At 68.8% G+C, this 211,102-nt stretch carries 243 protein-coding genes, 3 tRNA genes, 2 other RNA genes, 1 pseudogene, 1 CRISPR repeat array and 2 riboswitches (2 of these 252 only partly in view); of the genes and pseudogenes, 111 read left to right on the top strand and 138 right to left on the bottom strand.

All coding sequences use genetic code 11. The features are described 5' to 3' along the window. A protein-coding gene (gene gatA, locus ACY5J6_RS06830) for an Asp-tRNA(Asn)/Glu-tRNA(Gln) amidotransferase subunit GatA (protein ID WP_462844252.1) crosses the window boundary here: on the bottom strand, positions 1-332 show its 5' end (the start). 1,084 nt of this gene lie to the left of the window's left edge; only the first 332 of its 1,416 coding nucleotides appear in the window; it begins with the start codon at positions 330-332; the stop codon falls past the left edge of the window. Between the two features lie 7 nt (positions 333-339). After that, the gene (gene miaA, locus ACY5J6_RS06835; RefSeq protein WP_462844253.1) at positions 340-1,248 is read right to left on the bottom strand and encodes a tRNA (adenosine(37)-N6)-dimethylallyltransferase MiaA; all 909 of its coding nucleotides are present in this window, start codon (positions 1,246-1,248) and stop codon (positions 340-342) included. An 18-nt stretch (positions 1,249-1,266) separates the two neighbouring features. Here miaA and ACY5J6_RS06840 point away from each other — a divergent pair, with 18 nt between their 5' ends. Then, the gene (locus ACY5J6_RS06840) at positions 1,267-1,674 is read left to right on the top strand and encodes an Hsp20/alpha crystallin family protein (RefSeq protein WP_462844254.1); all 408 of its coding nucleotides are present in this window, start codon (positions 1,267-1,269) and stop codon (positions 1,672-1,674) included. On the opposite strand, the gene ACY5J6_RS06845 is transcribed toward ACY5J6_RS06840, so the two are convergent. From ACY5J6_RS06845 to ACY5J6_RS06855, 3 genes are all read right to left on the bottom strand, one after another. After that, on the bottom strand, positions 1,668-2,246 hold the full coding sequence (locus ACY5J6_RS06845) for a thymidine kinase (RefSeq protein ID WP_462844255.1): 579 nt from the start codon (positions 2,244-2,246) through the stop codon (positions 1,668-1,670). The two genes, ACY5J6_RS06840 and ACY5J6_RS06845, sit on opposite strands and share 7 nt — an antisense overlap. Before the next feature lie 68 nt (positions 2,247-2,314). After that, on the bottom strand, positions 2,315-2,530 hold the full coding sequence (gene rpmE, locus ACY5J6_RS06850) for a 50S ribosomal protein L31 (protein WP_054638374.1): 216 nt from the start codon (positions 2,528-2,530) through the stop codon (positions 2,315-2,317). 78 nt (positions 2,531-2,608) lie between these two features. Then, complete coding sequence (locus tag ACY5J6_RS06855) at positions 2,609-2,791, bottom strand: hypothetical protein (protein WP_462844256.1); 183 nt, start codon at positions 2,789-2,791, stop codon at positions 2,609-2,611. A gap of 43 nt (positions 2,792-2,834) precedes the next feature. Here ACY5J6_RS06855 and rnpB (ACY5J6_RS06860) point away from each other — a divergent pair. Continuing rightward, an RNA gene (gene rnpB / locus ACY5J6_RS06860) (RNase P RNA component class A) lies at positions 2,835-3,205 on the top strand. A gap of 68 nt (positions 3,206-3,273) precedes the next feature. Further along, positions 3,274-3,666: a CRISPR direct-repeat array (repeat unit 28 nt; unit sequence GGTCCATCCCCACGTGCGTGGGGACTAC). 157 nt (positions 3,667-3,823) lie between these two features. Here the strand turns inward: rnpB (ACY5J6_RS06860) and ACY5J6_RS06865 are convergent. From ACY5J6_RS06865 to ACY5J6_RS07075, 43 genes are all read right to left on the bottom strand, one after another. Then, positions 3,824-3,973 carry a phage tail assembly chaperone gene (locus ACY5J6_RS06865; protein ID WP_462844257.1) on the bottom strand — a complete coding sequence of 50 codons (150 nt, stop codon included), beginning with the start codon at positions 3,971-3,973 and terminating at the stop codon, positions 3,824-3,826. Further along, positions 3,949-4,338 carry a hypothetical protein gene (locus tag ACY5J6_RS06870; RefSeq protein WP_462844258.1) on the bottom strand — a complete coding sequence of 130 codons (390 nt, stop codon included), beginning with the start codon at positions 4,336-4,338 and terminating at the stop codon, positions 3,949-3,951. The genes ACY5J6_RS06865 and ACY5J6_RS06870 overlap by 25 nt, the downstream gene beginning before the upstream one ends. An 81-nt stretch (positions 4,339-4,419) precedes the next feature. Continuing rightward, complete coding sequence (locus ACY5J6_RS06875) at positions 4,420-5,370, bottom strand: Kelch repeat-containing protein (RefSeq protein WP_462844259.1); 951 nt, start codon at positions 5,368-5,370, stop codon at positions 4,420-4,422. Further along, positions 5,370-6,077: a hypothetical protein gene (locus tag ACY5J6_RS06880; RefSeq protein ID WP_462844260.1), complete on the bottom strand. Its 708-nt coding sequence runs from the start codon at positions 6,075-6,077 to the stop codon at positions 5,370-5,372. The genes ACY5J6_RS06875 and ACY5J6_RS06880 overlap by 1 nt, the downstream gene beginning before the upstream one ends. A 9-nt stretch (positions 6,078-6,086) precedes the next feature. Continuing rightward, positions 6,087-6,743 (bottom strand): phage tail protein, encoded by a 657-nt coding sequence (locus ACY5J6_RS06885; RefSeq protein WP_462844261.1) that lies wholly within the window; start codon positions 6,741-6,743, stop codon positions 6,087-6,089. Beyond that, complete coding sequence (locus tag ACY5J6_RS06890; RefSeq protein WP_462844262.1) at positions 6,736-7,770, bottom strand: baseplate J/gp47 family protein; 1,035 nt, start codon at positions 7,768-7,770, stop codon at positions 6,736-6,738. The genes ACY5J6_RS06885 and ACY5J6_RS06890 overlap by 8 nt, the downstream gene beginning before the upstream one ends. Continuing rightward, positions 7,763-8,125 (bottom strand): hypothetical protein, encoded by a 363-nt coding sequence (locus ACY5J6_RS06895; protein ID WP_462844263.1) that lies wholly within the window; start codon positions 8,123-8,125, stop codon positions 7,763-7,765. The genes ACY5J6_RS06890 and ACY5J6_RS06895 overlap by 8 nt, the downstream gene beginning before the upstream one ends. Before the next feature lie 3 nt (positions 8,126-8,128). Further along, positions 8,129-8,677, bottom strand: a complete 549-nt coding sequence (locus tag ACY5J6_RS06900; protein WP_462844264.1) for a hypothetical protein — start codon at positions 8,675-8,677, stop codon at positions 8,129-8,131. 88 nt (positions 8,678-8,765) lie between these two features. After that, on the bottom strand, positions 8,766-9,503 hold the full coding sequence (locus tag ACY5J6_RS06905) for a hypothetical protein (RefSeq protein WP_462844265.1): 738 nt from the start codon (positions 9,501-9,503) through the stop codon (positions 8,766-8,768). Beyond that, positions 9,500-10,108 (bottom strand): hypothetical protein, encoded by a 609-nt coding sequence (locus ACY5J6_RS06910; protein WP_462844266.1) that lies wholly within the window; start codon positions 10,106-10,108, stop codon positions 9,500-9,502. The genes ACY5J6_RS06905 and ACY5J6_RS06910 overlap by 4 nt, the downstream gene beginning before the upstream one ends. Before the next feature lie 2 nt (positions 10,109-10,110). Next, entirely contained in the window at positions 10,111-12,921 is a 2,811-nt protein-coding gene (locus ACY5J6_RS06915) for a phage tail tape measure protein (protein WP_462844267.1), read from the bottom strand. Next, positions 12,918-13,550: a M23 family metallopeptidase gene (locus tag ACY5J6_RS06920; protein WP_462844268.1), complete on the bottom strand. Its 633-nt coding sequence runs from the start codon at positions 13,548-13,550 to the stop codon at positions 12,918-12,920. Before ACY5J6_RS06920 ends, ACY5J6_RS06915 begins: the two co-directional genes overlap by 4 nt. A gap of 103 nt (positions 13,551-13,653) precedes the next feature. Next, on the bottom strand, positions 13,654-14,217 hold the full coding sequence (locus ACY5J6_RS06925) for a DUF2335 domain-containing protein (RefSeq protein WP_054391984.1): 564 nt from the start codon (positions 14,215-14,217) through the stop codon (positions 13,654-13,656). Further along, complete coding sequence (locus ACY5J6_RS06930) at positions 14,201-14,488, bottom strand: hypothetical protein (RefSeq protein WP_054391983.1); 288 nt, start codon at positions 14,486-14,488, stop codon at positions 14,201-14,203. Before ACY5J6_RS06930 ends, ACY5J6_RS06925 begins: the two co-directional genes overlap by 17 nt. Positions 14,489-14,529: 41 nt before the next feature. Continuing rightward, the gene (locus ACY5J6_RS06935) at positions 14,530-16,218 is read right to left on the bottom strand and encodes a DNA methyltransferase (protein ID WP_462844269.1); all 1,689 of its coding nucleotides are present in this window, start codon (positions 16,216-16,218) and stop codon (positions 14,530-14,532) included. Between the two features lie 16 nt (positions 16,219-16,234). Next, positions 16,235-16,858 (bottom strand): hypothetical protein, encoded by a 624-nt coding sequence (locus ACY5J6_RS06940; protein ID WP_462844270.1) that lies wholly within the window; start codon positions 16,856-16,858, stop codon positions 16,235-16,237. A 3-nt stretch (positions 16,859-16,861) separates the two neighbouring features. Continuing rightward, entirely contained in the window at positions 16,862-17,422 is a 561-nt protein-coding gene (locus ACY5J6_RS06945; RefSeq protein ID WP_462844271.1) for an ImmA/IrrE family metallo-endopeptidase, read from the bottom strand. Positions 17,423-17,449: 27 nt separating this feature from the next. Continuing rightward, positions 17,450-17,818: RNase P RNA component class A (gene rnpB / locus ACY5J6_RS06950), an RNA gene on the bottom strand. A gap of 298 nt (positions 17,819-18,116) precedes the next feature. Then, positions 18,117-18,413: a hypothetical protein gene (locus ACY5J6_RS06955; protein WP_462844272.1), complete on the bottom strand. Its 297-nt coding sequence runs from the start codon at positions 18,411-18,413 to the stop codon at positions 18,117-18,119. Beyond that, on the bottom strand, positions 18,371-19,561 hold the full coding sequence (locus ACY5J6_RS06960) for a phage head morphogenesis protein (RefSeq protein ID WP_462844273.1): 1,191 nt from the start codon (positions 19,559-19,561) through the stop codon (positions 18,371-18,373). Before ACY5J6_RS06960 ends, ACY5J6_RS06955 begins: the two co-directional genes overlap by 43 nt. After that, positions 19,545-21,050, bottom strand: a complete 1,506-nt coding sequence (locus tag ACY5J6_RS06965; protein WP_462844274.1) for a phage portal protein family protein — start codon at positions 21,048-21,050, stop codon at positions 19,545-19,547. The genes ACY5J6_RS06960 and ACY5J6_RS06965 overlap by 17 nt, the downstream gene beginning before the upstream one ends. Continuing rightward, positions 21,051-22,334 (bottom strand): terminase large subunit domain-containing protein, encoded by a 1,284-nt coding sequence (locus ACY5J6_RS06970; RefSeq protein WP_462844275.1) that lies wholly within the window; start codon positions 22,332-22,334, stop codon positions 21,051-21,053. It abuts the gene before it with no gap. Further along, entirely contained in the window at positions 22,324-22,857 is a 534-nt protein-coding gene (locus ACY5J6_RS06975) for a phage protein Gp27 family protein (protein WP_462844276.1), read from the bottom strand. The genes ACY5J6_RS06970 and ACY5J6_RS06975 overlap by 11 nt, the downstream gene beginning before the upstream one ends. Further along, on the bottom strand, positions 22,854-23,036 hold the full coding sequence (locus ACY5J6_RS06980; protein WP_462844277.1) for a hypothetical protein: 183 nt from the start codon (positions 23,034-23,036) through the stop codon (positions 22,854-22,856). Before ACY5J6_RS06980 ends, ACY5J6_RS06975 begins: the two co-directional genes overlap by 4 nt. A 3-nt stretch (positions 23,037-23,039) precedes the next feature. Then, positions 23,040-23,369, bottom strand: a complete 330-nt coding sequence (locus ACY5J6_RS06985; protein WP_126170215.1) for a hypothetical protein — start codon at positions 23,367-23,369, stop codon at positions 23,040-23,042. A 10-nt stretch (positions 23,370-23,379) separates the two neighbouring features. Next, the gene (locus tag ACY5J6_RS06990; RefSeq protein WP_126201468.1) at positions 23,380-23,628 is read right to left on the bottom strand and encodes a hypothetical protein; all 249 of its coding nucleotides are present in this window, start codon (positions 23,626-23,628) and stop codon (positions 23,380-23,382) included. 60 nt (positions 23,629-23,688) lie between these two features. Continuing rightward, the gene (locus ACY5J6_RS06995; protein WP_234558200.1) at positions 23,689-24,135 is read right to left on the bottom strand and encodes a hypothetical protein; all 447 of its coding nucleotides are present in this window, start codon (positions 24,133-24,135) and stop codon (positions 23,689-23,691) included. After that, positions 24,128-24,931: a helix-turn-helix domain-containing protein gene (locus tag ACY5J6_RS07000; RefSeq protein ID WP_462844278.1), complete on the bottom strand. Its 804-nt coding sequence runs from the start codon at positions 24,929-24,931 to the stop codon at positions 24,128-24,130. The genes ACY5J6_RS06995 and ACY5J6_RS07000 overlap by 8 nt, the downstream gene beginning before the upstream one ends. Further along, positions 24,928-25,191, bottom strand: a complete 264-nt coding sequence (locus ACY5J6_RS07005) for a hypothetical protein (protein WP_462844279.1) — start codon at positions 25,189-25,191, stop codon at positions 24,928-24,930. The genes ACY5J6_RS07000 and ACY5J6_RS07005 overlap by 4 nt, the downstream gene beginning before the upstream one ends. Continuing rightward, positions 25,191-25,430: a hypothetical protein gene (locus tag ACY5J6_RS07010; protein WP_462844280.1), complete on the bottom strand. Its 240-nt coding sequence runs from the start codon at positions 25,428-25,430 to the stop codon at positions 25,191-25,193. Before ACY5J6_RS07010 ends, ACY5J6_RS07005 begins: the two co-directional genes overlap by 1 nt. After that, positions 25,427-25,618, bottom strand: coding sequence for a hypothetical protein (locus ACY5J6_RS07015; RefSeq protein WP_462844281.1), 192 nt, complete (start codon positions 25,616-25,618; stop codon positions 25,427-25,429). The genes ACY5J6_RS07010 and ACY5J6_RS07015 overlap by 4 nt, the downstream gene beginning before the upstream one ends. Further along, positions 25,591-25,806 (bottom strand): hypothetical protein, encoded by a 216-nt coding sequence (locus tag ACY5J6_RS07020; RefSeq protein ID WP_462844282.1) that lies wholly within the window; start codon positions 25,804-25,806, stop codon positions 25,591-25,593. Before ACY5J6_RS07020 ends, ACY5J6_RS07015 begins: the two co-directional genes overlap by 28 nt. Then, entirely contained in the window at positions 25,790-26,173 is a 384-nt protein-coding gene (locus ACY5J6_RS07025; RefSeq protein ID WP_039456885.1) for a hypothetical protein, read from the bottom strand. Before ACY5J6_RS07025 ends, ACY5J6_RS07020 begins: the two co-directional genes overlap by 17 nt. Next, positions 26,170-26,550, bottom strand: a complete 381-nt coding sequence (locus tag ACY5J6_RS07030) for a helix-turn-helix domain-containing protein (RefSeq protein WP_462844283.1) — start codon at positions 26,548-26,550, stop codon at positions 26,170-26,172. Before ACY5J6_RS07030 ends, ACY5J6_RS07025 begins: the two co-directional genes overlap by 4 nt. 197 nt (positions 26,551-26,747) lie before the next feature. Beyond that, a complete protein-coding gene (locus tag ACY5J6_RS07035) occupies positions 26,748-26,993 on the bottom strand; it encodes a hypothetical protein (RefSeq protein ID WP_462844284.1) in 246 nt (81 codons plus the stop codon). Next, the gene (locus ACY5J6_RS07040; RefSeq protein WP_054391873.1) at positions 26,983-27,258 is read right to left on the bottom strand and encodes a hypothetical protein; all 276 of its coding nucleotides are present in this window, start codon (positions 27,256-27,258) and stop codon (positions 26,983-26,985) included. Before ACY5J6_RS07040 ends, ACY5J6_RS07035 begins: the two co-directional genes overlap by 11 nt. Next, positions 27,255-27,536: a hypothetical protein gene (locus ACY5J6_RS07045; protein WP_462844285.1), complete on the bottom strand. Its 282-nt coding sequence runs from the start codon at positions 27,534-27,536 to the stop codon at positions 27,255-27,257. Before ACY5J6_RS07045 ends, ACY5J6_RS07040 begins: the two co-directional genes overlap by 4 nt. Continuing rightward, positions 27,526-27,711: a hypothetical protein gene (locus ACY5J6_RS07050; protein WP_039456870.1), complete on the bottom strand. Its 186-nt coding sequence runs from the start codon at positions 27,709-27,711 to the stop codon at positions 27,526-27,528. The genes ACY5J6_RS07045 and ACY5J6_RS07050 overlap by 11 nt, the downstream gene beginning before the upstream one ends. Then, positions 27,711-28,136: a hypothetical protein gene (locus tag ACY5J6_RS07055; RefSeq protein ID WP_462844286.1), complete on the bottom strand. Its 426-nt coding sequence runs from the start codon at positions 28,134-28,136 to the stop codon at positions 27,711-27,713. Before ACY5J6_RS07055 ends, ACY5J6_RS07050 begins: the two co-directional genes overlap by 1 nt. Continuing rightward, on the bottom strand, positions 28,123-28,464 hold the full coding sequence (locus tag ACY5J6_RS07060; RefSeq protein ID WP_462844287.1) for a hypothetical protein: 342 nt from the start codon (positions 28,462-28,464) through the stop codon (positions 28,123-28,125). The genes ACY5J6_RS07055 and ACY5J6_RS07060 overlap by 14 nt, the downstream gene beginning before the upstream one ends. Beyond that, a complete protein-coding gene (locus ACY5J6_RS07065) occupies positions 28,461-29,258 on the bottom strand; it encodes an AAA family ATPase (RefSeq protein ID WP_462844288.1) in 798 nt (265 codons plus the stop codon). The genes ACY5J6_RS07060 and ACY5J6_RS07065 overlap by 4 nt, the downstream gene beginning before the upstream one ends. 10 nt (positions 29,259-29,268) lie before the next feature. After that, positions 29,269-31,230, bottom strand: coding sequence for a hypothetical protein (locus ACY5J6_RS07070; RefSeq protein WP_462844289.1), 1,962 nt, complete (start codon positions 31,228-31,230; stop codon positions 29,269-29,271). After that, on the bottom strand, positions 31,211-31,480 hold the full coding sequence (locus ACY5J6_RS07075) for a helix-turn-helix transcriptional regulator (RefSeq protein ID WP_462844290.1): 270 nt from the start codon (positions 31,478-31,480) through the stop codon (positions 31,211-31,213). The genes ACY5J6_RS07070 and ACY5J6_RS07075 overlap by 20 nt, the downstream gene beginning before the upstream one ends. Positions 31,481-31,857: 377 nt before the next feature. Between ACY5J6_RS07075 and ACY5J6_RS07080 the strand changes: the two genes are divergently transcribed. From ACY5J6_RS07080 to ACY5J6_RS07225, 30 genes are all read left to right on the top strand, one after another. Further along, positions 31,858-32,229, top strand: a complete 372-nt coding sequence (locus ACY5J6_RS07080; RefSeq protein ID WP_462844291.1) for a LexA family protein — start codon at positions 31,858-31,860, stop codon at positions 32,227-32,229. A gap of 94 nt (positions 32,230-32,323) precedes the next feature. After that, a complete protein-coding gene (locus tag ACY5J6_RS07085) occupies positions 32,324-32,593 on the top strand; it encodes a hypothetical protein (protein ID WP_462844292.1) in 270 nt (89 codons plus the stop codon). 71 nt (positions 32,594-32,664) lie between these two features. Continuing rightward, a complete protein-coding gene (locus ACY5J6_RS07090; RefSeq protein WP_462844293.1) occupies positions 32,665-33,678 on the top strand; it encodes a phage protease in 1,014 nt (337 codons plus the stop codon). Next, positions 33,678-34,061, top strand: a complete 384-nt coding sequence (locus tag ACY5J6_RS07095) for a capsid cement protein (protein WP_462844294.1) — start codon at positions 33,678-33,680, stop codon at positions 34,059-34,061. Before ACY5J6_RS07090 ends, ACY5J6_RS07095 begins: the two co-directional genes overlap by 1 nt. Next, positions 34,062-34,970 (top strand): Mu-like prophage major head subunit gpT family protein, encoded by a 909-nt coding sequence (locus ACY5J6_RS07100; RefSeq protein ID WP_462844295.1) that lies wholly within the window; start codon positions 34,062-34,064, stop codon positions 34,968-34,970. After that, a complete protein-coding gene (locus ACY5J6_RS07105; RefSeq protein WP_462844296.1) occupies positions 34,967-35,404 on the top strand; it encodes a gp436 family protein in 438 nt (145 codons plus the stop codon). Before ACY5J6_RS07100 ends, ACY5J6_RS07105 begins: the two co-directional genes overlap by 4 nt. Continuing rightward, positions 35,404-35,898 carry a phage virion morphogenesis protein gene (locus ACY5J6_RS07110; protein WP_462844297.1) on the top strand — a complete coding sequence of 165 codons (495 nt, stop codon included), beginning with the start codon at positions 35,404-35,406 and terminating at the stop codon, positions 35,896-35,898. The genes ACY5J6_RS07105 and ACY5J6_RS07110 overlap by 1 nt, the downstream gene beginning before the upstream one ends. Then, positions 35,895-36,386 carry a hypothetical protein gene (locus tag ACY5J6_RS07115; RefSeq protein WP_462844298.1) on the top strand — a complete coding sequence of 164 codons (492 nt, stop codon included), beginning with the start codon at positions 35,895-35,897 and terminating at the stop codon, positions 36,384-36,386. Before ACY5J6_RS07110 ends, ACY5J6_RS07115 begins: the two co-directional genes overlap by 4 nt. A 1-nt stretch (position 36,387) precedes the next feature. Continuing rightward, positions 36,388-36,585, top strand: coding sequence for a hypothetical protein (locus tag ACY5J6_RS07120; protein ID WP_462844299.1), 198 nt, complete (start codon positions 36,388-36,390; stop codon positions 36,583-36,585). 10 nt (positions 36,586-36,595) lie between these two features. Further along, complete coding sequence (locus ACY5J6_RS07125) at positions 36,596-38,008, top strand: DUF2586 family protein (RefSeq protein WP_462844300.1); 1,413 nt, start codon at positions 36,596-36,598, stop codon at positions 38,006-38,008. 11 nt (positions 38,009-38,019) lie between these two features. Then, positions 38,020-38,436 carry a hypothetical protein gene (locus ACY5J6_RS07130; protein ID WP_462844301.1) on the top strand — a complete coding sequence of 139 codons (417 nt, stop codon included), beginning with the start codon at positions 38,020-38,022 and terminating at the stop codon, positions 38,434-38,436. A gap of 8 nt (positions 38,437-38,444) precedes the next feature. After that, the gene (locus tag ACY5J6_RS07135; protein ID WP_039456838.1) at positions 38,445-38,696 is read left to right on the top strand and encodes a DUF6848 family protein; all 252 of its coding nucleotides are present in this window, start codon (positions 38,445-38,447) and stop codon (positions 38,694-38,696) included. 1,193 nt (positions 38,697-39,889) lie between these two features. Continuing rightward, entirely contained in the window at positions 39,890-40,324 is a 435-nt protein-coding gene (gene mraZ / locus ACY5J6_RS07140) for a division/cell wall cluster transcriptional repressor MraZ (RefSeq protein ID WP_054638370.1), read from the top strand. A 6-nt stretch (positions 40,325-40,330) separates the two neighbouring features. Then, positions 40,331-41,191, top strand: a complete 861-nt coding sequence (rsmH, locus tag ACY5J6_RS07145; protein ID WP_462844302.1) for a 16S rRNA (cytosine(1402)-N(4))-methyltransferase RsmH — start codon at positions 40,331-40,333, stop codon at positions 41,189-41,191. Further along, entirely contained in the window at positions 41,188-41,433 is a 246-nt protein-coding gene (locus ACY5J6_RS07150) for a hypothetical protein (RefSeq protein ID WP_462844303.1), read from the top strand. The genes rsmH and ACY5J6_RS07150 overlap by 4 nt, the downstream gene beginning before the upstream one ends. Further along, entirely contained in the window at positions 41,430-42,749 is a 1,320-nt protein-coding gene (locus tag ACY5J6_RS07155) for a peptidoglycan D,D-transpeptidase FtsI family protein (protein WP_462844304.1), read from the top strand. The genes ACY5J6_RS07150 and ACY5J6_RS07155 overlap by 4 nt, the downstream gene beginning before the upstream one ends. Continuing rightward, positions 42,733-44,043, top strand: coding sequence for a UDP-N-acetylmuramoyl-tripeptide--D-alanyl-D-alanine ligase (locus ACY5J6_RS07160; RefSeq protein WP_462844305.1), 1,311 nt, complete (start codon positions 42,733-42,735; stop codon positions 44,041-44,043). Before ACY5J6_RS07155 ends, ACY5J6_RS07160 begins: the two co-directional genes overlap by 17 nt. Next, complete coding sequence (locus ACY5J6_RS07165) at positions 44,031-44,726, top strand: hypothetical protein (protein WP_462844306.1); 696 nt, start codon at positions 44,031-44,033, stop codon at positions 44,724-44,726. The genes ACY5J6_RS07160 and ACY5J6_RS07165 overlap by 13 nt, the downstream gene beginning before the upstream one ends. Continuing rightward, entirely contained in the window at positions 44,717-45,574 is an 858-nt protein-coding gene (locus tag ACY5J6_RS07170) for a phospho-N-acetylmuramoyl-pentapeptide-transferase (protein WP_462844307.1), read from the top strand. Before ACY5J6_RS07165 ends, ACY5J6_RS07170 begins: the two co-directional genes overlap by 10 nt. Beyond that, complete coding sequence (locus tag ACY5J6_RS07175) at positions 45,571-46,824, top strand: Mur ligase family protein (protein ID WP_462844308.1); 1,254 nt, start codon at positions 45,571-45,573, stop codon at positions 46,822-46,824. The genes ACY5J6_RS07170 and ACY5J6_RS07175 overlap by 4 nt, the downstream gene beginning before the upstream one ends. Continuing rightward, on the top strand, positions 46,803-47,852 hold the full coding sequence (locus tag ACY5J6_RS07180) for an FtsW/RodA/SpoVE family cell cycle protein (protein WP_462844309.1): 1,050 nt from the start codon (positions 46,803-46,805) through the stop codon (positions 47,850-47,852). Before ACY5J6_RS07175 ends, ACY5J6_RS07180 begins: the two co-directional genes overlap by 22 nt. Continuing rightward, the gene (locus tag ACY5J6_RS07185; RefSeq protein ID WP_462844310.1) at positions 47,849-48,868 is read left to right on the top strand and encodes a UDP-N-acetylglucosamine--N-acetylmuramyl-(pentapeptide) pyrophosphoryl-undecaprenol N-acetylglucosamine transferase; all 1,020 of its coding nucleotides are present in this window, start codon (positions 47,849-47,851) and stop codon (positions 48,866-48,868) included. Before ACY5J6_RS07180 ends, ACY5J6_RS07185 begins: the two co-directional genes overlap by 4 nt. Then, positions 48,865-50,205: a UDP-N-acetylmuramate--L-alanine ligase gene (murC, locus tag ACY5J6_RS07190; protein WP_462844311.1), complete on the top strand. Its 1,341-nt coding sequence runs from the start codon at positions 48,865-48,867 to the stop codon at positions 50,203-50,205. The genes ACY5J6_RS07185 and murC overlap by 4 nt, the downstream gene beginning before the upstream one ends. Next, positions 50,195-50,992 carry a UDP-N-acetylmuramate dehydrogenase gene (locus tag ACY5J6_RS07195; protein ID WP_462844312.1) on the top strand — a complete coding sequence of 266 codons (798 nt, stop codon included), beginning with the start codon at positions 50,195-50,197 and terminating at the stop codon, positions 50,990-50,992. Before murC ends, ACY5J6_RS07195 begins: the two co-directional genes overlap by 11 nt. 31 nt (positions 50,993-51,023) lie before the next feature. Beyond that, positions 51,024-51,614 (top strand): FtsQ-type POTRA domain-containing protein, encoded by a 591-nt coding sequence (locus tag ACY5J6_RS07200; protein ID WP_462844313.1) that lies wholly within the window; start codon positions 51,024-51,026, stop codon positions 51,612-51,614. After that, on the top strand, positions 51,611-52,852 hold the full coding sequence (gene ftsA, locus ACY5J6_RS07205) for a cell division protein FtsA (protein ID WP_462844314.1): 1,242 nt from the start codon (positions 51,611-51,613) through the stop codon (positions 52,850-52,852). Before ACY5J6_RS07200 ends, ftsA begins: the two co-directional genes overlap by 4 nt. A 10-nt stretch (positions 52,853-52,862) precedes the next feature. After that, a complete protein-coding gene (gene ftsZ / locus ACY5J6_RS07210) occupies positions 52,863-53,918 on the top strand; it encodes a cell division protein FtsZ (RefSeq protein WP_462844315.1) in 1,056 nt (351 codons plus the stop codon). Positions 53,919-54,130: 212 nt separating this feature from the next. Continuing rightward, positions 54,131-54,631: a crossover junction endodeoxyribonuclease RuvC gene (locus ACY5J6_RS07215; RefSeq protein ID WP_462844316.1), complete on the top strand. Its 501-nt coding sequence runs from the start codon at positions 54,131-54,133 to the stop codon at positions 54,629-54,631. A 33-nt stretch (positions 54,632-54,664) separates the two neighbouring features. After that, the gene (locus ACY5J6_RS07220) at positions 54,665-54,814 is read left to right on the top strand and encodes a transposase (protein ID WP_462844317.1); all 150 of its coding nucleotides are present in this window, start codon (positions 54,665-54,667) and stop codon (positions 54,812-54,814) included. A 240-nt stretch (positions 54,815-55,054) separates the two neighbouring features. Beyond that, positions 55,055-55,507 carry a transposase gene (locus tag ACY5J6_RS07225; protein ID WP_462844318.1) on the top strand — a complete coding sequence of 151 codons (453 nt, stop codon included), beginning with the start codon at positions 55,055-55,057 and terminating at the stop codon, positions 55,505-55,507. A gap of 87 nt (positions 55,508-55,594) precedes the next feature. On the opposite strand, the gene ACY5J6_RS07230 is transcribed toward ACY5J6_RS07225, so the two are convergent. Genes ACY5J6_RS07230 through carH form a run of 3 tightly spaced genes read right to left on the bottom strand, consistent with a single transcriptional unit; the run spans position 55,595 to position 57,896 of the window. Then, positions 55,595-56,461 (bottom strand): complex I NDUFA9 subunit family protein, encoded by an 867-nt coding sequence (locus ACY5J6_RS07230; protein ID WP_462844319.1) that lies wholly within the window; start codon positions 56,459-56,461, stop codon positions 55,595-55,597. Beyond that, positions 56,461-57,048 (bottom strand): transcriptional regulator LdrP, encoded by a 588-nt coding sequence (gene ldrP, locus ACY5J6_RS07235; RefSeq protein ID WP_054638591.1) that lies wholly within the window; start codon positions 57,046-57,048, stop codon positions 56,461-56,463. Before ldrP ends, ACY5J6_RS07230 begins: the two co-directional genes overlap by 1 nt. Further along, entirely contained in the window at positions 57,045-57,896 is an 852-nt protein-coding gene (gene carH, locus ACY5J6_RS07240) for an HTH-type transcriptional repressor CarH (RefSeq protein WP_462844320.1), read from the bottom strand. Before carH ends, ldrP begins: the two co-directional genes overlap by 4 nt. Before the next feature lie 121 nt (positions 57,897-58,017). On the opposite strand from carH, the gene ACY5J6_RS07245 reads away from it, so the two are divergent. From ACY5J6_RS07245 to fni, 12 genes are all read left to right on the top strand, one after another. Continuing rightward, positions 58,018-58,860, top strand: a complete 843-nt coding sequence (locus ACY5J6_RS07245) for a phytoene/squalene synthase family protein (RefSeq protein ID WP_462844321.1) — start codon at positions 58,018-58,020, stop codon at positions 58,858-58,860. A 4-nt stretch (positions 58,861-58,864) separates the two neighbouring features. Then, positions 58,865-60,148, top strand: a complete 1,284-nt coding sequence (gene phr, locus ACY5J6_RS07250; protein ID WP_462844322.1) for a deoxyribodipyrimidine photo-lyase — start codon at positions 58,865-58,867, stop codon at positions 60,146-60,148. A gap of 9 nt (positions 60,149-60,157) precedes the next feature. Continuing rightward, positions 60,158-60,337: a hypothetical protein gene (locus ACY5J6_RS07255; protein ID WP_462844323.1), complete on the top strand. Its 180-nt coding sequence runs from the start codon at positions 60,158-60,160 to the stop codon at positions 60,335-60,337. A gap of 9 nt (positions 60,338-60,346) precedes the next feature. Further along, entirely contained in the window at positions 60,347-61,516 is a 1,170-nt protein-coding gene (locus ACY5J6_RS07260) for a cytochrome P450 (RefSeq protein ID WP_462844324.1), read from the top strand. Further along, on the top strand, positions 61,513-62,211 hold the full coding sequence (locus tag ACY5J6_RS07265; RefSeq protein ID WP_462844325.1) for a lycopene cyclase domain-containing protein: 699 nt from the start codon (positions 61,513-61,515) through the stop codon (positions 62,209-62,211). The genes ACY5J6_RS07260 and ACY5J6_RS07265 overlap by 4 nt, the downstream gene beginning before the upstream one ends. A 4-nt stretch (positions 62,212-62,215) precedes the next feature. Beyond that, positions 62,216-62,890: a lysophospholipid acyltransferase family protein gene (locus ACY5J6_RS07270; RefSeq protein ID WP_462844326.1), complete on the top strand. Its 675-nt coding sequence runs from the start codon at positions 62,216-62,218 to the stop codon at positions 62,888-62,890. Then, positions 62,887-63,909 carry a glycosyltransferase family 2 protein gene (locus ACY5J6_RS07275; protein WP_462844327.1) on the top strand — a complete coding sequence of 341 codons (1,023 nt, stop codon included), beginning with the start codon at positions 62,887-62,889 and terminating at the stop codon, positions 63,907-63,909. Before ACY5J6_RS07270 ends, ACY5J6_RS07275 begins: the two co-directional genes overlap by 4 nt. Before the next feature lie 113 nt (positions 63,910-64,022). Beyond that, complete coding sequence (locus ACY5J6_RS07280; RefSeq protein WP_462844328.1) at positions 64,023-64,283, top strand: type II toxin-antitoxin system prevent-host-death family antitoxin; 261 nt, start codon at positions 64,023-64,025, stop codon at positions 64,281-64,283. After that, positions 64,280-64,696, top strand: a complete 417-nt coding sequence (locus tag ACY5J6_RS07285; protein WP_462846505.1) for a PIN domain-containing protein — start codon at positions 64,280-64,282, stop codon at positions 64,694-64,696. The genes ACY5J6_RS07280 and ACY5J6_RS07285 overlap by 4 nt, the downstream gene beginning before the upstream one ends. Positions 64,697-64,741: 45 nt before the next feature. Further along, positions 64,742-65,860, top strand: a complete 1,119-nt coding sequence (locus tag ACY5J6_RS07290; protein WP_462844329.1) for an MFS transporter — start codon at positions 64,742-64,744, stop codon at positions 65,858-65,860. Positions 65,861-65,917: 57 nt separating this feature from the next. Further along, on the top strand, positions 65,918-67,486 hold the full coding sequence (gene crtI / locus ACY5J6_RS07295) for a phytoene desaturase family protein (RefSeq protein ID WP_462844330.1): 1,569 nt from the start codon (positions 65,918-65,920) through the stop codon (positions 67,484-67,486). Next, complete coding sequence (gene fni / locus ACY5J6_RS07300; protein WP_462844331.1) at positions 67,483-68,481, top strand: type 2 isopentenyl-diphosphate Delta-isomerase; 999 nt, start codon at positions 67,483-67,485, stop codon at positions 68,479-68,481. Before crtI ends, fni begins: the two co-directional genes overlap by 4 nt. Before the next feature lie 148 nt (positions 68,482-68,629). Here fni and ACY5J6_RS07305 read toward each other — a convergent pair whose 3' ends face one another. Together ACY5J6_RS07305 and ACY5J6_RS07310 are read right to left on the bottom strand one after the other, a co-directional pair. Continuing rightward, positions 68,630-69,571, bottom strand: coding sequence for a YbgA family protein (locus ACY5J6_RS07305; RefSeq protein ID WP_462844332.1), 942 nt, complete (start codon positions 69,569-69,571; stop codon positions 68,630-68,632). Between the two features lie 73 nt (positions 69,572-69,644). Next, positions 69,645-71,798, bottom strand: a complete 2,154-nt coding sequence (locus ACY5J6_RS07310; protein WP_462844333.1) for an arsenate reductase (azurin) large subunit — start codon at positions 71,796-71,798, stop codon at positions 69,645-69,647. Between ACY5J6_RS07310 and ACY5J6_RS07315 the strand changes: the two genes are divergently transcribed. Further along, on the top strand, positions 71,721-72,002 hold the full coding sequence (locus ACY5J6_RS07315; protein ID WP_462844334.1) for an ArsR/SmtB family transcription factor: 282 nt from the start codon (positions 71,721-71,723) through the stop codon (positions 72,000-72,002). The two genes, ACY5J6_RS07310 and ACY5J6_RS07315, sit on opposite strands and share 78 nt — an antisense overlap. 39 nt (positions 72,003-72,041) lie before the next feature. After that, on the top strand, positions 72,042-72,950 hold the full coding sequence (locus tag ACY5J6_RS07320; protein ID WP_462844335.1) for a DUF72 domain-containing protein: 909 nt from the start codon (positions 72,042-72,044) through the stop codon (positions 72,948-72,950). On the opposite strand, the gene ACY5J6_RS07325 is transcribed toward ACY5J6_RS07320, so the two are convergent. Further along, on the bottom strand, positions 72,947-74,521 hold the full coding sequence (locus tag ACY5J6_RS07325; protein ID WP_462844336.1) for a gamma-glutamyltransferase family protein: 1,575 nt from the start codon (positions 74,519-74,521) through the stop codon (positions 72,947-72,949). The genes ACY5J6_RS07320 and ACY5J6_RS07325 overlap by 4 nt on opposite strands. Before the next feature lie 23 nt (positions 74,522-74,544). Between ACY5J6_RS07325 and mntR the strand changes: the two genes are divergently transcribed. Continuing rightward, positions 74,545-75,204: a manganese-dependent transcriptional regulator MntR gene (gene mntR, locus ACY5J6_RS07330; RefSeq protein WP_462844337.1), complete on the top strand. Its 660-nt coding sequence runs from the start codon at positions 74,545-74,547 to the stop codon at positions 75,202-75,204. A 174-nt stretch (positions 75,205-75,378) separates the two neighbouring features. On the opposite strand, the gene ACY5J6_RS07335 is transcribed toward mntR, so the two are convergent. The 8 genes from ACY5J6_RS07335 to ACY5J6_RS07370 all read right to left on the bottom strand — a co-directional run bounded on the left by ACY5J6_RS07335 (position 75,379) and on the right by ACY5J6_RS07370 (position 82,089). After that, complete coding sequence (locus ACY5J6_RS07335; protein WP_462844338.1) at positions 75,379-76,545, bottom strand: serine hydrolase domain-containing protein; 1,167 nt, start codon at positions 76,543-76,545, stop codon at positions 75,379-75,381. A 2-nt stretch (positions 76,546-76,547) separates the two neighbouring features. After that, positions 76,548-76,823, bottom strand: a complete 276-nt coding sequence (locus ACY5J6_RS07340; protein ID WP_462844339.1) for a hypothetical protein — start codon at positions 76,821-76,823, stop codon at positions 76,548-76,550. A 65-nt stretch (positions 76,824-76,888) separates the two neighbouring features. Continuing rightward, positions 76,889-77,626: an SDR family oxidoreductase gene (locus tag ACY5J6_RS07345; RefSeq protein ID WP_462844340.1), complete on the bottom strand. Its 738-nt coding sequence runs from the start codon at positions 77,624-77,626 to the stop codon at positions 76,889-76,891. Between the two features lie 39 nt (positions 77,627-77,665). Further along, positions 77,666-77,998 carry a hypothetical protein gene (locus ACY5J6_RS07350; RefSeq protein WP_054638629.1) on the bottom strand — a complete coding sequence of 111 codons (333 nt, stop codon included), beginning with the start codon at positions 77,996-77,998 and terminating at the stop codon, positions 77,666-77,668. Further along, the gene (locus ACY5J6_RS07355; RefSeq protein ID WP_462844341.1) at positions 77,979-78,731 is read right to left on the bottom strand and encodes an ABC transporter ATP-binding protein; all 753 of its coding nucleotides are present in this window, start codon (positions 78,729-78,731) and stop codon (positions 77,979-77,981) included. The genes ACY5J6_RS07350 and ACY5J6_RS07355 overlap by 20 nt, the downstream gene beginning before the upstream one ends. Next, positions 78,718-79,746, bottom strand: a complete 1,029-nt coding sequence (locus ACY5J6_RS07360) for a FecCD family ABC transporter permease (RefSeq protein ID WP_462844342.1) — start codon at positions 79,744-79,746, stop codon at positions 78,718-78,720. Before ACY5J6_RS07360 ends, ACY5J6_RS07355 begins: the two co-directional genes overlap by 14 nt. Beyond that, the gene (locus ACY5J6_RS07365) at positions 79,743-80,600 is read right to left on the bottom strand and encodes an ABC transporter substrate-binding protein (protein ID WP_462844343.1); all 858 of its coding nucleotides are present in this window, start codon (positions 80,598-80,600) and stop codon (positions 79,743-79,745) included. The genes ACY5J6_RS07360 and ACY5J6_RS07365 overlap by 4 nt, the downstream gene beginning before the upstream one ends. A gap of 133 nt (positions 80,601-80,733) precedes the next feature. Then, a riboswitch (cobalamin riboswitch) is annotated at positions 80,734-80,892 on the bottom strand. An 81-nt stretch (positions 80,893-80,973) separates the two neighbouring features. Then, positions 80,974-82,089, bottom strand: a complete 1,116-nt coding sequence (locus ACY5J6_RS07370) for an IS4 family transposase (RefSeq protein WP_462844344.1) — start codon at positions 82,087-82,089, stop codon at positions 80,974-80,976. A 128-nt stretch (positions 82,090-82,217) separates the two neighbouring features. Between ACY5J6_RS07370 and ACY5J6_RS07375 the strand changes: the two genes are divergently transcribed. The 5 genes from ACY5J6_RS07375 to ACY5J6_RS07395 are packed head-to-tail and all read left to right on the top strand — an operon-like array spanning position 82,218 to position 87,491. Next, positions 82,218-83,405: an ROK family transcriptional regulator gene (locus ACY5J6_RS07375; RefSeq protein ID WP_462844345.1), complete on the top strand. Its 1,188-nt coding sequence runs from the start codon at positions 82,218-82,220 to the stop codon at positions 83,403-83,405. After that, a complete protein-coding gene (locus tag ACY5J6_RS07380; RefSeq protein WP_462844346.1) occupies positions 83,362-84,597 on the top strand; it encodes an ABC transporter substrate-binding protein in 1,236 nt (411 codons plus the stop codon). The genes ACY5J6_RS07375 and ACY5J6_RS07380 overlap by 44 nt, the downstream gene beginning before the upstream one ends. Positions 84,598-84,652: 55 nt before the next feature. Beyond that, positions 84,653-85,762 (top strand): carbohydrate ABC transporter permease, encoded by a 1,110-nt coding sequence (locus ACY5J6_RS07385; RefSeq protein WP_462844347.1) that lies wholly within the window; start codon positions 84,653-84,655, stop codon positions 85,760-85,762. Beyond that, entirely contained in the window at positions 85,762-86,568 is an 807-nt protein-coding gene (locus ACY5J6_RS07390) for a carbohydrate ABC transporter permease (RefSeq protein WP_462844348.1), read from the top strand. Before ACY5J6_RS07385 ends, ACY5J6_RS07390 begins: the two co-directional genes overlap by 1 nt. A 14-nt stretch (positions 86,569-86,582) precedes the next feature. Beyond that, entirely contained in the window at positions 86,583-87,491 is a 909-nt protein-coding gene (locus tag ACY5J6_RS07395; protein ID WP_462844349.1) for a zinc-binding dehydrogenase, read from the top strand. On the opposite strand, the gene ACY5J6_RS07400 is transcribed toward ACY5J6_RS07395, so the two are convergent. Further along, on the bottom strand, positions 87,486-88,307 hold the full coding sequence (locus ACY5J6_RS07400; RefSeq protein WP_462844350.1) for a Rossmann-fold NAD(P)-binding domain-containing protein: 822 nt from the start codon (positions 88,305-88,307) through the stop codon (positions 87,486-87,488). The genes ACY5J6_RS07395 and ACY5J6_RS07400 overlap by 6 nt on opposite strands. A gap of 9 nt (positions 88,308-88,316) precedes the next feature. On the opposite strand from ACY5J6_RS07400, the gene ACY5J6_RS07405 reads away from it, so the two are divergent. Then, entirely contained in the window at positions 88,317-89,219 is a 903-nt protein-coding gene (locus ACY5J6_RS07405) for an AEC family transporter (RefSeq protein ID WP_462844351.1), read from the top strand. On the opposite strand, the gene ACY5J6_RS07410 is transcribed toward ACY5J6_RS07405, so the two are convergent. From ACY5J6_RS07410 to ACY5J6_RS07430, 5 genes are read right to left on the bottom strand one after another with little or no spacing between them, the layout of a single operon-like run. After that, a complete protein-coding gene (locus tag ACY5J6_RS07410; RefSeq protein ID WP_462844352.1) occupies positions 89,178-89,564 on the bottom strand; it encodes a hypothetical protein in 387 nt (128 codons plus the stop codon). The genes ACY5J6_RS07405 and ACY5J6_RS07410 overlap by 42 nt on opposite strands. After that, a complete protein-coding gene (locus ACY5J6_RS07415) occupies positions 89,561-90,247 on the bottom strand; it encodes a 16S rRNA (uracil(1498)-N(3))-methyltransferase (RefSeq protein WP_462844353.1) in 687 nt (228 codons plus the stop codon). Before ACY5J6_RS07415 ends, ACY5J6_RS07410 begins: the two co-directional genes overlap by 4 nt. Before the next feature lies 1 nt (position 90,248). Continuing rightward, positions 90,249-91,013, bottom strand: a complete 765-nt coding sequence (locus ACY5J6_RS07420) for a 50S ribosomal protein L11 methyltransferase (protein WP_462844354.1) — start codon at positions 91,011-91,013, stop codon at positions 90,249-90,251. A gap of 4 nt (positions 91,014-91,017) precedes the next feature. Beyond that, the gene (locus tag ACY5J6_RS07425) at positions 91,018-91,614 is read right to left on the bottom strand and encodes a helix-turn-helix transcriptional regulator (RefSeq protein ID WP_462844355.1); all 597 of its coding nucleotides are present in this window, start codon (positions 91,612-91,614) and stop codon (positions 91,018-91,020) included. A 2-nt stretch (positions 91,615-91,616) separates the two neighbouring features. Beyond that, the gene (locus ACY5J6_RS07430) at positions 91,617-92,669 is read right to left on the bottom strand and encodes an Mrp/NBP35 family ATP-binding protein (protein ID WP_462844356.1); all 1,053 of its coding nucleotides are present in this window, start codon (positions 92,667-92,669) and stop codon (positions 91,617-91,619) included. Between the two features lie 64 nt (positions 92,670-92,733). Between ACY5J6_RS07430 and ACY5J6_RS07435 the strand changes: the two genes are divergently transcribed. After that, on the top strand, positions 92,734-93,336 hold the full coding sequence (locus ACY5J6_RS07435) for a hypothetical protein (protein WP_462844357.1): 603 nt from the start codon (positions 92,734-92,736) through the stop codon (positions 93,334-93,336). On the opposite strand, the gene ACY5J6_RS07440 is transcribed toward ACY5J6_RS07435, so the two are convergent. Then, positions 93,306-93,752, bottom strand: coding sequence for a Uma2 family endonuclease (locus tag ACY5J6_RS07440; RefSeq protein ID WP_462844358.1), 447 nt, complete (start codon positions 93,750-93,752; stop codon positions 93,306-93,308). The genes ACY5J6_RS07435 and ACY5J6_RS07440 overlap by 31 nt on opposite strands. Positions 93,753-93,811: 59 nt before the next feature. Between ACY5J6_RS07440 and ACY5J6_RS07445 the strand changes: the two genes are divergently transcribed. After that, complete coding sequence (locus ACY5J6_RS07445) at positions 93,812-96,400, top strand: valine--tRNA ligase (RefSeq protein WP_462844359.1); 2,589 nt, start codon at positions 93,812-93,814, stop codon at positions 96,398-96,400. On the opposite strand, the gene ACY5J6_RS07450 is transcribed toward ACY5J6_RS07445, so the two are convergent. Genes ACY5J6_RS07450 through trpC form a run of 5 tightly spaced genes read right to left on the bottom strand, consistent with a single transcriptional unit; the run spans position 96,384 to position 100,700 of the window. Further along, on the bottom strand, positions 96,384-96,947 hold the full coding sequence (locus ACY5J6_RS07450) for a DUF6812 domain-containing protein (protein WP_462844360.1): 564 nt from the start codon (positions 96,945-96,947) through the stop codon (positions 96,384-96,386). The genes ACY5J6_RS07445 and ACY5J6_RS07450 overlap by 17 nt on opposite strands. After that, on the bottom strand, positions 96,919-98,916 hold the full coding sequence (gene recJ, locus ACY5J6_RS07455) for a single-stranded-DNA-specific exonuclease RecJ (RefSeq protein ID WP_462844361.1): 1,998 nt from the start codon (positions 98,914-98,916) through the stop codon (positions 96,919-96,921). Before recJ ends, ACY5J6_RS07450 begins: the two co-directional genes overlap by 29 nt. After that, positions 98,913-99,227 carry a hypothetical protein gene (locus ACY5J6_RS07460; protein ID WP_462844362.1) on the bottom strand — a complete coding sequence of 105 codons (315 nt, stop codon included), beginning with the start codon at positions 99,225-99,227 and terminating at the stop codon, positions 98,913-98,915. The genes recJ and ACY5J6_RS07460 overlap by 4 nt, the downstream gene beginning before the upstream one ends. Beyond that, a complete protein-coding gene (gene hisA / locus ACY5J6_RS07465) occupies positions 99,224-99,931 on the bottom strand; it encodes a 1-(5-phosphoribosyl)-5-[(5-phosphoribosylamino)methylideneamino]imidazole-4-carboxamide isomerase (RefSeq protein ID WP_462844363.1) in 708 nt (235 codons plus the stop codon). Before hisA ends, ACY5J6_RS07460 begins: the two co-directional genes overlap by 4 nt. Positions 99,932-99,935: 4 nt before the next feature. Next, positions 99,936-100,700, bottom strand: coding sequence for an indole-3-glycerol phosphate synthase TrpC (gene trpC / locus ACY5J6_RS07470; protein ID WP_462844364.1), 765 nt, complete (start codon positions 100,698-100,700; stop codon positions 99,936-99,938). 22 nt (positions 100,701-100,722) lie between these two features. Between trpC and ACY5J6_RS07475 the strand changes: the two genes are divergently transcribed. Then, positions 100,723-101,553, top strand: coding sequence for a patatin-like phospholipase family protein (locus ACY5J6_RS07475; protein WP_462844365.1), 831 nt, complete (start codon positions 100,723-100,725; stop codon positions 101,551-101,553). Here the strand turns inward: ACY5J6_RS07475 and ACY5J6_RS07480 are convergent. The 20 genes from ACY5J6_RS07480 to ACY5J6_RS07575 all read right to left on the bottom strand — a co-directional run bounded on the left by ACY5J6_RS07480 (position 101,525) and on the right by ACY5J6_RS07575 (position 122,771). Beyond that, positions 101,525-101,923: a hypothetical protein gene (locus ACY5J6_RS07480; protein WP_462844366.1), complete on the bottom strand. Its 399-nt coding sequence runs from the start codon at positions 101,921-101,923 to the stop codon at positions 101,525-101,527. The two genes, ACY5J6_RS07475 and ACY5J6_RS07480, sit on opposite strands and share 29 nt — an antisense overlap. Before the next feature lie 21 nt (positions 101,924-101,944). After that, the gene (locus ACY5J6_RS07485) at positions 101,945-102,688 is read right to left on the bottom strand and encodes an amino acid ABC transporter ATP-binding protein (protein WP_462844367.1); all 744 of its coding nucleotides are present in this window, start codon (positions 102,686-102,688) and stop codon (positions 101,945-101,947) included. After that, complete coding sequence (locus ACY5J6_RS07490; RefSeq protein ID WP_462844368.1) at positions 102,685-104,658, bottom strand: TRAP transporter permease; 1,974 nt, start codon at positions 104,656-104,658, stop codon at positions 102,685-102,687. Before ACY5J6_RS07490 ends, ACY5J6_RS07485 begins: the two co-directional genes overlap by 4 nt. Before the next feature lie 61 nt (positions 104,659-104,719). Continuing rightward, entirely contained in the window at positions 104,720-105,664 is a 945-nt protein-coding gene (locus ACY5J6_RS07495) for a TAXI family TRAP transporter solute-binding subunit (RefSeq protein ID WP_462846506.1), read from the bottom strand. Between the two features lie 66 nt (positions 105,665-105,730). Continuing rightward, positions 105,731-106,519, bottom strand: a complete 789-nt coding sequence (locus ACY5J6_RS07500) for an amino acid ABC transporter permease (RefSeq protein WP_462844369.1) — start codon at positions 106,517-106,519, stop codon at positions 105,731-105,733. Positions 106,520-106,572: 53 nt separating this feature from the next. Continuing rightward, the gene (locus ACY5J6_RS07505; protein ID WP_462844370.1) at positions 106,573-107,337 is read right to left on the bottom strand and encodes an ABC transporter substrate-binding protein; all 765 of its coding nucleotides are present in this window, start codon (positions 107,335-107,337) and stop codon (positions 106,573-106,575) included. Between the two features lie 32 nt (positions 107,338-107,369). Further along, the gene (gene glgP / locus ACY5J6_RS07510; protein WP_462844371.1) at positions 107,370-109,826 is read right to left on the bottom strand and encodes an alpha-glucan family phosphorylase; all 2,457 of its coding nucleotides are present in this window, start codon (positions 109,824-109,826) and stop codon (positions 107,370-107,372) included. A 70-nt stretch (positions 109,827-109,896) separates the two neighbouring features. Then, complete coding sequence (locus tag ACY5J6_RS07515; RefSeq protein WP_462844372.1) at positions 109,897-111,369, bottom strand: TrkH family potassium uptake protein; 1,473 nt, start codon at positions 111,367-111,369, stop codon at positions 109,897-109,899. After that, positions 111,341-112,678 carry a Trk system potassium transporter TrkA gene (trkA, locus tag ACY5J6_RS07520; protein ID WP_462844373.1) on the bottom strand — a complete coding sequence of 446 codons (1,338 nt, stop codon included), beginning with the start codon at positions 112,676-112,678 and terminating at the stop codon, positions 111,341-111,343. The genes ACY5J6_RS07515 and trkA overlap by 29 nt, the downstream gene beginning before the upstream one ends. A gap of 12 nt (positions 112,679-112,690) precedes the next feature. Continuing rightward, the gene (rimO, locus tag ACY5J6_RS07525) at positions 112,691-113,995 is read right to left on the bottom strand and encodes a 30S ribosomal protein S12 methylthiotransferase RimO (RefSeq protein WP_462844374.1); all 1,305 of its coding nucleotides are present in this window, start codon (positions 113,993-113,995) and stop codon (positions 112,691-112,693) included. Positions 113,996-114,175: 180 nt separating this feature from the next. Beyond that, positions 114,176-115,039 (bottom strand): RodZ domain-containing protein, encoded by an 864-nt coding sequence (locus ACY5J6_RS07530; RefSeq protein WP_462844375.1) that lies wholly within the window; start codon positions 115,037-115,039, stop codon positions 114,176-114,178. Positions 115,040-115,043: 4 nt separating this feature from the next. Beyond that, positions 115,044-115,889 carry a pseudouridine-5'-phosphate glycosidase gene (locus ACY5J6_RS07535; protein WP_462844376.1) on the bottom strand — a complete coding sequence of 282 codons (846 nt, stop codon included), beginning with the start codon at positions 115,887-115,889 and terminating at the stop codon, positions 115,044-115,046. A gap of 16 nt (positions 115,890-115,905) precedes the next feature. Further along, positions 115,906-116,655 (bottom strand): DUF4388 domain-containing protein, encoded by a 750-nt coding sequence (locus tag ACY5J6_RS07540; RefSeq protein WP_462844377.1) that lies wholly within the window; start codon positions 116,653-116,655, stop codon positions 115,906-115,908. After that, positions 116,631-117,419 (bottom strand): fructosamine kinase family protein, encoded by a 789-nt coding sequence (locus ACY5J6_RS07545; protein ID WP_462844378.1) that lies wholly within the window; start codon positions 117,417-117,419, stop codon positions 116,631-116,633. Before ACY5J6_RS07545 ends, ACY5J6_RS07540 begins: the two co-directional genes overlap by 25 nt. After that, complete coding sequence (locus ACY5J6_RS07550; RefSeq protein ID WP_462844379.1) at positions 117,382-117,867, bottom strand: low molecular weight protein-tyrosine-phosphatase; 486 nt, start codon at positions 117,865-117,867, stop codon at positions 117,382-117,384. The genes ACY5J6_RS07545 and ACY5J6_RS07550 overlap by 38 nt, the downstream gene beginning before the upstream one ends. Positions 117,868-117,889: 22 nt before the next feature. Then, positions 117,890-119,437, bottom strand: a complete 1,548-nt coding sequence (locus tag ACY5J6_RS07555) for a sensor histidine kinase (RefSeq protein ID WP_462844380.1) — start codon at positions 119,435-119,437, stop codon at positions 117,890-117,892. Beyond that, positions 119,430-120,164 carry an RNA methyltransferase gene (locus ACY5J6_RS07560; protein WP_462844381.1) on the bottom strand — a complete coding sequence of 245 codons (735 nt, stop codon included), beginning with the start codon at positions 120,162-120,164 and terminating at the stop codon, positions 119,430-119,432. Before ACY5J6_RS07560 ends, ACY5J6_RS07555 begins: the two co-directional genes overlap by 8 nt. After that, complete coding sequence (locus tag ACY5J6_RS07565) at positions 120,161-122,263, bottom strand: transglycosylase domain-containing protein (RefSeq protein WP_462844382.1); 2,103 nt, start codon at positions 122,261-122,263, stop codon at positions 120,161-120,163. Before ACY5J6_RS07565 ends, ACY5J6_RS07560 begins: the two co-directional genes overlap by 4 nt. Positions 122,264-122,290: 27 nt before the next feature. Then, positions 122,291-122,653: a response regulator gene (locus ACY5J6_RS07570; RefSeq protein WP_462844383.1), complete on the bottom strand. Its 363-nt coding sequence runs from the start codon at positions 122,651-122,653 to the stop codon at positions 122,291-122,293. Positions 122,654-122,697: 44 nt separating this feature from the next. Further along, positions 122,698-122,771 (bottom strand) — tRNA-Gln (locus ACY5J6_RS07575). An 88-nt stretch (positions 122,772-122,859) separates the two neighbouring features. Between ACY5J6_RS07575 and ACY5J6_RS07580 the strand changes: the two genes are divergently transcribed. After that, on the top strand, positions 122,860-123,870 hold the full coding sequence (locus ACY5J6_RS07580; protein ID WP_462844384.1) for a transposase: 1,011 nt from the start codon (positions 122,860-122,862) through the stop codon (positions 123,868-123,870). A gap of 134 nt (positions 123,871-124,004) precedes the next feature. Here the strand turns inward: ACY5J6_RS07580 and ychF are convergent, their stop codons facing one another. Then, complete coding sequence (gene ychF / locus ACY5J6_RS07585; protein WP_462844385.1) at positions 124,005-125,108, bottom strand: redox-regulated ATPase YchF; 1,104 nt, start codon at positions 125,106-125,108, stop codon at positions 124,005-124,007. Positions 125,109-125,182: 74 nt separating this feature from the next. On the opposite strand from ychF, the gene deoC reads away from it, so the two are divergent. From deoC to minC, 7 genes are read left to right on the top strand one after another with little or no spacing between them, the layout of a single operon-like run. Further along, entirely contained in the window at positions 125,183-125,845 is a 663-nt protein-coding gene (deoC, locus tag ACY5J6_RS07590; protein ID WP_462844386.1) for a deoxyribose-phosphate aldolase, read from the top strand. Further along, complete coding sequence (locus ACY5J6_RS07595; protein ID WP_462844387.1) at positions 125,835-126,977, top strand: phospholipase D-like domain-containing protein; 1,143 nt, start codon at positions 125,835-125,837, stop codon at positions 126,975-126,977. The genes deoC and ACY5J6_RS07595 overlap by 11 nt, the downstream gene beginning before the upstream one ends. A gap of 47 nt (positions 126,978-127,024) precedes the next feature. Beyond that, positions 127,025-127,606: a Maf family protein gene (locus ACY5J6_RS07600; protein ID WP_462844388.1), complete on the top strand. Its 582-nt coding sequence runs from the start codon at positions 127,025-127,027 to the stop codon at positions 127,604-127,606. Next, the gene (mreC, locus tag ACY5J6_RS07605; RefSeq protein ID WP_462844389.1) at positions 127,603-128,391 is read left to right on the top strand and encodes a rod shape-determining protein MreC; all 789 of its coding nucleotides are present in this window, start codon (positions 127,603-127,605) and stop codon (positions 128,389-128,391) included. The genes ACY5J6_RS07600 and mreC overlap by 4 nt, the downstream gene beginning before the upstream one ends. After that, positions 128,388-128,840 (top strand): rod shape-determining protein MreD, encoded by a 453-nt coding sequence (gene mreD, locus ACY5J6_RS07610; protein ID WP_462844390.1) that lies wholly within the window; start codon positions 128,388-128,390, stop codon positions 128,838-128,840. Before mreC ends, mreD begins: the two co-directional genes overlap by 4 nt. After that, positions 128,837-130,570, top strand: coding sequence for a penicillin-binding transpeptidase domain-containing protein (locus ACY5J6_RS07615; RefSeq protein WP_462844391.1), 1,734 nt, complete (start codon positions 128,837-128,839; stop codon positions 130,568-130,570). The genes mreD and ACY5J6_RS07615 overlap by 4 nt, the downstream gene beginning before the upstream one ends. Before the next feature lie 9 nt (positions 130,571-130,579). Beyond that, complete coding sequence (gene minC / locus ACY5J6_RS07620) at positions 130,580-131,107, top strand: septum site-determining protein MinC (RefSeq protein ID WP_462844392.1); 528 nt, start codon at positions 130,580-130,582, stop codon at positions 131,105-131,107. On the opposite strand, the gene ACY5J6_RS07625 is transcribed toward minC, so the two are convergent. From ACY5J6_RS07625 to argF, 7 genes are all read right to left on the bottom strand, one after another. Continuing rightward, a complete protein-coding gene (locus ACY5J6_RS07625) occupies positions 131,097-131,534 on the bottom strand; it encodes a DUF420 domain-containing protein (RefSeq protein ID WP_462844393.1) in 438 nt (145 codons plus the stop codon). The two genes, minC and ACY5J6_RS07625, sit on opposite strands and share 11 nt — an antisense overlap. Further along, entirely contained in the window at positions 131,531-131,815 is a 285-nt protein-coding gene (locus ACY5J6_RS07630; protein WP_462844394.1) for a hypothetical protein, read from the bottom strand. Before ACY5J6_RS07630 ends, ACY5J6_RS07625 begins: the two co-directional genes overlap by 4 nt. Positions 131,816-131,837: 22 nt before the next feature. Then, positions 131,838-132,407 carry a hypothetical protein gene (locus tag ACY5J6_RS07635; protein WP_462844395.1) on the bottom strand — a complete coding sequence of 190 codons (570 nt, stop codon included), beginning with the start codon at positions 132,405-132,407 and terminating at the stop codon, positions 131,838-131,840. Between the two features lie 557 nt (positions 132,408-132,964). Then, positions 132,965-134,110: a bifunctional glutamate N-acetyltransferase/amino-acid acetyltransferase ArgJ gene (argJ, locus tag ACY5J6_RS07640; protein ID WP_462844396.1), complete on the bottom strand. Its 1,146-nt coding sequence runs from the start codon at positions 134,108-134,110 to the stop codon at positions 132,965-132,967. Beyond that, on the bottom strand, positions 134,101-135,138 hold the full coding sequence (argC, locus tag ACY5J6_RS07645) for an N-acetyl-gamma-glutamyl-phosphate reductase (protein ID WP_462846507.1): 1,038 nt from the start codon (positions 135,136-135,138) through the stop codon (positions 134,101-134,103). The genes argJ and argC overlap by 10 nt, the downstream gene beginning before the upstream one ends. Before the next feature lie 2 nt (positions 135,139-135,140). Next, the gene (locus ACY5J6_RS07650; protein ID WP_462844397.1) at positions 135,141-135,656 is read right to left on the bottom strand and encodes a Uma2 family endonuclease; all 516 of its coding nucleotides are present in this window, start codon (positions 135,654-135,656) and stop codon (positions 135,141-135,143) included. Between the two features lie 4 nt (positions 135,657-135,660). After that, complete coding sequence (gene argF, locus ACY5J6_RS07655) at positions 135,661-136,566, bottom strand: ornithine carbamoyltransferase (protein WP_462844398.1); 906 nt, start codon at positions 136,564-136,566, stop codon at positions 135,661-135,663. Positions 136,567-136,632: 66 nt separating this feature from the next. Further along, positions 136,633-136,754, top strand: a riboswitch (molybdenum cofactor riboswitch). On the opposite strand from argF, the gene modA reads away from it, so the two are divergent. The 3 genes from modA (at position 136,747) to ACY5J6_RS07670 (ending at position 139,275) form a co-directional block, all read left to right on the top strand. After that, a complete protein-coding gene (gene modA / locus ACY5J6_RS07660) occupies positions 136,747-137,616 on the top strand; it encodes a molybdate ABC transporter substrate-binding protein (RefSeq protein WP_462844399.1) in 870 nt (289 codons plus the stop codon). Its footprint overlaps the riboswitch before it by 8 nt. Position 137,617: 1 nt before the next feature. Then, positions 137,618-138,292 carry a molybdate ABC transporter permease subunit gene (gene modB / locus ACY5J6_RS07665; RefSeq protein WP_462844400.1) on the top strand — a complete coding sequence of 225 codons (675 nt, stop codon included), beginning with the start codon at positions 137,618-137,620 and terminating at the stop codon, positions 138,290-138,292. Continuing rightward, complete coding sequence (locus tag ACY5J6_RS07670) at positions 138,271-139,275, top strand: ABC transporter ATP-binding protein (protein ID WP_462844401.1); 1,005 nt, start codon at positions 138,271-138,273, stop codon at positions 139,273-139,275. Before modB ends, ACY5J6_RS07670 begins: the two co-directional genes overlap by 22 nt. Positions 139,276-139,734: 459 nt before the next feature. Here ACY5J6_RS07670 and ACY5J6_RS07675 read toward each other — a convergent pair whose 3' ends face one another. Further along, a complete protein-coding gene (locus tag ACY5J6_RS07675; protein WP_462844402.1) occupies positions 139,735-140,058 on the bottom strand; it encodes a hypothetical protein in 324 nt (107 codons plus the stop codon). Positions 140,059-140,116: 58 nt separating this feature from the next. Here ACY5J6_RS07675 and hisS point away from each other — a divergent pair, with 58 nt between their 5' ends. Genes hisS through asnS form a run of 5 tightly spaced genes read left to right on the top strand, consistent with a single transcriptional unit; the run spans position 140,117 to position 146,221 of the window. Further along, complete coding sequence (gene hisS, locus ACY5J6_RS07680) at positions 140,117-141,373, top strand: histidine--tRNA ligase (RefSeq protein ID WP_054638207.1); 1,257 nt, start codon at positions 140,117-140,119, stop codon at positions 141,371-141,373. Positions 141,374-141,397: 24 nt separating this feature from the next. Next, positions 141,398-143,143 (top strand): aspartate--tRNA ligase, encoded by a 1,746-nt coding sequence (gene aspS, locus ACY5J6_RS07685; protein WP_462844403.1) that lies wholly within the window; start codon positions 141,398-141,400, stop codon positions 143,141-143,143. Next, positions 143,136-144,029 (top strand): PhzF family phenazine biosynthesis isomerase, encoded by an 894-nt coding sequence (locus tag ACY5J6_RS07690; RefSeq protein ID WP_054638208.1) that lies wholly within the window; start codon positions 143,136-143,138, stop codon positions 144,027-144,029. The genes aspS and ACY5J6_RS07690 overlap by 8 nt, the downstream gene beginning before the upstream one ends. 47 nt (positions 144,030-144,076) lie before the next feature. After that, positions 144,077-144,892, top strand: a complete 816-nt coding sequence (locus tag ACY5J6_RS07695) for an HAD family hydrolase (RefSeq protein WP_462844404.1) — start codon at positions 144,077-144,079, stop codon at positions 144,890-144,892. Positions 144,893-144,904: 12 nt separating this feature from the next. Next, a complete protein-coding gene (gene asnS / locus ACY5J6_RS07700; RefSeq protein ID WP_462844405.1) occupies positions 144,905-146,221 on the top strand; it encodes an asparagine--tRNA ligase in 1,317 nt (438 codons plus the stop codon). Here asnS and pdxT read toward each other — a convergent pair. The 6 genes from pdxT to ACY5J6_RS07730 all read right to left on the bottom strand — a co-directional run bounded on the left by pdxT (position 146,218) and on the right by ACY5J6_RS07730 (position 150,814). Then, complete coding sequence (gene pdxT, locus ACY5J6_RS07705; protein WP_462844406.1) at positions 146,218-146,793, bottom strand: pyridoxal 5'-phosphate synthase glutaminase subunit PdxT; 576 nt, start codon at positions 146,791-146,793, stop codon at positions 146,218-146,220. The two genes, asnS and pdxT, sit on opposite strands and share 4 nt — an antisense overlap. A gap of 23 nt (positions 146,794-146,816) precedes the next feature. Next, a complete protein-coding gene (gene uvsE / locus ACY5J6_RS07710) occupies positions 146,817-147,653 on the bottom strand; it encodes a UV DNA damage repair endonuclease UvsE (RefSeq protein WP_462844407.1) in 837 nt (278 codons plus the stop codon). After that, on the bottom strand, positions 147,650-148,165 hold the full coding sequence (locus tag ACY5J6_RS07715) for a YceI family protein (protein ID WP_462844408.1): 516 nt from the start codon (positions 148,163-148,165) through the stop codon (positions 147,650-147,652). The genes uvsE and ACY5J6_RS07715 overlap by 4 nt, the downstream gene beginning before the upstream one ends. Next, the gene (locus ACY5J6_RS07720; RefSeq protein WP_462844409.1) at positions 148,162-148,683 is read right to left on the bottom strand and encodes a flavin reductase family protein; all 522 of its coding nucleotides are present in this window, start codon (positions 148,681-148,683) and stop codon (positions 148,162-148,164) included. The genes ACY5J6_RS07715 and ACY5J6_RS07720 overlap by 4 nt, the downstream gene beginning before the upstream one ends. Next, positions 148,684-149,307, bottom strand: coding sequence for an SDR family NAD(P)-dependent oxidoreductase (locus tag ACY5J6_RS07725; RefSeq protein ID WP_462844410.1), 624 nt, complete (start codon positions 149,305-149,307; stop codon positions 148,684-148,686). A gap of 61 nt (positions 149,308-149,368) precedes the next feature. Then, complete coding sequence (locus ACY5J6_RS07730; RefSeq protein WP_462844411.1) at positions 149,369-150,814, bottom strand: SDR family oxidoreductase; 1,446 nt, start codon at positions 150,812-150,814, stop codon at positions 149,369-149,371. 96 nt (positions 150,815-150,910) lie between these two features. On the opposite strand from ACY5J6_RS07730, the gene ACY5J6_RS07735 reads away from it, so the two are divergent. Then, on the top strand, positions 150,911-152,314 hold the full coding sequence (locus ACY5J6_RS07735) for a phytoene desaturase family protein (protein ID WP_462844412.1): 1,404 nt from the start codon (positions 150,911-150,913) through the stop codon (positions 152,312-152,314). Here ACY5J6_RS07735 and ACY5J6_RS07740 read toward each other — a convergent pair. The 9 genes from ACY5J6_RS07740 to fsa form a co-directional block, all read right to left on the bottom strand. Further along, on the bottom strand, positions 152,229-153,500 hold the full coding sequence (locus tag ACY5J6_RS07740) for an alpha/beta fold hydrolase (RefSeq protein WP_462844413.1): 1,272 nt from the start codon (positions 153,498-153,500) through the stop codon (positions 152,229-152,231). The two genes, ACY5J6_RS07735 and ACY5J6_RS07740, sit on opposite strands and share 86 nt — an antisense overlap. Positions 153,501-153,505: 5 nt before the next feature. Next, a complete protein-coding gene (locus ACY5J6_RS07745; protein ID WP_462844414.1) occupies positions 153,506-154,258 on the bottom strand; it encodes a methyltransferase domain-containing protein in 753 nt (250 codons plus the stop codon). Beyond that, the gene (locus ACY5J6_RS07750) at positions 154,245-154,904 is read right to left on the bottom strand and encodes a DUF4397 domain-containing protein (protein WP_462844415.1); all 660 of its coding nucleotides are present in this window, start codon (positions 154,902-154,904) and stop codon (positions 154,245-154,247) included. Before ACY5J6_RS07750 ends, ACY5J6_RS07745 begins: the two co-directional genes overlap by 14 nt. 80 nt (positions 154,905-154,984) lie before the next feature. Continuing rightward, a complete protein-coding gene (locus ACY5J6_RS07755; RefSeq protein ID WP_462844416.1) occupies positions 154,985-157,033 on the bottom strand; it encodes a heavy metal translocating P-type ATPase in 2,049 nt (682 codons plus the stop codon). Between the two features lie 31 nt (positions 157,034-157,064). Continuing rightward, a complete protein-coding gene (locus ACY5J6_RS07760; protein WP_462844417.1) occupies positions 157,065-157,436 on the bottom strand; it encodes an ArsR/SmtB family transcription factor in 372 nt (123 codons plus the stop codon). Next, a complete protein-coding gene (pdxS, locus tag ACY5J6_RS07765; RefSeq protein ID WP_462844418.1) occupies positions 157,417-158,298 on the bottom strand; it encodes a pyridoxal 5'-phosphate synthase lyase subunit PdxS in 882 nt (293 codons plus the stop codon). Before pdxS ends, ACY5J6_RS07760 begins: the two co-directional genes overlap by 20 nt. A gap of 119 nt (positions 158,299-158,417) precedes the next feature. Next, positions 158,418-159,587, bottom strand: coding sequence for a peptidoglycan DD-metalloendopeptidase family protein (locus tag ACY5J6_RS07770; protein ID WP_462846508.1), 1,170 nt, complete (start codon positions 159,585-159,587; stop codon positions 158,418-158,420). 188 nt (positions 159,588-159,775) lie between these two features. Next, positions 159,776-161,056: a transcription termination factor Rho gene (gene rho, locus ACY5J6_RS07775; RefSeq protein ID WP_462844419.1), complete on the bottom strand. Its 1,281-nt coding sequence runs from the start codon at positions 161,054-161,056 to the stop codon at positions 159,776-159,778. Then, positions 161,053-161,724, bottom strand: a complete 672-nt coding sequence (fsa, locus tag ACY5J6_RS07780) for a fructose-6-phosphate aldolase (protein ID WP_462844420.1) — start codon at positions 161,722-161,724, stop codon at positions 161,053-161,055. Before fsa ends, rho begins: the two co-directional genes overlap by 4 nt. A 408-nt stretch (positions 161,725-162,132) precedes the next feature. Here fsa and ileS point away from each other — a divergent pair, with 408 nt between their 5' ends. The 4 genes from ileS to nfo all read left to right on the top strand — a co-directional run bounded on the left by ileS (position 162,133) and on the right by nfo (position 167,748). Further along, complete coding sequence (gene ileS / locus ACY5J6_RS07785; protein WP_462844421.1) at positions 162,133-165,264, top strand: isoleucine--tRNA ligase; 3,132 nt, start codon at positions 162,133-162,135, stop codon at positions 165,262-165,264. A gap of 131 nt (positions 165,265-165,395) precedes the next feature. Continuing rightward, positions 165,396-166,433, top strand: a complete 1,038-nt coding sequence (locus ACY5J6_RS07790) for a M24 family metallopeptidase (RefSeq protein ID WP_462844422.1) — start codon at positions 165,396-165,398, stop codon at positions 166,431-166,433. Beyond that, positions 166,434-166,922 (top strand): septal ring lytic transglycosylase RlpA family protein, encoded by a 489-nt coding sequence (locus ACY5J6_RS07795; protein WP_462844423.1) that lies wholly within the window; start codon positions 166,434-166,436, stop codon positions 166,920-166,922. A 1-nt stretch (position 166,923) separates the two neighbouring features. Continuing rightward, positions 166,924-167,748 (top strand): endonuclease IV, encoded by an 825-nt coding sequence (gene nfo / locus ACY5J6_RS07800; protein ID WP_462844424.1) that lies wholly within the window; start codon positions 166,924-166,926, stop codon positions 167,746-167,748. Here nfo and ACY5J6_RS07805 read toward each other — a convergent pair. Genes ACY5J6_RS07805 through ACY5J6_RS07820 form a run of 4 tightly spaced genes read right to left on the bottom strand, consistent with a single transcriptional unit; the run spans position 167,722 to position 171,681 of the window. Then, on the bottom strand, positions 167,722-167,940 hold the full coding sequence (locus ACY5J6_RS07805; protein WP_462844425.1) for a hypothetical protein: 219 nt from the start codon (positions 167,938-167,940) through the stop codon (positions 167,722-167,724). The two genes, nfo and ACY5J6_RS07805, sit on opposite strands and share 27 nt — an antisense overlap. A gap of 9 nt (positions 167,941-167,949) precedes the next feature. Beyond that, positions 167,950-168,609 carry a site-2 protease family protein gene (locus ACY5J6_RS07810; protein WP_462844426.1) on the bottom strand — a complete coding sequence of 220 codons (660 nt, stop codon included), beginning with the start codon at positions 168,607-168,609 and terminating at the stop codon, positions 167,950-167,952. 17 nt (positions 168,610-168,626) lie between these two features. Continuing rightward, positions 168,627-169,232 carry a zinc metalloprotease gene (locus ACY5J6_RS07815; RefSeq protein ID WP_462844427.1) on the bottom strand — a complete coding sequence of 202 codons (606 nt, stop codon included), beginning with the start codon at positions 169,230-169,232 and terminating at the stop codon, positions 168,627-168,629. Continuing rightward, complete coding sequence (locus ACY5J6_RS07820; protein WP_462844428.1) at positions 169,207-171,681, bottom strand: CBS domain-containing protein; 2,475 nt, start codon at positions 171,679-171,681, stop codon at positions 169,207-169,209. The genes ACY5J6_RS07815 and ACY5J6_RS07820 overlap by 26 nt, the downstream gene beginning before the upstream one ends. 57 nt (positions 171,682-171,738) lie before the next feature. Here ACY5J6_RS07820 and ACY5J6_RS07825 point away from each other — a divergent pair. Further along, positions 171,739-171,832: transfer RNA gene (locus tag ACY5J6_RS07825), tRNA-Ser, on the top strand. 31 nt (positions 171,833-171,863) lie between these two features. Here ACY5J6_RS07825 and ACY5J6_RS07830 read toward each other — a convergent pair. After that, positions 171,864-172,106, bottom strand: coding sequence for a hypothetical protein (locus ACY5J6_RS07830; protein ID WP_462844429.1), 243 nt, complete (start codon positions 172,104-172,106; stop codon positions 171,864-171,866). A gap of 290 nt (positions 172,107-172,396) precedes the next feature. On the opposite strand from ACY5J6_RS07830, the gene ACY5J6_RS07835 reads away from it, so the two are divergent. Further along, the gene (locus ACY5J6_RS07835) at positions 172,397-172,546 is read left to right on the top strand and encodes a hypothetical protein (RefSeq protein ID WP_462844430.1); all 150 of its coding nucleotides are present in this window, start codon (positions 172,397-172,399) and stop codon (positions 172,544-172,546) included. 20 nt (positions 172,547-172,566) lie between these two features. Here ACY5J6_RS07835 and ACY5J6_RS07840 read toward each other — a convergent pair whose 3' ends face one another. Together ACY5J6_RS07840 and ACY5J6_RS07845 are read right to left on the bottom strand one after the other, a co-directional pair. Further along, a complete protein-coding gene (locus ACY5J6_RS07840) occupies positions 172,567-172,929 on the bottom strand; it encodes a hypothetical protein (RefSeq protein WP_462844431.1) in 363 nt (120 codons plus the stop codon). 519 nt (positions 172,930-173,448) lie between these two features. After that, entirely contained in the window at positions 173,449-174,219 is a 771-nt protein-coding gene (locus tag ACY5J6_RS07845; protein ID WP_462844432.1) for a hypothetical protein, read from the bottom strand. Positions 174,220-174,407: 188 nt separating this feature from the next. Here ACY5J6_RS07845 and ACY5J6_RS07850 point away from each other — a divergent pair, with 188 nt between their 5' ends. The 9 genes from ACY5J6_RS07850 (at position 174,408) to ACY5J6_RS07890 (ending at position 180,108) form a co-directional block, all read left to right on the top strand. Beyond that, positions 174,408-174,638 carry a helix-turn-helix domain-containing protein gene (locus ACY5J6_RS07850; protein WP_462844433.1) on the top strand — a complete coding sequence of 77 codons (231 nt, stop codon included), beginning with the start codon at positions 174,408-174,410 and terminating at the stop codon, positions 174,636-174,638. Between the two features lie 164 nt (positions 174,639-174,802). Then, positions 174,803-175,036: a hypothetical protein gene (locus ACY5J6_RS07855; protein ID WP_462844434.1), complete on the top strand. Its 234-nt coding sequence runs from the start codon at positions 174,803-174,805 to the stop codon at positions 175,034-175,036. A gap of 127 nt (positions 175,037-175,163) precedes the next feature. Beyond that, positions 175,164-176,114, top strand: coding sequence for a bifunctional DNA primase/polymerase (locus ACY5J6_RS07860; RefSeq protein WP_462844435.1), 951 nt, complete (start codon positions 175,164-175,166; stop codon positions 176,112-176,114). Next, positions 176,114-177,325: an AAA family ATPase gene (locus ACY5J6_RS07865; RefSeq protein WP_462844436.1), complete on the top strand. Its 1,212-nt coding sequence runs from the start codon at positions 176,114-176,116 to the stop codon at positions 177,323-177,325. The genes ACY5J6_RS07860 and ACY5J6_RS07865 overlap by 1 nt, the downstream gene beginning before the upstream one ends. 46 nt (positions 177,326-177,371) lie before the next feature. Next, positions 177,372-177,932, top strand: coding sequence for a hypothetical protein (locus tag ACY5J6_RS07870; protein ID WP_462844437.1), 561 nt, complete (start codon positions 177,372-177,374; stop codon positions 177,930-177,932). Between the two features lie 78 nt (positions 177,933-178,010). Next, on the top strand, positions 178,011-178,157 hold the full coding sequence (locus ACY5J6_RS07875) for a hypothetical protein (protein WP_462844438.1): 147 nt from the start codon (positions 178,011-178,013) through the stop codon (positions 178,155-178,157). A gap of 20 nt (positions 178,158-178,177) precedes the next feature. Beyond that, positions 178,178-178,384: a type II toxin-antitoxin system HicB family antitoxin gene (locus ACY5J6_RS07880; protein ID WP_462844439.1), complete on the top strand. Its 207-nt coding sequence runs from the start codon at positions 178,178-178,180 to the stop codon at positions 178,382-178,384. Between the two features lie 64 nt (positions 178,385-178,448). Next, the gene (locus tag ACY5J6_RS07885; RefSeq protein ID WP_462844440.1) at positions 178,449-179,582 is read left to right on the top strand and encodes an XRE family transcriptional regulator; all 1,134 of its coding nucleotides are present in this window, start codon (positions 178,449-178,451) and stop codon (positions 179,580-179,582) included. Continuing rightward, positions 179,569-180,108, top strand: a complete 540-nt coding sequence (locus ACY5J6_RS07890) for a DUF4411 family protein (RefSeq protein ID WP_462844441.1) — start codon at positions 179,569-179,571, stop codon at positions 180,106-180,108. The genes ACY5J6_RS07885 and ACY5J6_RS07890 overlap by 14 nt, the downstream gene beginning before the upstream one ends. Before the next feature lie 138 nt (positions 180,109-180,246). Here the strand turns inward: ACY5J6_RS07890 and ACY5J6_RS07895 are convergent, their stop codons facing one another. Together ACY5J6_RS07895 and ACY5J6_RS07900 are read right to left on the bottom strand one after the other, a co-directional pair. Continuing rightward, positions 180,247-182,721, bottom strand: coding sequence for a DEAD/DEAH box helicase (locus tag ACY5J6_RS07895; protein ID WP_462844442.1), 2,475 nt, complete (start codon positions 182,719-182,721; stop codon positions 180,247-180,249). Then, entirely contained in the window at positions 182,718-184,310 is a 1,593-nt protein-coding gene (locus tag ACY5J6_RS07900) for a site-specific DNA-methyltransferase (RefSeq protein ID WP_462844443.1), read from the bottom strand. The genes ACY5J6_RS07895 and ACY5J6_RS07900 overlap by 4 nt, the downstream gene beginning before the upstream one ends. 115 nt (positions 184,311-184,425) lie before the next feature. Between ACY5J6_RS07900 and ACY5J6_RS07905 the strand changes: the two genes are divergently transcribed. After that, positions 184,426-185,541 (top strand): IS4 family transposase, encoded by a 1,116-nt coding sequence (locus ACY5J6_RS07905; RefSeq protein WP_462844344.1) that lies wholly within the window; start codon positions 184,426-184,428, stop codon positions 185,539-185,541. A 42-nt stretch (positions 185,542-185,583) separates the two neighbouring features. Next, positions 185,584-185,991 carry a hypothetical protein gene (locus ACY5J6_RS07910; protein WP_462844444.1) on the top strand — a complete coding sequence of 136 codons (408 nt, stop codon included), beginning with the start codon at positions 185,584-185,586 and terminating at the stop codon, positions 185,989-185,991. Positions 185,992-186,432: 441 nt separating this feature from the next. Here the strand turns inward: ACY5J6_RS07910 and ACY5J6_RS07915 are convergent, their stop codons facing one another. Next, the gene (locus ACY5J6_RS07915) at positions 186,433-186,648 is read right to left on the bottom strand and encodes a hypothetical protein (protein ID WP_462844445.1); all 216 of its coding nucleotides are present in this window, start codon (positions 186,646-186,648) and stop codon (positions 186,433-186,435) included. 119 nt (positions 186,649-186,767) lie between these two features. Between ACY5J6_RS07915 and ACY5J6_RS07920 the strand changes: the two genes are divergently transcribed. Together ACY5J6_RS07920 and ACY5J6_RS07925 are read left to right on the top strand one after the other, a co-directional pair. After that, the gene (locus ACY5J6_RS07920) at positions 186,768-187,025 is read left to right on the top strand and encodes a helix-turn-helix domain-containing protein (protein ID WP_462844446.1); all 258 of its coding nucleotides are present in this window, start codon (positions 186,768-186,770) and stop codon (positions 187,023-187,025) included. Further along, positions 187,003-188,178 carry a tyrosine-type recombinase/integrase gene (locus tag ACY5J6_RS07925; protein WP_462844447.1) on the top strand — a complete coding sequence of 392 codons (1,176 nt, stop codon included), beginning with the start codon at positions 187,003-187,005 and terminating at the stop codon, positions 188,176-188,178. Before ACY5J6_RS07920 ends, ACY5J6_RS07925 begins: the two co-directional genes overlap by 23 nt. A 77-nt stretch (positions 188,179-188,255) precedes the next feature. Here the strand turns inward: ACY5J6_RS07925 and ACY5J6_RS07930 are convergent. Next, positions 188,256-188,330 (bottom strand) — tRNA-Ala (locus ACY5J6_RS07930). A 163-nt stretch (positions 188,331-188,493) separates the two neighbouring features. On the opposite strand from ACY5J6_RS07930, the gene rpsB reads away from it, so the two are divergent. The 8 genes from rpsB to ACY5J6_RS07970 all read left to right on the top strand — a co-directional run bounded on the left by rpsB (position 188,494) and on the right by ACY5J6_RS07970 (position 194,848). Then, the gene (rpsB, locus tag ACY5J6_RS07935) at positions 188,494-189,285 is read left to right on the top strand and encodes a 30S ribosomal protein S2 (RefSeq protein ID WP_462844448.1); all 792 of its coding nucleotides are present in this window, start codon (positions 188,494-188,496) and stop codon (positions 189,283-189,285) included. Further along, positions 189,282-189,872, top strand: a complete 591-nt coding sequence (gene tsf, locus ACY5J6_RS07940) for a translation elongation factor Ts (protein WP_462844449.1) — start codon at positions 189,282-189,284, stop codon at positions 189,870-189,872. The genes rpsB and tsf overlap by 4 nt, the downstream gene beginning before the upstream one ends. A 53-nt stretch (positions 189,873-189,925) precedes the next feature. Then, the gene (gene pyrH / locus ACY5J6_RS07945) at positions 189,926-190,630 is read left to right on the top strand and encodes a UMP kinase (RefSeq protein ID WP_462844450.1); all 705 of its coding nucleotides are present in this window, start codon (positions 189,926-189,928) and stop codon (positions 190,628-190,630) included. Positions 190,631-190,642: 12 nt separating this feature from the next. Next, a complete protein-coding gene (gene frr / locus ACY5J6_RS07950; RefSeq protein ID WP_462844451.1) occupies positions 190,643-191,200 on the top strand; it encodes a ribosome recycling factor in 558 nt (185 codons plus the stop codon). Between the two features lie 90 nt (positions 191,201-191,290). Beyond that, entirely contained in the window at positions 191,291-192,115 is an 825-nt protein-coding gene (locus tag ACY5J6_RS07955; protein ID WP_462844452.1) for a phosphatidate cytidylyltransferase, read from the top strand. After that, entirely contained in the window at positions 192,112-193,215 is a 1,104-nt protein-coding gene (gene dxr, locus ACY5J6_RS07960; protein WP_462844453.1) for a 1-deoxy-D-xylulose-5-phosphate reductoisomerase, read from the top strand. Before ACY5J6_RS07955 ends, dxr begins: the two co-directional genes overlap by 4 nt. Then, positions 193,212-194,222, top strand: coding sequence for a M50 family metallopeptidase (locus tag ACY5J6_RS07965; RefSeq protein ID WP_462844454.1), 1,011 nt, complete (start codon positions 193,212-193,214; stop codon positions 194,220-194,222). The genes dxr and ACY5J6_RS07965 overlap by 4 nt, the downstream gene beginning before the upstream one ends. Further along, a complete protein-coding gene (locus ACY5J6_RS07970; protein WP_462844455.1) occupies positions 194,222-194,848 on the top strand; it encodes a glycosyltransferase family 2 protein in 627 nt (208 codons plus the stop codon). The genes ACY5J6_RS07965 and ACY5J6_RS07970 overlap by 1 nt, the downstream gene beginning before the upstream one ends. A gap of 91 nt (positions 194,849-194,939) precedes the next feature. Here ACY5J6_RS07970 and ACY5J6_RS07975 read toward each other — a convergent pair. The 6 genes and pseudogenes from ACY5J6_RS07975 to ACY5J6_RS08000 all read right to left on the bottom strand — a co-directional run. Next, positions 194,940-195,473: pseudogene (locus ACY5J6_RS07975) on the bottom strand (hypothetical protein); the annotation flags it as partial. Then, positions 195,470-196,255 (bottom strand): pyrroline-5-carboxylate reductase, encoded by a 786-nt coding sequence (gene proC, locus ACY5J6_RS07980; RefSeq protein WP_462844456.1) that lies wholly within the window; start codon positions 196,253-196,255, stop codon positions 195,470-195,472. The pseudogene ACY5J6_RS07975 and the gene proC, both read right to left, overlap by 4 nt. After that, the gene (locus ACY5J6_RS07985) at positions 196,252-197,448 is read right to left on the bottom strand and encodes a transcription antitermination factor NusB (protein ID WP_462844457.1); all 1,197 of its coding nucleotides are present in this window, start codon (positions 197,446-197,448) and stop codon (positions 196,252-196,254) included. Before ACY5J6_RS07985 ends, proC begins: the two co-directional genes overlap by 4 nt. Beyond that, positions 197,445-197,717: a stage V sporulation protein S gene (locus ACY5J6_RS07990; RefSeq protein WP_014515944.1), complete on the bottom strand. Its 273-nt coding sequence runs from the start codon at positions 197,715-197,717 to the stop codon at positions 197,445-197,447. Before ACY5J6_RS07990 ends, ACY5J6_RS07985 begins: the two co-directional genes overlap by 4 nt. Positions 197,718-197,806: 89 nt before the next feature. Continuing rightward, positions 197,807-198,244: an SRPBCC family protein gene (locus ACY5J6_RS07995; protein ID WP_054638555.1), complete on the bottom strand. Its 438-nt coding sequence runs from the start codon at positions 198,242-198,244 to the stop codon at positions 197,807-197,809. A gap of 9 nt (positions 198,245-198,253) precedes the next feature. Beyond that, positions 198,254-198,688: a regulatory protein RecX gene (locus tag ACY5J6_RS08000; protein ID WP_462844458.1), complete on the bottom strand. Its 435-nt coding sequence runs from the start codon at positions 198,686-198,688 to the stop codon at positions 198,254-198,256. Between the two features lie 23 nt (positions 198,689-198,711). Here ACY5J6_RS08000 and ACY5J6_RS08005 point away from each other — a divergent pair, with 23 nt between their 5' ends. The 7 genes from ACY5J6_RS08005 (at position 198,712) to ACY5J6_RS08035 (ending at position 205,549) form a co-directional block, all read left to right on the top strand. Beyond that, a complete protein-coding gene (locus ACY5J6_RS08005) occupies positions 198,712-199,398 on the top strand; it encodes a metallophosphoesterase (RefSeq protein WP_462844459.1) in 687 nt (228 codons plus the stop codon). Between the two features lie 42 nt (positions 199,399-199,440). Continuing rightward, positions 199,441-200,166: an MBL fold metallo-hydrolase gene (locus ACY5J6_RS08010; RefSeq protein ID WP_462844460.1), complete on the top strand. Its 726-nt coding sequence runs from the start codon at positions 199,441-199,443 to the stop codon at positions 200,164-200,166. After that, a complete protein-coding gene (locus tag ACY5J6_RS08015) occupies positions 200,163-200,441 on the top strand; it encodes an Lrp/AsnC family transcriptional regulator (RefSeq protein WP_462844461.1) in 279 nt (92 codons plus the stop codon). Before ACY5J6_RS08010 ends, ACY5J6_RS08015 begins: the two co-directional genes overlap by 4 nt. Then, on the top strand, positions 200,441-200,986 hold the full coding sequence (locus tag ACY5J6_RS08020; protein ID WP_462844462.1) for a CPBP family glutamic-type intramembrane protease: 546 nt from the start codon (positions 200,441-200,443) through the stop codon (positions 200,984-200,986). The genes ACY5J6_RS08015 and ACY5J6_RS08020 overlap by 1 nt, the downstream gene beginning before the upstream one ends. Positions 200,987-201,121: 135 nt before the next feature. Continuing rightward, a complete protein-coding gene (locus ACY5J6_RS08025) occupies positions 201,122-203,134 on the top strand; it encodes a PrkA family serine protein kinase (RefSeq protein WP_462844463.1) in 2,013 nt (670 codons plus the stop codon). Beyond that, on the top strand, positions 203,131-204,174 hold the full coding sequence (locus ACY5J6_RS08030) for a DUF444 family protein (RefSeq protein WP_462844464.1): 1,044 nt from the start codon (positions 203,131-203,133) through the stop codon (positions 204,172-204,174). The genes ACY5J6_RS08025 and ACY5J6_RS08030 overlap by 4 nt, the downstream gene beginning before the upstream one ends. Before the next feature lies 1 nt (position 204,175). Beyond that, entirely contained in the window at positions 204,176-205,549 is a 1,374-nt protein-coding gene (locus ACY5J6_RS08035; protein WP_462844465.1) for a SpoVR family protein, read from the top strand. On the opposite strand, the gene ACY5J6_RS08040 is transcribed toward ACY5J6_RS08035, so the two are convergent. The 3 genes from ACY5J6_RS08040 to pdo are packed head-to-tail and all read right to left on the bottom strand — an operon-like array spanning position 205,546 to position 207,424. After that, entirely contained in the window at positions 205,546-206,337 is a 792-nt protein-coding gene (locus ACY5J6_RS08040; protein WP_462844466.1) for a TlpA family protein disulfide reductase, read from the bottom strand. The two genes, ACY5J6_RS08035 and ACY5J6_RS08040, sit on opposite strands and share 4 nt — an antisense overlap. After that, positions 206,338-206,733: a rhodanese-like domain-containing protein gene (locus ACY5J6_RS08045; RefSeq protein ID WP_462844467.1), complete on the bottom strand. Its 396-nt coding sequence runs from the start codon at positions 206,731-206,733 to the stop codon at positions 206,338-206,340. It lies immediately after the preceding gene. Position 206,734: 1 nt separating this feature from the next. Then, on the bottom strand, positions 206,735-207,424 hold the full coding sequence (gene pdo, locus ACY5J6_RS08050; RefSeq protein WP_462844468.1) for a protein disulfide oxidoreductase: 690 nt from the start codon (positions 207,422-207,424) through the stop codon (positions 206,735-206,737). A 164-nt stretch (positions 207,425-207,588) separates the two neighbouring features. On the opposite strand from pdo, the gene ACY5J6_RS08055 reads away from it, so the two are divergent. The 4 genes in view from ACY5J6_RS08055 to ACY5J6_RS08070 are tightly spaced (at most 57 nt apart) and all read left to right on the top strand, a layout consistent with a single transcriptional unit that may run on beyond the window. Beyond that, the gene (locus ACY5J6_RS08055; protein ID WP_462844469.1) at positions 207,589-209,025 is read left to right on the top strand and encodes a rhodanese-like domain-containing protein; all 1,437 of its coding nucleotides are present in this window, start codon (positions 207,589-207,591) and stop codon (positions 209,023-209,025) included. 57 nt (positions 209,026-209,082) lie between these two features. After that, a complete protein-coding gene (locus tag ACY5J6_RS08060; RefSeq protein ID WP_462844470.1) occupies positions 209,083-209,739 on the top strand; it encodes a rhodanese-like domain-containing protein in 657 nt (218 codons plus the stop codon). Then, entirely contained in the window at positions 209,736-210,482 is a 747-nt protein-coding gene (locus ACY5J6_RS08065; RefSeq protein WP_462844471.1) for a sulfite exporter TauE/SafE family protein, read from the top strand. The genes ACY5J6_RS08060 and ACY5J6_RS08065 overlap by 4 nt, the downstream gene beginning before the upstream one ends. A 9-nt stretch (positions 210,483-210,491) precedes the next feature. Next, positions 210,492-211,102, top strand: partial view of a nitrilase-related carbon-nitrogen hydrolase gene (locus ACY5J6_RS08070; protein WP_462844472.1) — the 5' portion only. 238 nt of this gene lie beyond the right edge of the window; only the first 611 of its 849 coding nucleotides appear in the window; it begins with the start codon at positions 210,492-210,494; its stop codon lies off the right edge, out of view.

The raw sequence follows: 211,102 nt of genomic DNA on the forward strand, positions 1-211,102 counted from the left end.
AGGTTGGTCTTTCCCAGGACCAGGGCGCCCAGGGCCTTTAGCCTCGCCACCGCCGTGGCCTCGTAGGGGGGAAGGAAGTTTTCCAGAAGGCGGCTTCCCGCCGTGGTGCGGAGGCCCCGGGTGGCGATGTTGTCCTTTACCGCCACCACGAGGCCCGCCAAAGGCCGCCCAGGATCCACCGCCTCCGCTTCCTCAAGAAGCCTTTCGTTCAGGGTAAGGAACGCCCCGAGGCTCGGGTCCAGGGCCTGGACCCGCTTCAGGTAGGCCTCGGCCACCTCCCTGGGGGAAACCTCCCCCCGGACTACCCGGGCGCGGATCTCGTGGGCCAACATGCCCCCACTATAGCCCGAAGTGAAGGCGAAGCCAGTCCCGGAAGCCCACGTACGCCCCCCCGCCCCCCCGGGGCAGGTAGGTAACGTCCCCCGGCTCGTGGCGGAACCAGGTGTACTGCCTCTTGGCGTAGGCCTTTACCGCCCGGATGTCCCGCCTCAAGGCCTCTTCCAGGCCATACGCTCCCCGAAGGTAACCCACCACCTCCTTGTAGCCGATGGCCTGGAGGGCGGTGGGCATCCTGGGGTAGCGTTCAAGGAGCCCCCGCACCTCCTCCACAAGCCCCCGGGCGAACTGGGCTTTGGCCCTCTCCTCCAACTTGGGGAAAAGCCAGGCCCTTTCGGGCCAGAGGACGAGCTTCTTGTAGCAGAAGCGGGGAGGCCTTTTGGGAAACCGGGCCGGGGGGGTGCCCGTGCGCCGCAGGACCTCCAGGGCCCGGACGAGCCTTCTCGGGTTCCGCCCCACCCGGCGGGCGTCCTCGAGGCTCGCCTGGGCGAGTTCCGAAAGGAGGGCCTCGAGGCCCCGCTCCTCAAGTTCCGCCCACAGGGCCCCCTGGACCCCGGGGTCGGGCGGGGGAAGTTGGTGAAGCCCCTCGGAGAGGGCGCGGATGTAGTAGCCCGTCCCCCCCACCACCAAGGGAAGACGCCCCCTGGCCAGCACCCCGGCGATGGCCTCCTCCGCCAGGTCTAGGTAGCGGGCCACGCTCATGGCCTCGTGGGGCTCGAGGACGTCCACCAGGTGGTGGGGCACCCGGGCCCGCTCCTCGGGGGAGGGCTTGTCCGTGCCGATGTCCAGGCCCTGGTAGACCATGGTGGCGTCGGCGGAGATGACCTCTAGGGGCAGCTCCTCCCCAAGCCTCAGGGCAAGGAGGGTCTTCCCGCTACCCGTGGGCCCAGCGAGAACGGGGATGGCCTCCACATCCCTTATGCTAAGGGCATGTTAGAGCGCCTGGACCGCTTGGAGACCCTGCGGAAGCTCAAAGAACTGCAGGAGCGCATCGCCGAGCTGGCCTACCAGCTCACCGGCGAGGAGCCCGCCGCCTGGGCCCCGAGGGTGGACCTTTTAGAAGACGAGGACCACTACATCCTCCTGGTGGATCTCCCGGGAGTTCGGCCCGAGGACCTGGAGCTTTTGGAGGAGGGAAGCCGCGTGACCCTGGCGGGGGTGCGCCATCCCCTTCCCGGAACCTACCTCCTGGAGGAGCGGCCCATGGGCACCTTCCGCCGCACCCTGGACCTGCCGGGGCCCATCGAAGAGGGCACGGCCCAGGCGAGCCTGCGCCACGGCGTGCTGGAGGTGCGCTTCCGGAAGCGCACGGGCACCCCCCTCCCCGTGGCTCAGTAGCGCACTTGGTGGCAGGCCCGGCACCGGGGCTCGTAGTGCTCCTCCGCTCCCACCAGGATCACGGGGTCGGTGTAGCGGGCCGGTTGGCCGTTCACCAAGCGCTGGGTCCGGGTGGCGGGGGCACCGCACCGGGGACAGATGGCGGTGAGCTTCTCCACGAACTCCGCCCGGGCCAAAAGCTCGGGCATGAGGCCAAAGGGCTCCCCGCGGAAGTCCAGGTCCAGCCCCGCCAGGATCACCCGTACCCCCCTTTGGGCCAGGCGTTCCACCAAGGGAAGGAGCCCCTCGTCCAGAAACTGGACCTCGTCCACCGCTACCACGTCGGGCAGGGGGTCCAGGTGGGCTTCCATCTCCTGGGCGCGCCCCACGGGGATGGCCTCCACCCTCTCCCCATCGTGGCTTACCACATAGGCCGGGTGGTACCGGTTGTCCAAGCGAGGCTTGAAGACCACCACCCGCTGCCTTGCGATGAGGGCCCGCCTGACGCGGCGGATGAGCTCCTCGCTTTTCCCGGAAAACATGGGGCCGGCGATCACCTCAATCCAACCCTGGTGGTGGAGTACAGGGGGCATGGGGTCCTCCTGATAAAGAAGCTTAAACGCAACCTGGGGGCCCTAGGGCCCCCAGGTCCAGCGAGCCCCTACCGCCCCTTGCGGTAGGAATCCCCGTAGCGGCGCTGGAAGCGCTCTACCCTACCCTCCGTGTCCACGAACCGCTGCTGGCCCGTGTAGAAGGGGTGGCACTTGCTGCAGACCTCCACGTGGATCTCGGGCTTTACCGAGTAGGTATGGATGACGTTGCCGCAACCGCAGATGATGCGGGCGGGAACCAGCTGAGGGTGGATGCCTTCTTTCACGCTCGCCTCCTCTCGCACGGTCTTGGCCGTGCGAAAACCATCTTCCAGTCTAAGGGCGGAGGGCCTAAGAAGCAAGGCCTACCGGGGCGGGGGAAGGCGCCGCCAAGTAGGGCCCCAAAGCCGCCGCTTAAGCCCCTGCCAGGCCCCATACCCCAGGCCGACCACCAGGGCCACCGCCGCCAAAAGCCAGACCACGCCCAGCACCGCTAGGCCCAGGAGGGCAAGGAAGAGTAGCCAAGGCGCATACGGAGGAATCCGCACCCCTTTATGCTAGCCGGGGTTCGTGCTAGAATGGTGAGTGCCCCAGGGCAGGGGTGCGGTCGCGCCCGGAGGCCTAAACCTCCTGGGTGAGGAAAGTCCGGGCACCATAGGGCAGGGTGCCAGCTAACGGCTGGGCGGGGTAACCCGACGGAAAGTGCCACAGAGAAGAGACCGCCAGCGGCCGGGGATTCCCCCGGTGCGGGCAAGGGTGAAACGGTGGGGTAAGAGCCCACCGCCTGGCCTGGCAACAGGCTGGGGCACGGCAAACCCCACCCGGTGCAAGGCCCGGTAGGCAGGAAGGGCTTGCCCGGCCCGTGAGAACCTGCGGGATGGGCCGCTTGAGGCCGGTGGCGACACCGGTCCCAGAGAGATGACCGCGTAAAACAGAACCCGGCTTACGCCCTGCCCTGGACCCCCTCGAGGCCCGCCTCGAGGGGGTTGCTTTTATGGGGAGAAGCACCACATACGGGAACAGGAAAACCGGTCCATCCCCACGTGCGTGGGGACTACTTCACGACGCGGCGCGTGCGGCCTCCCTGGACGGTCCATCCCCACGTGCGTGGGGACTACGGGATGGGGACGGAGCGGTAGCCCGAGGAGGTCGGTCCATCCCCACGTGCGTGGGGACTACGGCCACGGATTACTCGGAGCTGAGGGCATAGGTGGTCCATCCCCACGTGCGTGGGGACTACATCTTCCAGCGCAAGGACGGGCGCTGGGCGGGCGGTCCATCCCCACGTGCGTGGGGACTACGGCAAGCGTGGAAACCTGGGTCCACGAGGCTCCGGTCCATCCCCACGTGCGTGGGGACTACGGGCCCCCGGGGAGCGCGAAGAGCACCCTCGTCGGTCCATCCCCACGTGCGTGGGGACTACACATGACCAGGACGGCAAAAACATTCTGTTGTTAGGCGTCACGCTCTAAGACAAAAAGCGATTGTGCTAAGGGATATTTTGACTAAGTGCAGTCATGTTGTTGGACAGCAATATGAGCATTTATGCAAAGGATATCTGAGCGCTAAAAGCTAAGCTGTTAACTTGGCGGCTCCGGCCAGGGGATGGCCCCTCGCCCCTGGTACCAGGCTAGGACCTCTTCATCCGTGGGGGTATCGGGAAGGTCCCGGAGCGCCTGGCGATATTGCGCCTGCGTACTGGGGGTTATAACGTCTGTTCTGCTACCCACGCCTGGTACGCTTGGATCAGCTCCTCTGCCGCCAGATTCTCCGCTATGTCTTGGGCGTGGGCTTCCATCGCCGCCTGGACGTTCTCCGAGGTGAGCGTCCCCGGTGCCAGTCCAGGCGTTTCCGGGGCGTAGGGGGAGTCCATGAACTGGAATATTACCGCCCCGTTGGGGGCGAGGATGATGTAGCTCGCCCCCGGCACGGCCTCGGCGGGGGCGGGCCTCCCGGTAGGAAGAATCTCCCCCTGCCACACGTACGCCTGGATGGACTGCCGGGCCGCTTGCACCCGCTCAGCCCAAAACTCCTCCCAGCTCTGGGACCCCATGAGCCGGGCCAGGAACGCAGATGGGCGGATGTCGGGGGTCAAAGCCAGCCCGGTGTCTCTTAGCCTGCTAGCCATTGCCGTCAATGCCTGTACCTTTTCCATCTTATCCTCCCCAGTCCGAAGCTATAGGCCGTATGTTTCGTTCGTAGATACACGAAGCCCACTAGCGCTTTGCCCACCCAGAGCCGCAATAAGTCCGGTTTGCAACTGAGCCGCTGCTAAAAGGTGCCTAGCGGTAGGCATAGGCGCTTTGGAAGACCAAGCGTTGGTCGCGAAGTCGTAAACCTCGTTTGTGGGGAGAGTGGAGCTAGTGACATTGTTGTATCCACCCACAGCCGTTATGACGTTGGCTTGCAACTGGGCAGCCGCCAAGTTGTGCCTAGCGGTAGGCATAGGCGCTTTGGAAGACCAAGTGTTGGTCGTGAAGTCGTAAACCTCGTTTGTGGAGAGACTACCACCATTGCCCCCACCCACGGCTGCCATGACGTTATTTTGCAACTGAGCCGCTGCTAAAAGGTGCCTAGCGGTAGGCATAGGCGCTTTGGAAGACCAAGTGTTGGTCGTGAAGTCGTAAACCTCGTTTGTGGGGAGAATACCACCATTGCCCCCACCCACGGCTGCCATGACGTTATTTTGCAACTGAGCGGCTGCCAGGTGGGACCTAGCGGTAGGCATAGGCGCTTTGGAAGACCAAGCGTTGGTCGCGAAGTCGTAAACCTCGTTTGTGGGGAGAGTGGAGCTAGTGACATTGTTGTATCCACCCACAGCCGTTATGACGTTATTTTGCAACTGAGCCGCTGCTAAAAGGTGCCTAGCGGTAGGCATAGGCGCTTTGGAAGACCAAGTGTTGGTCGTGAAGTCGTAAACCTCGTTTGTGGAGAGATAACTGCTACTACTAGTGGACCCACCTACAGCCGCTAAGAGGTTTTCCTTTAATCGGGCGACAGCCAAGGCGTACCTGGCTGTAGGCATGGGAGCGGGCTTGAACGAGGGGTCCCCCTCGCCTACCTCGCTAGAAAACCAGGTGTTGGGAGGGAACCCCCTCCTAGCCGGGATAATCACCAGGCACGGCATCACACCACCCCCTGGAAAGCTATAGAGATATCCCTTATGACCGCATCCGTCGTGGCGGGTCCTACTATGCGAAGGAGTTCCCCTGCCGCAAATGGAGTCGGGGTGGTGTTGAGCGACACGGACCCAGTTGTTTGCCCAGCTGGGACAGAAATAGTCCCGACAGCAGTCCCGCCTTTGTAAATGGTAGCCGTCCAGTCAGCGGCGGGGGCGGTACCTACAGTAACGCCGCCACCAGTCAGGGAAAAAATCCTGGGGACCCTGAGGGAGGCTATGAGAGCGCCATTGGAAGGCGTCCCTGGGTAGAAAATGGCTAGGTCATAGGGTACGGCTCCCGATGCCAGTTTGGTCGCGGTCACGCTCCCGTCGGCCAGCTTCGTCGCGGTCACGCTCCCATCGGCCAACTTCGCCGTGGTCACGCTCCCGTCCGGGTGGTCCAGCACCGGGGCCGTGCGGTGGGTGGGGAGAGTGATCCCGCTCTGGGCGGCCTCGAGGGCCCCCACCCGCTCCGCGAGCCCGGCCAGGGTGTCCGGCGGCGTGGCGTCCCAGGGCAAGCCCAGGAGCTCGGCGATGCGGCCCTTCAGCCGCTCGGTGCGGTTGAGGAGCCTCTGAAACAGGGCCTCCAGCGGCCCGATGTTCCGGGGCTCCCCCGGAAGGGGCACCTGAAACTCGGTTTCCCATTGGTCCTGTGGCGTCAGGTTTTTCGGCATATCCTCCTCCTACGCGATCTGAACGGGCTCGGGGTTCCACACGCCCCCGTCGTCCCACGTTCCGCCGTCGTCCCAGGCGTCCCTCGGCCCGGCGATGTAGTGGACCGAGCGCACCCGGGCGTGGGCGGGTTTCACCTCCCTCAGAACGGCCGGAATGCGGTAGAGCTCCGTGGCGGCTAGAGCATAGTCCCATGGGGTTCCGTCATCCCACGCCCCCACCCCGTCGTCCCAGCGGTCGGAGATGTAGGACGCGACCTTGGGCCAGAGCCAGACGGAGAACTCCGCCCAGATGGAAGGGTCATCGCGGAAGTGCTCGTAGACGTAGGCGTCATAACCCGCCGCTTCCAGCCAGAGGAGGACGCCGGGGAGGGTGCCGCCCAGGCGCCAGAACTGGAGGGCATGGGTGACCCGGTTGCGGAAGGCCACCTCCAGCTCTCCCTGAAGGGGGAATAGCCCCCGCGCCCGGCCGATGCGCTCCAGGGGCTCCCATTCCGCCTGCTGGGGAAAGGCCTGGAGGAAGGCCTCCAGGGTCTCCCGGATGAGGTCCGCCTCCTCTCGGGCCAGGGCGCGCACCATCCCGTCCGCGGCCCCGCCCGCCCGGGGGTGGCGCCCCGGGGGGGGAAGGGCGAGGAGGTGGCGGTAAAGGGCCTCGGCGAGCTCATTCATAGACCGTCACCTCCCCGGGGACGATGAGCTCGTCAGGGGCCACGGCCACGGGCCCCGCGGGGGCGAGGACCTCCACCGCCTCGAGGCCTCCCCGGTCGTGCAGGTGGTCCATGAGGCGGGAGGGCCAGAAGGTCTCCCCGATGTTCAGGCCGTTCAGGAAGTCCAGGGCGAAGCCCCGCCAGGCCTCCAGAGGTGGGCTCCCCGGGAGGCGGTGGAGGCGCAGGGTGAGGGAAAGGGGTCTCGGGGCGGGGGCCCTCACCAGGGCGTTCACGGTGAGGGGCCGCCGCTCGTCCACCACCCTCTGGACCCGGGCGAGGAGCTCGGGGGAAGGGAGGCCCCGGGCGGGGGCTATGACCACGTCCACGGTGCCCTGCCCCCGGGGGTGGTCGTCTATGACCTGGACCTTCCGCACCTCGGGGTCCTCCAGGGCCCAGCTCATGTAGGCGTGGTAGGTGCTCCCCCGCCCCAGGGCGGGCCAGGCGAGGATGAGGCGGGCCCGGAGCTCCTCGTCCGTCTCCCGGTCCAAGCCGGGCTCCAGGACCTCCTCCACCTCCAGGGCCTCGAGGCCCCCCACCACGGTGACGGGGAGGAGGCGGGTCCCCGGGGGGAGGTTGTAGCGGCTCCCCACCCCCTCGCTCCACACCTCCACGGGGGCGTCCGGGGCGAAGGGGCCCTCGGCCCGGTAGCGGAGTTCCCCCACCCCTAGGAGGGCCCCCGGGGGGAAGGCGCCGGGGGCGGTAGCGAGGGCGCGGCAGCGGAGCCTGGCCCCCCGGGCCTCCTTGCGGGCGAGGCCCAGGCCCCGGGCGTGCTCGTCCAGCCAGGCCCCGGTGGCGGTGACCACGAAGAGCTGGGGGACGAGCTCCCGGGTGAAGGCGCGGGCCTCGAGGGCCGCCTGGGCCGCGAGGCGCAGGTAGGTGCCGAAGGCGCTGAAGCTGTCGGGGTTCCGCACGGGGAAGCCCTCGGGGAGAAAGCCGAGGAGCCTCTGGGTCTCCTCCTCCAGGGTGGGGAGAGGGGGAAGCTCAGGCACCCTTCACCTCCAAAGGCCAGGGGAGGAGGAGCCTCAGGGCCTCCCCCGAGAGGCGCAAGATGAGGCGGAGGCCTCCTTCCGTCCACTCCCCCTGGGCCTCCTCCACCCGGGCGTCCTCGAGGCAGGTCCTCTCCGCCTCCTGCAGGACCTCCACCCGGGTGAGCTCGTCCAGCGCCGCCTGCACGTAGTCGGGAAGGGCGCTTCCCTCCTGGGGGAAGGCCCAGTGGCTTCCCCGGGGGGAGACGAGGCGGGCGAGGAGGTCCTGGCGCACCACCTGCAGGCCCTCCGCCAGGGCCGCGTCCCCCCTGGGGGTGAAGCGGAAGTCCCCGTCGTCCCACTTCCAGTCCCGGTACACGGCTCACCCCGAAAAGACCTTGCTGGACCCGCTCACGATCGTCCCCGTCCCCGCGGGGCAGACCACGGTGTCCCCCACCCTCGCCACGGGAGGGCCTCCCCCCGCAAGCTCCACCCGGGGGGCGTCCACCCGCACCACCGCAGTCCCGTAGAGCTCCACGGTCCCGTCCGGCTTCAGGCGGAGGACCACCCCGGGGGCGGCCTGGGCCTCAATCTCCCCGTCGGGCTTGAGGCGCACCCAGGTGTCGGCGTCCTTCTGCACCAGGTACTCCCCGGGCTCCACCCGGACCACGGCCTTCCCCTCGGAGAGGACCCCGTCCACGTAGGGATAGGCGGGGTTCCCCTCGTAGTAGGCCACCCGCACGATGGCCCCCACCTCGGGAAGGGCGTAGACCCCGCGCCCCCCGCCGATCCAGGGCACGTCCAGGGGGACGTCTTCCAAGAATGGGCGGGTAGGGTCAGGCTGACCGTCCACGGTGAGGGGCTCCAGGTCCACGCTGTAGAGGCACTCCCCCGGAGGGCCCGCCACCCCCGGCTTGGAGCGAACCTTCACCACCCTGGCCTTGTGCGGAGTGTGGGTACGGTGGTGTAGCTCGGGCCAAAAGGCCTCCACCAGTCGCCGGATAGCTCCCTTAAGTCCGTCAGCCCGCACGGCCGATCACCTCGTGGTAAGCCTCCTTGGGGGTGAGGACCAGGCGGTGCTCCTCCACCCTGAGCCCCCCCCGGTAGGCAGGGTGGTCCACCCGCAGCAGGTGGAGGACCCTGAGGGCGGGGAGAGGGGCCATGCGAAGCCCGTAGCGGCCCGGGGACAACGGCCGCACCCAGGCCACCTCCTCCCCCACCCAGTGGACCACCCCATAGTGGGGGCTTCGCTCCGCGGGCCCGGCGTAGAGGCTCCCCCCGTCCAGCTCGTGCATCACCGCCTTCACCCCCCAGGCCTTGAGGACCATGAGGACCCCCTCCCAGGCCCGCACGCGGGGGAGGGCGTAGTGGCGCTTGGGCTCGGTCTGGAAGCCCCAGAGGGCCTTCCCCCCCACCTGGCCTTTGACCCACTCGGCCACCTCCTCGGCCTTCACGTCCTGGAAGCCCTGGGGGCCCACCTCCCGCCGCCACTCGGGGAGGCCCCAGGCCACCCCCTCCGTGGCCGAGAGGAGGCCCTGAAGGGCGCCCTGGAAGAGGGGGCCCTCGAGGGTGAGCCGCACCGCCTCCCCAGGCTGGAAGGGTTTAGTGGCCTCGTCGGAGGGGCGGGCCGTGCCCTCGAGGTAGACGTGCCCCTGGAGGTGCAGGGTGCGCCAGGGCACGTGCAGGCTCTCGTGGAAGACGAGGCCCGCGGGGGTGCCCTTCTGGGTCTCGGGTTTGGGAACGTGGACGAGGTTCATCGCCTGAAGAGTCCTAGACCGGTCATGCCGGTCTCAAAGCCCTTGTGCTCGCCATCCAAAACGCCCTGTAGCATCGCCGGGGGCTTGGGCGGGGCCTGCCCCCCCTTCCCCTCGTTCCGCCTCTGCTGGGCGCTCCCCGGCGGGGGGCCCGCCTGGGGGCCGGGGGCCGCGGCCAGGGCCTGGGCCTCCCGGGCGTTGGCCTCGGCCAGGGCCTCCCGGGGCTCCACCTGGGTGAGCTCCAGCACGGCCGTGAGCCCGTCCTCCCCGCCCTCTTCCCGGGTGGTGAGCCGGGCGAAGAGGGCCTTCTCTATCCCCCGGGCCGCCAGGTGGGGGTGGACCACCCGCAGGGGCTCGGTCTTGCTCTTGGCGAACTTGGCGTGAAGCCGCCTGGCCTCCGCCAGGGGGTCCTTCCCCGCCAGGCGAAGGGTGATGCGCACCCGGAAGTCCCGGTAGCCCCTGAGGACGTGCACGTCCCCGGTGCGGCCCTCCCGGGGGAGGCTCTCCACGGAGTTCTCCCCCTCCACCTCCACGGCCACCACCACCCCGGGCATCTCCTCCCCGTCCAGCTTCAGGCGGTCTCCGGTGGCGAAGCGCAGGTAAGGCACCGCTACACCTCCTCCACGTAGGGCAGGAAAAGCCGCTTTAAGGCCTCCACGAACTCCTCCGCGTCCCGCACCCCGGGAAGCTCCACCCGCTCGATCCGCACCTGGACCACGGGCCTCTCCCCTCTCCGCCCGGGGGCGGGGGAAGGGGCGGGCGGCTCGGGGGCCGTGAGGGCGGGCGCTTCCAGAGTGGGGGCTTGGGGCACTGCCACCACGGGAACCCGCGGAAGCTCCGGCATCCGAGGAGCAGGCACTTCCAGGGCGGGGACCAGGGCTCGGGCCGCCTCCCGCACCGCCGGGGCCATGTTCTGGAGCCCCACGGCGAGGCCCAGGGCGGTCATGGCCCCGAGGCCCATGAAGACCCGGGAGGGGGACCGGATGCCGAGGAGGCGCTTCAGGGTGGCCAGGGCCTGGCCACCGATCTCCCTCACGGCGTTCACCGGGGCCAGGGCGAGGCCCCTGATCCCCGCGGCGAGGCCCTGGACAATGGCCTTCCCCGCCTCCAGGAAGGAGCCCACCAGCCCCCGCACGAAGGCCAGGGCCTGGCCCAAGGCCGCCTTTAGGGCGTCCCAGACCACGCCCCCCAGGCGCAGGGGCAAGGAGAGCAGGGCCTTGAGAGCCTGCCACCCCCTCTCGGCAAAGGCCAGGGCCAGGCGGAAATCCCCCTGGAGGAGGGCCCGCAGGGCCCCGATGCCGGAGAGGACCACGGTCTGGAGGAGCCGGAAGACCGCCTCGGCCCCCGTCACCAGACCCCGCCAAGCGGCCCCCAACCCCTCTCCCAGCCGGGCCAGGGCGGGAAAACGCTCGCTGGCCACCTGCCAGAGGCGGGCCAGGGCGTTGAGGGCGGTATCCACCAGAACGCCCCCCACCCGGATGGGCACGGAGAGGACAGCCCGGAGCCCCTCCCACACCCGCAAGGCCCCCTGGCGGGCCCGGTCCAGGTCCAGGGTGAAGAGCCCCACCACCACGTCCACAAAGCCCCGCAGGATGCGGATGAGGCCAGCGAGGCCGTCGGCGAAGATGGGGGCGAGGCGGACGACGAGGGCTTCCAGGAGGCCGAAGAGGAAGCCGATGCCATACCCCAGGGCGTAGCCGAAGCGGTCCCAGGCAGCCTGGGCGGAGGCCAGGGAGGCCTGGATGGCCCCCCCGAGGGGGCGGAAGAGCCCGGCCAGAGCCTCCCCCAGGCCCCGGAACTCGGCGAGGACCGGGGCGAAGGCGCTCCGCACCGCCTGGAGGGTGCCGAGAACGCTCTTGCGGAAGCTCTCGCTCGCCCCCCAGGCCTGGCGGAAGAGGTAGACGAGCCCGGCGAGGGCGCCAAGGACCAGCCCCACCGGGTTGAGGAGGAGGGCCCGCCCCAAGAAGAGCACCGCCTGCCCGGCCCGGAAGGCCCCCTGGGCGAGGAGGCCGAAGGCCCCCCGGAGGAGCCCCACCGCCCCCAGCCGGGCCATCTCCCCCCGCAGGAGGGCGAGGCCCAGGGAGAGGAGGCGCGCCTGCCTCAGGGTGGCCGAGAGGCCCCCCTGAAGGGCCAGGAGGCCCAGCCGGGCCTGGGCGGCGGCGAAGCCGAGGGCGGCGAGGCCCGTGACCAGGAGGCCCCCCACCACCAGAAGCCCCCCGAGGGTGGCCGTGACGGCCACGAGGGCCCCCCGGAGGAGGGGGAAGCGGTCCAGGAGGTCGGAGACGCGGTTCATGAGGTCGGTGAGGCGGGCCACCACCGGGGTCACCACGGGCAGGAGGGCGTTGCCGAGGGTGATCCAGATGCGCTCCAGGGCGTTCCGGAACAGGATGAGCTGGTTCCTCAGGGTGGCGGAGCGGTTCTGGAACTCGGCGAGGACGCTCCCCGTGTAGGCGGCCGGACTTCGCACCAGGCTGAAGGCCTTCTCCAAGGTGCCCAAGGAGCCCACCAGCTTGGCGATGTCGTCGGCGTACTCCATGCCGAAGAGGTCGGAAAGCACGGTGAGCTGGTCGGGAGCGGCCTTCACCCGCCGCAGGAAGTCCATGAGGGCCCCGGCGGCGTCCTGCCTCAGGGCCTGCTGGAGGCCCGTGGCCGTGAGCCCCAGGCGGGCCAGGGCCTCCTGGAAGGCCTTGGGCTGGGCCGGGGCGGTGGCCAGGCGCTGGAAGAGGGCGTTGAGGCCGGTGGCGGCCACCTCGGGGGCGGTGCCGAGGGCGAGGAGGCTTGCGGAGAAGGCCGCCACCTGCTGCCCGGTGAGGCCCAGGAGCTTCCCCGTCCCCCCTACCCGGCGGAGGACCTCCAGGATCTCCGGGGCGGTGGCCGCCATGTTGTTGGAGAGGTAGTTCACGGCGTCCGCCAAGCGCATGACCCCCTCCTGGCTGAGCTCCAGGACGTTCCTGAGCTTCGCCAGGGCGTCTCCCGCCTGGCCCGCGGAGATGCCGAAGGCCACCCCCACCCGGGCCGCGTCCTGGGTAAAGCGGACCAGCTCCTGCATGGGGATGCCCGCCTGGCCCGCGGCGGCGGCGATCTCCGTGAGCTCCCTGGCGGTCATGGGGATGACCCGGGTGAGGCCCAAAAGCTCCCGCTGGAGGGCCATGAGGGCGGGGGCTGGGGCGTCCACCACCTTGCGCACGTCGGCGAAGGCGTCCTCAAAGTCCATCGCCGCCCGGGTGGCGAGGACCAGGGGCGCGGCGAGGGCCGCCCCGGCCCCGGCCACGGAAAGCCCCGCTCCCAAGCGTTGCAGGGCGAGGTCCGCCCGGCGGGAAAGCTCCTCCACCTTACGCAGGCCCTCCCCCACCCGGCCCAGGGGACCGGTCATGCGGTCCACGAGGTCCAGCATCACCTGGAGGCGGAAGAGGGCGTTCACAGCTTCCTCATCGCCACCTGAACCCGGTCGGGTTCCTCCAGGTTCACGACCACGCCCTCCACCTCCTGCCGGGCCGGGGTCCAGAAGACCCCCCGCACCCGGTAGAAGCGGCGGGCGGGGGCGTAGTGGACCTTTAGGAAGGCCTCGGGGTCCAGGTACTTCTCCCGGATGAGGTCCACGTTGCTCCCGGGCCAGAAGTCGGCCTCCAGGGGGGCCCGCCGCACCTCAAAGTGGAGGTGGGCGAGGTACGGCCTGGCCGGGTCCCCCTTGCCGATGGCCCCCACGGGCTCGCCCGCGAAGAGGTAGTCCCCCTCCCGGGCCGTCCGGAAGAGGAGGTGGGCGTACTGGGTCCAGAAGCGCCCGAGGCCGGGGAGGTCGTGCTCCAGCAGGACCACGTGGCCCCAAACCCGGTGGAAGGCGCTGTGGACCACCCGCCCCTCAGCCACGGCCACCACCGGGTAGCCCAGGTCGGCGTCCCCAGAGGTGCCGGAGAGGTTGAGGTCCACCCCGGGGTGCTGGTGAGGGGCGAGGCCCTGGGCCTTCCGCCACTCGGGGTAGCGCGGGTCCAGGAACCCCGCGTCCACACGGTTCTTTTCGGGAGAAGGGGGCAAAGGCCAGAGGAGGCGCATAAACGTTTTGCCCCCGGGTTTCCCCGGGGGCAGTTATCCCACCTTAGCCCTATCTTACCCCGGAGGGTGGGGGGGTGGCAAGAAGGCGAAGGGCAAAAGGGAACTACTTCTTTTCACCGGGCTCACCCCGAGACGAGCCTTTCTCCAGCGGTTCCCCTCTATCAAGGCGCTCCAACATTTCTCGCTTTTCCCGACGCTCTTTGGCAGATTGTTGGCTCCCTTGGATGTAGCTAACCAAAAGGCTGGTCAGCGTAGAGCCAAAGGTGAGGAGGCCCTCTACGCTTTTCCCGGTAAAAATAAGCCAAATGCTGCCCAAAACGGAAGCTAGGGCAATCACAAGAACAATGTTAAGGGCTTTATGATCCCTGCGCTCCAAATGCGTTAACAACCGCTCTTCAAGCCTTCGGCGATGCTCGGATTGCTTTTCAAACTGGTCAAAAATGCCTCGGGCTGCCCCCGGTACCACTTGGTCATAGCCCTCTAAGACCTCCGGCGGCGGAAGGGGACCACGCCAAAATACGCCCAGTAGCTTACCAAAAGAGGGCTTCTCAAGAAGAACCCGGAGGACCTCCGGGTTCTTCTCCAAAAACTCTTTGAGCAACTGTTGAGGGGCTTGATCCGCCGAGCCCGAAGAATCAGAGTTCGGCCTATCAGGCAGTTGACTCATCTCCCTCCTTCAGTTCGTCAACCAAAAGTTTGAGCAGGGCCAAAATGAGCGCGTTCAAGCGCTCTTCCTTCCCAAGTGGCACCTCGTCCAACACCGCCCTGAGGTCCTCGCCGATCGCCGCCCAGTCAGCCGCTAGGGCCAGCCGATCTGTATGCTCGCCCAGAAAGTTCAGCTGGCTGGTCGCCCCCGCAAGGTCCAACGGGCGGCCAATAGACTCCGCCAGGCCTGGCAGCGAGAAGAGAAAGGTGCTGTACCTGGTTGCGTTACTCACGGGGCACCTCCCAAGGCACAAGTAAGTATAACCCCAAACCGCTAGAGCAAAGGTTCCATCCCCCCCTTTGGCCGTGCCGTCCGCACTTCCTTGCGCTCGTAGCTCACGTTGAGGCTTCCCGCGGGAAACTCGGGGCGCTTTCCGGCGAGGAGCTCTTCTACGGTGAAGATCTGGAGCCTGGGATAGGACCGGCTCCCCCAGGAATAGACACCCGCCTTCGCGGCCTCTTCCCGCATACCTTTCGTGGGAGCCTCGAGGACGATGAGAACACCAAAGGCCGCCTTCTCCCGCTCCATCACGCCCCGCAGGTCCCTCACCACGCTGGGCCCCAGGTTCTTCCCCCCTTTGACCTGGACCACCACCTTCTCCAGCCTTCCCCCATCCGGGGTGCGGAAGTAGAGGAAGCCGTCTATGCCCGTGTCCTTGCCCTTCTTTCCCTTTTGCGGGTCCCCGTATGGCTGGGCCCCGATCAGGCCCAAGGCCCAGAGCTGAAACTGGTGGGGGTCTTTCTCAAAGAGAAAGCGGGCACTCTCCACATCCTTAGGCGTGCCCAGGACCTCGTAGTCCTTACCCGGCTCCAGGCCGAAGTCCCGCCTCAGCCGCGCCTGGATGAGGGTGATGGCCAGGTGGGTGATGTCTATGCCTATCCATCCGCGCCCCAGCTTCTCAGCGGCGGCGAGGGCCGTGCCGCACCCGCAGAAGGGGTCCAGGACCACGTCCCCGGGGTTGGAACTGGCCTGGATGATGCGCTCCAGTAGGGCAAGGGGCTTCTGGGTGGGGTAGCCAAGACGCTCCTTGGAGTTGTGGCTCAGTGGAGGAATGTCGGTGATGACGTCCCGAATGGGAACCCCCTTGGCCACGTCCAGGTACCTCTTGAAGCGGGGCATCACCCCGCGCGGAGGCCAATAAATCAGTCCCGCCTGGTCCAGAAAGTCCAACCGCTCCTGCACGGAAAGGTCGTCCCAGTCGTCCGGGAGGGTCAGCCACGAGGGAAGCTTGTCCCTTGACGGCACGGCCCAGTGGCGGCCTTTCTCCCCAGGGGCTATCCCTCGCCAAGGCTTGCCTGAATCGCCCTCGCTAACTCCTGCTCCTGTCAAGTCCTTGAGGGCATATCTACCCCTGTCGTCCTTGCGAGCGTACTCATCTTCCACGTACTGCTCTTCATAACTTTCGTAAAGCGTGTTCCAGGTGTATTCCTCGTCTTTGGTGTAGAAAAGAAGCGTATCGTGCACAGGCCCCCACCTCTTGGCGGAGCTGTGGGCACTTGTCCGCTTCCAGATGATCTCGTTACGAAAGTTTTTGGGCCCGAATATCTGGTCCAGGATGACCTTCAGGTAGTGGCTCGCGGTGGGGTCGCAGTGGAGGTAGAGGCTCCCCGTGGGCTTGAGGACCCGGTGAAGCTCCAAGAGGCGCACCGCCATCATCACCAGGTAGGCGGAGAGGTCGTTCTTGCCCAGGAAGCGCACCAGGAAGTCCAAGAACTCCCCGAGCCTCCCGTGCTTGGCCACCACCTCTTGGAGGGCCTTTTCACTCTCCACCCCCCAGCTCCAGGTGTCCTCAAAGGCCTTGATCTGGGCCCCAGGGCCCTTGCCCGTGTGCTCCCGGAAAATGACGTTGTAGTCCGCCTTGGAGTTGAAGGGAGGGTCCAGGTAGATGAGGTCCACGCTTTCGTCGGGGATGTGCTTCCGTAGGACCTCGAGGTTGTCTCCGAAATAAAGTTCCCTTTTCACAAGCGCCCTCCGGAACCTATTTCCCACGAACGGGGAGAAGGTTTACCAGCCAACTCAGCAACCCGGACAAAAGGTTGAAGCTCTTCTCCGGAATGGAGAGAAAGGCAGACACCCCAAGGGGAAGAAGGGCCCTTTCCAAGGGCACCCAACCCATAAAGTATGCGCCTATAATGATCACCATAAAAACGGGGCCTAGCACAGAAAACACGAAGTACACTGGTAGCCGCCTGCGATCTAACTCTGCTTGGGCCTTAAGCCGCTGATTTTCAATCTCGATTTGCTCAGCTCTTCGTTCTTTCTCCTTGGCGCAGGCCTCAATGTAAGAGGCGTTAGCCTGTTTAAGGGCGTTCTCGGCACGGATACCCTCCAGCAAGGCCCCCGCGAGTTCTTTTGGCTCAAAAGAAAACGCCGATAAGAAGGCCACGATTTCTGTGGCGGAAGCCTGTTGGAGGCTTCCGGGATTCAGCGTGACAGGGGAAGCGTTTTGGATCGCAGCCTCGTCCTGCGGACCAACGTCCGAGTAAGCCTCGGCCAAAAGCCCCTCGGTTTCTGGAACACTTGGCACAGAAGCCGAATCCGGGCTTTCAGGGGACGGTGGGGTATGAGAATCCCGCTTTTCTTCGGGGTTATCCCGGGGCATCGCTCAAAACAGGGGCACCTCGAGGCCTAACTCTTTAGCCCTAACGACCGCCGCATTAACTGAAACCCCAAACAGGGCCGCGACGTAGTGAACACCCCGTTGAGCAAAGGCCTCCCAAACTTCACGAAAAGCCTTTTCTGGCATAAGAAGCGTGGCGGCGAACAAGTTGGCTTCTCGTTCCGCCTGGGGGTCATAAGGAAGCCCCTGACCCCTAAACAGATCCGTCCGGAGCCCCTTATCGTCCACATGCCCCAAGACCACGTGGCCGAGCTCGTGGGCAATGGTGAACGCTTTCCGGGGCGGATACTCGTTCTTAGCTACAAATATGGTGGCTTTTTCCCCAGGAACTACGCCCTTCGGCACCCGCTTCGGGTCGGTAATGACCATACCGGAAATGTTGGGGTTCTTAAACTCGGCATCGTAGACCCTTACCCCAAGGGCGAGGGCAAGGCCCACAATGTCCACGGGGTACTGATCTGGGGGAATGTCCAAAGACTCCTTGAGCTTGCGAACCCGCTCTTCCATCTCCATAACACCTGGAGATGCGTGGCTACCCCTGATCATAACTCCACCCCCTTCCCCATTCCGGGGACCCCGGGACGGGGCGTAAGCCGGGTTCTGTTTTCCGCGGTCATCTCTCTGGGACCGGTGTCGCCACCGGCCTCTAGCGGCCCATCCCGCAGGTTCTAACGGGCCGGGCAAGCCCTTCCTGCCTACCGGGCCTTGCACCGGGTGGGGTTTGCCGTGCCGCCCCTGTTTCCAGGAGGCGCGGTGGGCTCTTACCCCACCGTTTCACCCTTGCCCGCACCGGGGGAGGCCCCGGCCGCTGGCGGTCTCTTCTCTGTGGCACTTTCCGTCGGGTTACCCCGCCCAGGCGTTACCTGGCACCCCGCCCTATGGTGCCCGGACTTTCCTCACCCAAGGGGGTTGGCCCTTGGGCGCGACCGCGCCCCCGTCCCGGGGCACCCCTATTCTACCACAGGCGAAAGCATTGAGGAAATCGCTCACGCTCCAGGACAGAAACCCGCCTGAGCGCCCTCCCGGAGAGGGAAAGACGCTGTGCACAGGAGGGAGGAAACCCGGCCTGAAAGGCCCAAAAAGGCGGGGGGAGGCCGGGGCTAAGGGGAAGGCCAGGCCACCCCCTTCCCGGGCCTTCCAGGGGGGTTACAGGGCCGTGTAAGCGCTTTCAAATCGGGGGGTGGGATGGCGGAAGAAGGGGGGCCGGGGAGAACCCCCGGCCCCCCTGGGCCTGCCGCCCTCAGGGCTCCAGTCCCACCCGGGCGAGGAAGGCCTCCCAGGTATCGGGAAGGGGGAAGCCGTGGGCCCGAAGCCTGGGCCCTTCAGCGAAGACCTCCCGGGCCAGGGCGAGAGCGGCCTCCCGGTCCTCCCGCGCGGCGTCCCTCAGGTACCCCCGGAAGGGGGTCCACTCCTCCACAGCGTCCAGGAGCTCGTCCGGGTCGGCCTCCTCCCCCCGGTCCAGGAGCTCCCTCACCCAGGCCACGTAGGCCCGGGCTAGGGCGAGGGGGGCGTAAGCCAGGGAGGTCTTTTGAGCCATACCACCTTGTCCCAAGGGACGTCCAGCTCGCTCAGGTCCCGCACGCTGTAGCCGGTGGCCAGCGTCCCGCTGTGGAAGGAGTATACCACGAACCAGAGGGCCTTGAGCCTGGGCCCCCGGGCCTCCTCAGGGATGAAGGAGGCGGGGGCCAGGGCGGCCAGCACCGGGCCCTGGTCCCGGGCGTAGGCGAAGAGGGCGGCCTCGGGGTGGGCCGGGGCCTCGCGGCACAGGCCCTCGTAGACCTCGGGAGGGGTGCCCGGGGCCAGGTGCCCGTCCATGACCCGCTGGGCCACGTGGAGCTCCAGGCTGGTGGCCCGCTCCCGGCCGAGAAGGGGCCTCAGCTCCTCGGGAACGGAGCGCCCCCGGCGGTTGAAGGGGGCCCGCACCATCTCCCCGGCGGCGAAGAGCCAGTCCCGAGGGGCGGGCCTCCCCTGGCCCCGGCTCTCCGCCAGGCCCCTGAGGTGGGCCCGGGCCTCGGGGAGGGCGGCGAGGGCCCGCAGGAAGGCCCGCCAGAGCTCAGGGTGGTAGCCCCGGGGGTCGGGGCTCCACTCCTCCGCCGTGGGGGGGCGGCCGAAGCCCTCCTGGGGCTCGTGGGGAGGGGGCTCCTTCCAGGCCCGCCTCTCCCCTTCCTCCCGGGTGTAGGTGACCAGGGCGGTGCGGCAGTTGTGGTGGAGGGGCGGGACGTGGGTGCGCCAGAACGGGTGGTCGGCGGGGAGGACGATCCCCGCGAGGGGCCGGCAGATCTTTGAGGTGCGCCCGTCCAGGACCACGGAGAGGCCCCAGTAGGGCCTGAGCTCCCGGGCGGAGACCGCCTCCTTCCACCGCCCCGCCCCGTAGGCCAGCTGGAGGTTGGTGCGGAAGACGGTCTCCAGGCGGTGGCGGCTCCCCTCGCCCCAGGCGTTCTTGACCCGGTCGGAAAGCTCCCTTTGGAAGTCCTCAAAGGGCCTCCCCTCTTCCAGGGCCCGGGCGAGGGCGTCCATCGTCTCCTGCACCATGTCCAGCGCGGCGAGGCCCGCCACGAAGAAGGCCCGGCGCCTCGCCTCCTCCCCCAGGGCGCGGAACTCGGGATCGGGGAGGGGAAGGCGGGCCCGGAACCAGCGGAGGGCCTCCTCGGGCCGCAGGGGGTCAGGCTCAACCGTCCAGGCCACTGTCCTGCCGCTGGGCCCATCTCCCCGCGAGCTCGGAGAGGGTGAGGGCCGCCTCCAGGAGCTGGGCGAGCTCGGCGAAGGAGATCCCGGGGAAGAGAGCGAGGAGGCGCCGCCTCAGGTCCTCGTACCCCTCGGCCTCCCCGATGGCCTGGAGGAGGGTGGAAAGCCCGGGCATGGGGGCCTTTTCCAGGAGCCTGTCCCCCAGGCCGTCCACGAAGGCCTGACCCGCCACCAGGCCCCGCTCTCGCCGCTCCTGGGGGGCGAGGGCGAGGACGGGGCCCTGGGGGTCGGGGGCGGGGACGCCGAACTCCTCCCGGAGCCAGGCCTCGGGGATGGAGAGGCCCATGCCCAGGAGGGTCTGGAGCACCCGGGCCCGGCTCTCCAGGTCCTTCTCCTCCTCCACCTCGGGCACCACGAAGGGGGCGAGGTCCAGGAACTCGGGGCCGAAGTTGAAGGCCACGAAGGGCTTGAGGAGGCCCTCCCGGAGGGTCTTGGCCAGGGCGCGGGCGTCGGCCCGGAGGAGGTCTATGCGCACCCGCTCGTGCACCTTGGCCAGGGCGTAGCTCCCCCCGTCCCCCTCGCTGGAGGTGAGGGTCTGGCCCAGGACGGCCTGGGCCATCTCCCGGTTGCAGAGCCGGATCAGGCGCTCGTAGACGTCCGGCCCCTGGCCCTTGGCCGCCTCGAGGATCTCGATCTCCGTGTCCTTGGAGATGACCCCGGCGGCGTCGGCCCCGAGGCTGCGCACCGCCTCCTCCAGGCGCCGCCTCTCCTCCTCCCCGGCGGCCGGATCGTACTTGCCGATGCGGTAGGGCTGGCCGTAGACCTCGGCGAAGACCACCCAGTCCTTGAGGGCGTAGTGCTTGAAGAGGTAGAGCCAGGCCACGCTGCGCATGAGCCCGGCCCGGGTGGGGAGGCCCGAGCGGGCCTTGTAGCGGTGCTCTATGGCCCCGCCGTAGGGGATGGCCTCCCCTTCCGGCCGCTCCTGGGAGGCGAGGTAGAAGCGGTCCTCCTCGGAACGGTAGACCAGGCTCCCCGGGTGCACCCAGCGGAAGGCCTTGGGCCGCCAGAGGAGGCCGTCCCACTCCCAGGCCACGGCCACCAGGCTCACCCCCTGGGGAATGGCGGAGAGGAGGTCCAGCATGAGGTCCTCCAGGGGGAGGTCCCACCACACCTCCTCCACGGCCCGGAGAATCCGGCGGGCGTCCCGGCCCTCCTCCGCGGGCTCCAGGCGCCAGTCCAGGCCGATGACGGCGAGCTTGCGGGTCTGGAGGAGGGAGAAGAGGAGGGCGTCCCGTTCCTCCATCTCCTCAAAGAGCTCGGCCTGGAGGGCGAGGTCCCCCTCGTCGGCGAGGCGGAGGATGCGGGCCAGGCGCTCGGGGGTGAGGCCCCGGGCGGGGTAGACGCGGTAGGGGGAGTCCAGGGGGAGGCGGCGCGCGGAAGGCGGTGGGCTTTTGGGGATGGGGCGGCCGTAGGGGTCCAGGATGGGCATCTAGAACGCTCCTTTCCACCCGGCGAAGGCCCGGCGGAGGACCGACCTGTACTCCACGGGGCCCCTCGGGGTCTCGGCGGCGTGGAGGGCGAGGGCCAGGGCCCAGAAGCGGTCGGCGTGGCCGCGCTCGCCCCGTTCCGCGTCGTAGCGGACGTTCCCGGAAGGGGTGATGACCCGCCGCACGGCGTGGAGGTCCTCCCGGAGGGCCCGGTCCTCGGGGATGCGCACCTTGCGGTCCTCAAAGGCGAGGCGGAGGCGCTGGGCCAGGTCGGCCTTGACCTCGAGGGTGAACTTCACCGGCTCCACCTTGTAGCCGAAGGCCCGGCGGGCGTTCTCGGCCAGCATCTCCCCGAGGCCCGTGGCGTCCAGGCAGGCCCGGCGCACCCGGGGGAGGAGGGCGTGGAGGCGGGCCTCCTGCTCGGCGAAGGGGGCCCGGTGGAGGGCCTCCACGAGGCGCGCCCAGTACACGTCCCCCACCCGCTCCAGGACCACGAAGACCGTGAGGTCCCGGTGGCGGCCCACGTCCATCCCCAGGTAGGCCCGCTCGGGGTCCCACCCCCCCCGAGGGTCCTCCCTGGCCTCGGCGGCGAGGATGAGGCTCCAGGGGAGGAAGGCCTCCTCCTCGGAGACGAACTCGCAGAGGTACTCCTGCTGCCAGATGAAGTCGTCGGCGAGGCCCGCCCGGAGTTCGTCCGGATCCACGGGCAGACCCTCGGCCACCGCGTCCAGGATGGTCACCCGGTGCCTGCTCCAGACCTCTCCCCCCTTCTCCCAGAGCTCGTAGAACTTGCCCCGGGGGCCGTTGGGGGTGCTCATGACCCGGACCTTCAGGTCCGGCCTGCGGGTGACGATGGGGAACATGGCCGCCCAGATGGCCTCGGAGTCCTGGTGGAAGGCGAACTCGTCCAGGAAGACGTTCCCGGTGTAGCCGCGGGCGGTGCGGGGGTTGGCGGGGAGGAAGACGAGCCTGGACGTGTTGGGCAAGCGGATCTCCAGCTGGGTCACCTCCTCCCCCGCCTCAAAAAAGCGGCTCTCCAGGGTCTCCGCCGCCTGCTTCAGGGCCGCGAGGTGGCGCTTGGCCTTCTCCGCCAGCTCCCGGCTCTGCCTCTCGCCGGCGGAGAGGAGGACCCAGAGGGTGCCGGGGCGCTCCACCGCGTCCAGGACCACCTCCAGCGTCCCGGCGAAGCTCTTCCCCGTCTGCCTCGCCCAGAGGCCGATCTTGAAGCGGGATTGGTCCCGCACCCAGCGGCGCTGGTAGGGGAGGAGGAGGCGCTCAGAGTCCATAGATGTCCCGCTTGATGGCCTCTATGACCTCGGGCTCAATCTGCCGGGCGCGGAGGCTCTCCTCCACCTTCTGGGCCGCCTCCTCCCTTAGGGAGCGGTCCAGCCGTTCCAGGCTCAGGGCCACCCGGGCGGCCTCGAGGCCGAGCCGCACCACCTTCTCCGGATCCACCTCCTCCCCGAGCTCCAGGTCCTGGAGGTAGCGGAGAGCTTTGTGCACCACGATGTTGGCCAAGGCGGCGGCGTAGGAGAGGCGCTTGCCCGTGGCCTCCTCTACCGCCTCCACCAGGCGCTCCATCTGCAGGACCTGGTCCAAGGCAGGGGCCAGGTGGCGGGCGTGGCGGCGCACGCTGGAGGGGCTCACCTCGTGCCCCTGGGCCCTGAGCCAGAGGGCGATCCCCTCCATGCTGTAGGGCCTGCCGTCCTCCTCCGTCTCCTCCCCCAGGAGCATGGCGTCCACCCGGTCGCGAAGCTCCTCCGGGAGGGCGCAGACCTTGCAGAGGCGGTGGCGCTTGTAGCCCTTCACGGCCGCACCCAGCCGATGAGGGCCGCCACCAGGGCCAGGGCCAGAAGCCCCTGCTCCCAGTAGCGGGCCCGGCGCTCCCGCTCCAGCTCCTCCCGGAGGAGGCGGAGCTCAGCTAAGACCTCCTCGTGGTGGCGGCGGAAGGCCACGGCGAGGGCGTGGATCTCCTCCCTCAACTCCACGGCCTACCTCCTGGGCAGGAGGACCCCGGGGTCCTTCAGGTTCCCCTCCACCAGGTCCATGCCCTGGGTGGTGAGGCGGACCAGGGTGAACTCCCCGTCCTCGTCCCACACCGCCTCCACGTAGCCCTTCTGCTGCAGGTAGCGCACGGCGGCGTTCATCTCGGAGCGGGCGGGGAGGACGTGGGAGAGCTCCAGGACCCGGGCCAGGACCCCTCTCGGCATGGCGTAGGGGTCTTGGATGTTGACGGGGGCGTCCACCCCGAAGGCGTTCAGGTACAGGGCCTGGAGGATCGTGCCTCGGATCAAGCGCTGGCGGTTCGGATCCCTGAACATGGCGCTCCTTTCACGGGAAGAGCTTGTGGACGGGGAGGCCCAGGAGGCTGGCCACGATGCCGAGGAGGAGGGCCAGAACCGTCCAGAAGAGGGGGCGGCTCCAGAGGGAGGGGGGCTGGGGCTTGGGCATCATGCGGAAAAGGCGCAGGGCCCAGAGGCGCTCACGCAAGGGGCGGAGCTCCTCCTCCGGAGCCCCCATGCGGGCGAGGAGGTCCAGGGCCCCCGCCCAGAGCTCCAGCTCCAGATCGCGCTCATCCACGGCACCCCCAAAAGCTTGGCCCCCCGGAGCCTTCCGGGGGGCAGGTTTCCCACCTTAGGCCTATTCTACCCCGGGGGGTGGGGGGGTGTCTACCTCGGCCCGGCGGGCGAGGCGCACGAAGAGGTCCAGGAGGTCCAGGGGGGCGTGGGTCTGGAGCCGCCCCGCCGAGGGGTTGAAGCTCACCAGGGTCTGGGGCTTCCCCTTGCCCAGGTAGGCCTCCAGGAGCTGGCGCTCCCCGTACCCCAGCCCCCGGACGAAGGCCCGGGCGTCGTGCCGCCACAGGCGCAGGTTGTGCCCCTCTATGCCGAGGGGCGGGACCGGGGGGACGTAGACGGGCAGGAAGGCCGGGGCCTCGGGGGGGCGGGCGTGGAGGTCGGCGCGGCCCCCGAAGGCCCCGGGCCTGGGGTCCTGGGGGTGGACCGGGACCCAGCGGGCCTCCCCGTGTTCCACCCGCCAGAGGGCCAGGGCCACCCAGGCCGCCCGCCAGAGGTCCAGGGGCTCATGCATGGCGGCCCTCCCCGTTCAGGGTCCACCCCTGTTCCGTACGAACGACCAGCCCGGCCTCCGCCAGGCCGTTCAGCTTCCCGGCCAGGGTGGACTTGGGAATGCCCGTTCGCCGGGAGAGTTCGGACAGAGAGAGGGCTCCGCCCGCAGAACGCAAGGCGTTCACAATGGCCAGCCCCCGTTCGTCCAGGTCCACCTCCAGGGTGCGCTCCCTTTCCACCTGACGCTCCCGGTACCGGACGCCGGAAGGGACCGAACGAGCTCCCTCCCCTTGTTCGGCTTCCGGGACTCCCCCCTGAACGACCGCTCTAAGTTCCTGAACGGAAGGCTGAACAAGGGGGGGCCCATGTTCAGGCTTGGGCCGAACAGCGAGGGGGGTCATCCGGGACTGTTCGGCCGCTCCCTGAACACCCCTTCCCCCGGGCTGAACGGCCACCATCTCCCCCACCACCTTCCCCACCACGTAGGTCCCCACGGGGACGAAGAGGCTCATGGCCAGGGTCTCCCAGAGGGCCACCCCGGGGGCGGCCCGGTGCATGGAGAGGGCGTTGCCGAGCCACACCAGGGCCAGGGCGGCTACCGCCCCACCCCCCGCCCAGGCCGAGCCCCGAAGGAGGGAGTTGGAGAGGAGGGAGAGGAGGAAGGCGGTGAACTCCAGGCTCGCCGCCAGGCCCCAGGCGAGCCAGGGGGGGAGCCCCCCCAGGGAAAGGGCGTACCACTGGGCCAAATGTCCGGTGCTCATGGAAAGGGTGCTCAGATAGGCCAGGATCAGCAGGGACACCAAAAACGCCTTCATCATGCTTTCCTCCCGCGCAAAAGGTCCGCCGCCTCCAGGAGGGCGAGGAGGGCCCGGCTTTGGGCGGCCTCCAGCTCCCGGAGGCGGGCCTCGAGGGTCCGGTGGCGGGCCTCGAGGCTCTCGTGGGCCCCCTCGAGGGCCTTCAGCCGCGAGAGGGCCCGGGAAAGAACCTCTTCCGCCTCGTAGACCCGGTAGATCGCCCCGCCAGGGGCCCCTTCCAGGGCCAGCTGGGCGAGGAGGGCGAGGGCTTCCTGAGGCTCCATCACTCCCCCGGAGGCAGGGGCTGCCACATCCAGTAGGCCTCGCCCCTCACCTTCGCCCACCACACCATCCCCCCGGGCACCCGGAAGGCCTCCGTGAGCCGCCCCACCCCGGGGCAGTAGGGCCACCCCTGGGCGGTGATCCCCTGGAAGACGGGCCGCGAGGCGGTCTGCCTCCGGACCAGGAGGCCTAAGAGCTCCTGAGTCTCCCAGAAGGGCACGAAGTGCCCATGCGCCGTCATGCCCACCTCCACGCCAGGGCCAGGAGGACCCCGAGAAGGCCGAAGAGGGCGGCGAGGAGGAGGAGGCCCACGGAGGCCCCCTCGGGGAGAGCCCCCCGGCGGGAGAGGCCCAGGTAGGCGAGGAGGAGGAGAAGCCCCACCTGGGCCACCGTCACGTAGATCAGCACGAGCTTGAGTAGCGCCGCCACAGGGCCTCCTCTACCGCCTCGAGGTCGTAGCCCCAGTCCAGCTCCAAAAGGTCCTCCCCCCGGAAGAGGGCCAGCGTCCAGCGCCCCTCCTCGTCCAGGAAGGCCCACACCAGAAGCCCCCCGCGCTCGCGCGGGTAGCGCGCCACCAGCCCCTCCAGGACGGCCAGGACCTCATCGCCCTCCTCCATCGGCCACCTCAAACAGGCCGGGCTGGGCCCAGCGGGGGGAGCGGTGGGCCTTCCAGTGCCGCCAGGCCAGGTCCAGACCCCGCACCGCCGCGTGCAGCTCCTCTATGCGGGAGAGGAGGCTCTGGCGGTAAGCGCGAAGCTCCTCCTCCGAGTCCGCCACCTTGTAGACCTCGTCCCCGGCGGGGGACTCGGCCACCACCACGGGGAGCACCCCGCGCTTGCGGAGCTCGGCGATGATGGCCCGGCCCCGGCGATCCCCGCCGAAGTGGCGCCCAAACTCCTCCCGCGGCACCCCCCACGCCCCCCGCATGAGCAGGAGGTCCACCGCGGCCCTAAGCTCCCCGTCCGTGATCTTGGGAACCTTCATGCCTCCTCCTCCTTCGCCAAGGCCTCGGCCAGGGCGAGGAGGGCCTCCTCGGGGGAGACCCCAAGGGCCTCCTTCCCCCCGGCCGAAGCGCGGAAGCCACCCTTTGGGTCCGTGAAAAGCTCCACCCGCAGGCCCGCCCGCTCCATGAGGCGGAGGGCGAGCCAGGCGGCCTGGGCCGCGGGCACACCCCCCTCCACCAGGCGCTCCAGGCTGGCGGCGGTGATGTAGACTTTGCGCCCCACGCGCACGGTGCGGACCCGCCCCTCCCTAATGAGGCGCTCCACGGTGGGCCGCCCCACTTCCAGCACCGCCGCCGCCTGGGCGGGGGTGAGGAGGGGGCGGTCCAGGCCCACCTCTTTAAGCCGCTCCCGGATCATACGTCCTCCCCCTTGCAGGCCCCACGACGGTCAAGTGCGGCGTGCGCCCGTACTCGGGCGGCCCCCCGTAGGTCCACGTGAGCCGGAGCCGCACGGCCAGGCAGACGCAAAGCCCCACCGCCCCGTCAGGGGCCAGGGCTGGAACGGTGAGGGTCCTCTCGCACCCTTCCACCGGGCAGGGCACGAGCACCGGTCCCTTAGACCGCTCCCCCATCCTCCCCCTCCACGCGGGCCTCCAGGATCCGCCACGGCTCCATGACGCGAAGGGCCTCGGGCTCGGCCCTGGGGTCGTCCCACAGGTCCCAGGGGCGGATGTAGAACCGCACCCCGCCTCCTTCCCACTTGATCCGGACCACCCCCCGCCCCGTCTGGCCGACGATGGTGAGGCGGACGGGGGTCCCGGGGTTGGCCCGGGCCAGGCGGATCACGGCCTCAGGCGTCACGGCGCACCTCCACCCAGGCCCGGGAGAGCCCGGGGTCGCACCGCCAGCAGGGGATGTCGTCGGCGACGCGCCCCGTGCCCCCGCAGAGGCCGCAGGGGCGGAGCCTCAGGACCACCTCCTGGGCCTCGGCCTCGTCCAGGTAGAGCTGGGCCAGGAAGGTCTGGCCGTGGGCGTAGGCCAGGCGGGCCCGCTCCCGGAGCTCCGCCGGGGTGAGGCCGTGGCCCCGGATGGTGTCCAGGACGCTACGGAACGGCCGGGGCCTCATGGACAGGCCACCCCCTTCATGCGGTGCGGGTGGGAGAGGAGCTCCCGGGCCTTCTGGTCGTTCTCCGCCTGGGCCGCCAGGACCACGGCCAGGGCCCGCCGGGCCAGGCGCTCCAGCTCGGCCTGGTCCACCGCCTCCGTGTCCCGGGCCTCGTTGGCGGCCCGCACCATGTCCCGGGCCAGGTCGTAGAGGGCGTAGGCCACCCGCATGTGCCGGGGAAGCCCCTCCTCCGCCAGCTCGTCCACCAACTCCTCCAGCTTGGTCCGCTTACCCTTCACGGCGCACCTCCTCGTGCCGGGCCAGCCACTCCCGCTCGGCCTCGGCAAGGACGGCTTGGATGCCCCTTCCCGCCTCCTCCAGGGGGCGGGGGCGCGCCCCCCGGAGGGCTTCCACAAGGGCGGCCCGGACCTCCGGGTCCTCCCTGAGGAGCCGAATGAGCTCTTCCCGCGTCATCAGTTCCCTCCCCGGGGCGCCGGGGGCTTCGCCCCGAAGAGCCCCGCCGCGAGGGCCGCCTCCAGGGCCTCCGCGTGCCGGGCCACCAGCGCCCCGTAGACCGCCTTTCGCTCGTGCTCCAGGACCTCAAGCTCCGCCTGGAGCTTGTCCAGCTGGACCAGGATCTGCTGCAGGCGCTTCTCCGCCTTCTGCCACTCCGGGTCCTGGGCGAGGAGCACCCTGGCGCGGGCCTGGCGCTCCCGCTCCGTCTTGCCGGAGACCTCCAGGTAGGCCTGGGCCTCCCGGGCCTCCATCCACCGCTCCAGCCCCCGCCTCTCCGCCCGGAGCGCCGTCATCTGCCGCTTCGCCTCCCCGATGAGCCCGGGGAGCTCCAGGATGCGCATGACCAGGCGGGGGCCCTCGAGGGGGAGGTCAATCCGGTTCATGAAGGGCCTCCGCGATTTCGTTGACTTCTTCCGGGGACGGAACAGGCATCACCAAGACGCGCCGAACTATTTGGCTATAGCGGCCTGTGCTCAGGTGAACCTCCGCCCTCACCTCTAGCACCCTCACGTGAGTAACGTGACCCATCTGCCCTTTGGGGCGCAGATCCCGGATGGCCAGAAAGCTGTCTTCCACAAGCCAATCCAGGTCCTTTGGGATGATGGTCATCGGGCGTTGGGGCCACGTCCCATCGTGTGTGAGGTAAATGTACGTAGCCTCGTAACGAACAGGCGGTATGCCTTCCTGAATCTCAGGAAAGCGCTTCTTCACCGCGCACCCCCCGCGAGGTTCAGGCGGCTGGCCACCCGGCGCACGTGGGCCGGGCCGAAGGCCGCCTTGGTGAGGCCCCTATCGGCGTTGAACTCCACCACCCGGTCCATCTGGCGCACGAGGCGCACGATGTCCCGCAGGATGCCCCCCGTGAGGGTGTGCACCTCGGCCAGGGTCTCCGGGGTGTACCCCGAGCCCTGGTAGATGGCCTGCGTCTCCTGGAGGGAGATGGGGCCTATCCGGGCGATGGTGCCGATGCGGCTCTCAATGTCCCGGTGGCGCCGGATGGTGCCCTCAAACTCCTCGGAGGTGATGAGCACGAACGAGCTCCCGGTCTCGTCGGCCAGGTACTTCACCGTCTCCAGGGTGGGGCGGTCCATGAGCTGGGCCTCGTCCACGAAGACCACCCTGGGCGTGAGGAGGAGGGCGTCCCGCACCATGCTCAGGAGGACGCGGAAGGTCTTGGTGCGGGTGATGCGGAGCTCCACCGCCAGGTCCTCCAGGAGGGCCGCCGGGCTGTAGCTGGGCTGGGCCCGCACCCAGGGGGCCTCGTGCTCCCGGGCCCAGTACCTGCAGGTGAGGGTCTTCCCCACCCCCGCCGGGCCCACCACCAGGGCCAGGGGGAAGGCCTCCTGGGCCACCAGGTTGAGGTGCCCGAGGAGGGCCTTGGCCCCTTCCGTGGGGATGAACCCGTCCCGGGGGTCCTTCCAGAGTTCCGCCTCCCCCATGACGATGCCCAGGGCCTCGTCAATGAGGGCCGTCCAGTCGCCGTTTCCGCCGTTCCGCTTCGCCATGCGCTACCTCCTATTCCTCCTCGCCCGGGAAGCGGTGGCCCCGCTCGCGCAGCCACTGCTCCCCCAGGGCGATGGGGTCCAGAATCAGGTCGTCCTCCAGCTCGGCCTCCAGCTCCGCCGCGGCCCGGGCCACCTCCTCCGGGGAGGGGGCGGGCAGGCCCTCCTGGGCCCGCAGGACCACGCGCTCCCGCCGGGCGGGCAGGGGGGCGAGCCCGGAAAGCCGCTCCAGGATCTCCTCCATCCGCACGGCGGGGGAAAGCTCCTCTACGAGCGTCCTCGCTTCCTCTCGGAGGGCCAGGATGGCGGCCTTGTCCGCCGCCCGCTTGGCGCGGGCCTCGAGGCTGTCCGCCCGCAGGGGCTCGGGCAGGAGCTCCCCGAGGACTCTGAGGGTGCCGTCCGGGTTCTTGAGGGCCACCCGCAGGGGCTGGCCGGGAAGGACCTGCACGTCCAGGACCACCACCTTCTGCCCCTGCCAGGGGATGAGGCTCCCGTGGCGGGGGTCCAGGTACCAGGTGCGGCCCCGGTACTGCACGGTGCCGTTCCCCCGCACCACCCGCTCCACCTGGTAGGCCGCGGCGAGGTAGAGGTCCTCCAGGCGGAAGTCCGCGAGCCGGTGCCGGGGGACGAAGGCCCGGAAGAGGTCCAAACGGCTCAGCCCGTCCTCAAGGGGCTCCCGGTGCCAGGTGCCGAGGAGCCACTGCAGGGCGCGGCCCTTGTACTCCTCCTCCAGGAGGAGGCGGTCGGGGTAGGGGTCCCGCTCGGGGGGCATCCCCTCCAGGACCCAGCGCCGGGTGTTCTGGAAGAGGCGCTTGAGCTCCGAGGAGTCCCGCTCCGTGGCGTCCCGCCCGGCGTAGCCCGGGAGGAGGGCCTCAAAGGTTTGGTGGAAAGCCCCGAAAAACCGCTCCACCTTACCCCGGGTGTGGGAGACCCGGGGGCGGGAGTAGACCAGCTCCACGCCCAGAGCCCTGGCCCAGCGATCGCTTTTCTCCGAGCGGTAGACCTTGCCGTTGTCCCAGTAGATTTTCTCGGGCACCCCGCGCACGTCCCAGTCGGGCACCAGGAGGGTCTTGTCCTGGGTCATGAGGATGAGGAGCTGGTCCGTGGGCACCTGCCCCTCTTCCCGGCTGAACACGAGGGAGGGCACCGCCCCGGAGAACACGTCTATGGCGGCGTGGATGCGTAGGCGCACCATCCGGTCCTCTTCGGGGACGTAGACGAAGGTGTCGCACCGGGTCATGTCCACCATGACCATCTGCATGGGGTACTCGGCCAGCACGTGCCCTGCCCAGGTGCGGGCGAACTCCCGCCTGCCCTCCTCGGAGAGAAGGGCGTAGCGGAAGGCGGGGTTTTCCTCCGCCTTCCGCAGGATGCGCCGTACCGTGGCCTCGGAGAGCCGGAACAGGGTCTCGGTGGAGTAGGGCCGGTAGAGGAGGAGGCCCGGGTCGTTGGCCTCCACGATGCGCAGGATCCTCCGGGCGCTCGCCCGGGGGTGGGCGAGCTTCAGGCCCACCACGAGCTTCCTGAGCTCTGCGGGCACGCGGTGCGAGCCCTTATCCCGCCTGCTTCGCGGGGCCAGGGCCTTCCCCCCCTCGTTCAGGTAGCGGCGCACCAGTCGTGAAAGGTAGTTGGGCGTCACGCCCAGGCGCTCCGCCTCGGTCTTGATGAGGTCCCACCGGAGGCCCGGGGGCAGATCCCGGTACTCCTGGGCGATGCGCGCGATGCGCGGGAGGCCCGGCCTCTCTCCGTGACCATCGGGGAGGGACGGGAGGCGGGGCGGAGCTGGGTCCTTCTCCTTTCCCGAGGAGTTCTGACCCAGCACCAGGGCGAGAGCGTCGGTGTCTACGAGGGTGCGGTAGGTTCGGCCCACCTTCTCCTTTTGCGTGGGGATGCGGTAGCGAGCGATAAAGTTGTAAACAGATCTCCGCGAAATGCCCAGTTCCTTTGCCGCCTCTTCAACGGGAAGCCAGGGCATCGGTGTCCTCCATGTCGTCTAGGCTCTCCAAAATATCCTCCACGGCCACACCGAGAGCGCGACTCAAACGCAAGACCGTGGTTATTCTTGGTGTCGGCCGCCTACCTGAAAGCAGCATGGCCAGGTGCCCGGTAGAAATACCCGCTAGGCGTGCGAGCTCGGCCTGGGTAACTCCCCTTTGTGACATTAGCTGTCGCACCTTATTAGGGTTTAGGCGGCTCTTTACTCTCATCTGAGAGTAAGGTACCATCTCACTCGTGAGAAAGTCAAGGGGCAGCCCTTGACCGGATGTGAGATAACGTCGGGGACGCTCCTCCCCTGGAAGGCCCTAAAGGCCAGGAGGCAAGGATGGGCAGGAAACATACTGCAGAGCTTGAAGGCCCTTTTGCTAAAGAAATCCTTGAAAAAATGCGCCAAATGGGCATGCGCAAACTGGAGGAGTTTGCGGATCACTTTGGTATTGGGAGGACCACGGTCTACAGCTTAGTCATCGGAAGAAAGATTGGAGATAGATACATCAAGCCATCCTTGGACACTTTAACCCGACTCTCCCTTGCCTTAGAAATCCCCGTAGAGAACCTGATTGAGCGTCTCTACCCAGAGGGAGCCTTTCTAACACGCAAAGAAGTGGGAGTCCCCATCCTCGGCTACGTGGGCGCTGGCCCCTCCCAAGCGGAGGAGATTGAGGAGCGCACCGTCCCCGTGCGGGTCAAGGGGGACGCCCGGCACCTCGCGGCCTTCAAGGTGCGGGGCAACTCCATGTGCGCCGGGAAGCGGCCCATCTGCGATGGGGACATCGTCATCGTCAACACCGAGGACAAGGGCCACCCGGGGGCCATCGTGGTGGCCCGGCTGGAGAACGGGGAGTACGTGGTGAAGCTCCTCAAGAACGGGGCCCTCTACTCCACCAACCCCGAGGAGAACGGGCCTCCCGTCATCCCCCTGGACCAGGTGGCGGAGATCGTGGGCCGGGTGGTGGAGGTGCGGAGCAGGCTCTAGGTTTGACACCCCCCCACCCCCTGGGTTAAACTGGGGCTAAGGTGGGAAACGTGCCCCCGGGGAAGCCCGGGGGCAAAACCTTTTGGAGGGAAGGATGCTCAAGGTCATCCGTATCGCCTACTTCGCCCTCGGGCTCGTGGTCCTGGTGGTGGAGGACCTCATGGACGGGGTCCCGGGCCTCCAGAAGAAGGAGGAGGCCATGAAGCGGGTCAAGGAGGTGGTGACCGCCATCCTCGGCTTCTGGCCCGCCTGGATCCCGGACACCGTCCTGGGGTGGGCCATTGACCAGATCGTGGCCCTCTTCAACCGGGACGGCACCTTTCGCAAGGGCGCGGGCGCTCAGCCTCAGGGGGCCGGGGCCTAGCTGGCCCCTCTCCCCGGAGACCGCGAGGGCAGAGAACCGCGCCTACTGGGGGGTGGTGCTGAGGCGGCCCTATGACGAGTTTGACCGGCTTCCCCAAGAATACCGATACCTCCACCCCGACCTTTTCCGGCACGCTGCGCGCCGCCTTGGCCGAGGCGCCTGACCGCATCCCCCTCCATCCCTTCGGGGAGTTCGTGGGGAACGGGACGGTCTTCCTCTACGACGAGGAGAGCCTCCAGGCCGCCCTGGAGGACCTGCGGGCCCGGGGCGTGCCCTGGGTCCTGGACTTCCACCACCAGACGGTGCGGGTGGAGGAGGGCCAGGCCCAGGAGGCCCCCGCGGCGGGGTTCATCACCGGGCTGGTGGTGGGGGAGGACGGCTTCGTCTACGGCCTGGTGGAGTGGTCGGAGACGGGGCGGGAGCGGGTGAGCCGGGGGGAGTACGCCTACGTCTCCCCGGTCTTCTACTACGACCCCACCCCGGACGAGCTAGGCAGGCACCGGGTGCTGGGCTACCACTCCTTCGCCCTCACCAACAACCCCGGCATCCGGTTCCAAAAGCGCATAGAAGCGGAGGCGGACATGCTGGAAAAGCTCAGGCAGGCCCTAGGACTGGACCCGGAGGCCACCGAGGAGGCGGCCCTCCAGGCCCTGGAGGACCTCAAGCGAGAGGCCGCCGTGGGCCGGGTGGTCCTGGAGGTGGGGCTCGGGGCCGAGGACCCCACGGAGCTCAAGGCCAAGCTCCTGCGCCTCCTGGCCGCGCAGGACGCCCTGGAGGAGCTGGAGCGCACCCGGAAGGAGCTGGAAGCCATCAAGGTCCAGACCCGGGAAGAGAAGGCCCAGGCCCTGGTGCGTAAGGCCCTGGAGGAAGGGCGCATCCTCCCCCACCAGCGGGAGTTCTGGCTCGCCCAGGCCCGGGCCGACCTCGAGGCCGCCCGCAAGGCCCTGGAGGGGATGCCCCGGCTGGTGCCCGTGGAGCTGCCCAAGGCGGAGCGGAAGGCCTTGGAGGAGGACGAGCCTCTGCGCAGGCTCGCCCAGGTCTTCAGGGTTTCCGAGGAGGCCCTGAAGCGGTTTGGAGGTGAGTGATGTTTGACACCGAGCGCTGGGCGGACGAGTACCTCATCCCCCTCCCGGTGAAGGCGAACGCCGTCATCCGGCAGGGAGCCCTGGTGATGGTGAGCGGGGGCTACGCCGAGGAGGCGGGCCCGGGTACCGGGAAGGTCGCCCTCGGGGTGGCCCAGGAGTCCGTGGACAACACCGGGGGGGGCGACGGGGCGAAGACGGTTCTGGTGCGCCGGGGGGTCTTCCGCCTTGAGAACGACCCCGCCGACCCCGTGGGCCCCACGGAGCTGGGAAAGGACGTTTATGCCACCGGGCCCAACACCGTGGGCAAAACGGGCACGGACCGCTCCAAGGCGGGCCGGGCCCTGAAGGTGGAACCGGACTACGTCTGGGTGGAGGTGTGGTAGATGATCCTGAACCGCGAGAACCTGAGCGCCCTCAGCCGGACCCTCAAGGCCCTGGTCTTTGAGGCCAAGGAGGGGTACACCCCCCTCTGGCCGAAGCTGGCCCTGGAGGTCCAGTCCAACGGCCGGGCCAACTACTACGCCTGGATGGAGAACATGCCCACCATGCGCCTCTGGGAGGGGGAGCGGCAGGTCCAGAACCTCACCGCCGAGACCTTCGCCATCGCCAACGCCGACTGGGAGGCCACCTTCGCCGTGTCCCGCACGGACGCGGAGGACGACCAGATGGACCTCATCCGCATCACCGCCCTCCAGTACGCCCGGAGGTGGGCCGAGCACGACGACCTCCTCATCGCCGACCTCCTGCGCAAGGGGTTCCAGCAGAAGGGCTACGACGGCCGCCCCTTCTTCGGCTCCCACACGGTGGGGAAGCGGACCTTCCAGAACGCGAGCAACGCCCCCCTGACCCGGGAGACCTTCCGCCAAGCCCTGAGCCAGATGAGGCAGCTCACCGACGCCCGAGGCTACCCGCTGGGCTTCTTCCTGCAAAAGCCCATCTACCTGGTGGTGGGCCCCGGGCTGGAGAGCACCGCCTACGAGATCGTGGGGGTGCCTACCCTACCCTCGGGCGGGGCCAACCCTGACTACGGGAAGGCCGAGATCCTGGTCAGCCCCTGGCTGGTGGAGGAGTACGAGACCTACTGGTTCCTGGTGGACGGGAGCCAGGCCATCCGCCCCTTCGTCCTCCAGCGGCGGAGCCGCCCCGAGTGGGTGGCGAAGGACGACCCCGAGACCTCCGACGAGGTCTTCAAGCGCAACGTCTTCATCTACGGGGTCTACGAGCGTAAAGCGGCGGGCTACCTCTTCTGGCAGCTGGCCTACGGCTCCACCGGCACCGGCACCGGCGCATGATCACCCTCGAGGACCTCCGCCAAGCCCTCCCTCTAGACGCCCTCCTCTACCTCGTGGACGAGGAGGGGGCGGGGGTCCTCACCCCCGAAGGCGAAGCCCGGGCCGAGGCCGCCCTCAGGGAGGCCTGGGCCGAGGTGGAAAGCTACCTCGCCCAGCGCTACGCCCTCCCCCTCCCCTCCCTCCCCGAGGTGCTGAAGGCCAAGGCGGTGGACATCGCCGTCTACCGCCTCATGCTCCGCCGGGGCATCCGGCCCGGCACCGCCGACGAGGCCGCCCTCACCCGCTACCGGGACGCCGTGGCCTTCCTTCGGGACGTGGCCGTGGGCAAGGCCTCCCTGCCCCTCCCCCCCACGGGGGAGCCCGCGAGGCCCAAGGGCGGGGCCGCCGTCCGGGGGAAGCGGGTCTTCTCCCGGGAGAGCCTGGAGGACTTCTGATGGGCGTGCGCCTCAAAGGGGACTGGCGGGAGCTAAACGAGGCCCTGAGAAAGCTCGGGCGGGGCGTCCCCCAGAAGGTCAAGGAGGCCATCGCCGAGGGGATCCTCGCCCGCACCCACCGCCGCTTTGAGGAGAGCCGGGCCCCGGACGGCTCCCCCTGGCCGCCCCTCTCCCCCGCCACCCTGGCGAAGGAGGTGCGGCCCAGGGACCGGCTCAAGCGGGGCGGGATCTCCGCCGCCGCCCAGAGGCGCGTGGCCCTGCGCAAGCCCCTGGTCGTCACGGCCCGCCTGAAGAACTCCATCTCCTGGAAGGTGGCGGGAAGCCGCATCTACGTGGGCACTAACCTGGAGTACGCCCGCATCCACCAGTTCGGGGGCTACGCCGGGAGGGGGCGGAAGGTCCGCATCCCCGCCCGGCCCTACCTGGGCCTCACCGAGGAGGACCGCGAGGAGGCCGAGGCCCTCCTCCGGGAGTGGGTGAGGAGGGCAACGTGATCGCCCCGGTGGTGGCGTACCTCAAGGCAGCCTGCGGCCACGCGGGCCTTCCCCCCGCCCGGGTCCTGGTGGGCCGGAGCCGGGAGGAGGCCTACCGGGTGGCCCCCGCCGCCCTGATCCAGCCCCTCACCGGCGCCCTCAAGCGGGACGGGAGCCGGGTAGTGGCCGGGCCCGTCAAGACCCGGCGCAGGCTCTATGGAGGCACCTTACGTATCCGCCTGGAGCTTTATGCCCGCTCCAGCGAGGAGCTGGACCAGCTCCTCGCCGGGGTTCTCCTCTATATGTGGGACACCCCCCTGCACGTGGGGGAGGACTATCACGCCAAGCTGAACGATATCGCCCTCTCCTATCTGGACGAGGAAGGCCTCCTGGTGGGGGAAAACGCCCTGGCCCTGGAAGTCCCCGTGGAGATTGCCCTCTACGAGGACACCGCCTGGGTGCCCATCGCCGTGGAGGTGGAGGAGGCGGTCCTGGAAGAGGAGGTATAGCATGCCCAAGGAAGAGGAAAAGGCCCAAGCGCAAGAAGCCCTTCCCACGATAGAAGAGCACGCCGAGGCCCTGGGGGTGCCCCCGTGGGCCTTCGCGGGGCTCAAGGTCTACGCGGGCTGGGCCGAGGGGACCCGGGTCTCCCGCGCCCAGTTTGAGAAGGCCCTGAAGGAGTTTCTCCAGGGGCCCACCCACAGGTAGGAGGTAGAGGATGGCAAGGCTACCCGGCGTCTACCCAGAGATCCAAGACGGGGGCCTGGGCATCGTGGCCCCGAGCGGCGAGGGCCAGCGGGTGGTGGTGGGCGTCTCCAGCCAGGGGCCGGTGAACCAGGTCCTGGCCTTCAGCGACCTCGCCGCCGTCCCCGGCGTCCTGGGCACCGGGCCCCTGGCCCGGGCCGTGGCCGACCAGCTGGCCTACGGGGGCGGCCAGGTCTACGCGGTGCGGGCGCAAGCCGACATCGCGGGGAGCGTGGCCGCCGACAGCGCCAACCCCTCTTCCCCCGCGGTCACCGTCACGGGAAGCCCCTTAGACGCCTACGAGATCGTGGTGAGGATCGTCAAGGGAGGGGCCCTGGGCACGGCCACCTTCACCTACAGCCTGGACGGCGGGGACACCACCAGCCAGGAGATCGCCACCGCCGCCACCTACACCCTGCCGGGAACGGGGCTCACCTTGAACTTCGCCACCGGCACCTACGCCGCGGGGGCCACCTACCGCTTCCAGGCCACCGCCCCCCAGGCCAGCGTCTCCAGCGTCCAAGCGGCTGTCCGGGCCGCCCTCAACACCAACCTGCAGTACGAGTACATCCAGGTGGCCCAGCCCACCGGCCCCGCCATGTGGGCCGCCCTGGGCGCCCTGGCCGACGAGGCCGAGGCGAACTTCCGCTACATCTTCTTCCTCACGGAAACCGTCCCGCCGGGCCAGGACCCCGACGCCTGGGTCAACGCCCGCCTGAGCGAGAAGGCGAGCTTCAGCCACAAGCGGGTGATGATCGTGGCCACCTGGGCGGAGGTGGTGGACACCCTCACGGGAAGGCTTGAGGTGCAGAGCCTCGCCTCCCGCGTGGGGGCCCGCATCTCCAGCCAGCGGGTCCACGTCTCCCCCGCCTGGGTCCAGCTCGGGCCCCTGAGCGGGGTGGTCCAGGTGGCCCCCTTCGTGGACACCCCCTTCGGCAAACAGAGCCTCTTCAACAACGCCCACGCCCTGGCCTTGGACACCGCGGGCTTCACCACCGTCTACCGCCTCATCGGCCGGGACGGCTGGTTCATCGTGGAAGGCCGCACCGCCGCCGCCCCCACCAGCGACTACAAGCTGGTGCAGAACCGCCGGGTCATGGACAAGGCCACCTACCAGGTGCGCCAGGCCCTCCTGGACTTCGTGCAGTGGCACGTGGACCCCACCGACCTCAAGGCGAGCCTGGCGAGCCTCCTGGCCCGGGCCAACACCCCCCTCCGCCTCATGCAGGCCGCCGGGGAGATCGCCCGGGGCCGCGTGGTGGCCCCTCCCGGCCAGGACATCCTGGCCTCCCAGACCCTTCGCCTCCAGATCCGCATCGTCCCTCTGGGCTATCTGCGGGAGATCGTCATGGACATCGGCTTTGAAAACCCCTTCCTGGTGGGGTGAGGAGGTGAAGCATGCCCATTAACGGCCGCTACTACGACTGGGAGCACATCAGCATCCAGGTGAAGGGCGTGCCCCTGGCGGACGTCCTCTCCATTGACTACGAGGACTCCGAGAAGGTCAACGCCATCTACGGCAAGGGCCGCACCCCCAGGGGCTACACCAAGGGCAACTGGGAGGCCTCGGGAAAGCTCACCCTCCTCCGGGAGGAGTACGACCGCCTCCGGGCCGCCGCCCCCGAGGGAAACGTCTACAAGCTGGACCCCTTTGACATCGTCATCTCCTACGACAAGGGGACGGGCACCGCCGTCACCGACACCCTGAAGGACTGCCTCTTCACCAAGCGCTCCTTCGGCGGGGTGGAGCAGGACACGGAGCGGATCACCGTGGAGCTAGAGTTCGTGGTGCTCGGGGAGATCCAGCACGGCTAGGAGGCTAGATGGAACGGGAAAAGCCCTTCTACACCTTCACCCACGGCGAGAGCACCTTCGCCTTCCGCAGGCCCGACATCGCCCAGGTGGACCGCTTCACCAGCCGCATGGCCCGGGCGCCCTTGAGCGCCGCCCTGGACTTCACCCGTGAGCTCGCCCTGGACCAGGAGGCCTGGGCCCGCGCCACCGCGGAGAAGCCCGGCCTCGCCCTCACCGCCGCCAACGGCATCCTGGAGGCCCTGGGTTTCCAGGCCGGTTAGCGGAGCTGGAGCGTGACCCTCCACCCCTCGCCCAGCTCTCCGCCCTCATCCGCCACTGGCTCCACCGCGAGCCTCCCGAGGACCCGGAAGACTTCCTAGAGCTCGCCCGCCAGGCCGTCTGGCTGGAAAAGCGTTACCTCCAAGCCAAGGCCCCCGGGTAACGGCCCGGGGGCCGGGGCTTTTGGGGCCTCGGGCTTGGGCCCCCTCGAGGGCCGGGGCGAAGCCCTTTACCACACCCGCCGCCTTTTGTCCAGGACACGAAGGGGGGAACCCGTGTCCAGTTTTGTGAGAGTGCCATGAGAGGCACGGCCTGCCATCCTGGCCCTCGAGGGTGGAAGGCCCGGCAAGAAGTGGAAAGCTTGGGTCAATGTATTCTACGGGCTTATATGAGATTTGGATTAGCATACAGGCTAATAGCCTTTACTTTTAGGCTTGCACACCGTCACGCTGTGCACGCGTATACAACCAATGAATAATCCCCTTGGGGAGGGAGCAAAGTCACGGTGTGCAACGCTGTGCACGGTGTGCAAATCAACCCCCAAAACTACCCACGCTGTGCACGTGCACACCGTCAACTTGCATAAACGCCCTTTTCTCCCTCTAGAAGCCCACTTGTGCCTCTCATCAACCTTGCGCCCGCTATTGTAAAGCCAACGGCCCTTTTCCCCACCAGGAGCCAACTCCTTCCACTTACCTGGAGCATGACTGACTCTGCGGTCAAGCATAACTCAACCGAGTTTATACTTTTATCGGTCAGTCGCTCCTGCACGCAAAAACAAGGGGTTCACCTCGTGCTTTCCCGCTCCTCATCGGCATGACCGCCCATTACTGTCCAAAAGCATGACGCACCCCCCTCGCCGGGTGCCGCCGCTTTTCGCCACCTCGCCGCCGCCTTTTTTCGCCTTCTTTATCGCCTTCCTTCGCCTTCCTTCGCCTTTAGTCGGGCCCGCCCCAACTAACAACAAGCGCGCTCCATTACACCAAAGCGGCGCAAAGTGGGCGAAGTTCCCTCCGCTCGAGCCACCGGAATGGCCTCCCCAGCCAGGTGGGGGAAAGGTGGGACACAAGTGGGAGGGAGTGGAAATCTGTGGGAAATGTGTGGTATACTCCCAGCGAAAAGCCTCGCTTGGGTAAGGCCCGCACCTCCTCTAACCCAAGGGGCGGACCCCAGCGAAGGTGGGAGCGGGTGGGAAATGCCCTTCGGTGAGTACCAGTACAGCCTGGACGACAAGGGGCGGGTGGTCATCCCCGCCCCCTTCCGGGACTTCCTGGAAGACGGCCTGGTGCTCACCCGTGGGATGGAGGGATGCCTCTACGTCTTCCCTTCCGACCGTTGGCGCAAGATCGAAGAGCAGCTGGTCAACCTCCCCCTCACCGACGCCGAGGCTCGCGCCTTTGTCCGCTTTTTCTACTCGGGGGCCCACAAGACCCGGATGGACAACGCCAGCCGGGTCCTGATCCCTCCACCGCTGCGCCAGTTCGCTGGGCTCCAGGAAGGGGGCGAGGTGGTGGTAGCCGGAGCCCCGGGCAGGCTGGAGATCTGGAGCCAGGAACGCTGGTGGAAGACCATTGAAGAAATCATGCGCCACCCACCGGCCCCCGAGGCGCTCAAGGGACTCATTGGGTAGGTATTTATGGAGACCATTACCCAGCACATTCCCGTCTTGTACCAGGAAGCCCTGGACTTCCTGAGGGTAGAACCCGGCAAGGTGTATGTGGACGCCACCTTGGGAGGCGCTGGCCACGCCCGGGGCATTCTGGAACGGGGGGGGCTGGTCCTGGGGCTGGACCAGGACCCCGAGGCCGTAGCCCGGGCCCAGGCCTTGGGTTTGCCAGGCCTACAGGTGTACCAGGCGAACTTCCGCCGCCTGGCGGAAGTGCTGCGCCAAGCCGGGGTAGAAGAGGTGGCGGGAATCCTGGCGGACCTCGGGGTTTCCAGCTTCCACTTAGAAGACCCCAGGCGGGGCTTCAGCTACCAGAAGGAAGGCCCCCTGGACATGCGCATGGGGGAAGAGGGCCCCAGGGCCGCCGAGGTGGTCAACACCCTTTCCTTGGAAGAGCTTTACCGCATCCTGCGGGACCTGGGAGAGGAAAAGCAAGCTTGGCGCATCGCCAAGGCCATCGTGGAGGCCAGGAGGAAAAAGCCCATCCAGACCACCACGGAACTGGCGGAAATCGTCCGCCAGGCGGTGGGCTTCCGCAAGGCCGGGCACCCCGCCCGCAAGACCTTCCAGGCCCTGCGCATGTACGTGAACGACGAGCTTAGCGCTCTGGAGGAGTTTCTCGCCCAGGCCGCCCAGGCCCTCGCCCCTGGGGGGCGGCTTGTGGTCATCACCTTCCACTCCCTCGAGGACCGGCTGGTGAAGCGGTTTCTCAAGGCGAGCGGCCTAAAGGTGCTCACGAAAAAGCCCGTGCTCCCTTCCCCGGAAGAGGTGGCGCAAAACCCCCGCGCCCGGAGCGCCAAGCTGCGGGCCGCGGAGAAGGAGGCCTTGTGAGGAGCGTCTGGCGCTTCGGTCTCCTCTACCTTTTGGCCCTCCTCCTCCTCTTCGCCGCAGGCCACCGCAACCAGCTGGAAAAGGCCCGCCTAGCCCAGGTGGAGGGGCGCATAGAACGCCTCAAGGCCGAGGAGGAAGCCCTCCTCAAGGAAACCTGGCGCCTAAGCCAGCCTCACCGGGTGCTGGAGTGGGCGGAGAAGGAAGGGTTTGTGCCCATGAGCCAGGGGAGGTGGGAGCGGTGACCGCGGGCGCCAACCGGGTGCCCCTGGTCTTCCTGGGGATGGGCCTCTACCTGGTCCTTTTGGCCCTGGGGGTCTACGCCCTGGTAAGCCGGGGGCCGCGGCCAGCCCCTCTGCCCCCATCCCCACCCCCCCTGCGGGGCAACCTCTACGCCGCCGACGGCACCCCGTTGGCGGTGAGCCTCCAGGGGGGGCGGTACTACCCATTGGGGAAGAGCGCAAGCCAGCTTCTGGGCTTCGGAGAGCGGGCCTCCGGACGGGGTCTGGAGGGGCTGGAGAGGGACCTGAACGCCGCCCTCTCGGAAGGGCGCTCCTTCACCCTCACCTTGGACCCCTGGGTCCAGGCCATGGCGGAACGGGCCCTCTGGAAGGGGCTGGAACGAAGCCGGGGAACCTTCGCCACCCTTCTCGTCCTGGACCGGGAAGGAAGGCTTTTGGCCGTGGCCAACGCTCCGGCCTTTGACCCCATGGCCCCGCGCAAAGACCCGGAAAAAGACCTCTCCTGGCGCAACCACGCCTTCTTGGTGGCGTTGGAGCCGGGCTCCACCATGAAGGCCCTCACCGCCGCCGTGCTCTTGGAAGAGGGAGCGGCCCGCCTTTCCACCCCGGTGGAGGCCCCCATGTGGCGGCAGGTAGAAGGCTGGGTCATCCGCGATGCCGTTCCCCACCCCCCTAGGCTCACCTTGGCCGAGGTGCTCAAGTACTCCTCCAATGTGGGGATCAGCCTTCTCGGCGAGAACGTCTCCAAGGAAACCTTCTACCGCTACATGGTGAAGCTCCACCTCACCGACCCCAGGCCCCTCCCCGGGGTGCGCACCGCCCCTCCCTTGGTCAAGCCCCCGGAGGAGTGGAGCCGGGCGGGCTACGCCAACCACACCTTCGGCCAAGGCTTCCTCATCACCCCGCTCCACCTGGCGGTGGCCTTCGCCACCCTGGTGGACGGGGTCTACCGCACCCCCCGCCTCTTCCAGGGCCAGGAGGCCAGGGGGGAGCGGGTCTTCTCCCCGGAAACGGCGAGGGCCATCCGTCAAGCCCTGAAGGAGGCCCTGGCCCCCAGGGCCGCCCTTCCCGGATACCCCCTGGCGGGGAAGACCGGAACCGCCCAGGTGGTGGTCCAGGGCCGCTACTCCCAGGAGGTCTTCACCGCCTGGTTCGCCGGCTTCGTCCCCGGGGACGCCCCCCGGTACACCGTGGTGGTGGCCGTCCATCACCCCAAAGGCGAGATCCACGGAAGCCTGGTGGCCGCCCCCATCTTCCGGGAGGTGGCCGCCGGCCTCTTGGCCTATGCGGGTCTTCCCCCCTATGCTGAGGAGCGGTGAGGCAGTGGTGCAAGATGCGCATGTTAGGGAAATAACGCCGGAATGGGTGGCCGCGTCCACGGGGGGGAGGCTTCACCCAGGCGGCCGGCCCGCCTTTGACCTTCACTGGGACAGCCGGGCCGTGGGACCGGGGTTCCTCTTCGTGGCCCTCCCCGGAAGCCGCACCCACGGGCGTACCTACGTAAAGGAGGCCCTGGCCAAGGGAGCCCACCTGGTCCTCTCCGACCGCCCGGGGGAGGCCACGGTGGAGGTGGCGGACACGGGTCTGGCCTTGCTAAGGCTGGGGCGGGCCCTGCGGGAGCTTTTCCCGGGGAAGGTGGTGGCCGTGGGAGGGAGCACGGGAAAGACCACCACCAAGGAGGCCCTGGCCCAGGGGCTGGGCTTCCCCGCCCCTTCCGGCAACCAGAACACCGCCCCACCCTTGGCCCGCTTCTTCCTGCGCCTCCCCCCCCAGGCCCCCGGGGCGGTGGTGGAGCTGGGCGTGGACCGGGTGGGGGAGATGGCCGAGCTCATGGGGCTCTGCCGCCCCCAGCTTTCCGTCCTCACCGCCTTGGGGGAGGAGCACCTCCTGGCCTTCGGGAACCTAGAGGGCGTGGTGCGGGAGGAGGCCTGGCTCCTGGAGGCCCCCCTGACCCTGGTGAGCCTCCAGGCCCGGGAGGTTTTGGAAGGCTTTGGCTACCGGGGGAACTGGCCCACCTACGGTTTCGGGGAGGCTGGCTTTCGGGGAGAGGACCTGGAGCTCCTGCCCCGGGAAAGCCGCTTCCGCTACCGCAGGCAGAGGATAAGGGTCCCCTACCCCGGTTTAGGCCCGGCCCTGGGGGCCTTGGCCGCCCTGGCGGTGGCCGAGCTCCTGGGGGAGGAGGTGGAGGCGGTGGCCGAGAGGCTTTCCCGCTTGGTCCTGCCCCCCGGGCGCATGGAGAGGCGGGAGATGGGGGGCGTGGTCTTTCTCCACGACGCCTACAACGCCAATCCCCTCTCGGTGAAGGCGGGGCTGAGGTGGCTTGCCGCCCAGCCCGGGCGCAAGTGGGTGGTGCTGGGGGAGATGAAGGAACTGGGCGAGATGGCCCAAAGGCTCCACCTGGAGGTGGCGGAGGAGGCGGCCCGCCTGGGCCTCCGACCCCTTTACCTAGGAAGCCACGCGAAGGCGCAGGCCGCCCTGGGGGGCGAGGCGGTGGAAACCTTGGAGGAGGCCCTTCTCTGGCTCAAGGCCCGGGTAGCCCCGGGGGACCTGGTGTACCTGAAGGCCTCGAGGGCCCTCGGCCTGGAAAGGATCCTGGAGCTATGGAGCGCCTAAGTCCCTTTCTCCTCTTCCTTGCGGCCTGCGCCCCCCTCCAGGCCCCAGCGCCCCTCCTCCCCTACCCCGGCGGGTTCGCCCAAGGGGGCCTGGTCTCAGGCCGTTTCCAGGTGGTCCTCCCAGGCCCTCCCCTCTTCCTGGACGCTAGCGAAACCGCCCTCTACGCCGCCTACCCCTACCAGCTCTGGGTGTACGAAGAAGGCTCCCTGCAAAGCCTCCCCCTCCCCGGGGTGCCCCGCTTCCTGCGGGCCACCCCAAGGCCGGTGGTGGGTCTGGAAGGAGCCATCTGGACGGAGAAAGGCCTTTACCCCTACCCCGCCTACGATGCCCTCTTCGGGGAGGAAGGCCTCTACCACGTGGACGGGAAGGGCCTCTACCGGGAAGGCGTCCTCTTGGCCCGCGGGCGCTTCCGCCAGGTGGTGGCCTGGGAGGGCCAGGTGGTGGCCCTGGGAGAAGAGGCCCTCTTCTACCCGGAAGGGCGCCTCCTCCCCCTTCCCCACCCCGCCCGCAAGGCCCAAGGGGGGGCCTGCGGGGTGGTGGCCCTTTTGGATCAGGTCTATCTGGTACGCCCCGAGGGGGTGAGGCCCCTGGCCGAGGCCCAGGACTTCGCCGCCTTTGGGGAAGCCCTTTACCTGGCCCCCCAGGGGGCGGTGCGGTCTTGCAAGGAGGCAGCATGGCCCTAGCCCTGGTCCTTTCCTGGTTCCTCACGGCGGTCTGGATCTCCTTGATGAAAAGCTTAGGCCTGGGGAAAAGGGTGCGCCAGGACGGCCCCCAAAGCCACCTGGCCAAGGAGGGGACCCCCAGCATGGGGGGGGTGGCCTTCCTCCTGGCCGCCTTCCTGGCCTACCTGGCCCTAGGGAAGGACGCCTTTTTGGGCCTATGGCTTCTGGGCCTCGGCTTCGCCCTCCTGGGGCTTCTGGACGACCTCTCGGGAAGCCTGGCCCGGCCCCTCAGGGCCAGGGAAAAGCTCGCCCTGCAAGGGGCCATGGGCCTAGTCTTCGCCCTCTGGGCCGCCCGGCAGGTGGCCTACACCCCCTGGCCCCTCTTGGACGCCTTCCTGATCCTCCTGGCGGTGGTGGGGGCGGCCAACGCCTTCAACTTCACCGACGGCCTGGACGGGCTTCTCGCCAGCGTGGCCGCCATCCTCCTCCTCCCCTTCTACCCCTACCCCTTCGCCCAAACCCTCCTGGGCGGGGTCCTGGGCTTCCTCTGGCACAACGCCCCCCGGGCCAAGGTCTTCATGGGGGACACGGGAAGCCAGGCCCTAGGGAGTATGGTGGCGGGGCTTTTCGTCCTCACGGGGAAGCTTTGGCTTCTACCCCTGGCGGCCATCGTCCCGGTGTTGGAGGTGCTTTCCGTGGTGGTCCAGGTGATCCACTTCCGGCGCACGGGGAGGAGGCTTTTCCGCATGAGCCCCCTGCACCACCATCTGGAGCTTTCGGGCTGGGAGGAGGCCAAAATCGTCTTCCGCTTCGCCGTCCTCACCGCCTTGGCCACGGGCCTGGCCTGGAGCCTGGGAGGAGGGGTATGATCCTGGTCTATGGCCTAGGGAAAAGCGGCCTCGGGGTGCTCCGCTTCTTGAAGCGGCGGGGAATGCCCGCCCGTTTCTACGACGACCGGCCCAAGGAAGAGGAGGTGGCCGAAGCCCTAGCCCTGGGCTTTTCCCCCGACTGGGAGCTGGAAGGCGCCTATGAGGAGGTGGTGGCCGCCCCGGGGGTGCCCCTCCTGCACCCCCACCTGGAAGCCCTAAGGGCGCGCGGGGCCAGGGTTTTGGGGGAGGCAGAGCTGGCCTACCGGCATTCGGAAACCCCCATGGTGGGGATTACCGGCACGGCAGGCAAGACCTCCACCACCCTCTTCACCGCCCACCTCCTCCAGGGGCAAGGGCTTAAGGCCCTTCCCGGGGGGAACGTGGACCCTCCTTTGGTGGAGGTGGTGGACCGGGCCGAGGTGGTGGTGGCCGAGCTCTCCAGCTTCCAGCTGGAGCGGGTCCACGCCTTCCGCCCCCGGGTGGCCGTCCTCCTGAACCTCGGGGTGGACCACCTGGACCGGCACGGGAGCCTCGAGGCCTACCACGCCGCCAAGCTCAACCTCCTCAAGAACCTCACCCGGGAAGACGCCGTGGTTTACAACGCAGGGGACCCCAAGGTCAAGGCGGCGGCCGAGGCCACCCCCGCCCGACCCTATCCCTTCCTACCCCGGGAAAGTCCCCGGAAGACCAACCTCGAGGCCGCCCTCCATGCCACCCGGGCCTACCTGGACCTTTTGGGCAGGCCCCTGCAGGAAAGCGCCCTAAGGGAAAGCCTCAAGACCCTCCCCGAGCCCCCCCACCGCTTCCAGGCCTTCGCCCGCAAGGGGCAGGTGGTCTTCATAGACGACTCCATCGCCACCCGCACCCCCGCCGTGGCCGCCGCCCTAAGGGCCGCACCCGCCCCCGTGGCCTGGATCCTGGGCGGGGAGGACAAGGGGGCCGATCTGGAAAGCCTCAAGGCCTACCTCCCCCGGGTGCGGGTGATCCTGGCCATTGGCCGGGACGGCCCCCGGATGGCCGAGGCCTTGGGAGAAGGGGTGGAGGTGGTGGTCATCGGGGAGAAGGAGGGCCGGAAGGCCTTGAGACGGGCGGTGGAGGAAGCCCTAAAGCGCCTGGAGGCGGGAAGCGTCCTTCTGGCCCCCCTGGCGGCGAGCTTTGACCAGTTCCGGGACTACCAGGACCGGGCCCGGGCCTTCCGGGAAGCGGTCTTCGCCTTGGGAGGGGAACCATGGACCCCATCCTCTTCCTAAGCGGCCTCCTCCTCCTGGCCTTTGGCCTCCTGGGGGTGGGGGTAGCCGAGCCTGGCCTCCTGGAAAGCCACCTCCTCCGGGTGGGGCTCGCCCTTCTGGCCATGCTTGGGGGAAGCTTCCTCCCCGTGAGGCTCCTCTTGCGGTACGCCCTGGGGCTTCTTCTCCTCAACCTCCTCCTCTTGGCCCTGGTCCTCCTGGTGGGGGACGGGCCCATGGGGGTGCGGCGCTGGTTTGATCTAGGGCCCTTTGCCTTCCAGCCCTCGGAGCTGGCCAAGATCGCCCTCGTCCTCTACCTGGCCTCCTTCGTGGGCCGCAAGGGGGAGGACTACCCCATCCTCGGCCCCGCCCTCCTGGTGGGCAGCACGGTGGGGCTGGTGCTGGTGGAGCCGGACTTCGCCACGGCCCTTTTCCTCTTTCTCCTGGGAGCTTCCCTTTTTGTCCTGGCCGGGGTGCCCTGGCGGCGGCTCATCGCCATCGGCCTGGCGGGCATCTTGGTCCTCATCCCCTTCTCCGGAGCTTACCTGAACCGGTTCCGCTACGTTTCCGAGCGCTTCAGCGACTTTCTCAGCTACCTGCGGGGGGAGGCCCGGCCCGAGGAAACCGCCTACCAGGTCCTGCAGGCGCAAAAGGCCGTCCTCCTGGGAGGGCCTTTGGGGCAAGGACCCGGAGGAAGCCTCCCCCACCTGCCCGAGGCCCACAACGACATGGTCTTCGCCAGCGTGGTCTTCGCCACGGGCTGGCTCGGGGGGCTCATGGTCCTCTTCCTCTTCGCCCTCCTCTTTCTCCGGGGGCTGGCCCTGGCCCTGAGGCTGAGGGGAGCGGAGGGCCTGGTGGCCCTGGGCCTCACCCTGTACCTTGTCCTGCAGGCCGCCCTCAACATCGGGGTGACCTTGGGCTTCCTCCCCGTCACCGGGGTGCCGCTGCCCCTGGTCTCCTACGGGGGAAGCTCCTTGTTGGTGTCGGGCCTGGCCCTGGGCCTTCTCCTGGGCTTGGCCCGCCAGACCCGGGGAAAGGAGGTGAGGGCATGATCCTCCTGACCGGGGGAGGCACCGGGGGGCACCTCTTCCCCGCCCTGGCGGTGGCCGAGGAGCTCAGAGGGCGTGGTCATGAGGTCTTCTACCTGGGGGCCCTGGGGGGCCTCGAGGCCCGCCTCCTCCCCAAGGCCTCTATCCCTCACGCCCTCATCCCCGCGGGGAAGCTGGACCGGAGCGCCCTCAGGCCGGGGGAAGCCTGGAGGCTTGTCCAGGGCCTCGAGGCCGCCCGCAAGGTCCTAAGGGCGAGGAGGCCCAAGGCGGTGCTTTCCACCGGGGGTTATGCGGGGTTTCCCGCGGCCTTTGTGGCCGAACTCCAGGGGATTCCCGTCCTTCTCCACGAGCAGAACGCCAAGCTGGGGCTGGCCGTGAGGCTCCTCGCCCCCTTGAGCCGGGGGCTCGCCCTAAGCGTGCCCTTCCCCCTGGCCCAAAGGCTTGCCGCCAAGGCCAGGGTGGTGGGCTACCCCGTGCGGGAGGTGCGCTTTCCCCAGGCCGAGGCCAAGGCCCGCCTGGGGTTTGACCCCGCGAAGCCCCTCCTCCTGGTCCTGGGGGGAAGCCAGGGGAGCCTGGAGCTCAACGAAAGGCTCCCCCCCCTCCTCAAGCCCCTGGGCCTTCCCGTTCTCCACCAGGTGGGGGAAAGGTGGTTGGAGGGCTACCGCCACCTGGAAGGGGAGACCTACCGCATCCAAGGCTTCCTGGATGCCCCCTTGGCCATGAGCGCCGCCGACCTCCTCCTGGCCCGGGCGGGGGCGGGCACCCTGGCCGAGGCCGCCTTCCACCGGCTCCCCGCCCTCCTTTTTCCCCTTTCGCCCCGGCTGGACGGGGGGGCGCAACGGGCCAACGCCCTGGCCTACCAGAAGGCCGGGGCCGCCCGGCTTGGGGACTACTCCCGGCTGGCCCAACAAGTGGAAGAACTGCTTCATAACCCCGAACCCTACCGGGAGGCCATGGGCCGCCTCTCTCCCGAGGGGGCGGCGGGTCGCCTGGCGGATTGGCTGGAGGAGTTTCTATGAAGCGGGTGCACATCATGGGCATAGAAGGGGTGGGGATGAGCGCCCTGGCCCGCCTTCTCCTGGCGGAAGGGGTGGCGGTGACGGGGTGCGACCTCGCCCCCGGCAAGCGGGCCAAGGCCCTGGGGGTCCCGGTCCACGCGGGCCACGACCCCGGCCACCTCCAGGAGGAGGACACCCTGGTGGTCCCCACCCCGGTTCCTCTGGACCACCCCGAGGTGGTGGCCGCCAAGGAGCGGGGCCTTAGGGTCTTGCGGCGCATGGAGCTTCTGGCCCAGCTCCTGGCCCAAGGGCCTTCCTTGGGGGTCACGGGGACCCACGGCAAGACCACCACCACGGGGATGCTGGCCAGCATCCTCCTGGAAGCGGGGCTGGACCCCTGGGTGCTCCTCGGGGGGGAGCTTTCCCTCCTTCCCGGGAACGCCCGCCACGGAAAGGGGCCCCGCCTGGCCGAGGTGGACGAGTCCGACCCCCTCTTTCGGGAGGTGAAGGTGGACATCGCCGTGGCCACCAACCTCGAGGCCGACCACATCGCCCCCCCCGGCCACAAGGCCCCCAACTACCACGGGAGCTTCGGCGAGCTCAAGGCCGCCCTGCGGGGCTTTTTGGAAGGGGCGGGGGTGGTGGTGGTCCCCGCCTCCGATCCCCTGCTCCTAGAGCTTTCCCAGGGGCTTCCCCGGAGGACCTTCGGCCAGGAGGGGGAGCTTTCCGCCGAGGAAGCGGAGCTTGGCCCCTCGGGAAGCCGTTTCCTCCTGGTCCACCTGGGGAAGGCCTTGGGAGAGGTCTGGCTCCAGGTCCCGGGGCGGCACAACATCCAAAACGCCCTGGCCGCCGCCTTGGCCGCCCTAGCCCTGGGGGTGGCCCCCGAGGCCATCCTGAAGGGGCTAGGCCGCTTCCCCGGGGTAGGGCGGCGCTTCCAGAGGGTGGGGGAGGTGCGGGGGGCCTTGGTGGTGGACGACTACGCCCACCACCCCACGGAGGTGCGGGCCACCCTCGAGGCGGCGGGCCACTTGGGAAGGCGCCTAAGGGTCCTCTTCCAGCCCCACCGCCTTCTCCGCACCCAGGCCCTTTGGGAGGAGTTCGTGGAGGCCCTGGCCTTGGCCCAGGAGGTGGTGGTCCTCCCCACCTACACCGCCGGAGAAAGGGGGGAGGTTTCCCCCGGGGAGCTGAGCGCAAGGATCGCCGAGGAGCTTCGCCGCCAGGGAGTGGAGGCCCGCTTCCTGGACAAGGAGGAGGCCCTGGCCTACGCCCGGGCCACGGCCGCCCCGGAGGACCTTTGGCTTACCCTAGGGGCGGGAGACGTGACGGAACTCGCCTGGAGGTTGGTCCATGAGGGTTGAACGGGTCCTCCTCAAGGACCTCACCACCTTGGGGGTGGGAGGCCCGGCGGAGCTTTGGACCGTGGAGACCCGCGAGGAACTCAAGAAGGCCACGGAGGCCCCCTACCGGGTCCTGGGCAACGGCTCCAACCTCTTGGTTATGGACGAGGGCGTGCCCGAGCGGGTGATCCGCCTGGCCGGGGAGTTCCAGGCCTACGACCTGGGGGGCTGGGTGGGAGCGGGGGTTTTGCTACCCCTCCTGGTGCAAGAGGCGGCCCGGGCCGGCCTTTCCGGCTTGGAGGGGCTTCTCGGCATCCCGGCCCAGGTGGGAGGCGCGGTGAAGATGAACGCCGGCACCCGCTTCGGGGAGATGGCGGACGCCCTGGAGGCGGTGGAGATCTTCCACGAGGGGGCCTTCCGCATCTACACCCCGGCGGAGCTCGGCTTTGGCTATCGGAAAAGCCACCTCCCCCAAGGGGGCATCGTCACCCGGGTGAAGTTAAAGCTTAAGGAGCGCCCCCTGGAGGAGATCCGCAAGAAGATGGCCGAAGTGGACGCCGCCCGCAAGGGCCAGCCCAAGCGGAAAAGCGCCGGCTGCGCCTTCAAAAACCCGCCGGGGCAGTCGGCGGGAAGGCTCATCGACGAAAGGGGCCTCAAGGGCCTCCGGGTGGGGGACGCCATGGTGGCCCTGGAGCACGGCAACTTCATCGTCAACCTGGGCCGGGCCACAGCCAAGGACGTGCTGGAGCTTCTCCGGCGCATTCAAGAGGAACTCCCCTTGGAGCTGGAATGGGAGGTGTGGCCGTGAGTTCGGGAAAGGCTCACCCTCGGAGGCTAGAATGGGCCTCGTGAGGCTCCTCCTGGCCTCCCTTCTCCTCGCCACCCTCTACGTGGCCAGCCTCGTCCTCTTCCCCGTGGAAGAGGTGGAGGTAGTGGGCCTAAAGCACCTCAAACGGGAAGACGTCCTCGCCCGGGTGGGCCTTTATCCCGGGGAAGCCTGGCTCTGGGTGGGCCCTTCCCGTCTCGCCCCCCTCCGGCAGGACCCCTGGGTGGCGGAGGCCCGCTTGGAAAAGCCAAGGCCGGGCGCGGTGCGCCTGGTCCTCCGGGAACGGACGCCCTTCTTGCCCCTGGCGGACGGCTCCGCCTTGGCCCAAGACGGCACCCTTCTCCCAGGCGGGGCCCCCTGGGCCCAAGGGCCTCGGGTGGAAGGGCGGGGTCCCCTGCCCAAGGCTGACCTTCTGGCCCTGGCACGGGCCTTTCCCAAGGCCAAGAGGCTCAGGTACACCCCAGCGGGGTACTGGGTGGAGGGCGAGGGTTTGACCCTCTTTGCCCAAAAGGCCCGGTTTCTGTTAGAGTATGCCCAAGCAGGCGCTCCTTTGCGGGAAGGCCATATTTACCTGTATTCTTGGGGGGTGAGCGTAGGCCCATGATTATCGCCGGACTGGACGTTGGCACCAGCAAAGTCACCACCGTCATCGGTGAGCTGGCTCCCGATGGCGTTCTGGACATCATCGGGGAGGGCACCGCTCCCTCCCAAGGGCTCAGGCGGGGGGTGGTGGTGAACCTGGAGCGCACCAGCGAGGCCATCCGCCAAAGCCTCCGCCAGGCGGAGCGGGTGGCCGGGGTTAGGGTGGAGCGGGTGGTGCTAGGGGTGGGGGGCCCACACCTGAAGAGCGTCACCAGCCACGGCCTGGCCGCCATCCGCCGGGGGCAGAGCATCGCCCAGGCGGATGTGGAGCGGGCCATTGAGCAGGCCAAGGCCTATCCTTTTGACGCCGAGCTGGAGCTGCTCCACGCCTTGCCCCTGGAGTTCAAGGTAGACGGGCAGGAGGGCATCCGGGATCCCGTGGGCATGGCGGGGGTGCGCCTGGAGGTGGACGTCCACCTGGTAGCGGCGGGCAGGGGGCCCCTGGCCAACCTCCGCCGGGCGGTGGAGGACGCCGGCCTGGAGATTGAGGCCCTGGTGGCCCAGACCCTAGCCAGCGGCCTTGGGACCCTCCTCCCCGAGGAAGACCAGATGAACGTTCTGGTTCTGGACGTGGGTGGGGGGACCACGGACGTGGCCGTCTTCCGGGAAGGCCGCCTGGCCCACTCCGCCGTCCTGCCCCTGGGAGGGGACCACGTGACCCAGGACATCGCCCAGCTTCTGAAGATTCCCTTTGAGGAGGCCGAGCGGGTGAAGAAAAAGTACGGGGCCGCCTTGCCGGAGCTGGCCGACCCCGAGCTGGTCTTGGAGATCAACCAGGAAGGTGGCTCCCTCGGGGAGGTCCCCGCTCCAGAGCTTGCCCGTATCATCCGGCCCCGGCTCAGGGAGATCCTCCATCTGGCCCGCCAGTCGGTGGACGAGGCCTTGGGACCTCTGGAGGTCCGGATCAACCGGGTGGTCCTCACCGGGGGCACCGCCCTCTTAAGGGGTTTTGACCTCCTGGCCCGCCAGCAGTACGGCCTCCCCGTGCGCCTGGGCAAGCCCCACGGGGTCTCCGGCCTCACCGATGTGGTGGCCACCCCCGCCCACGCCACCGCCGTGGGGCTGGTGCGCTACGGGGCTACCCTGCCGGTGCGCGCCCCCGAGGCCCGCCGGGGGCGGGGAAAAGAGAAGCGGGAAGAGGGGGCCAAAGGCGAAGGGATTTGGGCGCGGATCAAGGAGATTCTCAGCAACCTGTTTTGAGGAGGGGGAGATGCAAGGAGCCGTTATCAAGGTCATCGGCCTCGGGGGAGCGGGCAACAACGCGGTGAACCGCATGATCGAAGCGGGCCTTTCGGGAGTGGAGTTCATCGCTGCCAACACCGACGCCCAGGTCTTGGCCAAAAGCCTCGCCGATGTCCGCATCCAGCTCGGGGAAAGGCTCACCCGGGGACTCGGCGCCGGGGCTAACCCCGAGATCGGGGAGAAGGCGGCCCTCGAGGCCGAAGACCTCATCGCCGAAGCCCTGGAGGGCGCCGACTTGGTTTTCATCACCGCCGGGATGGGAGGAGGAACGGGCACGGGAAGCGCCCCGGTGGTGGCCGAGATCGCCAAGCGCCTGGGGGCGTTGGCGGTGGCCGTGGTTACCCGCCCTTTCAGCTTTGAAGGCCCGAAGCGCCTCAAGGCCGCCGAGGAAGGGATCAAGCGCCTCAAGGAACGGGTGGACGCCATGGTGGTGGTCCAGAACGACCGCCTCCTTTCGGCGGTGGACAAGAAGATGAGCCTCAAGGACGCCTTTCTCATCGCCGACCGCGTTCTCTACCACGGGGTAAAGGGCATCACCGACGTCATCAACCTCCCCGGCCTCATCAACGTGGACTTCGCCGACGTCAAGGCCCTCCTGGAGGGAGCGGGCCAGGTGCTCATGGGCATCGGGGCGGGGCGTGGGGAGAACCGGGTGGAAGAAGCCGCCAAGTCGGCCACCATGAGCCCCCTCCTGGAGCGCTCCATTGAGGGGGCGAGGCGGCTTCTCCTCAACGTGGTGGGCTCGGAAGACCTTTCCCTCATGGAGGCGGCGGAGGTGGTGGAAAGGATCCGCGAGGCCACCGGCCACGAGGAGGTGGACATCCTCTACGGGGTGACCTACGACGAGCGGGCCCAGGACGAGCTCCGGGTCATCCTCATCGCCGCGGGCTTCGGGGAGAGCACCGTGGTGCCCAGGCCCGCCCGCCCCCTGGACTTCCCCACCCACCCCGACCCCTATAACTTTGACATCCCCGCCTTCATCCGCTACGGGGACGCCGACCTGCCGCCCAGGAGGGGCAACTAGGTGCCCGCAGGTTGGTTTCGCAACATGGGATGCCCGAGCCCGGGCTGGGAGGAAGCCCTTTTGGGACCCCCACCGCGGCTTTCGCCCCGGTGGGGCACCTGTACCACCTCATGCTGGCCCAAGGCAGCATGGAGGCCCCGGCAAAAAAGGCCCGCAGGGCCCTCACGCCTGGCCTCGGGCAAAGGATTTCTGCGAGAGGGGTATTAGGCCGGATGGTGGTGGCCGGCATAGACCCGGGCATCACCCACCTGGGCCTTGGGGTGGTGGAGGTGGAGGGCAAGGGGGCTCTTAGGGCCCGCCTCCTCCACGGGGAGGTGGTGAAGACCTCCCACCGGGAACCCGCCCAGGAGAGGGTGGGGCGGATCCACGCCCGGGTGCGGGAAGCCCTCCTCCGCTTCCGCCCCGAGGCCCTGGCGGTGGAGGAACAGTACTTCTACCGGCAAAACGAGCTGGCCTACAAGGTGGGCTGGGCCCTGGGGGCGGTCCTGGTGGCGGCCTTTGAGGCGGGGGTAACGGTCTACGCCTACGGCCCCATGCAGGTGAAGCAGGCCCTAGCGGGCCACGGACACGCCGCCAAGGAGGAAGTGGCCCTTATGGTGCGGGGCATCCTGGGGCTGAAGGAGCCCCCTAGCCCAAGCCACCTGGCCGATGCCCTGGCCATCGCCCTCACCCACGCCTTTTACGCCCGGATGGGGGCGCCCAAGCCCCTCTAAGAGGCTGTCGTAAAAGTTTGATATGCTCGAAGGGTGGCTCTTCGTAGAGCATACCCCAGCGACCTCAGCGATGCGGAGTGGGCCCTCCTGGAGCCCTTGATCCCTGCCCCCAAGCCCGGCGGCCGCCCCGCCAAGGTGCCGAGGAGGGAAATCGTTAACGCCATCCAGAAGGTGTTCCCCTGACGGGGAAGCACGTTACGTCCTGGAGAACGGCATCAAGTGGCGGGCTATGCCTCGTCACGCCGCAGGCGTACGTTCCTGATCTGCCTCACTGGTCCACCGTCTACCACTACTTCCGCAAGTGGCAGAAGGAGGGCGTTTGGGAGAAGGCCGTCCAGGCCCTGGCTCCCCAGGACCGGGAGCGAGAAGGGAGGTATGGTTCACCCAGCGCTCTGGTGATGGGTCAGCCCGCAAGGGCTAATCTTGCCTCGCCAGATCCTGACGGACACGGGGGGCCGTCTTTTGAAGGCCTTCGTGCACCCCGCCAACGAGCACGACAAGTGGGGTGGACAGGCCTTGCTCCTGGGGATGGACTTTTCCTCCTGGCCTCGGGTGCGGAAGCTCTTCGTGGACTGGGGGTACCGGGGCCTCAAGGAGTTGGCTTCTTCCCTGGGGCTGGAGCTTGAGGTGGTGGCCCGTCCCTACGCGGGGGTGCGAGGGGTCTGGGTGCGGGAGGGGGATGAGGTGCCGGAGATTCCGCGGGAGAGGGGGTTCAAGCCCTTGCCCAAGCGGTGGGTGGTGGAGCGGACCTTTGCTTGGCTGGGGCGGAACCGGCGGCTCGCCAAGGACGATGAAGCCAACCCTAGGGTAAGCGAAGCTTGGGTGTACTTGGGCATGCTACGCTTGTTGGTGAAGCGGCTGGCCAGGGCCGCGTAGCCCCTCGTGGAGGAGTTTTACGACAGCCTCTTAGCCCTTCGCAGGGCGACGCAGGGGGCCCTTCAGGGGCCCCTTGTTTTGCCCTCTCTACCGGCACCGAAGGTAGCCCGGAAGCACCGCCTCCAGGGCCACGGGCTGGGGAAGAAGGGCTTTAAGGGCCTCGGGGAAGGGAGCGGTGTTTCCCTCCTTGAGCATGAGGTACTGGTCCCGGGTGAGGGGGCTAAAGGGCAGGGGGGAAAGGAGGGGGATGAGGCGGTCCATGAGCCATAGGGGAAGGGAAAGAAAGGGCTTCCTTCGCTCCAGGACCTCCATCACCAAGAGGAGGAGCTCGCGGAAGGTGTACTCCTTAGGCCCCACCAGGTCATAGGTCCCCTCGAGGCCCCGCTCCAAGGCCCCCACGAAGGCCTCCGCCACGTCCCCCACGTACACGGGCCGGAAGGGAAAGCTTCCGTCCCCGATGAGGGGGACAAAGGGCAGGGGGCTACAGACAAGCCCCCTCAGGACCTTCCCGAAGAACTCGTCCCCGGGGCCGAAGATGAGGCTTGGGCGGAAGATGGCGTGGCTTAAGCCGCTTTGGCGCACCAAGGCCTCCCCTTCCGCCTTGGTGCGGTGGTAGCGGCTTGGGGCCTCAGGCCTCGCCCCCAGGGCGGACATGTGGAGGAGCCGCCCCACCCCCGCCCTTTCCATGGCCCTGAGGAGGTTCCTCACCCCCTCCACGTGCACCGCCCGGAAGGTCTGGCCCCTTTCCCGGATGACGCCGGCCAGGTAGATGGCAGCCTCCGCCCCCCCTAGGTCCGGGGCCTCCCGGGCGATGTCCCCCTGGACGAGGACCGCCCCTTGGGGCAGGGGCCTGGGCCTCCGGGCGAGGACCAGGGGGGTGTGGCCCCGCAGGAGGAGGCGGCGCACCACCTCCTGGCCCACGAAGCCCGTCCCGCCTACGACGAAGACCCGCATCAGGCCGCTTCCAAGGCGCCTTCCGCCTCCCGCTCCAAGGCGGCGAGGTCCAGGAGGTAGACCCGGCGGTAGGCGGTGGCCAGGAGGCCCTCCCTCCTAAGGTCCGAGAGGAGCTTGGAGACCGACTCGCGGGTGGAGGCGGTGGCGTCGGCGATCTCCTCGTGGGAGACGGTCACGTAGAGGCCCTGCCCGTCCCTGGCCGAGGCCGGGGTGTCCGCCAGGAAGAGGAGGTAGCGGGCGATGCGGGCGCGGAGCTCCCCCGTCTGCAGGTGGGCCTCGTAGGCGTGGACCCGGCGCATCTGGCGGGCGAGGTTTTTGGCCACCTGGTGAAGGGCCTGGTGGTCCATGACCCCGGGGTCCAGGCCCTGGACCAGGGCCTCGGTCATGGCCTCGGCGGTGTAGCGGTAGGCCTTCCCCTCCAGGGCCTCCTCCCCGAAGTAGTCCCCCGGCAGGACGTGGCGCAGGGTGAGGAGGCGCCCGTCGGGGAGGAACTCCACGATGCGCACCAGGCCCTCCTCCAGGCGGTAGAGGGTCTGGGCCCGCTCCCCCCTCAGGTAGACGATTTCCTTACGGCCAAGCCTCTTCATGCTCCTCTCCTTTCTCCTGGGTCCCCAAGCTCGCGGCTTAGGGCCTCGAGGTCCTGGACGTACGAAGCTCCAAGGCGCCTCGCCTCCTCGGGGCTCGCCCCCTGCCCCCCCAGGTAGACCCGGGGGGCGAGGCCCGCCAAGGCGCCCTCCGGGAGGGCGGCGAGGCCTTCCCGCAACAGGGCGGAGAGCACCACCGCCCGGGCCCGCAACCTCCGGGCCAGCTCCCTCAGGTCGGAAAGGGGGGTGTCGGGGCCCAGGTAGAGGGCGGGAAGCCCCCGGCGCCGGAGGACGTAGGCGGCCAGCATGGCCCCCATCTCGTGCCGCTCCCCGGGGGGGGTGGTCACCAGGACGGGCTCCCCCAGGGGCTGGGCCACCAGGTCCAGAAGCTCCTGGAGCCTCGCCCGGAGGAAGGTGGTCGCCAGGTGCTCCTCCGCCACGCTCACCTCCCCCTGGTGCCACCCCTCCCCCACCCGGCGCAGGACGGGGAGGAGGAGGTGGTGGAGGGCCCCCTCGGGCCCCCAAAGCCGGAGGCCCCGGCGGAAGAGGGCCTCGGCCTCCCCGAGGTCGGCCTCGAGGAGGGCCCGGTAGAGCCCCTCCTCCAGGTCCTGGGGCTCCGCCCTCTGGGCCAGGTAGCGGCGGATGGCGGCCTGTGGCGTGGCCCCTTCCGCCAGCCAGCGCTTGATCACCCGGAGGGCCTCCACCTCCTCCGGGGTGTAGAGGCGGTGGCCCCCAGGGGTGCGCCCGGGCCGGGGAAAGCCGTAGCGCCTCTCCCACTGGCGCAAGACCTCGGCGGAAAGCCCGGTCATGGCCTCCACCTCGGCGATGGTGTACCCCCCGGAGCGGGTCATGCCCTTAGCCTAGTCGCTTGTACAAGATTTGTCAAGCTTTTGTCCACCCACGCCCTTTGTGACCGGGACAAAAGTCCTCCCCCGGGAGCCACGGGTAGGCTGAAGGGGAAAGGAAGGCCCTATGGAACCCGACTGGCGCGCCCTATCCCGCCTCCTCAAGGCCCACTCCGCCACCTTTTACCTGGGAAGCCTCCTCTTCCCCAAGGAGGCCCGCAAGGGGGCCTGGGCGGTTTACGCCGCCTGCCGCCTGGGGGACGAGGCCGTGGACGGGGAGGGCGGGGGCCCTCTGGCCCTGGAGGAATGGTGGAAAGGGGTGGAGCGGGCCTACCGGGGGGAGCCCCTTTCCGAGTGGGAGAAGGGCCTGGCCTGGGCCCTGGAGCGCTGGCCCATCCCCTTTGAGGCCTTCCTCCACATGCGGGAGGGCTTCCAGACCGACCTCGGCCCCGTGCGGCTCAAGACCGAAGAGGAGCTCCTCCGCTACTGCTACCAGGTGGCGGGCACCGTGGGCCGGATGATGGCCCCCATCGCCGGGGGGGAGAAGGCGGCGGAGAAGGCGGTGAAGCTGGGGCAGGCCATGCAACTCACCAACATCCTCCGGGACGTGGGAGAGGACCTCAGGCGGGACCGGGTCTACCTGCCCCTGGACCTCCTCCGGGCCCACGGGGTGCGGGTGGAAGACCTGCGGGCGGGGCGCATCTCCCCGGGGTACCGGAGCCTCATGGCCTACCTGGAGGGGAAGGCCCGGGCCCTCTACCGGGAAGGGCTTTCCGGCCTCGAGCACCTCCGGGTGGGCCGGGCCGCCATCGCCCTCGCCGCCTTGCAGTATCAGGGCATCCTGGACAAGCTCCGCCTCCAAGGCTACGACAACCTCCACCACCGGGCCCACCTGAAGCCTTGGGAAAGGCTCTGGCTCCTCCCCAAAGCCCTCCTCGCCGCCCGGGCCCCGGCGGGGGAGCTACCCTAGGCCCATGGTCCTGGTCTGGCACCGCGCGGACCTCCGCCTCTCCGACCACCCGGCCCTCCTTCAGGCCCTCTCCCAAGGGTCCGTGGTGGGGCTCGTGGTCCTGGACCCTCACCACCTGAGGACCTCCCCCAGAAGGCGGGCCTGGTTCCTGGAAAACGTCCGGGCCCTCCGGGAGGCCTACCGGGCCCGGGGCGGGGCCCTTTGGGTGCTGGAGGGCCTTCCCTGGGAAAAGGTGCCGGAGGCGGCGAAGAGGCTCAGGGCCAAGGCGGTCTACGCCCTGAGGAGCCACACCCCTTACGGCCGCTACCGGGACGGGAGGGTGAAGGAGGCCCTGCCCGTCCCCCTCCACCTCCTCCCCGCCCCCCACCTCGTCCCCCCCGACCTCCCCCGGGCCTACCGGGTCTACACCCCCTTCAGCCGCCAATACCGGGGGGCCGAGCCTCCCCTCCCCGCCCCCCTGGCCCTGCCCCAGGCCCCGGAAGAGGGGGAGATTCCCCAGGAGGCCTCCGACGCCCCCCTCCCCGCTCCGGGGGAAGAGGCGGCCAGAGGGAAGCTTTTGGCCTTCCTGGAGAGGGGGCTTGCCCGCTACCCCCTGGAGCGGGACCGGCTGGACGGGGAAGGGGGCTCGAGGCTCTCCCCCTATTTCGCCCTGGGGGTCCTCTCCCCCCGGGAAGCGGCGTGGGAAGCGGAAAGGCGCGGCGGGGAAGGGGCGAGGAAGTGGGTTTCGGAGCTCCTCTGGCGGGACTTCTCCTACCACCTCCTCCACCGCTTCCCCTGGATGGCGGAAAAGCCCCTGGACCGCCGCTACGAGGCCTTCCCTTGGCGGGAAGACGAGGAGGCCTTCCAGGCCTGGTACCGGGGGAGGACGGGCGTCCCCCTGGTGGACGCCGCCATGCGGGAGCTCCACGCCACGGGCTTCCTCTCCAACCGGGCGCGGATGGTGGCGGCCCAGTTCGCGGTGAAGTACCTCCTCCTCCCTTGGCAAAGGTGCGAGGAGGCCTTCCGCCACCTCCTCCTGGACGGCGACCGGGCGGTGAACCTCCAGGGCTGGCAGTGGGCGGGGGGGCTGGGGGTGGACGCCGCCCCCTACTTCCGGGTCTTCAACCCCGTGGCCCAAGGGGAGCGCCACGACCCCGAGGGGAGGTGGCTTAAGCGCTGGGCCCCGGAGTACCCCTCCTACGCCCCCAAGGACCCCGTGGTGGACCTGGAGGAGGCGAGGCGGCGCTACCTGGAGCTGGCCCGGGGCTTGGTAGGCCAGGCCACCCTCCCCCCGGAGGAGGCCGGGTAGGGTAGGGCCATGTTCCAGGTGCGCGACCCCCAAAAGGCCCTGCGGGCCATCGCCCTCTTCCGCTACGCCATGGCCCTCCTCTTCCTGGGCCTGGCCCTCTTCCGCCCGGAAAAGCCCCTCTCCCTGGGCCTCGCCCTCCTGGCCTTCCTCATGGCCCGCTCCGGGTACTGCCCCCTGGTGCGCAAGTAGAATGCCCCCATGGAGCGGCTTTCCTTCAAGGAGGTCCTTCCCCACCTAAAGCGCCTCCAGGAAGACCCCCTCGCCGTCCTCCTGGAGTGGGGCCGGGCCCACCCCAGGCTCTTCCTTCCCCTGCCCCGCTTCCCCCTGGCCCTGGTCTTCGACCCCGAGGGGGTGGAGGAAGCGCTCCTCGCCGAAGGGCCCACCAAGGCCACCTTCCAGTACCGGGCCCTCTCCCGCCTCACGGGGAGGGGCCTCCTTACTGACTGGGGGGAAAGCTGGAAGGAAGCGCGCAAGACCCTCAAGGACCCCTTCCTGCCCAGGGCGGTGCGGGCCTACCGGGGGGCCGTGGAGGAGGAGGCCCGGGCCTTCTTCAGGGAGTGGCGGGGGGAGGAGCGGGACCTGGACCGGGAGATGCTCGCCCTCTCCCTACGGCTCCTCGGGCGGGCCCTCTTCGGGAAGCCCCTCTCCCCAAGCCTCGCGGAGCACGCCCTCAAGGCCCTGGACCGGATCATGGCCCAGACCCGGAGCCCCCTGGCCCTCCTCCACCTCCCCGCCGAGGCCCGCTTCCGTAAGGACCGGGCCGCCCTCTACCGGGAGGCGGAGGGCCTGATCGCCCACCCGCCCCTAAGCCGCCTCCCCCGAAAGCGCGCCCTGAGCGAGGCCGTGACCCTCCTGGTGGCGGGGCACGAGACCGTGGCCAGCGCCCTCACCTGGTCCCTCCTCCTCCTCTCCCACCGCCCCGACTGGCAGGAACATGTGGCCCAGAGCGAGGAAGCGGCCCTCGCCGCCTTCCAGGAGGCCTTGAGGCTCTTCCCCCCCGCCTGGGTCCTCACCCGGAGGCTGGAGAGGCCCCTCCTCCTGGGAAAGGATCGGCTCCCCCCGGGCACCACCCTGGTCCTCTCCCCCTACGTGACCCAGAGGCTCTACTTCCCCGATGGGGAAGCCTTCCGGCCTGAACGCTTCCTGGAGGAAAAGGGAACCCCCTCGGGGCGCTACTTCCCCTTTGGCCTGGGCCAGAGGCTCTGCCTGGGGCGGGACTTCGCCCTCCTCGAGGGCCCCATCGTCCTCAGAGCCTTCTTCCGCCGCTTCCGCTTAAACCCCCTCCCCTTCCCCCGGGTCCTCGCCCAGGTGACCCTGAGGCCCGAGGGCGGGCTTCCCGCCCGGCCAAGGGAGGGGGTGCGGGCGTGACCTACCTGGCCTTCCACCTCGTCTTCCTCGTTCCTCCCCTCCTGGTCCTTTGGGCCACCGGGTTTCCCCGGCCCCCCAGGCTCTGGGCCTACCTCCTCATGCCCCTCATCGCCCTCCTCTACACCACCCCCTGGGACAACTACCTGGTGTGGAAAGGCGTCTGGGGCTATCCGGAGGGCAGGGTCCTCCTGCGCCTGGGCTACGTGCCCCTGGAGGAGTACCTCTTCTTCCTCCTCCAGCCCCTCCTCACCGGGGCCTTCCTCCACCGGGTGGCGGGGGCGCCGCCTTCGGCGGGGCGGGGCCTCGCCCGGGTGGTGGGGGGCGGGGTGTGGCTCCTCGCGGCCGCCCTGGGGGTCCTCCTCCTCGCCCTCGAGGGGAAGGGGCTTTACCTGGGGCTCACCCTCGCCTACTTCGCCTCGGTCTTCGTCCTGCAGTGGGCCTTCGGGGGAGACCTCCTCTGGGGCTGGCGGCGGGCCCTCCTCCTCGGGGCGGGCCTCCCCACCCTCTATCTCTGGTTCGCCGACGCCTGGGCCATCCGGGAAGGGATCTGGTGGATCTCCCCCCAGTACACCCTGGGCCTAGGGGTCCTGGGGCTTCCCCTGGAGGAGATGGTCTTCTTCCTCTGCACCAACCTGGCCGTGGTCCAGGGCCTCCTCCTGGCCTGGCACCCCGAGGCCCTGAGGCGCCTAAGATAGCCCCGTGGCCGACCTCTGGGAGACCCTCAAGGATAGGCCCACGGGCAAGGCCCTGCGCCTCCTGGTGGAGGCCCTCCTCCTCCGAAGCCTAAAAGGGAGCCTCCGGGGGGTCTACCTGCGGGGGGAGGCCCCCGGAGGACCCCTGGTCCTCGCCCTGAACCACCACAACTTCTTTGACGGGCACCTGGTGTGGCTCCTGGGAAGGCTTTACCGGAAGCCCACGAGCCTCCTGGTGGCCGAGGAGAACCTCAGGGCCTTCCCCATGCTCAAGCTCGCCGGGACCCTGGAGGCGGGGAGGGTCCGGGAGGCCCTGAGGAGGCTCATGGGGGGAGAGTGGGTGGCCCTCTTCCCCGAGGGGGAGATGCGCTACCCGGGGCCCCTGGGGCCCCTTCGGAAAGGAGCTGCGTGGCTTGCGCGGAAGGCGGGGGTCCCCCTCCTCCCCGTGGCCCTGAGGGTGGTCCTCCGGGGCTACGAGCACCCCGAGGCCTTCCTCTGGGTGGGGAAGCCCCTTCCCCCGGAAGGAAACCTGGAGGGCGCCCTGGGTGGGCTTCTGCAGGAGCTTGACGCCCTCCTCGTCCGCACCCACCCGAGGGAGGTGCCGGAGGGCTTTCGGGAGGTGCTTCGGGGAAGGCGGAGCCTGGAGGAATGGATTCACCCTCTGGTGAGGCTTCTCCCATGACGGGGGACTTCTTCTTCGGGGTCTTCCTCTTCCTCCTCCTGAGGTGGCTCGGCCTCCTCTTTAACCTCCTCGCCTTCCTCCGCTTAAGGCCCCGCCCTACCCCCCCATGGCCCACGGCCTCCCTCCTCGTCCCGGCCCGGAACGAGGCGGAGAACCTAAAGAAGACCCTCCCCGCCCTCCTCCGCCAGGGGGCCCTCGAGGTCCTGGTCCTGGACGACCTCTCCGAGGACGGCACCGCCCAAGCGGCCCTGGAGGTGGCGGGGCACCACCCCACCTTCCGCCTCCTCCGGGGCACCCCCCCGCCCCCGGGCTGGACGGGGAAGAACTGGGCCTGCTTCCAGCTCGCCCAGGAGGCCCGGGGGGAGGTCCTGGTCTTCACCGACGCCGACGTCCTCTGGGAAGAGGGAGCCCTCGGCGGGCTTCTGGAGGCCCTGGAGGGGAAGGAGATGGTCTCCGCCCTCCCCCGGCAGGAGGTGGGCCCTAGGGAAGGCGCCCTGGTGGCCTTTGTGATGAACGGGCTCTTCTCTTTCCTCCCCCACCCCCTCCTGGAGCGCCTACGGGTGGCGAACGGCCAGGTGCTGGCCTTCCGAAGGGCGGCCTACTTCGCCATCGGGGGGCACGAGGCGGTGAAGGGGGAGGTCTTGGAGGACGTGGCCCTGGCGAGGCGGATGGGGGCCTACGGGCTCTTCCTGGGCGGGGGGCTTTTCCGGGCGCGGATGTACCGGGGCTATGTGGAGGCGGTGGCGGGCTTCGCGAAGAACTTCCTGGCGGTCCACCTAAAGAACCCCGCCCTCCTCCTGGGCTCCGCCTTCTACCACCTCGCCCTCTACACCCTCCCCTGGCTCTTCGGGCGGTGGGAGCTCGGGCTTATGGGGCTTCTGGAGCGCCTGGCGGTGCAGTGGGCCCTGGGGGGGCCCCTCTGGCCCGGCCTCCTCCCCCCCCTCGCCCCCCTTCTCCTCCTTCCCGTGTACCTCCGGGCCCTCCTCCCGGGGAAGCGCTGGAAGGGGCGGGAGGTGTAGGCGCCATGCCGACCCGGGCCGGCGTGGAGCCCCGGCAAAGCCTCACCGAGGGGTTGACCCTGGCCCCCCCGTCTCAACTAGACAGACCGGTCTATTCCGGGTACCCTGAAAGGGTGAAGGCCGTTTGGCAACTCCAGGAGGCCAAGGCCCGCTTCTCGGAGGTGGTGGAGCGGGCCCTTAGGGGCGAGCCCCAGCTCGTCCTCCGCCGGGGCAAGAAGGCGGTGGTGGTGCTGGACTGGGAGACCTACGCCCGGCTCGTCGGGGAGGAGACCTCGGTCCTCGAGGCCCTTAGGCCCCCCAAGACCCTTCCCAACGAGGAGGTGGAAGCCCTCTTCCAAAGGCCAAAGGCGGGCTTCCGGGAGGTGGAGCTCTGAAGTACCTCCTGGACACCAACGTGGTCTCCGAACCCCTCAAAAAGCGCCCCCATCCCAGGGTGCTCGCCTTTTTGCGCCAGCTCAAGGTGGGGGAGGCGTACCTCTCGGCCCTAACCCTTGGGGAACTCGCCCAGGGGGTAGCCCGGGCCCCGGAAGCCCGGCGGCCCACCCTCGCCATCTGGCTTTCGGAGCTGAAGGAGAGCTTCTCTGGGCGAATTCTCCCCTTGGACGCCGAGGTGATGGAGATCTGGGGGGAACTCACGGGGAAAGCCCTGGTGGAGGGCAGGCCTCTTTCCCCTCTGGACGCCATGCTGGCGGCCACGGCCCTCCGGCACGGCCTGACCCTGGTCACCCGAAACACCGAGGGCTTCCGCCACCTCCCCGTGCCCCTCCTGAACCCCTGGGAAGTGTGAGGGCGGACTGACCCGGAAGTCTAGGCCTGGGGAAAACTGGTCCCAATGGCCTTCCTCCTCCTTTCCCTCTTCCTCTCGGGGCTCGCGGAGGAGCTCTGGGACACGGGGACGGCCCTCTGGCTCGCCGCCCAAGGAAACCCTCTTCTCCTGGGGGTTCAGCACGCCATCGGCTGGGGTGCCTCGGTCCTGGCCCCCTTCGCCGGGTACCTCCTGGACCGGGTGGACCGGAAGAGGGCCCATCTCTTCGCCCTCCTCCTCCGGGGAGGCGCGGTGGGGATTTCCGCCCTGGCCTTGGGGGCCCTCGGCCCCGGGGCCTTCCTCGCCCTCTACCTCCTGGGAAGGGCGCTGGGCCTCTTCGCCGCGGGGCGGGTGCTGGTGCCCCGCCTGGTTTCCCGGGACAGGCTGGAGTGGGCCCATGGCCTGGTCTCCAGCGCCTTCCTCCTCGCGGGCTTTCTGGGGAGCGGCCTGGGGGGCCTCCTCTTCGCCCGGGAGTGGACGTATCCCCTTCTCGCGGCCTCGGGGGCCTTTCTCCTCGCCGCCCTGCCCTTCCTAGGGCTTCCCGGCCCCGTGCGCCCGGAAGGGAGGGCCAAGGAGGGGCTTTTCGCCGGGCTCGCCTTCCTCCTGGAGGCGCCCCTCCTCCGCAAGGTCCTCCTGCTGGTGGGCCTCGGCGACCTTTTGCGGGTCATGGCCTACGCCCTCCTGCCCCTCCTCGCCCTGAAGGCCTACGGGCCGGAAGGCTTCGGCCTCCTCTCCGGCGTCTTCGGCCTGGGCGGGGCCCTGGGGGGGCTCTTGGCGGCCCGGCTGGCACCCCTAGGTCCAGGTAGGGCCCTGGCCCTCCTCTTCGGGCTGGACGCCCTGGCCTTCGGCGGGCTCCTCGGGCTTCCCCCTTTCGGCCTCGCCCTCGGCCTCGCCCTTCTGCCAGGGGTGAGCGCCGTGGCGGGGACGGTCTTGGAGCTCTCCCTGCGCCAGCGCCTCGCCCCGGACGCCCTCCTGGGCCGCCTAGGAGGCGCGGTAGCCCTGGTGAGCGGCCTCTTCGGGCTTCTCGGGGCCCTCCTCGCCGGGGGGTTGGGCCGGGCCATGGGGGTGGAGGGGGTCTACGGGGCCTCGGCCTTGGGCTTCCTTCTCCTCTCCCTCTCCGGCCCGAGGCTCCTTTCCCGGGGGTAGCCCCCTGTGTGGGCCAGGCCCAACTCTTTTGGCCCTGGGCCTGGTAGACTCCTCCCCATGCGGGCCATCGTCATCGGAAGCGGGGTGGGAGGGCTCTCGGCGGCCATCCGGCTTGCCGCCATGGGCCTTCAGGTCCTGGTCCTGGAGAAGCTCCCGGGGCCTGGGGGAAGGGCCTTTGTGCACCGGGCCCAGGGCTTCACCTTTGACATGGGCCCCACGGTGATCACCGTCCCCCCCTTCCTGGAGGACCTCTTCGCCACCGCTCCAGGCGACCCCAGGCTCTACCCCGACTTCCCCGAGGAGGGGGGGCTTAAGCAGACGGAGCGCTACGTGAAGCTGGTCCCCTTAGACCCCTTCTACCGCCTCCACTTCCCGGACGGCACCCACTTTGACTACAAAGACGACCCCGAGCACCTGAAGGGCGAGATCGCCCGCCTCGCCCCGGAGGACCTCGAGGGCTACCGCCTTTTTGAGGGCCACGCCAAGGCCCTCTTCCAGAAGGGCTTTTTGGAGCTCGGCTTCACCCACTTCGGCAGCCTCCTGGACCTCCTCAAGGTGGCCCCGGACCTCCTCCGGCTGGACGCCGTGCGGCCCCTCTTCTCCCTGGTCTCCCGTTACTTCAAGAGCCCCAAGACCCGGCAGATCTTCTCCTTTGAGTCCCTCCTCATCGGGGGAAACCCCCTGCAGGTGCCCGCCCTCTACGCCATGATCCACTTTGTGGAGCGCCGCTGGGGGGTGCACTTCGCCATGGGGGGGACGGGGGCCCTGGTGCGGGGCCTGGTGCGGAAGCTGGAGGAGCTCGGGGGGAAAATCCGCTATGGCGCCCCCGTGCGCCGCATCCTCACCAAGGGGCGCCGGGCCGTGGGCGTGGTGCTTCAGGACGGGGAGAAGATTGAGGCCGACCTCGTGGTCTCCAACGCCGACTACGTCCACACCTACGGCGAGCTTCTCGCCCCCGAGGACCGCTTCTGGCACGGCGACTGGCGCCTCAAGCGCACAAGGCTTTCCCTGAGCCTCTTCGTGGCCTACTTCGGCTTCAAGGCCCGGGGGGACGAGGGGGAAAGGCTTAAGCACCACAACGTCCTCTTCTCCCATCGCTACGAGGGGCTTCTCCGGGACATCTTCTGGCGGAAGGTCCTCCCCGAGGACTTCGCCCACTACCTCCACCTTCCCACCCTCACCGACCCCTCCCTGGCCCCCCCGGGGCACCACGCGGCCTACACCCTCATCCCCGTGCCCCACAACGGGAGCGGCCTGGACTGGGCAAGGCTCGGCCCCCAGTACCTGGAGAAGGCCCTCCGCTACCTGGACGAGGCGGGGTACCTCCCCGGGCTCATGGACCGCCTGGTCTACACCCACTTCATCACCCCGGACTACTTCCAGTGGACCCTGAATAGCCACCTGGGCAACGCCTTCGGTCCCGAGCCCGTGCTCTGGCAGACGGCCTCCTTCCGCCCCAAAAACCGCTCCGAGGACGTGCGGGGCCTCTACCTGGTGGGCCAGAGCTACCAGCCGGGGGCGGGCCTGCCCAGCGTGATGATGTCCGCCAAGATGACCGCCCGGCTCATCGCCCACGACCTGGGCCTGGAAAGGGCCCCTAAGGGCCTTCTGGAGGCGCGGGGGTGAACATCCGGGAGAGGAAGCGGAAGCACCTCGAGGCCTGCCTGGAAGGCGACGTGGCCTTCCAGAGGACCACCACGGGGCTGGAAGGCTTCCGCCTCCGCTACCAGGCCCTGGCGGGCCTCGCCCTAGGCGAGGTGGACCTCACCACCCCCTTCCTGGGGAAGACCCTGAAGGCCCCCTTCCTCATCGGGGCCATGACCGGGGGGGAGGAAAACGGGGAGAGGATCAACCTGGCCCTGGCGGAGGCCGCGGAGGCCTTAGGGGTGGGGATGATGCTGGGCTCGGGCAGGATCCTTCTGGAGCGACCCGAGGCCTTAAGGAGCTTCCGGGTGCGCAAGGTGGCCCCAAAGGCGCTCCTCATCGCCAACCTGGGCCTCGCCCAGCTCAGGCGCTACGGGCGGGACGACCTCCTCCGGCTCGTGGAGATGCTGGAGGCGGACGCCCTCGCCTTCCACGTGAACCCCCTCCAGGAGGCGGTGCAGCGAGGGGACACGGACTTCCGGGGCCTCGTGGAGAGGCTCGCCGCGCTCCTCCCCCTCCCCTTCCCCGTGATGGTGAAGGAGGTGGGGCACGGCCTCTCCCGGGAAGCGGCCCTGGCCCTACGCGACCTTCCCTTGGCGGCGGTGGACGTGGCCGGGGCCGGGGGGACGAGCTGGGCCCGGGTGGAGGAGTGGGTGCGCTTCGGGGAGGTGCGCCACCCGGAGCTCTGCGAGATCGGGATCCCCACCGCCCAGGCCCTCCTGGAGGTGCGGGAGGTCCTGCCCCACCTCCCCCTGGTGGCCTCCGGCGGGGTCTACACGGGCACCGAAGCCGCCAAGGCCCTGGCCCTGGGGGCGGACCTGGTGGCGGTGGCCAGGCCCCTCCTCAGGCCCGCCCTGGAGGGGGCGGGAAAGGCGGCGGCCTGGATCCGGGACTACCTGGAGGAACTCAGGACCGCCCTCTTCGCCATCGGGGCGAGGAACCCGAAGGAGGCCCGGGGGCGGGTGGAGCGGGTGTAGACGACCTCTGAACCTAGGGAGCTACGTTTCCCGCTTGGCCCGGGAGTGGTGGGACACCGAGCCCCTCCTCCGGGTTCAGCGGGAGGCCCTGAAAGGGAGGTGGCTTGACCCGTCCTGAGGCCCTGGGCCGGATCTTCGCCCGGTTTCTCTAGGCCTCGGGAACGCGCATCAGGGCCCGGGGGTAGGGCTCCAAGAGGGCCTGGGCCTCCACGTAGGGCTCGTGGAAGCGCCGGGCCCAGGAGGCGAGGAGGGCCAGGGGGGCCTCGAGGGGAAGGCGCTCCTCCCGGAAGTCCACGAGGAGATCCAGGAAGTGGGCCTTTTCTTGGGCGCCGAGGGCCTTCTTGAAGTAGCCAAAGGCGTGGAAGAGGGCGTCGGCCATGGCCCCGAGGCGGTAAGGCCTCCCCGTGGCCCGCAAAAACCCCTCCTCGTAGGCCCCATGGACCTCGGGGAAGGGCCTCCCCTGGGCCCCGGCGAGGAGGCGGCCAAGGGCCCTGGCCTCCTTCTGGTTGTAGGCCATGAGGAGGAGCTTGTAGCGGGCGTGAAAGGCCATGAGGCCGGGAAGGTCCCCCACCCGCCGAAGCCGGGCGAGGGCGAAGACCCGGGTGAAGAAGTGGGCCCGGATGCGGGGGTTGGTAAGCCTCCCCTCGTCCTCCTTGGGAAGGAGGGGGAAGGCCTCCTCCACCGCCTGGGCGAAAAGCCCCGGTCCCTTCCCCACCACCCCGCCCCCCTCGGGGTGGGCGTAGACCTTGGCGTCCTTGAGGGCGCAGGAGGGGGAGCGGTTCTTGAGGAGGAAGCCCTCCACCGGTCCCAACCCCTCGAGGAACCCCCGGCCGAAGGCCCGCATCCTCTCCGTGAGGTCCTCCCCGGTCCGGGGCTGGACCATCCTGGGACCCCCTTCCCCCCGCACCAGGCGCACCACGGGCCTCGGCACCCCGAGGCCGATCTCCACCTCGGGGCAGACGGGGAGGAAGTCCACATGGGCCCTTAGGGCGGCCACGATCTTGTCGGGGATGAGCTCCCCGGAGTAGCGCACCGCGGCGAACCCCAGGCAGGCGCTCACCACCAGGCGCGGCTTGGGCCAGGACTCCATGCCCCCATGGTACAGGGCGGCAGGAGAGGGCAAAGGCCCCGGCCTTGGGCCGGGGCCCAGGAAAACCGAAGGCTCAATCCCCGAACTTGTTCTGCTGCAGGAAGCTCGCCGTCTGCTGCACGGAGGGGAGGGCCCCCGCCACCTTCCTGAGGTTGGCCCGCGTCCCCTTGTACCAGGGGATGGTGGTCTTGGGGTCGGTGTAGTCGGAGACCAGGGAGTTGGAGGTGCCCCGCCAGTGGTACATCACCAGGAAGAGCATGCCCGGCTTCACGGCGTCCGTGACGTAGACCAGGAAGGTGCCGTTCCCCTCCTCGTTGTAGACCTCCACCAGGTCCCCGGACTGGAGGCCGAGGCGCTTGGCGTCCTCGGGGTTCACCTCCACGTAGGGGAGGGGCAAAGCCAGGGCCTTCTCGGGGAGGTGGCGGTCGTGGTAGGCGGTCTGCCAAATGGTCTGGGCCCGACCGGTGGTGACCCAGAAGGGGTACTGCCGGGCCTTCTCCCCTTCCAGGTACTTGGCCACCTCGGCGGGGTAGCCCTCCCAGTCGTCGGTACCGTACCACTTGAACTTGCCGTCGGGGGTACCGAACTTGTGGGTGTAGCGGCGCACCGTACCCACCAGCTTCCCCGTCTTGGGGTCGCGGCGCACCGGCGTCTGGATGCCTCGCTGGCCCACCTCCTTGAGGAACTTGTAGGTGACCCCCTTGTAGTTCTCCGCCTCCAGCTTGGCCTCGTCCTCTTCGGACACGGCGTTATCGCTGAACTCCTCGGCCCCGGCGAGGAAAACGTCCTCGTCCGTGTTCCAGTTCTTGCCGAACTCAAACTTCTTCGCCTCTTCCAGCTTCCCCTCGGCCCGGTAGAGCTCGGCGATGCGCAGGCCCACCCACTTGAAGATCTCCCAGTCGGGCTTGGCCTCCCCGGGCGGGTCCATGAACTTCTCGTAGAGGCGGAGGAGGCGGCTGTTGCAGTTGATGGAGGTATCGTTGGCCTCGCCCCAGGCGGCGGCGGGGAGGATGAGGTGGGCGTCCCGGGCGGTCTCCGTCATGTAGATGTCCTGGACCACCAGGAAGAGGGCGTCGGGGTCCTGGTAGAGGATGTCCAGGATCTTCTTTGCCCGCTCTTGGATGGTCCCGGGCTCGCCCCCGGCGCCCAGGGCCTTGGTGAGCTTCTCCGTGCGCTCGTGGATGCGCTTGCGGAAGACCTGGCTGTTGGGGGTGGAGAGGTAAGGGTCGGTGGCGATGACCCAGTAGAACTTGCCCTTCCCCTCCACGAGGAACTTGTCCACGTTGACGGGAGGCCCGCCCCGGTAGATGGAGCCCGGGGTGGGGGCAGGGGGCCGGACGTACCCCTCCTGGTGCCCGCCCTGGCGGCCGCAGCCCGTGCCAGGCCGGCCGATGTTGTGGGTGAGGACGGCGAGCTGGACGATGGCCGCCACCTGGTCGTAGTTCTTCATGTTCCAGATGATGCCCTTCTCGTAGATGGTGAGGGTGCGGCGCTTGAAGCGGCCCACCTTGGGCTTGGCGATCCAGTCGGCGGCCTTCTCTATCAGGGCCCGGGGCACACCGGTAATGCGCTCCGCCTGGGCCATGAACTCGCTGTAGGGCACCTGGAGCTTGAGGCTCTTGGCCTTGTACTCCTCAAAGAGGGCCATGTCCGTGCGGGCCTGGAGGTAGGCCATGTCGTAGTAGCCCTTCTCCCAAACCGCCCGGGCGATGGCGTTGGCCAGGATGTAGTCCGTGCCCAGGTTGGGCTGGAGGAGGAGGACGCGGTCCTTGGCCACAGCTTCGGCCAGGGTGTAGGAGCTGGTCTTCCTGGGATCGATGACGATCAGGTACCCGGGCTCGGCGGGCTCGCCCCGATCAAAGACCTGTTGCTTCTCCGCCACCGTAGCCCCCTGGAGGTTGGGGAGCATGTGCTCGGCGTAGAACACCGTGGCCGTCTCGTAGGGGTTCGCCCCCCAGAGGACGATGGTGTCGGCAAGCCGGGCGTCCTCGTAGGTGTAGTTCAGCTCGTGGACGCCCCTTTCCCGGCTTCCCCAGACCTCGGAGTTGTAGGCGGGGCGGTTGTGGATGGCGATGTGCTTCACGGAGAGGGCGGAGAAGAAGAGCTTCCCGGCGCCGTAGTTGTCCTCAAAGCCCTGGCCCGAGCCCCCGTGGTCGTAGCACTTCACGGCGATGTTGTCGTCGTTGCCGTCCCGGTCCCGGATGCCCTTGGGGTTTGCTTCTGCCACCTGAAGGAGAAAACGGGCCTTTCCGCCCCCACCGTGAGCCACCACCTTCGCATCCTGAGGGAAGCGGGGCTGGTGGAAGGGGTGCGGGTAGGGCGCTGGATCTACTACCGCCTGCGCCCGGGAGCCCTGGAGGCTTTGGCCCACGAGCTTTTGCACCTGGCCCGCCAGGCGAGGAAAGCCTTGGAAGTTGAGAAAACGGGCTAAACGCCACCTGGCCCCACGCCCTTGCCCTACCATGAGGGCGTGGCGGAAATCCGCGTGGGCACGGCCAGCTGGACGGACGAGACCCTCTTGGCCTCGGGCTGGTACCCCAAAGAGGTGAGGCACCACCCGGAAAGGCGCCTTCGCTACTACGCCCAACACCTGGACACCGTGGAGGTGGACAGCACCTTCTACGCCCTACCCCGCCTCGAGGTGGTGCGGAAGTGGGCGGAGAGGACGCCAAAGGGCTTCCTCTTCCACGTCAAGGCCTTCTCCGCCTTCACCGGGCACGGCCTCGAGGCGGGTGCCCTTCCCAAGGACCTGAGGGCCCTCCTCCCCCAAAAGGAGGGCCACCTCCCCCAGCGGGAGGTACCGGAGGAGGTGGTGGAGGAATCCTGGGGACGCTTCTTCGCCGCCCTAGAACCCCTGAGGGAAGCGGGTAAGCTGGGCTACCTCCACTTCGGCCTCCCTCCCTGGACCGAGCCCAAACCCAGGAGCTTCCGGTACCTGGAGCGCCTGGCGGAGAGGACCCGGGGATACTGGGTGGCCGTGGAGTTCCGCAACCCCAAGTGGTACACCGCCTGGGGGTTCGTGAAGCGGGAGCTTATGCGCCTCGGCCTCATCCACGTGAGCGTGGACGCGCCCCCCCACCCGGAGGCCCCACCGAGGGTCCTGGAGCCCACCCATCCCGTGGCCGTGCTCCGCTGCCACGGCCGGAACACCGAAACCTGGAAGGGACCCCACCAAAAGCCCTACGAGCGCTTCAACTGGCGGTATTCCGAGGAAGAGCTTTTGGACCTGGCAGAGGCCACCCGCACCCTGGCGGAGCGGGCGGAAAGGGTCTTCGTCATCTTCAACAACAACTACGGCACCCAAGGGGTGGAGGCCGCCTTGGGCCTCAAACGCCTCCTAGGCCTCCCGCCCAGGGCTGGGTCCGAGGCCTTGCTTTAAAGGGCCAGGGCTAGCCCCTCCGCCCGGGGGTCCGAGGCGGCGCAAAGGGCCTCCCCAAGGCGAAGAACCGCCTGGCCCCGCCCAAAGAAGCCGTACTCCGCCTCGTAGCGCACCCGGTGCCCCAGGTCTTTGAGAAAGAGGACCGTGGCCTGGGGGATGCCGGGCTCCAGAAGCACCTCGTCCCCCGGCACCGCCTGCCAGCGGGGCCGGTCCAGGGCCGCCTGGGGGTTCAGCCCGAGGTCCGCCAGGCCCACCACCACCTGGACGTGCCCCTGGGGCTGCATAAACCCCCCCATGACCCCAAAAGGGCCAAGGGGCTTCCCCTCCCGGGTGAGAAAGCCCGGGATGATGGTGTGGAAGGGCCTCTTCCCCGGCCCCACCCGGTTCGGGTGCCCCTCTTCCAGGCTGAAGCCCAGGCCCCGGTTCTGCAGGGCGATCCCCGTCCCCGGCACCAAAACCCCCGAGCCAAATCCCTGGTAGTTGGACTGGATGAGGGAGACCATCACCTCCCCGTCCGCCGCCGCGAGGTAGACCGTCCCCTCGGGGCGGAGCCCGGGAAGGACCCGGGGAAGGGCCCTCTCCCCAATAAGCCTCCTCCTCTCGGCCGCGTAGGTCTTGGAGAGGAAGGCCTCGGGGGAAAGCTCCATGTGCCGGGGGTCGGCCACGAAGCGGTAGGTGTCCGCCAAGGCGAGGCGCATGGCCTCGATCTGCACGTGGTAGCTCCAGGGGTCCTCCGGCCTCAGGTTAAACCCCTCCAAAAGGTTCAGGGCGAGGAGGACCGCCACCCCCTGGCCGTTGGGGGGAAGCTCCCAGACAGTCAGGCCCTTGTACTCCGTGGAAAGGGGGGCCACCCACTCCGGGGCGTGGGCCTCCAGGTCCTCCCGGGTAAGGAGCCCCCCCGTGGCCCCGCTGAAGCGGAGAAGGGCCTCGGCCAAGGGCCCCCGGTAAAGGCTTTCCCCGTAGCTCTCGGCGATCTCCCTAAGGGTCTTGGCGTGAAAAGGGCTCCGCCACACCTCCCCCGCCCTTGGGGCCCTCCCTCCGGGGAAGAAGACCTCCTTGAAGGGCCCAAACTCCGGCCCCTCCAGGGGAAGAAATACGCCTTCCGCCCGCCGCCAGCTCCTCGCCGTCTCCGGCCCCACGGGGAAGCCCTCCTCGGCGTAGCGGATGGCGGGGGCGAGGACCTCGGCGAAGGGAAGCCTGCCCCAGCGTTCGTGCAGGGCCCGCCACCCCGAGACCGCCCCCGGAACGGTCACGGGAAGCCAGCCCCGCTCCGGCATCCTTCCGGGAAGCCTCTCCGGGGTGAGGGCGAGAGGGCTTTTCCCGGAGGCGTTCAGGCCGTGGAGGGTTCCGTCCCACACCACGGCGAAGAGGTCCCCCCCGATCCCGTTGGAGGTGGGCTCCACCACGGTGAGGCAGGCGGCCATGGCAATGGCCGCGTCCACAGCGCTTCCCCCCCTTAAGAGCATCTCCATCCCCGCCAGGGCCGCAAGAGGCTGGCTCGTGGCCACCGCGCCCCGCCTTCCCAAGACCACGTGGCGGCGGGAGGGGTAGGGGTAGTGGGTGAGGTCCATGGCCCCATGCTACCTTTAAGGGGATGGCCCGCACCCCCCTCTCGGAAGCCCAGGAGGATTACCTGAAACAGCTCTTTCTCTTGGAGGAAGGCCTTGGGGGTCCCGTCCCTACCCAAACCTTGGCGGAGCGGCTCGGGGTCAAGCCCCCTTCGGCCACGGAGATGCTCAAGAAGCTGGCGGCCCTGGGGCTGGTGCACCACAGCCCTTACCGGGGGGCCAGGCTCACGGAGGCGGGGCGAAAGGTGGCCCTGGAGGTCCTGCGCCATCACCGCCTCCTCGAGGCCTTCCTCCATCAGGCCCTGGGCTACGGCTGGGAGGAGGTCCACGAGGAGGCCGAGCGCCTGGAACACGTGATCAGCGAGGCCCTGGAGGAGCGCATCGCCGAGGCCCTGGGCCACCCGGCCTTTGATCCCCACGGCGACCCCATCCCGAGCCCCGAGCTCACCCTCACCCCCACCCCGGCCATCCCCCTGCCCCAGGCCCCCCTGGGGGAGGTGCGGATGGTCCGGGCCTTGGCCCAAGACCCGGGGACCCTGAACCTCCTCGCCCACCTGCACCTAAGGCCCGGGGTCCGCTTCCTCGTGGTGGACAAGGGGGAAGGGGTTCGGGTGGCCATAAGGGGCGAGGTCTTCCTCCTGCCCCAGGCCCTGGCTCAAGCGGTGGGGGTGGAGCCTTTAGGCTAAGGGCATGCGCCTCGTGGAGCCCTTATACCACCCCATGCTGGCCCAAGCCAGCATGGGGGCCCCGGCCAAAAAGGCCCGCGGGGCTTCCGTACCTGGGCTTGGGCGAAGGATTCACGCCAAAGGGGTATTAGAGCTTCCGTGCGCTTCGCCACCCGCCGGGACCTTCCCCGGACTTCACTCCAGGCCCAGGTGGACCAGGGTCCGGAAGGCGTGCTGGAGCCGGGCCCCAAGCCGGGAGTGAAGCGCCCGCTCGGGCTCCAGAACCGAGAGGAGGTTCGGGGCCTGGGTGAGGTAGAGGGCGGAAACCCCTAGGGCAGGGTCCACGAAGAAGAAGGTCCCGCCAAAGCCCGCCCAGGTCCACTCCCCCACGGAGCCCGGGGAGTAGCCCATGGGCTCCACCCGCACCGCCACCCCCAGGCCGAAGCCGTACCCGGGCCCGGGAAGGTACTCCGGCCCCCGCTTGAGGGCCTCGAGGTAGAGGCTTCCCAGGTGGTCCTGGACCATGAAACGCGCCATGGTGGGGGAAAGCACTCCCCGCCCCAGGCGGAGGGCCTCGAGGAAGCGGAGGTAGTCCGCCGCCGTGCCCACACCCCCCATCCCCCCGGCGTAGCGGGGAGGCGGGGCCTCCACGGGGAGGAGGGCGATCCTCCGGCCGGTTTCGGGGTCCTGGGGGAAGGGCTGGGCCAGGCGGGCGGGGTCTTTGGCCTGGAAGCCCGAGTCCTCCATGCCCAAGGGGCGGAAAACCCGCTCCTCCAAAAGCTCCGCCAAGCCCCGCCCCGCCAAAGCCTCCAGGAGGTGGCCCAGGAGGTCGGTGGCGAGGCCGTACTCAAAGGCCTCCCCGGGCTGGAAGCGCAGAGGAAGGGCGGCGAGACGCTCCAAAAAGGCCTCCCGACCGAGGTCAAACCGGTCCACCCCGGCCTCGAGGTAGAGGCGCTTCACCGGGGAGCGGAAGAAGACCCCGTAGGTGAGGCCCGCCGTGTGGCGGAGGAGGTCGTAGACGGTGAGGGGGCGCCTCAGGGGCTCCAGGACCACCTCCTCCCCCACCTCCCGCCCCACCTTTAGGGCGGAAAACCCCGGCAGGTACTTCTCCACCGGGTCCAGAAGGGAAAGCGCCCCTTCCTCCACGAAGCTTAGGGCCAGGGCCGAGACCCAGGGCTTGGTCATGGAGTAGAGGCGGAAGAGGGCGTCCTCCCGCATGGGAAGCCCCCGCCCCGGGTCCAGGTACCCATAGACCCCCTGGAAGGCCACCTCCCCCTCCCGGGCCACCAGGACCACGGCCCCGGGGAGAAGGCCCTCCTCCACCATGCGCCGGAAGTACGCGTCCAGCCTCCGAAAGTCCATCCTCACCACCCCTGGGGAACAGGCCTTCTAGGGCTCAAAAGGAGCCAAAGAGCGAGGAGGAGAAGGCCCAAGGGAAGAAGCCACTTCACGAAAAGGCCGATGAGGCTCAAGGCCACCCCCAGTACCGCCAGCAAAAGGGCCACGGGGAGGGCCAAGGCGGCGAGGAGGAGGACCAGGGGAAGAGCGAAGAGGGCGAGGGCCAGGGCCACGAAGGGGCTCAGGAGAGACCAGGCGAGGACGAGCCCCAGAAGGAAGAGGAACCAGCCTAAGACCCGCATGCCCTAAGCCTACACCCTCCCACCGCCGGGGCCCCCCTGCGGGCGCAAGCCCGCAGGGGGTGATCTTAGGCCGGGGCCGCCCCGACCGTCCTTCCCCCGTCCACGAAGAGGACCTGCCCGGTGATGAAGCTGGACTCGTCGGAGACCAAAAAGAGGGCGGCGTAGGCCACCTCCAAAGGCTTCCCCGCCCGGCCCAAGGGGGTGGCGGCGATGGCCTTCTCCCGCACCTTCTCCGGCACCTGGGCCGTCATCCGCGTCTCAATAAACCCCGGGGCCAAGGCGTTCACCCGGATCCCCCACCGCCCAAGCTCCAGGGCCAACGTCCGGGTAAGCCCCACCACCCCCGCCTTGGAGGCAGCGTAGTTCGCCTGCCCCAGGTTCCCCAGGTAGACCCGGCTGGCGGTGAGGACGATGCTCCCCGGGTTTTTCTCCCGCATGGCCTCGGAGGCCGCCTTGGCCACCAGGAAGCTCCCCGTGAGGTTCACCTTAAGGACCAGCTCCCAGTCCTCCAGGGGCATCTTCCAGTGGAAGTTGTCCCGGGTGATCCCGGCGTAGTGCACCACCCCGTCCAGCCGCCCCAGGTGGGCCAGGGCCTCGGCGAAGCCCCGCTCCACGGAGGCGGGGTCGGCCACGTCCATGACCACCGGAAAGGCCCCCACCGCCTCCGCCGCCTCCTTTAAGGGGCCTTCCTCTATGTCGCAGGCCACGAGCCTCGCCCCCTCCTTGGCGAAAAGCTCCAGCGTGGCCCGGCCGATGCCGTGGGCCGCCCCCGTGATGAGCACCGCCTTGTCCTTGAGCCGCATCCCGCACCTCCAGACGACCAACCGGTCGGTAGGCTCACCCTACCCCAGCCCCGGCCCCAGCGTCAAGGGCCAGGCGTAGTAGGGGGTCTCCACGAACTCGGGAGGCCCCCCTAGGTAGACCCGAAGGCCGGGAAGGAGCAGGGTACTCCCTTCCCACTCAAAGGCCAAGGGGTCCACCTCCAGGGGATAGTGGAGGACGCCCTCCCGGGGGAGGCCCAAGCGGAGCCACTCGGGAGGGGCAAGCCGTCCCACCAGGAGGTAGCGGGCCCTCCTGGGCCCCCTTTCCGTGTACAGGGCCACCTCCTCCCCCAGGTCCAGGAGAAAGGCCCGCCGCCTCACGTAGAGCCTGGCCCTATCCGTCCAGGTAGACATGGGGCCTGCCCTCAAAGAAGGCCACCCGCACCCCCGGGCCGTAGAGGGCGGCAAGAAGCCCCTCCCGCAGCACCTCCTCGGGCCTCCCCTGGGCCAGGAGCCTGCCCCCCTTAAGGATCGCCACCCGGTGGGCGAGGGCCGCCTGGTTGGGGTCGTGGAGGACGGAGAGCACCCCCACCCCCATCCCCGCCAAGCGCTTGAGGAGGGCCACCACCCCTCCTTGGTGTTCCAGGTCCAAAAAGGTGGTGGGCTCGTCCAGGAGGAGGTACCTGGGCCTTCCCGCCAGGGCCCGGGCCAGAAGGACGCGCTGCCTCTCCCCGCCCGAGAGGGTGCCGAGGAACCTTCCCCGGAACGCGGAGGCCCCGGTGACCTCGAGGGCCCACTCCACCGCCTCCCGGTCTTCCCGCCCCTCCCTTCCCCAAAGCCCCAGATGGGGAAGCCTCCCCAGGCGCACCACCTCCTCCACGAGAAGCCCCTCGGGGTAGGGGCCGTTTTGAGGAAGGTAGGCGAGGAGGCGGCCCCGCTCGTAGCTTCCGTAGGCCCTAAGGGGCCTTCCCTCCAGGAGAACCTCCCCCCTTCTCGGCCGGAGAAGCCCGGCCATCGCCTTTAGGAGGGTGGTCTTCCCCGAGCCGTTGGGCCCGAGGAGGGCGAGCCACTCCCCCGGATGAAGGGCGAGGTCCAGGCCCTCGAGGACGAAGGGGCCGTATACGCCCCTGGCCTCAAGCCCGCCCACGGCGCCTCCACATGAGGTAGAGGAAGAAGGGCCCCCCGAGGAGGGTGGTGACCACGCCCACCGGGAGCTCGGCGGGCCGGGCCAGGGTGCGGGCGAGGAGGTCGGCGAAGGCGAGGAGCGCCCCGCCCCCTAGGGCGCTTGCCGGGAGGAGGAGGCGGTAGTCCTCCCCCAGGAGGCGGCGGAGGAGGTGGGGGGTCACCAGGCCCACGAAGCCGATGATCCCCGCCTGGGCCACGGCCGCGGCGGTGAGGAGGCTCGCCGCACCCAGAAGAAGGAGCTTGAGGGCCTCGAGGGGAAGCCCCAGGCTCTTCGCCGTCTCCTCCCCGAGCCCTAAGGCGTTCAGCACCCGGCCCAGGAAAAGGAGGGGGGGGAAGGCCAGGGCGAAGAAGAGGGCGAGGACCCGCACCCCCTCCCACCCGGCGAAGGCCAGGTTGCCCAGGGTGTAGGCGAAGACCGCCCGCACCCGGTCGGCGTCCTGCATCATCAGGTAGGTGGTGAGCCCGGTGAGGACGCTCCCCACCACCACCCCGGCGAGGACGAGCTCCCCGGTGCGGGCCACCCCCCCCGCCAGGACCAGGGTGAGAAGGGTGGCCAGGAGGGCCCCCCCGAAGCCGAAGAAGGTGGCGGAGAGGGGGAGGTGCTGGAAGACGGCGTGCTGGGCGAAGGCGGGGGAAAGACCCCCGAGAAGAGCGGCGAAGAGGGTCACGGCGAAGGCCGCCCCCGAGGCGGAGCCCATGAGGTAGGGGTCGGCCAGGGGGTTGCGGAAAAGCCCCTGGAAGGCCGCCCCCGATACCGCCAAGGCCGCCCCCACCAGGACCCCGGCCAGGACCCGGGGAAGCCGGAGCTCGGTGACGATGGGGTTCTCCACCCGCCCGAGGAGGGCCCCCACCACCTCCGCCGGGGAGAGGGAAACGGCCCCCAGGCCCACCCCCAGGACCAGGGCCAGGAGGAGCAGGGCAAGGAGCCAGGCGAAGACCAGGCTCCGCCTCAGGGCCAGGGGAAGGCTTAGGGTCATGGCCTGCCGTGGAAGCAGTCCACCAGGAGCCTCAGGCCCTGGGCCACCCGGGGGCCGGGGCGGGAAAGGAGGCTGTCCTCCCCCCCGGTGTAGACGCAGATCCGCCCGTTCTGCACGGCCCTCACCCGGTCCCATCCCGGCCGCTTGCGGATGGTCTCCAGGGCGTTCGGGTAGGTGGCCACGATGACCTCGGGGTCCTTCTCCACCACGAACTCGGGGCTGATCTTGGGGAAGAGGCCAAGCTCCTTGGGCACGATGTTCACCCCCCGGGCCTTACTTATGAGGACGCCGATGAAGCTCTCGGGGCCCACGGTGTAGGGGGTGGGGTCGATCTCGTAGTAGACCCGGGGGCGGGACCTGGCCTTGGCCGCCCGGGCCTCCTCCTGGTAGACCTCCTTCTGGATCTGGGCCACCAGGCGCTCCGCCTCAGCGGGAAGGCCCAAGAGCCTCCCCAGGGTGCGCACCGTCTTAAAGATGTCCTCGTAGGTCTCGGTCTTCACGGCGTAGACCGTGAGCCCGGCCCGCTCCAGGGTCTCGTAGAGCCTCCCGTACTTAGAAACCAAGACCAGGTCGGGCTTGAGGGAGACGATGAGCTCGGGGTTGGGGTTGTAGAGGCCGCCCGCCTTGGGAAGCTTCTTCACGCCTTCCGGCCAGTCGGAGTAATCGTCCGTGGCCACGATCCGGTCGCAGGCTCCCAGGGCGCAGACCGTCTCCGTCACCGACGGGAGCATGGTGACGATGCGCTTAGGCGGGGCCTTGAGGGTGACCGTGCGCCCCAGGTCGTCCTGCAGGGTGAGGGGAAAAGCGAAGGCCAAGGCCAGAAGAACCGAAAGCGCCGCCAGCAGTCTTTTCATGCCTACCTCCCTAAGGCCGCTAGGGCCAGGCCCGGGGGAGGTAGGGAAAAACCCCTGCCGGGAGGCAGGGGCTAAAGGCAAAGGCCGTTTATCCCCCACTTCTCCCCCATCCGCGTGAGGTGCCCGCCTTGGGGTAGGGCGGGCGGCCCTGGCAGGTATTCGGGCTTCCGGCCTGCGAAGAAAGGCCTGACGCTGGGCCGGTTACCGTTGCGGGACAGCGCCGGACTTGCACCGGACTTCCCCACTTTAAGCCGGGACTACGCGTCCAGGCACCAGGGCAACGGGACCTGGCTTTGGGACCCTAGCGGGCCTTAGCCTTCAGGCTAAGGCGCGAGGAGGGATCTGACAAGGGGGCTTGACAACTGAGCTCTCATCACTTTCCTCCCCCCAGCTCCTGAAGCAACCTGACCAACTCTGCCAGCACGGCTTCCTTCCAAGGCGGGGGCCCCTGGGCCAGGGCGATCCGGCCCAGGCGGAAGAGGCTCTGCCGCTCGGGATGGGCCAGGAGCCGGGGAAGCCATTCCCTGCCCCGCAAGCACACCCCCAGAAGGACCAAGAGCGCCATCCCCAAGGCCAGAAGCCATAACCACCCCCTGAGGCTCGCCCCCGTCCGCAGCCGATGGCGGTCCAGCCCAAACCCCTGCCCCTTCAGGTCCCTAAACCCCTCTTCAATCCAAACCCTCCACCCATAGGAAGGCTCCCCACCCAAGGGCCCCCAGTAGGCCAGATACCAGGGCTCCCGACCCCCCGGGTACACCAGGAGGGTGACCTCCACCCCCTCCCCGCCATGGCCCAGGTCAGCGAAGCTACCTTGAAGGCGGACCTGTCCACGCTCGGGGCTGGCCGGCTTGGGGAAGCGCTCCCCCAGGAGGAAGCGCTCCTTCTCCTCGGTCTCCACGCCTCGGTTGCGCCGCAGGCGGATGAGGAAGCCCATGCCCCACTCCTGGAGCTTTCGCATCAGGGAGACCCGGTCAAACCCCCGGTCCAGGAGGAAGAGGGGGGTGTACCCCAGGTCCTGGACGGCGCGGCCCAGGCGGTGGAGGAAGTCCTCTTCCACCCGGTTTTGACTGGGGAAGGGGGAGAGGGGGTGAAGGGCGAAGGCCACCACCAGGGCCCTTCCCTTGAGGGGGAGGGCGGCCACCAGGGCCTGGTGCTGGCCGTCCTCGGCGGGGGTCCAGTCCACGAGGAGGGGTAGGGGTCGGCTTTTGGGGAAACGGGGGAGGAGCAAGGGGAGGAGGGTTTGGGTGAGGGTCCAGGGGTCTTGCAGGTGGGGGTGATGGAGGAAGCGCCAGAGGCGGTTGAGGCGGCTTTGGGCCAGGATGGGGAGGGGGGTTCTGCGGGCGAGGTCGGAGAGGGTGGGGTCTAGGGGTGCGGTGAGGAGGGTGGAGAGGAAGAGGGCGAGGTTGGAGCGGGTGGTTTTCCTTAGGGGGGCGAAGACCTTGTGGACCCAGGGGGTGATAAGTTGGGAGAGGGGGGTGGTGGGTGGCATACCTTACTCACCCCCCTCTTCTCTTCCCTTGTCAAGCCCCAGCCCTCAAAGTGATGAGAGCTCAGGGCTTGACAAGGGAAGGCCAGGGTGGTTTGCTTAGTGCTGAGAACGAACTAAAGGGGGCGAGGGTGCGCAAGGGAGACACGCAGGAAATCCGCAGGCTGAACCGCCGGGCCATCCTGGAGCACCTGCGTAAGGGCCCCCTGACCCGTGCAGAGCTATCCCGGCGCACCGGCTTGGCCAAGAGCGCCATAAGCCGCCTGGTGGAGGAGCTCTTGCAAGAAGGCCTCCTGGAGGAAGGGGCCTTCACCTCTCCCCCCTTGGGACGTCCCGGCACCCTTCTGCACCTGCGCCCCGGAGCGCGCTTCGCCCTAGGGGCGGAGCTTGGCGTGGAGGGCACGGTGCTTTTGGCCCTGGACTGGCGGGGCGAGGTGCTCTGGGCCAAGGAGTGGACGCATCCCCGGGAAACCGGCCTCGAGGCCCGGCTCCACCGCCTCTTGGAAGAAGCCCTTCCTCAGTCCCCAGGAGCCCTGGGGCTGGGCTTTACCGTGCCTGGGGTAGTGGTCGCAGGCCGCCTGCTTCTGGCCCCCAACCTGGGCTGGAAGGACCTGGACCTCGGCCTCCTTCGGGCCCCTCTTCCCCTCTGGCCGGAAAACGACGCCAAGGCCTCGGCCCTCTCCGAGGTCTTCCTCCACGGGGAGACCCACCTGGCCTACCTCGTCCTCAGCACCGGCCTGGGGGTGGGGGTGGTGGCAGAGGGGCGGCTGTTGAGAGGGGTCAACGGGGCCTTAGGGGAGCTTGGCCACTGGCTGGGAAGCGGGGGCAGGCCCTGCGCCTGTGGCCGGCGGGGGTGTTTGGAAACCGAGCTGGGGCTGGATAACCTCCTGGCCCACCACCGGGCCCTGGGAGGAAGGGCGGAGGACCTAGAGGCCCTCCTCCACCTGGCCCGAGGAGGGGACTCCCTCGCCCTAAGGGCCCTCGCTCACCTGGGCGAGGCCCTGGGCCGCTTCCTGGCCAACCTAGCCGTGGCCTACGATCCGGCGCGGGTGGTAGTGGGGGGAAAGGTGGCGGAGTTCTTCCCTTTTCTGGAGGATTCGCTTAGGCGGGCCCTCGAGGCCCACGCCTTCTTGGAAGCCCACCGGGGCCTTCCCGTGCAGCCCTCGGTCTACGGGCACCTGGCCCCGGCGGTGGGCGGCGCCAGCCTTTTTCTGGCGCGGTTTTTTGAGCTGGGCGGCCTGTGGGCGGAAGGCCCACGTCGCAATGGAGGTAGGTATGAGGAAGTGGCTTTTGGCGATCGGCGTGGCCTTGGGGCTTAGCGCCCTGGCCCAGACGGGCAAGCTGGAGATCTTCTCCTGGTGGGCGGGCGACGAAGGTCCCGCCCTGGAGGCCCTCATCCGGCTTTACAAGCAGAAGTACCCGGGCGTGGAGGTCATCAACGCCACCGTGACCGGCGGAGCGGGGGTCAACGCCAAGGCGGTGCTCAAGACCCGCATGCTGGGGGGCGACCCCCCGGACACCTTCCAGGTGCACGCCGGGATGGAGCTCATCGGCACCTGGGTGGTGGCGGACCGCATGGAGGACCTGACCTCCCTCTTCCGCCAGGAAGGCTGGCTCCAGGCCTTCCCCAAGGGGCTCATTGACCTGATCTCCTACAAAGGAGGCATCTGGAGCGTCCCGGTCAACATCCACCGCTCCAACGTCATGTGGTACATCCCCGCCAACCTGCAGCGGTGGGGGGTGACCCCGCCCAAGACCTGGGCGGAGTTCCTGGCCGCCTGCCAGACCCTCAGACAGAAGGGCCTCCAGGCTCCCTTGGCCCTAGGGGAGAACTGGACCCAGCAGCACCTCTGGGAGAGCGTGGCCCTGGCCACCTTGGGAGCGCAAGGCTGGAACGACCTCTGGAGCGGCAAGCTGAAGTTCACCGACCCCAAGGCGGTGGCGGTCTGGGATACCTTCGGGAAGGTCCTGGACTGCGCCAATAAGGACGCCGCCGGCCTTTCCTGGCAGCAGGCCGTGGACCGGGTGGTCCAGGGACAGGCGGCCTTCAACATCATGGGCGACTGGGCCGCTGGGTACATGGCCACCACCCTGAAGCTTCGCCCGGGCACCGACTTCGCCTGGGCGCCTTCCCCGGGAACCTCCGGGATCTTCATGATGCTCTCCGACTCCTTCGGCCTGCCCAAGGGAGCGAAGAACCGCCAGAACGCCCTCAACTGGCTGAGGCTCGTGGGCTCCAAGGAGGGGCAGGACACCTTCAACCCCCTCAAGGGCTCCATCGCCGCCCGGCTGGACTCCGACCCCGCGAAGTACAACGCCTACGGCCAGTCCGCCATGAAGGACTGGAAGTCCAACCGCATCGTAGGTTCCTTGGTCCACGGGGCCGTGGCGCCCGAGAGCTTCATGAGCCAGTTCGGCACCGTGATGGAGATCTTCCTGCAGAGCAAGAACGCCCAAGCGGCGGCCAACGCCGCCCAGGCCATCGCCAGCCAGGTGGGCTTAGGCCGTTAAGGGCTGGAAACCCGTGGGGGCCTAGAGCCCCTGCGGGTTTTTCCCTGGAGGCAACGTGCGCGACCGGATCACGGCCTTTCTGGTCCTCCTCCCCTCCTTGGTGGCGGTGGGCATCTTCGTCTACGGCTTCATCGGGCAGAACCTTTGGGCCTCCTTCACCGACTGGGGGCGAAACCCCGCCCAGGCCCTGGCCCTAAGGCCCGAACTCAAGTTCGTGGGTCTGGAGAACTACCGCGAGCTTTTCACGGGTTTCGTGGACGCCCGCTTCCGCCAGAGCGTGGTGAACCTGATCTTCTTCACCTTCTTCTTCATGGCGGGAAGCCTGGGGCTTGGGCTCCTTTTGGCTCTGGCCCTGGACCGAAACCCTAAAGGGGAGGGGTTTTTTCGCACCGTCTTCCTCTTTCCCATGGCCCTCTCCTTCGTGGTCACAGGGACCATCTGGCGCTGGCTTCTGCAACCCCAAGGAGGGGTGAACGTTCTCCCCACCCTGTTCGGCCTGCCGCCCCTCTCCTTCCCCTGGCTCACCACCCGGGCGCAGACGCTGGTGTTTGACTGGAACCAGCTTCCCTTCTACACGGCCCTCGTGGTGGGGTTTGTCCTCCTTTACCTGGCCTGGAGCGCTCTTCGTGAGGGGGAAAGGAGGCGCCTTCTTTGGAGCCTGGCCTCGGCGGGGGTTCTCCTCCTTTGGGCCTTTACCTTGGGCCGGGGACTCAAGCTCCTCCCTTATCCTGAGACCCACGGCTTCAGCCTGGCCCTGGTGGGGGTCATCCTGGCGGCGGTCTGGCAGATGTCAGGGTACACCATGGCCCTCTACCTAGCGGGCCTCCGGGGAATCCCCGTGGAGGTCCTCGAGGCCGCCCGGGTGGACGGGGCCAGCGAGTGGCAGGTTTTCCGGCGGGTGGTCTTCCCCATGCTCGCCCCCATCACCCTTTCGGCCATGATCGTCCTGGGGCACATCGCCCTTAAAATCTTTGACCTCATCTTCGCCATGGCCGGCCTGGACTACGCCCCCACCGACGTCCCCGCCATCTACATGTACCTCCTGGCCTTCCGGGGCAATCAGTTCGCCAAGGGAGCGGCCATAGGCATCCTCCTCCTCCTCTTGGTGGCGTTGGTGGTCGTTCCCTATCTGGCGAGCCAGCTCAGGAAGGAGGTGAGGCGGTGATGGGCCGGGCGCTCCTATACGCCTTCCTTCTCCTGGCCACCGCCTTCTTCCTTCTCCCGGTGTACCTGGTGGTCCTCACCGCCCTCAAGGAGCCCGCCAAGATCACCCTGGACACGGTCTGGCGCTGGCCTGACCCGGTGTACTGGGAGAGCTTTCGCATCGCCTGGGAAGCTTTTCGCTCCAAGTTTCAAAACAGCCTGGTCCTGGCCCTCTCCGCCACCCTTCTCTCCGCCCTGGTAGGGGCCCTCAACGGGTACGTGTTGGCCAAGTGGCCCTTTAGGGGGTCCAATCTCCTCTTTGCCCTGATGCTCTTCGGCATGTTCATCCCCTACCAAAGCATCCTCATCCCCCTCTTCCAGTTCGTGAAGGGCATCGGGCTTTACGGGACGCTCCTTGGCCTCATCCTGGTGCACGTGGTCTACGGCATCCCCATCGTCACCTTGATTTTCAAAAACTACTACAGTGAAATTCCCGATGAGCTGGTGGAGGCGGCCCGTATAGACGGCGCCGGCTTCTTTGGGGTGTTCCGCCACGTGATCCTGCCCCTCTCCGCCCCGGCTTTCGTGGTGGTGGCCATCTGGCAGTTCACCCAGATCTGGAACGAGTTCCTCTTCGCTGTGACCCTCACCCGTCCCGAGAGCCAGCCCATTACCGTGGCTTTGGCCCAGCTGGCCGGAGGGGAGGCGGTGAAGTGGAACCTGCCCATGGCGGGAGCCATCCTGGCGGCCCTGCCCACCCTCCTCGTCTACATCTTCCTGGGCCGCTACTTCCTCCGGGGGCTCCTGGCGGGATCGGTGAAGGGGTAGAGTAGACTGGGCCCATGCGCGCCTGGATCCAAGAACGCCTGGGAGGTCCCTTGGCCCTGAGGGAGGTCCCCGAGCCTACCCCAGGCCCCGGGGAGGCCCTGGTGCAGGTGGAGGCGGTGGGCCTCAACTTCGCCGATCACCTGATGCGCCTGGGAGGGTACCTAACCCGGGTGCACCCGCCTTTCACCCCGGGGATGGAGCTGGTGGGCCAGGTGGCGGGGAAGCGGTACGCCGCCCTTCTTCCCCACGGGGCCCTGGCGGAGAAGGTGGCCCTGCCCCAGGAGCACCTCCTCCCCGTGCCGGAAAGCCTAAGCCCGGAGGAGGCGGCCGCCTACCCCGTCTCCTTCCTCACCGCCTACCTGGCCCTGCGGCAGGCCCGGGCCAGGCCGGGGGAGTGGGTTTTGGTCCAGGCGGCGGCCGGGGCCCTGGGCACGGCGGCGGTGCAGGTGGCCCGGGAGATGGGGCTAAGGGTGGTGGCGGCGGCCTCCTCGGCCTCCAAGCTCGCCCTTCCCCGGGCCCTGGGAGCGGAGGAGGTGGCCCCTTACGAGGCCCTGCCCGAGAAGGTGCGCGCCTTGGGCGGGGTGGACCTCGTCCTCGAGGTCCGGGGCAAGGCCGTGGAGGAAAGCCTGGGCTTCCTCAAGCCCCAGGGGCGCCTGGTCTACATCGGGGCCGCCGAGGGGGAGGTGGCCCCCATCCCTCCCTTAAGGCTCATGCGGAAGAACCTCGCCGTGCTGGGCTTCTGGCTCGCCCCCTTGCTCCGGGAGAGGGGGCTTCTGGAGGACGCCTTGGCCTTTCTCCTGCCCCGGCTGGGCCGGGAGCTCAGGCCGGTGGTGGGGAAGGTTTTTCCCTTTCTCGAGGCCGAGGCCGCCTTCCAGGCCCTCCTGGACCGGGGGCACAGGGGCAAGATCGTGGTGCGCCTATAGCCCCAGGTAGGCCCGGGCCGCCGCCAGGTCGAAGAGGGCGTGGCCCACGCTCTTGAAGAGGACGAACCGCCCCTCGCTCCGCCTCCCCAAAAGAGCCTCCCGCAGGGGGACCACGGGCCTTTCCACCCCCTGAAGCTCCCCCGCTTCCAAGAGGGCGTCTTCGGTATCGCAGTAGAGGGCGGCCTCCCGCACCAGGGCCCCGGGCACCTCCCGCATCTCCGGGCGGAAGGAGCCCACCGCCGCGAGGAACACCCCCTCGGGCAGCCTTTCGGGGAGGACGGGGGTGGGGCTTGGGGTGGCGGTGACCAGGAAGGCCACGTCCTCCGGCACCTCCTCCCCCCTCCACTCCTCGGCGGGAAGCCCCAGGGCCCGGGCCCTCGCCAAGAAGGCCTCCACCCGCTCCCGCCCCCGGCCCCGCAACAGGACCCGGGTCAGGGAAAAGCCCTCGTGGAAGGCCTCGAGGTGGGCCTCCCCCACCGCCCCGGGCCCCACCACCAGCAAGGCTCCCTCCCGCCTTAAGGCCAAGGTGTCCGCCGCCAGGAGGGAAAGGGCGGCGGTGCGCCTCCTTGTGAGCTCCTCCCCGGGTAGGTGGAAGACCTGGCCGTCCGCAAGGCGCTTCACCCAGACCTGGGCCTGGACCGCGGGGGTTTTGCGGGGTTCCACCGTTACCAGCTTGCAAAGGGCAAGCTCGGAGTCGGCGGCGGGCATCACCAAAAAGCTACCTCCGGGGATGGGGAGGACCTCGCGCCTGGGGGCCACCGCCCCCTGGAGGAGCACCTTGCGGATGGCCTCGGCCAGTTCCCGATAGGTGGGCATACCCCTAGAATGCCCCACATGGAGGCCCTCCTCAACACCGTGGTCCCCGTGGCCCTGGTGGTGGCTTCCGGCTACCTCCTGGGAAAGCGCCTTCCCATGGACCTCACCACCCTAAGCCGCCTCACCCTGTACCTCCTGGTGCCCGCCCTCATCCTGGACAGCATGTACCGGGCGGAGTACTCCCGGGAGGGGCTTCTGGGGCTCACCCTGGGCTTCGCCCTCACCTACGGGGTCCTCTACCTGGCCATCCAGGCCACCGCCCGGCTCCTTGGCCTCTCCCAGGAGGCCGCCAAAGGGCTTCTCGTCTGCAGCCTCTTTCCCAACTCCGGGAACATGGGCCTTTCCCTCACCTTCTTCGCCCTGGGGGAGGAGGGCCTGAGGCGGGCCGTGGTCTACTTCGTCCTCTCCAGCGTGGTGATGTTCGGCCTGGGCCCGGCCTTCATCCGGGGAGGGAGCCTGAGGGAAGGCCTTCTCTTCACCCTGCGCCTGCCCCTCTTCTACGCCCTGTTTCTGGGCCTCCTCCTCAGGGCCCTAGGCCTCGCCCTTCCCTTCCGCCTGGACGAGGGGATAAGGCTCATGGGCCAGGCGGCCATCCCCGTCCTCCTCCTCACCCTGGGGATGCAGATGGCGAAGACCCCCTTCCAGATCGGCTCCTTTGAGGGCACGGCCAGCGCCCTAAGGCTCCTCCTCGCCCCCCTGGTGGCCTACGGGGTGGGACTCCTCCTGGGGCTTCCCCACTTGGAGCACCAGGTCCTGGTCCTGCAGTCCGCCACCCCGGTGGCGGTGAACGCCTTTCTCCTCACCAAGGAGTTCGGCGGGGACGCCCTAAGGGTGGCCCGGAGCGTGGTGGTCTCCACCTTCTTGGCCTTCCTAACGGTCCCCCTGGTCCTTTACCTCCTCGGGGTCGGGTAGCCGGGGGGCGCCCAGGTCCACCTGGAAGAGGGGCCTTCCCTCCCACAGGCCCAAAAGCCGGTGGTACCCGTCTTCCAGGGGAAAGCGGGCCTCATAGGCTCCAGGACCCTCCAGAAAGAGGGCCCTTTCCTGGAGGAGGGCCTCTTCCCGGAACCACTTGAGGTGGAGGTAGCCGGGGCGGGGAAGCCTTTCCACCTGGAGGAGGAGCCTGGCCTCCTCCCCTTCCGGGAAAAGCCGGGCCACCACGAAGGGCCTTTCCGGAGGGGAAGGCCTCCCCGGGTCCAGGGGCAGGAAGGTATAGCGGCAGGCGGCGAGGAGGGGGAGGAGGAGAAGGAGAAGCCTCACCTTCCCTCCCCGGCGGTAGAGAGGGCGAGGAGGGCGAGGGCGGCGGTCTCCGCCCGCAGGATGCGCCGCCCCAGGGTCACGGGGGTGAAGCCCCGCGCCTCCAAGAGGGCCACCTCCTCCTCGGCGAACCCCCCCTCCGGGCCCACGGCGAGGGCGAGGGGCCTAGCAGGGTCCAGCACCTCCCGCACCCTCACCCTAGCCCCCACGTGGGCCACGAGGCCCTGGGCCACCGGGGGGACCGCCTTCAGGGGAATGGGGGGCAGGACCTCGGGGACCCGCACCCTTCCCGACTGCTTGGCGGCCTCGAGGGCGATGGACTGAAGCCGCCTAAGCTTCCCCTCCCCCATCTCCTTGGGCACGGAGTGCCGGGTGACGAGGGGCTGGATGAGCGTGGCCCCAAGCTCCGTGGCGGCGCGCACCACCTCGGCGAGCTTGTCCCCCTTGAGGAGGGCCACATAAAGCGCCACCTCCACCCCCACCTCCCTTTGGGGCCTCCACTCCTCCAAGACGCGGTAGCGCAAGGGAGGGCCCAGGTCCACCACCTCGGCCAAGGCCTCCCGCTCCCCGTCAAAGACGGTAAACCGGTCCCCCACCCGGGCCCTTAGGACCTCCACCAGGTGGTGGCTCTCCTCCAGGGGAAGAACCCCGGTAAGGCCAGGGCTAAAGGCACGGTGGGGGCGCACGCTACCTCCCGTAGACCAAAAGGACCCACTCCCCTTCCCCTTCCTCCTCCCAAAGGCTCCAGCCCGCCCCGGCCAGGGCCTCCCGGACCAGGGAAGCCTTCTCCCGCAGGATCCCGGTAAGAAGAAGCCGCCCCCCCGGGGCCAAGGCCTCGGCGTAGCGGGGAGCGAACTCCCTGTGGAGCTCGGCGAAGAGGTTGGCCACCACCAGGGAAAAAGGCCCCTGAGGAAGGGCTTCTTCCAGGCTCCCCAGGAGGAAACGGGGGAAGACCCCGTTGGCCCGGGCGTTGGCCTCCGCCTGGGGGAGGACGGCGGGGTCGATGTCCACCCCCAGGGCCTCCCCTCCGAGCTTGGAGGCGGCGATGGCCAGGATTCCACTCCCCGTGCCCAGGTCCAAGACCCTCTCCCCGGGGCGAAGGTGGCGGGCGAGGGCCCTTAGGGCCAGGCGGGTGGTCTCGTGATGCCCGGTGCCGAAGGCCATGCCGGGCTCGATGACCAGAGGGATCTCCGGGCCCTCCCAGGTGTGCCAAGGAGCCAGGACCACGAAGGGCGGGGCCAGGGCGGGCTTAAGGTCCCGCCGCCAGGCCAAAAGCCAGTCCTCATCGGGAAGCTCCTCCCACACCCCCCCGTAGGGCAGGTCCAAGGGGGCCGGGAAGTAGGCCCAAACCTCCCCTTCCCGCTCCTCTAACCCTCGCGCCCCTTGGGCGAAAAGCTCGGGCACCAGGGGGTCCAGCTCCCAGGAGGTGCCCTTCAGACGGTAAACCCACACCCCGTCATTCTACCCGGTAGCGGCAGCAGCTTCCCCCGCCCGCGATGCGCTCCTCCCGCACCAGGGGCAGGCCCAGAAGCTCCTGGTAGGCCAGGAGCTCGCTCTCGCAGAGGACCTCGTGGTCCCGGGAGAGGGCGAGCTTGGGGCACCGCCTCTGGCAGAGGTAGAGGTGCCCCCCTTCCTCCACCACCTCCGCCTCGTAGCCCTGCTCCTTGAGGAAGGCCGCCAGGCGGAGGAGGCGCTCCCGCAAGGGAAGGCCCTCCCGGGCCAAGGGGGCGAGGAGGGTCCGGTGCCTCTCCAGAAGGAGCCCCACCACCCTCTCCTTTCCCAAGGCCTCCTCCAGGCCCTTGAGCACATCCCCGCACAAGGCGGCGTAGGGGCTTTCCCCATCCTGGGCCCGGTAGAGCCGGTAAGGACGGCCCCGCCCCGGGCACTTGCGCACCTCCGAGCGCACCAGGCCCCGGGCCTCGAGGTCCTGGAGGTGCTTGAGGACCGCGGCCCGGCTCACCCCTAAGGCAGCGGCCACCTCCTTGGCGGTGAGGGGCTTGCCCCGGAGGAGGTCCAGAACCTTTTCCTTGGTGCCTTCCAGAAGAAGGGCCATGTCTAGGCCATGGGCAGGGGCAGGAAGGTCTGCACGCTTAAGGCTGCGGCCAGCTCCCGGGCCGCCTTCAGGAAGGCCTGGGCCTCGAGGCCCTCGGGATCGGCCACCAGGATGGGCACGCCCCGGTCGCCGCTTTCCCTGAGGGGAAGGGTGAGGGGAATCTCCCCGAGGAAGCGGGTCTTGAGCTTCTCCGCAAGCCTCCTCCCGCCCCCTTCCCCAAAGATGGGGGTGGGTTTGCCGCAGTGGGGGCAGAGGAAGGCGCTCATGTTCTCCAGGACCCCGAGGACGGGCACCTGGACCTTCTTAAACATGTCCGCCGCCCGCTCGGCGTCCAGGAGGGCCACCTCCTGGGGGGTGGTGACGATGACCCCGCCCGAAACCCGGGTGAGCTGGGCGAGGCTCAGCTGCACGTCCCCGGTCCCCGGGGGAAGGTCCACCACCAGGTAGTCCAGCTCTCCCCAGGCCACCTCCTCCAGGAACTGCCGGATGGTGCCGTGGAGGATGGGCCCCCGCCAGACCATGGCCTGCCCCGGGGGCACGATGTTGGCCAGGGAGAGCACCCGGATCCCGTGGCGCTCCAGGGGCAGGATCCTGCGGTTTCCGTCCACCTTGAGCCGCTCCCCCTCGAGGCCGAACATCTTCGCCTGGCTGGGCCCGTAGAGGTCGGCGTCCAGAAGCCCCACCCGGGCCCCTTCCCGGCTGAGGGCCAGGGCCAGGTTGGCGGCCACGGTGCTCTTCCCCACCCCGCCCTTGCCCGAGCCCACCGCCACCACGTGCTTGACCCCGGGGATGGGGTACTGCTCGGGGGGCCTCACGCCCCCCCCGAAGCGCACCCGCACCTCCTCCGCCCCCAGGGGCAGGAGGGCCTTCTGAATGTCCGCCTCTATCTGGCCCTTCAAGGGACAGGCCGGGGTGGTGAGCTGGATGAGGAGGTCCACCCGCCCCCCCTCCACCCGCACCTCCCCCACCATCCCCAAGGAGACCAGATCCTTGCCCAGCTCGGGGTCCATCACCGTGCGCAGGGCCTCGAGGACCCGCTCTTCGGATAGCGCCATACCGGGGCTAGAGTATACCCGAGGATAGTTTTGGGCAAGGGGCGAAGGCACAGTATACTCGCCCGTGTACCCCGAGTGGCAGAAGAAGCGCTTCTACGAGCTCCACCTGGCCTGGCTGGTGCAGGGCCCCAGGGGCTATGAACTCCTCTTCAAGGTAAACCCCTACAGCCTCTACGCCACCCGGGAAGAAGCCCTAAAGGCCGCCAAGGCCCTCCTCCGGGGGAACCTGGACCAAGACCCCAGGGTAGGCCGCCACAGGGCCCCCGTGCGCCTCTCCGAGGAGGACCGGACCCGCTTCCTGGTCCTCCTGGAAGGCGGCAGGGCCCTCCTCCCCCTGGACCGCTACGCCCTTTTGGGGGAGGTGGTGGAGGTGGAGGAGCGCCTCCTCCACCGGGCGCCCTTCGGCGACGAAAGGAACGTCCTCCATAGCCTCCAGGGCCTCCCGGTGCGCCTCCTCCACACCCCCTTGAACGACCTCGAGGCGGAAAGCCAGGAGGTGGCCCAAGGCCCCCTGGAGGTCCTGCCCGAGGGGATCCGGGTGGGCGGGGTTTTCCTCCCAATCCCCCCCACCACCCCCATAGAAGGCCTGGCCTACGAGGAGGCCTTCTTCCACCTAGGAGAGGGGCGGTACTACCTCTACGCCCTCTCCAGCTCTACCCCCTCGTAAAGGGCGGCCAGGTCCAAGGGGGCGCCCACGCAGGGCAGGAGCAGTCGGCCCTCGGTGCGGACCTCCTGGACCACACCCTCCCCTACCTTGCGGTACACCTCCACCCGTGGCGTGGCCGCACCCACCAGGAGGTAGGCCTCGAGGGAGGGCAGAAAGAGGTAGTTCCAGCGCTTCTCCCCCCGGTCCAGGCGCTCCGTGGAGGGAGAAACCACCTCCGCCATCAGACAAGGGGCCTCCTCGTAAAGGGGATGAGGCGAAGGGCTTCCGCAGACCGCCATGAGGTCCGGGTAATAGACGGTACGGTCTGCAACCTTTAGCTTCACGGTCTCCGTGTAAAGGCGGCACCCCTTCGGACCGCCTCCCTGAGGAGGAAAGCCAGGTTCATCTCCAGGTAGGCCGCAAGGCTTAAGGGCCACGCCCGGACCGCCTCGCCCATGGTTCCATCCAAGCGCCTACGGGTAAAGTAGAGGGTAGCATGGACCTGCCCAAGGCCTATGACCCCAAGTCCGTGGAGCCCAAGTGGGCGGAGAAGTGGGCGAAGAACCCCTTCGTGGCGGACCCCAAAAGCGGCAAACCCCCCTTCGTCATCTTCATGCCCCCCCCCAACGTCACCGGCTCCCTCCACATGGGCCACGCCCTGGACAACAGCCTCCAAGGCGCCCTCATCCGCTACAAGCGCATGCGGGGGTTTGAGGCGGTGTGGCTTCCCGGCACCGACCACGCCGGCATCGCCACCCAGGTGGTGGTGGAGCGCCTCCTCCTCAAGGAAGGAAAGACTCGGCACGACCTGGGGCGGGAGAAGTTCTTGGAAAGGGTCTGGCAGTGGAAGGAGGAGTCCGGGGGGACGATCCTGAAGCAACTCAAGCGGCTCGGGGCCAGCGCCGACTGGAGCCGGGAAGCCTTCACCATGGACGAGAAGCGCTCCCGCGCGGTGCGCTACGCCTTCAGCCGCTACTACCACGAGGGCCTGGCCTACCGGGCCCCCCGGCTCGTGAACTGGTGCCCCCGGTGCGAGACCACCCTCTCGGACCTCGAGGTGGAGACCGAGCCCACCCCGGGCAAGCTCTACACCCTGCGCTACGAGGTGGAGGGGGGCGGGCATATAGAGATCGCCACGGTGCGCCCCGAGACCGTCTTCGCCGACCAGGCCATCGCCGTCCACCCCGAGGACGAGCGCTACCGGGAGCTCATCGGCAAAAGGGCCCGGATTCCCCTCACCGAGGTCTGGATCCCCATCCTCGCCGACCCCGCCGTGGAGAAGGACTTCGGCACCGGGGCCCTCAAGGTCACCCCGGCCCACGACCCCCTGGACTACGAGATCGGGGAGCGCCACGGCCTCAAGCCCGTCTCCGTCATCAGCCTGGAGGGGAAGATGGAAGGGGAGCGGGTCCCAGAGGCCCTCCGGGGCCTGGACCGCTTTGCGGCCCGGAGGAAGGCGGTGGAGCTCTTCCGGGAGGCGGGGCACCTGGTGAAGGAGGAGGACTACACCATCGCCCTCGCCACCTGCTCCCGTTGCGGCACCCCCATTGAGTACGCCGTCTTCCCCCAGTGGTGGCTTAGGATGAAACCCCTTGCGGAGGAGGTGCTAAGGGGCCTCAGGCGGGGGGAGATCGCCTTCGTCCCCGAGCGCTGGAAGAAGGTGAACATAGATTGGCTGGAGAACGTCAAGGACTGGAACATCTCCCGGCAGCTCTGGTGGGGGCACCAGATCCCCGCCTGGTACTGCGAGGACTGCCACGCGGTGAACGTGCCGCACCCTGAGCGCTACCTAGAGGACCCCACCTCCTGCGAGGCCTGCGGGAGCCCCCGCTTAAAACGGGACGAGGACGTCTTTGACACCTGGTTCTCCTCGGCGCTATGGCCCCTCTCCACCCTGGGCTGGCCCGAGGAGACGGAGGACCTCAAGGCCTTCTACCCCGGGGACGTGCTGGTCACGGGGTACGACATCCTCTTCCTCTGGGTTTCCCGCATGGAGGTCTCCGGCTACCACTTCATGGGGGAGAGGCCCTTTAAGACCGTCCTCCTCCACGGCCTCGTGCTGGACGAGAAGGGCCAGAAGATGTCCAAGTCCAAGGGGAACGTCATAGACCCCTTGGAGATGGTGGAGCGCTACGGGGCGGACGCCCTGCGCTTCGCCCTCACCTACCTGGCCACGGGGGGGCAGGACATCCGGCTTGACCTCCGCTGGCTGGAGATGGCCCGCAACTTCGCCAACAAGCTCTACAACGCCGCCCGCTTCGTCCTCCTCTCCCGGGAAGGCTTCCAGGCCAAGGAGGACGCCCCTACCCTGGCGGACCGCTGGATGCGAAGCCGCCTGAGCCGGGGCGTGGAGGAGATCACCGCCCTCTACGAGGCCCTGGACCTGGCCCAGGCGGCCCGGGAGGTCTACGAGCTCGTCTGGGGCGAGTTCTGCGACTGGTACCTCGAGGCCAGCAAGCCCGCCCTCAAGGCGGGGAACGCCCACACCCTAAGGACCCTGGAGGAAACCCTCGCCGCCCTCCTCAAGCTCCTCCACCCCATGATGCCCTTCCTCACCAGCGAGCTCTACCAAGCCCTCACCGGCAAGGAGGAGCTCGCCCTCGAGGCCTGGCCCGAGCCGGGGGAAAGGGACGAGGAGGCCGAGGCCCGGTTTGAAGCCCTCAAGCAGGCGGTGACGGCGGTGCGGGCCCTAAGGGCCGAGGCGGGGCTTCCCCCGGGCCAGGAGGTGCGGGTGTACCTCGAGGGGGAAACCGCCCCCGTGCGGGAGAACCTCGAGGTCTTCCGCTTCCTGAGCCGGGCCGAGCTCCTCTCCGAGAGGCCGACGAAGGCCTTGGTGAAGGCCATGCCCCGCCTCACGGCGCGCATGCCCTTGGAGGGGCTTCTGGACGTGGAGGAGTGGAAGCGCCGCCAGGAGAAGCGCCTCAAGGAGCTCCTGAGCCTGGCGGAGAAGAGCGAGCGAAAGCTCTCCGCCCCCGGGTTCAAGGAGAGGGCCCCTAAAGAGGTGGTGGAGGCAGAGGAGGCAAGGCTTAGGGAAAACCTGGACCAGATCGCCCGCCTGCGGGAAGCCCTCAGCCAAATAGGGTGAGCCTGGGGTCCTGGCCCCCCCCTGGGGCCTCGGCCACGCCCTCGGCCAGGCGTAGGTTGAGGGTGACGAAAGAAAAGCTCTCTAGGGGCTCCAGGTCCACCATGGGCCTGTCGGGGGCCAGGGGGTAGAGCCTGGCCTCCAAGAGGGTCTGGAAGGGCTTGGCTTGGGAGAGGAAGTCGGAGAGCCTCACCCCCCGCGGCAGGAGAAGCTCCCCGGCCAGGAGGTAGTCCCCGAAGAGGAAGGCCAGGCGCCGCCTTTCCAAAAGGCCAGGGCTGGTGCGGGGCTCCGAGGCCCTCCCCCCCACCACCCACTGGATGCGCTCTTTGCGAAGGGCCAGAAAGCCCACGCTGGCCTTGAGGTCCCGGGCCTCGGGGGGGTGGCGAAAGCCGGAGGCGTAGACCAGGGCCCCGGTCAGGGGAAGATAGGGCCTTTCCTGGTTGAGCAAGTCGGCGGTGCCGGACCCCGGGACCAGGTAGAGGGTCCCGTAGATCCGGTGGGTTGCGGTGTGGATCCGGGCCTCATGGGCTTCCCGCGGACTCCTGTACACGGCTCACCTCCCAGTAGACGAGGAGGGCCTCGCTGAAGAGGCCCGGATGGCGGCGCTCGTAGGCGAAGAGGAGGCGGCGGTGGACGAGGGCTTTGAGCCGGGCCTCGGGGGTGTGGAGGACGGGCGGGACGGAAAGCCTCGCCCGCGCCTCCCGCCCCAGGGCCACCTCCACCCGCCTGCCCAGGACCGGCCTCGGGGGAAGGCCGAGCCAGAGCCCGGCCTCCTCGGGGGGAAGGAGGTGGAAGCCCGCCTTCCTGGCGTAGTCCAGGCCCTCCGGGTTGTCCTCGGGGACGTAGACCCCTTCCCCCAGGCGGGCCCGGGCCAGGGCCTCGGCCAGGGGCACGGGAAAGGCAAAGGGCTCCACCCCCCCCGAGACCTCCTGGGGCTCCCGGAGGTCCAGGGCCTGGACCTCGTAGCTCAGGCTCCCGTTCCAGGCGTTTTCGGTGAGGAGGCCCGCCACCTCCACCTCCTGGGGTAGGGTGGCCTGGCCCATACGCCAGGCCACCACCCGCACCCCCCCTAGGCGGAAGGCCAGGTGCCGCCCCTCTCCCAGGGCGCGAACGTCTTCGGGAAGGCCTGCGAGGAGGAAAAGGGGCTCCGGGTTCCCGGCCCCATAGGGCTCCAGGGGCAGAAGCTCGCGAAAGACCTGGGGCAGGAGGGAAGGGGGTGGAAGGGGCGCCACGAGCTCCACCTCCTTCACGGGATCGGGGAAGCTTTGGGCGTAAGCCAAAAGGCGCCTCTTAAGCTCGGGGAAGCGCTCCTCTTCCAAGGCGAAGCCCGCCGCCTCCCGGTGTCCCCCGTAGCGGAGGAGGAGGTCTTCCGCACTCCTGAGGGCCTCCACGGCGCTGATGGGAGGAAGGCTCCGCACCGTTCCCTTACCTTGGGCCACCAGGAAGACGGGCCGGAGCGTGGCCTCCAGGATGCGGCTTGCCACGATGCCCATCACCCCGGGGTGGCCTTCGGGGTCCAGGAGGACGATGGCCTTCTCCTCCGGGTCCGCCTGGGGCAGGAGGCGGCGGAGCATCTCCTCCTCTATGGCCTGGCGGCGAGCGTTCAGGCGGGAAAGCTCCTGCACCAGGGCCTCGGCTTCGGCCTCGTCGTCGGTGAGTAGAAGCCTCAAGGCCTTCTCGGCCTCCCCCAGGCGGCTTGCGGCGTTGAGGCGGGGGGCGATGCGGAAGGCCACCTCCACCGCCTTCCCCGTGTAGCCCACCGCCTGGGCCAGGCGCCTCAGGCCCGTCCAAGGGGAGTCCTGGAGGCGGGAAAGGCCCTCCCGCACCAAGGCCCGGTTCCAGCCCCAGAGGGAGGCCACGTCGGCGATGGTGCCCACCGCGGCGAGGTCGGCGTGCTCCAGGGGCGGAGGGAGGCCCAGCCGTCGGCGGAGCGCCCAGAGGAGGAGAAAGGCCACCCCGGCCCCCGTGGGCTTCTCCTTTAGGCCTGGGGTGTAGGCGGGGTGAAGGACGAGGCCGGGCGGTGGGGTCTTTCCGGGGGTGTGGTGGTCGGTGACCAGGACCTGCACCCCGTTTTCCACGAGTTCCCGAAGCTCGGCGTGGTTGGCGATGCCGCAGTCCACAGTGAGGAAGAGGTCCGAGGCCTCGAGGTGTTCGGGAACCCGGTCCATGAGGACGCCGTAGCCCTCCTCGAGGCGGTGGGGGATAAAGGGGTGGACCCTGGCCCCCAAAGCGGAAAGGCCCCGCACCAGGATGGCCGTGCCCGTGAGGCCGTCGGCGTCGTAGTCCCCATGCACGCGGATGCGCTTGCCCTCCCGTAGGGCGGTCTGGAGAAGGTCCACCGCCTCCTCCAGGCCCCTTAGGGGAAGGAGGGCCAAGGGCGGGTCCAGGTCCTCCGGCCGCCTAACGCCCCGGTGCCAAAGGGCCAAAGCCGCCTCCGGACCCACCCCAAAGAGGGCCATCACCTCCCGCCAACCGTCCACGGGCGGCAGGGAGAGAAGCCGCCAGCGGACCCGGCTCATGGCTCTTCCCGGTCGGGGATGCGGGGAATCTCCTCGAGACGCTCCCGCTTGAGGGCGTTCACCTCCCCCTGCAACCGCCGCACCTCCCTGAGAAGCCCCCGCCTCTCCCCAAGCCCCCTAAGCCAAAGGGCCAAGGCGAAAGACCCCCCCATCAGGAGCCCCAAAAAGTAGGCCCCAGGAAGCAGGTAGTAAAGGGGAAGGAGGCCCCAGGGAGAGGGGAGGGCCAAGAAGGGGTAGGCGTAGTACACGTAAACCCCCACCGCCCCCGCTCCCAGGGTCACCAGGAGGAAGACCCACTGAACGAGCTTCATACCACCTCCAAAAGCTCTGGAAGCCTTATTCGCCCCTCGTAAAGGGCCTTGCCCAGAAGGGCCCCCTCCACCTTTAGGCGCTTCAGGGCCAGGACGTCCTCCAAGGAGGCGATGCCTCCCCCGGCGATGAGCTCAAAGGGCCAGGCTTCCCGCACCCGGGCCACCGCCTCCAGGTCCAAACCCCGGAGGGTCCCGTCCCGGCGCACGTCGGTGTAGATCACCGTGCGCACCCCCAGGTCCGCCCAGGTCCTTAGGAGGTCCAGGGCGGAAAGGGAGGCCCTCTCCTGCCAGCCCGAAACCACCACCTCCAGGCCCCGGGCGTCCAGGGCCACGGCCAAGCGCTCCGGGCCCGCCTCCTGAAGCATCCTTTCCAGAAGCCCCGGGTCCTTCACCGCCACCGTGCCCACCACCGCCCGGCGCGCCCCCAAGGCAAGGGCCTCCCTCAGGGCCTCGAGGGTGCGGAGACCCCCGGCCAGCTGGAAGGGGATGGCCAGGGCCTCGGCGATCCTTTGGATGGCTTCCCGGTTTTCCCCCGTGCCCAGGGCCCGGTCCAGGTCCACCAGGTGGAGAAGCCGCGCTCCCTCCCTCTGCCAGCGCAAGGCGGCCTCCACAGGGTCCCCGTAAAGGGTCTTCCGCGAGGGGTCCCCCTCCGAGAGGCGCACCGCCTGGCCGCCCTTAAGGTCCACCGCGGGGATGAGCCACATGGCCCTATCCTACAAGCTCCCGCAAGGCGCCCTCCAGGTCGGGGCTTCGCATGAGGCTCGTGCCGATGAGGACGGCGTCAAAAAGCCCCTCCAAGGCCCTTAGCTCCTCCTTCCGGGAATACCCCGACTCCGCCACCAAAACCCCGCCGAAGCCCCGCTTTCGGGCCAGGCGGCCGAGTCGGGGGGCGGTCTCCAGGTCTATGCGCAAGGTGGCGAGGTCCCGGTTGTTGACCCCGAGGACCTCCGCGCCCGCCTCGAGGGCGATCTCCAGCTCCCTCTCGGTGTGCACCTCCACCAGGGCCTCCAGCCCAAGCCTTCTCGCCTCCTCCACATAGGCCCCGGTGAGCTCCCCCAGGAGGGCCACGATAAGGAGGGCGGCGCTCGCCCCATGGGCCCGGGCCTCCTCCAGCATGAAGGGGTCCACCACGAAGTCCTTGCGCAGGAGGGGAAGGCCCACCGCCTCCCGCACCCGCTTGAGGTCCAAGAGGCTTCCCCCAAAACGGTGGGGCTCGGTAAGGACGCTGATGGCCTTGGCCCCACCCCGCTCGTAGGCCCGGGCGGCCTCCACCGGGTCCACCTCCCGGATGACCCCCTCCGAAGGGCTTTGCCGCTTCACCTCGGCGATCACGGAAAGCCCTGGGAGGAGGAGGGCCTCCTTGAAGGAGGGCGCCGGAGGAGGCTCGGGAAGGGGGTAGGGGGCCACCTCCATAGCCCTCTTCCGGGCGATCTCCCCTAAGACCCCGGGGACGCGGGCAAGGTCCGGCCGCATGGCAGCATTTTATGCTGGGGATATGCGCGGTGTCGCCCTGGCCTTGGGCGGAGGGGGTGTGCGGGGCTACGCCCACCTCGGGGTGCTTTCCGTCCTGGAGGAGGCGGGCGTCCCCATCCGGGGCCTTGCGGGGAGCTCCGCCGGGGCCCTGGCGGCGGCCGCCTGGGCCTTCGGCCACCGGAATCCCTGGAAGGTGCACGAGGCCGTCTTTGACCGGGAGGTGGCCCGGCTCTCCCATGGGGGGAACCTCCGCGCCCTGGCCCGCCTTTTCACCGCCCTGCGCCGCCCGCACCTGGCCGAAGCCGAAAGGGTGGCCCAAGGGCTAAGGCGCCTCTTCGGCGAGGCCCGCTTGGAGGAAAGCCCCCTTCCCCTGGCCATCCAGACCGCCGACCTCCTCACCGGGGAAAGGGTAGTGCTCCGGGAAGGCCCGGTGTGGCAGGCGGTGCTGGCCAGCATGTCCATCCCCGGCCTCTTCCCCCCCGTCCCCTGGGGAGGCCGCCTTCTGGTGGACGGGGATGTGGCGGAAAAGGTGCCGGTGCGGGCGGCCAAGGCCCTCTTCCCCAAGGTGGTGGCCGTGGACGTCTCCAACCCTCCGCCCAAGGAGCCGCCCAAGACCGCCCTCGAGGCCGCCCTCCTGGCAGGCGAAGCCAGCCGGAGGCGGCTCAAGGCCCTGGCCCTGAAGGAGGCGGACCTGGTCATCGCCCTGGACCCCCCCTTCCCCATAGACACCTTTGACCACGAAAAGCTTCCCCTGGTCTACGAGCTCGGCCAGAAGCGGGCCTGGGAAAGGCTCAAGGAGGTGCAGGCCCTGGCCCGGGTACGCCTCAAGGACCTCCTCCTTTACCGCCCATAACCCTCTCCGCCCGGCGCCCCAGGGCCAGGCCCAGCCCCAGGCCCAGGGGAAGGAGGAAAAGCCCCTGGGGTCTCAGGAGGAGGCCCACCGTCCCCAGGAAGAGGAAGAGGGCCGCTCCCAGCCCCACGGCCACCAGGGGAGCCAGGGGGCCCTCCTCCTTCAGGGCCTCCTCCCCCTGGCGGTAAAGCCACCCCCCCCCAAGGAAAGCCAGGAGGTACAGGGCGGGATGGAAGGCCTGGGGCAGGAGGAAGGCGAGGAGAAGGAGGACCCCCCCCTGCCAGAGAAAAAGGGCGATCCCGTAAAGCCATAGCCCCCGGCGCCTCAGGGCCGGGTCCGCCCCGGGGTCCAGAAGGGCCTTTAGCGCCTCCAAGGGAAACGCCCCCTCGCCTTTTCAGTGGTGGAGGACCCGCTCCAAGAAGGCCCGGGTCCTCTCCTCCTTGGGCCGGGTGAAGATCTCCTCCGGCCTCCCCTCCTCCACGATCTGCCCCCCGTCCATGAACACCACCCGGTCCGCCACCTCCCGGGCAAACCCCATCTCGTGCGTCACCACCAGCATCGTCATCCCCCCCCGCGCCAGGTCCCGCATCACGTCCAACACCTCCCCCACCATCTCCGGGTCCAAAGCGCTCGTGGGCTCGTCAAAAAGCATGATCTTGGGCTCCATGGCCAGCGCCCTCGCAATGGCCACCCGCTGCTGCTGGCCCCCGGAAAGCTGCCCCGGGTACTTCCTCGCCTGGTCCAAAATCCCCACCCGCTCCAAAAGCTCCAGGGCCTTCCGCTCCGCCTTCTCCCGGGACCAGCGCCGAACCCTTATGGGCGCCAGGGTCACGTTCTCCAAAACCGTCATGTGGGGGAAGAGGTTGAACTGCTGGAAGACCATCCCCACCTCCCGCCGGACCTCCCTTAGGGCCCGCTCCTCCTTGACGTTCCGCCCGTCCACCCACACCTCCCCCTCCTGGAAGTCCTCCAGGCGGTTGACCGTGCGGATGAGGGTGCTCTTCCCCGAGCCCGAGGGGCCGATGATCACCAGCTTCTCCCCAGGGGCCACCTCCAGATGAATCCCCTTCAGGACGTGCAGGGGACCGAACCACTTGTGCAGGTTGTGGATCTTGATGATGGGCTCCACCGCTCTCATTTTCGCACCCGCTGGAGGAGGTAGGCCAGGAGGAAGAGGCCAAACCCGATGGCGTCCGTGAGAAGCCCCGGGACCACCAGGGTCAGGGCCGCCCCCAGGAGAAGAGCCCTCTCCAGGAGGTTCGTGGGCCGGTGCAGGAAGCCCACCAGGGCGGCGCTGAAGGCCGCCATACCCAAGAGGGCGGTGAGGAAGACCCAGAGCCCCTCGCCCAAGGAGGCCACCCCCAGGAGGAGGAGCTTGGGGTTGAAGAAGAACATGTAGGCCAGGAGAGCGGTCCTGAGCTCGTAGACGAAGCCCTGGACCGCCGTCTTCCAGAAGTCGGAGCGGGCGATGGCGCTGGCGGCGTAGGCGGCCAGGGCCACGGGGGGCGTGGAGTCGGCCATGATGCCGAAGTAGAAGACGAACATGTGGGCCGCCACCGGGGGCACGGCGTACCCGGCCTTCTCCGCCAGGTTCAGGACCACCGGCACCACCAGGGAGGCCATGACGATGTAGTTGGCGGTGGTGGGAAGGCCCATGCCGAGGAGGAGGCTCGTGAGCTGGGCGAGGAGGAGGACGAGGATCAGGTTCCCCCCGGAAAGCCTCTCCACGATGTCCGTGAGGCCGAAGCCGATGCCCGTCATGGTGACGATGCCCACGATGACCCCGGCGGAGGCCGTGGCCAGGGCGATGCCCACCATGCCCCTCGCCCCCGCCTCGAGGCCCTCCACGAGGAGCCTGAGGCCCCGCAGGAGCCCGAACCCCACCCCCGCCCCGCTCCTCCAGGCCCGCCAGGCCTCCTGCAGGAGGATGAGGAGGGCCATGAGGAAGAGGGTGTTCAAGGCCGCCCGCTCCGGGGTGAGCCTAAGGGCCACCAGGGCATAGATGAGGTAGGCCAGGGGCAGGAGGTAGTGGGCCCCCGAGCGGAGGACAGGGGCGAGAGGAGGAAGCTCGGAGCGGGGCACGCCCTTGAGGCCCAGGCGCAGGGCCTCGAGGTGGACGGTGACGAAGAGGGTGGCGTAGGCGAGGAGGGCGGGGAGGAGGGCGATGAGGATGAGCTGGCTGTAGGGGATGTTCAGGAACTCGGCCATGATGAAGGCCGCCGCCCCCATCACCGGGGGCATGAGCTGGCCGTTGGAGGAGCTCGCCACCTCCACCGCCCCTGCCTTCTCCGGGGGGTAACCCACCCGCTTCATCAGGGGGATGGTGAAGGTGCCGGTGGTGACCACGTTGGACACGGAACTCCCCGAGACCACCCCCGTGAGGGCGCTGGCCACCACCGCCGCCTTGGCGGGACCGCCGCGGAAGTGGCCGAGGAGGGCGTAGGCCACCTGGATGAAGAAGTGCCCCGCCCCCGCCTTCTCCAAGAGGGCCCCGAAGAGGACGAAGAGGAAGACGAAGGTGGCGGAAACCCCCAAGGGCACGCCCCAGATCCCCTCGGCGGTGGTGTAGAGCTGGCCCATGAGCTGGCCCCACTGGCTCCCGGCGTGAAGCTGGAGCCAGGAGGGGAGCGTGTAGGGAATGAGGCCCTTGGGCCCGGTGAGGGCGTAGAGGACGAAGGCAGAGGCGATGATGGGCAAGGCGGGCCCCACCACCCGCCAGCTGGCCACGAAGAGGACGAGGAGGGTGAGGGTCCCCATGACCACGTCCCTCTCGCTGGGGATCCCGCCCCGGAGCTGGGTGATGCCGTAGTAGTCCCACACCACGTACAGGGCCCCCGCCGCCCCCAGAAAGGCCAAAAGCCAGTCCAGAAGGGGAATACCCTCCCGTGGCCCCCGCCTTCCCGGGTAGGCCAAAAAGGCCAGGCTCAAGGCGAAGGCCAGATGCAAGGCCCTTAAACGCAAGGGGTCCAGGGTGCCAAGCTCCGTGGCCCAAAGCTGGAAGAGGCTCCAGGCCACCCCGAGGCCGAAGAGGAGGTAGCGGGCCCACCCCTTGGGGCGCCTTCCCCCAAGCTCCGACTCCTCCACGAGAAGCGCCGCGTCCTTGTCCATGCCTTCCCCTTACCGGAGGAGGGGCCCCCAAGGGGGGCCCCTCCTTATTGGGGCTAGGGGCCTACTTCAGGACCCCGGCCTCCTTGTAGAAGCGCTCCGCTCCGGGGTGGAGGGGAATGGGGAGGCCCCTCACCGCCTTCGGCAGGCTGAAGAAGCGCTCCAGGTTGGGGTGGATCTTCTTGAAGGCCTCCTGGTTGCCGAAGACCGCCTTCATGAACTTGTAGACCGTTTCCTCGGAAAGCTTCTCCGAGGCGATGAGCATGGCCTGCACCGCCACCGTGGGCGTGGTCACGTCCACGCCCTTGTAGGTGCCCCCCGGGATGTTGAAGCCCACGTAGAAGGGGTACTTCTTGGCAATGGCCTGGACCCGGTTCAGGTCCACGGCCACCAGGGCGATAGGGGTGGTGAGGGCCAGCTGCTGGATGGCGCTCGCTCCCAGGCCCACGGTGTAGAAGAGGGCGTCCGCCCGCTTGTCCTGCATGAGCTGGATGCCCTGGGTGGCGCTCACCCGGATGGCCTGGCCCAGGTCCTCAAAGCGGAGGCCGTAGGCCTCGAGGATCTGCCGGGCGTTCTGCTCGGTGCCGGAGCCCACGTCCCCCACCACCACGCGCCTGCCCTTGAGGTCGGCCACGGTGCGGATGCCGGCGTCGGCGCGGGCCACGATGTGGACCACCTCGGGGTAGAGGGCGGCCAGGGCCCGGATGGCCTTCACGGGCTTACCGTCAAAGGCGGGGATGCAGCAGCCCTGGTAGGCGTAGTAGGCGATGTCGTTCTGGGCCAAGGCCATCTCAAACTCCCCGGCGGCGATGGCGTTGATGTTGGCCACGCTTCCGCCGGTGGAGCGGGCGTTGGCCCGGATACCCACGCCCGCATCGTTCACCAGCTTGGCCATGCCCGTGGCCACGGGGAAGTAGACCCCGGTGGTGGAGCCGGAGCCGATGGTGAGGAACTCCTGGGCCATTCCCAGGCCGAGGAGGGCTAGGGCCGTCAACAGTACCTTCTTCATCCGCATAAAACCACCTCCTTTAGGCCGGGGTCAGTATACCCCGGGGGCCCACCTCCCGCAAGCCTTTTAGCGGCCCGCCACCTTGAGCCGGGCCTCGAGGCGGTTGGTGAAGAGGGTGAGCACCGTGGTGAGGAGCAGGTAAATGGTGGCCACCGCCAAATAGACCTCCACGGGCCGGAAGGTGGCCGAGATGATGCGCTGGCCCGAAAGGGCGAGCTCCGTGAGGGTGATGACGCTAGCCAAGGAGGAGTCCTTGAGGAGGGCCACCACGTTGTTGACCAGAGGGGGCACCACGATCCTCAGGGCCTGGGGCAGGACGATAAAGCGCATGGTGTCCCCCGGGGAAAGCCCCAAGGACCAGGCCGCCTCCCACTGCCCCTTGGGAATGGCCTGGATCCCGGCCCGCACCACCTCGGCGTTGTAGGCCCCCACGTTGAAGGCCAGGGCAAGGAAGGCCGCCCAGTAGGGGGTAAGGGCCTGCTGGGCGGTGGGCCATAGGGGCGTTAGGAGCAGGGGAAAGGCCGTGTAGGCGAAGAGGATCTGGACGAGGAGGGGCGTACCCCGGATGACCCAGATGTAAAAAGCGGCGGGGAGCCGCACCCAGGGCCGGGCCGAGAGGCGGAACATCCCCGCCAAGACGCCGATAATAAGCCCCGCCCCCCCGGAGAGGAGGGTGAGCTTGAGGGTGACCTCCGCCCCCTGGGCCATGGCCTGCCCCGCCGAGGCCGCCCGCTCGGGGCCAAAGCCCGCCAGGAGGAAGTACCGCTCCAAGGCCAGGCCCAAAAGGGCGAAAAAGGCCACGTACCCCAGGGCGATAAGGGCGAGGAAGAGAAGGGCGCGAAGGAAAAAGCGCATCTTGCCTCAAGGATAGGCCCCGGGGCCTTCCCGCCCCAGGGCCTAGGCGGCGGCTATCGGCAACGCACGTCCTCGCCAAACCACTTCTTGGAGATCTGGGCGTAAGTGCCGTCCTTCATCAGGTCGGCCAGGGCTTGGTTGAGGGCATCCAACAGGCCCTTGTTCCCCTTGGCCACCGCCATGGCCACCCTCTCCTGGAAGAGGAGCTCGCCCAGCTGAAGGGTGCCCTCCAGCTTCCTTTCCTTGATGGCCTCCTTGGCCACGAAACGGTCGGTGATCCAGGCGTCCAGGCGGCCCGCCAGGAGGTCTTGGAGGGCATCGGGGTCCTTCTGGTAGGTGCGCACCTGTTTGACCCCGGGGATCTTCTGGGCGGCCTCCATGTAGGTGGTGCCGATCTGCACCCCCACCACCTTGCCCTGGAGGTCCTTGGCGGTCCTGGGCCCTCCCTTTTTGCTCACGATCACCCCGCCCGTGCAGTAATGAGGGTTGGTGAAGTCCACCGCTTTGGCCCGCTCCTCGGTGATGCCGTGGGAGGCGATGACGAAGTCAAAGCGCCCCTGGTTGAGCTGGATGAGGAGGCTGTCAAAGGACTGGGCGATCCAAACGGGTTTCAAGCCCAGCTTCTTGGCGATGGCGTTGCCCAGGTCCACCTCAAAGCCCGCAAGCTGGTTCTTCTCGTCAAAGTAGTTGAAGGGGGGGAAGGCCCCTTCCGTGCCGATGCGGATTTCCCCTGAGCGCCGGATGGCGTCGAAGCTCCGCACCTGGGCCAAGGCCAAGCCCAGCGCCAACACCCCCAGCCAAAGCGCAAACCTTTTCATGCCCACCTCCTAACGGGGCTGATTATACACGCCTAGGCCCAGCGCACCCACATCACCCTCCCCGTGATGGGGTGCCTCAGGGCCAGGCGCACCCCGTAGGTGTAGCTTCCCGGGCGGTGGGGGCGGAAGCCCCCCTCGTACCCCCCCTGGGAAGGGGCCAGGGGAACCACCTCCAGCTCCCCCGTGCTCCGCTTGACCACCAGCTGGACCTCCAGGAAGGGCTTCAGAGCCTCGGGCACCTCCCCCTCCACCCAGGCCCGCACCCGGAGGGGCTCGCCATTGAGGGTGAGGTGGCCCGGGGCCTCCACCCGAAGCCCCAGGGCGAAAAAGACAGGAAGGGTTTGGTGGAGAGCCTCCAGGGTTTTGGCCGCCTCCCGGGCGCGCTGGGCCATCTCCGCCCCCCTTTGGTAAAGGGCCAGGTACTCCCTCACCATGCGGGCGGCGCTGAAGTAGGGCCCCACGGTGCGCAGGCTCTCGTGGATCATGGCCAGCCAGCTGGCGGAGTAGCCCTCGGGGCCCTTGGCGTAGAAGAGGGGGAGGACCTCGGACTCCAGGACGTCGTAGAGGGCCTGGGCGTCGGCCATGTCCTGGGCCTCCTCGCTTTCGTAGACCCTCTCGTCCCCGATGGCGAAGCCGTTCTTGCCGTTAAAGGCCTCGGCCCACCAGCCGTCCAGGACGCTCAGGTTGAGGGCCCCGTTGAGGGCCGCCTTCATGCCGCTGGTGCCGCTGGCCTCCATGGGGCGGCGGGGGGTGTTGAGCCAGACGTCGGAGCCATGGACCAGGAGGCGGGCCAGGTACATGTCGTAGTCCTCCACCACCACCATGCGGTCCTCGAGGCCCAGCTCCCGGATCCTGGCCACGAGCTCCTGCAGGTAGGCCTTACCGGGCTCGTCCTTGGGGTGCGCCTTCCCGGCGAAGACGAACTGCACGGGGTAAGGCCCCCGGAGGATCTTGACCAGGCGCTCGGGGTCCCGGAAGAGGAGGACGGCCCGCTTGTAGGTGGCGAAGCGGCGGGCGAAGCCGATGGTAAGGGCCTCGGGGTCCAGAAGGCGCTCGGCTTCCCGCAGGCGGCTTGGGCTTTCCCCGTTGCGGCGGCGCTGCTCGTAGACCCGTTGCCGCACCTCGCGAACGAGCTCGGCGCGAAGCTCTCTATGGATGCGCCAAAACTCCTCCCCCAGGCCCTCCACCTTCCAGGTGGTGGGGTCCTCGGGACGCTTTGACCACTCGGGGCCGAAGACCTCGGCGTAGTGGCGGCGAAGCCTCGGATGGAGGAAGGTCCAGGTGTGGACCCCGTTGGTGACGTGGCCGATGGGCACCTCTTCCGGGAGGAGGTCCGGCCAAAGGTGGTGGAACATGCGGCGGGAGACCTCCCCGTGGAGGCGGCTCACCCCCCCGGCCTGGGCGCTGGTCCTAAGGGCCAGGTTGGACATGGAAAAAACCCTGCCCCAGGGCTTCTCCTCGAGGCCCAAAGCCAGGACCCCCTCCCGGTCCGCCCCCAGCCTTTCCCAAAGGTGGCCCAGGTACTGGTCCATGAGCTCCAGGGGAAAGGCGTCGTGCCCGGCGGGCACCGGGGTGTGGGTGGTAAAGAGGGCCCCCGCCCGGACCAGCTCCAGGGCCAGGGGGAAGGGGTGGCCCTCCCCCACCAGCTCCCTCATCCGCTCCAAGCCCAAAAAGGCCGAGTGCCCCTCGTTCATGTGGAAGACCTCGGGGGAAAGGCCCAGGGCCCTAAGAAGCCGCATCCCCCCGATGCCCAAGACCATCTCCTGCTTGAGGCGCATCTCCAGACCCGGGGCGTAGAGCCGGGCCGTGATCTCCCGATCCTCCGGGGCGTTTTCCGGGAGGTCGGCGGTGAGGAGGTAGACCGGCACCGCCCCCACCTGCACCCGGTAAGCCCCAAGCCACACCGTGCGCCCGGGGAACTCCACCCCCACCCTGAGGGGCTTTCCCTCCCGGTCCCCCACCGGCAGCAGGGGAAGCTCCTCGGGGCGGAGAAGCTCGTAGACCTCCACCTGGGCGCCTTCCTTGGAGAGATGCTGGTGAAAATAGCCCTCGTGGTAGAAGATCCCCACCCCCACCAGGTTCAGGCCCAGATCGCTGGCCGCCTTCACGTGGTCCCCGGCCAGCACCCCAAGCCCCCCGGCGTAGATGGGCAAGGAGCTGTGAAACCCGTATTCGGCGGAAAAGTAGGCGGTAAGGGGGCCCTTCTTCCGCTGGCGCTCCTCCAGATAGGCCCTAAGGGCCTGCAACACCCCCTGGACCCGGGCCGGGTAGCCGGTGCCGAGGAGGCCTTCCAGACGGGCAGGGTCCACCTCGAGGAGGAGCTTCACGGGGTTACCGCGGAAGCGCTTCCAAAGGGAGGGGTCCACCTCCTGAAAAAGCTCTGCCGCCTCCGGGTTCCAGCTCCACCAAAGGTTGTAGGCGAGCTCCCTGAGACCCCTCAGGGGCTCGGGGAGCTCGGGCATGGCCGTGATGTGCCCTAGGGTCCTCACGAGGGGGGATTATACCGGCTTTGGGGGGAGGGCGGCGGGCCGTACTACCCCATGCCGGCATGGGGTGGTATCACCTGAGGCGCCTCCAGAGCTCGGGGCCCAAGAGGAGGGCCACGGGCAGGATCTCTATCCGGCCCGCCCACATCAAGAGGATGAGGACCCCCTTGGCGAGGGGATGGAGGCCGGCGTAAGAGCCCATGGGCCCCACGGGGCCCAGGCCCGGGCCGATGTTGCCGATGGCTTGGGCGCTGGCGGTGAAGGCCACCACGAAGTCCTTCTCCAAAAGGGCCAGGGCCAGGGTTCCCGCGGCGAAAAGCAGGGTGTAGAGGAAGACGAAGACGGAAACCTGCCGCAGGGCCTCCTCGGAAACCACCCTCGGCCCCAGGCGCAGGGGCAGCACCGCCTGGGGGTGAAGGGTGCGGGTGATCTCCCGCCTGAGGAAGCCGAAGAGCAGGAGCCAGCGCACCACCTTGATCCCGCCCGCCCCCGAGCCCGCGCTCCCCCCCACGAACATGAGGAAGACCAGCACCGCCTGGGCGGGTACCACCCACCCGGCGAAGTCCACGCTGGCGAAGCCCGTGGTGGTGAGGATGGAAACCACCTGGAAGAAGGCGTGGCGGAGGCTTTCCTCGAGGCCGTAGAGGTGGTGGGTGTAAAGGTAGAAGGCCAAAAGCGCCCCCGCCAGGAGGGTCAAGGTCCCATAGGCCCGGAACTCGGGGTCCCGCAAAAGGGGCCCCACCTCCCGGCCGAAGAGGAGGCGGTACTGGAGGAGAAAGTTCACCCCCGCCAAAAACATGAAGAAGCTCCCCGCCCAGTGGGCCAGGGAAGGATAAGCGGCGAAGCTTTGCGGGTTGGGGCTAAACCCCCCGGCCGGGGTGGTGGCCAGGGCGTTGGCCAAGGCCTCAAAGGCGGGCACCCCCGCCCCAAGGTAGGCCAGAAAGGCCAAGGCGGTGAGGAGGAGGTACACCCGGAGCACCGCCTGGGCGGTGTGGCGAAGCCTGGGGGTGAGCTTCTCCTTCTCCACCCCGGTAGCCTCGGCGAAGAAGGCCTGGCGCCCCGCCACCTGGAGCTGGGGAAAGACCACCAGGAAGAGGAGGACGATGCCGATGCCGCCCATCCACTGGGTGAAACCCCGCCAGAGGAAAAGGCTCTGGCCAAAGCGGCCGAAATCGCTGAGCACCGTGGCCCCGGTGGTGGTGAACCCCGAGACCGCCTCAAAGAGGGCGTCCAGGTAGCCAAGCCCCCCGGAAACCCAGTAGGGCACCGCCCCCAAAAGGGGCACCGCCAGCCACAAGAGGGCCACGCTGGCGAAGACCTCGGCCCGCCTGGGCTGGGCCTCCGGGTGTCCCAGGGCCTGGAGGAGGCGCCCAAGCCCAAACCCTAAAAGGGCCGCCAGGGCGAAGCCCCGGGCATCTTCCCGCCACAGGAAGGCGAGGAAGGCGAAGGCGAGGAGCACCCCCCCGAAGCCCTGGTAGGTGAGGCCCAGGAGGTAGAGGCTGGAGCGGAACCCCCCTCTAGCCGAGGATCCGGGCCACGACCGCATCCGCCACCTCCCGGGCCACCACCAGGAAGAGCCGGTCCCCGGGGAGGGCCTCGAGGCCCTCCCGGTACAGCATCACCCGGTGGTCCCGCTCCAAGGCGATGGGGGCCACCTGGGGCCCCGCAAGCCCCCGCAAGGACCTGGGGACAAAGCTTTCGGGAAGCTCCACCTCCAGAAGCTCGATGTTCTCGTCCATAGTGGAAACGTGCTCCACGTTCTCCGGACCCAGGAAGTCCAACACCGCCCGCACCGCCGCCTGGCGGGGGGTGAGGGGCAGGTCAATCCCCACCTCCTCAAAAAGCCTCCGGGTCTCGGAGCGGGAAACCCGGGTGATGACCTTGCCCACCCCGAGCTGCTTGGCGAGGAGGGAAGCCAGGAGGTTCTTCTCGTCGTTGTCGGTAACGGCCACCACGGCATCGGCCTCCGCCATCCCCTCGGCCCGCAGAAGCTCCAGGTCGGTGCCGTCCCCCTGGATGATGAGGGCCCCCGGCAGCTCCTGGGCCAGCCACTGGCACCGCTCCCCGCTGGGTTCTATGACCACCACCTCTATCCGCCGCCGCACCAGTTCCTGGGCCACCATGAAGCCCACGTTGCCCCCCCCCAGGACCATCACCCGGCGCACCCCCCGGCCCGAGGCAAAGCAGGCCTCCAGCTCGGGAAAGGCCTTGAGGGTGGTGACGAAGAGGAGCTTGTCCCCTGGCTCCAGCACCAGCTCGGAAAACTCGGGGTGGGCAAAGCTCTGGAACTCCCCGTGGCGCACCACCCCCACCACCAAGACCCCTTCCGGCCAGGAAAGCTCGGAGAGGAGGCGGTGGGCGTAGGGCCCCCCCTCCTTGACCCGGTACTCCACGAAGCGGAGCCGCCCCTCCGCCAGGAACTCCGTGTCCACCGCCCCGGGAACCAGGATGACCTCCACGATCTCCCGGGCCATGGCCCGCTGGGGCCAGAGGACCTTGTCTATGCGGGTGCCCAAGATCTCGGCGGTGCGGGGGTCGGTGAGGACCTCCACGTACCCCCCCTTGCCCACGAAGCAGAGGGTCTCCTTGGCCCCAAGCCCCTTGGCCAAAAGGCTCGCCAGGAGGTTGATCTCGTCGGAGTCGGTGCTGGCGATGAAGAGGTCCGCCCGGTCCACCCCGGCCTCCCTCAGGGTGTCGGGGTCCGTGGCCCCCCCCACCACCACCTTGACGTCCAGCGAGGCGAAGCGTTCCTTGGCCTGGGGGTTGCGGTCGATGACCACCACCTCGTGGGCCTTCTCCAAGGTGCGGGCCAGCTCCCCCCCCACCTCCCCGCCCCCGGCGATGACGATGTACATACCGCCCCTATCCTACGCCTGGACCCCGTGGAGGTCGTGGGTCTCCGCCCGGGTGATGCGCACGGGGATCCGGTCCCCCACCCGCACCGTGCCGTCGGTCTCCACGTACACCACCCCGTCAATCCCCGGGGAGTCGCGGTAGGTGCGGCCCACGGCAAGACCGGGCTCGGGGAGCTCGTCCACCAGGACCTCGAGGGTCTTCCCCACGAGGCGCTGGTTCTTCCGGAGGCTGATGCGGGCTTGGTGCTCCATAAGCCTCGCCCGGCGCTCCTCCTTCACCTCTTCAGGTACGTGGTCCGGGAGGCGGTTGGCCTCGGCCCCCTCCACCGGGGAGTAGGCGAAGACCCCCACCCGGTCCAGCTCCGCCTCCTCCAGGAAGTCCAAGAGGATCTGGAAGTCCTCCTCCGTCTCCCCGGGGAAGCCCACGATGAAGGTGGAACGGAGGGCAAGCCCCGGCACCGCCTCCCGCCAGGCCCTTAGGGTCTTGAGGTGGCTTTGGTACCCCCCGGGGCGGCGCATGAGGCGGAGGATCCGTTCAGAAGCGTGCTGAAGGGGGACATCCAGATAGGGCAGCACCTTCCCCTCGGCCATGAGGGGGAGCAGGTCCTTCACGTGGGGGTAGGGGTAGACGTAGTGGAGGCGAACCCAGGCCCCAAGCTCCGCCATGTGGGCGAGGAGGTCCTTGAGCTCGGCCCGCACCGGCCGGTCGCCCCAGACGCTCTCCCGGTGCCCCAGGTCCACCCCGTAGGCGGAGAGGTCCTGGGCGATGAGGAGGAGCTCCTTGGTGCCCGTGGCCACGAGCCTCGCCGCCTCGGCGAGCACGTCGGCGGCGTCCCGGGAACGGAGCCTCCCCCGCAGCTTAGGGATGATGCAGAAGCTGCAGCGGTGGTCGCACCCCTCGGAGAGCTTCAGGTAGGCGTAGTGGCGGGGGGTGAGCTTGACCTGGGGGGGCACCAGGTCCAAAAAGGGGTCCCGGGGGGCGGGAAGGACCGCCTGCACCGCCTCGAGGACCCTCTCCACCTCCCCTGGGCCCGTGATCTCCAGGACCTTAGGGTGCTTCTTCCGGATGACCTCGGGCCTGGCCCCCAGGCACCCCGTGACCACCACCTGGCCGTTTTCCCGGAGGGCCTCCCCGATGGCCTCGAGGCTCTCCTCCACCGCGGGGGTGATGAAGCCGCAGGTGTTGACGATGACGAGCTCCGCCTCCTTGTAGGTGGGGCTCGTCTCGTAGCCTAAGGCCTTCAGCCGGGAAAGGATCTGCTCGGAGTCCACCAAGGCCTTGGGGCACCCCAGGCTCACAAAACCGATCTTCGCCATAGGCCTCCCGGGGCCCGCAGGCCCCAACAAAGGAAGAGTATAGCCAAGGAGGAGAGCCCCTTTCTAGAGGGCCCTTCATACCCCTTTGGCGTGAGTCCTTCGCCTAAGCCCGAGTACGGAAGCCCTGCGGGCCTTTTTGACCGGGGCCCCCATGCTGGCTTGGGCCAGCATGGGGTGGTATCAGGGGAAGCGCCGGGTAAGGGGCTTGCCGGGCTCCCCCAGGGGCCCGAGGTCCTTCCCCTCCAGGATGACCCGCACCGCCCCCGGGTTGCCGGAGCGCACCTCCACGGGCAGGTCAAAGGAAAGCTCCGCCCCCACCTCGGGAATGCCCTCGTAAAGCCGCTTCTCCCCTTGGGTGACCCGAAGCCAACTCCGGCCCTCCACCTTTAGGACCAGCCTCCCCGCAACGGCCTCCGCCTCCTTAGGAGAAGGAGGGGTCTGGGGCAGGGCCTCGAGGCGGTAGCGGAGGGCCAGGGGACGGTCCAGGGCGATTTCCTCCTCGAGGGGCCGGTACCCGGGAAGCTCCAGGCGGAGGACCCGCCTGCCCCCCTCCAAGGGCGGGGCCTCCAGGGGGGTCTGGCCCAGGTAAAAGCCGTCCAGGTAGACCCGGGCCCCGGGGGGCTCGGAGGCCACCCTAAGGGGGTAGCGCTCCGGCGCCTCGGGCGTGGGCTTGGGGGGAAGCTCCACCACCTGGGCGGGCCTCGGCCGGAGGAGAAGGAAGGCCCCGTAGCCCAGGCCCAAAAGGAGGAAGAAGGCCAGAAAAAGGCTCCAGGGAAGGCGCCGCCCCCTGGGCCGGGGAGGAGGGTAAGGGGAAGAGGGAAGGGCGGGGTACAGGGCCAAAAGGGGCTCGGGGTCCAGGCCCAGGAGGAGGGCATAGCGCCGGAGGTAACCCCGAGCCAGGGCAGGCTCAGGGAGAGCCTCAAAGCGGCAGGCCTCCAGGGCCTCGAGGACGGCCACCTTCAAGGCCAGGCGGGAGGCCGCCTCCTTCAGGGTCAGGCCCCGCTCCTCCCGCGCCCTTCTAAGCCTCTCCCCCAGCTCGCACACAAGGCTATTCTAGCCCCGCCAGGGCCAGGGCGACGCGGGCCGCCAGGCGGGCGTTTTCCAGGAGGAGCCTCCGGTTGACCCGGTCGGTCTCCCCTTGGGAAAGCTCGCTCAGGCGGCGGAGGAGGTAGGGGGTAAGGGCCTTGCCAAAGATGCCCTCGCGCGCGGCCTGGCGGCTGGCCTCCGCCACCATCCCCGCCACCTCCTCGTAGGGGAGGCCCTGGGAGACCGGATTCACCAGGAGCACGCCCCCAAGGCCAAGCTCCCGGGCCCGGCGAAAGAGGAGGGCGGCCTCCAGGGGCGTCTCCACCCGGGCGGGCAGGGGGTAGGGGGAGGAGGGGGAGTAGAAGGCGGGGAGGCGGTCGGTGCGGTAACCCACCACGCTCACCCCCAGGGTCTCCAGCCGCTCCAAGGTGGCCCCGAGGTCCAGGATGGCCTTAGGCCCCGCCGAAACCACCAGGATGGGGGTGCGGGAGAGGGCCACGAGGTCGGCGCTTTCGTCGTAGGGCTCGGGGTGCACCCCACCGATGCCCCCGGTGGCGAAGACCTGAAGGCCGTACCGGTGGGCCAGATGGGCCGTGGCGGCCACGGTGGTGCCGGCGCTCCTCCCTTGGGCCAGGAGGGCGGCCAGGTTCCAGAGGCTGGCCTTGTCGGCCCCTCCTCGGGCCAGTTGGGCCTTTTCCTCCGGGGTTAGGCCTACGCGCACCTCCCCCCGCACCAGGGCGATGGTCTTGGGTGTGGCCCCCTCCTCCCGCACCGCCTCCTCCAGGGCCTCGAGGGTCTCCAGGTTGAAGGGGTAGGGCAGGCCGTGGGTGAGGACCGCGGACTCCAGGGCCACCAGGGCTTCGGGCATGGCTTTCAGTATAGGCCTAGACCTCGGGCCAGACCAAAACCTCCTCCCCCACCCGGAAGCCGTGGAAAAGGAGGAGCTCTGGGGCCAGGCGAAGCTCCACCCCAAGGCCCTCCGCCCCCTCCACCGCCAAGGAGGCCTCCCGGGCCCCCCGCGCCCGCACCCGGGCAAAACCCCCGTAGTGGGCCCGCCAGGCGGCCAGGAGAAGCCCGTCCACCTGGGCCCCCCGCTTGCCCAGGGCCACCCGGAGCCTGGCGGTGTGGGGCACCCTGGGGACCACCTCCACCAGGCGGAGCCGGGCCAGCTGCCCCAAGCGCTTGAGCACTTCCCCCAGGGAGAGGCCTGTGGCGGGAAGGAGGTCCAGGGGGCTCTTGCCCTCCTCCAAGGCCAGGAGGAGGGCGAGCTCGGTGGGCTCCAGGGTGGTCTGGGCGCCCCCGGCCTTCGGGGTAGGCCGCACCAGGTCAAAGGGGCCCACCTCCACCCCCTCGTCCAGCAGGCGAAGGGCCTCCAAGAGATACCCCTCCAGGGGCCCGGCCAGGGAGGTGCGGGGGGCCCGCTCCCCGGGAAGGAAGCGGAACCTCCCCTCCTTGAGGAGGAGAAGGCCTAGGAGGGCCTCCTTCCCCTCCTTCCCCCGGTAGGCGGCGTGCACGGGCCGGCCGCCCTCCAGGTAGACCTCCCCCCCTTCCACCCGGAAGACCCCGGTCTTTCCCCCATGGGCCAGAAGCTGGAGGAGGTCAATGGGCCCTAAGAGGCGGAAATCGCCTTCCATAAAGCCCCCAGGTAGCCCTCCCCGAAGAAGTGCACGTGGGCCAATAGGTAGCAGACCTGGTAGCGGGGAAGGGCCCTTTCCACCTCCTCGGGAATGGGGTAGGCCTCCCGGTACGCCCGCCAGAAGGTCTCGGGAAACCCGCCGAAAAGCCGCATCATGGCCAGGTCCACCCCCCGCTCCCCCACGAAGAAGGAAGGGTCCAGGAGGGCCGGGCCCCTTTGGGAAAAGTGCACGTTCCCGTGCCAGAGGTCACCGTGCAGGGGAGAAGGCCCCTCCGTGGGCAAAGGCCTGTGGAAAAGGGCCTCCACCTTGGGGCCCAGCTCGCCCAACCGTTTCCAGGTGGCCCTTAGGAAAGGCTCCACGCACCGCAGGAAGAAAAACTCCCTCCATTCCCCCCCTCGCCTCCCGGGCAGGGGGAAGGTGCCCAGGAACCCGGGGTCCGCCCCGTAGGCCTCCTCCCGCCTCCGGTGAAGATGGGCCAGCATCCGGGCAAGCCCCTCCCAGTCCTGGGGGCCCGGGGGCAGGTACTCCAGCACCAGGCCCTCTTCCGCCCAGGCGTAAACCCTGGGCACCCGCACGCCCCGTTCCCCCAAGGCCACAAGCCCTTGGGCCTCGGCCCGGAAAAGGCCCGGGGGAGGGTCTTCCGCCAGCTTCACCACGTAGGCCCCCACCCGGTAGACCCGGGCCATATCCCCCCCGTGGAGGGGAACGGGGGGGCCTTCCGCCTCAAGCCCCGCCTTCCTCAACAGGCGCAAGGGGTCCATGCCGTTCCAGGAAGGCCTTGACCGCGGCCTCCACCGTCCAGTAGACCTCCCGGCAGTCCTGGAGGTCCCCGTAGTAGGGGTCCGGCACCTCCCCCCCGCCCAGCTCCTCCAGGAGGAGGCGGGCCTTGCCCCTGGCCTCGGGAAAGCGCCTCTCCACCTCCTGCAGGTTCTCCCGGTCCATGACCAGGATGTGGTCGTAGTAGCGGGCGTCCTCCGGGGTCATGGCCCGGGCCACGTGGGGGAAGTAGGCCCCTTCCTCCTCCAACACCCGCCGGGCCCGGGGGTCCATGGGCTCCCCGGCGTGCCAGGCCCCGGTGCCTGCGGAATCCACCTCAAAGTGGGCCTCGAGGCCCCGCTCCTTCAGGAGCTTGCGGAAGGCCCCCTCGGCCAGGGGGCTACGGCAGATGTTCCCGAGGCACACGAAGAGCACGCGCACGGGACGGTCCATACCCCCATCATAGCGGCCGCCGTCAATAGGGGATCTCCGCCACCACCTCCGTGCCCTTGCCGGGCTCGGAGCGCACCGCAAAACGCCCCCCCCTCGCCTCCACCCTCTCGCGCATCTGGGTAAGGCCAAACCCCCCCAGGCCCGCCGCCTCGGGGCTTTGGAAGCCCTTGCCGTTGTCCCTCACGGTAAGCCTCGCCCCCCGCTCCCCCAAGGGCTCCAACACCACCTCCACCCGGGTGGGCTTGCCGTGCTTGGCGGCGTTGGTGAGGGCCTCCTGGAGCACCCGGAAGAGGACCAGCTCGCTGGCCTGGGAAAGCCCCACCCGCTCCGGCAAGGAGAGGAGGACCCGGAAGCCCGCCTGCTCGGCGAAGGCCTGGGCGTAGCGCCGCACGGACTCCAGAAAGCCGTAGCGCTCCAGATCGATGGGCCGGAGGGCGAAGATGCTCCGCCGGACCTCGCGGATCTGGGCCCTCAGGGTGTCCTTGACCTCCTGGAGAGCTTTTAGGGCCGCTTCCCGGTCCTTGGCCAAGAGCCTTTCCGCCAGGTCCAGCTTCAAGGCCATGAAAGCCAGGCTCTGGGCCAGCCCGTCGTGGATCTCCCGGGCGATGCGGGTCCTTTCCTCGTTGATGGCCAGCTCCTCCGCCTTCAGGTAGGCCTGGGCGTTCCGCACCGCCAGGGCCACCTGGGAGGCCAAAAAGGAGAGGAAGGGGATGCGCCGGGAAAGCCCCCGGCCCCGAAGCACCAGCACCCCCACGGTCTCCCGGGCCCTGAGGGGCAGGGCCAAGGTGTCCTGGGCCACGAAGATGGGGCCTTCCAAAGCCCCCCGCCAGGGACCCTCAGGGAGAAAGGGATGGCCCGGGAGGTCTAGCTCCCGCACCACCCGGGGCACCAGGAAGCCCTCCTCGTCTAAGAGGAGCACCCCTCCCTCTTGGGCCTCGGCCCAGGCGCGGATGCGCTCCAGAAGACCTTCCAAGAGCCGGTCCAGGTTGGCCTCGGCCTTCAGGGCCTGGTCCACCTCGTAAAGGGTGAGGAGGTCCCGGCTCCGGGCCACCACGGACTGCAAAGCCCCCGCCACCTCGTGGGCCAGCACCTCCAAAAAGGCCCGCTCCGGGGTCTCGGAGCAGGCTTCCAGATAGCCCCTCAGCCCCGGGAGCTCCACCCTTAGCCCCCCGCACTCCTCCCCCGCCCGCACCCCCTCCACCTCCAGGGCCACCCCATAGCCCAGGGTTTCCCTGAGGGCGCGGGCCAGGCGGCTTGTGGCCTCCTCCAGGTTCTGGCTCTCCAGGGCCTCCCGGAAGATCCTCCCCGCCGCCTGCAAACGGCGGTTGGCCTCCTCCAAGGCCCGCTCTGCACGGACCTTTTCCAGGACCTCCTGGGCGATCCACTCCAAAACGGCGTAGGTGACCAAGGGCCCCACCAGGCCGTAAAAGCCCAGGCGGAGCCAGAGGGTCATGTCCTGGTGCCGGTAGGGCAGAAGGGCCAGCTCAAAGGCCACCACCACGGCGGCGATCAGGGGCGGAAGAAGCCTTTGGGCCAGGCGGACCAGGCGCAGGAGGTTCTCGCTAGCCATGGCGGTCCCTCATCCGGTAGCGGCTTTGGTGCAGAAGCCCCCGCAAGAGCTGGACCTCCCCGGGGGAAAGCCTCGCCTTGTGGAGGATGCGCCTCAGGCGGCGCATGGCGTAGGGGAAGCGGTTCTCGTCGGTGAAGCCGATCTCCAGGATGTAGCGCCCCAGGTCCTGGAAGAGGGCCTCGAGGGCCGAGACCTCCGCAAGGGCTTCCTGGGGTCCCCCTTCCCCCCGGGAGGCCGCCTTGAAGAGCTCGTAGGCGAAGACCACCACCGCCTGGGCCAGGTTCAAGGAGGGTTGCTCGGGCGCGGTGGGGATGGTGGCGATGAGGTGGGCCAGGTCCAGCTCCTCGTTGGTCAGGCCAAAGGTTTCCCGGCCGAAGACCAAGGCCACCTCCCCCTCCGTGGAAAGCACGTGCCCAGGCACCTCCCAGGCGGGCACCACGGGAGCGGGGTAAAGCTCCCTCGGCCTCCCCGTGGTGGCCACCACCAGGCGCGCGCCCCGAAGGGCCTCGAGGAGCCCCCGGGCCACCACCGCCTGGTCCAGGACCTCCTCCGCGTGCACCGCCAACCAGTAGGCCTCCCGCGCCCAGGGCGGGCCCACCCGGGGCCCAGGGTTCACCACGTAAAGCCGAGAAAGGCCGAAGTTGCGCATGGCCCGGGCCACCGCCCCCACGTTCATGGGCTCCTGGGGCTCCACCAGGACCACGCGGACATGGGCCAGGGGGCTCATGGGGTTCCCTCCGGGGAGGAAGCGGGGGTCTCCTGGGGAGGCGCAGGCTGGGCCTTAAGGTCCGGCGCCAGATCCTCCTGGGAAGGCGGGGGCCCGGGCTCTTTTCCCTTAGGGAAGACCATCTCCACCCCGCTATCGGAGGCGTACCCCGAAAGGAGGTCCACCCGCGCCCGCACCAGGCCCGAAGGCATGGGAAAGTCCCCGCCCGGGCGGCCCCTCAGCGCCTCGGCCACGAAGTCCCGGAAGATGGGGGGGTTCACCACCGAGCTGGAGGGCTCCCGCCCGCCCATGCGCAAGGGCTGGTTGTCGTCCCGCCCCACCCAGACCACCACGGAAAGCCCCTGGGTGAGCCCGGCGAACCAGAGGTCCCGGGCCTCGTTGGTGGTCCCGGTCTTCCCCCCCACCACCCGCCCCGGGACCCGCGCGCCCTTGGCCAGGCCCCTTTCCCCCAGGTCGTACACGTACCCCTTGAGGAGGTCCCAGCCCTGGTAGGCCGCCAGAGGGTCAAAGAGGCGGCGCCTCTCGGGGGAGGACTGGTAGAGCACCCTTCCCCCGCCGTCCTCCACCCGTTGCACGTAGAGGGGGGCCACCCGGTAACCCCCGTTGACGAAGGCGGCGTAGGCGGCGGCCAGGTCCACCGGGGTGATGGAGGCTCCCCCGATGGCGATGGCCAAGGTGGGGTACTTCACGGCGAAGCCCGCCTGGGAAAGCTTCTCCGCCACCCGCTCCACCCCGATGGCCTGGGCGGTGGAGATGGCGGGCAGGTTCAAGGAGAGGTCCAGGGCGTAGCGCACGGTGATCTCCCGGTTGAGGAAGGTACCGGAGAAGTTCTTGGGCCGCCAGAGCCCCCCAGGCTGGCTGGGGTCGGGGAACTCCAGGGGCTTGTCCGGCACCAGGGTGGCCTGGGTCCAGCCCGCCTCAAAGGCGGTGGCGTAGACGAAGGGCTTGACGGCGCTCCCCGGGTTCCTGAGGGCCCGGGTGGCCCGGTTGTACTCGTCCCCCTCCCGCCGCACCCCCCCCACCAGGGCCAGGACCTCCCCCGTCATGGGGTCCAGGGCCACCAGGGCGAGCTCCGCCCCTTGAGGCAAGCGGGCCCGCTTGGCCACCCCTTCCGCCGCCCGCTGCATGGCGGGGTCCAGGGTGGTGTAGACCTTAAGCCCCCCCTCCCCGTAGACCTTCTCCTTGCCGAAGCGGGCCTCGAGGAAGCGCCGCACCTCCAGGACGAAGTGGGGGGCCATGCGGTAGTCCAGCTGCCTCAGAAGGCGGGCTTCGGGGTCCACCAGGCGGGCCTCCAGCAGGTTGCCCTCCTCGTCGTAGCGCGCCTCCCATCCCCTCGGGGCAAGGGGCTCCTTCCAGGCGGCCTCCGCCAGCTCCCGGCTCACCCAGCCCTCCTCCACCATCTGCTGAAGGAGGAGGCGCATCCTCTCTCGCACCCCCTTCAGGTCCTGGTAGCGGGCGTTGGGCGCGGGGATGAGGGAGGCCAGGTAAAGCCCCTCGGCCAGGGTAAGAGCCGCGGGGTCCTTGCCGAAATAGGCCTCCGCCGCCCCCTTGATGCCCACGGCGTTCCCTCCCCAGGGGACCACGTTGAGGTACATCTCCAGGATCTCCTCCTTGGTGTAGCGCCTCTCCAGCTCCAGGGCCAGGGCCCACTCCTTGAACTTCCGCTCTAAAGAGCGGGCTTGGGCCAGCTCCTTGAGGAGGGTGTTCTTGATGACCTGGGTGGTGATGGTGCTTCCCCCCTGCAGGTCCCCCCGGGCGATGGCGTAAAGCGCCCCCAGGATCCGGAGAAAATCCACCCCGTAGTGCTGGAAAAAGCGGCGGTCCTCGGAAAACACGATGGCCGCCACCGCCGCCGGGGAGACCTCCGGGAGGCGGACCAGGCTTCGGTGGATGGCCCTGCCCTCTTCCACGCTGGCGATCTGGGCCAAGGGGGTGCCGTCCCGGGCGTAGAGGGTGGAGGTGGCCGTGAGGCGCAGGCGCTCAAACTGGGAGAGGTCCGGGAGGCTCCGGGTGTAGGCGTAGGCCAGATAACCCAGGGCCAGAAGGACCCCAAAGAGAAGTCCCACCAGGGTGAGAAAGAGAAGGCGCAAGGCCCGCACGCTCCTAAGTTTACCCAAGGCCCCCCTTTAGGCCGAAAGGCCCATAAACCGGAGGAGCTTCTCCCGGGTCAGAGGCTTTTCTATGGGGGTCACCCGCACCACCTCGGCGGTGGTGCGGAGCTTTTCCTGAGGGGAGATGAGGACGGCCAGAGGAACCTCCTTGAGCCGCCGCACGTGGCGGATACGGGTGGCCACGGCGAAGGGGTCCACGTCCAGATCCTCGTCCACGAGGATATAACGGGGAGTGTTTTCCGAAAGCCAAAAAAGGCCCTCCCGGGCCAGGTCAAAGGGGCGAACGGGGACGCCCCTTTCGGACAGGACCAGCTCCACGTAGGCCCTTAAGGCCTGGTTGCGGCTTAATAGGAGCAAGCCCGGATAGTCCGCCGCCACGGCAGCAGTTTATCCGGGCTTTGCGAAAGGCGTGTGAAAAAGGCTGGCTGGGGCGCGTGGACTCGAACCACGACCGGCGGATCCAAAGTCCGCTGTCCTGCCATTAGACGACGCCCCAGCGGCCAAGCCCGATTGTAGAGCAAAAGGGTGGTGGCGTCAAACGTTGAAAACTGGCCTCCCCCTTTTGGTTCGGACATCATGTAGGCATGAGGAGGTTACCCTTTGAGCCAGAGGCTTTGAGGCCCTTTGTGAGCCCTTTGCTGGACCCGTGGCTTTGGCGGTGGGAAGACAAGGTGGCCCGTTTGCTGTGGTCCATCCTGGCCTCGGGCTCGGCTCGGAAGAGCGACTGGGCCAGGGCTTACCGGGAGGAGGCCAAGGAGGAGGCCAACTACAAGGCGATAGACCGCCTCTTGCCCCTCTTGGAGCCCAAGCGCTACCTCCTGCGGCTTCTGGACCCCAAGACGCCCTTTCTCCTGGTGGACCCCACGGAGGTCCCCCGTCCCCAGGCCAGGCGCACCCCCTACGTGGGACGGCTTTCCGATGGCAAGACCCTGGGTTTTTGGGCGGTGGTCTTTGCCCAGCCTTACGGGGGCCGGGCGGTGCCGGTGTACGTGGGGAGCTACTGGGAGGGGAAGGGGGAGGGGAGGAACCGGACCTGGGAGGGACTGGTGGAGGAGGTGGTGGAGTACGTGGAGGAGGGGACGGTGTGGGTGTTTGACCGGGAGTTTTCCTTCGGGGGGTGGCTGGAGGCCCTGGAGCGGTGGGGGGTGAGGTACGCGGTGCGGTTGAACCTGGGGACGAGGCCCAGGCTTTTGTGGCGTGGGGAGCGGCTTATTCCCTGGGTGGACCGGGGTCGGGAGGTGAGGTACGAGGGGGTGTGGTACCGGGGTGAGGTGGAGGTGAACCTGGTGGGGGTGTGGCGGGAGGGGATGAGGGAGCCCCTTTGGGTGATGGGGAACCTTCCCCCGGAGGAGCTTTTGCGGGTCTACGAGGAGCGGATGAAGATTGAGGAGGGGTTTAGGGACCTGAAGGGGCACCTGGGGTTGGGTGGGGTGATGAGCAAGGGATGGGAGGCCATGGAGAAGACCCTGGCCCTGGTGGCCTTGGCTTACGGGGTAGGGTTGATGGTGGGGGAGGAGGCGCGGGGGCGCCTGAAAGGGGGGGCTCAAAGGGGAGGCGGAAGTGGGGGGCTTACTCCGGGCTCTTTGTCCTCTTGAGGCAGCCGGTGCGCTTTTCCCCAGAGGAGTGGGTAGACATCCTGCGCCGCGCCCTGGAAGCCTGGCTGCAAAGGTTGTTCCCTACCCCCGTTTCCCCCGGGCAGGGGGCAGATGTCCGAACCTAAAGGTGGAGCTCAGTTGAAAAGGATGTAGAGGACATCCCCGTCCTGCACCTCGTAGTCTCTGCCCTCGAGGCGCACCCAGCCCCGCTCCTTGGCCCGCACCCACCCCCCGGCCTCCACCAGCTTGTCCCAGGGGATGACCTCGGCCCGGATGAAGCCCCGCTCCATGTCGGAGTGGATCTCCCCGGCGGCCTGGGGGGCCTTGGTCCCCCGCCGCACCGTCCAGGCCCGCACCTCCTTCTCCCCGGCGGTGAAAAAGGTGAGGAGGTCTAGGGCGCGGTAGCCCGCCCGGGCGAGGCGCTGTAGGCCGCTTTCCCTAAGGCCGTAGCTCTGGAGGAGCTCCCCCGCCTCCTCCGGGGAAAGTTCGGCGAGCTCGGCCTCGAGCCGGGCCGAGACCACCACCACCTCGGCCCCCTCCTCCTGGGCCCTCTCCCGCACCGCCCTCACGTGGGGGTTCCCCTCTCCCTCGGGCAGGTCCTCCTCGGCCACGTTGGCCACGTAGATCACGGGCTTGGCGGTGAGGAGGGGGGTCTCTTTGAGGAAGCGGCGCACTTCCTCGGAAGGGGGGAAGGTGCGGGCGGGCTTGCCTTCTTGCAGATGGGCCTGGAGGGCCTCCGCCGCCTCCAAGAGGGAAAGCCTCTCCCGGTCGGCCCTGGCCTCTTTCCTCAGGCGCTCAAGCCGCCTCTCCAGGGCGGCGAGGTCGGCGAGCAGGAGCTCGGCTTCCACCACTTGGGCGTCCTCCAAGGGGTCCACCCGGCCCATGACGTGGACCACGTCGGGGTCGGGGAAGCAGCGGAGGACGTGGGCGATGGCCGCCACCTCGCGGATGTGGGCCAGGAACTGGTTGCCGAGCCCCTCCCCCTTGTGGGCCCCCTTGACGAGCCCGGCGATGTCCACGAACTCCACGTGGGTGGGCACCACGGGCGGAACCCTCTCCCCCTTGGCGAAGGCCTTCTGCAGGGCATAGAGCCTTTCGTCCTCCAGGGGCACCACCCCCACGTTCTTGTCTATGGTGGCGAAGGGGTAGTTGGCGGCCAGGGCCCCCGCCCGGGTGAGGGCGTTGAAGAGGGTGGACTTGCCCACGTTGGGTAGACCTACGATTCCTACGGCAAGCATCTTAGGACCTCAAAAAAAGCCCCAAAGGGGGCCTTTATCCATCCTATCATGCGGGTTTCGTATGATGGCGGGGTATGGATCTGGCCGCCCACATCGACCACACCCTCCTCCGGCCCACCGCCACCCCAGAAGAGGTGCTTAAGGCGGCGGAGGAGGCGCTGGAGTACGGCTTCTACGGCCTCTGCGTCCCCCCTTCCTACGTGGCCCTGGTGCGCCAGGGCTTTCCCCACGCGCCCTTCCGCCTGGTGACGGTGGTGGGGTTTCCCCTGGGCTACCAGGAAAAGGCGGTGAAGGCCCTGGAGGCCGCTTTCGCCGTGGCCCAGGGAGCGGACGAGGTGGACATGGTCCTCCACCTGGGCCGGGCCAAGGCGGGGGACCTGGACTACCTGGAGGCCGAGGTGCGGGCCGTGCGGGAGGCCATCCCCAAGGCGGTGCTCAAGGTGATCCTGGAAACGGGGTACTTCTCCCCGGAGGAAATCGCCCGCCTGGCGGAGGCGGCCATACGGGGCGGGGCGGACTTCCTCAAGACCTCCACGGGCTTCGGCCCCCGGGGGGCGAGCCTTGCGGACGTGGAGCTCCTCGTAAAGGTGGCCCAGGGAAGGGCCCAGGTGAAGGCGGCGGGAGGCATAAGGGACCGGGAAACCGCCCTAAGGATGCTGGAAGCCGGAGCCAAGAGGCTTGGCACCTCCAGCGGGGTGGCCTTGGTCAAGGGGGAAGGGGGCGGCCTTGGGTACTAGAAGGCCGCGGAGGAAGGAGATCGCCGGGCTTCCCGGCTACCTCCTCCTTCTGGTCCTCCTTCTCCTTTGGCTCTTTCAGGAGCTCCGCCCCGGGCCCGCCCCGGAAAGGGCCCCCCTGGAGGGAGGCGGGCCTGAGGTCTACTTCATGCCCGAGGACGGGACCCGGGCCAAGGCCCGCCTTCTCGCCCTCATGGACGGAGTCCAGGAAAGCCTGGAGGGCGCCTTCTACGAGTTCCGCGACCTGGAGATCGCCCAGGGCCTCCTCCGGGCCAAGGCGCGGGGGGTGAGGGTGCGGCTCTACGGGGAAAGCGACTACCGGGAGGACTTCCGCCGCTACCTGGTGGCGGCAAGCCTCGGCCAATCCCAAGAACCCCCCCGGGTGCCCCAGGCGGCCCTAAGGGAAAGGGTACGCCCCACCTCCCTAGACTGCGAGGAGATCGCCGGCATCCCCGTCTGCTACGACGAGCGGGAAGGGTTCATGCACCACAAGTTCCTGGTGGCGGACGGAAAGGTTCTGTGGACGGGGAGCACCAACATGACCTGGAACGCCTTCGCCCGCAACAACGAAAACAGCCTCTTCCTCCCCTCCCCCACCCTGGCCCAGGGCTACGCCCGGGAGTTCCAGGCCCTTTTTAGGGGGGAAAAGGAAGGCCTGGGCCTTCCCGTGGCCTTCCGCCTCGAGGACCCCCCCCTCTCGGGGGCGGCCTACTTCAGCCCCAAGGGAGGAGAAAAGGCGCGGGAGGCCCTTCTTAGGGCCGTGGAGCGGGCCGAGAAGGAGATCCTGGTGGCCGCCTTCGTCCTCACCGACCGGGAGCTGGTGGAGGCCCTAAAGAAGGCCCACCGCAGGGGGGTCCAGGTGCGGGTCCTTCTGGAAAGCCGCAACCTCAGGGACAGCCGGGAGGAAGACCTGCTCCAAGCCGGCATCCCCGCGCGCCAAGACGGCAACCCCTACACCCTCCACCACAAGGTCATGGTCCTGGACGGGACCAGGGTGGTCACGGGAAGCTACAACTTCACCCAGCGGGCCTGGCAGGTGAACAACGAAAACCTCCTCGTCCTGGAAAGCCCCCCCTTGGCGGAGCGGTACCGCCAGGAGGTGTTGCGGTTATGGGAGGAAGGGAAACCCCTTTGATACCACCCCATGCCGGCTTGGGCCAGCATGGGGGCCCCGGCGAAAGTATGACGCCGTCCTCTGGGGCGAAGGAAGAGGCCCCCGTCCTCGTCCTGGCCTCGGGTAGCCCGCGGCGGAAGGCCCTGCTGGAAGCCTTGGGCTACCGGGTGCGGGTGGTGGTGCCGGGGGTGAAGGAGGAGGACCTCCCCCTACCCCCCAAGGCCCTGGCCCAGGCCCTGGCCCGGAGAAAGGGGGAAAGGGTGGCGGGAAACTGGGTTCTGGCCGCCGACACGGTGGTGGACCTGGACGAAAAGCCCCTGGGCAAGCCCAAGGACCGGGAGGAGAACCGGGAGTTGCTGAGGCGCCTCTCGGGGCGGGCCCACCTGGTCCACACCGCCTTCTACCTGCGCACCCCCAAGGACCTGGTGGAGGAGGTGCACACCGCCCGGGTGCGTTTCCGGCCTCTTTCGGAGGAAGAGATCGCCTGGTACGTGGATAGCGGCGAAGGCCTGGACAAGGCAGGGGGGTACGGGGCCCAAGGCCTGGGGATGGCCCTCTTGGAGGGGGTGGAGGGGGACTTCTACACGGTGGTGGGCCTCCCCGTGGCCCGCATTTTCGCCCTCCTTTGGGAACGGGGGTTCCGGCCATGAAGGAAACCACCCTCCGCCGCGGCCTACTTCTCTTGCTCCTCCTTCTGGGCCTCGCCCTGGCCGCCCTCACCCGGCCCCTGGTCCCCCGGCTCCCCCTCGCCCTCTCTTCCCTCACCGCCCCCCTGCCCGCCTGGGGCTACCGCCTGGGGCAGAACCTGAAGGCCCTTTGGAGCGCCCTGGCCAACCGCCAGGACCTCTACGGGGAAAACCGGGCCCTAAGGGCCCAAGTGGCCCTCCTAGAGGCGGAGAACAAGCGCCTCGCCCTCAAGGTGGCCCAGCTGGAGCGGGCCCTGCGGGTCCGCCAAAGCCAGGCCCCGGGGCTTTGGGCCGTGGCCCCCGTGGTGGGAGAGGACCTTTCGGGCCTCTACCGCCGCCTGGTCCTGGGCCTGGGGGAGCGGGACGGCCTCCGGGTGGGCATGCCCGTCACCGCCCCCGAAGGGCTGGTGGGCCTGGTGGTGGAGGTGGAGGAGCGGCGGGCCTTGGTGCGCACCCTCCTGGACCCGGAAAGCCAGGTGGGGGTGCGCCCGGAGAAAGCCCCGGGGAGGGGCGTCGCCCGGGGAGCCCCTCCGGGCCACCTCCTGGCCGAGTTCCCCCCCAGCGTGAGGCTTAACCCGGGGGACCTCCTCCTCACCGGGGCCCCTCTGGGGCTCTTCCCCGACGGGATCCCCGTGGGCAGGGTGGAGCGGGTGGAGCGGGCCTCGGGAGGCCTGAAGCTTAGGGCCTGGGTCCGCCCCCTGGTGGACCTCTCCCTGCTCGAGGAGGTCATGGTCTTGAGGCCCTTATGATCCCCTTCCTGGCCCTCCTCCTCACCCTCTTCCTCTCGGGGCTTCTCGCCGCCCTCTGGCCCCAAGGGGCCATGGCCCCCGATCTCTTCCTGGTCCTCGCCCTGGGGTACGCCGCCCGAAGGCCCTTCTACCTGGGCCTGCCCGCAGCCTTCTCCTTGGGCCTTCTTCAAGACCTTCTGGGCTACGGGCTCTTGGGGCTCCACGCGGTGGGCCTCACCCTGGCCGCCTACGCCTATTACGCCGCAAGCCGCCGCCTGGCCCCAGAGGGCCACCTTCCCCTCCTCTTCGCCTTCCTCTGGGCCTTTCTGGCCAAATGGCTCGGCCACTTTCTGGTGGCCTACTGGCTCCGCCTGGACCTGCCGCCCCTCCTCCTAGGGGACCTGATGCTGGAAGGGCTTTTCACCCTCCCCTTTTACCTCCTCGCCCTGCGCTTGGGTAAATCCCCATGACCGACCGCCTTTACGCCCTCATGGTGTTCTTTCTCGTGGCCTTCGGCCTCCTTGGCCTTCGGGCTTGGCAGCTTCAGGTCTTGGAGTACGAGAAGTACGCCCTGAGGAGCCAGGGCAACTACCTAAAAACCGAGGGCCTCCCCGCCCCCAGGGGCCGGATCCTGGACCGCAAGGGCCGGGTCATCGCCCAGGACCGGCTGGTGGTGGACCTGGTCTACGAGGGAGGGGAGGTCCTCTTTGGGGAAAGGCTTCTGCCCCTCCTGGGCTTGAAGGACCTCCCCAAGGGCCCAGGCCCCGTGGTGCTCAAGGCGGGGGTCCCGGAACACCTTCTCCCCACCCTGGCCGAGCTCACCGCCGGCCAGAAAAACCTGAAGCTGGTGGAGCGGGTGGAACGCTACTACCCTAACCCTATCTCCGGGCCGGTTTTAGGCTATGTTCTCCTGGCCAACGCGGAGCAGGTGAAGCGGGGGTACAGCCCCGAGGAGCAGGTGGGCCAGGCGGGCCTCGAGGCCGCCCTGGAACCCTACCTGAGGGGGAAGCGGGGGGTGAAGGCCGTGGAGGTGAACGTCAAGGGGGAGCGCCTCCGGGAAACGGTGCTGGAGGAGCCGGTGCCCGGCCAGGACGTGGTCCTCACCCTGGACCTAGACCTGCAACGGGCGGCCGAACGGGCCCTCGAGGAGGCCCTGGCCGACATCAACGCCGGCAGGCGCCTCCAGGGGCTTCCTCCGGCCACCCGGGTCAAGGGGGCCATCGTGGCCCTGGACCCGAGGACCGGGGAGGTGCTGGCCATGGCCTCCTCCCCCTCCTTTGACCCCAACCTCTTCTCCAGGCGCCCGGTGCCCAAGGAGGCGGGAGCCCTTCTCCAAGACCCCGACCTCCCCCTCCTCAACCGTGCGGTCCAGCCCTACACCCCCGGCTCCACCTTCAAGCTGGCCACCAGCTACGCCCTCCTGGAGGAGGGCTACGTGAGCCCCACCACCACCTTCCGCTGCAGCCCCTACATCGTCTTCGGCGGCCAGGTGCGGCGCAACTGGGCAGGCCGGGACATGGGCCCCATGACCGTCAAGGAGGCCATCGCCTGGAGCTGCAACACCTGGTACTACCAGGCGGTGGCCCAGGACCCCTCGGGCCTGGTGGACCGCCTGGCGCAAAGGGCCCGCCTCCTGGGCCTGGGAGAGGCCACGGGCCTGGAGGTGGCCGAGAAGACCGGCCTCCTGCCCACCCGTGCCTGGAAGCGGGAAACCCTCAAAGAGCCCTGGTATCCTGGGGAAACCCTTTCCGTAGCCATCGGGCAGGGCCCCGTCCTGGCCAGCCCCGCCCAGATCGCCCGGATGCTGGCCACCCTGGCCAACGGCGGGTTCAAGCCTCGGCTCCACCTGGTAAAGCGCCTGGGAAGGGCCGAGGTGCGCCCGGAGGGGCAAAGGGTGCCCGGGCGTTACTGGCAGGTCCTGCAGGAGGGCTTGCGCAAAACCGTGGCCGAGGGCACAGCCCGGCACGTCCTGGGCGACTTTCCCGTGCCCACCGGGGGGAAGACCGGCACCGCCGAAACCCCGGGCAAACGGGTGGGGCTGGAGCACGCCTGGTACATGGGCTACGGCCCCACCGACCCGGGCGCTCCCTATCCGCCCTTGGTAGTGGTGGCCTTCTTTGAGAACGGCGGTGAGGGAAGCCGGGTGGCCCTTCCTGCGGTGAAAAAGGTCATGGCCGCCTACTGGGGAATGGCCCGGTAGAATAGCCCCATGCGGCTTCGCGCCACCCCCAAGGCCTTGGCCCTCCGCTTAGACGGCGGCGAGACCCCCGAGGCCATCCGGTCCTTGGACCTGCCCGAGGGGCTACCCCTGGAGGTGGAGGTGGCGGGCCCCGTGGGCCAGGAGGTCCTGGAAGCCCTCCTCTCCCTGGGGCGGCCCCTCACCCTGTCTCCCCCTCGAGGGCGCCTCCCCGTGGGCACCTTGGTGGTGGCCAAGACCCTGCGCTCCGGGGAGCGGGTGGAGCACCCGGGCACCGTGGTGGTCCTGGGGGACGTGAACCCGGGGGCAGAGGTGGTGGCGGGAGGAGACGTGATCGTGGTGGGCAAGCTGAGGGGCCTGGCCCACGCCGGGGCCTCGGGGGACGAGGAGCGCTTCATCTTCGCCTTGGAGCTCGCCGCCAAGCAGGTGCGCATCGGCCCCCATCTGGCCCAGGCCCCCGAAGGGGAAAAGGCCCGGGGCCCCGAACGGGCCCGGGTGGAGGGGGGCCAGATCGTGGTGGAGCCCTGGGCTAGAAGGTGAGGCCCCCGGTTTCCTCCCCGTAGCGCCTCAGCACCAGGTAGATGATCCAGCCCGTGAGGGCCACGTAGAGCCAGATGGGGACCAGGACCCTGGCCCAGCGCTTGTGCAGGGCAAACTCCCCGCGAAAAGCCCGCCAGATGACGTAAAGGGCCAGGGGCCCGTTGAGGGCGGCGAGGAGGGTGTGGCTGAAGAGCACGAAGTAGTACGCCCCCCGCCAGGCCTCGGGACCCCCGTAGGCCGTGGTGCCGTAGAGCCCCCACTTGGCCAGGTAGAAGACCAAAAAGAGGGCGGCCAGGCCGGTGGCGGTGAGCATCATCCGGTGGTGCGCTACCCGGTTTCCTCTCCGGATAAGGGCCACGCCCCCCAGCAAGGCCAAGCCCGAAAGCACGATGGACCAGACCGCCAAAAGCCCCAAGAGCTCCTTCATTTTCCCTCCGAGGTCCCGGCCAAGCGCTCGGCCATGAGCCGCACCGCCTCCAGCCGGGCGGTGCGGGCGTAGCTATACCCCCTCAGGTAGTCCTCCTCCTTCCCCAAGGCCTGGTAAAGGCGCAGGTAAGCCACCGCCAAAAGCCCGTCCCGCTCCCGGGAGGGGGGCAGGCGGTGCAGGAGCTTGGCGATCTCCCGCAGTTTGGCCGAGGCCTCAGGGTGGGGAGGTGTCTCCCTCAAGGCCCGGGCCAGATGGGCCAGGGTTTCGCCGGTATCCGGCATACCGAGGGGCAGTGTACCACGGCTAGGGAAGGCGGCGGGAAGAGCGGTTCCCGGCGGCGTCCACCGCCACCAGAAGGGCCCCTCGAGGCGCCTCCACCCAGAAGGGGACCTTCGGCCCCTTGGGTAGGGAAAGGGGGGTGAAGCGCCCTCCCACCTGGAGGGTCACCCGGTCCACCCCCACGTTGTCCTCCACCTGGCCGTAGACCCGAACCCGGGCCCCTTCCTCCTCCACCCGCTCCACCACGATCCGGGGGGGCGAGGCGTCCAGAACCAGGGGTATCCGCCTCTCCACCCGGTTGCCCAGGAGATCCTCCGCCTCCAAGCGCACCTCCACCCGCCCCGAGGCGGGAGCCCGCAGGCGAAAGCGGAATCGGACCAGCTTCTTGCCCTTCTCCCCTTCCGGCAGAACCTCCTGGCCTCCCGCCCACACCCTCGCCACCCCCGAAGGGTCAAAGGCGTAGCCTTCCACCAGGAGGTCCCGCCCGGGGGCCAACCCCCCTCCGCTGGGCTCCACCAGGCCAAGCTCCGGTGGGGCTGTGTCGGGCCGGGCACAGGCGGCAAGCAAAAAGAGAAGGAGGGGAAGCCAGCGCATCCCCTCCATGTTAGCGCACGCTCACCTAACGGAAGATCACCCCCACCCGACCGGCGAAGTCCGGGTAGAATCCTAATCCAGACAGAGCACCCAGCCCCACGGTGACGCCCAAATTCAGCTCCCCGTAGGCGCTAAAGGGCATTCCTGGGAAGCGGTACTCCACCCCCGCAAGGCCATGGGGAAATAGGGTCAAGCCCCCGGAGCCAGAGAAGACCCACACCCCGACCCCAACACCGACCCCGTAGTACCAGTCCAAAGAAACCCCTTGCTCCGCAGGAATAGCGGTCTTAGCCAAGATTAGCCCCGCATCCCCCGCAATTCCAAAGGACCCCAACCCTGCACCCAGACGAAGATTGCCCGTCTGGAACTGCAAGCCCAAATAAGTAGGCCAACCCGAGTACACCCCGTAGCCCGGGGACTGGGCTAAGGCAACGGTGGAGAACAGGGCGGCCATGAGGGATACTGCCCAAAACCGCTTCATCTCTCTGCCTCCTTTCCCACCTTAGGATACACCTTTCCGCACCCTATAGCAATAGGGAAAAACGCCTCCCCACCCCCTAGGTGGTGTAAAGGGCGTTGATGCGCACGTACCCCTCGGTCAGGTCGCACCCAAAGGCCTCCCCCTTCCCCTGGCCTTCTTGGAGGTCCACCAGGACCTCCACCTCCTCGGCCCGCATGGCCCGGCTGGCCCCTTCCCGGTCAAAGGGAAGGGCCCCGCCCTCGTAGAGGGGAATCCCCTGAAGGGCAATGCGCACCCTAAGGGGGTCAAACCGGGCCCCCGAGTTGCCGAGGGCGGCCAGGATCCTCCCCCAGTTGGGGTCGTTGCCGTATAGGGCACTCTTCCAGAGGGCGCTTCCCGCGATGGCCCTCGCCGCCCGCCGCGCCTCCTCCGCCGTGGCTGCCCCCCTTACCCGCACCACCATGAGCTTGGTGGCCCCCTCCCCGTCCCGGGCGATCTTGCGGGCCAGCTCCCGGGCCACCGCTTCCACCCCTTCCCAAAAGGCCCCTAAGGGCACCTCCCCCTGGGCCCCGTTGGCCATGAGGAGGGCGAGGTCGTTGGTGGAGGTGTCCCCGTCCACGGTGACCTGGTTGAAGGTGCGCTCCACCACCTCCCGCCACCTGGCCCTCAAGGCCTCCTGGGGGACCAGGGCGTCCGTGACCAGGAAGGCCAGCATGGTGGCCATGTTGGGGTGGATCATGCCGCTCCCCTTGGCGAGGCCCACGATCCGCGCTCCCCCCACCTCGGCCTCGGCCACCTTGGCCACCAGGTCCGTGGTGAGGATGGCCTCGGCGAAGGCCTCGGCGAAGGGGGTGAGCTCCACCTGGGGCAGGCCCGCCTCGATCTTCTCTATCGGCAAGGGCACCCCGATGACCCCGGTGGAGGCGGTGAGAACCTCCTCCGGAGGAAGGCCCAGGCGGAGGGCCGCCGCCTGGGCCATGCGCCGGTCGTCCTGGAAGCCCCGCTCCCCGGTGGCGCAGTTGGCGTTCCCGGCGTTCACCACCACCGCCCTCAAGGGCTTGCCGGAGGCGTAAAGCGCCCTTCCCCGGTGGATGGAGGGCGCCGCCGCCCGGTTCTGCGTGGCGGCGTAAGCCCAGGCCGCGGGCAAACCGGAAACCAAAAGGGCGAGGTCGGGCTTGCCCGAGGGCTTGATCCCCGCCCGGGTGGCCCCGGCGCGGAAACCTAGGGGAAGCCTCACGGCCATAGCCCCTCCTTGGGAAGCGCTGTCTCCTCGGGCAGGCCCAGCATCAGGTTCAGGTTCTGCACCGCCTGCCCCGCCATGCCCTTCACCAGGTTATCCAGGGCGGCAAAGACCAAAACCCGCCCCGCCCTCTCCTCGTAGAGGGGCTTGAGGTCCACCCGGTTGCTTCCCAGGGTGCCCTTGGTCTCGGGAAGCCCCCTAAGGACCCGCACGAAAGGCTCCTCGGCGTAAAAGTCCCGGTAAAGCGCCTCTAGGCTCTCCTGGCTCCAAGCGCCCTCCACCTCCGCCTCGGCGGTGACCAGGATCCCCCGGGTCATGGGCACCAGGTGGGGGGTGAAGGAAAGCCGTATCGCCCCCGCCTCCCCGTGGGTACGCACCCATCTCCCCTGGGCCAAGACCCTCCCCAGGTTTTGCTCCATCTCGGGGATGTGCCGGTGGGTGCCCCCGGCCTTGTAGGGCTTGAGGTTCTCGTTCACCTCGGCGAAGGCGGTGCCCTCGGCCTCCCGCCCCGCCCCCGAGACCCCGCTTAGGCCCACCACGAAGGCCCCCTTCAAGACCCCTTCCGCCGCCAAGGGCGCGAGGGCCAAGGTGGCGGCGGTGACGTAGCAGCCGGGGTTGGCCACGAGCCTCGCCCCCTCAAGCTCCTCCCGGTGGAGCTCGGGGAGGCCGTAGACCGCCTCCCGGTAAAGGTCAGGGCTTTTGTGGGGGATGCGGTACCAGGCCTCGTAGACCTCGGGGGGCAGGCGGAAGTCCCCGGAGAGGTCAATGACCCGTTTGCCCGCCTCGAGGGCCTGGGGAGCGATCTCCATGGAAAGCCCATTGGGAAGGGCGAGGAAGACCACCTCCGCCCGCTCCAGGACCTCTTCCTGAGCGGCGAAGGCCCTCTCGTCCCAAAGCTGAGGCCAGGCGGCCTCCAGGGGCCTTCCCTCGTACTTGCGGCTGGAAAACCCCACCAGCTCCACCTCGGGGTGGGCCTTGAGGAGCCTTAGGAGCTCTGCCCCCCCGTATCCCGAGGCCCCCAGGATCCCCACCCTCACCACGGCACCTCCAAGAAGGCCTCGGGAAAAGCGAGGGGGGAGACCCTTTCCCCGGGCTTCACCCAGATCTGCTCCCGGTAGTGGTCTTCCTCGGGAGTGCGGAAGAGGAGGAGGCGCCCGCCCAGGAGGTCCTGCGCCCAGACCTCCGGCACGCCCCCTTTGGCGTAGAGGGGGACCTTCTTGGTGAGGTCGTAGTCCAAGGAGGCGTCCGCCACCTCCACCACAAGGAGAACATCCTCCGGACGGGGCAGGCGCTCGCGGTAGTCCCCCGGCCGAAGCAGGGCGAGGTCCGGCTCCAGGTAGGTGTCCGGGGGCAGGGCCAAAGGCCCCTGCACCTGGACAAAGACTTCGGGAAGACTGGAAAAAATCCGGTTCCAGCGGTTCACGGCGTAGGCGTGCCGAGGACCTATGGTCGCCATCTGGTAGATCTCTCCCTCTAGGAGCTCCACTCCCCTCTCGGGCAGGGGAAGCCTTAGGAACTCCTCCAGGCGGAAGCGGTAGGGCCGGACCATACCCCTACTTTAGCAGGGTGAGAAGCACGGCCTTTGCGGTGTGGAGGCGGTTTTCCGCCTGGTCAAAGACCCGGCTCCTATCCCCGTGGACCGCCTCCTCCGTGGTCTCCTCCCCGTAGTGGGCGGGGAGGCAGTGGAGGAAGACGCCCTCCGGGTGGAGGAGGGAGAGGAGCTCCCCGTCCACCTGGAAGCCCTGGAAGTCCCGAAGGCGCTTCTCCCTTTCCGCCTCCTGGCCCATGCTGGTCCAGACGTCGGTGTAGAGGGCGTGGGCGCCCAAGGCGGCCTCCCTCGGGTCATGGGTGAAGAAGGCGTTTGCCCGCTTGAGAAGGCCAGGGTCGGGCTCGTAGCCCTTGGGGGTCGCGACCCGCACCTTAAGGCCCACCAGGGGAGCCACCTCAAGAAGGGAGTTCAGAACGTTGTTCCCGTCCCCCACCCAGGCCACTTCGAGGCCCGCAAGCCCCCCGAAGGCCTCCTTCAGGGTGAGGAGGTCGGCCAGGGCCTGCAGGGGGTGGGCGCGGTCGGAAAGGGCGTTCACCACCGGCACGCGGGCGTGGCGGGCCAAGGCCTCCACGGTCTCGTGGCGAAAGACCCGGGCGGCGATCCCCTCCACGAAGCGCTCCAGGTTCTTGGCCACGTCCCTCACGGGCTCCCTTTCCCCGATGCCCACCTGCTTCTGGTCCAGGTAGACCGCGTGCCCTCCCACGTGAAGCATGGCCACCTCGAGGGTGGTCCGGGTGCGCAAGGAGGGCTTCTCAAAGAGGAGGGCGAGGACCTTCCCTTTGAGGTCCTCCCCCCGGTAGCGCTCCCGCTTCAAGGCCTCCGCCAACTCCAGAAGGGCCCGAAGCTCCTTGGGGCCGTAACCGGAAAAGTCCAGTAGGTCCTTGGGCCGGGTCAGGGCGTCTCCCGCCATGAGGCTTATAGGATAGCGCAGGGTTGCAAACTTATGCAAGAGGCGAGGCCGGAAGGGGATGGGATACAATACCCTTGCCTCCGAGCCCAGAAGGCCCCAAGGGCCTTCTGGGCCGGGCCCTAGGGGCCCCGGGGTGGCGGGGGTGACCCCGCCGCCTGCCGCGGTCGCAAAGGAGGTGGCATGAAAAGGGCAAGCCTTCTGGTCCTCTTTCTGCTGGCTTCGGGTCTGGCGCAGACGGTGCGGGTGGTGGCGGCCTCGGACCTGCAATACGCCCTCAAAGAGGTGGCCCAAGCCTTTGAGGCCCAAAACCCGGGGGTGAAGGTGGAACTCCTCTTCGGCTCCTCGGGCAAGTTTTATACCCAGCTCACCCAGGGCCTCGAGGCCGACCTCTTCTTCTCCGCCGAAAAGACCTACCCGGAGCTCCTGGAACAAAGGGGCCTGGCCGAGCCCCAAACCCGCAGGCCCTACGCCCTCGGGCGCATGGTCCTCTGGGTGGACAAGAGGCTCGGCCTCAAGCCCGGCCCCCAGGCCCTCCTGGACCCCAGGGTGACCCAAGTGGCCCTGGCCAACCCGGTGCATGCCCCTTACGGGCGGGCGGCGGTCACCCTCCTGGAGCACCTTGGTCTCCTCAAGCGCCGCGCCCTCTCCCTCCCCGGTCTTTCCCGGCCCTTCCCCCAGCTCTCCTGGGAAGAAATCCCCTGGGAAAGGCTCACCGGGGGAGTGGAGGCCTACTGGGACGCGGGCCCCTTGCGCCGGGGCAAGCGGGACTTCGCCTTCGTCTACGGGGAGAACATCGCCCAGGCGGCCCAGCTGGCCCTCACCACCACCCGGGTGGGGGTTCTGGCCCTCTCTCTGGCCGTTCACCCGAGCCTTGCGGGGCCCGGGGAGTACTGGCTGGCCCCCTTGGGAAGCCACCTCCCCTTGGAGCAGGACTACGTGGTCCTCAAGGGGCGCGGGCGCCCCGAGGTCCTGGCCTTCTACGCCTTCATAGGAAGCCCGGAGGCCCGGGCCGTCTTCCGGCGCTACGGCTTCCTCCTGCCGGGGGAGTGAGGTGGACCCCCTCTTCTGGACGGCCCTACAGCTCTCCCTGAAGGTTTCCCTCTGGGCCTCGGGCTTCCTCCTCCTCCTGGGGGTTCCCCTGGCCTGGCTCCTGGCCTTCCGCTCTTTTCCGGGAAAGCCCCTGCTGGAGGCGGTCTTCCTCCTGCCCCTGGTCCTTCCCCCCACGGTCTTGGGCTTTTACCTCCTGCTCTTCCTGGGGCCGGAAGGCCCCTGGTCCCGCATCCTTGGGGTCTCCTGGGCCTTCCGCCTGGAAGGCTTGGTCTTCGCCAGCGTCCTCTTCAGCCTGCCCTTCGCCCTCACCGCCTACCGGGAGGCCTTCTTGGCCCTGGACCGGAACCTCCTGGAGGTGGCGCGCACCCTGGGGATCCCCCCCTTTAGGGTCTGGGCCCGGGTGGTCCTGCCCCTCACCTGGCCCGGCCTCCTCTCGGGCACCCTCCTGGCCTTCGCCCACACCCTGGGGGAGTTTGGGGTGGTGCTCATGGTGGGGGGCTCCATCCCCGGGAAGACCCAGATGGTGAGCATCTACCTCTACGACCTGGTCCAGGCCCTGCGCTTCCGTGAGGCGGCGGAGACCGCCTCGGTCCTCCTCCTCCTAAGCCTTCTCCTCCTGGCCCTGGCGCGCGTCCTGGAGGCCAAAGGACGGTCATGGAAGTCCACTACCGCATAAGGGCGCCCATCCGCCTCGAGGCCCGCTTCCAGCTAAGGGGGTTCACCGTCCTCCTGGGGGAAAGCGGGGTGGGCAAGACCACCTTGCTCAAGGCCTTGGCCGGCCTCCTCCCCGCCGAGGGGGAGCCTTTTGGGGGGCTTCCCCCCGAGCGTAGGCCCATAGGCTACCTGCCCCAAGACCTGGCCCTCTTCCCCCACATGACCGCCTGGGAGAACGTGGCCTTCCCCCTCGTGGGGCGAAACCGCAAGGAGCGGGCCCTGGCCCTCTTGGAGCGGGTGGGGCTTCTGGAACACGCCCACAAGCGGCCGGGCCAGCTTTCCGGGGGGCAAAGGCAGCGGGTGGCCCTGGCCCGGGCCCTGGCGCGGGAGCCAAAGCTCCTCCTCCTGGACGAGCCCACCAGCGCCCTGGACCCCCTGACCCGGGGGCAGGTGCTCTCGGAGCTGGTGGACCTCCTGCGCCGGGAGGGGCTCCCCGCCCTGGCGGTGAGCCACGACCCGGTCCTGGCGGGCATGGCCGACTGGCTGGCGGTGATGGGCCGGGAAGGCATCCTCCAGGAGGGTCCCCCCGAGGCCGTCTGGGCCGCCCCCGCCCGGGTGGAGGTGGCAAGGCTTTTAGGGTACGAGAACCTCTTCCCCGTGCGGGTGCGGGAGGCGGGGGTGGAGGTGGGAGGGGTTACCCTGCGCCTCCCCCTCCCCCCTTGGGCCAAGCCGGGCGGGAAAGCCTGGCTTGGGGTGCGGGCGGCGGAGGTCCTGGTGGTGCGCCAAGACCGCCCTCCTCCAGCGGAAAACGTTCTGGAGGGCCACCTAGAACGCCTGTACCCGGAGGGGCTGGCCTACCGGGCCCTCTTCCGCGGGCCCCTTTCCCTGGAAATCCTCCTGCCCCGACACGTGCAGGAGAGGCTCCGCCTCCAGGCGGGCCAGGACCTCCGCGTGGTCCTCAAGCCCCGCTACCTGCACCTGATGCCGGGCGAGGCGGAGGAGTAGCCCCAGGGGAAGCCCAAACTTGTTCCACACCCCCTTGAGGAAAAAACGGGCCTGGGAGCGCTCCACATCCAAGTGCCGGGCGAGGCTTCTGGGCTCCGGGGGCACCCCCTGGCCCAGGGCCAGGAGGACCGCCACCTCCCCCGGAAGAAGCCGGACGCCGAAGCGCCCCTTTAACCCATCGGGAAGGCTCTTGGGATCGTCCTTCCGGGTGAGGAAGGCGTAGGCCCTAAGGTCGTAGCCCCGAAGCCCCCTTGGGGTGAGCCAGAGAACCCCCTGGCCCCGCTCCAGCCGGTCCAGCCCCGCCAGGGGCAGGCCCCTGCCTTCGTTCCAGGAGAGGGAGAAGCCTTGGGGAACCAGGGCCCTGTGAACCTGCGCGTAAAGGGCCAGATCGTGGGTAAAAAGCACCACCTGCAACGCCAAACCTCCTTTCGCCAAAGGACCTATAGGCCGGAAGACCCCTTAGGCCAAGGCGAAAGGAGGGGCCCGGGGAACCAGGGCCTGGGGAAGGAGCAGGCGGTACCCGGTAAGGGGGGCGGGGCGCTCCGGAAGGGCCTCGAGGGGGCGAGGCGGCGCAGGGGCCGCCACGGGCGGGAGGCCCGGGGCCACCTGGAGGCCGCAGAAGAGGGAGTGCTCCAGGGGGCGCTCCTCCCCCGGGGCCTGGCAGAGGTCGGCCCGCAGGCTGGGGTTCTGCACCCGCATGAGGTACATCTGCAGGGCCACCCCGGTGGAGGCCGCCAGGGTGAGGAGGAGGTAGAGGGCCACCAAGACCCCCTTCCGGCGCATGCCTCCACCTTAAGGGAGGCCGCTACCCCAGCGCAAGGGTTTTGTAGAGTGGAGGGGTATGGCGGTTCGGGGCACCAAGGACCTCTTCGGCAAGGAGCTCCGGCTCCACCAGCGCATCGTGGCCACCGCCCGCAAGGTGCTGGAGGCGGCGGGGGCCATGGAACTCATCACCCCCCTCTTTGAGGAGACCCAGGTCTTTGAGAAGGGGGTGGGGGCCTCCACCGACATCGTCCGCAAGGAGATGTTCACCTTCCAGGACCGGGGAGGGCGCTCCCTCACCTTGCGCCCTGAGGGCACGGCCGCCATGGTCCGGGCCTATCTGGAGCACGGGATGAAGGTCTGGCCCCAGCCCGTGAGGCTCTGGATGGCGGGGCCCATGTTCCGGGCAGAGAGGCCCCAAAAGGGGCGGTACCGCCAGTTCCACCAGGTGAACTACGAGGCCTTGGGCTCGGAAAGCCCCATCCTGGACGCGGAGGCCATCGTCCTCCTCTACGAGTGCCTGAAGGAGCTCGGGCTTAGGGGGCTTTCGGTGAAGCTCTCCTCCGTGGGCGACCCCGAGGACCGGGCCCGGTACAACGCCTACCTGCGGGAGGTCCTTGCCCCCCACCGGGAGGCCCTCTCCCAGGACTCCAAGGAACGCTTGGAGCTCAACCCCATGCGCATCCTGGACTCCAAGGACGAAGGGGACCAGGCCCTTCTCCGGGAGCTCGGGGTGAGGCCCATGCTGGACTTCCTGGGGGAGGCGGCGCGGGCTCACCTCCAAAGGGTAGAGCGCCATCTGGAGAGGCTTTCCGTCCCCTACGAGCTGGAACCCGCTTTGGTGCGGGGGCTGGACTACTACGTGCGCACCGCCTTTGAGGTGCACCACGCCGAGATCGGCGCCCAGTCCGCCCTGGGAGGCGGGGGGCGGTACGACGGGCTTTCCGAGCTCCTGGGGGGGCCCAGGGTCCCGGGGGTGGGCTTCGCCTTCGGGGTGGAACGGGTGGCCCTGGCCCTGGAGGCCGAGGGCATCACCCCCCCGGAGGAAAGGGGCCCCGACCTCTACCTGGTTCCCCTTCTGGAAGCGGCGGTGGAGGAGGCCTTCTACGTGGCCGAAACCTTGCGGCCGAGGCTTCGGGTGGAGTACGCCCTCTCCCCCAAAAAACCCGGCAAGGGCGTGGAGGAAGCCTTGAAGCGGAGAGCGGCCTTCGCGGGCTTTTTGGGGGAAGAGGAGCTTAGGGCGGGCGAGCTCACCCTGAAGCGCCTGGCCACCGGGGAGCAGGTGCGCCTCCCCTACAGCGAGGTGGCGGGCTTCCTCCTTTCCCACCTCGCATGAGAATCCGGTAAGCTTTAGGGGATTATGCGCCGCACCCACTACGCCGGAAGCCTCAGGGAAGAACACGTGGGCCAGGAGGTGGTCCTCGAGGGCTGGGTGAACCGCCGCCGCGACCTCGGGGGGCTCATCTTCCTGGACCTCAGGGACCGGGAGGGCCTGGTGCAGCTTTTGGCCCATCCCGATAGCCCGGCCTACGCCGTGGCGGAACGGGTGCGCTCGGAATGGGTGGTGCGGGCCAAAGGCCTGGTGCGCCCCCGCCCCGAGCCCAACCCCCGCCTCCCCACGGGGCGGGTGGAGGTGGAGCTCTCCTCCCTCGAGGTCCTCGCCGAGGCCAAGACGCCCCCCTTCCCCGTGGACGCGGGCTGGCGGGAGGAGGAGGAGAAGGAGGCAAGCGAGGAGCTTCGCCTAAAGTACCGCTACCTGGACCTGAGGAGGCGCCGCATGCAGGAGAACCTGCGCCTGCGCCACCGGGTCATCAAGGCCATCTGGGACTTCCTGGACCGGGAGGGCTTCGTCCAGGTGGAGACCCCCTTCCTCACCAAGAGCACCCCGGAAGGAGCCCGGGACTTCCTGGTCCCCTACCGCCACGAGCCCGGCCTCTTCTACGCCCTGCCCCAGTCCCCCCAGCTCTTCAAGCAGATGCTGATGGTGGCGGGGCTGGACCGCTACTTCCAGATCGCCCGCTGCTTCCGGGACGAGGACTTAAGGGCCGACCGCCAGCCCGACTTCACCCAGCTGGACCTGGAGATGAGCTTCGTGGAGGTGGAGGACGTCCTGGAGCTCAACGAGCGCCTCATGGCCCACGTCTTCCGGGAGGCCTTGGGGGTGGAGCTTCCCCTTCCCTTCCCCAGGCTCTCCTACCGGGAGGCCATGGAGCGCTACGGCTCCGACAAGCCCGACCTCCGCTTCGGCCTAGAGCTCAAGGAGGTGGGCCCCCTCTTCCGGGAGAGCGAGTTTCGGGTCTTCCAGGAGGCGGAAAGCGTGAAGGCCCTCGCGGCGCCCAAGGCCCTCTCCCGCAAGGAGCTCGCCCAGCTGGAGGAGGAGGCCAAAAGGCACAAGGCCCAGGGCCTGGCCTGGGCCCGGGTGGAGGAGGGGGGGTTCTCCGGGGGTGTGGCCAGGTTCTTGGAGCCTGTCCGGGAAGCCCTGTTGGAGGCCACCGGGGCGAGGCCGGGGGACACCCTCCTCTTCGTGGCGGGGACCCTTCGGGTGGCGGCCACGGCCCTGGGCGCGGTGCGGCTTCGGCTCGCGGACCTTCTGGGCCTGAGGGAGGAGGGGTTTCGCTTCCTCTGGGTGGTGGACTTTCCCCTTCTGGAGTGGGACGAGGAACGGGGGGGGTGGACCTACATGCACCACCCCTTCACGAGCCCCCACCCCGAGGACCTGGCCCTTTTAGAGGAGGACCCGGGAAGGGTGCGGGCCCTGGCCTACGACCTGGTCCTCAACGGGGTGGAGGTGGGCGGGGGGTCCATCCGCATCCACGACCCCGGGCTCCAGGCCCGGATGTTCCGGGTTTTGGGCATTGGGGAGGAGGAACAGCGGGAAAAGTTCGGCTTTTTTCTGGAGGCCCTCCAGTACGGCGCCCCGCCCCACGGGGGGATCGCCTGGGGGCTGGACCGCCTCCTGGCCCTCATGACGGGAAGCCCCTCCATCCGCGAGGTCATCGCCTTCCCCAAGAACAAGGAGGGCAAAGATCCCCTCACCGGGGCCCCAAGCCCCGTGTCCGAGGAGCAGCTTCGGGAGCTGGGGCTCCAGGTGATCCGCCATGGCTAGGATCCCGTACCTTCTCGTGGACGCCTTTGCCCCCGCCCCGGGAGCGGGCAACCGGGTGGCCATCGTGCTGGACGCCCGGGGGATGGGCCTCGAGGAGATGCAGGCCATCGCCCGGCGCCTGGGGGAAGCGGAAACCGCCTTCCTCACCGAGAGGAGGGGGACGGTTTTCGGGGTGCGCTTTTTCACCCCGAAGGAGGAGGTGGAGTTCTCCGGCCACGCGGCGGTGGCCCTGGGCCTAAGCCTGGTGCGCCTGGGCCTGGCCCCCGAGGGGATAGGGCGGCTTTACCTGCACACCCCCACGGAAGCCCTTCCCGTGGAGATCGTGTACGAAGGGGGAGCGCCCGTGAAGGCTTTGGTGCGGGGGCCTTCCCCCCGCTTCCGCGACCTTCCCCCCTTTGAGGTCTTGCGGGCGGCCCTCGAGGCCCTGGGCACCAACGAGCGCTACCTCCACCGGGGCCTACCCTACGGCATCGCCTACACCGGGCTTTGGAGCCTCTTCGTGCCCCTCATCGCCCCGGGGGTGGTGGACGCCCTGGAGCCGGAGATGCCCGCCCTCTTGGAGGTTTCCCGCAAACTGGAGGTGGCCACGCTCCACGCCTACGCCCCCATGGGCCCAAGGAGCTTCTACGCCCGGGACTTCGCCCCCCTTCTCGGCATCCCCGAGGACCCGGTGACGGGCTCGGCCAACGCCGCCCTGGGGGCCCTCCTCGCCCGGGCGGGAGTGGTGCCCAAGCGGGAAGGCCGGGTGCAACTCACCGTCTACCAAGGCCACCGCCTGGGCAACCCCGGCGTGGTGGAGGTCCTGGTGGAGTACAGCCCCCAGGGCCAGCCCTACGCGGTGCAGATCGGCGGGGAGGCGGCCATCGTGGCCTCGGGGGAGCTTTGACGCTACCCCATGCTGGCTTGCGCCCCTGGTGGGGAAGGCGAAAGGGTATGAGGGTGCGCCTGGTGTTCGTGGACGTGGACGGCACCCTGGTGGGCAGGGACGGGGTGCCCCCCTGTGTATGGCCCAAGGTGGAGTCCCTCCGGGCCAAAGGGGTGCGTTTCGCCCTCGTCACCGGCCGTCCGGGCCGGGGGGAGGCCTTGGGGTACGCCCGGAGGCTAGACCCTTCGGGCCTCCACGTCTTTGAGTCGGGGGCCGTGGTCCTGGCCCTCTCCCAGGACGCCCACACCCCTCCGGCCACCCCCCTCAAGGTAGAGGCCCTTCCGGAAGGGGCGGCCAGAGAAGCCGTCCGCCTGGCCCGCAGGCTTGGCCTACCCCTGGAAGGGTACACCGCCGAGGGGGGCTTCTACGTGGAAGGGGATAGCCCCCTCCTCCGGGACCACCAGGAGCTTCTGGGCCTTCAGGCGGAAGGGGCGGACCTCCTCCACCTCCCCTCTCCCCTGGTGCGCCTCCAGGTTCTGGCCGGGGCCGAGGCCCCCCTAGGGGCGCTTTTGGAGGGGCTTCCCCCGGGGCTTCAGGCCCACCTGGCGGAAAGCCCCAAGATGCCCGGGGTGCGCTTCGTCTCCCTCACCAAGGAGGGCGTGGGCAAGCTCACCGCCGCCCGGTTCGTGGCCGAGGCCCACGGCCTTTCCCTGGAAGAGACGGCCATGGTGGGGGACGGGGAGAACGACCTGGAGCTGATCCGGGCCGTGGGGGTGGGCATCGCCATGGGGAACGCTCCCCCCTCGGTGAAGCGGGCCGCCAGGAGGGTGGTGGCCCCCGTGGAGGCCTGCGGCCTGGCGGAGGCCCTGGACCTCTTGGGGTAGACTACCCGGGGTATGCGGGTCTTCATCGAGGAGATCGCCCACCACCTGGACCAGGAGGTGGAGCTTCGGGGCTGGGTCTACCAGAAGCGCTCCAAGGGCCGGATCCACTTCCTCATCCTCCGGGACGGCACCGGCTTCCTCCAGGCCACGGTGGTCCAGGGGGAGGTGCCGGAGGAGGTCTTCCGGGAAGCGGACCACCTCCCCCAGGAAACCGCCCTAAGGGTGTGGGGCCGGGTGCGGGAGGACAGGAGGGCCCCTGGGGGGTTTGAGCTCGCCGTGCGGGACCTTCAGGTGGTGAGCCGCCCCCAGGAGGAGTACCCCATCGGCCCCAAGGAGCACGGCATAGACTTCCTCATGGACCACCGCCACCTCTGGCTCCGCCACCGCCGCCCCTTCGCCGTGATGCGGATCCGGGACGAGCTGGAGAGGGCCATCCACGAGTTCTTCGGAGAGCGGGGCTTCCTCCGCTTTGACGCCCCCATCCTCACCCCGAGCGCCGTGGAGGGGACCACGGACCTCTTTGAGGTGGACCTCTTTGACGGGGAGAAGGCCTACCTCTCCCAGTCGGGACAGCTCTACGCCGAGGCCGGGGCCCTGGCCTTCGCCAAGGTCTACACCTTCGGCCCCACCTTCCGGGCGGAGCGCTCCAAGACGAGGCGCCACCTCCTGGAGTTCTGGATGGTGGAGCCCGAGGTGGCCTTCATGACCCACGAGGAGAACATGGCCCTGCAGGAGGAGCTGGTGCGCTTCCTGGTGGCCAGGGTGCTGGAAAGGCGCGCCAAGGAGCTGGAGATGCTCGGGCGGGACCCCAAGGCCTTGGAGCCCGCCGCGGAGGGGAACTACCCCCGCCTCACCTACGAGGAGGCCGTGGCCCGGGTGAACCGCATCGCCCAAGAGGACCCCGAGGTCCCTCCCCTCCCCTACGGGGAAGACTTCGGCGCCCCCCACGAGGCCGCCCTAAGCCGCCGGTTTGACCGCCCCGTCTTCGTGGAGCGCTACCCCGCCCGGATCAAGGCCTTCTACATGGAGCCGGACCCCGAAGACCCCGAGCTCGTCCTAAACGACGACCTCCTCGCCCCCGAGGGCTACGGGGAGATCATCGGGGGAAGCCAGAGGATCCACGACCTGGAGCTCCTAAGGCGCAAGATCCGGGAGTTCGGCCTCCCGGAGGAGGTCTACGGCTGGTACCTGGACCTCCGCCGCTTCGGGAGCGTCCCCCACTCGGGGTTCGGCCTGGGCCTGGAGCGCACCGTGGCCTGGATCTGCGGGCTTTCCCACGTGCGGGAGGCCATCCCCTTCCCCAGGATGTACACGAGGATGCGGCCCTAGACCCCGGCGAGCTCCAGGAAGTAGCGGTGGAGGCGGGGGTCCTCCGTGAGCTCGGGGTGGAAGCTGCTGGCGAGGACCTTGCCCTGGCGCACCAGGACGGGGAGGTCCCCAAGCCTCGCCAGGACCTCCACCCCCTCCCCCAGCCTGCGGAAGACGGGGGCGCGGATGAAGACGCCGTGGAAGGGGCCGAGGCCTTCCACCTCCAGGTCCTCCTCAAAGCTTTCCACCTGCCGCCCGAAGGCGTTCCGCTCCACGGCGGCGTCCAGGACCCCGAGGCGGGGCTGCTCGGGGTAGCCCAGGATCTCCCGGGCCATCCAGATGGCCCCGGCGCAGGTGCCGAAGAGGGCCAAGGTGCCCTCCTCCACCCGCCTCCGCACCGCCTCCTCGAGGCCGTACTCCCGGGCGAGCTTGCCGATGGTGGTGGACTCCCCTCCCGGAACAATGAGGGCCTTGAGGCCCTCGAGGTCCCCCACCTTCCGCACCTCCCGGGCCTCCAGCCCAAGCCGCCTAAGGGCCTCCTCGTGCTCGCGGAAATCCCCCTGTAGCGCCAGTACGCCGACCACGCCCCTCATCCTCGTCCCTAGGGTCTTTGCTGTCAAGGCCGGGCCTTCTCCTTGCCCTTGGCCTCCAGCATGACGTCGGCGGGGCCCGGGAGGGCGGCAAGGAGCCTCTCCCAGTCCTCCCGGGCCACAAGGAAGGCGTGGGCTCCGGGGCGCTTTGTGGGGTCCTGGCTGGAGAGGTGCACCTTGGGCCGGCCCCGCCAGGTGGAAAAGGCCAGGCGAAGGGCCTCCGCCAGGGAAAGCCTCCCGGGGTTTAGGGCGTGGTGGAGGGTATCCACCACCACCCCTACCCCCAGGGCCTCCGCCGCTTCCAGGACCCCTTCCACGCTCCAAAGCCTCTCGTCGTTCTCCAGGGCCAAGAACCTTAAGACCTCCTTTTCCCCCCGGAGGTTCTCCACGAAGCGGCGGAGGGCCCTTTCCCTCTCTCCGTAGGCCCCGCCCAGGTGGAGCACCAAAACCCCCTCCTCCGCCCTGAGGAGGGCGAGCACCCGGGCCGAGTAGCGGAGCTCGGCAAGGGAGCGCTCCACCACCTTGGGGTCCGGGCTTCCGGGGTTCACGTACTGCCCCGGGTGCATGGAAAGCCGCTGGCCGAGGGCACGGGCCAGGGCCCCGAGGCGGGCGAGCTCTTCCTTGTGGGCCCCTTCCCAGTCGTAGGGAAAGAGGGGGTGGGAGGCGAAGGGGATGAGGTGCTGGCCGATGCGGAAGAGGGCGAAGCCGTGAGGGGGGTTCCAGCGGAGAACCCTCTCCAGATCCCGGAGGTTTTCCGCCACCTTCTCCCGCGCCCTCTCCTCGGTGAGGTGGGCAAGGCGCAGGGTGCGGTTGGTGGTGGCCCCGAGGGTGAGGTTCTCGCAGGGGTAGCCCAGGCGGATCACCGCGCGACTTCGGCCTCGAGGAAGACCTCCACCTCGTCTTGGACCTCTAGGAAGAGGAAGCGGGGCCGCGTGAACCCCCACTGGGAGAAGCGGGTGGTGAAGCTTCCCACAAAGCGGAGGCCCCCGGAAGCCTCCCGAAGCTCCCCCAGGACCCGCACGGGAAGCCTCTTCCCCGCCATCTCCAGCTCCCCCTCCACCACGAACCTGGGGCCTTCCCGGTAGGCCCGCTTGGGGTAGAGGCAGGCTTCGGGGTGCTCCCCGGCCTTCAGGATCTCCAGGGCCTTCTTGTCCCGTTCGGCGTTGCCCGAGTTCCAGGCCGCCTGCTTTAGGCAGACCTTTCCCGAGGCTTTCTCCAGCCCATCCCAAAGCGCTTCTCCCCGGGCCGTGGGGTTCACCCCCTCCCAGCTCCCCAGGGTGTAGTAGCCCCGGTAGCGGACCACCCCCGCCACGGCGTAGGGGGCCTGGGCCTGGGCGACAAGGAGAAAGACCGCCAAGAGAAGGAGCGTTCTCATGGTTCCTCCCGAAGGGGGAGCTTGGCGCCACCTGGACGAAACCTCCAGCGCTCCCCCAAGGTGGCGAAGTCCCGGAAGCCCAGGAAGAGGATGGGGCGCTCCTTGGCCCTGAAGGAGCCCTCCACGTGGACCACCTCCCCCATAAAAAGGGCGTGGTCCCCGTCCGTAGGCCACTCCGTCACCTTTAGCTCAAAGACCGCCAGGGCCCCTTCGGGCACCCAGGTGTGGGCGAGGTTCCGGGCGGGGCGCAGGGCCACCCCGAGCCTTTCCGCCTTCCGGACCCTCCTCCCCGTGAGGTAGCCCGCCCGCACCACCCAGGCCCGCTCCTCCCAGGGGTAGAAGGCGAGGGCCGCCTCGGAAAGCTCCCGGAGGAGGCTTAGGGTGTGGTTCTTGCGGTCCACGGCGAGGAGAAAGCGGAAGGGCTCCTTGGAGGCGGGCATCCACCAGGCCATGGGCATGAAGTTCCGTCCCACGGCGAGGAGGGCGAGGCGCATGGGGTAGAAGAAGGCCCGGTACACCTAGACCTCCAGGACCTCCGGGGGAGGCTCCTTGAGGACCCCCTCCAGAACCTTTCGGGCCGCCTCCTCCGGGGAGAGGGCGTCCTTCGGGGGCCCTCCTAGGGGGGTCCAAAGCCCCGTGGCCACGGCGGGAAGCCGCACCAGGACGAGGCGCACCCCCTCCCGGGCGAGCTCCTTCCGGGCGGCCTCGATGTAGGCCTCGAGGGCCCCCTTGGCCGCGGCGTAGGCGGCGAAGCCGGGAACGCGAACGTAGGCGGGGTAGGCCCCGAAGAAGACCGCCTTCGCCCCTCTTTGGAAGTGGGCGTGCTTGAGGAGGAGGGCAGCGGTGAGGAAGTGGGCGGCGAGCATCCCCTCCAACAGGTCCCGGCCCGCCTCCCGCACCCTTGCCCTGGCCGCCCACCCCACCGCGTGGAGGAGGAGGTCCAGAGGCCCCGCTTCCTCCAGGAGGGCCCTCACCTCCAGCTCGTCCGTGAGGTCGGCGGGGAGGGCCTTTCCCCCCACCTCCCGGGCCAGGTCCCCAAGGGCCTGGGCCCTGCGCCCCACGAGGAGGAGGTCATGCCCCTTCAGGGCCCGGGCAAGGGCGCCGCCCAGGCCCCCCGTGGCTCCGGCGATGAGGACGCGCATGGCCTTCAGGCTAGGGCCTGGGGCGGCCGCGGTTTGTGGGGCAGGGAGAAAAGCCCCACCCTCACCCCGCCCCACCCTCTCGTGGTGGAGCTTTGGCTTGGGCTTCGGCCTCGCGGACGATGGCCCGCGCCAGGTCGCTGAAGATGCGCCGGTGGATGGGGTAAAGGGCCCGCCAGTAGAGGAAGCCCGTGAGGCCCTTGGGCTCAAAGTAGGCGGTCTGGACGAGGAGGCTCCCCCCTTCCTCCTCCCGGGCCTCCCACTCCAGCCAGGCCCGCCCGGGCAGGCGCATCTCCGCCCGCAAGCGGAGGAGCCGGGGAGGGTCGGCCACCTCCACCCGCCAGAAGTCCACCGCCTCCCCGGGGAGGAGCTCGGTGGGGTGGCGCCTCCCCCGCCTCAGGCCCGGACCCCCGAGGAGGCGGTCCAGAAGCCCCCTTAGGGCCCAGGCCCAGTTCCAGACAAGCCAGCCCCTTTCCCCTCCCAAGGAGGAAAAGCTCCGGAAGAGGGCCTCAGGAGGGGCCTTGGCGCGGAGGACGCGGACCTCGCGGATGAGGCCCTCCCGGTCCTCGAGGCGGAAGCCCCCGCCGTAAAGCGCCCCGGACCAGCGGGTCTCCACCTCCCCCAGGGCGATCCTCTCCAGGGCGAGCTCCACCGCCTTGCGGTAGGGGAGGGGAAGGACCTCGGGGAAAAGGGCCCTGGCCCGGGCGGTGTCCGCCACCAGGGGGTGGAGGATCCCCTCCACCAGGGGCAGGGCGAGCCGGTTGGGGATGGGGGTCACCAGGCCCACCCAGAGGGCGGCGAGCCTTGGGGCAAGCACGGGGACGGGGAGGATGACCCGCTTAAGCCCCCGGACCTCGGCGTAGGTCTCCATCATGGCCTTGAAGGAGAGGGGTTCCGTGCCGATCTCCACCACGCCGGAAGGCCCCCTCTCCAGGGCCAGGACCAGGTAGGCCAGCACGTCGCGGATGGCGATGGGAGAAACGGGGTTCAGCACCCAGCGGGGGGCCACCATGAGGGGAAGGCGCTCCGTGAGGTAGCGGACCATCTCAAAGCTGGCGGAGCCCGAGCCGATCACGGGCCCCGCCCGGAACTCCGTGGCGGGGAGGTTGGCCCTCAGGATCTCCCCCACCTGGGCCCGGCTCCTTAGGTGGGGGGAAGGCCGGCCCTCTTTGGGCAGGAGCCCTCCGAGGTAGACCACGTGCGAAAGGCCCGCCTCCCGGGCCACCCGGGCGAAGGCCTCCGCCTGGCGGCGCTCCGCCTCCTGGAAAGCCCTCTCCGAGAGCATGGCGTGGACCAGGTAGTAGGCGGCCTCCACCCCCTCCAGGGCCCGCCTGAGGGCCTCCTCGTCCTCGAGGCTTCCCCGCACCACCTCCACCCGCCCCGCCCAGGGGCGCCCCAGGAGGCGGCTCTCGTCCCGCACCAAGACCCGCACCTGGTGGCCCCGCTCCAGGAGGCGGGGCACGAGCCTTCCCCCCACGTACCCCGTGGCCCCCGTGACCAGGACGCGCACGCCCCCAGCTTACCCACCCTCCCCTTGGGGAAAGGTGGCGAGGGACCATGGCCCAGGCCAAGGTCTTTCCCGAACGCGGGGGTTACCCTAGGCCCCGTGCGGGCTTTGGTGGTGGGGGCGGGCATCGGCGGGCTGGTGGCGGCCAGGGCCCTAAGCCGGGCGGGCCTCGAGGTCTTGGTCCTCGAGGCCCACACCTACCCGGGCGGCCTCGCCGGGAGCTTTCACCACCGGGGCTTCCGCCTGGACGCCGGGGCCACCCTGCTTTCCGGCTTCGCCCCCGGGGGCCCCATGGCCCTCGTCGCGGAGGCCCTGGAGGTGCGCTTCCCCGTGGAGCCCTTCCCTGAGGGCTTCCCCCTCATGGCGGTCCACCTGCCCCGGGGGGAGGTGGTGCGCCCCGTGGGACGGGAGGCGGAGCGGGAGGCCCAGCGGGACTTCTTCGGGCCCCAGGTCCTCCCCTTCTGGGCGTGGCAGGAGGCCAGGGCAAAGGCCCTCCTCGCCCTCGCTCCCCGCCTCCCCTGGCCCCCGGAAAGGGAGGAGTTTCCCCGCCTCCTCACCCTCCTTCCCCGGCTCCTTCCCCTCCTTCCCGACCTCTTCTTGAAGGCGGTCCACCGGGCCCCCCAGGACCCCCACTTCCTCCGCTTCCTGGACGCCCAGCTCCTCATCGCAAGCCAAGCGGAGGCCAGGCGCACCTACGCCCTCTACGCCGCCCTGGCCCTGGACCTCCCCCACATGGGCCCCGCCCTGGTGCCGGGGGGCGTGGGGCGGGTGGCCGAGGCCCTGGCGGAGGGCCTCCCCGTGCGCTACAAGGCCCGGGCGGAGAGGCTTCTCCTCCGGGAGGGGCGGGCCTTGGCCGTGGAGGTGGCCTACGGGGGAAGAAGGCGGGGGGAAAGGGAGGTGGTGGAGGCCGACCTCTTCGTGCTGGACGTCCCCCTCGCCCCCCTTCTCGGCCTTCCCCCTAGGGCCCCCAAGGACGCCTGGGGGGCCTTCGTGGTCCACGGGGTCCTGCCCTTTAGGGCCCCTCCCCCCTACTTCCGGCAAAACGCCAGGGAGAGGCCCTTCGCCTTCCTCTCTTTGCGCCCCGAGGGGGAGAAGACGGCCTTCGCCCTAAGCCTCCACACCCCCCTCGCCCTCTGGGAGGGGCTTTCCAGGGAGGAGTACGGAAGGCTCAAGGCCCGCTGGGGGGAGATGGCCCTGAGCCTGGGGGAAGCCCTCCTTCCCGGGCTAAGGGAGGCGGAGTTCCTCCTCTTCGGCACCCCCAGGACCTACGCCCGCTTCGCCGGGCGGGCCTGGGTGGGGGGGTTCCCCCAGACCCACCCCTTCCGCTTCCCCCGGGTGCGGCCCTTCCCCAACGTCTTCCGGGTGGGGGAAGGGGTCTTCCCTGGGCAGAGCGTCCCCGCCGCGGCCCTCTCCGGCCTCAGGGCGGCCCGCCTGGCCCTAGAAGCCCTAGGTCTTGCAGGTAGCGAAGGAGAACCCTGGCCGTCCTTCCCTCCCTTTCCGTGAGGAGGTCCAGGTGGGTGAGGCCGGGGAGGACCCAAAGGCGGGCCTCCGTCCCCGGGAAGAGCTCCCCCAGACGAAAGTCCTCCGCCTTCGGGTAGAGGCCCCGCCCGGCCCCTAGGGCGAGGAGGGGGTAAGGGAGGGCCCGGGGCTTGAGGCCCGGGAGGACGTAGGGGTACCCCCCCACCTCCAGGAGGAGGCGGTAGGGAAAGTACCACTCGGAAAAGCCCGTCTCGGGGAGGGCGAAGGCCCTGAGGAAGGCCCTCGGGTCCGTGGCCTCCCCGGTGTCCCGCCAGGCGATGGGGCCCGCCCTTGGCCCCCGCACCGTTCGCACGAGCCGCCCCTGGAGGAGGCCAAGGAGGCTCAGGCCCTCCCTGGCCCAGACCCGCCCCGCGCTCACGCTGAAGACGGGGAAGGGGCTGTAGTGGTCGTCCACCCTTAGGAGGGCCAGGGCCTCCCGGGTGGCCCGGTAGGGGCCGAAGGGGAGGGTCTCCTCGGGCTTTTTCGCCGCGAGGAAGGCCTCCGCCTCGGCCAGGGCGAGCTCCTTAGGCCCAAGCCCCGGCCACGCCAAGACGGGGCTCCCCTCCCCCCGAAGGAAGGCCCGGTAGCCCACAAGCCGCCCGAAGGGGAGGTCCGCCCCCTCGTAAAAGGCCTCCTCCGAGAGGGGCACCACCCCGGGGGCCCCGTCCAGGAGGACGAGCCCGGAAAGCTTTTCCCCGTGGAGGAGGGCGTAGAGCCCCGCGAGGGCCGCCCCCAGGGAGTGGCCCGCGAGGACCACGGGGGCCCGGGCCCTCGCCGCCTCCACCGCCAGGTCCAGGTCCTCGAGGTGCACCTCCAGGCCCCAACCCCTCAAGGGGGCGAGGTCGGGGAGGGGGAGGGCCCGGTAGTAGGCCACGGGGTCTTCCCGGAGGAAGCCCGAGCGGTCCTCCAGGCCGTTGGCCCGCCTCTCCCAGGCCCAGACCTCGAGGTCCGGGGCCATGGACTTAAGGTGCTGGGCCAGGAGGGCGAAGTTGGTGCTCCCCCCAAGAAGCCCCGGCACCAGGAGGAGGACGGCCTTAGGCCTTGGGGCGGGGTAGACGAGGGCGTAGCTACGGTCCAGGTCCGGCCTCCCCGTATCCGCCCCGGGGAGGACCCGGTACTCCTGGCCCTGGGCCAGGAGGAGGGCAAGGAGCAGGGCCAAGAGCCGCTTCATGCCCCTCACCTTACCTCGGCGAGGACGAGGCCAAGCTGGCCCAGCCTACGGACCTCCCCCCGGAACCCCGCCCCCTCCAGGAGGCGGAGGAAGGCCTCCGGCGTGGGGCGGAAAAGCCCAAAGGGGCCTCCCGGCCCCAGAAGGAGGAGGCCGAAAAGACGACCTCCGGGTCTAAGAACCCGCCTCGCCTCCCAGGCCGCCGCCACGGGGTCCAAAAACTCGTTCCAGGTGGGCCCGATGGCCACGCCGGAGAAGGCCCCGTCCCGGAAGGGAAGCCTTTCCCCGTGGGCGAGGAGGTAGGCCCCGGGGCGGCGCCCTTGGGCCACCTCGAGGAAGGCGGGGGAAGGGTCCACCCCCACCATCCCCTCCCCCAGGGCCTCCCGGTAGACGCCAGTCCCGGTGCCCACGTCCAGAAAGGGCCCCCCCGTGGGAAGAAGCCACTCCCGGAGGAGGGCGAGCTCCCCGGCGAGGTCCAGGCGCCCCCCGGAGAGAAGGCCCGTGGAATGGGTGCGCCAGAGGTCGTAGCCTAAGGCCACGGGGGGAAACCGGTTGACCAGGGCCAGGAGGGGCCTTTCCCGGAAGGCCCGGAGGTCCAGAAAGCCCCCCTTCCGGGGGAAAACCCGGCCGCACCCGGGGCACCCCTCCCCCAGGAGGGGCCTGCGGCAGAAGGGGCAGGCGAGGAGGGGAAGGAGCCAAGAGGGAACCCCCTCCCCGGGAGGCCCCGGGAAGGGGGGTTGGGGGGGCTTAGCGGTTTCCACCCAGCACGGTGGCGTCCACCACCGCCACCACGGTGAGGGTGCCCGCCTTCAGGCTTCCCACGGCGAAGACGGTGTACATCTTGCCGCCTTCCAGGGTGACCCCGGGAAGGGCCAGGGCCACGGTGGAGGTGCCGGCCGCCCGGACCTCGAGGTCATAGGTCCCCGCGGGCACAGAGAGGTAGGTGCTGGCCCGGGGGAAGGGAAGCCCGGCGAAGAGCACCGGCCCACCCTTCACCGCCACGTCCACCGCCGGGGCGTCGGGGGAGGCGTGGACCACCCGGATTCGGGCGTACCCGGCCCGGGGGAAGAAACCCGCCAGGGTGTCGGTGTAGACCTGGGGACGGATCTGGGCCAGGAAGCCCGTGGCGGCCACGGTGTAGTAGACCCCCTCCTTGAGGTCCAGCTCGGCGTCTATGACCACGGGAGCGTCGGCCCCTGAAGGCACCACCTGCACCCTCACCTTGGCGGCGGGAAGGGGGATGTAGGGGGTAACCTCCTTGAAGGCCAGGCCCGTGATGGCCTTCTGCCCGTTCACCAGCACGTCCACCGCCGGGGCGTCGGGGGAGAGGTGGGCCACCCGCACCATGGCCCCTTGGGCCAGGGCGAGAGCGCCTGCCAGGACCAGCAAACCGAGAAGCCTTTTCACGATTTACCTCCAAGCAAAAGGGTAAGGCTAGGGCGGAAAGGGCACCTTGGCCTGGACCACAAAGGACCCCTCCCCCTCGCCTAAACCCGTTGCCGGAGGAGGCGGAGGCCGTTCAGGGTCACGAGAACCAAGGCCCCGCTATCCGAGAGCACCGCAGGCCAAAGCCCCGTGAGGCCGAGGAGGGTGGTGAGGAGGAAGAGCCCCTTGAGCCCTAGGGCGAAGAAGACGTTCTGCCAGACCACGGCCAGGGTCTTGCGGCTCAGGGCGAAGGCCCGGGGCAGGGCCTCGAGGGAAAGGAGGCCCACGTCCGCCGCCCGAAGCGCGGCCTCCGTCCCCTCGGCCACCGCGAGGCCCACCGTGGCTCGGGCCAGGGCGGGGGCGTCGTTCACCCCGTCCCCCACCATGGCCACCCCGCCCTCCTCCGCCAGGGCCGCCACCCGCCTGAGCTTGTCCTCGGGGGAAAGCCCCGCCTCCACCTCGTCCGCCTCGAGGCCCAAGGCCCGGGCGAGGGCCAAGGCCGCCTCCTCCCGGTCCCCGGTGAGGAGGTGGAGCTTAAGGCCCATCCCCCTAAGCGCCTCCAGGGCCCGGCCCGCCTCCTCCCGGGGCTCGTCCCGGAAAGCGAGGAGGGCGAGGGGCCTCTCCCCCTCCACGAGGAGGGAGAGGGTGTGGCCCTGGGCCGCCAAGGAGGCCACCGCCTCCCGCGCCTCCTCAGGCAAGGGAAGGGCCTCCGGGCGCAAAAGGCCCACCTCCTTCCCCCCCACCCGGGCGAAGGCGCCCAGCCCCGGGACCTCCCGGTGGCCCTCCGCCTCCAAAGCCCTCCCCTCGGCCTCCCGCACCGCCCGGGCCAGGGGGTGGGCCGAGCCCTGGGCCACCCCCTTGGCGAGGGCCAAGGCCTCCTCCGCCCCCACCCCCAAGGGCACCACCTGGACGAGCCGGGGACGGCCCAAGGTGAGGGTCCCCGTCTTGTCCAGGGCCAGGTGGCGCACCTTCCCCAGGCGCTCCAGGGCGGCCCCGCTCTTAAAGAGAACCCCCGACCTCGCCCCCCGGGCCACGCCGGCCGCGAGGGCCGCAGGCACGGAGACCACGAGGGCGCAGGGGCAGGCGATGAGGAGGAGGGCGAGGGCCTTGTAGAGGTGGCCCGGGAAGTCCCCCAAAAAGAGGGGCAGCGCAAAGGCCACGAAGCCCGCGAGGAGGAGGACGAAGGGGGTGTAGCGGCGGCTGAAGGCGTCTATAAGCCTTTCCACCTCCGCCTTCTTCAGCATGGCCTCCTCGGCGAGGCGGGCCATCTCCGCGAGGAAGCCCTCCCCGGGAAGCCTTCCCACCCGCACGAGGAGGCTCCCGCCTTCCACGAGGCTTCCCCCATAGACCCGGTCCCCCGCACCCTTGGCCTGGGGCAGGGGCTCCCCGGTGAAGGCCGCCTCCTCCACCCAGGCCTCCCCCGAGACCACCACCCCGTCCGCCGGCACCCTCTCCCCTTGGGGCACCCGCACCCGGTCCCCCACCCGTAGCGCGGAAAGGGGGACCTCCTCCACCCCAGCCTCCCCCACCCGGAGGGCCCGCCTGGGAAGAAGCCCCCCGAGGGAGAGGAGGCCCTTTCGGGCCTGGGCGGTGGCCTGGGCCTCGAGGACCTCCCCCACCAGGAAGAGGAAGACCACCACCGCCGCCTCCTCGGCCGCGCCGATGGCCAAGGCTCCGAGGGTGGCCAGGCTCACCAGGACCTGGATGCTGAAGGGGTTCCGCCTAAACCCCAAAAGCCCCTTCCGCGCCAGGGGCAAGACCCCCACCAAAGCGGCAAGGGCGTAGGGAAGGCCGCCTTTGGCGAAGAACACGTCCCAAAACCAGGCGAGGAGAAGGAGCCCCCCGCTCAAGAGGGCCCAGGGCCAGGGCCCGGGAAGCCCCCCCTCCCCTTCCCCGTCCGCGCGGAGCCGGTAGCCAAGGGGCCTGAGGCGGGCCTCCGCCTCCCCCACCGCCTCCTCCCCCTCCAGGGCCAGGTAGGCCTTGCCGCTGGCGTAGCTCACCTGGACCCCCACCACCCCCGGCACCTCCTGGAGGGCGGATTCCACCTTGCGGGCGCAGTCGGCGCAGTCCATGCCCTCCACCCGGAAGACGCGCACCCTGGGAGCCTTCATGTCCCCAAGGTAGCATCGTTTGATTAATTGTTCAAGTGTTTTCTTCCGCGTGGGCCAGGGCCTCCCCCAGGAGGCCCTCCACATGACGGTCGGCGAGGCGGTAGTAGACCTGCTTCCCCTCCCGGCGGAAGTCCACGAGCCGCGCCTGGCGAAGAAGCCTCAGCTGGTGGCTCACCGCCGAGACCGAGACCCCGGCGAGGAGGGCGAGGTCGCAGACGCAAAGCTCCCCCGCCGCCTTGAGGGCGAGGAGCAGGCGCATCCTCGTGGGGTCGGAAAGGGCTTTGAGAAGGAGGGCGGCCTCCTTGACCACCCTCTCCTCGGGCAGGGCGGCCCGGGCCTTCTCCACCCTCTCCGGGTGGATCTCGTAGACCCCGCAGACCGCCCTACCAGCCCCGCTTGGCAAGCCTTTCCTCCTCCTTGAGCTGGTCCAGGTTGATGCCCACCATGGGCTCGCCCAGGTCCTCGCTCACCTCGGCCAGGACCTCGGGGTCGTTGTAGTAGGTTACGGCCCGCACGATGGCCCGGGCCCTTTTCCTGGGGTCCCCGGACTTGAAGATGCCGCTTCCCACGAAGACCCCGTCCATGCCCAGGTGCATCATGAGGGCGGCGTCGGCCGGGGTGGCGATCCCCCCGGCGGCGAAGTTCACCACGGGAAGGCGGCCGTGCTGGTGGACCCACCTCACGAGCTCCAAGGGAGCCCCGATCCCCTTGGCGTAGGCCATGAGCTCGTCCTCCCTCAGGGACTGGACGTAGCGGATCTCCTTCCACATGGTGCGGGCGTGGCGCACCGCCTCCACCACGTTGCCCGTCCCCGCCTCGCCCTTGGTGCGGATCATGGCCGCCCCCTCGGCGATGCGGCGGAGGGCCTCCCCCAGGTCCCGGGCCCCGTTCACGAAGGGCACCCTGAACTTCCACTTGTCGATGTGGTGCTCCTCGTCGGCGGGGGTCAGGACCTCGGACTCGTCAATGAAGTCCACCCCAAGGGCCTCGAGGATCATGGCCTCCACGAAGTGGCCGATCCTCACCTTGGCCATCACCGGGATGGACACCGCCGCCATGATCTCCTTGATGATCTTGGGGTCGGACATGCGGGCCACCCCGCCTTGGGCCCGGATATCGGCGGGGACCCTTTCCAGGGCCATCACCGCCACCGCCCCCGCCTCCTCGGCGATCACCGCCTGCTCCGGGGTGGTCACGTCCATGATCACCCCGCCCTTGAACATCTCGGCAAAGCCCGTCTTGATCTGGAAGGTTCCCTTCTCCATCCCGCCCTCCATCCTCTAGCTTACGCTCCCCAGGGTCAAGGGACCTGGGGCACAAAACCTGGGCATCCCAGGACGCCTTGGAGTTGAGGCATGCCGGGGAAAATCCAGTTGGCGGGCGCTCAAGGCAGGTAGGCCAAGGGGTTCCGGGCCACCCCGCCCACCCGCACCTCAAAGTGGAGGTGGGGCCCCGTGGACCAGCCCGTGGAGCCCACGTAGCCGATCACCTGCCCCGCCTCCACCCACTCTCCGGCCCGCACGGCGATGCGGGACATGTGGGCGTAAAGGGTCTCCACCCCGCCCCCGTGGTCCAGGACCACGTGGAAACCGTAGCCCACCGAGCTCCAGCCCGCCACCTCCACCTGGCCGGCCTTGGCGGCGTAGATGGGGGTGCCGTAGGGGGCGGCGAGGTCTATCCCGGTGTGGAAGCGTTGAAACGCCCCCCGCTGCCCGAAGTAGGTGGTGATCTGGAAGCCGGAAAGGGGCCAGCGCATCCCGCCCTCCTGGTAGCTCACCCGGCGCACCTGGGGTTTGGGAGCCTGGGCTTGGCGAAGCCGGGCCTGCCTTTGGGCTTCCTGCCGCCGCCTTTCCTCGGCCAGCCGCCTAAGCTCCTCCTGGCGCCTGCGCTCGGCCTCGAGGCGGGCCCTTCGCTCTTCCTCCTGCTTGGCCAGAAGCCGCTGGTAGGTGGTCTTGGCCTGGATTCCAGGAAGGAGGACCAGATCCCCCGGCCTCAGGGCCGTGGGGTCCTTCACCCCGTTGGCCTGGGCCACCTTCACCGGGGAAAGGCCAAACCGCAAGGCCAAGGACACCAGGGTCTCCCCCTCGGGCAGGGCCACGAGGAGCCCCTTAGCCCCCTTGGGGATGTAGATCACGCTCCCCGCCACCAACCGGTCTAGGCTCTCCAGGGAGGGGTTGGCGGACACCAGCTCCAAGGGGGAAAGGCCGAAACGCTGGGACAAGGAAGCCAGGGTATCCCCCGGGCGCACCCGGTAGGCCACCACCCCAGGGGGCACACGGGGCTCCCGCTCCTCGGCCGCCACCAAGGGGATACGGAGCTCCTGCCCCACCCGAAGGCGGTCGTCCTCCAGGCCGCTGGACCACTGGATGTGCCTAGGGTCCACCCCGTAGCGGGCGGCGATTCCCGCCAAGGTATCCCCCGGCTTCACCCGGTAGAGAACCCAGCCCTTCCTGGGGGCCTGGCCCACCTCCACCGTGGCCTCCGGCAGGGGGATAGGGCTTAAGACCAGGGGGTTGGCTTGCGCCCAAGCGAGGGCCGCCACGAGGAAATACACGCCTTGGAATGCCCGCAACCATCACCTCCAAAAAGGAAACCCCAAAACCCCGGGGGGATTATACCAGCCCCACCCGGTTCCAGGGCAAGGGGCGGAGGAGGCCTCATACCACCCCATGCTGGCCCAAGCCAGCGTGGAGGCCCCGGCACCACCCCTGGGCTTGGGCGAAGGGTTCACGCGAAAGAGTATCACCGGGCCGCCAAGGAGGCCAAAAACTCCTTGTTGCTCTTGGTGCGGGCCAGCCGGGCGAGGAGCATCTCCATGGCCTCGGCGGGGTCCATGTCCGCCAAGACCTTGCGCAGAAGCCACATCTTGTGCACCACCTCCTCCCCCAAAAGGAGCTCCTCCCGCCTCGTGCCGGACTTCAGGATGTCGATGGCCGGGAAGATGCGGCGCTCCTCCAGGCGGCGGGAAAGGTGGAGTTCCATGTTGCCCGTGCCCTTGAACTCCTCAAAGATCACGTCGTCCATGCGGCTTCCCGTCTCCACGAGGGCGGTGGCCAAGATGGTGAGGCTTCCCCCTCCCCGGATGTTCCGCGCCGCCCCCAGGAAGCGCTTAGGGAAGTAGAGGGCCGCCGAGTCCAAGCCCCCTGAAAGGGTACGCCCCGTGGGCGGGGTCACCAGGTTGTTGGCCCGGGCCAGGCGGGTGATGGAGTCCAGGAGGATCATCACGTGCCCCCCCTCCTCCACGATGCGCTTGGCCCGCTCGTGCACGAACTCCGCCACCCGGATGTGGTTCTGGGGCGGCTCGTCAAAGGTGCTGGCGATGACCTCGGCCCCCTGGACGCTTTCCCGGAAGTCCGTCACCTCCTCGGGCCGCTCGTCGATGAGGAGGACGATGACCTTGATGTCGGGCTCGTTCTTGAGGACGGCGTTGGCGATCTTCTTGAGGAGGGTGGTCTTCCCCGCCTTGGGCGGGGCCACGATGAGGCCACGCTGGCCCCGGCCGATGGGGGCCAGGAGGTCGATGACCCGGGTGGAGAGCTCGTCCGGGGTAGTCTCCAGACGGATCTGCCGGTCGGGGAACTGGGGGATGAGCTCGTCAAAACGGGGGCGGTTCTTGGCGGTCTCGGGGTCCAGGTCGTTGACCGCCTCCACCTTTAGGAGGGTGCCGTAGCGCTCGTTCTCCCGGGGCGGGCGCACCCGGCCCACGATGTAGTCCCCGCTCCTTAAGGCGTACTGGCGGATGAGCCCGGCGGAGACGATGGCCACCCGGGACTCCAGGTTGTAAAGGCTCTCCGTCAGGAAGCCGTACCCGTCGGGGCTGATCTCCAGATAGCCCTTGACCAGCTGTAGCCCCTCCCCCTGGGTCTGGCGCTCCAGGAGGGCCATGATGAGCTGGTCCTTCTTCATGCGCTTGTAGCCTTCGATGCCGGCTTCCTGGGCCAGGAGGTGCAACTCGGGCAGGATCTTGGCCGAAAGCTCCTGGTAGGAAAGAGGGGCTTCTTGGACTTCCGCTTTCCGCTTCATGGCTTGACCTTCTCCCAGTCCTCCATAAACCGCTTGAGGCCGATGTCCGTGAGGGGGTGCTTGAGGAGCTGTTTAAACACGGCGTGGGGCATGGTGGCGATGTCGGCCCCCAAAAGGGCGGCCTCGGTGACGTGGCGGGGGTGGCGGATGGAGGCGGCGATGACCCGCGCCGGGAGGTCTTGCACCTGGAGAAGCTCCACGATCTCCCGCAGAAGCTCTCCCCCGTCCCAAGAGATGTCGTCCACCCGGCCCAGGAAGGGGCTTACGTAAGCCGCCCCGGCCCTGGCCGCCAGAAGGGCCTGGTTGGCCGAGAAGATCAGGGTCATGTTGACCCGGATCCCCTCGGCGGAAAGCCGCTTGCAGGCCTTGAGGCCCTCCTCGGTGGTGGGGAGCTTGACCACGATGTTGGGGTGGATCTCCGCCAGGCGCCTACCCTCCGCCACCATGGCGGGGGCCTCGAGGGCCGTCACCTCGGCGGAAACGGGTCCTCCCGCCGCCTCGCAAATGGCCTTTAGGTGCGCCCGAAACCCCTCCCAGGTAAGCCTCTCCCCCTTGGCGGCGAACTCCTTGGCCACCAAGGTAGGGTTGGTGGTGACCCCGGAGAGGACTCCCCAACCGGCAATCTCCCGTATCTCCTCCAAGTTAGCTGTGTCCAAGTAAAGCTCCATGGCTAGGCTCCTTTTGACGGGAAGAGGACCGGCTTAGCCTGAGTCTAGCAGACCTTGCCGGGCGGTTGTCAAGGGAGGGGAAGGGCTGCTAGCATGGCCTTAGCCGCCAACGGGGGATTCTACCCCAGGGGGCACAGGTTGTAAAGGCGAGGATGGGGAGAGTACCCCTTTCCAAGAGCCTAAAAGCGAGCCGGGGAGGGTGGAAGCCCGGCGGTGAGGAAAGGTGGGAAGATCGCCCCGGAGCCGCGGGAGGAAAGGGCCAGCCCCGAGTAATGCCCGCCGGGTGGCGCCCGTTATAGCGCCTCAACGAGGGCCTGGGGGCCTTCCCCAGGAAGCGCGGTGGTACCGCGGAAGCGCAAGCTTTCGTCCGCGCCTTAAGGCGCGGACGTCTTGCTTAGGAGGTGAGGGATGTTCAAGGAGGTCGGCGAGCCCAACTTTCCCCAGATGGAGGAAGAGGTCTTGGCCTTCTGGAAGCGGGAAAAGATCTTCCAAAAGAGCGTGGAAAACCGCAAAGGCGGTCCCCGCTACACCGTCTACGAGGGCCCTCCCACCGCCAACGGCCTCCCCCACGTGGGCCACGCCCAGGCCCGGAGCTACAAGGACCTCTTTCCCCGCTACAAGACCATGCGGGGCTACTACGCGCCCCGGAGGGCAGGCTGGGACACCCACGGGCTTCCCGTGGAGCTGGAGGTGGAGAAGAAGCTCGGCCTCAAGAGCAAGCGGGAGATTGAGGCCTACGGCATTGAGCGCTTCAACCAGGCCTGCCGGGAGTCCGTCTTCACCTACGAGAAGGAGTGGGAGGCCTTTACCGAGCGCATCGCCTACTGGGTGGACCTGGAGAACGCCTACGCCACCTTGGAACCCACCTACATTGAAAGCATCTGGTGGAGCCTGAAGAACCTCTTTGACCGGGGCCTCCTCTACCGGGACCACAAGGTGGTGCCCTACTGCCCCCGCTGCGGCACCCCCCTCTCCTCCCACGAGGTCGCCCTGGGGTACAAGGAGATCCAAGACCCCTCGGCCTACGTCCGCTTCCCCCTGAAGGAGCCGAAGAAGCTCGGCCTAGAGAAGGCGAGCCTCCTCATCTGGACCACCACCCCCTGGACCCTGCCCGGGAACGTGGCCGCGGCGGTTCACCCGGAGTACACCTACGCCGCCTTCCAGGTGGGAGACGAGGCCCTGATCCTGGAGGAGGGGCTGGGGAGGAAGCTTTTGGGCGAGGGAACCCCGGTCCTCAAAACCTTCCCGGGCAAGGCCCTGGAAGGCCTCCCCTACACCCCCCCCTACCCCCAGGCCCTGGAGAAGGGCTACTTCGTGGTCCTCGCCGACTACGTGAGCCGGGAGGACGGGACGGGCATCGTCCACCAAGCCCCCGCCTTCGGCGCCGAGGACCTGGAGACCGCCCGGGCCTACGGCCTTCCCATGCTGAAGACGGTGGACGAGGAGGGAAAGCTCTTGGTGGAGCCCTTTAGGGGCCTCTTCTTCCGCGAGGCCAACCGGGCCATCCTCAAGGACCTCAAGGGGCGGGGCCTTCTCTTCAAGGAGGAGAGCTACCTTCACAGCTACCCCCACTGCTGGCGGTGTTCCACCCCCCTCATGTACTACGCCACGGAGACCTGGTTCATCCGGAACACCCGCTTCAAGGAAGAACTTCTAAAGAAAAACCAGGAGATCGGGTGGGTGCCGCCCCACATCAAGGAGGGGCGCTATGGGGAGTGGCTGAGGAACCTGGTGGACTGGGCCCTAAGCCGCAACCGCTACTGGGGGACGCCCCTGCCCATCTGGGTCTGCGAATCCTGCGGCAAGGAGGAGGCCATCGGGAGCTTCCAGGAGCTCAAAGCGAGGGCCACGAAGCCCCTCCCCGAGCCCTTTGACCCCCACCGTCCCTACGTGGACCAGGTGGAGCTAGGGTGCGCCTGCGGGGGGAGCATGCGCCGGGTTCCCTACGTGATTGACGTCTGGTACGACTCGGGGGCCATGCCCTTCGCCTCCCTGCACTACCCCTTTGAAAACCAGGAGGAATTCCAGGAGAGTTTCCCCGCCGACTTCATCTCCGAGGGCATTGACCAGACCCGGGGCTGGTTCAACTCCCTGCACCAGCTCGGGGTCATGCTCTTCGGCTCCATCGCCTTCAAGAACGTGATCTGCCACGGCCTCATCCTGGACGAGAAGGGGCAGAAGATGTCCAAGTCCAAGGGGAACGTGGTGGACCCGTGGGACATCCTGCGGGAGTTCGGGGCGGACGCCTTGAGGTGGTACATCTACGTCTCCGCTCCCCCCGAGGCCGACCGGCGCTTCGGGCCCAATCTGGTGCGGGAAACGGTGCGTGACTACTTCCTCACCCTCTGGAACGTCTACAGCTTCTTCGTGACCTACGCCAACCTGGATCGGCCCGACCTGAAGAACCCTCCCGCCCCTAAGGAGCGGCCCGAGCTGGACCGCTGGCTCCTCGCCCGGATGCAGGACCTCATCCAGCGGGTAACGGAGGCCCTCGAGGCCTACGACCCCACCACCAGCGCCCGCGCCCTCAGGGACTTCGTGGTGGAGGACCTCTCCCAGTGGTACGTGCGCCGGGGAAGGAGGCGGTACTGGAAGAACGAGGACGCCCTGGACCGGGAGTCGGCCTACGCCACCCTCTACGAGGCCCTGGTCCTGGTGGCCAAGCTCTCCGCCCCCTTCACGCCCTTCCTCGCCGAGGTGCTCTGGCAGAACCTGGTGCGAAGCCTCCACCCCGAGGCCAAGGAAAGCGTCCACCTCGCCGACTGGCCGCAAGTTGACCCCGCCTTGGCCGACGAAGCCCTGGTGGCCAAGATGCGGGCGGTGCTCAAGGTGGTGGACCTCGGCCGCTCGGCCCGGGCGAAAAGCGGGGTGAAGACCCGTACCCCCCTCCCCCTCCTCCTGGTCACCGCCCCCACCCCTCTGGAGCGGGAGGGCCTCAGGCACTTCGCCCCGGAGATCGCCGAGGAACTCAACGTCAAGGAGGTGCGGGTGCTGGAGCCGGGAGAAGAGGTGCTGCGCCACCGGGTCCTGCCCAACCTCAAGCTCCTCGGGAAGAAGTACGGGAAGCTTGTCCCCAAAATCCGGGAAGCCCTGGAAAGGGAGAGGGAGCGGGTGGCAGCCCTGGCCCTGAAGGGGGAGGCCATCCCCTTGGAGGTAGAAGGCCAGGCCCTCACCCTCCTCCCGGAGGAGGTCCTCCTCGAGGCCCAGGCCCCTGAAGGGTACCAGGCCCTGGAGAAGGACGGGTACGTGGCCGCCCTCAAGGTGGAGGTCACGGAAGACCTTCGCCTGGAGGGCCTGGCCCGAGACCTCCTCCGCCTCCTGCAACAGGCCCGCAAGGAGATGGGCCTCAAGGTCTCGGACCGCATCCGGGTGGGCTACCAGGCGGAAGGCCCCTACCTCGAGGCCCTGAGGCGCCACGGGCGCTGGATCGCCGAGGAGGCCCTGGCCCGGGCCTTCGGGGAGGGGCTCTTTGGGGGGTTTGAGGTGCGGGTGGAGGACGAGGAGGGCAAGGCGGTCTTCCACCTGGCCCGGCTGGAGTAGGGCGGCAGCACCCCACCGCGTCGGGGACCCCAAAACCTCTCCCAGCCATGGTGGGCGCATCCCATGTTGCAAAGCCAACGCGGGGGTTACCGCCGCTTTACCCAAGGGCGGCCTCGGGGTATAGTGCCCCCGTGCTTGCGCCCAAGGACCTCCTGGAGCCCCTGGGGCTTGACGCCCTCCTCGTCACCCGGCCGGAGAACGTCCGCTACCTCTCGGGCTTCCCCCACCCCGAGGACGCCCAGGTCCTGGTCACGGGTGAGGGGGCCTTCCTCCTCACCGACCCCCGCTACCCCGAGGCGGAAGGGGAAAGCCGGATCCCCGCCAAGGTCCTCAGGCGGGAGGAACGGGAAGAGCTCTACCGGAGGCTTTCTGGCCGGGTAGGCTTTGAAGCCGAGCACCTGCCCTACGCCGCCCTGGAGCGCCTGCGGGAAGCCTCCCCGGCGGAGTGGGTGCCCACCAAAGGGGTGGTGGAAAGGCTCAGGCTGAGGAAGACCCCGGAGGAGGTGGAGAGGATCCGCCGCGCCCAGGCCCTGGCGGAGGAGGCCCTGGCCCACGTCCTCCCCCTCCTCAGGCCCGGGGTGGAGGAGCGGGAGATCGCCCTGGAACTGGAGTTCTTCCTCAAAAGGCGGGGGGCCGAGGGAGTGGCCTTTCCCCCCATCGTGGCCTCGGGGGGAAGGGGTGCCCTCCCCCACGCCCGGGCCTCGGAAAAACGGCTGCAAGAGGGCGAGCTGGTCACCCTGGACCTGGGGGCTAGGCTCGAGGGGTACCACTCGGACATGACCCGCACCTTAGCCCTGGGAAAGGTGGAAGGGGAACTGCGCCGGGCCTACAAGGCGGTGGAGGAGGCCCTCGAGGCCGCCCTCGCGGCCCTCGCCCCGGGGAAGCCGGCCAAGGAGGTGGACGCCCTGGCCCGGGAGGTCCTCAAAGGCTACGGCCTGGACCGCTACTTCGTCCACTCCCTGGGCCACGGGGTGGGCCTCGCCGTGCACGAGGGGCCGGGGCTTTCCCCCTATGCGGAGGAGGTCCTGGAGGCCGGCATGGTGGTCACCGTGGAGCCCGGGGTCTACCTCCCGGGGCTTGGCGGGGTGCGGATAGAGGAACTCGTCCTCCTCACGGAAGGAGGCGTGGAGGTCCTTTCCCGCTTCCCTCGAGGCTGGCAGGAGGTGTAGGTGCGCCTTTCCTTCCTCCTCCCCCTCCTCCTCTCCCTGGCCCTGGCCCAGACCTACACCGTCAAGAAGGGGGACACCCTCTTCCGCATCGCCAAGGCCCACGGCCTGAGCGTAAGGGAGCTCATGCGCCTCAACGGCCTCACCGGAGAACGCATCTACCCGGGGCAGGTCCTGCATCTGGGGGCTTCCCCGAAGCCAGGCCGCTTCCTCCAGGAAGGCCTGGCCGTCTGGTACGGGCCAGGCTTTCACGGCAAAAAGACGGCCAGCGGGGAGGTCTACGACATGCACGCCCTCACCGCCGCCCACCCCTCCTTGCCCTTCGGCACCCGGGTGCGGGTGACCAACCTGAAAAACGGCCGAAGCGTGGTGGTGCGCATCAACGACCGGGGCCCCTTCGGGGGAAGGTACATCATAGACCTCTCCTACGCCGCCGCCAAGGCCATCGGGGCCCTCTCGGCCACCCCGGTGCGCCTAGAGCTGGAGGATTAACGTGGTCCGCTACGGCTTTCACCTTTCCATCGCCGGCAAGAAAGGGGTGGCGGGGGCGGTGGAGGAGGCCATGAGCCTGGGCCTTTCCGCCCTCCAGATCTTCGCCAAAAGCCCCAGGAGCTGGAAGACGCGCGCTCTCTCCCCTTCGGAGATAGAAGCCTTCCGCGCCCTAAGGGAGGCCGCAGGGGAGCTCCCCGGAGTCATCCACGCCTCCTACCTGGTCAACCTCGGGGCGGAGGGGGAGCTTTGGGAAAAGAGCGTCATGAGCCTCGCCGACGACCTGGAAAAGGCCCGTCTCCTCGGCCTGGAGTACGTGGTGGTCCACCCGGGCTCGGGAAGTCCCGAGAGGGTGCGGGAAGGGGCCCTCAAGGCCCTCCGCCTCGCCGGGGTGCGGGAAAGGCCCCGCCTCCTTCTGGAAAACACCGCGGGCGGAGGGGAAAAGATAGGGGCCCGCTTTGAGGAGTTGGCCTGGCTCGTGGCCGATACCCCCATGGGGGTCTGCCTGGACACCTGCCACGCCTTCGCCGCCGGGTACCCCGTGAAGGACGCTCCCGGCGAGGTCCTTTCCGAGCTGGACCAGGCCGTGGGCTTGGAAAGGGTCCCGGTGGTGCACCTCAACGACTCCGTGGGGGGCTTGGGAAGCCGCATAGACCATCACGCCCACCTCCTCCAAGGCCAGATCGGGGAAGGTCTCAAAGGCGTCCTCCTGGACCCCCGCTTGCGGGGACGGGTCTTCATCCTGGAAACCCCGAGGAGCCCGGAGGAGGACGCCTGGAACCTGCGGGTCCTCCGGGGCTGGCTAGAGGAGACCGCCCCCCAGCAGTAGGCGCAAGGCGGCCACCCCAAGGACCAGTAGCCCGAGCTTCCAGGCCCTCTCCTCCCCAAAAAGCACCCCCAGACCCGCCCCCAGCAGGGCCAGGGGGATCACCAACCAGTTGAGCCAGCCCAGAAGGGGAAGGAGGGCAGGGAGGAGAAGCAAAAGGGCGAGGACCGATAAAAGAAGGCTCAAAGAGCGCATGGAGCCATTCTAGCCGAAAAATACGCCGAAAAACACCCGCCGGGCGAAGCCCAACACCTCCTGGATGGGTCCCCGGAACACGGTGAGGATGAGGAGGAAGGAAAGCCAGGCGTACTGCTCCAGGCGCCAAAGGAAGGGCTGCCAGGAGAGGGGCAGAAGGCTTTGCAGGATCTTGGAGCCGTCCAAAGGGGGGATGGGCAGGAGGTTGAACACCGCCAGAACCAGGTTGAGGCTGCTGGCGAAGAAGAGGCCCAGGGCCAAGACCCCGGTGAAGGTCTTGGTCTCTCCCCGGAAGGTCTGGACCACGCCCCACGGGTCCAGGGCGAAAAGCCCCCGCACCAAAAGGGCGAGGAGCACGGCCAAGGCCAGGTTGATGGCGATGCCGGCGATGGAGACCACGAAAAGCCCCAAGCGGTAACGGCGGAAGGCCCCAGGGTTCACGGGCACGGGCTTGGCCCAGCCGAAGCCCGCTAGGAGAAGGAGGACCGTGCCCAAGGGGTCCAGATGCCGGAGGGGGTTTGGGGTGAGGCGCCCCCACCGCCGGGGGGTGGGGTCCCCGAAGCGGAAGGCGGCGTAGGCGTGGCCCCACTCGTGGAGGCCGAGGCTCAAGAGGAGGGCCGAGAAGGCGAGGGCGAAGGCCAGGGGGTCCTGCTGGAGAAGGCCGACCATGCTCATCCTCGCGGGGCTCACAGGCCCAAGGCCCGATACAAGACCCCCAGAAGCCCCGCAAGCCCCTGGACCACGGAGCCCGTAACCCCGGTGTAGGAGAGGAGGAGGAAGATGAGGAGGAAGCCCAAGGGGCCGTAGGAGGCCAACCGGTCCAAGAAGCGGCGGGTCTCGTACCCGCCCACGGCGTAAAGGGCCTTGGCCCCGTCCAAGGGCGGCACGGGGAAGAGGTAGATGGCGGCGTGGAGGAGCATGAGCCTTTGGGCCACGAAAAGCCCCTCGCCGAAGGGATAGGGCAGAAAGCGGGCGAGAAGGCCATAGAGGAAGGCGGCCACGAAAAACCCCAAGGGGCCCATGAGGGCCACGAAGGCCCCCTTGCGCCCGGGAAGGTTCGTGGGCACGAAACGGGGCCAACCGAAGCCCAGAAGGAGGAGAAGGAGAAGCCCCAAAGGCTCCAGGTGCACCCTAAGGTCCAGGGAGAGAAAGCCGTAGCGCCTGGGGGCCGTTTCCCCGTAACGGTCGGCCAGCCAGGCCTGGAAGAGGTTGTGAAGGATGAGGCCGAGGGCGGCTAGGGCGAAGGCCACCAGGAAGACCGGGGGGTCATTGAGGAGGGGAAAGAGTCCCATCGCCCACCAGTTTACGGGCTAAAGCCAGCTCTTCCTCAAAGGTGCGCACCTCCCCCCGGGCCCGGGCCTCGGCCACCCTCCTCAGAACCTCCCCCACCTTGGGGCCCGGGGGGAGGCCCATCTCCAAGAGGTCCCGCCCCCGGAGGACCCGCCGCCTTTCCCTGAGCCAAGCCTCCCGCTCGGGGAAAAGGGCCAGAAAAACCCTCCGCAAGGGCTCCTTGTCCAGGGCCTCCTTCGGTACCTCCTCTCCCCTCTTGGCCTGCAAGAGGAGGGCCAGGTCCTCCTGGAGGCGCTTGGGCACGGCCAGGGCCCGTGCCCTGCCCAGGGGGTCTTCCTGGAAGAAGAGCAGGAGCAAAAGCCTGGCTTCCACAAGGGCCCTTCCCAAGGTGTCCTCGGGAAGGCGGAGGCGGGCGAAGGGGGCCTTTTCGGGAAGGGAGAGGCCGTAGAGGGGCCTCAGGGCTCCCAGTTCCTCCAGAAGGGCCAGGGCCTCGTAGAAGGTGTCCTCCTCGAGGGTCAGAAGGAGCTCGTCTCGGAGGCGGCTTCTGCTGGCCGTGCGCAGCACCTCGGGCAGGAGGGCGGGAGGGAGGATGCGCAAGGCCTCCTCGGCGAAGCGGAAAGCGAGCCGGGCCGCCAGGCGGGCCCCCCGGACGATCCGGCTCGGGTCCTCCACGAAGGAAAGAGGGTGGAGGGGCCTCAGGAGGCGGGCCTCCAGGTCCTTGAGCCCCCCGTAGAGGTCCAAAAGCTCCAGGGTGGCCAGGGAAAGGGCCATGGCGTTCACCGTGTAGTCCCGCCTTTCCAGGTCCTTGGCGATGGGGGCCGGGCGCACCTGGGGCAGGGCCCCGGGGTAGGGGTAGACCTCCTCCCGGCTTTCCGCCAGGTCCACGGAAAGGCCGAAGGGAAGGCGCACCCGCCCGGTGCCGAAGGCGTAGTGGAGAGCGTAGCTTCCCCCGAAGCGCCCCGAAAGAAAGCGGGCCACCTCCCCCACCCGCACCCCCGGCTCCAGCACCAGGTCCAGGTCCGGCCCCGAGCGGGAAAGCAGGGCGTCCCGCACCGCCCCGCCCACCAGGTACACCCCCTGGGGGAAAGCCTCCTTCAGGGCCAGGACCACCTGCCTGGCCCCTTCGGGCAAGGCCTCCAGGATCCTCTCCCCCAGGGTGGGCCTCGAGGCGGGCCGCTTGCGGTAGAGGTCCGTGCGGGTGAAGATGCCGAGGAGCCGCCACCCCTCCCCCACCGTCTCCCCCACCAGGACCCGGCCTCCCCCTTCCTTCAGCCGGGCTTCGGCCTGGGAAAGCGGCGTATCCGGGGGAAGGATCACCGCCCGGGCCAAAAACCCCTCCACCGGGTGGTGGATCAGGCCCAGGCGTTCTGCCTTTCTCAGGTCCCGCCTTCGGGCGAGCCCCAAGACCCGCACCCCACCCCCCTCCAGGGGCACCACCACGGGCATGGCCCCGTAACCTCGTTCCTCCAGCTTGCGCAGGGCCTCCCCCACCGTGGTGGGGGAAAGGGTTTCCACGGGGGAGGTCATGGCCTCCCCCAAGGTGGGTTCGGGATCCAGAAAGAGGGAGAGGGCAGAAAAAAGCCTGCGCAAGGCGCTTTGCACCCCCCTTACCCGGGCAAAGGCCGCCCGGGGATGCCCCCCGCCGCCCACCTGGGCAAGCCATCGGGCCACGTCCAAGCGCGCCTTGCTCCGGGCGATGAGGAGGACCTCCTTGCCCAGCCTCAGCACCAAGAGCACCCCGTCCGCCTCGTGCAGGTCCAAAAGGGTGTGGGCCAGGGGGGCCAGAGCGGGCACGTAACCCTCTTCCTTGGCCCTGGCCAGGAGGAGGCGGAAGCCCTCCACCTCCACCACCCGAGCGGTCTTGAGAAGCTCCTTGAGGACGCTTCGGGCCTCCTCCCCCAGGTGGGGGCGCACCCAGGCCCTGACCCGGGGGATCTCCGCCCCCAGGAGGGCCAGGTGGTGGGCGGCCTCGAGGTCCAAGGGGGTGGTGGAGGGGAAGCTAAACCCCCCGGTGTCCTCCCAGATCCCAGCGTAGGCCAGGGTGGCCTCCAGGGGAGTCAGGACGAGGCCCCGCTCCATGAGGAGGGGAAGGAGCAGGCTCACCGTGGCCCCCACCTCCTGGACCCTCCCCCCCACGGCGGGCACGTCCCCGGGGGCCCGCGGGTGGTGGTCAAAGACCCAGAAGGGCACCCGGCCCACCAGGGCCTTAAAAGGCCCGATGCGCTCGGGGCGGGCGTTGTCCACCAGGATCACCTCGGAAACCCTGTCCAAGGGGATCTCCGAGGCGGGGACGAGGTCCAAACGGTCCTCCAAAAGAGGGGCGATCTCCTTGAGGGGACCCTCGAGGCCCCCCACCAGGGCGAGGAGGCTCCCCGGGAAAAGCCTCCCCGCCAGCACCATGGAGCCCAGGGCGTCAAAGTCCAGGTTCTCGTGGGCCACCACCACCCGCACGGTTTTTAGCTTACTTGACGGAGGGAAGCCCCCTTGCTAGACTCAGGCTTGGCACGTGGAGAGGTGCCCGAGTGGCTGAAGGGACACGACTGGAAATCGTGTAGGCGGGCTTAAACCTGCCTCGCGGGTTCGAATCCCGCCCTCTCCGCCAGACCCCCAGCCTCGAGGCTGGGGTTTTTCCTTCAGTTCCCCCCTTCCACCTCCACCACCCGAGCCTCCTTGCGGGCCCGCTCGGCCAAGAAGGTCAGCCGGTGGACCTCCACCGCCTCGGCGAAGGGTTCCAGAAGGGAGGGGTCTTCCCGCTCCACCGCCTCCACAAGCCCCATGTCCCCCCCGGCGTGCCCCGTGCGCACCGAGGCCTCCAGCTCCGTGGCCAACTCCCCCCGCAGGAAGTGAAAAACCCGGATGCGCCGCCCATCCCCCAAAGGCTCCCCTCGCTGCCGAAAAGCCGCGTTTCCCGGAAGCGCATCCCGCTTAGGGCCTCCACTCGCCGTACGCCCGTCCCTGTACTCCAACCTTTAGCCTCTCCTCCCCTCTTTCCGAGGGGGGGCAGGAGGCTCCACGGGGGCAAAGAAGGGCGACATGGGATTTTACCCGGCACTTCCCTCCCCCCAGGCGAAGCCCAGGGCAAAGGGGCCCAAAGCCTTCCTCAAGGCTTTTGTCCGCCTTGCCCGGCCACCTTGGCCGGGCACATTGCCCCGGGTACATTAGTGGCATGTCCCGAGGCTCGAGGCCCAAGCCCAAGGAAGAGGCCCCCTTCCTCATCACCCCGCCCCGCAAAAAGGGGAAGCCTCCCCTTCCAGAGCCGGTAGTGCCCAAGCCCGGTAAGTCCAGCCTCGCCCACCTCAAGGAGCAAAGGCTTTGAAGAGCTTAGGGCAAGAGGCCTCACTCCCCGAGGCGGAGGGAGGGGCAAGCGTCTACCTGTACCTCCACGGGCCTCACCCCGGGGGGAATGGGTACCTTGCACTCCCCCCCAGAGCACACCTTGGGGGTTTCCACCTGGAGGCCTCCCCCGGGCCAAAAGAGGCGTATGGCCCAGGCCTGGCCCTCCACTCGCAAACGCACCTCCTGGTAGCCCAGGGCGGCGGCCCACACCCGGGCCAGGCACTTCCCGCCCTCCTCTACCCTCTTCTCCTCCGGGGCCGGGGCAGGGCGCGAGGAAGAAGGAGGCTTCTCCCTCCCCTGAAGGGCGAAATAGAGCCCTATGAGCCCGAGGAGGACCACGCCCACCACCTTTTGCCGGTCCATGCTTACCCCCTTAGGTGGGGAATATACAGAGGCGACAGGCCACGTTACCCGGCACTTCTTTGAGTTTTCAGCGTCTAGGACGGCATAAAGGCCACCTAAAACTCACCCGGCGCTCACCCGCCACACCCCACACTTCTTTACGCGGGGATTCTGACCCCCACTTCCCCTTCTTCGTAGACCCCCAACCAGGTAAAGAAAAAGGCCAACCCCAGGGGTTGGCCCGGGCCTTGGTGAGCAAGCAGGGCTAGGGCTCAAGCTGTCGCTTAGCTCTCAAAAGCAATCCCCCGCCTCCTTTCCGAGGCGGGGCTTTTTGCGTCCTGGAGCTGGTGGAGCGGCGGGGATTTGAACCCCGGACCTCCCGCTTGCAAGGAGAAAACCTGGGAGGCATTCCATTTCTATCGTGTCCCGTAGTTTCCGTTGGGAACGGCATTCCTGTCCCACCCCGTCCTCCCACTCCCGCCGGGGGTGCAGTAGAACTGCAGTAAAACTGCAGTAGGCTCCTTGGAGTTTTTCTTTTGCCTATTTAGACCGCTTCTTCTTTCTGTACCAGGCTTTTCGGCACCGGTCCGACCGGCAGGTTTCCCGGTCAGCGCGGCCCAGGAAGGGTGCCCCGCACACCGGGCAAAAACGCACGCGGCGTTCCGTGAACGCCTGGGCAAGCTCGAGGCGCACCCAGGCGCGGGGGCCCACGGGGCCCCTGACCCGCCCGTCCGGGGTGACCTCGAGGCGTGGGAGGATTTCGCGTAGAGCGGCGATGCTGAGGTGGCGGGCCACGGCCTCCGCGCTGACCCCCTCCACGCCCCGCCATGCCTCAAGGAGGGCACGGTAAACCTCCATCCAGGGCTCAACGGGGGGGTTCAGGGTGTGTAGGGCCACCCCCAGCCCTCCCCCCTCCTGAGAGGCCCGGAGGAGGTCTAGGTAAAAGCTTGCCTCTTGCGCGAAACCGTGCCATGCCGCCACGGGGTCCCCCCATCCCGGGTACAGCATCCCCACCCTCGAGGCCGTTTCCAGAGCGGCGTGGGCGAAACGGGGGTCATCGGGGGGTGCGGCGCGAGCCACGCGACCGAGGCGAAAAACCTCGGTGTAGAGGGGGCTGGGAATGGAGAGGTGGCCCTCGAGGGCGCCCCCCGCCGTGGACCCCCCTCCTGAGCAGGGGAGGGCGCTATCGTAAACGGCCAGCGTGTTGGCGTCCACGAACCCCCTTGGCCGGGCCGCCTCGAGGCTCACCTCCTCTATGTCCGGGAGGAGAGTCCGGAGGGAAACGCGCGGGCGTAGGACCCACCGGGCCACCCCCCACCCGATGCCGGGAGCCGCAAACGGGGCGCCCTCAGGGTCAAAAACGAGGTCGAGGGGCGGGCATACCGGCACGTATTCAACGGCCAGGTTGAAGGTCAGGGGAGGTGTCCCCGTTTTTGTCCCCGATACGCCTCTTGCCATTGGGGACCATCATAAACCATCCTGAGCCTCGGAGGTAGGCGATGAACCCCGAGATGATTTGGCGGTTAGCGCAGGAAAAGGGCATACCGGTGCGGGCGGCCTACACGCCCCTGCAGGCGTCCAAACTGTTGGGCATCGGGAAAAACGCCATCTACGAGGCCGTCCGGGCGGGGCGGGTGCGGCATTTGCGCGTGGGGCGCATCACGTATGTGCCGGTGAATGAACTGGTGCGGCTCCTCGAGGGCGGCCTCGAGGGGAGGGAGGGCGCATAAAACGGGTTTGCCCCCCGGGGGTGGGGGGCGTCCACGCGCGCACGGAAATACCGGCACCGCCATTTTACCCCCCCCACAACCCGCCCCGCAACCCCCCCGGGAACCCGGGCAAAACCCAACGCACCCTCACGGCACCCGTCGCTAGGGTCGGCGTGGAGGTTGATATGGGAAAAACCGGCCTGATTCCGGCACGCGAGGCGGTAAAGGTCCTGAGGGGGGTGGGCATCGGGGTTGAGGCCACCTACGCCCTGGCCCGCAAACACGGGGTGCGGGTTGGAAAACGCCTGTACCTCCCTCGGGCACTGGTGGAGGGGCTGGTGGAGGGGGACCTCGAGGCCCTTCGCGTCATCCGGGAGGGGGACGAGGGGGCGGGAAAGGCCGCCGCCCCCCGGGACTAGAGGGCGGTGGCGATGAGCTGGCTCAGGCGCAACAACCCTAGGAGGTGTGGGAGGCCCAATGAAAGGAGGGGCGGGGCGGTGGAGGGCCGCCCCGTGGAGGTGAAGGAGGGCAGAAAGGAGGTCTTGAATGAATTTTAGCACAGCGGCCATCCGCTACGCCCGCATGGGCTACGGCGTCCTCCCCCTTTACCCGGGGGAGAAGCGCCCCCACGCTGGCCTGGTCCCCCACGGCCTGAAGGAGGCCACCCTGGACCCGGCCACCATCACCGCCTGGTGGCGGGCCTGCCCCCGGTGCGGGGTGGGGATTCTGGCCCCCGAGGGGGTCCTGGTCCTGGACTTTGACGCCCCCGAGGCCTGGGAGGAGCTGAGGCAGGAGCACCCCGCCCTCCTGGAGGCCCCCCGGCAGAGGACCGCCTCAGGGGGCTACCACGTCTTCCTCCGGCTTCCCCAGGGGGTGCGGCTTTCCGCCACGACCAGGAAGCTTCCCGGGGTGGACCTCCGGGGGATGGGGCGGGCCTACGTGGTGGCCGCCCCCACCCGGCTTGCCGATGGACGGGGCTACGCCTGGGAGGTGCCCCTGGTGAGGCCGGAGGAGCTTCCCCCGGTGCCTGAAGGCCTCCTCCTCAGGCTCCTCCCCCCACCGCCGCCCCCTAAGCCCGCGTGGACCCCGGTGGGGGGAGCCAGCCCCAAGCGGCTCCAGGCCCTCCTCGGGAGCTATGCGGAAGCCGTGGCCCGGGCCCCCGTGGGCACGCGGCACAACACCCTCATCGCCTACGCCCGGGCCGCCGGGGGGCTCATCCCCCACGGCCTCTCCCCCGAGGAGGCGGAGGAGGCCCTGGTGGCCGCCGCCGTGCGGGCCGGATTGCCTGAGCGGGAGGCCCGGGCCGCCGTGAGGTGGGGCCTCGAGGTGGGGGCCGGGGTGCCCCTGGACCTGGGGGCAGGGTTTTCCGCAAACGGGGGGGTTTTCCGCAAAGCCCTTTGCGGAAAACCTGAGGCTTCCCCATCGCAAAACTCCGTCTTCCGCAAAACCGCAACCCATCGTATGGGGGTCTTGCGGAAAAGGGAGGGGGTGGTGTGATGTTCCGGGTCCACACCGCTGACGCCCTCCCCAGGAAGCACGAGGTGGCGTGGCTCTGGGAGGGGATGGTGGCCCAGGGCACCCTGGCCCTCCTCGGGGGGCGGGGAGGGGTGGGCAAATCCACCCTGGTGGCGGCCCTCGAGGTGGCGGTGGCCGCCGGGTTGCCCTTCCTGGACCGGGAGGTGGCCCAGGGGGAGGTCCTCCATCTGGACTACGACACGGACGCCCGCCTCCAGGGGCCCTGGTACGCCCGGGTGGCCGCCGGGCTGGGGGTGGACGGGGAGGCCCTGAGGCGCATCCGCTACCTGGAGCCCGAGGAGCCCACCCGAGGCCTGGGGGGGGAGGGGCTTAAGGCCCTCCTGGAGATGGCCCGCCAGGGGCCCGCCCTCCTGGTCCTGGACTCCTGGAGCGCCCTTTTCCCCTTCGTGGACGCCCGCCGTTCGGACCACGTGGCGGAGGTGATGGGCTACCTGAAGGAGATCGCCAAAGCGGGGCCCGCCTTGCTCCTCCTGGACCACACCCCGAAGCCCGTGCAGGGCCTCACCGCCCTGGAGCGGGGGGTGGCGGGGAGCTTCTACAAGCTGGCCGGGGCCCGGAGCGCCTTCCTCCTCACCCGGGTGGCCCCCAAGCTCACCGGGGGGCGGGACGTGCTCAAGCTGGACACCCTGAAGAACAACCTGGCCCCCCTCGAGGACCCCCTGGGGATTGAGCGCGTCTGGAAGGGGGAGGCCCTGGCCTTCGCCCTGACCGACCTCCCCGAGGAGGAGGCCCGCCCCTCCAAAGGGGAGCTGGCCAAGCGGGCCGTCCTGGAGCTCCTGGAGGAGGGCCCCAAGCCCCGCAAGGAGCTCATCCGCCTGGTGGCCGAGCGGGTGAACGCCGGGGAGAGGACCACGGAAGAGGCCCTTCGGGCCCTGGTCCAGGCGGGGGCGGTGGAGCGCCTGACCCTCGGGGGGCAAGGGGGGGCGGTGGCCTACCGCCTCAAGATAGCTCCTTCAGAGCTGACCAAGGTAGCTCCTTCGGAGCTGACCAAGGTGGGCCCCTCGGGTTTGCCGCAAACCCCCTTACGTGATAGCGCGGCTTTGCGGAAAACGGATTCTTGCGATGAGGAAGGGCCAAAGTTTTCCGCAAACGGCCTTGCGGAAAACCGGGGCTTTGCGGAAAACCCCCCTAGCCCTGAAGGGGGGCTCGAGGAGGGGTGGACGTGGCTGTAGACCTCCTCCACGCCCGCACGAGAACCCCGGCCTCACCCTCCACCGCGTGGGGGAACGGCTGGGGCTCGCCCCCACGCCCCCTGAGGAGGCGCGGCTCACCCTCTCCCGGCACAAGGCCGCCCTCCTCCAGGCCCTCGAGGACGGCGAGAAGGTGGAGGCCCGGGCCCTCCTCTCCTCCCCCTTCCGGCTGGCCGCCATCTTGGCCCACGCCTTGGGAGTGGAGGGTGAGGTGGTACGCACTCTGTACCCCGAGGGGCTGGCCCCTGCAACCCGCTACCTGCCACCGGAGGGGCTGACCCCCTACCTGGCCTGGGCGCACCGGGACCTCCCCCCGCCCCGCCGCCTTCACCTGGCCGACATAGGTGGCCGCTGGGTCGTTGACCTGGTGGCGGGGTGGGGGGGGGCCCTCGAGGCCCGGGTGGGAAGTACCGCCCTCCTCCTCCTCTACCCCGAGGGGGGGCTGAGGGGCTATCTCCACCCCGCCAGCCGAGCCCTCCTGCCCCCTGAGGAGCTGAGCGCGTGGAAGCCGGGGGAGGAGCCCTTCACGGCCAGGGGGTGGGAGGAGGCCCTGGCCCGCCTGGAGGAGGTGGCCCATGCGGCCCGTTGACGCGCTGGCCCGGTCCTGTGGGAGGAGGGAGAGGGGCTGGACATCTACACGGACCCCCTGGAGCCCCCCGGGCACCTGGTGGTGCGGGATGGCCCCTTTATCCGCGTCTTCCTCCCCCACGAGGTGGAGGCCTTGGCCACTACCCTCTGGGGCCTCGGACGCATGGACCGCAAGGGGCGGCCCATCGAGGTCCTGGGGGAGGAGGAAGACCCCCTCCCGGCGTAGGGGCAGGGTAAACTGAGGCCATGACCCGGCGTTTTACCGCTCACCTGTGGCGCGAGGGGGACCTGTGGGTGGCCCAGTGCCTTGAAGTGAACGTGGCCTCCCAAGGGGAGACCGAGGAGGAGGCGCTGGCCAACCTCAAGGAGGCCCTCGAGCTCTACCTTGAACCCCCCACCCCGAGCCGGGTGCCCGAGGTGCGGACGGTAGAGGTGGAGCTTGGTGCCGCATAGGGCCCTCCCCACAACACGCCATGCGCTTTAGGAGTAGACTGGCTCCGTTTGAGGGAGGGCGGGGATGAGCGCGGTAGGGGTGCCCATCAAGCCAGAAACCCTCCGGTGGGCTATGGACTGGGCGGGCCTCGAGGCGGAGAAGCTTGCCCGGAAGGTCCAGGTCAAGCCGGAGAAGGTGGAGCGCTGGCTAAAGGGAGAGGAGAGGCCCACCTACCCCCAGGCCCTGAAGCTGGCCCAGGCCCTCCACCTGGGCTTGGGGCGCCTCCTCCTCCCCCCGCCCGAGGTTAGGCTTCCCCTGAAGGACTTCCGCCGGGGAAGAGCGCGGGAAGCGCCCCCAAGCCCCGAGCTCCTCGAGGCCTTCCACGATGCCCGGCGCAAGCAGGAGTGGTGGCGGGAGCGCAAGGGGAAGCCTCTTCCCTTCGTGGGAAAGGGCAAGGGCGCTTCCCCGGCGGAGGTGGCCCGGGAGATGGGGCCCCTCCTGGAAGTGGAAGACTTGCGGAGGAGGGCCCGGGGCTACCAAGGCTTCCTCAAGGCCCTTGCGGACAGGGCGGAGGCCCTGGGCGTCCTGGTCCTGCGGCAAGGGCACGTGGGCACCCACACCCGGAGGACCTACGACCCGGGGGAGTTCTCCGGCTTCGCCCTGGTGGACCCCGTGGCCCCCGTGGTATTTGTGAACGCCCGCGAACACCCTTCCCGCCAGGTCTTTACCCTGGCCCACGAGCTGGCCCACGTGTGGCGGGGAGAAGGGGGCTTGGAGGGCGGGCTGGAGGAAGAAGCCCGGGACGAGGTGGAGGCCTGGGCCGACCAAGTGGCCGCGGAGTTCCTGATGCCCGAGGAGGCGTTTCGCGCGGCCTGGAATGGGTACCTTCCCCCCTTGGAGGCCGCCCGGGAGGCTTCCCGGCGCTTCTTCGTGAGCCCGAGGGCCGCCCTGGAGCGGGCCCTTCGCCTGGGGCTCGTGGGGCGGGAGGGGTACAGGGAGGCCCTCGAGGCCCTGCGGGAGGCCGCCCCTCCCCGCCCCAAGGGGGGAGGCGGGAACTTCTGGAAGACCCTCGTGGTCCAGAACAGCCCCGCCTTCGTGCGGGAGCTCCGTCGGGCGGCCCTCGAGGGAGAGGTGGACGCCAAGGACGTGGCCTTCCTCCTCAACGTGGACCTGAGGACGGCGTGGGCCTTCCTGGAGGGGAAGGGTGTACCTACTTGACGCCAACGCCCTCATCACCCCCTTCCACCGAGGCCCCCTGGGAGCCCTGGCCAAGGCCCTCGGGAAATCACCGGAGGAGGCCAAGACCCACCTCGAGGCCTGGTTCCGGGACGGGATCAAAAGCGGCCTCCTCCGGCTAGGGCGCGAAGTGAGGGATGAAGTCCTAAGGAAGCGTGGCCCGGGCTACGACCTTTTGAAGTCCCTAGACGGGCATTACCAGCTCCTGGAGCCTACAGGGGACTTCTTTACCGCTCTGGAGGAGGTAGCGCGCTTCGTGGTGGAGCACTACGCCCCCGAGGACGCTGAGCCTTTTCTCCGAAGCGCCGACCCGAGCCTGGTGGCCCTGGCCAAGGTCCACAACCTCGCCCTCATTACCCAGGAGCGGCACGAGGTGCCCGAGTGGGACGGGGTAAGCGGGCTAATCAAGGGAAGGCCGCGCCTGCCCTACGTGGCCTTCGCCTTTGGGGTGCGGTGCGTGCCCCTGATGACGGCGCTCCTAGAAGTAGGCTCAGGCTACCCCCCTTAGGCTTCCAGGTAAAGGGGTGAAGGGCAACCGGTAGCCCATCCCGCAAGGCCCTGCCCAAACCGGTACTGAACCGCCCCTCAACCGCCCCCCATACCTCTTTTGGGGCCCCCATGCTGGCTTGCACCAGCATGGGGGGTATCAGAGGCGGGCGGCTTGGCGGAGGGCGTCAAGCCCTTGGAGGGTGCGCACCATAATGAAGCGGTTCCCCGTCTTCCGGGCCCAGAGCTGGCCAATGGCCTCCTTCTCGTAGGTTTCGGAGTTTTCTGCCAGGTGCTCCCCTTTGTACTCCACCACGAGGAGGGTCCCGTTCCGAAGCTTGGCCAGGAAGTCCGGGAAGAAGGTGCCACCGGGGTAGGGGAGGCGGAAGGCGTGGCGCCAGGTGGGGTAGTTGCGCACCCAGAACTCCACCTCGTCCAGCTCGTCCAGGAGGCGGGCGCACTGGAACTCCTCCGTGCCGTCCTCGAGGTCGGCGATGACCGGGAAGAAGTGCTTGCGGAAAACGTAAGCCCCCCGGTAGGGGTTGGACGGGAAGTAGTCCCCCTCCAACCGGAGGGTGAGGGTGCCGAGGTCGGGAGGCGAGTCCTCCAAGAGGCGCTGGAAGGCCTCCTTACGGGCCGCTTCGCGGTGGGCGCGGATCTTGGCCTCCAGGAGGTCTCTAAGCCGCCGCTTCTCCGCCACCAGGTCCTCCAGGCTATAGCGCCGCCGCTCCAAAAGCTCCCCCAGGGCCCGGTAGATGAAGGGCAGGGTCTCCTCCTGGGGCAAGTCGGGGTGGGGGATGTGGCGGTCCAGCCAAAGGGCGAGGCTTTCCAGGGTCCAGCCCACGTGGGGACCGAACAGCCTCCCCGCCCGGTCCAACCCCTCCAGGCGGGCGATGCGCACCCGACCCCCCTCCACCGCGATCTCCCCCCTCACCCCCAGGGGCCCCGGGACGAAGTCCACGCGAGCGTCCCGACCCGCCAGGCTCCACCCTTCCTCCAAAAAGTGCTCGGCCTCCAGGGGCTCCCCGTGCCAAGCGAGGAGGGGCACTTCCAGGACCCTGCCCTCCTCGGAGGGGGTGCGAACGGTTTGTGGAAGCTTGTTCCGGTCCTCCTCCTTCAGCCCCTCGCGGAGGATGGCCTTTTCGCTTGGGGTAAGGGGCTCCTTGAGGACCAAGGTGTTGCTCTTGGGGTCGTAGGCCACCTTGGACTTCAGGACCTCGAGGACCACCGGCTTGGGCGGGGCCTTGAGAGGGATGTACTCCTCCAGGGGAAGGCCCACGGTGCGCACGGCCCTTTCGGCCTCGTAGCGCTCAAATCCCTCTAGGACCAGGGCCTCCCTAAGGGCGTTCGCCGCCTCCCAGAAGTCCTCGGACACGGCGAAGGCGTAGGCCCGGTTGAGCTCCGCCCGCTCCTTGGGCCTGGCCCCCGGCATCCGCAGCACCCGGCCCAGCACCTGCTCGATGGCCGTGGAGGACTTCAAGGGGCGCACCGAGGCCAGCACGTAGGCGAAGGGGCAGTCCCATCCCTCCTTGAGCTTGTCCACGGTGATGACGTAGCGCACGGGGGAGGAGGGAGAGAGGAGGTCCTGGCCCGTGAGGTCGTCCCGTTCCCCCGTGGAGACCGCTATCTGTTCTTCCGGCACCCCGAGCTCCAGGAGGAAGGAGCGGACCCTTTCCCAGGTGAAGGCGTCCTCGCCCCGTTTGGGTTCGGCTTGGACCAGGAGGATGGGCCGGAGGTACTCCCGACCTCCCTGGGCCAGGGCCTCGAGCTCCGCCCGCTTGGCCAGGGCCGCCTGGAGGACCGCCTCCCGGTCCTTCAAGACCACGAGCTCTATGGGCAGCTTGATCATGCCCTCCCGGTGGAGCTCGTGGGCGGTGGCGGCGAAGAGGACGTTGGAGTCCTCCCTGGGGGTGGCGGTGAACTCCAGGATGACCCCAGGCTCCAAGCGGGCCAGGGTGTCAAAGGAGAGAGGGGTGCGGGCGTTGTGGGCCTCGTCCACTACCACGATGGGGCGCATGAGGCGGAGAAGGTTGGCCAGGGAGTAGCGCCCCACCCCTTCCGGGGGCGAGGACGCCTCCTCGAGGGCCCGGAAGACGGCCATGAGGTGGCCGTTGTCCTCGTAGACCTTGCGCCCCTCGGTCGCCTCCACCCGGAAGGCCTGCAGGGTGGCCACCAGGACCAAGGCCACCGCCCCCACGTCCCCCGGGGTCAGGGCCAGGGCCTCCTGCAGGTCCATGACCCGCGCCGGGCCCAGGGCGGCCTCGAGGCTCTGACGGTAGGGGTGCTGGGGGTCCTTGAGGGCGCGCAGGGTCTGGGCGCGAATGGCCTCGGTAGGCGTGAGCCAGACCACGGCGGGGGCGTCTTGGCCCAGGAAGCGCCGGGCCGGGGCCAGGGCGTGGGCCGCAAGAAGGGTCTTGCCACCTCCCGTGGGGATGCGAAAGCACACGTAGGGGATGCCCTCGAGGCCCCCCGGCTCCTGGTAGGGAGGGGGGTGCTCCAGGTACCGCCCCGCCACCTCCCGGTAGGCCCGGTCAAGGGGATGGGCCTCCCCCGCGTCCGCGTGGACCCTCACCCGGTGGAGGAAGTCCTCCAGGGCCCCCAGGGCCTCCTTCTGGTAGCTCTTCAGCTCCATCATGGGGCCACCTCGTAGGGGATGTGGCGGAAGGTGATGCGGAGGGCCTCGAGGGTGGCCGGGCTCAGGCGGCAGGAGGTGCCGTAGACCACCTTGGGGCCGTCAAAGGGGGGCAGGTGGGCCAGGACCTCCCGGGTGAGGGCGTTGCCCCCTTTGGGGGACCTGTCCTTGAGGGCCCCGTTGTAGAGGAGGTAGACCGCCACCCCGCGCCGGGACACCCCAAGAAGGGGCGGATGGAGCGTGGAGGGCAGGGGCTCCCCCGTCTCCCGGTAGTAGACGTACCGGGCCAGGGTGAGGTAGTCCACCCCCTCCCGGATGCGCCCGTCGGGCAGAAAGAGGGGCTCCCCCAGGCGCAGGTACCGGAAGCCGCCCCCGTGTTCCCTGACGGCGTACTCCAGGCGCTTTCGGGTGATGTTTTGGGCGATGTGGGGGTCCAGCTCCACCAGGATGAAGCGCCGGTTGCCCCCGTCCTCGGCGTTTTGCTTGAGCACCGCGTGCCCCGTGGTACCGCTACCGGCAAAGGAGTCCAGGACGATGTCCCCGTCCTGGGGGTTGGTGGCGATTTGGAGGATGCGCTGGATCAGGCGGGTGGGCTTGGGGGTGGGGAAGTCCTCTCCGTTCAAAGCTTCTCGCACTTCACGACGAGCCTCTTGTGTGTCCCCAACCTCCTCGCGCATCCAAAGGGTTTTGGGCACCGTGTGCTCCACAATCTCCGAAAGGAAGCGCTTGAGGCGAGGCTTGCCTCGCCCGTTCTTTCCCCACCAAATGCGATTTTCCTCAAGGTGGCGAAGGTGCTCCTCGCGGGAAAAGGCCCAGACCCGGGTCGGGGAGGGCCAGATTTCCTCGCCGGTGTTAGGGTTGACGATGGGGTAGTAAAGGTTGGGCCGCTCTTCGCGAGTCTTGTTTGAGGTATAGTTATCCGACATCCAGGGACCCCTAGGATCGTTGTCAGGGTTCTTGTAACGGCTAAGTTTCTCCGGTGTAGAAGGCAGCCTATTCAAGCTCCATCCTAAAGAGTCATTCCCATTGTTTTTCTTGCGCTTAGCGTACACTAAGATATAGTCATGCGTGTCAGAAAAGTAGATGGCGTCGTTTTGAGGAGCGTACTTCTTTTGCCAGATAACCGTAGCCACGAAGTTCTGGGGCCCGAAAATCTCGTCTAGGAGCATCCGCGCCCGGTGGACCTCGTTGTCGTCAATGCTCATCCACAGGCTTCCGTCTTCCCGCAAGAGCTCATGGAGAAGCCTCAGCCTGGGGTACAGCATGGAAAGCCACTTGTCGTGCCGGGAGAGGTCTTCCGCCTCCGGGCCCACCGCCTTCCCCAGCCAGGCCCGCATCTCAGGGCTGTTCACGTTGTCGTTATAGACCCATCCCTCGTTGCCGGTGTTGTAAGGGGGGTCTATGTAGACGAGTTTCACCCGCCCCCGGTACTCGGGGAGGAGGGCTTTGAGGACCTCGAGGTTGTCCCCCTCCACCAAAAGGTTCTCGCCCTCGCCGTGGGAGAGTTCCGGCACCGGGGTGAGGAGGCGGTAGGGAATCTCCAAGTGGTGCCGCGCCACCGCCCGCTTGCCGATCCACTCCAAGGCCGGCATAAGGAAGAGTATATCCCAAGGCTGGCCTTCACCCGCAACCGGTTTGGCCCCTGAGCTCTCATCACTTTGAGGGCTGGGGCTTGACAAGGGAAGAGAAGAGGGGGGTGAGTAAGGTATGCCACCCACCACCCCCCTCTCCCAACTTATCACCCCCTGGGTCCACAAGGTCTTCGCCCCCCTAAGGAAAACCACCCGCTCCAACCTCGCCCTCTTCCTCTCCACCCTCCTCACCGCACCCCTAGACCCCACCCTCTCCGACCTCGCCCGCAGAACCCCCCTCCCCATCCTGGCCCAAAGCCGCCTCAACCGCCTCTGGCGCTTCCTCCATCACCCCCACCTGCAAGACCCCTGGACCCTCACCCAAACCCTCCTCCCCTTGCTCCTCCCCCGTTTCCCCAAAAGCCGACCCCTACCCCTCCTCGTGGACTGGACCCCCGCCGAGGACGGCCAGCACCAGGCCCTGGTGGCCGCCCTCCCCCTCAAGGGAAGGGCCCTGGTGGTGGCCTTCGCCCTTCACCCCCTCTCCCCCTTCCCCAGTCAAAACCGGGTGGAAGAGGACTTCCTCCACCGCCTGGGCCGCGCCGTCCAGGACCTGGGGTACACCCCCCTCTTCCTCCTGGACCGGGGGTTTGACCGGGTCTCCCTGATGCGAAAGCTCCAGGAGTGGGGCATGGGCTTCCTCATCCGCCTGCGGCGCAACCGAGGCGTGGAGACCGAGGAGAAGGAGCGCTTCCTCCTGGGGGAGCGCTTCCCCAAGCCGGCCAGCCCCGAGCGTGGACAGGTCCGCCTTCAAGGTAGCTTCGCTGACCTGGGCCATGGCGGGGAGGGGGTGGAGGTCACCCTCCTGGTGTACCCGGGGGGTCGGGAGCCCTGGTATCTGGCCTACTGGGGGCCCTTGGGTGGGGAGCCTTCCTATGGGTGGAGGGTTTGGATTGAAGAGGGGTTTAGGGACCTGAAGGGGCAGGGGTTTGGGCTGGACCGCCATCGGCTGCGGACGGGGGCGAGCCTCAGGGGGTGGTTATGGCTTCTGGCCTTGGGGATGGCGCTCTTGGTCCTTCTGGGGGTGTGCTTGCGGGGCAGGGAATGGCTTCCCCGGCTCCTGGCCCATCCCGAGCGGCAGAGCCTCTTCCGCCTGGGCCGGATCGCCCTGGCCCAGGGGCCCCCGCCTTGGAAGGAAGCCGTGCTGGCAGAGTTGGTCAGGTTGCTTCAGGAGCTGGGGGGAGGAAAGTGATGAGAGCTCAGGTTTGGCCCCTACGCCGAGCCCCTGAACCACGTGCTGGCCCGCCTCGAGGACCACTACATCCAGGGCTTCGGGGACCGCACGGGGGCCTCCCAGATCCACCTCAAGCCCCAGGCCCTGAACGAGGCCATCCTCTTCCTCGCCGACCACCCCGAGGCCGACGAGGCCGCCACCCGGGCGGCAGACTGGGTCAAGGGTTTTGAGACCCCTGATAGCCTAGAGCTTCTGGCCACGGTCCACTGGGCCGTGCGCCGCGAAGGGGCCCGGGACTGGGTCACCCTGCAAAAGGCGCTCCAAGCCTGGAGCCCTCGCAAGGCCGCCTTCCCCCGGGCCCGCCTCCAGGCGGCCTTGGACGCCCTCCTCAAGCGGGGTGCCCTCCGCCTCGAGGAGTGGCAGGACCGCCTTCCCAAACCGTCTTCCAACGTGACCCAAAAGGCCTAGCCCACCTGCACCTTCCCCCTCCACCACTAGGGCGGCGTCCTCCAGGAGCACCCGGTGCCCCCCCGCGGTGCGCACCTCCAGGTAGCGGTTCGCCCACCGCACCGGGTCGTCCACGAGGGCAATGGCGTGTTCCACCTCGCTTTGTAAGACGATGACGGAAAGGGCCGGATCCGGGGTGGCTTCCCGGCGATAAGGTCTGTTATCGCGCCGGGCCCTCGGGTCTGTTGGGCTCCGAGGTTCAGCGAAGCCTGCTCCCCGGCCTTCAGGCTGGGGGAGGAGTTTTGCGCCCGCTACACCACCTCCCAGGTCTGAACCTCAACCTCCAGGCCCTCCCCAAAGGCCTCGAGGCCCCCTTGGGCCCACACGCGCACGCCGTCAATCCGCTCCATCGCCCCTTCCTCCGAGAGGAAGAGGGGCGGGCTTCCCCGCCCCCCACGCCTCCTAAATCCGGTACCAACCCCCGTGCCGGGAGCGCCGGAGGCCCAGCTCCGGGGCCTGGGCCGCGAGGGCCTGGTAGAGGCCCTCGAGGGCCTCGGAAAGCTCCCCCGCCTCCTTCTCCCCGAGGAGCAAGTTGAGGAGGGCCTGGGCCTCCCTCGCGTTCAGCACGAGTACCGCCGCCTGTTGCGCCTGCATCCGGTTTTCCGCTAACCTGGTCATGGTTTCCTCCAAACCCCTAGGGAGCAGCCTCCAACCTCCTCCCTAGGTGCCCCTATAGTACCATGCACTTGGTACTATTGTCAAGGGGGGTGTCCCTTCGCCCGTGGTACCATAGGGGCGTGATACGGAACCGCCTTCCCGAAATCCTGCGGCGCGAGGGGATTTCCGCCTACCGCCTCGCCAAGACCCTCGCGCGCCGCGCCGCCCGCAACACCATCTACCGTTGGGCCCGGGGCGAGGTGCCCACCTGCCTGGACGTGGGCACCCTCGAGGCCCTCCTGGCCGGGCTACGGGAACTCACCGGGAAAACCTACGGGGTGGGGGACCTGTTGGCGTATGAAGAGGAGGTGGAGGATGGGTCGCAGGGGAAACGGTGAGGGAACCATCGTGCGCCGCCCGGACGGGCGCTGGATGGGACAAATCGTGGTGGGCTACGGCCCGGACGGCAAGCCCAAACGGCTCACGGTCTACGGCAAAACCCGCCAGGAGGTGGCGGGGCGCCTCGCCGACCTCGCCGCCCAGCGGCACAAAGGCCTCCTCCCTGACCCCACCGAAACGACCCTCCGGGAGTGGGCCTCGAGGTGGCTGGAGCGAAAGGCGCGGGAGGTGCGCCCGAGGACCCTCTCCCTTTACCGCCACGAGCTGGGGTACGTCCTCCCCTCGCTCCGGGATCCCCAGGCCCCGGACCCCCTGGGCGGGATGCGGCTCCAGGAGGTGAAACCGGCTCACATCCGGGCCGCCCTGGACGCCCTCGCCGAGCGGGGTCTCTCCATCCGTACGGTGAAGAAGGTCCGGGAGCGGCTGAACGCCCTCTTCGAGGAGGCCCTGAGCCTCGAGGTGGTGACCCGCAACCCCGTGGCCCCGGTGAAAATCCGTGCCCCACGGGACCTCCCCCGGGAGAGGGCGGGCCGGACCTTGGAGCCCGAGGAGGTGGGGGCCCTCCTCGAGGCCCTGGACCGCTACCCCGACCCCCGCCTGGCCCTCGCCCTTCGGCTCATGCTGGCGTGCGGCCTGAGGCGGGGAGAGGCTTTGGGCCTCCGGTGGGAGGACGTGGACCTCGAGGCGGGCCTCCTCCACGTGCGGCGCTCCTGGAGCATGGAAGGGGCGAAACCCGCCCTCACGGGCCTCAAAACGGGCCGGGAGCGGGCGGTGCCCATCCCCCACGCCACCCTCCTGAGGCTTCGGGAGTACCGGACCTGGTGGGAGGGTTTTTTCGCGGGGATCCCCACCCCCTGGGTCTTCCCCGGCACCGGGGAGCCCTCGAGGCCCTTGGACCCGAACAGCCCGAACCACGCCCTGAGGCGGATCGCGAAGCGCCTGGGCCTTCCCCCGGTGCGGGTCCACGACCTGAGGCACACGTATGGAAGCCTCCTCCTCGCTCAGGGAGCCCCCCTCGAGCTGGTGGCGGAGAGGATGGGCCATGCCAACCCCACCATCACCCTGAACGTGTACCGCCACCTCCTGAAGGAGGAGCGGCGGGGTTGGGTCATTGACCCCGAGGACCTGGCCCGTCCCCGGGCCCGGGCCTGAACCGCGTTGCAGTAAAACTGCAGTAAAACTGACCCCCCGGCCAAGCTACCGGGGGGTAAAGCTTTGCGTCCTGGAGCTGGTGGAGCGGCGGGGATTTGAACCCCGGACCTCCCGCTTGCAAGGCGGGTGCTCTCCCTCTGAGCTACCGCCCCAAGCCTTCGGCAGTATAGCCCAAGAGGGGGGCTTACGCAAAGGACCCTTCCCCTCTATAATCGGAGAGGTGTGCCGCACCAGCCCTCGGGCAGGGGAAGGTCCCGTGGGAAAGAGGACGGCGCACGGGAAACGCCAAGCCCAACCTTCCCCGATGGGAGGAATATGCCTGTCAACATCAGCGTGAAGGAGCTACTGGAAGCCGGGGTCCACTTTGGCCACGAGCGCAAGCGTTGGAACCCCAAGTTTGGCCGCTATATCTATGCGGAGCGCAACGGCATCCACATCATTGACCTGCAGAAGACCATGGTGGAGCTGGAGCGCACCTTCCGCTTCCTCGAGGACCTGGCCATGCGCGGGGGCACGGTGCTCTTCGTGGGCACCAAGAAGCAGGCGCAAGACATCGTGCGCATGGAGGCAGACCGCGCGGGCATGCCCTATGTGAACCAGCGCTGGTTGGGCGGGATGCTCACCAACTTCAAGACCATCTCCCAGCGGGTACACCGCCTGGAGGAGCTGGAAAACCTCTTCGCCTCCGAGGACATCCACGAGCGCCCCAAGAAGGAGCAGGTGCGCCTGAAGCACGAACTGGAACGCCTGCAGAAGTACCTCTCTGGCTTCCGGCGGCTGAAGCGGCTTCCTGACGCCATTTTCGTGGTGGACCCCACCAAGGAGGCCATCGCCGTGCGGGAGGCCAGGAAGCTCTTCATCCCCGTGGTGGCCCTGGCGGACACCGACTCCGATCCCGACCTAGTGGACTACATCATCCCCGGCAACGACGACGCCATCCGCTCCATCCAGCTCATCCTCTCCCGGGCGGCGGACCTCATCATCGAGGCCCGGGGTGGGGTAGTGGAACCCTCCCCCTCCTACGCCCTGGTGGAGGAGGCCGAGCGGGCCGAGGCCCGCGGGGCTCTGGAGGAGGGCCTGGAAGGCGAGGACGAGGTGGAAGCATGAGCCAGATGGAACTCATCAAGAAGCTTCGCGAGGCCACGGGGGCCGGGATGATGGACGTGAAGAAGGCCCTCGAGGACGCCGGCTGGGACGAGGATAAGGCCGTCCAGCTCCTCCGGGAGCGGGGGGCCATGAAGGCCGCCAAGAAGGCGGAGCGGGAGGCCCGGGAAGGCCTCATCGGCCACTACATCCACCACAACCAGCGGGTGGGGGTGATCCTGGAGCTCAACTGCGAGACCGACTTCGTGGCCAGGAACGAGATCTTCCAGAGCCTGGCCAAGGACTTGGCCATGCACATCGCCATGATGAACCCCCGCTACGTCTCCGCCGAGGAGATCCCCGCCGAGGAACTGGAGAGGGAGCGGCAGATCTACATCCAGGCCGCCCTCAACGAGGGGAAGCCCAAAGAGATCGCCGAGAAGATCGCCGAGGGCCGCCTGAAGAAGTACCTGGAGGAGGTGGTCCTTCTGGAGCAGCCCTTCGTCAAAGACGACAAGGTGAAGGTGAAGGAGCTCCTCCAGCAGGCCATCGCCAAGACCGGGGAGAACATCGTGGTGCGGCGCTTCTGCCGCCTGGAAGTGGGAGCGTAGGCCATGGAAGCCGCCGGGGCCCCCATCCAAGGGCCCCGGTTTTTCTTAGAGCCATGAAGTACAAGCGCGTCCTCCTCAAGCTTTCCGGGGAGTTCCTCACGCAAAACGGCTTCGGCATCGAGCCGGAGGCCACCCGGGCCCTGGCCCAGGAGATCAAGGCCGCCTACGAGACCGGGGTCCAGCTGGCCATCGTCATCGGCGCCGGGAACCTCTGGCGGGGGGCCCGGCAGGGGGTGGGGATGGACCGGGCCACCGCCGACTACATCGGGATGCTGGCCACCATCATGAACGCCCTGGCCCTCCAGGATGCCCTGGAAGCCCTCTCCATCCCCACCCGGGTCCAGACCGCCCTCACCATCCCCCAGGTGGCCGAGCCCTACATCCGCCGCCGGGCCCTCCGCCACCTGGAGAAGGAACGCATCGTCATCTTCGGCGGGGGAACGGGGAACCCCTTCTTCTCCACGGACACCGCCGCCGCCCTCCGCGCCCTGGAGGTGGGGGCCGAGGTGGTCCTCATGGCCAAGAACAAGGTGGACGGGGTCTACTCCGACGACCCCCGCAAAAACCCGGAGGCGGTGCGCTTTGACGAGCTCACCTACCTGGAGGTCCTGAACCGCGGCCTCCAGGTCATGGACACCACCGCCATCACCCTCTGCATGGAGGCGGGCGTGCCCATCGTGGTCTTTGACATCTTTAAGCCCGGCGCCCTGGTGGGTATTATCCAGGGGGAAAAGGTGGGCACCCTGATCCACTCGTAGAAAGGAGGGACCATGACCCTGAAGGAGCTCTATGCGGAAACCCGGAGCCACATGCAAAAGAGCCTCGAGGCCCTGGAGCACAACCTGGCGGGCCTGCGCACCGGGCGGGCCAACCCCGCCCTTCTCCTCCACCTTAAGGTGGAGTACTACGGCACCCACGTCCCCCTAAACCAGATCGCCACCGTCACCGCTCCCGATGCCCGCACCCTGGTGGTCCAGTCCTGGGACCAGAACGCCCTCAAGGCCATCGAGAAGGCCATCCGCGAATCCGACCTGGGCCTGAACCCCAGCAACAAGGGGGACGCCCTCTACATCAACATCCCGCCCCTCACCGAGGAAAGGCGCAAGGAACTGGTCAAGACCGCCCGGCACCTGGCCGAGGAAGGGCGGATCGCCATCCGGAACCTTCGCCGGGAGGCTTTGGAAAAGCTCAAGAAGCTGGCCAAGGAACTCCACCTCTCCGAGGACGACACCAAGCGGGCCGAAGGGGAGATCCAGAAGATCACCGACGAGTTCGTCGCCAAGGTGGACGAGATGGTGGAGAAGAAGGAGCAGGAGATCCTCCACTAAGCCCTCCCGGGCCAGGAGAAGGGGCCAAAGGGTGAACGCCATGCCTAAAAGCGCGCCCGGCATGCCCTGCGCCCCCCGAGGAGGCCGGGGGTGAGGGACGACCTTCCCACCCGGGTCCTCTCCGCCCTCATCGGAGCGAGCCTCCTCCTCCTGGTACTTTGGGCGGGGACGCCCCTGATCCTTCCTACCCTTTTCCTCGTCCTCTGGCTGGGAAGCCTGGAGCTCAAGGGCATGCTGGCCCGCCGAGGGGTGGTCCTCCACCTGCCCTTGCTTCACCTAGGGGGTGGGGTTCTCTTCCTCTTCTCCCTCCCCGCCCTCCAGTGGCACTTCCCCCAGGTGCCTTGGCGGGAAGTGGCCCTGGGCCTCTTCCTCATGGCGGCCTTCAGCTACGAGCTCCTCTTTGGGGCCGACCTCACCCGCTTCGCCTTCACCCTCCTGGCCTTCCTTTACCTGCCCTGGAACCTGGGGTACGCCCTTCTGCTGCGGGAAATTCCCGATGGGACCCTGGGGCTTTGGACCCTCAGCCTTCCCATCGTGGCCAGCTTCGCCACCGACATCGGGGCCTACTTTGCCGGCCGCTTCTTCGGCCGGAAGAAGCTGGCCCCCGAGATCAGTCCCGGGAAAACCGTGGAGGGGTCTTTGGGCGGCATCGCCTTCAGCTTCCTGGCCCTTCTGGTTTACACGGGGCTGGTGCGGGAGGTGTTTCCCTTCGGGCTTTTGGAGCTTTGGCTTTTCAGCCTCCTGCTTTCCCTGGCGGCCCAGCTGGGCGACCTGGCCGAGTCCATGCTCAAGCGCTACTGCGGGGTAAAGGACTCCGGGCACTTCCTCCCGGGGCACGGGGGGCTTCTGGACCGCATAGACAGCCTCCTCTTCACCTTTCCCCTTACCTACTACCTGGTGGTGCTCTTCACATGAAACGGGTCGTGGTCCTTGGTTCCACGGGTTCCATCGGAAGGCAGGCCCTGGAGGTCTGCCGCTGGCGGGGCTTTCGGGTGGTGGGCCTGGCCGCCGGGAAAAACCTGGAGGCCCTCGCCCAGCAGATCGCCCTCTTTAAGCCCCTCTTGGTGGCGGCGGACGAAAGCCTCCACGCCGAGCTGAAGGCCCGCTTCCCCGGGCTAAGGCTGGCCACGGCGGAGGAGGTGGCCGCCCTCGAGGCCGAGGTGGCCGTGGCCGCCATCCCGGGCCTGGCGGGGCTTGCCCCCACCCGGGCGGCGGTGCGCTCCGGAAAGCGGGTGGCCCTGGCCAACAAGGAGGCCATGGTGGCGGCGGGCCCTCTCCTTTGGCAGGAGGCGGAGGCCTCGGGAGCGGAGATCCTCCCCGTGGACTCGGAGCACTCCGCCCTCTTCCAGGCCCTCCTCGGGGAGAGGCGGGAGGACGTGGCCGAGCTCATCCTCACGGCAAGCGGCGGGCCTTTCCTCAAAAGCCCCGAAGACCTCTCCCAGGTGACCCCGGAGATGGCCCTCCGCCACCCCCGCTGGCGCATGGGCCCCAAGGTCACCGTGGACTCCGCCACCCTCTTCAACAAGGGGCTGGAGGTCCTCGAGGCCAAGGAGCTCTTCCGCTTTCCCCTGGAGAGGATCAAGGTCCTCGTCCACCCTCAGGCCTACGTCCACGGCCTGGTGCGCTTCGTGGACGGGAACCTGAAGGCCCAGCTCGGCCCCACGGACATGCGCCTTTTCATCCAGTACGCCCTCACCCACCCCGAACGGGCGGAAACCCCCCTGAAGGACCTCCCCATCCCCGGGGCGCTGGAGTTTTTGGAGCCCGACCCCAAACGCTTTCCCGCCCTGGCCGTGGCCTACGAGGCGGGGAGGCGGGGAGGCCTCGCCCAGGTGGCCGTCTCCGCCGCCGACGAGGTGGCGGTGGAGGCCTTTCTCCAAGGCCGCCTCCCCTTCCCCCGCATCCCCGAGATCCTGGCCCGGGTGCTGGAAGCCACCCCCCAGGAACCCCTAACATGGGAGAGCCTCTTCGCCGTGGACGCCTGGGCCCGGGAGGAGGCCAAGAGGTGGGCATGAGCCTGATCTGGTTTCTGGTCATCATCGGCGTGAGCGTCTTCGTGCACGAGCTGGGCCACTACCTAGCGGCCCGCCTCCAGGGGGTGAGGGTCAAGGCCTTTAGCCTGGGCTTTGGCCCGGTCCTCTGGCGCCGCCAGGCCTGGGGCACGGAGTGGCGGCTTTCCGCCGTCCCCTTGGGGGGGTACGCCGATATAGAAGGCCTCCTACCCGAGGAGAGGGGACGGGGCTACGACGCCCTCCCCTTCCTGGGGAAGCTCTGGGTGCTCCTTTCCGGGGTGGTCATGAACCTCCTCCTGGCCTGGGGCCTCTTGGGCTACCTTTTCAGCGCCCAAGGGGTGCCCGAGGCCACGGGCCGGGCGGTGATCCTGGAAGTCCTCCCGGGAAGCCCGGCCGAGGAGGTGGGCCTCAGGCCCAAGGACCTCCTCCTCGCCGTGGACGGGAAACCCCTCTCCCGACCCCAGGAGATCGAAAGGCTCAAGACCCCGGGCGCCCACACCCTTACCCTCCTGCGGGACGGCCAGGAGGTGGTCCTTCGCCTCACCTGGCGGGAGGGAGTGGAAAAGCTGGGGGTGGTCTACCAGCCCGAGGTGCGCTTCCGTCGGGTGAGCCTCCCAGAGGGGCTCCTCCTGGCGGCGGGGCGCATCCTCTCCTTCGGACCGGAGATGGTGCGGGCCTTGGTGGGAGGGCTTCTCGGGGTCCTCTCCGGCAACCCCAATAGCGGGGTGGTCGGGCCCCTAGGCATCGTGGCGGAAACGGGTAGGGCGGCCCAGGAAGGGCTTTTCCGGCTTCTTGAGCTCATGGTCTCCATCAACCTTTCCCTGGCCCTTTTCAACCTCCTCCCCATCCCCGCCCTGGATGGGGGAAGGATCCTCCTCCTCCTCCTCTCCCGCCTCCTTCCCATCCCAAAGGAGCGGGAGGCCATGGTGCACTACCTGGGCTTCCTCTTCCTCATCCTCCTGGTGATCCTGGTGACCTTCCAGGACCTAAGGAGGCTTCTCGGAGGCTGATGACGGCCACGGTCCTCATCCCCGCCTACAACGAGGAGGCCACCATCGCCAAGGTGGTGGAAGTGGCCAAGGAGGCGGGCTTCCCCGTGGTGGTGGCGGACGACGGCTCCCTGGACCGCACCGCCCAGGAGGCGGAAAGGGCGGGGGCGCAGGTGGTGCGCCTGGGGGAGAACCGGGGCAAGGGGGGGGCCATCGCCGAAGGGCTTAAGGCGGTGGCCACGCCCCTCGTCCTCCTCCTGGATGCCGACCTCTTGGGCCTGAGGCCCGAGCACCTCCACGCCCTCCTCGCCCCGGTGGCCCGGGGAGAAGCGGAGATGACCGTGGGGGTCTTCCAGGGGGGGCGGCTCTCCACGGACCTGGCCATGCGCCTCACCCCCTTCCTCTCGGGGCAGCGGGCCTTGGCCTCGGAGGCCCTAAGAAGCGTGCCCGGCCTGGCGGGGGCCCGCTACGACCTGGAACTCCTTCTCACCCGCCACGCCAAGGCCAAGGGCTGGCGGGTGCGCTACCTCCCCCTTCCCGGGGTGAGCCAGGTGATGAAGGAGGAAAAGCGGGGCCTCCTCAAGGGCTTCCTCCACCGGTTGCGCATGTACTGGGAGATCCTGCGCTACCGCCTCAAGGCGGGCTAAGTGTCCGCACGTTGTTTTCGCAACATGGGACACCCGAAACAGGGCCGGGAGAAAGTCCTTTTGGGGCCCCCGCCGCGGCGAAAGCCGCGGTGGGGTACTTAAAGCGCACCAGCTCCACCCAGGCCTCCCCCGCCCGGTAGGCCACCACCCCGAGCCCCGGCACCAGGTAAAGCTCTTTGAGGTCGGTGCCTCCCTTTTCCGTGGTATAGGCCACCCGCACCCGGTAGGCGTTGAAGGCCCCGGCCTTCACCCTCACCCCTTCCCACCCCTCCACCCGGGCGGAGAGGGCCACCCGCTGGCCGCGGAAGCGGGCGCTCCCCCCCCAGGCCGACCCCAGCTCCAGGCGGGCCGGGTAGAGGAGGAGCGGGGGTGCGAAGGGGAAATACCCTTCCGGGAGCCCCACCCCCAAAAGGTAAAACCCTTCCGGCGAGGCCTTCAGGCGGTCTTCCCGGAAGGCCTTGCCCTCTTTTTGGTAGCGCAAGCGAAAGCCCTCGGAGGTGGGCCTCAGCTCCTGGAGGGTGCCGTCGGAGTAGGCGTAAACCCCCCCTTCCTTGGGGAAGACCTGGGCCGAGGCCAAGGCGAGGAGGAGGCCCAGGGCCAGCCACCCGGGAAGGCGCCGCCTCATTCCACCTCCCCCAGCTCGTGCCCCCGGCGGGTGGCGGCCTCCACCGCTTCGTAGAAGGCGGCTCGGAGGGCCCGGGCCTCGAGGGCGTGCAGGCCGTGGATGGTGGTACCCCCAGGGCTCGCCACCTCGTCCTTCAGGGTGGCAGGGTGGCGGGTCTTGAGGAGTTCCCCCGTGGCCGCCAGAGCGTCCGCCGCCAGGCGGAGGGCCAGGGCCCGGGGCATGCCCATCTTTACCCCGGCATCCGCCAGGGCCTCGGCCACCACCGCCAGGTAGGCGGGCGCCGAAGCCGACATGGCGGTGAAGGGGTCAAAGAGGTGTTCGGGGATCTCGTACACGTCCCCCACGGTGGCGAAAAGGGCCCGGGCGAATTCCAGGTCCCCCGCTTCCTGGGCCTCCTTTAAAGCGGTGAGGGCGGTGGAGCTCTCCCCGATCATGGCCGCCAGGTTGGGCATGGCCCGCACCACCCGCCGGGTGTCCAGCCTGCGGGCCAAGACGGCCGTGGAGACCCCGGCCATGATGGAGAGGAAGCCCAGCTGGCCCCGGGGGACCTCCGGGGCCAGCTGGGGGAAGTCCCGGGGCTGAACGGCGAGGAGCACCCGCTCGGCCTCGGCCAAGTCCTTCAGGACAAGGGGGCGGACGCCGAAGGGCTCGGCCAGGGCCCGGGCCCGCTCCGGGGTGCGCCCCACCACCCCCACCTCCTCCTGGCGTAGAAAACCCCGCTCCAAAGCCCCTTTGAGGATGCTCCGGCCCATCTTGCCAAGGCCCAGGAAGGCGAGCTTCATGCCCTTGAGTCTACCTTGCGGAGGCGGAGGTAATAAAACCCGTCCAGGCCCCCCTCGGGGGCCACGTACACCCCAAGCCCATGCCGGAGGACGGGCAAAGGGCAGGAAAAGGGCTCCGGGCGGAACTCGGGGTGCCTCTCCAAGAAGGCCCGAGCCACCCCTTCCCCCTCCTCCTCCGTGAGGGAGCAGACCGCGTAGACCAAAACCCCCCCCTCCTCCGTGGCCTGGGCGGCGGTTTCCAGAAGCTGAAGCTGAAGGGCCGCCATCCGGGCCGGGTCCCCTTCCTCCAGGCGGTAGCGGAGCTCGGGGTGGGCACGGAAGGTGCCTGTGCCGGTGCAAGGGACGTCCAGGAGAACCTTTTTGGCCCTTTCGCGAAGGGGTTCCCGCAGGTCCTGGGTGCGGTAGGCCACCTTCAGGCCGAGGCGCCGGGCCGTTTTCGCCCCCGCCTCCTGGCGCTTGGCGTTGAGGTCGTAGGAAACCACCTCCGCACCCCGAGCCGCCAGGTAAAAAGCCTTGAGCCCGGCCCCGCCGCAAAGGTCCAACACCCTCTCCCCAGGTGTGGGCTCCAGAAGGGTGGCAGCGAAGAGGGAAGCGGGGTTTTGCGGCTGGAGGCCGAGGGCAGGGAAATCGGTCTTGGGGCCTTCAAAGAGGTAGCTCCCGGGGACAGGGCCCGGCTGCAGGTCCACCTCCCGGTAGGCGGTGACGAAGAGGGGCGCGGGTTCGTTGAAGGCCTCGGCAAAGCCCACTCCCCCGAAGAAGCCCCGCCAGGCCTGGCAGAGCCAGTCAGGAAGGGAAAGGCGCACGCACTCCGGGGCCTCCCGCGGGCGCAGGCGGCGAAGCACGGCGTTCACCAAACCCGCAAGCCCCGGGTAACGGCGCTTCGCCTCCTCCACCCAAGGGCTCACCCGGGCATGGTCCGGCTTCCCCAACCACCACTCTAGGGCCCCCAGGCGCAGGGCCCAGCGCACCTCTTTAGGCAGCTTCTCCGGGGCCTTAAGGTGAGGTTCTAGGAGAAAGTCCAGGAACCTCAGGTAGCGCAGGGCCCCGTAGACCAGGTGGGTAACGTAGGCCCTATCCCGCTCGGGCCAGCCCACCCGTTCCAGGGTGCGGTCCAAAAGCTGCTGGGCCCGACCCCCTTCCTCCACCTGAAGGAGAACGGCCAGGGCCAGGCCCCTTGGGGTGTCGGCCCTCAAGACTCCAGGGGATGGGCCTTGATGCTGAACTTCAGGGCGGTCCGCTCCTCGTTTTCCAGGTCCAGCTTGACGAAGGCGGGCTTGACCACCAGGTCCAGGTTGTCGGGGGCAATGTAGCCGCGGGCGATGGCGATGGCCTTCACCGCCTGGTTGACGGCCTGGGGCCCGATGGCCTGCACCTCCACCTCCCCCTTGGTGCGCAATAGCGCCGCGATGGCGCCGGCCACGGAGTTGGGGCGGGACTTGGAAGAGACGCGCAACGTTTCCACTTTGACCTCCTGAAAACCCTTGGGCCACCCCTGGGGAAAGACATGGGCGGCTCAAGGCCCATGCTAGAGCAAGCGGGGCCCTTTGGCAACTAGCCGGCCAGGACCCTTTCCTCCAGGCCCTTCAGAAGGCTTTCCACGTTTTCCTGCATGAGCTTTTGCACCAACTTTTGCAGAAGTCCCCCAAAGATAGGGATGGTGAGCTCGTAGGCCAAGGTGAGGACCACCCGGGTACCTTCGCCCTCGGGCTGGAAGACCCAGGTGCCCTCGTAGCGGTCAAAATCCCCTTCCGGGGAGAAGAAGCGGTTCCTCAGGTGGGCGTCGTCCCACTCCTCCTCCTCCAGCCAGCGAACCTTCTTGCCCATGGCCACCGCCACCCACTCGCTCCGGGTGCGGTTGCCCTCCTGGGAAAGCACCTTAAGGCTTTCCACTTCCTTGAGGTAGGGCTTCAGGCCCTCCAGGTCCTTGGCCAGGGCATAGACCTTTTCCGGCGGAGCGGGAATATAGCGCTCGGCGCGCACCTCGGGCATGGGCTCTTTTTACCCCTTTTCCTCCTCCTTGGCAAGCTCGTAGGCCCGCAAGGCCAGAGAGAGGGGGAAGCCCCGCCCCACCAAAAACCGCACCGCCTTGGCCTTGTCCCGGCGCCTGGGGTAGCGGCGCAGGGCCCTAAGGGCGGCCTCGAGGGCCTCCTCCTCCCCAAGCTTCCCGAGAACCGCCTCCACCACTTCCTCCCCCACCCCTTGGGCCCTTAGGAGGTGGCGGAGCTTCAGGGGGCCGTACTTGCGCCGGACGGCCACGAAGGTTTCGGCGAAGGCCCGGTCGTCCAGGTAGCCCAGGGCCAGGAGGCGCTCCAGGGCCTGGGCCACCTCGGCCTCGGGGAAGCGGGCCAGGAGCTTCTCCCTAAGGCGGGCCTGGCTCATGGCCCGCCGGGAAAGGAGGCGCAGGGCGTAGGCGAAGGCCTCGGCCTTGTCCATAGGTTTAGGGTACGCTATGGCCCATGCGGGTCTTCGCCATCGCCGACCCCCACCTTTCCCGCGTCCACCCCAAGCCCATGACCATCTTCGGCCCCGGCTGGCAAGGCCACCCCGAGGCCTTTTTTCGCGGCTGGCGGGAGGTGGTGGGGCCCTCGGACCTGGTGATCGTGGCCGGGGACATCTCCTGGGCCATGCGCCTCCCCGAGGCCATCCCCGACCTCCTGGACCTGGCGGCGCTTCCGGGGAGGAAGGTGCTCCTCAAGGGCAACCACGACTACTGGTGGCCTTCCATCTCCAGGCTCCGCGCCGTCCTCCCCGAAGGCATGTACGCCCTGCAGAACGACGCCCTGGTCCTGGACGGGGTGGCGGTGGCGGGCACCCGGGGCTGGCAGTACCCTCCTGAAACCCCCGAGGACGAGAAGATCCTGGCCCGGGAGGCGGAAAGGCTCGGGCTTTCCCTGAGGGCCCTGGAAGGGAGGCCCTACCGCCACCTCCTGGTGGCCTTCCACTTTCCCCCCTTCGGGCCCGGCGGGGAGGCCACCCCCTTGCTGGAGCTGGCCGCCCAAGCCGGCCCCGCGGCCATCGTCTACGGCCACCTGCACGGGGCCGATCCCGCCAGGCTTCCCCAGAGCTACCGGGGCATCCCCCTCCACCTGGTGGCGGCGGACACCCTCCGCTTCCGGCCCAAGCTGGTGTTGGAAGCGGACTAAGGATATACTCGGTACATGGTTTGGAGGCCTATAGGGGATGGCGTGGAGGCCCTTTACCTCACCACCCCCGTGGGGCGGTGGGTGGGGTATGGGGTCTACGTCTACCGGTACCGGGGCCTCCTGGTGGACACAGGCCCTCCCAAGGTCCCGCCCTTCGCCCCGGGGACCGAGGCCGCCCTCCTCACCCACGCCCACGAGGACCACGCCGGGGGAGCCTTTCGGCTTGGCCTTCCCGTCTACGAGAGCGCCCTGACGGCCGCCCTGGTCGCCGCTCCCAAACCCCTCCGCCTTTACCGCCGCCTGGTCTGGGGAAGCCCCCGCCCCGCGCGGGTGGAGGTGGCCGAGCACGTAGGCCCCCTCCACCTCCTCCCCACCCCGGGCCACGCCCCCGACCACGTGGCCCTCTACGACCCCAAGGCCGGCCTCCTCTTCGGGGGGGACCTCTTCCTGGGGGTGAAGGCCAGCCTGGCCACCCCAGGGTTTGACCTCCCCGCCCTCCTGGAAAGCCTCCGGAGGGTGCTCGCCCTCAGGCCCCGGGCCTTCTACTGCGCCCACGCCGGGCCCGTGGAGGCTCCCTTAAAGGCCCTCCAAGCCAAGCGGGACTTCCTGGAAGCCAAGCGGGAGGAGGCCCAGAGGCTCCGGGCCCAGGGCCTCACCCCCGAGGAAGTCCTCAAGCGCCTTTTCGGCGGGGAGAGCCCCCTGGCCTACCTCTCGGGAGGGGAGATGAGCCGCCTCGCCTTCGTGAAGGCCCTTATGATGGAGGGATGATCACCGCCTTCGTCCTCATCCGCGCCCGTGGCGACCGCATCGCCCCCTTGGGGGAAGCCATCGCCGAGCTGCCTCAGGTGGCGGAAGTTTACTCCGTTACCGGGCCCTATGACCTGGTGGCCCTCCTCCGGCTCAAGGACCTCGAGGATCTGGACGAGGCCGTAACCCAGGGGATCCTGGGCCTGGAAGGGGTGGAGCGCACGGAAACCCTCCTGGCCTTCCGGGCCTACCCCAGAAAGCTCCTGGACCAGGGCTTCTCCCTAGGGCAGGAGTAGTGCCCGGGCCCTTCCGCTTCCTCCTTCTCCTGCAGGGGGGGCTCCTCCTCCTGGGGGGAGGGGGGATGCTCCTTGGGGGCTTTCCCATGCTGGGGAGGCACCCCTTTGCGGAAAGCCTTCTGGGGCTTGGGCTCCTCCTGGGCTTGGCGGGCCTCGAGGTCCTCTTTCGCCGCCTCTTCCCCCGGTCCTTCCAGGAGGCGGAGCGCCTCCACCAGGAGCTGGGCCTGGCCCTGCGCCGGGCGGGGGCAGGCCCTCCCTTTCTCCTCCTCCTGGCCTTCTTCTCGGGCCTGGCCGAGGAGGTCTTCTTCCGGGGCTTCCTGCAAAGCCTCCTCGCCCTGAAGCTGGGCCCCTGGGCGGTGCTCCTCCAGGCCCTCCTCTTCGCCCTCCTCCACCCCGCCCCCAGGGGGGCCTTGGCCTACACCCTCTACACCGGGGCGGCGGGCCTTCTTCTGGGCCTGGCCTACCTCCTCACAGGAAGCCTTCTGCCCGGGGTCCTGGCCCACTTCCTCCACAACGCCCGGGGCTTTTACCAGCTTGGGCGCTAGGGCGGGCCCAACCCCTCAAGGTGCCCCTCCTCCGCCCCCTCGGCCAGGGCCGAGGCCACATTTTCCCTCCTGAGCCTGGTATAATGAGCCTGTAGCTATCCAAAGCGGCGCCGGACCCTATGAAGGAGGGTCTCCATGAACGAGCTGGAGCGCATCCGCCGCCTTCAGGACCTCGAGGCCTACCGGGCCCTTAGCTGGGAGGGCTCCTTCGCCGACTACCTACGCCTCCTCAAGGAGGACCCGAGGCCCTTGAGGACCAGCTTCCAAAGGGTTTACGACATGGTCCTTTCCCACGGGGTGGAGGAGTACACCCTCTTCAAGGAAAAGCTCCTCCACTACCGCTTCTTTGACGACCCCTTTGAGGGGGGCAAGGACGCCATCTTCGGCCTGGACAAGCCCCTCATGCGCCTGGTGGCCACGCTTAAGGCGGCGGCCCACCGCTTAGGCCCCGAGCGGCGCATCCTTCTCCTCCACGGGCCCGTGGGCTCGGCCAAGAGCACCATCGCCAGGCTTCTCAAGAAGGGCCTCGAGGCCTACAGCCGCACCGAGGAGGGAAGGCTTTTCACCTTCTATTGGAAGACAGAGGAGGGCCCCCTGCCCTGCCCCATGCACGAGGAGCCCCTCCACCTCCTGCCCCCGGAGATCCGGGCGGACTTCCTCGCCGAGCTGAGGGCCCTCCACCCGGACTACCCCTACCCCCTGGAGGTGGAGGGGGACCTGTGCCCGGTCTGCCGCTTCCAGATGCGGGAGGCCCTAAAGAAGCACGGGGGGGACCTGGCGGCGGTTCTGGAGGGGGAAGTGGTGGTGAAGCGCCTGGTGCTCTCGGAAAAGGACCGCGTGGGCATCGGCACCTTCCAGCCCAAGGACGAGAAGAACCAGGACGCCACCGAGCTCACCGGGGACATCAACTACCGCAAGGTGGCCCTTTACGGCTCCGACTCCGACCCCCGGGCCTTCAACTTTGACGGGGAGCTCAACATCGCCAACCGGGGCCTGGTGGAGTTCATAGAGATCCTCAAGCTGGACGTGGCCTTTCTCTACGACCTCCTCACCGCAAGCCAAGAGCACAAGATCAAGTCCAAAAAGTTCGCCCAGACGGACATAGACGAAATTGTGCTGGGCCACACAAACGAGCCAGAATATAGAAAACTTCAGGCCAACGAGTACATGGAGGCCCTCCGGGACCGCACCATCAAGATTGACGTCCCCTACATCCTCCGGGTCTCCGACGAGGTGAGGATCTACCGGCGGGACTTCGCCAAGGTGCGGGGGAAGCACATCGCCCCCCACACCCTGGAGATGGCCGCCACCTGGGCCGTGCTCACCCGGCTGGAACCCCCGAAGCGGGCGGGCCTCACCCTCATGCAGAAGCTCAAGCTCTACGACGGCAAGCTCCTCCCCGGCTGGACGGAGGAGGCGGTCAGGGAACTCATGGGGGAGGCCAAGCGGGAGGGCCTGGAAGGGATAAGCCCCCGGTACATCCAGGACAAGATCTCTAACGTCCTCGTCACCAGCGAGGAGCCCTGCATCAACCCCTTCATGGTGATGAACGAGCTGGAAGAAGGCCTCAAGCACCACTCCCTCATCGCCGACGAGAAGACCCGGGAGCGCTACCGGGCCCTCCTCCAGGAGGTGAAGGCGGAGTACGCCGAGATCGTCAAGAACGAGGTGCAAAGGGCCATCGCCGCGGACGAGGAGGCCCTAAACCGCCTCTTCCACAACTACATCGACCACGTGAAAGCCTACGTCCTGGGGGAGAAGGTGAAAAACCCCTACACCGGGGCCCCCGAGCCCCCCAACGAGCGCCTCATGCGCTCCGTTGAGGAGCGGATTGACATCCCCGAGTCCCGCAAGGACGATTTCCGCCGGGAGATCATGAACTACATCGGCGCTTTGGCCCTGGAGGGGAGGCAGTTCACCTACAAGGACAACGACCGCCTGCGCCGCGCCCTGGAGCTCAAGCTCTTTGACGACCAGAAGGACACCATCAGGCTTTCCGCCTTGGTCTCGGGGGTGGTGGACCCGGAGACCCAGGCCAAGATCGACGTGGTCAAGGCCCGGCTCATCCGCGACCACGGCTACTGCGAGCACTGCGCCAGCGGCGTCTTGGAGTTCGCCGCCTCCCTCTTCGCCCGGAGCGAAAAATGAGGCCCATCGAGCGAGACCTGCTGCGCTTCAAGGAGATCGTCCGGGGAGAGGTGAAAAAGCGGGCCCGGGAGTTCCTGACCCGGGGGGAGTTTTTCGGCCAGGTGGAGGGGCGGGTGGTCTCCATCCCCCTGCCCCAGCTGGAGGTTCCCAAGATCGTCTACGGAGAGCCCCTGGGAGAAGGGCTGGGCCTCGGGGGGCCCGGGGAGGAGGCCTTGGGCCCCGGGGGGCACGTGCCGGTGGCCGAGCTGGAGCTGGAGGAGTTCTTGGACCTCGTGGGGGAGGCCTTGAGGCTTCCCCGGCTAAGGCCCAAGGGGGAGGGAGAGGTCACGGAGGAGGCCTTCCGCCACACCACCATCGCCCGCAAGGGGCCGAGGGGGCTCCGCCACGTGCGCCGCACCCTCAAGGAAAGCCTCAAGAGGGCCCTGCAAAGCGGGGAGTACCGGCCGGAAGACCCCCTCTTGGTGCCCGAGCGGGAGGACCTGCGCTACAAGGCTCCCAGGCGCAAACCCATCCCCCACGCCCAGGCGGTGGTCCTCTTCGCCCTGGACGTTTCCGGGAGCATGCGGGAGGAGGAGCTGAGGCTCGTCAAGACCCTCTCCTTCTGGATCACCCTCTGGATCAAGCGGCACTTTCCCCGGCTGGAAAGGCGTTACCTCCTCCACGACGCCGAGGCCTGGGAGGTGCCCGAGGAGGAGTTCTTCAAGGCCCGGGAAGGCGGGGGGACAAGGCTTTCCAGCGCCCTGCTTCTCGCCGAGGAGATCCTTAAGGCCTACCCCGAGGCCTTCTACAACCGCTACCTCTACCACTTCTCCGATGGGGAGAACTGGCAGGGGGACACCCCCCTGGCCCTCGAGGCCCTAAGGCGCCTCCTCCCCTCCCTGGCCCTTTACGGCTACGCCCAGGTCCAAGGCCCCTACGGCCAGGGGCGCTTCTTGGAAGAGGTACGGGAGGCCTTGGGAGGGCGGGAGGGGCTGGCCCTTACGGAGGTCCGGGGACGGGAGGACCTCCCCCTCGCCCTGAGGCGGCTTCTGGGAGGGTAAGGTGCAGAAGGAGCTACGCCACTGGGCCCAGCTGCTGAAGGAACGGGCGGAGGCCGAGGGGCTCAGCTTTGCCCCGGTGCTCTTCGAGGAGGTAGGGCCCGAGGAGATGGCCATGCTGGCCGCCTACGGGGGCTTCCCCCGCCGCTACCCCCACTGGCGCTGGGGAAGCGAGTACCTGCGCTACCGGGAAACGTACCGCTATGGCCTATCCCGCATCTACGAGCTGGTGGTGAACACCGTCCCGGTCCAGGCCTACCTCCTGAAGGGCAACCCCCTCCTGGCCCAGAAGCTGGTCATGGCCCACGTCTACGCCCACGCCGACTTCTTCCACAACAACCTGGCCTTCCAACCCGTCCCCAAGGACATGCTCTCGGAGATGGCCCACCACGCCGCCTACGTGGAGCGGGCCATGGAGCGGCACGGGGCGAGGAGCGTGGAGGAGTTTTTGGACCTCGCCCTCTCCCTGGAAAACCTCATCGACCCCCACGCCCCCTACATCCAAAGGCCCGCCCAGAAGGAGGAGGGGGAGGCCCCCAGACGCATCCCCGTGCGCCCCTACCTAGACCCCTACGTGAACCCGCCCCCCGAGCCCCCCAAGGAGGCGGAGGAGGGGGCAAGCCCCGAGCCCCTGCCCCCCAAACCCACCCGGGACATCCTGGGCTTTCTGGCCCGCCACGCCCCCCTCGCCCCCTGGCAGAAGGGCATCCTGGAGATCGTCCGGGAAGAGAGCCTCTACTTCGCCCCCCAGGGGGCCACCAAGATCCTGAACGAGGGCTGGGCCACCTACTGGCACACGAAACTCCTCCTTCCCCTCCTCACCCCCGAGGAGGCCCTGGAGTTCGCCGAGATGCAAGCAAGCCTCCTCGCCCCCCACGGCCTGAACCCCTACCGCTTGGGCTACCACCTCCTTCAGGAGGTGGAGGAGCGCTGGGACAAGGGGCGCTTTGGCCCTGAGTACGAGGCCCTGCCCCTGGGGGAAAGGCTCCGCTACGAGAGGCCCACGGGGGAAGGGAGGAAAAAGCTCTTCCGGGTGCGCACGGTCTACACCGACCTAAACTTCCTGGAGGAGTTCCTCACCCCGGAGTTCGCCCTGAGGCGCGGCCTCCTCTCCCCCGAGGACCTGCCCCGCTTTGAAGAGGCCAAGAGGGCCCTCCTTTTCCGCCTCACCAACCTGGGCTACCCCATCGTGGAGCTTGTAGACGCCAACTACCAAAACCGCGGAGAACTCCTCCTCCTCCACGCTTACGAGGGGGTGGGGTTGGACCTCAAAAGGACCCAGGCGGTGCTGGAAAACCTCCACCGCCTCTGGGGAAGGCCCGTCCACCTGAAGACCGTGGTGGAGGGAAAGGAAACCCTGCTTTCCGCCGGCCCCTAGCGGAGGACCCGGAGGTAGCCCAGAAGGAGGGCCTCGGAGAGCTCCCCCAGGTGCCGGGCCACCAGCCTCCCCTCCCGGTCAAAGAAGAAGGTGGTGGGAAGCCCCTGGATGCCCAGGGTCTGGGAGAGGCGGGTCTCAGGGTCCAAGAGAACCCACTGGGCCTCGAGGCCCCCCTCCTGCAGGAACTGCCGCACCACCAAGGGGCCTTCCCCCTGGCTCACGAAGAGGAAATGGACCCCGGGGTTCTCCTGGGCAAGGCGCATCATCATGGGAAGCTCCCTGCGGCAGGGCGGGCACCAGGTGGCCCAGGCGTTGAGGACCACGGGCTTTCCCCGAAAGCTTTCCAGGTTGACCTCCGTCCCCCCGAGGGTGGCGAGGGTCAGGGCGGGAAGGCGCCCCTCCTCCACCCTTCCCTGCCGGGTAAAAAGGAGGCCCGCCAAGAGCCCGGCCGCCAGGGCTGCCCCCAGGGCGTACCGCCAAAGGTGTCTGGGCAAGGCCATGAGCGTATACCCCCCTGCCGCCAGGATACCCCACCAGGGGTCAAACCCCCCCTGCCAGACGTAGAGGACCGAAAGGAGGTCCCTGGCGTAGACGGAAGCGTTCTCCAGCACGAAGCCGAGCCTGGCCCCCAAAAGCCCCACCAGCACGGCCCCCTGGGCCCAGGAGGAAAGCCTTCGGTCCACCCGGCGGGAAAGGACCTCCGCCACCCCCACCAGGACGAGGAGGACCAGGGCCACCTTGAGCCGGACCCAGGGGATGGCGAAGGGCCCAAACTGCCAGGCATCCATCTACCGCACCAGGGGGTATCCGGCCCGCTCTATGGCCAAGACCCCCCCCACCACGTTGTAGAGGTTCGTGTAGCCCTTCCGCGCCAGGTACTCCGCCGCCCTTCGGCTCCGGTTGCCGCTGTGGCAGTAGAGGTAGACGGGCTTGTCCTTGGGGATCTGGTCGGCCCAGCGGGCCACCTCCTCCACGGGGAGGTTGATGGCCCCGGGGACGTGGCCCTGGGCGAACTCCCCCGGGGTCCTCACGTCCACCACCACCGCCCCCGAGGCCAGGGCCCGGTAGAGCTCCTCCGGAGCCACGTTTTTGTAGCTCCCCTTGGGCCCGCAGGCGGCGAGGACCAGGGGCAAGGCGAGGATCAGCGAGGCTACCTTGAGGCCAAGAAGGGCGCGACGGGTCATGCTAGGCCTTCACCCCCACGGCCTTGCGGATGGCCTGGAGGAACTGGGAGAGGGGCTGGGCCCCGAGAAGGCGCTCCTTGCCGTGGTTGATGACGGTGTCCGGCACGCCGTGGATGTGGTAGCGGTTGGAAAGCTCGGGGAACTCGTTGGCCTCAATCATCTCGCCCCACACCTTGGGGGAGGCGTAGGCCATGCGGTGGGCGGTGCGCACCGCCTGCGGGCAGTAGGGGCAGGTGGGGGTGACGAAGACCTGGAGGACCACCTCCTCGGGAAGGTTGTTAAGCTCTTGGACCACGTTCTCGGGCAGGCCGTGGCCGTCCCGGCCCAGCATCTCGATGTCCTCGAGGAGGCTTGCGAACTCGTAGCCCGCGGGGATCCCCCGGTAGCGGAGGTTAATGGCCTCCGAGCCCTTCTCCCGGAGGATGAGGGTGGGGGCGGCCTCCACCTTGTAGGCCTGGGCCCTCTCCTGCCCCTCGGGGGTGGCCAGGTCGTAGACCACCAGGTGGAGCTTGTCGGAAAGGGCGGAAAGCTCCTCCAGAAGCTGCTTCGTCTCCTTGCAGTACAGGCAAGGCTCCTTGCCCGGGGCGATGAGGGTGGAGGTGTCGGTGAAGAGCACCAGCTCCACGTCCCGGGTGAGGTTGGAAAGCCTTTCCCGCACGATCTCCTGTTCCTTGGGTCCCAGTAGCGCCATGTTTCCTCCCGGATACCCCCGTAGGGGTAGGTCCTTCAAACACTATAGCAGGGGTGGCCGCAAACGTACAGGGGGCTGGGAAGCTTCAGGGCAGTTGACACCCAGTACCCCCATGGGGTATATTGGGGCCGTAGGGACAAAGGTCCCATCCAGGGAGGTAAGCTATGGTCTTTCGCCAGATCTACGAAGAAGGGCTCGCCCAGATGAGCTACCTTCTGGGTTGCGCCGCCACCGGGGAAGCCTTGGTGGTGGACCCCAGGCGGGACGTGGACGTGTACTTGGAGCTCGCCCAGTCCTTGGGCCTGCGCATCACCGCCATCGCCGAGACCCACATCCACGCCGACTACCTCTCGGGGGCGAGGGAGCTCGCCCGGGCCACGGGGGCCACCCTGTACCTCTCCGACGAGGGGGACGAGAACTGGAAGTACAAGGGCCTGGAGGGCTTCCCCCACGTCCTCCTCAAGGACGGGGACGAGTTCAGGGTAGGGAACATCCGCGTCCGGGCGGTCCACACCCCGGGCCACACCCCCGAGCACCTCTCCTTCCTGGTGGCGGACGGGGCGGTGACGGACGAGCCCCTTCTTTTCCTCACCGGGGACTTCGTCTTCGTGGGGGACGTGGGCCGGCCGGACCTCCTGGAGGAGGCGGCGGGGATCAAGGGCACGGCCATCCCGGGGGCCAGGCGGATGTTCCGTAGCCTCAAGGAGAAGTTCCTGACCCTTCCCGACCACGTCCAGGTCTGGCCCGGCCACGGGGCGGGCTCCGCCTGCGGCAAGGCCTTGGGGGCCCTTCCCGCCACCACCGTGGGCTACGAGCGCCGCCACGCCTGGTGGGCGGAGTACCTGGAGAGGGACGACGAGGAGGGGTTCGTGAAGGCTCTCCTCCAGGGCCAGCCCGAGGCCCCCACCTACTTCAAGGAGATGAAGCGGCTGAACCGGGACGGGATGGCCATCCTGGGCGGCCTTCCCCACCCGGGCCGCCTCACCCCGGCCCAGTTTGAGCGCTGGCTGAGGGAGGGGGCCATCCTCGTGGACACCCGGGACAAGTTCGCCTTCGCCGGCGGGCACATCCCGGGGAGCATCAACATCCCCGCGGGGAAGAACTTCTCCACCTGGGCGGGCTGGCTCCTCCCCTACGACCGCCCCCTCGTCCTCCTCGCCCGACCCGAGGAGGTGGAGGCCCTCACCCGGGCCCTCGTCCGCATCGGCCTGGACGAGGTGGTGGGGTACATCCCGGGGCTGGAGGGCTACGCCCAAGGGGAGCTGGAAACCGTCCCCCAGGTCACCGCCAAGGAGGCCAAGGAGCTCTGGGAGAAGGGGAAGGCCTTCGTCCTGGACGTGCGCGGGCGGGACGAGTATCTCGCGGGGCACATCCCCGGGGCCCAAAACATCCACGCGGGCCGCGTCCTCGCCCACCTGGACCGGCTCCCCAAGGACAGGCCCCTCATCGTCCACTGTGTGGGCGGGGACCGTTCCAGCACCGCCATCAGCGCCCTCCTGGCCCACGGTTTTAGAAACGCCCTGAACCTCACCGGGGGGATCAAGGCCTGGCGGGAGGCGGGCTTCCCCGTGGTGCAGGGCGAGGAACTGGTGCAGGTCTAAGCGAGCCCACCCCGGCCTAGGCCGGGGTGGGTCGCCCAAACCCCAAGGAGGTTTTCCATGTACGAGACCCAGGTGCAAGAACTTTCCCCCGAAGAGGCCAAGCGGCTTTACGACCAAGGGGTGCCCTTCTTTGACGTGCGCGAGGTGGAGGAGTACGCCCAGGCCCGGATCCCCGGGGCCCGGCTCCTCCCCCTCTCCGAGTTCATGGCCCGCCACGGGGAGATCCCCAAGGACACCCCCGTGGTCCTCTACTGCCGCACGGGCAACCGCTCCTGGCAGGCGGCGGCCTGGCTTGGCGCCCAGGGGTACCGGGTGTACAACCTCGAGGGCGGCATCGTCCGCTGGTACCGGGCGGGGCTTCCCGTGGACACCACCCCCGTGGAGGTGGGCTACGCCGCCACGCCCTTTAGGGAGGTGGGGCCCCACGAGGCGGCGAAGCTTTTGCAGGAGGCCCTGGTGGTGGACGTGCGGGAGGCGTGGGAGTACGGGGAGGGCCACGTCCCGGGCGCCGTGAACATCCCCCTCTCCACCCTGCCCCAAAGGCTTTCCGAGCTTCCCAAGGACAGGCCCATCCTCCTGGTGTGCAACTCGGGGAACCGCTCGGGCGTGGCGGCGGAGTTCCTGGTGGCCCAGGGGTTTGACGGGGAAAGGGTCTACAACCTCGAGGGCGGCACCTACGCCTGGATGGGAGCGGGGCTCCCGGTGGAGCGATGACCCTGGCCCTCCTCGGCGCCCTCCTCATCGGCCTCTCCCTGGGGCTTTTGGGCTCGGGGGGGTCCATCCTCACCGTGCCCGTCCTCGTCTACCTCCTGGGGGAACCCCCCAAGCAGGCCATCGCCGAAAGCCTGCTCATCGTGGGGGGGATCGCCCTCCTGGGGGCGATCCCCTACGCCCTGAGGGGGCTCGTGGACTGGAGGAACGTCCTCTTCTTCGGCCTACCCGGCATGGCGGGCACCTACCTCGGGGCCTGGCTTTCCCAGTTCGCCTCCGGGCAGGTGCAGCTCCTCACCTTCGCCCTGGTCATGCTCCTCGCCGCCTACTTCATGGCCAGGCCCACCCCCTTGCGCCCCAAGCCGGGGAAGCGTAAGCCCTGGAAGATCGTCCTGGAGGGCCTTTCCGTGGGTGCCCTCACGGGGTTCGTGGGGGTGGGGGGGGGCTTCCTCATCGTGCCCGCCCTGGTCCTCCTGGGGGGGCTTCCCATGCACCTGGCGGTGGGGACGAGCCTCCTCATCATCGCCCTCAAGTCCTTCGCCGGCTTCTACAAGTACCTCCACCTCCTCCCCGCCCTGGGCCTCTCGGTGAACTACCAGGTGGCGGGGCTCTTCCTCTTGGTGGGGACCCTGGGGAGCTTCTTCGGGGGGAGGCTGGCCGTGGCCCTGCCCCAGGAGGGCCTGAAGCGGGGCTTCGCCCTCTTCCTGGTGGCCATGGGGGCCTACATCGTGGCCCAGAGCCTATAGACTGAGGGGGTGCCCTTCCGCACCCTCCTAGCCCTCCAGGCGGAGGTCCTTCCTGGGGCCTACCGCTCGGAGGAAGCCTTCCGGGAGCGGGTCTTCGCCCTCCTGAAACCCTTGGAGGGCACCCCCTCCCCCAGGCTTGCCGCCTTTCCCGAGCTCTTCGGCCTCCCCCTCCTCCTCCACCTGGAGGGGGAGGTTTCCTGGAGGGACCTCCTCAGGGATCCCCTCCTCCCCTGGCGGCGGGCCAGGCGGGCCTACGGGGTCTTCCACCGGGTCATGGCCGAGGCCGCCCGGGCCTTTGGGGCCTACCTCCTTTCGGGCTCCCTCCTCTCCCCGCCTTATGAGGAGGAGCTCGCCCGGGGGCGGTTCAGCCGCACGCCCTTTTTCCAGAACCTGGCCCTCTTTTTTAACCCCGAGGGCCGCCTCCTGGCCCAGGTGCCCAAGATGGCCCTCACCCCTCCCGAGCGCTGGCTCAAGGGGGGAAGCTTCGGCCCCCACCTGGTGGAGACCCGGGCCGGGCGGGTGGGGGTCCTGATCTGCCTGGACGGGTTTTTTGAAAGGCACCTCTCCCGGCTGGACGCCCTGGGGGCGGAAATCCTCCTGCAGCCTTCCGCCAACCCCGC

This window comes from Thermus sp. H19.2 (genome assembly GCF_054979525.1).

What these genes read in the sequence shown, in the direction of transcription:
- minC (WP_462844392.1), top strand. Translation starts at nt 130,580, where the DNA reads ATGCGGCTTCGCGCCACCCCCAAGGCCTTGGCCCTCCGCTTAGACGGC.
- ACY5J6_RS07400 (WP_462844350.1), bottom strand. Translation starts at nt 88,307, where the DNA reads ATGCCCACCTATCGGGAACTGGCCGAGGCCATCCGCAAGGTGCTCCTC.
- ACY5J6_RS07025 (WP_039456885.1), bottom strand. Translation starts at nt 26,173, where the DNA reads ATGAAGGTTCCCAAGATCACGGACGGGGAGCTTAGGGCCGCGGTGGAC.
- ACY5J6_RS07475 (WP_462844365.1), top strand. Translation starts at nt 100,723, where the DNA reads ATGCGCGGTGTCGCCCTGGCCTTGGGCGGAGGGGGTGTGCGGGGCTAC.
- ACY5J6_RS07550 (WP_462844379.1), bottom strand. Translation starts at nt 117,867, where the DNA reads ATGGACCGTCCCGTGCGCGTGCTCTTCGTGTGCCTCGGGAACATCTGC.
- ACY5J6_RS06965 (WP_462844274.1), bottom strand. Translation starts at nt 21,050, where the DNA reads ATGCCCATCCTGGACCCCTACGGCCGCCCCATCCCCAAAAGCCCACCG.
- ACY5J6_RS07995 (WP_054638555.1), bottom strand. Translation starts at nt 198,244, where the DNA reads ATGCCCGAGGTGCGCGCCGAGCGCTATATTCCCGCTCCGCCGGAAAAG.
- ACY5J6_RS07895 (WP_462844442.1), bottom strand. Translation starts at nt 182,721, where the DNA reads ATGATGGAGCTGAAGAGCTACCAGAAGGAGGCCCTGGGGGCCCTGGAG.
- ACY5J6_RS07850 (WP_462844433.1), top strand. Translation starts at nt 174,408, where the DNA reads ATGAACCCCGAGATGATTTGGCGGTTAGCGCAGGAAAAGGGCATACCG.
- ACY5J6_RS07350 (WP_054638629.1), bottom strand. Translation starts at nt 77,998, where the DNA reads ATGTCTACCTGGACGGATAGGGCCAGGCTCTACGTGAGGCGGCGGGCC.
- pyrH (WP_462844450.1), top strand. Translation starts at nt 189,926, where the DNA reads ATGAAGTACAAGCGCGTCCTCCTCAAGCTTTCCGGGGAGTTCCTCACG.
- ACY5J6_RS07460 (WP_462844362.1), bottom strand. Translation starts at nt 99,227, where the DNA reads ATGAAGCTCGTTCAGTGGGTCTTCCTCCTGGTGACCCTGGGAGCGGGG.
- ACY5J6_RS06885 (WP_462844261.1), bottom strand. Translation starts at nt 6,743, where the DNA reads ATGAATGAGCTCGCCGAGGCCCTTTACCGCCACCTCCTCGCCCTTCCC.
- ACY5J6_RS07425 (WP_462844355.1), bottom strand. Translation starts at nt 91,614, where the DNA reads ATGGCCCTTCTTCTGGAAGGCACCAAGGAAAAGGTTCTGGACCTCCTC.
- ACY5J6_RS06985 (WP_126170215.1), bottom strand. Translation starts at nt 23,369, where the DNA reads ATGTTCAGGGATCCGAACCGCCAGCGCTTGATCCGAGGCACGATCCTC.
- ACY5J6_RS07690 (WP_054638208.1), top strand. Translation starts at nt 143,136, where the DNA reads ATGGCTAGGATCCCGTACCTTCTCGTGGACGCCTTTGCCCCCGCCCCG.
- ACY5J6_RS07715 (WP_462844408.1), bottom strand. Translation starts at nt 148,165, where the DNA reads ATGAGAACGCTCCTTCTCTTGGCGGTCTTTCTCCTTGTCGCCCAGGCC.
- ACY5J6_RS07495 (WP_462846506.1), bottom strand. Translation starts at nt 105,664, where the DNA reads ATGAAGAAGGTACTGTTGACGGCCCTAGCCCTCCTCGGCCTGGGAATG.
- ACY5J6_RS07835 (WP_462844430.1), top strand. Translation starts at nt 172,397, where the DNA reads ATGTCCCGAGGCTCGAGGCCCAAGCCCAAGGAAGAGGCCCCCTTCCTC.
- ACY5J6_RS07275 (WP_462844327.1), top strand. Translation starts at nt 62,887, where the DNA reads ATGACGGGGGACTTCTTCTTCGGGGTCTTCCTCTTCCTCCTCCTGAGG.
- rimO (WP_462844374.1), bottom strand. Translation starts at nt 113,995, where the DNA reads ATGGCGAAGATCGGTTTTGTGAGCCTGGGGTGCCCCAAGGCCTTGGTG.
- rho (WP_462844419.1), bottom strand. Translation starts at nt 161,056, where the DNA reads ATGAAGCGGAAAGCGGAAGTCCAAGAAGCCCCTCTTTCCTACCAGGAG.
- ACY5J6_RS07345 (WP_462844340.1), bottom strand. Translation starts at nt 77,626, where the DNA reads ATGCGGCTCAAGGACAAGGCGGTGCTCATCACGGGGGCGGCCCACGGC.
- ACY5J6_RS07055 (WP_462844286.1), bottom strand. Translation starts at nt 28,136, where the DNA reads ATGAACCGGATTGACCTCCCCCTCGAGGGCCCCCGCCTGGTCATGCGC.
- ACY5J6_RS07000 (WP_462844278.1), bottom strand. Translation starts at nt 24,931, where the DNA reads ATGATGAAGGCGTTTTTGGTGTCCCTGCTGATCCTGGCCTATCTGAGC.
- ACY5J6_RS08025 (WP_462844463.1), top strand. Translation starts at nt 201,122, where the DNA reads ATGAACGAGCTGGAGCGCATCCGCCGCCTTCAGGACCTCGAGGCCTAC.
- crtI (WP_462844330.1), top strand. Translation starts at nt 65,918, where the DNA reads ATGCGGGCCATCGTCATCGGAAGCGGGGTGGGAGGGCTCTCGGCGGCC.
- ACY5J6_RS08000 (WP_462844458.1), bottom strand. Translation starts at nt 198,688, where the DNA reads ATGGACAAGGCCGAGGCCTTCGCCTACGCCCTGCGCCTCCTTTCCCGG.
- ACY5J6_RS07290 (WP_462844329.1), top strand. Translation starts at nt 64,742, where the DNA reads ATGGCCTTCCTCCTCCTTTCCCTCTTCCTCTCGGGGCTCGCGGAGGAG.
- mreD (WP_462844390.1), top strand. Translation starts at nt 128,388, where the DNA reads ATGATCCCCTTCCTGGCCCTCCTCCTCACCCTCTTCCTCTCGGGGCTT.
- mraZ (WP_054638370.1), top strand. Translation starts at nt 39,890, where the DNA reads ATGCCCTTCGGTGAGTACCAGTACAGCCTGGACGACAAGGGGCGGGTG.
- ACY5J6_RS07740 (WP_462844413.1), bottom strand. Translation starts at nt 153,500, where the DNA reads ATGAAGCGGCTCTTGGCCCTGCTCCTTGCCCTCCTCCTGGCCCAGGGC.
- phr (WP_462844322.1), top strand. Translation starts at nt 58,865, where the DNA reads ATGGTCCTGGTCTGGCACCGCGCGGACCTCCGCCTCTCCGACCACCCG.
- mntR (WP_462844337.1), top strand. Translation starts at nt 74,545, where the DNA reads ATGGCCCGCACCCCCCTCTCGGAAGCCCAGGAGGATTACCTGAAACAG.
- ACY5J6_RS06970 (WP_462844275.1), bottom strand. Translation starts at nt 22,334, where the DNA reads ATGGACTCTGAGCGCCTCCTCCTCCCCTACCAGCGCCGCTGGGTGCGG.
- ACY5J6_RS07215 (WP_462844316.1), top strand. Translation starts at nt 54,131, where the DNA reads ATGGTGGTGGCCGGCATAGACCCGGGCATCACCCACCTGGGCCTTGGG.
- ACY5J6_RS07915 (WP_462844445.1), bottom strand. Translation starts at nt 186,648, where the DNA reads ATGACCAGGTTAGCGGAAAACCGGATGCAGGCGCAACAGGCGGCGGTA.
- ACY5J6_RS07040 (WP_054391873.1), bottom strand. Translation starts at nt 27,258, where the DNA reads ATGAGGCCCCGGCCGTTCCGTAGCGTCCTGGACACCATCCGGGGCCAC.
- ACY5J6_RS07860 (WP_462844435.1), top strand. Translation starts at nt 175,164, where the DNA reads ATGAATTTTAGCACAGCGGCCATCCGCTACGCCCGCATGGGCTACGGC.
- ACY5J6_RS06880 (WP_462844260.1), bottom strand. Translation starts at nt 6,077, where the DNA reads ATGCCGAAAAACCTGACGCCACAGGACCAATGGGAAACCGAGTTTCAG.
- ACY5J6_RS06995 (WP_234558200.1), bottom strand. Translation starts at nt 24,135, where the DNA reads ATGCATGAGCCCCTGGACCTCTGGCGGGCGGCCTGGGTGGCCCTGGCC.
- ACY5J6_RS07160 (WP_462844305.1), top strand. Translation starts at nt 42,733, where the DNA reads ATGCTGAGGAGCGGTGAGGCAGTGGTGCAAGATGCGCATGTTAGGGAA.
- rsmH (WP_462844302.1), top strand. Translation starts at nt 40,331, where the DNA reads ATGGAGACCATTACCCAGCACATTCCCGTCTTGTACCAGGAAGCCCTG.
- ACY5J6_RS07260 (WP_462844324.1), top strand. Translation starts at nt 60,347, where the DNA reads ATGGAGCGGCTTTCCTTCAAGGAGGTCCTTCCCCACCTAAAGCGCCTC.
- ACY5J6_RS06955 (WP_462844272.1), bottom strand. Translation starts at nt 18,413, where the DNA reads ATGGCTCAAAAGACCTCCCTGGCTTACGCCCCCCTCGCCCTAGCCCGG.
- ACY5J6_RS07885 (WP_462844440.1), top strand. Translation starts at nt 178,449, where the DNA reads ATGAGCGCGGTAGGGGTGCCCATCAAGCCAGAAACCCTCCGGTGGGCT.
- ACY5J6_RS07325 (WP_462844336.1), bottom strand. Translation starts at nt 74,521, where the DNA reads ATGGACCTCACCCACTACCCCTACCCCTCCCGCCGCCACGTGGTCTTG.
- ileS (WP_462844421.1), top strand. Translation starts at nt 162,133, where the DNA reads ATGTTCAAGGAGGTCGGCGAGCCCAACTTTCCCCAGATGGAGGAAGAG.
- ACY5J6_RS07095 (WP_462844294.1), top strand. Translation starts at nt 33,678, where the DNA reads ATGTTTGACACCGAGCGCTGGGCGGACGAGTACCTCATCCCCCTCCCG.
- ACY5J6_RS07165 (WP_462844306.1), top strand. Translation starts at nt 44,031, where the DNA reads ATGGAGCGCCTAAGTCCCTTTCTCCTCTTCCTTGCGGCCTGCGCCCCC.
- ftsA (WP_462844314.1), top strand. Translation starts at nt 51,611, where the DNA reads ATGATTATCGCCGGACTGGACGTTGGCACCAGCAAAGTCACCACCGTC.
- ACY5J6_RS07675 (WP_462844402.1), bottom strand. Translation starts at nt 140,058, where the DNA reads ATGCGCCGGAAGGGGGTCTTGGTGGCCCTCTACCTCCTCCTCACCCTG.
- murC (WP_462844311.1), top strand. Translation starts at nt 48,865, where the DNA reads ATGAAGCGGGTGCACATCATGGGCATAGAAGGGGTGGGGATGAGCGCC.
- tsf (WP_462844449.1), top strand. Translation starts at nt 189,282, where the DNA reads ATGAGCCAGATGGAACTCATCAAGAAGCTTCGCGAGGCCACGGGGGCC.
- ACY5J6_RS08030 (WP_462844464.1), top strand. Translation starts at nt 203,131, where the DNA reads ATGAGGCCCATCGAGCGAGACCTGCTGCGCTTCAAGGAGATCGTCCGG.
- ACY5J6_RS07360 (WP_462844342.1), bottom strand. Translation starts at nt 79,746, where the DNA reads ATGACCCTAAGCCTTCCCCTGGCCCTGAGGCGGAGCCTGGTCTTCGCC.
- recJ (WP_462844361.1), bottom strand. Translation starts at nt 98,916, where the DNA reads ATGAGCCGGGTCCGCTGGCGGCTTCTCTCCCTGCCGCCCGTGGACGGT.
- ACY5J6_RS07625 (WP_462844393.1), bottom strand. Translation starts at nt 131,534, where the DNA reads ATGAAGGAGCTCTTGGGGCTTTTGGCGGTCTGGTCCATCGTGCTTTCG.
- ACY5J6_RS07125 (WP_462844300.1), top strand. Translation starts at nt 36,596, where the DNA reads ATGGCAAGGCTACCCGGCGTCTACCCAGAGATCCAAGACGGGGGCCTG.
- asnS (WP_462844405.1), top strand. Translation starts at nt 144,905, where the DNA reads ATGCGGGTCTTCATCGAGGAGATCGCCCACCACCTGGACCAGGAGGTG.
- argF (WP_462844398.1), bottom strand. Translation starts at nt 136,566, where the DNA reads ATGGCGGGAGACGCCCTGACCCGGCCCAAGGACCTACTGGACTTTTCC.
- ACY5J6_RS06920 (WP_462844268.1), bottom strand. Translation starts at nt 13,550, where the DNA reads ATGCGCCTCCTCTGGCCTTTGCCCCCTTCTCCCGAAAAGAACCGTGTG.
- ACY5J6_RS07925 (WP_462844447.1), top strand. Translation starts at nt 187,003, where the DNA reads ATGGGTCGCAGGGGAAACGGTGAGGGAACCATCGTGCGCCGCCCGGAC.
- ACY5J6_RS07370 (WP_462844344.1), bottom strand. Translation starts at nt 82,089, where the DNA reads ATGCCACCCACCACCCCCCTCTCCCAACTTATCACCCCCTGGGTCCAC.
- ACY5J6_RS07105 (WP_462844296.1), top strand. Translation starts at nt 34,967, where the DNA reads ATGATCACCCTCGAGGACCTCCGCCAAGCCCTCCCTCTAGACGCCCTC.
- ACY5J6_RS07070 (WP_462844289.1), bottom strand. Translation starts at nt 31,230, where the DNA reads ATGCCCTGGCTTCCCGTTGAAGAGGCGGCAAAGGAACTGGGCATTTCG.
- ACY5J6_RS07180 (WP_462844309.1), top strand. Translation starts at nt 46,803, where the DNA reads ATGGACCCCATCCTCTTCCTAAGCGGCCTCCTCCTCCTGGCCTTTGGC.
- ACY5J6_RS07255 (WP_462844323.1), top strand. Translation starts at nt 60,158, where the DNA reads ATGTTCCAGGTGCGCGACCCCCAAAAGGCCCTGCGGGCCATCGCCCTC.
- ACY5J6_RS07695 (WP_462844404.1), top strand. Translation starts at nt 144,077, where the DNA reads ATGAGGGTGCGCCTGGTGTTCGTGGACGTGGACGGCACCCTGGTGGGC.
- pdxS (WP_462844418.1), bottom strand. Translation starts at nt 158,298, where the DNA reads ATGGAGAAGGGAACCTTCCAGATCAAGACGGGCTTTGCCGAGATGTTC.
- carH (WP_462844320.1), bottom strand. Translation starts at nt 57,896, where the DNA reads ATGACCCGCTCCGGGGGGTACACCATCGCCGAGGTGGAGGCCATGACC.
- ACY5J6_RS07670 (WP_462844401.1), top strand. Translation starts at nt 138,271, where the DNA reads ATGGAAGTCCACTACCGCATAAGGGCGCCCATCCGCCTCGAGGCCCGC.
- ACY5J6_RS06905 (WP_462844265.1), bottom strand. Translation starts at nt 9,503, where the DNA reads ATGAACCTCGTCCACGTTCCCAAACCCGAGACCCAGAAGGGCACCCCC.
- ACY5J6_RS07020 (WP_462844282.1), bottom strand. Translation starts at nt 25,806, where the DNA reads ATGGAGGAGGGCGATGAGGTCCTGGCCGTCCTGGAGGGGCTGGTGGCG.
- ACY5J6_RS07810 (WP_462844426.1), bottom strand. Translation starts at nt 168,609, where the DNA reads ATGGTCGGCCTTCTCCAGCAGGACCCCCTGGCCTTCGCCCTCGCCTTC.
- ACY5J6_RS07815 (WP_462844427.1), bottom strand. Translation starts at nt 169,232, where the DNA reads ATGGGACTCTTTCCCCTCCTCAATGACCCCCCGGTCTTCCTGGTGGCC.
- ACY5J6_RS07965 (WP_462844454.1), top strand. Translation starts at nt 193,212, where the DNA reads ATGAGCCTGATCTGGTTTCTGGTCATCATCGGCGTGAGCGTCTTCGTG.
- pdo (WP_462844468.1), bottom strand. Translation starts at nt 207,424, where the DNA reads ATGGCGCTACTGGGACCCAAGGAACAGGAGATCGTGCGGGAAAGGCTT.
- ACY5J6_RS07395 (WP_462844349.1), top strand. Translation starts at nt 86,583, where the DNA reads ATGCGCGCCTGGATCCAAGAACGCCTGGGAGGTCCCTTGGCCCTGAGG.
- ACY5J6_RS08015 (WP_462844461.1), top strand. Translation starts at nt 200,163, where the DNA reads ATGATCACCGCCTTCGTCCTCATCCGCGCCCGTGGCGACCGCATCGCC.
- ACY5J6_RS07090 (WP_462844293.1), top strand. Translation starts at nt 32,665, where the DNA reads ATGACGAGTTTGACCGGCTTCCCCAAGAATACCGATACCTCCACCCCG.
- ACY5J6_RS07580 (WP_462844384.1), top strand. Translation starts at nt 122,860, where the DNA reads ATGAGGAGGTTACCCTTTGAGCCAGAGGCTTTGAGGCCCTTTGTGAGC.
- ACY5J6_RS07635 (WP_462844395.1), bottom strand. Translation starts at nt 132,407, where the DNA reads ATGCGCTGGCTTCCCCTCCTTCTCTTTTTGCTTGCCGCCTGTGCCCGG.
- ACY5J6_RS07515 (WP_462844372.1), bottom strand. Translation starts at nt 111,369, where the DNA reads ATGCGGTCGTGGCCCGGATCCTCGGCTAGAGGGGGGTTCCGCTCCAGC.
- ACY5J6_RS07185 (WP_462844310.1), top strand. Translation starts at nt 47,849, where the DNA reads ATGATCCTCCTGACCGGGGGAGGCACCGGGGGGCACCTCTTCCCCGCC.
- ACY5J6_RS07500 (WP_462844369.1), bottom strand. Translation starts at nt 106,519, where the DNA reads ATGCGCTTTTTCCTTCGCGCCCTTCTCTTCCTCGCCCTTATCGCCCTG.
- ACY5J6_RS08060 (WP_462844470.1), top strand. Translation starts at nt 209,083, where the DNA reads ATGTACGAGACCCAGGTGCAAGAACTTTCCCCCGAAGAGGCCAAGCGG.
- ACY5J6_RS06845 (WP_462844255.1), bottom strand. Translation starts at nt 2,246, where the DNA reads ATGCCCCCTGTACTCCACCACCAGGGTTGGATTGAGGTGATCGCCGGC.
- ACY5J6_RS07195 (WP_462844312.1), top strand. Translation starts at nt 50,195, where the DNA reads ATGAGGGTTGAACGGGTCCTCCTCAAGGACCTCACCACCTTGGGGGTG.
- ACY5J6_RS07335 (WP_462844338.1), bottom strand. Translation starts at nt 76,545, where the DNA reads ATGGACTTTCGGAGGCTGGACGCGTACTTCCGGCGCATGGTGGAGGAG.
- pdxT (WP_462844406.1), bottom strand. Translation starts at nt 146,793, where the DNA reads ATGAGGGGCGTGGTCGGCGTACTGGCGCTACAGGGGGATTTCCGCGAG.
- ACY5J6_RS07005 (WP_462844279.1), bottom strand. Translation starts at nt 25,191, where the DNA reads ATGGAGCCTCAGGAAGCCCTCGCCCTCCTCGCCCAGCTGGCCCTGGAA.
- ACY5J6_RS07600 (WP_462844388.1), top strand. Translation starts at nt 127,025, where the DNA reads ATGACGCCGTCCTCTGGGGCGAAGGAAGAGGCCCCCGTCCTCGTCCTG.
- ACY5J6_RS07970 (WP_462844455.1), top strand. Translation starts at nt 194,222, where the DNA reads ATGACGGCCACGGTCCTCATCCCCGCCTACAACGAGGAGGCCACCATC.
- ACY5J6_RS07245 (WP_462844321.1), top strand. Translation starts at nt 58,018, where the DNA reads ATGGAACCCGACTGGCGCGCCCTATCCCGCCTCCTCAAGGCCCACTCC.
- ACY5J6_RS06840 (WP_462844254.1), top strand. Translation starts at nt 1,267, where the DNA reads ATGTTAGAGCGCCTGGACCGCTTGGAGACCCTGCGGAAGCTCAAAGAA.
- ACY5J6_RS06940 (WP_462844270.1), bottom strand. Translation starts at nt 16,858, where the DNA reads ATGCCCCGGGATAACCCCGAAGAAAAGCGGGATTCTCATACCCCACCG.
- ACY5J6_RS07535 (WP_462844376.1), bottom strand. Translation starts at nt 115,889, where the DNA reads ATGCCCGAAGCCCTGGTGGCCCTGGAGTCCGCGGTCCTCACCCACGGC.
- ychF (WP_462844385.1), bottom strand. Translation starts at nt 125,108, where the DNA reads ATGCTTGCCGTAGGAATCGTAGGTCTACCCAACGTGGGCAAGTCCACC.
- ACY5J6_RS06925 (WP_054391984.1), bottom strand. Translation starts at nt 14,217, where the DNA reads ATGAGTCAACTGCCTGATAGGCCGAACTCTGATTCTTCGGGCTCGGCG.
- ACY5J6_RS07170 (WP_462844307.1), top strand. Translation starts at nt 44,717, where the DNA reads ATGGCCCTAGCCCTGGTCCTTTCCTGGTTCCTCACGGCGGTCTGGATC.
- trkA (WP_462844373.1), bottom strand. Translation starts at nt 112,678, where the DNA reads ATGTACATCGTCATCGCCGGGGGCGGGGAGGTGGGGGGGGAGCTGGCC.
- ACY5J6_RS07365 (WP_462844343.1), bottom strand. Translation starts at nt 80,600, where the DNA reads ATGAAAAGACTGCTGGCGGCGCTTTCGGTTCTTCTGGCCTTGGCCTTC.
- ldrP (WP_054638591.1), bottom strand. Translation starts at nt 57,048, where the DNA reads ATGAAGAGGCTTGGCCGTAAGGAAATCGTCTACCTGAGGGGGGAGCGG.
- ACY5J6_RS07230 (WP_462844319.1), bottom strand. Translation starts at nt 56,461, where the DNA reads ATGCGGGTCTTCGTCGTAGGCGGGACGGGCTTCGTGGGCCAGGAGGTG.
- ACY5J6_RS07630 (WP_462844394.1), bottom strand. Translation starts at nt 131,815, where the DNA reads ATGCCGGATACCGGCGAAACCCTGGCCCATCTGGCCCGGGCCTTGAGG.
- ACY5J6_RS07120 (WP_462844299.1), top strand. Translation starts at nt 36,388, where the DNA reads ATGCCCAAGGAAGAGGAAAAGGCCCAAGCGCAAGAAGCCCTTCCCACG.
- ACY5J6_RS07010 (WP_462844280.1), bottom strand. Translation starts at nt 25,430, where the DNA reads ATGACGGCGCATGGGCACTTCGTGCCCTTCTGGGAGACTCAGGAGCTC.
- ACY5J6_RS07855 (WP_462844434.1), top strand. Translation starts at nt 174,803, where the DNA reads ATGGGAAAAACCGGCCTGATTCCGGCACGCGAGGCGGTAAAGGTCCTG.
- ACY5J6_RS07560 (WP_462844381.1), bottom strand. Translation starts at nt 120,164, where the DNA reads ATGAGCCCCCTGGCCCATGTCCGCGTGGTCCTGGTGGAGCCCCAGGAG.
- ACY5J6_RS07200 (WP_462844313.1), top strand. Translation starts at nt 51,024, where the DNA reads ATGGGCCTCGTGAGGCTCCTCCTGGCCTCCCTTCTCCTCGCCACCCTC.
- ACY5J6_RS08040 (WP_462844466.1), bottom strand. Translation starts at nt 206,337, where the DNA reads ATGGATGCCTGGCAGTTTGGGCCCTTCGCCATCCCCTGGGTCCGGCTC.
- hisA (WP_462844363.1), bottom strand. Translation starts at nt 99,931, where the DNA reads ATGTGGCTCATCCCCGCGGTGGACCTTAAGGGCGGCCAGGCGGTGCGC.
- ACY5J6_RS07390 (WP_462844348.1), top strand. Translation starts at nt 85,762, where the DNA reads ATGGGCCGGGCGCTCCTATACGCCTTCCTTCTCCTGGCCACCGCCTTC.
- ACY5J6_RS06945 (WP_462844271.1), bottom strand. Translation starts at nt 17,422, where the DNA reads ATGATCAGGGGTAGCCACGCATCTCCAGGTGTTATGGAGATGGAAGAG.
- ACY5J6_RS07405 (WP_462844351.1), top strand. Translation starts at nt 88,317, where the DNA reads ATGCCCCACATGGAGGCCCTCCTCAACACCGTGGTCCCCGTGGCCCTG.
- ACY5J6_RS07485 (WP_462844367.1), bottom strand. Translation starts at nt 102,688, where the DNA reads ATGAGAGCGGTGGAGCCCATCATCAAGATCCACAACCTGCACAAGTGG.
- ACY5J6_RS07615 (WP_462844391.1), top strand. Translation starts at nt 128,837, where the DNA reads ATGACCGACCGCCTTTACGCCCTCATGGTGTTCTTTCTCGTGGCCTTC.
- ACY5J6_RS07130 (WP_462844301.1), top strand. Translation starts at nt 38,020, where the DNA reads ATGCCCATTAACGGCCGCTACTACGACTGGGAGCACATCAGCATCCAG.
- ACY5J6_RS07905 (WP_462844344.1), top strand. Translation starts at nt 184,426, where the DNA reads ATGCCACCCACCACCCCCCTCTCCCAACTTATCACCCCCTGGGTCCAC.
- argJ (WP_462844396.1), bottom strand. Translation starts at nt 134,110, where the DNA reads ATGGCCGTGAGGCTTCCCCTAGGTTTCCGCGCCGGGGCCACCCGGGCG.
- ACY5J6_RS07085 (WP_462844292.1), top strand. Translation starts at nt 32,324, where the DNA reads ATGCTCAAGGTCATCCGTATCGCCTACTTCGCCCTCGGGCTCGTGGTC.
- ACY5J6_RS07380 (WP_462844346.1), top strand. Translation starts at nt 83,362, where the DNA reads ATGAGGAAGTGGCTTTTGGCGATCGGCGTGGCCTTGGGGCTTAGCGCC.
- modA (WP_462844399.1), top strand. Translation starts at nt 136,747, where the DNA reads ATGAAAAGGGCAAGCCTTCTGGTCCTCTTTCTGCTGGCTTCGGGTCTG.
- proC (WP_462844456.1), bottom strand. Translation starts at nt 196,255, where the DNA reads ATGAAGCTCGCCTTCCTGGGCCTTGGCAAGATGGGCCGGAGCATCCTC.
- ACY5J6_RS07650 (WP_462844397.1), bottom strand. Translation starts at nt 135,656, where the DNA reads ATGGTCCGGCCCTACCGCTTCCGCCTGGAGGAGTTCCTAAGGCTTCCC.
- ACY5J6_RS07305 (WP_462844332.1), bottom strand. Translation starts at nt 69,571, where the DNA reads ATGGAGTCCTGGCCCAAGCCGCGCCTGGTGGTGAGCGCCTGCCTGGGG.
- ACY5J6_RS07880 (WP_462844439.1), top strand. Translation starts at nt 178,178, where the DNA reads ATGACCCGGCGTTTTACCGCTCACCTGTGGCGCGAGGGGGACCTGTGG.
- ACY5J6_RS07805 (WP_462844425.1), bottom strand. Translation starts at nt 167,940, where the DNA reads ATGCGCTCTTTGAGCCTTCTTTTATCGGTCCTCGCCCTTTTGCTTCTC.
- ACY5J6_RS07505 (WP_462844370.1), bottom strand. Translation starts at nt 107,337, where the DNA reads ATGAAAAGGTTTGCGCTTTGGCTGGGGGTGTTGGCGCTGGGCTTGGCC.
- ACY5J6_RS07135 (WP_039456838.1), top strand. Translation starts at nt 38,445, where the DNA reads ATGGAACGGGAAAAGCCCTTCTACACCTTCACCCACGGCGAGAGCACC.
- ACY5J6_RS07110 (WP_462844297.1), top strand. Translation starts at nt 35,404, where the DNA reads ATGGGCGTGCGCCTCAAAGGGGACTGGCGGGAGCTAAACGAGGCCCTG.
- dxr (WP_462844453.1), top strand. Translation starts at nt 192,112, where the DNA reads ATGAAACGGGTCGTGGTCCTTGGTTCCACGGGTTCCATCGGAAGGCAG.
- ACY5J6_RS07540 (WP_462844377.1), bottom strand. Translation starts at nt 116,655, where the DNA reads ATGGAAGGCGATTTCCGCCTCTTAGGGCCCATTGACCTCCTCCAGCTT.
- ACY5J6_RS07755 (WP_462844416.1), bottom strand. Translation starts at nt 157,033, where the DNA reads ATGAAGGCTCCCAGGGTGCGCGTCTTCCGGGTGGAGGGCATGGACTGC.
- ACY5J6_RS07175 (WP_462844308.1), top strand. Translation starts at nt 45,571, where the DNA reads ATGATCCTGGTCTATGGCCTAGGGAAAAGCGGCCTCGGGGTGCTCCGC.
- deoC (WP_462844386.1), top strand. Translation starts at nt 125,183, where the DNA reads ATGGATCTGGCCGCCCACATCGACCACACCCTCCTCCGGCCCACCGCC.
- ACY5J6_RS07430 (WP_462844356.1), bottom strand. Translation starts at nt 92,669, where the DNA reads ATGGCGCTATCCGAAGAGCGGGTCCTCGAGGCCCTGCGCACGGTGATG.
- ACY5J6_RS08005 (WP_462844459.1), top strand. Translation starts at nt 198,712, where the DNA reads ATGCGGGTCTTCGCCATCGCCGACCCCCACCTTTCCCGCGTCCACCCC.
- aspS (WP_462844403.1), top strand. Translation starts at nt 141,398, where the DNA reads ATGCGCCGCACCCACTACGCCGGAAGCCTCAGGGAAGAACACGTGGGC.
- ACY5J6_RS07050 (WP_039456870.1), bottom strand. Translation starts at nt 27,711, where the DNA reads ATGACGCGGGAAGAGCTCATTCGGCTCCTCAGGGAGGACCCGGAGGTC.
- ACY5J6_RS06875 (WP_462844259.1), bottom strand. Translation starts at nt 5,370, where the DNA reads ATGCCGTGCCTGGTGATTATCCCGGCTAGGAGGGGGTTCCCTCCCAAC.
- ACY5J6_RS07545 (WP_462844378.1), bottom strand. Translation starts at nt 117,419, where the DNA reads ATGGACCCCTTGCGCCTGTTGAGGAAGGCGGGGCTTGAGGCGGAAGGC.
- ACY5J6_RS07030 (WP_462844283.1), bottom strand. Translation starts at nt 26,550, where the DNA reads ATGATCCGGGAGCGGCTTAAAGAGGTGGGCCTGGACCGCCCCCTCCTC.
- hisS (WP_054638207.1), top strand. Translation starts at nt 140,117, where the DNA reads ATGGCGGTTCGGGGCACCAAGGACCTCTTCGGCAAGGAGCTCCGGCTC.
- ACY5J6_RS07725 (WP_462844410.1), bottom strand. Translation starts at nt 149,307, where the DNA reads ATGCGCGTCCTCATCGCCGGAGCCACGGGGGGCCTGGGCGGCGCCCTT.
- trpC (WP_462844364.1), bottom strand. Translation starts at nt 100,700, where the DNA reads ATGCGGCCGGACCTTGCCCGCGTCCCCGGGGTCTTAGGGGAGATCGCC.
- ACY5J6_RS07840 (WP_462844431.1), bottom strand. Translation starts at nt 172,929, where the DNA reads ATGGACCGGCAAAAGGTGGTGGGCGTGGTCCTCCTCGGGCTCATAGGG.
- ftsZ (WP_462844315.1), top strand. Translation starts at nt 52,863, where the DNA reads ATGCAAGGAGCCGTTATCAAGGTCATCGGCCTCGGGGGAGCGGGCAAC.
- ACY5J6_RS07555 (WP_462844380.1), bottom strand. Translation starts at nt 119,437, where the DNA reads ATGGCTAGCGAGAACCTCCTGCGCCTGGTCCGCCTGGCCCAAAGGCTT.
- ACY5J6_RS07865 (WP_462844436.1), top strand. Translation starts at nt 176,114, where the DNA reads ATGTTCCGGGTCCACACCGCTGACGCCCTCCCCAGGAAGCACGAGGTG.
- fsa (WP_462844420.1), bottom strand. Translation starts at nt 161,724, where the DNA reads ATGGAGCTTTACTTGGACACAGCTAACTTGGAGGAGATACGGGAGATT.
- ACY5J6_RS08045 (WP_462844467.1), bottom strand. Translation starts at nt 206,733, where the DNA reads ATGACCCGTCGCGCCCTTCTTGGCCTCAAGGTAGCCTCGCTGATCCTC.
- rpsB (WP_462844448.1), top strand. Translation starts at nt 188,494, where the DNA reads ATGCCTGTCAACATCAGCGTGAAGGAGCTACTGGAAGCCGGGGTCCAC.
- mreC (WP_462844389.1), top strand. Translation starts at nt 127,603, where the DNA reads ATGAAGGAAACCACCCTCCGCCGCGGCCTACTTCTCTTGCTCCTCCTT.
- ACY5J6_RS07100 (WP_462844295.1), top strand. Translation starts at nt 34,062, where the DNA reads ATGATCCTGAACCGCGAGAACCTGAGCGCCCTCAGCCGGACCCTCAAG.
- ACY5J6_RS08065 (WP_462844471.1), top strand. Translation starts at nt 209,736, where the DNA reads ATGACCCTGGCCCTCCTCGGCGCCCTCCTCATCGGCCTCTCCCTGGGG.
- ACY5J6_RS07065 (WP_462844288.1), bottom strand. Translation starts at nt 29,258, where the DNA reads ATGGCGAAGCGGAACGGCGGAAACGGCGACTGGACGGCCCTCATTGAC.
- ACY5J6_RS07075 (WP_462844290.1), bottom strand. Translation starts at nt 31,480, where the DNA reads ATGGTACCTTACTCTCAGATGAGAGTAAAGAGCCGCCTAAACCCTAAT.
- frr (WP_462844451.1), top strand. Translation starts at nt 190,643, where the DNA reads ATGACCCTGAAGGAGCTCTATGCGGAAACCCGGAGCCACATGCAAAAG.
- ACY5J6_RS08055 (WP_462844469.1), top strand. Translation starts at nt 207,589, where the DNA reads ATGGTCTTTCGCCAGATCTACGAAGAAGGGCTCGCCCAGATGAGCTAC.
- ACY5J6_RS07445 (WP_462844359.1), top strand. Translation starts at nt 93,812, where the DNA reads ATGGACCTGCCCAAGGCCTATGACCCCAAGTCCGTGGAGCCCAAGTGG.
- ACY5J6_RS07340 (WP_462844339.1), bottom strand. Translation starts at nt 76,823, where the DNA reads ATGCGGGTCTTAGGCTGGTTCCTCTTCCTTCTGGGGCTCGTCCTCGCC.
- ACY5J6_RS07490 (WP_462844368.1), bottom strand. Translation starts at nt 104,658, where the DNA reads ATGGACAAGGACGCGGCGCTTCTCGTGGAGGAGTCGGAGCTTGGGGGA.
- ACY5J6_RS07900 (WP_462844443.1), bottom strand. Translation starts at nt 184,310, where the DNA reads ATGCCGGCCTTGGAGTGGATCGGCAAGCGGGCGGTGGCGCGGCACCAC.